A 185,058-nucleotide genomic window follows, 5' to 3' on the forward strand; every position below is an offset into this window, starting at 1 on the left:
TGCCGGTGGCGGCGGTGAACGGCCCGGACTCGGTGGTGATCTCCGGGCCGGAGGCGTTGATCGAGGAGGTCGCGGCCACGTGGGGGGCGCGGGGCCGGCGGGTGCGCCGGTTGAACGTCTCGCACGCCTTCCACTCGGCAGCGATGGAGCCGATGCTGGCCGAGTTCGGCGAGGTGGCGGCCGGGATCCGGTACGAGCGTCCGGGCATCGCGGTGGTGTCGAACCTGACCGGGGAGCTGGTACGCGAGTACGACGCCGGCTACTGGGTGCGGCACGTGCGGGAGACGGTCCGCTTCGGTGCCGGGCTGGACCTGCTGACCGGGCGTGGGGTGTCCGCCTTCGTGGAGGTCGGCCCGGACGGGGTGCTGTCCGGCCAGAGCCGCGACGGGCTGTTCGTGCCGGCCTCGCGCGGCGGCCGGGACGAGGTGGAGACGGTGCTGTCGGCGCTGGCCCGGGTGCACACCAGCGGCGTCGCGGTGGACTGGGCCCGGGTGCTTCCGCAGCGGCAGCCGGTGCCCCTGCCGACGTACCCGTTCCAGCGTGAACGCTACTGGCTCACCCCGGCTGCGGCCCGCCCCGCGGACGCCGGCTGGCACTACCACGTCACCTGGCGGCCGGTGCCCGACCCGGCCCCGGTCACGATCGACGGCGTCTGGCAGATCGCCGCGCCGGGCGCCGAGGCGTACGAGCCGGTCGCCCGGGCACTGTCCGCGGCCGGAGCGGACGTGCGGCCGTACCAGCCGGGCACCCCCGCCGACGGGGTGATCTCCCTGCTCGGCCCGGCCGAGACCGCTGACCTCGGCGCACCGCTGTGGATCGTGACCCGGGGCGCGGTCCGCGACCCGCTCCAGGCCCAGCTGTGGGGACTCGGCCGGGTGATCGGCCTGGAACACCCGGACCGCTGGGGCGGGCTCGTCGACGTCACCGACGGCGCCTGGGACCGGCTTCCCGCCGTCCTGGCCGCGCCGGGCGACGAAGACCAGTACGAGCTGCGCACCGGCGGCACCTTCGTCCGGCGCCTCAGCCGGGTCGACACCGAGCCGGACGGGCAGTCCTGGACACCTCGCGGCACCGTCCTGGTGACCGGCGGCACCGGCGCCCTCGGCGCGCACGTGGCCCGCTGGCTCGCCGCCAACGGAGCCGGCCATCTCGTGCTCACCAGCCGTTCCGGGCTCGCCGCCGACGGCGCCGAGGCCCTGCGTGACGACCTCACCGCACAGGGCGTGACGGTGACCGTGGCCGCCGGCGACGTCACCGACCGGGCGTTCCTCAGCGCTCTGCTGGCGGAGCACCCACCGAGTGCGGTGATCCACACGGCCGGTACCAGCCGGCCGGCACCGATCAGCGACCCCGGCGCCCTCGCGGACGTCCTCGGCGCCAAGACGCTCGGCGCCGACCTGCTCGACGAGCTGCTGGACGGCGTACCGCTCGACGCCTTCGTGCTCTTCTCCTCGGTCGCCGGGATCTGGGGCAGCGCCGGGCAGGCCGGGTACGCGGCCGCCAACGCCCACCTCGACGCCCTCGCCGAACGCCGCCGCGCCCGCGGGCTCGCTGCCACCTCGATCGCCTGGGGACCGTGGGCGGGCGGTGGCATGGCCGCCGGTGCGGAACAGCTGCTGCGCCGCGGCGGGCTGATCCCGATGGCGCCCGCGGCAGCGCTGGAGGCCATGCGCCGGGCGGTCGGCTCGGGGTCGGCGACCAGAGTGGTCGCCGACGTCGACTGGGAACGGTTCGCCGCCTCCTACACCCTGGCCCGGCCCCGCCCGCTCATCGCCGACCTGGTGCCGGACCCGGCCCCGGTGGCCGCCGCGCCCCGCCTCGACCGCCCGCCGCTCGACGTCGTCCGGGAGCACGTCGCGGCGGTCCTGCAACTGCCCTCCGCCTCGGCTGTCGCCCCCGACCGGCCGTTGCGGGAGCTGGGCCTGGAATCGCTCACCGCCGTGGAGCTGCGCGACGCCCTGTCCGCCGCGACCGGGCTGCGGCTGCCGGCCACCGTGGTCTTCGACCATCCGACCGCCGCGCAATTGGCCCGACACCTCGAGACCGAACTGGCCGGCGGTGACCGGCCGGCGGCGGCACCCGTCGCGGCCGTGAGCGAGGACGACGACCCGATCGTCATCGTCGCCACCGGCTGCCGGTTCCCGGGTGGCGTCCGGTCCTCCGCTGACCTGTGGCGGCTCGTGGCCGCCGGCATGGATGCGATCGGGCCGTTCCCTGCCGACAGGGGCTGGGACCTCGACAACCTCTACCACCCGGACCCCGACCACCCCGGCACCAGCTACGCGACCGAGGGCGGCTTCCTCGACGACGCCGACCGGTTCGACGCCGCCCTGTTCGGCATCAACCCGCGCGAGGCGCTCGCGATGGACCCGCAGCAGCGGCTGCTGCTGGAGACCTCGTGGGAGGTCTTCGAACGGGCCGGGATGGACCCGACGGCCCTGCGCGGCACCCAGGTCGGCGTGTTCGTGGGCGCGGCCGGTCAGGGCTACGGCGCCGACCTCACCGAGCTGCCGGACGGCGTCGCCGGCTACCTGCTCACCGGCAACGCCACCAGCATCATCTCCGGGCGGCTCGCCTACACGTACGGGCTGGAAGGCCCCGCCCTGACCATCGACACCGCCTGCTCGTCGTCGCTGGTGGCCCTGCACCTGGCGGCCCGCTCGCTGCGGCACGGCGAGTGCGAGCAGGCCCTGGTCGGCGGCGTCATGGTGATGCCGACACCGCTTCCGTTCGTCGAGTTCAGCCGCCAGCGCGGGCTCGCCCCGGACGGCCGGTGCAAACCGTTCGCCGCCGCGGCCGACGGCACCGGGTGGTCCGAGGGCGCCGGGATGGTGCTGCTGGAACGGCTCTCGGTGGCGCGCCGGCACGGGCACCCGGTGCTGGCCCGGCTGCGCGGCTCGGCGATCAACCAGGACGGCGCCAGCAACGGCCTCACCGCGCCCAGCGGCCCGGCACAGCAGCGGGTGATCCGGCAGGCCCTGGCGAACGCCGGGCTGACACCGGACGAGGTGGACGCGGTGGAGGCGCACGGCACCGGTACCCGGCTGGGTGATCCGATCGAGGCGCAGGCGCTGCTGGCCACCTACGGGCGCGATCGGCCCGACGACCGTCCGCTGTGGCTCGGCTCGGTGAAGTCGAACATCGGGCACACCCAGGCCGCGTCCGGCATGGCGGGGCTGCTCAAGATGGTGGAGGCGATGCGGAACGGTGTGCTGCCCGCCACCCTGCACGTCGACCGGCCCAGCCCGCACGTCGACTGGTCGGCGGGCGCCGTACGCCTGCTGACCGACGCCGTCGCCTGGCCGGACCCCGGCCGCCCGCGCCGCGCCGCGGTCTCGTCGTTCGGTGCCAGCGGCACCAATGCCCACGTCATCCTGGAGGCCGTCGCCGAGGCGGAGCCGGAACCGCCTGCCGCGTACGCCGGCCCGCTGCCCTGGGTGTTGTCGGCTCGCACCCCGGAGGCCCTGCGTGCCCTGGCCGGCCGGCTCGGCGACGAGATCAGCAAAAGCGAGCCCACCGTGGACCACGCGTACTCACTCGCCACCACCCGGGCGCACCTGCCGCACCGCGCGGTCCTGGTGACCGCCGACCCCGGCCGGGTGCCGTCCGCGCTCCGGGCGCTGGCCCGCGACGAGGCCACCGGCGACCTGGTCAGCGGCACCGTGCTGGACAACGCGACCCGGCCGGTGTTCGTCTTCCCCGGTCAGGGCTCCCAGTGGCCCGGCATGGCCCTGGAACTGCTGGACACCGCACCGGTCTTCGCCGCCCGGATGCGCGAGTGCGCCACCGCCCTGTCCCCGTACGTGGACTGGTCGCTCTTCGAGGTCCTGCGCGGCGAGCCGGACGCGCCACCGATGACCCGGACCGACGTCGTGCAGCCGCTGCTGTTCGCCGTCATGGTGTCCCTCGCCGAGTTGTGGCGGGCGCACGGTGTCGAACCGGCCGCGGTGATCGGGCACAGCCAGGGCGAGATCGCCGCCGCGTGCGTGGCCGGCGCTCTTCCGCTGGCCGACGCCGCCCGGATGGCCGCCCTGCGCAGCGCGGTACTGACCGGGCTGTCCGGCGCGGGTGCCATGGGCTCGGTGCTCATGCCGTACGACGACCTGGTCGCCCGGCTGCCACAGTGGAACGGCCGGGTCACCGTGGCCGCCGTCAACGGGCCCGCTTCGATCGTCGTCTCCGGCGACCGGGACGCCGTCGAGGACCTGCTCGACCGGCTGGCCGGTGAGGGCGTACGGACCCGCCGGATCCAGGCCGACGGCGCCGGTCACTCCGCACATCTGGAACCGCTGCGCCCGCGGCTCGAGGCCGCGTTCGACGGCATCGAGCCGCGGGCGGGTACCGCCGACTTCTACTCGACGGTCACCGGCGAGCGGATCGACACCACCGAGCTCGACTCCGGGTACTGGTGGCGCAACGTACGCCGGACGGTCCGCTTCGATGCGGCCGCCGGCGCCCTGATGGCCGCCGGGCACACCGTCTTCCTGGAGATGAGCCCGCACCCGGTGCTGACGCTGGGCCTGCAGGCCACCGCCGCGGCGGCCGGGCATCAGGTCGCCGTGTGCGGCTCGCTGCGCCGCGACGAGGGCGGCCTGCAACGGTTCCTGACCTCGGCCGGTGAGGCGTACGCGCACGGCGTCGACGTGGACTGGGCGAAGGCCTTCGCGGGCAGTGGCGCCCGCCGGACCACCCTGCCGACCTACCCGTTCCAGGGCCGCCGTTACTGGCTGTCCGCCGGACTGGGCGGCGCTGCCGACGTGGCAGCGGCGGGCCTGACCGCGGCCGATCACCCGATGCTCGGCGCGGTGGTCGCTCCGGCCACCACCGGCGACCGGGTGCTCACCGGCCGGCTCAGCGCGCGGGACCTGCCGTGGCTGGCCGACCACGCGGTCCGGGGCACCCCGCTGGTCCCCGGCACGGCGCTGCTCGAACTGGCCCTGCGCGCCGCCGACGAGTCCGGCTGCGACCGCGTCGAGGAGCTGATCCTGCACACCCCGCTGGCACCGGCGGCCGGCAGCACTGTCCAGATCCAGGCCGTTGTGGGCGCGGCCACCCCGTCCGGAGAGCGGCCGCTGTCCCTGCACTCCCGGCCCGCCGACGGCGACGAGTGGGTCACGCACGCCACCGGCACCGTACGAGCCGATCCGGACGTCTCCGCCTTCGACCTGGCCGCGTGGCCGCCGCCGGACGCCGAGCCGGTGCCGGTCGACGGCCTCTACGACCGGCTCGCGGCGGCGGGCCAGCAGTACGGCCCGGCGTTCCAGGGCCTGCGCGGGGTCTGGCACCGGGACGGGGAGATATTCGCCGAGGTACGCCTCCCGGAGGCCCTGCACGCCGACGCCGCCCGGTACGGCCTGCACCCCGCCCTGCTCGATGCCGCCCTGCACGCCGCCGTGGCCGCCGGTGACTCCGGGCCGCCCCGGCTGCCGTTCGCCTGGACCGGTGCGCGGCTGCACGCGGCCGGTGCGGCCGCGCTGCGGGTCCGGCTGGTCCCGTCCGGCGCCGGGCGGCTCGCCGTGCAGGTCGCCGACGAGGGCGGCCGCCCGGTCGCCTCGATCGAGGCGCTGACCACCCGGGAGATCACCGCCGGTCTGCTGGGCGCCGCCCGGGCGTACCGCACCGATGCCCTGCACCGCGTCGAATGGGTCGCCATGCCGCTCACCGGTGGCCGGCCGGAACAGCCGTGGGCGGTCGCGGACGACGACCTGGGCGCCGGTGCCGCCCTGTTCGCGGCCGGGGTCCGCCTCGCCGCGGACGACGACGCGGAGCCCGACGTCACGGTCGCTGCCGTCGGTGGCACCACGACCGGGGTTCCGGACGTCGCGGCGGTGCACGAGGCAGTGCACCGGGTGTTCGGGATTGTGCGCGCGGCGCTGGAGACCGGCTCCCACCTGCTGGTGGTCACCCGGGGCGCGGTGGCCGTCGGCGACCAGGCGGCCACCGATCTCGTGTACGCGCCGGTCTGGGGACTGCTGCGCTCGGCGCAGACCGAGAATCCCGGGCGGATCACCGTGCTGGACGTGGACGAGATGGACGGTCTGCCGGGCGTGGTGACCGCCGCGCTGGCCGCCGGAGAGCCGCAGGTCGCGGTCCGGGACGGCGTCGCGTACGTCCCCCGGGTGGCGCCGCACGCCGCGACCGGTGTGCTCGAACCGCCATCGGGCGTCGCGGCCTGGCGGGTCGAGGTCGCCGGTACGGACGGGACCGGCGTCGACGACCTGGTGCTCGCGCCGGCCCCGGAGGCGGACGCGCCGCTCGCCGCCGGCCAGGTCCGGGTCGCCGTGCACGCCGCCGGGGTGAACTTCCGCGACGTGCTCATCACCCTCGGCCTGTACCCGCAGCGATCACTGCTCGGCGGCGAGGGCGCCGGCGTCGTCCTGGAGACCGGGCCGGACGTGCCCGGGCTGCGGCCCGGCGACCGGGTGTTCGGCCTGTTCGCCGAGTGCGGCGCCTTCGGCCCGGTGGCGGTCACCGACCACCGGGTGCTGGCGCCGATCCCGGCCGGGTGGTCGTTCGCCGAGGCGGCCACCGTGCCGGTCGCGTTCCTCACCGCCTACCTGGGCCTGGTCGAGCTGGGCGGTCTGCGTGCCGGCGAGTCGGTGCTGATCCACGCCGCCACCGGCGGGGTCGGTACGGCAGCGGTGCAGATCGCCGAGCACCTCGGTGCCCGGGTCTACGCCACGGCCAGCCCGCCGAAGTGGCCGGTGCTGCGCGCGGCCGGCCTCCCGCCGGAGCGGATCGCCTCCTCGCGCGACCTGGACTTCGAGGAGAACCTGCGGCAGGCCACCGGCGGGCAGGGCGTCGACGTGGTGCTCAACTCGCTCGCCGGTGACTTCGTCGACGCGTCGCTGCGGCTGCTGCCGCGCGGCGGGCGGTTCCTCGAGATGGGCAAGACCGACCTGCGCGACCCGGCGACCATGCCCGCCGGGGTCACCTACCGGGCGTTCGACCTCAACGAGGTCGGCCCGGACCGGCTCGGTGAACTGCTGCGGACGCTGCTCGGCTGGTTCGCGAGCGGCGCGCTGCGGCCACTGCCGGTGAACCGGTGGGACGTGCGCCGGGCACCGGCCGCGCTGCGCCACCTGAGCCAGGCACGGCACGTCGGCAAGGTGGTGCTGACCGTGCCCGCACTCGACCCGGACGACACCGTCCTGGTCACCGGCGCCACCGGCACGCTCGGCCGGCTGGTGGCGCGGCACCTGGTCACCGCGCACGGCGTACGCCGGCTGTTGCTGCTCAGCCGCGGCGGTGCGGCGCCCGACCTGGTCGGCGAGCTGACCGCCCTCGGCGCGGAGGTGACCCTGCATGCGTGCGACGTGGCCGACCGCGCTGCCCTGGCCGCGATCCTGGCGGACCACCCGGTGGACGCCGTCTTCCACACCGCCGGCGTGCTCGACGACGGTCTGGCGGTCGCGCAGACCGCCGAACAGATCGAGCGGGTGCTGCGGCCCAAGGTCGACGGCGCGGTCAACCTGCACGAGCTGACCACCGGGCTGCGGGCGTTCGTGCTGTTCTCGGCGGCGTCCGGGGTGCTCGGCGGTCCGGGTCAGGCCAACTACGCGGCGGCGAACACCTTCCTGGACGCGCTCGCCGGACATCGCCGCGCCCACGGGCTGTGCGGCACCTCGCTCGCCTGGGGCCTGTGGGCGCCGGCCAGCGGGATGGCCGAGCTGACCGAGGCCGACCTGCGGCGGATGGCGCGCGGCGGCATCCTGCCGCTCGCCGCCGATCAGGGTCTCGCCCTGCTGGACGCGGCGCTGGGCCGCGACGAGCCGGTCCTGGTACCGGTGCGGTTCGACCGGCCGGCCCTGCGGGCGCAGGGCGCGGAGCTGCCGCCGCTGCTGCGCGGCCTCACCGGTGCGAGCGCCCGCCGGCGGGTGGATCAGGCCGGGGTCGCCGCCGACGGCGGAACGGCGCTGCGCCGCCGGCTGGGCGGTCTGCCGCCGGCACAGCAGGAGACCGAAATGCTTTCTCTGGTACGCGCACAGGCCGCCACCGCCCTCGGCCACGACGACCCGGGCACCGTGACGGCCACCAGCGCCTTCCTGGAGCTTGGCTTCGACTCGCTGACCGCCGTGGAACTGCGGAACCGGTTGTCCGCCGCGACCGGTCTGCGGCTGGCGCCCGCACTCGTCTTCGACCATCCCACGCCGGCCGCGCTCGCCGGCTTCCTGCTGGCCGAGCTACAACCGGAGCGCGCACCGGCCGGCCCGGCGCGGGACACCGGCGAACACGCGACCGGGCTGTGGCCGCTGTTCCGCTCCGCGGTGGACGCCGGCCGGGTACCGCAATTCGTGGCCTCCCTGCGCCCGCTCGCCGACTTCCGGGCGGCCTTGGCGACCCCCGGTGCCGCGACCGGTGGCCCCGGCCCGGTACGCCTGGCCCGTGGCGCCGCACCCACCCTGATCTGCCTGCCGCCGATCGTCGGGCAGTCCGGGCCGCACCAGTACGCCCGGTTCGCCGCCGGGCTGCGCGAGCTGCGCGGCGTGTCGGTCCTGCCGCACTCCGGCTTCCGTTCCGGCGAACCGCTGCCCGCCACCCGCGAGGTGCTGGTGCGGGCGCATGCCGAGGCCGCTCTCCGGCACGCCGCGGGGGAGCCGTTCGTCCTGACCGGTTACTCGTCAGGCGGCCTGGTGGCACACGCCGTCGCCGCCGAACTCGAGCGGTGGGGCGAACGGCCCCGGGCCGTCGTGCTGCTGGACACCTACCGGCCCGACACCGGCGAGCTTCTCGGCGAGCTGATCCCGCAGGTGCTGCACGGCCTGCTGGCACGGCAGGAACGGATGGCCGGCGACGGCCCGGGCTCCGGCGGGGACGCGTGGCTCACCGCGATGGCCCGCTATCTGCACTTCGACTGGACGCCGGCGCCGATCTGCGCGCCCGTCCTGCTGGTTCGTGCCACGGACCCGATGCCGGGCGGAACCGGTGACGGCGACTGGCGGGCCGGCTGGCCCACCGCCGCGACCACTCTCACGGTTCCCGGCGACCACTTCACGATGCTCGAGACGTACGCCGGTGACACGGCACGCGCCGTGCACGACTGGCTCAACCAACGGGGAGGCGCACTATGACGGCCGGCCACTTCGAACTCGGGGACATCCCGCCGCTGGGCGTGGTGCCCCGCCAGATGTACGCCTCGGTGATCCGGCCGGAACGGTACGGCCCGCCGACCGACGCGTTCCGCACCGAGCTGGTCGACGTCCCGCCGCTCGGGCCCGGGCAGGTGATGGTGATGATGATGGCCGCGGGCGTCAACTACAACAACGTCTGGGCCGCCCTCGGCAAGCCCCTCGACGTGATCGCCGCCCGCAGCCGGCACGACAGCACCGGGTTCCACATCGGCGGCTCCGAGGGGTCCGGGGTGGTGTGGGCGGTCGGCGAGGGCGCCCGCCAGGTGAAACCGGGTGACCACGTGGTGCTCTCCGGCTGCCGGTGGGAGGAGTCGGCCGCCGACATCCGGGCCGGCGCCGACCCGATGACCTCCTCCACCCAGCGGGTCTGGGGGTACGAGGAGAACTACGGCGCCTTCGCCCAGTTCACCGTCGTGGACGAGTACCAGTGCCACGCCAAGCCGCCGGAGCTCACCTGGGAGGCGGCGGCCGCCTACCTGCTGACCGGGGCCACCGCGTACCGCCAGCTCTGCGGCTGGCCGCCGCACGTCGTCCAGCCGGGCGACCCGGTGCTCATCTGGGGCGGAGCGGGCGGGCTCGGCTCGATGGCGATCCAGATCGTCCGGGAGCGTGGCGGCATCCCGGTCGCCGTCGTCTCCAGCGACGACCGCAGGGAACACTGCCTGCGGCTGGGCGCGGCCGGGGTGATCGACCGGCGGGAGTTCGACCACTGGGGCCGGCTGCCGGACATCGGCGACGACGCCGCCATGGGCACCTGGCTGAAACAGGCCCGCGGGGTCGGTCAACGCTTCTGGGAGGTCCTCGGCGAACGGCGCGCCCCGCGCATCGTGCTGGAGCATCCCGGCCGGGACACCATCCCGACCTCCATGTACCTGTGCGACACCGCCGGCATGGTGGTCATCTGCGGCGGCACCAGCGGTTACAACGCCGACGTCGACCTGCGGTTCCTCTGGATGCGGCAGAAGCGGTTGCAGGGCTCGCACTTCGCCAACGTGGCCGAGTGCCGGGCGATCACCGCGCTGGTCGCGGCCGGCCGCATCGACCCCTGCCTGTCCTGGCTCGGATCCTTCGACGAGATCGGCTACGCGCACCAGCTGATGCTCGACAACGCGCAGCCGCCGGGCAACCTCGCGGCCTTGATCAACGCGCCCCGCGCCGGCATGACCACCCTCTAAACCAGGCCCAACCTGAGTGCTGTCTCGCGGGTCTTGAGACAGCACTCAGGTTGGGCTAGTCCGGGATCGTCACCGCGGTTAGGACGAGCCCTGCGGTCACGAGGTAGCGGCCGTGCAGTTCGGTGAGTTCCGGGCCCCCGTCACGGCGGGTGCCGGGAACGTGGATCCGCGCGGTGAACGCGCGCGTACCCGGGTCGATGGTCAGGCTCGCGTCCTCGAACCCGAGCCACCGGCGGGTGAGCGGGAACCACGCCTTGTAGACCGACTCCTTGGCGCTGAACAGCAACCGGTCCCAGTGGGTCGCGGGGTGCTGCCCGGCCAGGCCGGTGAGCTGCTCCGCGTCGCCGTTCGCGGTGACCGCGTCCAGCACTCCGTCCGGCAGGGGCAGATGGGGTTCGGCGTCGATGCCGACCGCGGCGATGTCGGTGGCCGGCGCCACGGCCGCGCCGCGGTAGCCGGCGCAGTGCGTGATGCTGCCGACGACTCCCGGCGGCCACTGCGGCTCGCGGCGCTCGCCGGGGCGGATCGGCGCCGGGGGACGGCCGAGTTGCCGCAGCGCCTCGCGGGCGCACCGCCGGGCGGTGATGAACTCGCGGCGGCGGCTCTCGACGGCGTTGGCGATCAGGTCCGCCTCGCCCGGATGGGCCTCCTCGTCCGGGTGGTCGGCGAACGCCTCGACGGCCACGACGCCCCGGGGCAGCAACTGCTCGATCATCGTTTCTCGCCGAGGATGCGGTGCAGCAGCCGGGGTGGCTGGGCACGCCGGCGCCACTCGCGGGGATAGCCGAGCGACACCTCCTGGAAATGCACCCCGTCGTAGCGGGTGGTGCGCGGGATGTGCAGGTGGCCGTAGACCGCCGCTACGGCCCGGAAGCGCACGTGCCAGTCGGCGGTGCGCTCGGTGCCGCACCACTGCGCGAACTCGGGGTGCCACAGCACGTCGGTCGGTTGCCGCACCAGCGGCCAGTGGCTGAGCAGGAGGGTGGGCCGGGCCGGGTCGATCGCGGCGAGCCGGCGCTCGGTGAGGGCGACCCGGTCCCAGCACCACGACTCGCGATCCGGGTACGGGTCGGGATGCAGCAGCACCTCGTCGGTGCAGACCACACCCGCGTCGTACGCCTTGCGCAGCGACTCCTCCTTGGTGTGCGTCCCCGGGGCACGGAACGAGTAGTCGTAGAGCAGGAACAGCGGGACCACCACGACCGGACCGCCGGCACCGGTCCAGACCGGGTAGGGGTCCTCTGGTGTGACTACCCCGTTGTCCCGGCACATCCGCACCAGCGCCCGGTACCGCGGCTCGCCGCGCAGCTGGACCGGGTCGTGCGGATGGGACCAGAGTTCGTGGTTCCCGGGTGCCCAGACGACCGTGCCGAACCGGCTGCGCAGCAGGCGCAGCGTCCGCTCGACGTCCTCGAAGAGGTCGGCGACGTCCCCGGCGACGAGCAGCCAGTCGTCGTCGGACTCGGGTTCCAGGCGGTCCAGGAGAGCCCGGTTGTCCGCGTACGAGACATGCAGGTCACTGATGGCGAAGAGCGATCCCCGTCCAGGCACCGGCGGTTCCCTTTCCCGTTTGCCACAGCGCGCTGCTGAGCGCCACGTTCATCGGTCGGTGGAGCAGGCCGGGCTCGGAACGAGCGTGAGGGGACGCTCGCCCCGGGCCCGGCCGCACAGCTGTGGTCACCCGCAGCCGTGGACCCAGTTCCAGCCGATGAAGGAGTGCCGCAGCGTCACGCTCTGCTCGCAGCGGGCGGTGCCGTCCCCGTTCAGCACGACCTTGGAGTCGTGGACGTTGTAGTACCAGTTCCCGGTGGCGTCGAAGATGCCCTGGTAGGAGAACTCGGCGTGGTGGTTGTACTCGGCGGCGGGGCACGCGCCGGCGCAGCCACCACTGCCGGTCGCCGACACCAATGACCAGCCGGCGTTCCACGGTTCGCGGTTGTTGTGCGTGGACCGCGTCGAGGACGACGAGGTCACCTGGCCGCCGGCCGTGGTCGCGGTGCTGTCGGTGTAGAGCGCCGTCATGACGATGCCGCAGCAGTCGTACATCTGGGAGTAGGTGTGGAACGGCGCCGCGGCCGCCGTCCGCGCCGCCGGGGACGCGGCGACGACCTTGGCGGGACCGGTGATGACCTGGCAGTCCGGGCCGATGGTGACCGACTGGCGGACGGCTTTGCCGGCCGGCGGGGCGGGCGAGCTGCCGGTCAGGCGCAGTGTGCCGCACGACTGGTCGGGCGTGGGGGCCGACGCGGCCGCCGGCCCGGGCGCGAGGAAGACCGCGGCGGCTGCGAGCGCCAGCGCCACAAAAGTACGTCGCATGCGTTACTCCCTGGTTGACTGCCGGCTACGTTAGGCATTCGCGCCCGGATGGGACAGGGCAGCCACAAAGACCTCGATATCGCCTATGCCGTCGCCGTTCAGTCGTTCACCAGGGAGTCCAGCAGGGGGCCGGCCGGGACGATGCCGGTCGGGTTCAGCCACGGGTGCGTACGGAAATAGTGGTTCTTGATCTGCCCGAAGTCGGTGGTCTCCCGGAACGCGGGCATCCGGTACAGGTCCCGGAAGTACACGCGCAACCGTGGGTAGTCCGCGATCCGGCGCAGGTTCGCCTTGAAGTGGGTGAAGTAGACCGCGTCGAAGCGGGCCAGCGTGACGTAGAACCGGATGTCGGGCTCGGTGAGCCGGTCCCCGAACAGGTACCGGCGGTCGGCCAGCCGTTCCTCGAGCTGGTCGAGCGCCTCGAACAACCGGCTGACCTCCCGCTCGTACTCCGCCTGGTTCCGGGCGAAGCCGCACCGGTACGGGCCGTCGTGCACCCGGGTGAAGAGGAACTCGTGGAACTCGTCGATCTCGGCGCGCGACTCCTCCGGATAGAGGTCGATCTCGTTGGTGGCGAACTTGTCGAACGCGGTGGCCAGGTCGGTGCTCAGGGTCCGGTAGTCGTTGCAGACGATCCGGCCGGTGACGCGGTCCCAGAGGGCGGGCACCGAGACGTGGCTGTCGTAGTCGGGATCGGTCGCCTGGTACGCCTCGGAGAGGAAGGCGAAGCCGTTCACCTCGTCCAGCCCGTGTCCCTGGCCTTCGCGGAACGCCCACCCGCGACCGTCGCGCAGCGGGTCGGCGACCGAGATGGTGACCGCGTCCCGCAGGCCCTTCAGGTGCAGCACGATCGTGGAGCGCTGGGAGAACGGGCACGGCGCGGCCACGTACAGGTGATAGCGCCCGGGCTCGGCCGGGTAGCCGCTGGAACCGTCGGCGGTGATCCGCCCGCGGAACGCCGGATCGGTGCGTTGCAGCACCTCACCGGCCCGGTTCTTGGGCAGGTAGGGTCCGAACTCGTCGAAGTCAGCCGGCGATGCGGCACGTGGGCTGACAGTCATGGGTGGATACCTCCTGGGGGAACGGTAGCTGCGGGGGAGACGGCGGGTGGCGGCGGATTCCGGCGCCCGGGGGCGGCGGCGACCAGCGCCACGGTGTAGGGATGTGACGGCTTCTCCAGTGTCTCGGCGGCCGGGCCCTCCTCGACGGTACGGCCGTGCCGTAGCACCAGTACCCGGTCCGCCACCTGTCGGACCGCGCCGAGGTCGTGCGAGATGAACAGGCAGCCGAGTCCCAGTTCGGCCTGTACGTCGACGATCAGCTGGAGAATCTGGGCCTGCACGGCGGCGTCGAGCGCCGAGGCCGGCTCGTCGCAGATCAACAGATCCGGCCGGACCACGAAGGCCCGGGCCAGGACGACCCGCTGGCACTCGCCGCCGGACAGCTCCCGTGGTCGCCGGCGCAGCAGCGTGACGGGCAGGTGCACGAGGTCGGCGGCCTCGCGGACCCGCGCCGCGCGCTCCGACCGGCCGGTCAACCGTAGCGCGCGTACCGGTTCGGCGATCGCGTCACCGGCTCTCATCTGTGGATCCAGGGCCGCGTACGGATCCTGGAACACCAGTTGCGCGCGGCGCCGGAAGGCGCGCATGCCGGCACCGCGGAGCCCGGCCAGGTCCGCGCCGTCGAACAGCACCCGGCCGGCGGTGGGCGTGGTGAGCCGCAGCGCGAGCGCGGCCAGTGTGGACTTGCCGGCGCCGGACTCACCCACCACACCCAGGGTCTCGCCACGGTGGACGACCGCGCTGACGCCGTCGAGGGCCGGCACCGGCTCGTCGGCCCGGTGGGCCGGCGGGTAGATCCGGCTCACCCGGTCCAGCCGCAGCAGCTCAGCGGGCCGGCCACGCTTCTCCTGGCGCCCCTGCGCGCGGGCCGGCGGCAAGGCCGCCGACCCCGGTCGCAGCCGCGCGGTACGCAGGTGGGGCGCCGCCGCCATCAGGGACCGGGTGACCGGATGCTCGCCGGCGGAGGCCAGCCGCCGGATCGGGCCGGCTTCCACGGTCCGGCCGGCGGCCATCACGACACCCCACTCGGCGCGCTCGATCGCCAGACCGACGTCGTGGGTCACCAGAATCAGGGTCCGCCCGGTGCCGGTGGTGACGGCGGCGAGGTCATCCAGAACGCCGGCCTGCGCGACCACGTCGACGGCGCTTGTCGGCTCGTCCGCCAGGATGAGTTCGGGTTCGGCGGCCAGGGCCGCGGCGGCGAGGGCACGCTGGCGCATACCCCCGGAGAGCTCGTGCGGGTAGCGTGCCGCCACGCTTTCCGGGTCGGGCAGCCCGGCGGACCGCAGCAGGCCGATGGCCCGGCGACCGGCCTCCGCCCGCCCGGCCAGACCGTGGATCAGCAGCGCCTCGGCGACCTGCACGCCGATGGGCAGGACCGGGTTGAGCGCGACCGCCGGGTCCTGCGGGATGGTGCCGATCCGCCGGCCGCGCAGCCGGCGCCGGGTTGCCTCGTCCATCCGGTGCAGGGCGAGACCGTCGAACCAGATCTCGCCGCCGGTCCGCGCTTCCGGGGGCAGCAGGCCGGTGATGGCGGCCACCAGGGTGCTCTTGCCGGACCCGGACGGACCCAGGACGGCCACGGTGGTGCCGGCCGGCGCGTCGAGATCCACGCTGGTCAGGATCTCCGCGCCGGCGGCGGGGTACGACACGGTGAGGCCGCGGATCCGCAGCAGGGGCTCCGCCGTCATTGCACCGCCAGCCGATCCTGGGCCGCGCGGCCGAGCGCCGTGGTGGCGAGCACGGTGATGGCCACGGCCACGCCCGGGAAGGTGCTTAGCCACCAGGCTTCCGCCAGGTTGGCCCGGCCGGCCGCGGCGAGCATGCCCCAGTCGGCCGCCGGCGGGCGGGGACCGAAGCCCAGGAAGCTGAGCGAGGACGACTCCAGCATGGCGACACCGAAGCCGAGCACGGCCAGCGACAGTGCCGGCCCGCCGATGTTGGGCAACACGTGGCGCAGGAGCAGCCCGGCGGGCCGCACCCCGCTCACCGTCGCCGCCATGACGTACGGGCGGGTACGCACGCGCAGGACGTCGCCCCGGACGAGGCGGGCGAACGTGGCGATGTTGGAGACGCCCACCGCGATCGCCAGCCGGGTGGGTGAGCTGCCGAGCACCGCGATCGCGCCGAGGGCGAGCAGCAACGCCGGGAAGGCGAGCATGATGTCGACGAAGCGCATCAGCACCGCGTCGACGGCGCCGTCGAACAGGCCGGCCACCAGCCCGACGAGCGTGCCGGCCACCAGGGCGAGGAGGGTGGCGGCGGCGCCGACCAGCACGGACAGGCGGCTGCCGTGGATGATCCGGCTCAGCAGGTCCCGGCCGAGCTCGTCGGTGCCGAGCAGATGACCGTGCCCGGGAGGCAGCAGTGCCGCGTCGGGCGCCACCGCGTCCGGCGGATGCGGGGCCAGCAGGTCCGGCATCACCACGCAGGCCAGCACCGTCAGCAGGACCAGGCCGGAACCGATCAGTGTGGCCGGCGGCATTCGCCGCCGGGGGGCGTCGGGGCGGCGCTGCAACGCCGCCAGCAGCGTCATCGCCACACCGCCGTCGAGACGACCCGGGGATCGAGGTACGTGTAGAGCACGTCGACCAGCAGACTGATCAGGATCATCGTGACACCGAGGAACGCGGCGATGCCCTGGAGCACCGGGTAGTCGTGGTGCTGGAGCGCGTTGACGATCAATCGGCCCAGCCCCGGCCGCCCGAAGATGGTCTCCGCGACGACGGCGCCGCCGAGCAGACTGCCCACCGTGGTTCCGGTCAGGGTGACCACCGGTACCGCGGTGTTGCGCAGCATGTGCCGTAACAGCACGCGGGTCCGGGTGGCGCCTTTGGCGCGCGCCATGAGCACGTACGACTCGCGCTCCGCGGTGCGCAGACCGGAACCGAGCACGTGGGCGATGACGCCGGCCAGCGGCAGCGCCAGCGTCACGGCCGGCAGGATGGTGGCGCGCGGTCCGGTACTGCCCAGGGCCGGAACCAGGCCGAGGTGGAACGAGAAGATCTGCAGCAGCAGCGTCGCCACCCAGTAGGCCGGCAGCGACATCGCCAGCACGGGCAGTCGCGACAGCACCGCCCGCAGCACGCGCGACCCGGTCAGCTGGCCGAGCACGGCGCCGCCGGCACCCAGGAGCAGGCCGAGGAGCAGTGCGGTGCCGGCCAGGGCCAGGCTCGGCCCGGCCGCCTCGGCGATCAGCGCGGTGACCGGCTCACCGGTCTGCAGGGACTGGCCGAGATCGCCCCGGAACAGCGCCGCCAGGAACGCCAGGTACTGATCCGGCAGCGGACGGTCCAGACGCAGCTCCTGGCGCAGGGCCGCCTCCCGCTCCGGATCGACGAAGGCGCCGCCGGTGCCCAGCATGATCTGCACCGGATCGCCGGGGATCAGGTGCACGATGCCGAACGCCACGGTCACCACCCCGAGCAGTACCGGCACCGCGGCGTACAGCCGGCGCCGCAACATCCGCCACCGGATCCCGGACCGGTCACCCGGCCGGGGCCGCCTCATCTACCGATCCACCCAGGTGTCGTAGAACTGCGGCAACCCTTGCGCGTCGAATGCGATCCCGCGCACCGCCTTGTTCACCGCCAGCAGGTACGTCGGGTTGTAGACCGGAATGGCCAGGGCCTGCTCGGCGATCCGTTGCTGTGCCCGGTGGTAGCTGTCCTCCCGGACGGCGGGTTCGGTGGTCGCCGCGCCGGCCGCCAGAGCGTCGGCGAGGGTGCCGTCCGGGATGATCGGCGGACGGCCTCCGGCCGAGGACTGCAGCACGGTACGCAGCACGTCCGCGTCGGCGCGCAGGAAGCTGATGTCGCTCATCTCCCAGTCCCCGCGGCTCTGACTCGCGATCACGTCGCCGACCGGCGCCGGGTCGAGCAGCACCTCCACGCCGACCGCCCGCAGCTGCTGCTGCACGAGCTGGGCGAGCAGGTCCCGCTGTTCCCGGGCCGGTGACACGTAGCTCCACCGCAGCGACAGCCGTTTCCCGGCCCGGGAGCGGATGCCGTCGGCACCGACCGGCCAGCCGGCCGCGTCGAGCATGCGGGCCGCCTCGGTGGCCGTGGGTTGCGTCGACGTCGCCAGGTACCCCGGTGTGGTCGGCGTCAGCACGCTGCCGGCCCGGGTGTATCGGTCCTGGTAGAGGGTTTTCACGATCTGCGCCGTGTCGATCGCCCGGCTCACCGCCCGGCGCAGCGCGACGTCGTCCCACGGCTCCTTGACGCTGTTGACGAACAGGCTGTAAGCGATGCCGGCCTGCTCACGCCGGTGTACCGGGAATCCCTCCCGCTCGAGCGCGACGGCGTCCCGCGGTGCCACGGCGCCGGCCGCGTCGATCTGGCCGCTGCGCAGGCTGCCGCTGCGTACTCCGTTGTCCGAGGCGATCGTGACAACCACCTTCTCCAGGAAGGCGTCGCCCTGGTGCGCGGCGAACCGGGGAGCCCACCGGTAGCCGGCGCGGCGCGCGAGCGCGATTCGTTGCTGCGGGACGTACTCGGCCACGGTGAACGGTCCACTACCGACAATCGTGCGGCAGGTGGCCTGCGGTCCCGCCGCGAACGACGCCGGCGCCTGCAGGCCCAGGAACGCGGTGGACGCCGCCTGGAGGAATCCCGCGTTGGGCCGGCTGAACCGCACGACCACGGTCCGGTCGCCGGACACCGTGGTGCCGGTGTAACCGGCCAGCATCCCGGCCGCCAGCAGGGACTTGGTGGCCGGGTCGGCGATCCGGTCGAAGTTCGCCTTGACCGCGGCCGGGGCGACCGGTGACCCGTCGCTGAAGGTGACGCCGGTGCGCAGCGTGAACGTGTATGCGGTGGCGCGCGGGTCCACCGTCCACGACTCGGCCAGCCACGGGACCAGGGCGCCGTTCCCGGGATCCTGAGCCACCAGCGAGTCGACGACGCCGCGGCCGGTGAGCAGGGCGGCGGCGGCCGGCGACTGATGCGGGTCGAGGCAGCCCGGATCGCTGTCGGTGGCGAGCGTGAGCGTGCCGCCGGGACGTGGCGTGGCGGAGCCGCCACTCGGCTCCGACGGTGCCGAACACCCGGCGAGGATCAGTGCGGCGACGGCCGGTATGGCGAGCGCGCGTACCGGACGACGGATGCCGAGTCTCACGATGTCTTCCTCCCGGTGGCGGGGTCGCGGGGGAGACGCTGGGGCATCGCCTCCGGGGGAAAGGGTGGGGGTGGGGGCGGCGAATCGGTGGTGGTCAGCACCTTGCCGACGATGCGGGGCGCCAGCAGCCGGCCGGCCGGTGCGTCCAGGGTGAAGGACTGGAGCAGCGCCTTCGTGACCGCGGGCCGGTGCACCGCGGCCCGGCCCAGCCGGTTCGTGTACCACCGCTGCAGACGCTCAACCGGCCCGGGTCGCGTGTCGGTGAGGTAGCGGGCGTCCTGACCCGAGGCGATGGCCCAGGCGTCGTCGGCGCACCCCGCCACCGCGCGTTGGAGGCGGCGGGTCAGGTCCGGCGCGGATCCGTGGCGGGCCATCATCTCCCGCACCACGTTCGCGGAGCGGGCGGCCACTGACATGCCGTGCCCGTACGCCGGGTTGTAGGAGCGTGCCGCGTCGCCGAGCACCACGAAACCCTCCGGGCCACGGCGCAGCCCTTCGAAGTGGCGCCACCGGTTGGCCAGCTTGCGGAATCCGCGTATCGGGCCGATCGGGGTGGCCTGTGCCAGCGCCTCCGCCAGGACGGGGTGCCGCAGGCTCGCCACGAAGGCGTCGAAGCCGGGCTCGTCGGTCGGCGGGTTCTGGCCCCGTACGCCGGAGAGGCTGAGCAGCCAGCGGTCGTCCTCGACGGGCAGCAGCACACCACCGCGGCCGGAGCCGTCCGGGTCGGCCTGTAGATAGATCGCTCCGAGCCGGCGCCACGCGTCCGGCAGCCGCAGGGTGCGGGTGGCGTACCCGACGCCGGCGTCCACGACCGTGGTGGCCACCGGGGCCGTACCCAGTTCGGCGAGCCAGGCGATCGCGGCCGAGGTGGCACCGGTCGCGTCGAAGACCATTGTGGCCGGCTCGTCGCGGAAGGCGCCGGTGGTGCGGTCCCGCAGCCGGGCGCCGGTGACCCGGGTCGCGTCGCCCATCAGCCCCGCCACCTCCGTCCCGGTCAGCAGTTCGATCCGGCCGCCGGCGAGCAGCCGTTCCCGGACTACCGTATCGATGAGTGACCGGGTGCCGCTAAGCAGGAACTGAATCTCCGGGATGGCGGGCAGCCAGCCGTGCGGGCTCAGGGTGTGCACCTGAGCCGGCATGCTGAGACGGTGCGCCCCGCTGTCGCACAGGGCCTGTGTCGTGCCCGGCAGCAGTGCGTCGATCCAGCGGGCGCCGGAGCCGAGGAGCAGGTGCGCGTGGCCGGCCTGCGGCAGGCCGGCCCGGCGGTCGGTGCCCGCACCGGTCAGGTGGTCGCGTTCGACAAGGGTCACCCGGTCGAAGAACGGTGTCAGGGCGGCAGCGGTCAGGCTGCCCGCCATGCCGGCGCCGAGTACCAGGGCGCGCCGGCCGGTCAGATCTTCCGCCATGGTGATGCGCCCTCCGCTCGGAAGCGCCGGTAGAGCAGGACGATGTAGACGATGTCGAGGACCACCTCCGCGGCGATCATCTGGTGCACCAGCCAGCGGTTCGGATAGAAGATGATCAAGCCGATGGCGCCGGACACGTCCACGACCGTCTTGAGGATGGCGATGTACATGGTCTGGCCCGCCGTGGATCCACGGGTCAGGAGCATCTTGATGAACATCGCCTCCATGAAGACGACGACGAACACCGTGGTGTAGACACCCAGCCGGTCGTCGAACTCACGCGTGGCGAGCGGCATGAAGGTGAGGGCGAACAGGCTCCAGCCGGCGATCAGCCAGCCGTACCCCCGGCCGGACACCGTGGGGAAGTCCCGGCGGCCGTACTTCACGGCCAGGAAGAGGATCACCAGGTTGAGCGGGATCCAGAAGTACAGCGTGATCCGCATCTGCGGGTAGATCGGGTAGATGAAGGCGTAGGTGATCTCCCACGCGACGTTGGCGCAGACCGCGAGCACCGGGATGGCCGGCACCTTCTCCTTGATCTCGAGGCGCAGCATCATGATGTAGACGGCGAAGGTGCAGATGCCCACGATCGCGAACGCGACGGTCGGTACCAGCGCGTCGGCGTGCTGGCGGGGATCCATCACCGGGGGCAGCTCGGCCGCCAGGGTCATCGGAGTCACGTGCGGGACACCTCGGGCATCGGCCGGGCGCGGTCCGCGAAGTGCTCGCCGAGCCGCTGCCATAGGAACAGGACGGTGTAGAACAGCAGCGGCACGAGTCCGCCGAGGACGGCCGCGGTGAACCCGTACCGGGCCGCTGCCGCGGCCAGCAGGGCGGCCGGCACCAGATAGCCGGTGGCGGCGGCGTGCACCGTCGCGCTGCGCGCGATGCGGTTCGCCTGCACCGGGTCGTCGGCTGACGGCGGGTCGTGCAGCAGCTTGCGGCACAGCATGGCGGCCATCGGCGCGGTCCCGAGCAGTGCGATGCCCGCGATGAGAGGTACGGTCCCGGTCACCGTCACCACGACGAGACACAGGTAGGCGGCCAGTTGCAGTCCGGTGAACAGCCAGGCCGCGCGCCGCGGACCGAGCGTGTTCGGCAGGGTCAGTTTGCCCACCGAGCGGTCCGAGTCCCCGTCACAGAAGTTCATCACCATCATCCGGGCGGTCATCACCAGGAACAGGAAGCCGGTGACGGCGAGCAGCAGCGGCGGCAGGGTGCCGATCTGCAGCAGGCACGCGAGCGCGGGGCACAGAACGGTCAGCACGGCCGCGGTCGTCACCTCGCCGGCCGCGCGATAGTTGAGCCGGATCGGCGGTGCCGTGTAGAACCAGGCCAGCGCGACGATGACCACACAGACGAGCCGGGTGGTCAGCGTCGGCATGAACGCGATCTGCGCGATCGAGACGAACAGCAGCACGAAGGACGCGGCCAGGCTGACCCCGGCCGGCAGCAACCCCTGCGCGAGCACCTGACTGCCACCGGTCCAGGCGGTCGGGCCGGTGTGCGCGCTGTCCGCCTCCAGGTCGAAGTACTCGTTGCAGTACTGGGTCATCAGGTGCGTGGTGGACACGAACGCCTGCGCCACCAGCCAGGGCCCGATCAGGAAGGGATGTCCCAGGTAGACCACCACGGCGATACCGCAGGTCACGGTCAGGACGCTCTCCAGCAGGAACTTCGGCCGGCCGAGGCGTACCAGCAGGACGAAGTCGCGGGCCAGGCTCATCGATTCGTCCAGGGCTGGTCCGGTTGGTAGAGCCGGGCGTCCGTGTCCTGCTCGAAGGGCGCCCCGGCCGGCAGGTTGATCAGCTCCAGGTGCATGCCCCAGGGCGTGGTGAAGTAGACCCAGCGGTCACCGGCGATCGGGCCGTCCTCGATGGTCTCCGGCTTGCCGAGGATCCGTACCCCGGGCTGCTCCTGCAGGTAGGCCACCGCCCGGTCCACGTCGTCCACATGGATGGCGAGGTGGTGACCGCCCCAGTCGCTGTTGCGCGGCAACGTCTGCCGCTGGTCCGGGGAGTCGTACTCGAACAGCTCGAGATTGGTGACCGGCCCCAGCCGCAGCATCGCGATGCGGGCCACCGCCTCCGGGTGCACGCCCAGCTTGCGTGTCATCCAGTCACCGCCGTCCGGGTCGTCCACCCGGTCCAGCTGATAGACCAGCTCAGCGCCGATCACGTCGACGAAGAAGCGGACCGCCTGAGCGAGGTCGGGCACGGTGTAGGCGACGTGGTGCACGGCGCGTGCGCCGGGGATGCCGATCGGGTCGCGTGTATCAGAGGACATTCGCGTACTCCTGGTTGGGAATGGCGCTCATCAGGGTCAGTCCGCCGTCGATCGTCAGGGCGGCTCCGGTGATGTAGCCGGCGTCGGGGTGGAGCAGGTGGGCCACGAGAGCGGCCACTTCCCGGGCCCGTCCGGGCCGCCCCGCCGGGATCGCCGGCCGGTCGATCCCGGCCGCGTCGACGTCGTCGGGTACGCCGTTCATCGGCGTCGCGGTCTCGCCGGGGCTGACCGCGTTCACGCTGATGCCATGCCCGGCCAGCTCCAGCGCCATCACCCGGGTCAGCTGCAGGAGCCCGCCCTTCGCGGCGCAATACGCCGAGCCGCCCCGGATCGGCACGGCGTCGTGCACGGACGTGACGTTGACGATGCGGCCACCGCGGCCCTGCGCCACCATCGCCCGCGCGGCGGCCTGGGCGCAGGCGAACGGTCCGGTGAGGTCGACCGTCAGCAGCTCGGTCCAGCCGTCGAGCGTCTCGTCGAGGAAGTTCGACCGGCGGTTCACCGCGGCGTTGTTGACGAAGGCGTCCAGGCCGCCGAGCTGCTCGGCGGCCTGGCTCACGGCGGCTGCGGCCGCGGCTGGCTCGCGTTGGTCCAGCGGGAACGGGATCGCCCGGCGCCCGGCCGCCTGGACCAGCGCGGCGACCTCCTCGGCGGAGGCTTTGTTGATCCGGTAGCCCACGCCGACGTCGAAGCCCTGTTCGGCCAGGTACACGGCGGTGGCCTTGCCGATGCCGGAGCTGGCCCCGGTCACGATCGCGACCCGGCTGGTCATGCGCGCACCTCGTATCCCGCGTCGTCGAGGCTCGCCGCCCCGAGGTAGCCGTAGATGGTCCGGGTGGTCACGCCCGGGTCGGTTCGGTATCCGTGCCATTCCCCGGCCGGGATCAGGACCGCGTCGCCCGGGCCGAGCCGGACCGGGCCGCTCTCGGTGAGGTGTTCGCCGCCGCCCTCGACGACCATGAAGAACTCCTCCGCTGAGGCGTGCCGGTGCAGTTCGTGCCGCCCGTCGGGAGCGAACGTCGAGGTGGCCACGACGAGTGCGGTGCTGCCCGAGGTCGCCGCGCAGACGAGCCACCGCACCCGCATGTCGGCGAAGCCGCCGCCGGTGTCGAGCACCTCCGACGAGGCCTGGTCGAGACGGCCGGGAACCGCGTCCGGTGCCGGCTGTGCCGCGGCCCGGGCCTGGACGACGAGCGCCCGCGCGCCGTCCGCACCGGCCACGAGGCCGGCGCGAACACCCGGCGGTACGAACCGGGTGGCGCCGGTACCGAGTCCGGACAGGTCGCCCGCCAGGACGACGACGGCCGATTCCGTTCCCTCGCCGGCCTCCGTGACCGCCTCGCCGGGCGCCAGTGAGAGAAGGTCCACCCGGCCGTGGCGACCGGTCAGCCGCTCGATGCGGTGGTCCACTCGGGCCGGCCGGTTCATTCCGCTCCGCCCGGTTGCCCGGTGAGGTCCAGGACGACCTTCGGCCGGGCGCCCCGGTCTCCGGCGAGCACCTCGAAGGCCTCGGCGCACCGGTCCACCGGTACCGCCGCGGCGAGCAGCCCCGCACCGTCGAGAACGCCGTCGGCGAACAGCTGGACGACGTCCGGGTAGTGGTCGATGCCGTGCTGGATGCCGAGTACCGACAGGCCGCGCAGGGCCACGTCGGCCGGGGTCACGGCCACCGGCTCGTAGGCCACCCCGACGACGGCCACCCGGCCGCCGGGCTCGGTGAGCTCCAGGGCGTGCGGGAACGCCTTCGGGGCGCCGGATGCCTCGATCACCAGGGAGAACCCGGGGACGGCGGCATCGGCGGGCACGGCCTGTGCACCGTATCGTTCCGCGGCGGCCAGCCCGGCCGGTTCCACTCCGACGGCGGTGACCGCCGCGGTCACGCGCCGGGCCAGCTGCACCGCGAGCAGCCCGATCGTGCCGGTGCCGAGCACCGCCACCCGGTCGGCCGGCCCGGCCGAGGTCCGGGCCAGGGCCTCGGCGACGGTGACCGCGGGCTCGATGAGCGTCGCCCACGGCTGGGCCATGTGAGCCGGGATCCGGTGCAGGGCGTGCTGGGGGACCCGGATGTACTGGGCCGCGGCGCCCAGCTGCTCGTAGAGGCCGACCTCGCGCATCCGCCGGCACTGTTGCCGGCGGCCGCGGGCACAGCTGACGCATCCGCCGCAGGGGATCATCGTCTGCCCGGCGACCGGGTCACCCGGCGAGAGGTCGCGCACGTCGGCGCCGGTGGCGACCACCTCGCCCCACCACTCGTGGCCGAAGACGTGCGGGAAGTGGGCCTGGCCGGACCGCAGATAGCCGGAGGTGCCCTCGAAGAGCTCCAGGTCCGTGCCGCAGAGCCCGACGTAGTGCGGGCGCACGAGGACTTCACCGGGCACCGGCGGTGGCACGGGAAGCGTGATCTCCGCCAGGCGGCGCACTCCCACCAGCGCGGTCGCCGTCATCGACCCGGCCGGCCAGCCGTCCGCGACCGGCCGGGACTTCGGTTGCCGTGTGTCAGTCATATGACCGGCCTCCTTGCCGGCAGCCGCCCGGCGGTCTCACGGCTCACTACCGCGACCCGGAGCAGCTTCAGCGGTCCGGCGAGGACGGTCAGGGTCGGCCGGTCCCCGGCGGGCACCAGGACGACGTCGCCGGAGGTCAGTTCGCCGGCGTCTCCGCCCAGCGCGGCGCGTCCCTCGCAGATCACCCAGGCGGTCTCGTGCCCGTCCGCTTCGACGAGTTCGAGGTGGTCGCCGGTGGCCAGCCGAAGATGGTCGATCGCCTGGCACTCGCTGTGCAGCATCCCGCGCCGGGTCAGGCAGCGTACGAGCCGCCGGTGCCCCGGATCCGCGGTCAGTCCGGACGGGGCGTCACCGGTGGTGACGATCATGCCGGGTTCCCTTCGGTCACCAGTAGTTCCAGCACGTAAAGTTCGAGACCGTCCGGTCCCGCGGTGAGGGTCGCGCCGGCACCCAGCGGCAGGGTCAGCGACACCTCGGGCGCGAGTTCGGCGGAGGCCGAGCCGGAGGTCGCGGTGCCGGAGCCGTCGATGACGAAGTAGGTGAGCTCGCGACCGTCGGCGGCCACGGTGTCGGCCTGCCCCGGTGCGAGTCGCTGCCGGGCGATCCGGCGCAGTGGGCCGGTCAGCACGGACCGGGGATCGATCTCGCCCGGTTCGCCCAGATGGAACACCTTGGCTGCGGTCATCGCCTCGTTCCTCTCCGATCGCCCGGCCGGCCCGCGCCCGAACACGGCGGCCGTGGCGGGACCCAGCAGTTCCACCACCAGCCAGCTCAGCGGCTCCGGGCCGGTGTTGAGCAGCCCGTGCCGCGTGCCGAGCCCGGTGAGCACCACGTCGCCGGGTCCGACCGGGGTGTGGTGGCCATTCAGGATGATCTCGCCGTGCCCGGACAGCAGGATGTACACCTCTTCGGTCCGGGTGTGCAGGTGTTCGCCGCTGAGCCCGCCCGGTGGCAGGCGGGCCCACTCGACCGCCTCCCAGGCTCCGGTCAGCTCGGGGCCGCGGACGAAGCACTTCCACCAGGACACGCCCGCGGCGCCGTGGACACCGTGGACCTCGGCCGGCGCCGCCGTATCAGCGATGATCATGTCGGTACCGCCTCTCGACGCCGGTGCCGCAGCGCGCTGCGCAGTTCCTCGTCGGACACGTCGTTGAGGAAGGTCGCCGCGCCGATGCCGACCGGTACGGGCAGCCGCTGACGGCCGTCCCGATGCCGGACCGTGTCCGTCATCGCCCGCCGGAGCAGATCCCCGTCGAGCAGGTGATGGTCGGTCGGCAGGGCGAGCCGGTGCAGCAACTCCAGAATCCGGCGCCCGGCCTTGTCGTCCAGCACCCCACGACTGGCCGCCACCGTGGTGAACAGGGCGATGTCGATGGCGACCGTCTCGCCGTGCAGCAGTTCGCCGTCGGCGCGCATCTCGAGCGCCGGTCCCACCGAGTGACCGAAGTCGACGAGGCGGTCCAGTTCGCGTTCCCACAGGTTCGGTTCGAGTTCGGCGAGCATGCCCTGCACCGAGCGGTGCAGCACCTGCCGCGCCACCCGCTCGCCGGTGGGGGAGGAACCCTGGAACCTCTCCTCGATCAATAGCTCGCCGTGCTCTTCCAACAGCTCGAAGAGCCGCTCGTCGCGTACCACGGCCAGCTTGACGATCTCGGCCATGCCGTTGCGCAGGTGCCGCTCGTCGAGCGAGGCGAGGAACCGGCGGTCCAGCAGTACGCCGGCCGGCTGCTGGAAGCTGCCCAGGCGGTTCTTGTGAGCGCCGTGGTTGATGCCGGTCTTGGCGCCGATCGCCGCGTCCACCTGGCCGAGCAGGGTGGTCGGGACCCGGACGTGCGGCACGCCCCGCCGGTACATCGACGTGGCGACGCCGACCAGATCGAGCAGCACTCCGCCGCCGAACGAGATGACCGGCTCGCGGCGCCGGTCTAGGCCAAACCGGTCGAACTCCGCGATCACGGTGAGCACGGTCTCCATCACCTTGTGCTGTTCACCAGGTGGGAGCACTACATATTGACATTCCAGGCCGTGCCACTCGAAATATTCTCGGATTCTCGTTCCGTAAAGCGCGTTCACGGATTCATCGAGCACCGCGATTCGTCGTCTGGAACGCGTTTCCGTGCGGTTTCCGCACGTCGCGAGTTCCGGACTGGCCCGGTCGAGAATGTCGTCGCTGAACGTAACTTCGTAGTCGGCGAGTGCTTGTGCGCTGACGCGGTAGGTCTCAAGTCCTATCATCTGTTCCAAGCTTCGCTGTCGCGGCGGCCGCCGGTGGGCGGGCGCGTCTGACGAGGGATCATCGGCCCTGTTCGGCTTGTCCGGGCGGGAGTGAAGCGAGGGATGTCCGCTTTGCCCGGTGGGTCGAACGCCTGTCGTTACGGGTAGGCGTCGGAGCGTGATGGCTGCTCAGCGTGGACAGAGTGCGCTGGTGCGCTCCGGAAGACTCCGAAAAGTGACATGCCGAAGTGGCTGTCTATTCAACCAGGTCATTTCTCGTTACCCCGTGGTAGATCGGGCCCGCGTCGGGCGACCAAGTCATTCGAGTCAATCTCGTCGCTCGGCAGGCTAATTGTTCCGGGGCGGCCTTGGCAACAGCGCACACGCCATTGCGGGCCGCCCGGCATGGCGGGCGGCCCGGCGTGCTGCGGGCTGAAGTCGCTTTAGGAAGCGCTCAACTGGTGGTATTCGATTTTTGAAACGGTGGCGGTGGAGCGGCAAGTGTCACTTAACGGACTCTCGATGCCCTTACTGTGATCTGGATCACATCGAAGAGCGCTCCAGATCGGGTTCGTCAGTACGTACGCCGCACGACAAAGTCACACAACGTCAGGAGGGCGTCACGTGCCGCGCAGTCCGGTACGCTCGCCAGGCTGCTCTCCGCCGCGGCCGCGTGCCGCCGGAGATCGTCGTACGTCCGCTCCAGCGCCGGCGACGAGCGCAGCAGCGTCAGGGCCTCGTGGCGCAGATCCGGATCGGTCACGGCGCCCGCGTCGAGGATCTCGCCGAGCCGCTCGGCGTACTTGTCCCCGGCGGACAGAGCGCGCAAGATCGGCAGTGTCCGCACCCCGGTCTGGAGATCGATGCCACGGGTCTTCCCGAAGTCCGCCGTGTCCGCGACGATGTCCAGCAGGTCGTCGGAGATCTGGAAGGCCACGCCGAGCGCTTCGCCGTAGCCGGCCAGGCCCTCGGCGGCCTTCTCGCTGGTGTCGCCACACACGGCGCCGGCCCAGGCGGCGAAGGCGAACAGTGCCGCGGACTTGTCCGAAGCCACCCGCAGGTACTGCTCCACGGCGCTCTCGCCGGGACGAGGCGTGGAACCCTCGGTGGCCTGTCCCCGCACCAGCCGGGTCAGCGTCCAGCCCTGCCGGCGTACGAAATCGGTGCTGATCTCGAGCCCCGTGGTGGCGGCGATACCCAGGAGGTGGTTGCCGATCAGCACGGCCAGCCGGTTTCCCCACAGCTTGTTCGCGCTCGGCACGCCGTGACGGAGCGTGGCGCAATCCATCACGTCGTCGTGGTGCAGGGTGGCCACGTGCACCAGTTCCACGGCGATGGCGGCGCAGACGACCCGCTTGTGGTCCGGACGGCCGGTCTGTGCGGCAAGGGCGACCAGAAGGGGTCGCATGCGCTTCCCGCCGGCTCTGATCAGGTGGCCGGCCGCCTGGTTCAGCCAAGGATCGGAGGTGGCACTGATGCGCCGGCGCATCTCGGTCTCGACCTCGGCCATGACGGTGCGCAGCGTCGAGGTCAGGGACGGGTCGAAGGACTCGACGCAGGCACGCACGTCGAACTTCCCGATCTTCGCCGCGGTGAGGGGCGCGGTCGAGGGGCTCATCCGGCGGCCCGCAGGTGTTCGACGGGCGCGCTGCGGTCCGGCCGGCCGGTCAACTCCTTGATCCCGTCCAGGAGAGCCAGGACGGCTCGCGCTGAGGGAAGCACCATGGCGCCCTCCGGGGTCAGCAGGGCGCCGTCCGGGTGCCGGAAGAACAGTCGCGTGCCGAGCTGCTGTTCCAGGCACTTGATCTGGTAGCTGATCGCGGGTTGTGAATAGCCGAGCGAAGTGGCGGCGTGGTCCATGCGGCCGGCCTCGACTATCGCTACGAACGCTCGTAATTCCCGCTCGTGCATCGAGTGAGTCCCCCCGTCGTGTCGGTGTACGTGCGCCAACCCGGCTGTGCCTGTGTCGGTTGATCGGCAACTGCCGTGCGGTCAACGTCCCGGTCGAGCTTCGGCCATGGCACTGATCAGACCGCTATCGCGCCGCTATCGCGTGCTGGTCCGGCAGGACAGCTCCCGGTTCAGCGCCGCCCGAGCTGGGCTGGCGGCCGCTGCGCCCGGGGACTGTACCGTGACCGCCGCGTCCCGGCAGTCCGAACGACGGCGCGGTGTGCCTGTGCCGGCGAACCGACTGCCGCCGACCTGCCTGAGCTGCGGTGCCCCGCTTCAGCGGGACACGCGGGGAAACGTCACAACACGTAGATGAAACTGCCGGATGGCCGGATGTCCACTGCGTATTAAAAATTCGAATATGATCCGGTGAGCTATCCATCGCCGTAGTGGACGCAGGAGCCGGCCGCCGGTGGGTAGGATCATGGAATCGATCGTCCACATTCGAGACGCGCCGATAAACGGGGATTGTTCGAGTTTCATGGACTTGACTTTTGGAGTTCTTGGTCCACTGGAGATACGTGCCGGCGGCGAATTGATCACCGTCAAGGCACCGAAGCAGCGTGCGCTCGTCGCCTCGCTGGTTCTCCGCGCGGGCCGGAACTCGTCGCTGGCCGAGCTCTACGCCGCACTCTGGGGGGACGAGCAACCCGCCGATCCGAAGGCGGCCGTGCACAACTACGTGCGTCGCTTGCGCCGACTGCTGGGCGAGGACGCGATCGAGACCACGTCCAGCGGCTATCGGTTGGCGATCGACCCCCAGCAGGTGGACCTGCACCGGTTCCGCGCGCTGGTCGCCGAGGCGCGGCTGCACCGCCGTGCCGAGGACCCGGCGGCGGAGTCGGAAACGCTGCGGCAGGCGCTGGCTCTGTGGCGGGGTGCCCCGCTGGCCGACGTTCACTCCGACTACCTGCAGCGCTACGAGCTCAGCGGTCTCACCGAGGAGCGGCTCGCCGCCGTTGAGCGGCGGATCGACGCCGACCTGCGGAACGGAGCACACACCCAGGTGATCAGTGAGCTCCGAAAGCTCACCGGCGAGTATCCGCTGCACGAGGGCTTCTGGTCCCAGCTGATCGTGGCCCTCTATCGCGACGGCCGTAACGCGGACGCGCTGGCGACCTATCACCACGCCCGGGGAGTGCTCGCCGAGGAGACCGGTATCGATCCCGGTGACGAGTTGCAGCAGCTGTACCAGCGGGTATTGGATCGCGACCCGACGCTGGCGGTGCCGACATCAACGGAGTCGGTGCCGCCGCCCCCGCCGGTCGCTGCCCCGAGCCGGGTGGTGGCGCCGTCCCAGTTGCCCTCCGACGTGGCCGACTTCGTCGGGCGGCGGCACCTGGTGTCCGGGATGACCGAGCTGCTCGTCCCCGACCGTGAGGCCGCCTCTCCGCCGATCGTGGTGCTGTCGGGGATGCCGGCGGTCGGCAAGACCGCACTGGCGGTGCACGTCGCGCACGAGGTGCGCGAGCACTTCCCGGACGGGCAGCTCTTCGCTGACCTGCGCGGCTTCGGGATTGGCCCGGCCATGAAGCCGGGCGAGCTGCTGCCCCGCTTCCTGCGTGGCCTCGGCGCGGCCACCGACACCATCCCGCTCGACCTCGACGAGCAGGTCATGCTCTACCGCTCCCTGCTCGTCGACAAGCGGGTGCTGATCGTGCTGGACAACGCCCGCAACCCGGAGCAGGTACGCCCGCTGCTCCCGGCGACCAGCCGCTGCGCGGTCCTGATCACCAGCCGGTCGCAGCTGCAGGGGCTGATCGCCATGCAGGGCGGCCGGCCGTTCACCCTGGAACCGCTCAGCGAGCACGCGGCCGAGGAACTGGTCGGCCGGCTGATCGGTGCGGACCGGGTGGCGGCCGAGCCGGGTGCGGTCCGCCGCCTGGCCCAGCTCTGCGGAAATCTGCCGCTCGCTCTCCGGATCGCCGGTGCGATGCTGGCCAGCCGCGCCTACGAGCCCATCGCCGATTACGTGTCTGAGCTCGAGGGCGACGACCGGCTCTCGGTCTTCTCGCTGGATGACGATCAGCAGAGCGCGGTGCGGGCCACGTTCGAGCACTCGTACCGCGCTCTCTCCACTGAGCAGCAGCGATGGTTTCGGCTGCTCTCGCTGATCCCGGGGCCGACCTTCACGGCACCCGTGGCCGCCGCGCTGCTGGACGCTCCGGGCCAGGCCGCCGCGATGCTCGCCAGCCTGGTCGCGGCCAACCTGGTCGAGGCCGGTGACGCGCGATACCGGGTGCACGACCTGTTGCGGGCCTATGCCGCTCAGCTCTGCGAGTCGGAGGAGCCGGAGACGGAGCAGGAGTCCGCGGCCCGTCGTGTTCTCGACTACTACGCGCACGCGACCACTGCCGCCTCCCACGTCATCGAGCCGCACCGTCCGTCCCCGACGTTGCCGCCGAGCACCACCGTTGTTCCGCCACCGCAGTTCGTCGACCGTGCACAGGCGATCACCTGGCTCGACGACGAGCGGGACAACCTGCACGCCGCGGTCGCGTACGCGGCCAACTCGGGGCCGCTCGCGTCGGCCTGGCAGCTCGGCGACGCGATGACCTCGCCGCTGGCGCTGACCGAGCGGTACACCGAGTGGATCGCCGTTACCCGGCTCGGCCTCAAGGCGGCGATCCGCGCGGCTGATGAACAGGGTGAGGCCATCATGCGGCTCAGCCTGGGGCACGCGTACATCACCGCGGGGCGGCAACAGCTCGGCATCGACCATTTGAGACGTGCCGCGACGCTCTATCAGCAGATGGGTGACCGGCAGTATCAGGTGGTGTGCGAGAACGCGCTCGGCATGGCCGCGCTGTGGCTGGGGCAGCTCGACGTCGCGGTGCGCAGCTTCGAACGGATCCGGGAGCTGAACACCTCGCCCAGTTCTCCCTTCTACGAGGTGGGAGCGGCGCACGGGCTGGGCATCGCGTACCGATACCAGGGTGATCTCGCCCGGAGCGCACAAATGCTCACGGCCGCGGCCGAGACCGACACCCAGGTCGGTCCCGAGTACTCCTCGGCCGGGATCCACCTGGAACTCGCCTGCACACATCGCGAGCAGGGCCGGTCCAGCGAGGCTCTGAAAGAGTTGGTGAGCACGATCGCGCAGTTCCGCCGCATCGGCTCCCGGCTCGGTGAGTGCCGAACCGCGGTGGTCATCGCCGGCACACATCTCGACCTCGGCAACGCCGAGCTCGCCCAGCGGTTCGCCGAGGAGGCGCTCGAGCTGGCCCGCATGATCAACCATCGTCGTACTGAGGCGGAGGCGCTCAACGCCCTCGGGGCCAGCCTGCTGGCGCGGGGCGACGCCTCGGACGCGCGCCGTTGTTTCACGCAGGCCCGGTCGCTGGCTGCGGAGATGGGCTATCTCAACGGTGAGATCGAGGCGTTGCAGCAGTTGGCCGCGGCCGAACGCGAACTCGGCGTCCTGTCGGCGGCCCGCAAGTGCGTGACCGAAGCCCTCACCCGGATCGAGCGGAGTGGCTTCGGCCTGCATCGCGGAACCGTCCTGCTGCGGCGAGCCGCGATCGAGCTGGACGAGGGTACTGCCGAGGCCGCCGAGCGCACCTGCGTAGAGGCGATCACGGTCTTCGACCGAGTCGGTCAGGCGCTCGGACGCACCGCGGCGGAGGCACTGCGGAACCGGATCCACGACGGCGACTGGGTGCGCCGCGCCGGGCACGGGCTCTGATCCTATTGTGGCCGGGAGCGAGCCAGGGCGACGCGCCGGCGGTAGTCGGCGGCCACGGTTATGACCAGCGGACCCCAGGCGACCAGCGGGACGTAGTAGCGCAGCACGTCCCAGCCTGGGGTTTCGCGTGCCGGCTCGTCGCGGCCGATCCCGACCCAGCCGCTCTCCACGAAGTGGAACGCCTGGTTCAAGAAGTAGTACACGCAGATGGCGACAAACAACGAGCCGCCGGTCAACGCGACCGCCACCACCGGGCGAGGCGGGATCGGGCGGCCACCGAGCCGGGGCACCCAGTGCGGAACTCGCTGGCCCCAACGATGCACCAACCCGAGCGTTGCCAGTCCCAGCGCCATCGACAGGGCGGACAGGAGAGCCGGATACCAGCCGGGGGCGGACAGTCGCCAGAGAGCCGACGGTAGGACGCAGAGCGGGACGGCGTACGCGGCACCGACGGCCCACCGTGAAGGCGGGTCCGCCAGGGCACGCCCGGCAACGAAGGTACTCATGACTGTTCCACTTCCGGATCCGCCGGTGACCGGGTTGCCAGGGCATAGCCGGCGGTCGTGACGCCCAGGGCCACTCCCCAGCCGAGGAACACCAGCAGCGTCGCGGTCACCGCCCATCCCTCCCGTAGCTCCGGCCAGCTCGACTCCCCCGTGAGCAACCGCCCGCCCAGCACCGCGGTGCTGAGCGCGCCGTACATGACCAGGGCCATCGCCACCACACCGGCCGGGACCACGGCCAGCAGCCGGGGAACCCCCCGGCCGGCCAGGCCCGGCACCCACCGCGGGAACTGCTGTCCCCAGCGCTGCACCAGCCCGAGACAGAGCAGGCCGGCGAGCGGCGGGACGAAGGTGATCGCCACGCCGGTCGCTACCGCGAGATCCTGGTGAATCTCGTCGAGCTGCTGCTGGGAGATGCCGAACGGCACATCGAGCAGCCAAAGCCCGTGCGGCACGGCCCAGCCGACCACCGGCAGCGCGACGGCCACGTACGCCCAGCGGCGGGTCCATCGAGGCACCGGCCGGTAGCCGGGAGCCGCGGATCCGGTCCGTGGACCGGTCGCGTTCGCGAGTCCGGCGAACAGGACGCCACCGACCACCAGCGCGAGCCGGGCGCCGAGGTCACGCCAGTCCGACGGGCGTCCGGCGAGCGCCGCCGGGACTTCGAAGAGCAGATGCAGCGGGAACGCGGCGATCACCAGCAGCGCGGCGGCGGTCCAAGCACCGGCGGCCGCTGAGCGGCCGGGAACGCGCAGCGCGTATATGACCAGGACCGTCAGGATGGCGCCGACGCCCACCGCGCCCCATCCCGGCCAGAACGGCAACGCCTCGACGCGGTCCGCGCCGCATCCCCCGGCCGGATCGGTCAGGTCGGTCCGGTCGCAGGCGGTGTACCCCCATCGGCCACCGGCGATCCAGTAGATCCGGAGAGTAACCTCGGCGACGAGAAACGCCAGGCAAGCCAGCGCCCACCGTCCAGACCGCCCTCGCGTGACGACGATTGGCATGCGCGGATTCTGCGACGAGTCTCCTGTGGATCGTCTGAGCCGCTCACAGCCGGCCCACAGCAAACGCGCAACCTTGACCACCGCGACCGCCTTCGCGACCTTCATGGCGAGGTCTGCTTGCCGGTCCCGCTCCTTCGGGGTACGCGTGACCGGCGTCCCGCCGAAGCCGCCGCGTGCCCGCTCTCCCGGCGCGAGCCGGGCTTTCCGTTCCGGCCCCAGCGCGGCCGCCGGGAAACACCAGTCCGTCGCGCTGCGGGCGTGGTTGCTCGCCAGGCGACCGGGCTGCCTGGCCGGACCGCAGCACCTGCCCCAGGCGGCGGGACCGCGATTGCCGCCGTGACCGTCAGGTGATGCTGTTTCCCGGGCGGTCGCGCTGGGGCGGTGAGGGAAGCTGGGCTTGCGCCGGTAGAGCGGGGACGGGCCGGCTTCGGCGGGACGACCGGTTACGCGTACCCCGAAGAAGCGGAACCGGCAAGAGGGCGTTGACCCACCGCCGCTGCCTAACTAGTGCCTCGTCTTTGAACGTTGGCCGTGTAATCCGTCGGTTCTGAAGCTGCTTCGGGCAGGCTGTCCCTCTCGCTGTTGGGTGTGGGAGGTGATGCCGGGTGGGACGACGCCCGGAAGTGTTCGTGCGGGCGCTGTCGATGGCTGAGGGCCAGCGGCTGCAGAAGATCACGCGGACCGCGAAGAACCCGGTCAAGCTGCGCCGGGCGATCGTGGTGCTGATGTCCGGTCAGGGCCAGTCGGCGCCGGACATCGCATACCTGCTGAAGGCCACCGAGGACTACGTCCGCGACGTGATCCACGCGTTCAACGAGCGGGGGTTCGACGCGCTGGACCCAAAATGGAGAGGGGGCACACCGAACAAGATCAGTGAGCAGACCCGCGACTGGATCTGCGTGATCGCCCGGTGTGACCCCCGATTCCTCGGCCGGCCGTTCTCCACCTGGTCGCTATCCAAGCTGCGTGACTACCTGATCAACGCCGGCCTGGTCACCACGATCAGCGTCGAGACCGTCCGGCGCATCCTGCACGAACGCGGCCTCACCTGGCAGACGTCGAAGACCTGGAAGGCCAGCAACGACCCCGACTTCACGTCGAAGATGCGAGCGGTCCTCGACCTCTACGACCATCCGCCCGCTGGCGGCAGGGTCGTCTGCGTCGATGAGTTCGGACCGCTGAACCTGCAGCCACGACCGGGCAAAGCCTGGAAATCGCAGGGCAAGCCGGTCCGGCTGCGGGCGACCTATCACCGTGATCACGGTGTTCGGCACATGATCGCCAGCCTCGACCTGGCCACCGGGAAGATCCACTACCGGATCCGGGACCGGAAACGCTCCACCGAGTTTCTCGACTTCCTCAAGAGTCTGCGACGCCGCTGGCCAGGACAGACGCTACATCTGATCTTGGACAACTTCTCCCCGCACAAGCACCCGAGTGTCCGGGCCTGGTGCCAGAACAACCAGGTCGAGCTGGTCTTCCTGCCGACCTACAGTTCCTGGCTGAACTGGATCGAAGCCGAGTTCGCTGCCCTGCGCTACTTCGCCCTCAACGGCACCGACCACCGCTCACATGCCGAGCAGGACGCCGCGATCGGTGACTACATCCGATGGCACAACCAGCGAGCCCGCCCGAAAACCGGATACGCGACCGAGTCCAAGATCCGCCACCCGGATTACCCGTTCAAGGCCGCATGACGAGGCACTAGATTGCCGGCGCTAACGAGGCGGGTAGTGATGACATGCCGGTCAGCGCGTTCGAATAGATGGGCTTCGCCGGGCCGCAGGACTCGATGTGTGAGACGCCGCCGCGCAGCACCTCGAGCATGGCGCCGAGCTCGGCTCGCGCCAGGAAGGCGCCCAGGCAGAAGTGCGGTCCGTAGCCCAGCGCCATGTGGCGGTTGGGGGTTCGTCCGATGAGGAACCGTTCGGCGTCCGGGAAGACGGATTCGTCGCGGTTGGCGGCGGTGTTCCAGAGCGTCACGATCGAGTCCGCCGCGATCTGTTCGCCGCCGATCGATACGTCGGCCAGTGTGCGCCGCCCGAACGCCATGGCCGGCGAGGTGAAGCGCAGGATCTCCTCGACCGCCGACGCCACGCTCGCGCTGCCGTCCTTGAGCGCGCGCCATTGATCGGGGAAGTCGTGGAAGGCCTTGATCGAGCCGATCATCGACAGCCGGCTGGTTTCGTCACCGCCGAGCATGAGGCTGTAGCTGTTGAGCGCCACCTCCTGGTCGGAGAGCGGTTGGCCGTCGACCAGCGTGTTGGCCAGCGCGCTGACCACGTCGTCGCGGGGTTCGTCGCGGCGGTCCTGCGCGAGCGCGGCGAAGTAGTACAGGATGCTGATCCGGGCGTTGTGCGAGACGTCGGTGAAGTCGCCGCCGTCGGTCGAGCTGAGCGCCTTCTTGTTGAGGTCGAGCAGGAGCGAGTGGTCGGAGGGCGGTACGCCGAGCAGGTCGCAGATGGTGGCGATCGGCACCCGGTCGGCGAACTGGGCCGCGAAGTCCACCGTGCCCGCGCCGATCAGCTCGTCCAGCAGCGACTTCGTCCGGGCGGCGAGCCGGTCCATGACCGGCTGCAGCGCGCGTGGCGAGAACGACTCGAGGATGAGCTTGCGGATCGCCGTGTGCCGGGGCCCGTCGGTGACCACCAGCATCTGGCCCGCGCCGGTGTCCGCGCCGGCGAGCAGCGTCTGCAGGACGTTGCCGCGCTCCGAGGTGAAGTTCTGGTCGTCGCGGTAGACCCGTTTGACGTCGGCGTAGCGGGTCAGCACCCAGAAGCCTGGGTCGCCGGCATGCCGGTACACCGGCCGCTCGGCGCGGAACCGCCGCCACATCGCGTACTGGTCGTGCTCGATGAACGTGCTCGGATCGGTGAGGTCGACGGCCTCGAGGTCGTCCGGTACGGGTCGCATGTCATTCCCCACCGAGGTCGGCGAGCAGGTCGGACGCGAAGAAGCCGCCGGCGATCGCGCTGGCGCGGCTGGTGAGCAGGACCTCGTCGGTGATCTCCACCTGTACGGTGCCGCCGGGCATGCGTACCCGCACCACCGGCTCGGTCAGCCCGCGCGCGTGCGCGGCGACCGCTGCCGCACTGCCGCCGGCCCCGGATGCGAGCGTGTATCCGGCACCTCGTTCCCAGATCTCGACGTCGAGCGTCGACCGGTCGGGAACCGCCACACATTCGATGTTGTACCGCTGATCGAAGGCGGAGTGGCCGACGAGCAGCGGCCCGAGCCGCCGGGCCGAGGACGGCGACGTGAGAACCACGCAGTGCGGTGTGCCGATGTCGACCCGGGTCGCGTCGAGCACCGTCTCGTCGACTTCCAGCTGTTCCGGGTCGCCGGCCAGGTACCGGCCGAGCGAGACCTGGACGGATCCGCCGGCGCGTATCGAGACGTCAGTCGGACCCGCCGGGGTGCGCACGGTGAACCGGTCGGTCTTGACGGCGCCGGTGTCCCGCAGGTGCCGCGCCAGGATGATCAGCCCGTTGCCGCTGCGGCCGCATTCGCTGCCGTCGGCGTTGAAGATCCGTACGGCGGGGACGCCGTCGGTCCAGAACGGCAGCAGCACGCCGTCGGACCCGACGCCCCGGTGCCGGTCGCAGACCAGCCGCGCGGCCTCGGCGGTGTGCGGGAAGTCCGCGCGATCCACCACCAGGTAGTCGTTGCCGAGCACGTGATAACTGGCGAAGTCAGCCACGGCCGGCCTCCTTGTCGACCACGGCGCTCAACTCGGCGAGCGTGCTGTTCTCGAAGAACTGGCGCATGCTGACCTCGGCGTCGAGCTCGGTGCTCAGTCGTGCGATGACCTGGAACATGGTGAGCGACTGCCCGCCGAGCGCGAAGAAGTCGTCACCGCGGCCGGCACCGGGCACCTTGAGCACCTCGGTCCAGATCCTGGCGACGCGCTGCTCGGTCGCCGACAGCGGACCGTCGTCCGTGGCCACGACGTCCGGTGGCTGCGGCAGGGCGGCGCGGTCCACCTTGCCGTTCTCGCCCAGCGGGAAGGCGTCCAGCCGCACGAACCGCCCCGGCACGGCGGCCGACGCCAGCCTCTCGGCGAGGTAGCTCCGCAGTTCGGCGGGTGCGGGTGCGGCGTCGGTGTGCGGGACGAAGTAGCCGACCAGGGCGGCGTCGCGCACCACGACGACCGCGGAGGCCACCTCGGGGTGGGTGGCGAGCACCGCCGAGACCTCCGCGGGCTGCACCCGTACGCCGTGGATCTTCACCTGGTCGTCGAGCCGGCCGACGATCGACAGGGTGCCGTCCGGCGCGAGTCGGCCCAGGTCACCGGTGCGGTACACGAGGTCGCTGGGATCGTCGCGGAACGGGTTCGGCTCGAACGCCGGCTCCCCGTGCAGGTATCCGGCGGTCAGGTGCGGGCTGCGGATCACCACCTCGCCGGCTTCACCGGGTCCGCACAGCGCGCCGTGCCGGTCCAGGACGAGCAGCTGGACGTCGTCGATCGCGTGGCCCACCGGCTGGATGCCGTCGCCGGGGTCGGCCGGTACCTCGTACCAGGACTGGAGCACGGTCGCCTCGGTCACGCCGTACAGGTTCACGATGCGGCCGGTGAAGGTGGGGAAGACCGAGCGGAACCGGCGTACCAGCGCGGCCTGGAGCGGTTCGCCGGACAGGCAGACGAGGCGCAGCGCCGACAGGTCGGGCCGCGACGAGCCGGCGGCCACGGTGTCCAGCCAGGCGCCGAGCACGCTGGGTACGGTCTGCACCACCGTGATCCGCTCGCCGGCGAGCCAGTCGAGGACGACGTCCGGATGCTCGAACGGCTTGTCGACCGGCGGCAGGCACAGTGCCGCACCACCGGTCAGCGCCGGCAGCAGGTCCTTCAGCATGGCGTCGAAGCAGAGGGCGGCGACCTGCGCGACCCGGTCGTGCGGTCCGAAGCCGAGCGTCCGCCGCTCCCAGGAGACGAAGTGCGCCAGCGACCCGTGCCGTCCCAGGATGCCCTTCGGCCGTCCGGTCGTTCCGGAGGTGAAGAAGATGTAGGCCGGATCCTCCGGTCGCGGCGGCGCCGGCGCGGCGTCGGCCGAGGACGGCGGCGGGGTGACGAGGATCTTCGCACCGGCCTCGTCGAGCAGCGACTGCCGCCGCAGCCGGCCCTGGCCCGGGTCGAGCGGCAGCGCCACGGCTCCCGCGGCCATGACGGCCAGCACCGTCGCCACGGTCTCGGCGTCCCGCCGGCCGTCGATGCCGACCACGTCGCCGCGGCGGACGCCTTCGGAGATGAGTCCCGCGGCGTACGCGTCGACACGCGAGCCGAGCTCGGCGAAGTCCCACCGGGTGGATCCCCGCGCGATCGCCGGGGCGTGCGGCGTCGCGCTGATCCGGTCGGCCAGCAGGTCGAGAACCGTCCGGTCGGCTGCCGGCGGTGCGGGTTCGGTCGGGTCGACCATGTGCTACCTCCCGAGGTGAGGGTGGTCGGCCGGCGGTGCGGGCCGCAGCGCCGGTTCGCGGACCGCCGCTGCCGTGAGGAAGACGGCGACCATGCTGGCGGCGAGGACCCGCCAGTCGAGGAACAGGCCGAGCAGGGCTCCGACCGCGATGGAGGCGGTCTGGGCCATGCTCAGCAGCGACTGGCCGGCGAGGGCGATACGGTTCGCGGTGGCCGGGGTGCTGTATTGCTGGAGCGCGCTGGTGTAGCCGACGCGGACCCACGGGAGGCCGGCGCCGACCAGGACGAAGGCGATGAGCGCCGGGTAGAGCCCGGGCAGCAGCAGTACGGTGTAGCCGGCCCCGGCCAGCACCAGTCCGATGCGGACCAGCAGGGTCGGACGGGTGATGCGCCGGATCGCGCCGATGCGGGTGGAGAGGATCCCGGCCAGGGACTGGATGGTCACGAACACCGCGATGAAGCTGGCGGCGCGGTGCAGCGAGTTCTGGATCACCAGGAAGCCGAGTGTCTGCGCGAAACCCTGAGCTCCGTTGCCGGCAACCGTGAGCAGGCTGATCCGCCGCAGGGCCGGATCGGACCAGAGCAGGTCGTAGCCACCCCACCGGCCGGTGTGCGCCGGCTCCGGTGGGACGTCGACGTCCGGGCAGAGCATCACCAGCGCGGCACCGGCGACCAGCGTGCCGGCCACCACGAGGACGATCAGCGCGGTGCCGCCGGTCTCGAGCAGCCACACGCCGGCCACCGGCGACACCAGGCGCAGCAGCTGCTGCAACGACTGGAACTCGGCGTTGACCGGGACCCGCAGCGGCTCGGCCACCTGCTCACGCAGATAGCCGATGAGGACCCCGGCGAAGATCGACCCGGCGAACGCGTACAGCGTGGCCAGGGGGTAGACCAGCCAGATCGGGCCGCGGTCCACCAGCAGCAGGAGCAGCACGATGGCGGCGGCGGTCACGTTGGACAGCGCCATCATCCGGCGCGGCTGGTGCCGGGAGACGAAGCGGCCGGCCGCCGGCGCCAGCACGACTCCGACGAGGAACGCGAAGATCGTCATGGAGGCCGCGGAACTGTTGCCCGTACGGTTCTCCACCCAGACGGCGAGCGTGAGGACCAGCGCCGTGTCGCCGAAGACGGTGAACGTCTGCGCCGCGAGCAATCTCGGTACGCCGGGGACGCGCAGGACGGTCCGCAGGCCCTTGCCGTTCACGAGTCGTCCAGCACACTGTTCAGGACGTTGACGTAGTAGCCGAGGAAGTCGCGGGCCCGCTGCCGGTCCCAGGCCGGCACCGGGTAGCCGAGGTGAACGCGCAGCCGGTCGCCGTGGTCGATAACCGACATCTCGAGCTCGTGGTGGATCGGCCCGGCCGCCAGGTCGAACGGGGTGACCTGCGCGTCGCCGAGTTGTCGTACCAGGCGCGCGTGGAAGTCGGTGACCTGGAACAGCACCGATACCGGGCCGGTGGCTCGCAGCATGTCGGCGAAGGGCACGTCCAGGTTGTCGTAGGCGTCCAGCATGCGCTCGCGGACCTGCACGGCGAGCTCGGCGAAGGTCATCTCGTCGTCGAGGCGTACGCGTACCGGGGCGGTGTTGATGAACAGGCCCATCACCAGCTCCAGCTCCGGCGTCTGCCGCCGGGACACCGGACAGCCGACGACCAGGTCCCGCGTTCCGCAGTACGTGCCGAGCAGGTACGCGTACGCGCTGAGCATCGTGACGAACAGGGTGACCCGCTGCCGCCGTGCCTGCTTGACGAGCCGTTCGCGCAGTTCGCAGCCGATGTCGAGGCTCTCGCGCTCGCCCTGGTGCCCGGTGCGGCGCGGCAGGTTGAGCGGTGGCGGCGGCGGGGTGAGCTGGTCCCGCCAGAAGGCCAGCTGCTTCTCCCGCCGTTTGTCCGTGAGCCGGCGTTGCTGCCGGGCCGCGAAGTCGGCGTACTGCGTGGTCAGTTCCGGCAGCGTGGCGCCCTCGTACGCGGTGGCGATGTCGTGGCTCAGCAGCGTGACGGACCATCCGTCGGCGATCAGGTGGTGCAGGGTGAGCAGCAGGATCTGCTCGCGCGGGTGGTACCGGATCAGCGCCGCGCGCCACAGCGGTCCGGCGGCCAGGTCGAACGTCTCCCCGGCGAGACGGGTGGCCAGCTGGACGGCCGCGGTGTGGTCGTCCGCGGTGAACATTCGCAGCTCGACGGTCGCCGCGTCCGCCACGCACTGGACCGGCGGTGGACCCGGCTGGATGGTCGTGCGCAGCGGCTCGTGGCGGCCCGCGACGGTCTCCAGCGCACGGCGCAGCCGGTTCTCGTCGACGTCGCCGTGGACCACCATGGGCCGGGCGATGGTGTACACCGGCTCGTCCGGGTTGAGCTGGGTGTGCAGCCACATGCCTTCCTGCCATGGCGAGAGTGGCGTGCTGCGGGTTCCGGCCATCTCAGCGCTTCTCCCGGCTCGTCCGCACGGCGTCGGCCAGAGCCGCGACCGTCTGGTGCGTGAAGACGTCCTGACCGGTCAGTTCGGTGATGCCGGCCGTGCGGACGAGCGCGACCAGCTTGAGCGCGTGCAGCGAGTCGCCGCCGAGCTCGAAGAAGTTGTCGTTCACCCCGACCTGGTCCAGGCGCAGCACGGCGGCGACCCGGTCGGCGAGCAGCTGCTCCACGTCGGTCCGCGGTGCCACGTAGGCGGCGCGCCGGACGTCCTGGCCCCACCGCGGTGCCGGCAGCGCGAATCGGTCGACCTTGCCGCTGCTGTTCAGCGGCAGGGCGTCGAGCACCGTGAAGGCGGCCGGCATCATGTACGACGGCAGGCGCCGGCGCACCGCCTCGCGTGCCGCGTCGACGGCCGACCGGCCGGCGAGGGGCCGGTTCGTCGTGCCGCCGCGCGCGGTCGACCGCACGTGTCGCCACATGGCGGTCGCGGCCCGCTCGGGTGAGGCCGCGTAGCAGACTTCGAAGGTCGTGCCCGCCTGCGCGGTCCAGCTCACCTCGGTGTGCCGGTCGATGGCCAGGGCTTCGTCGAGTGCGGGGGCCCGGCCGTCGCCGTCCGGCAGGACACGCGCGTTCGGGATCCCGGTGACGATCAACTCGTCGTGCGGCTGCCGGAGGGTGTCGTCGAACGCGGACCAGTCGACCGTGGCCGGCGGGTGGCCGGTGTCGTCCGCGTCCGCACCGAGTTCCAGCCAGACGTCGTAGCGGTAGCGGTTCATGACCGTGTCGGCGGTGCCGGTCTTGGGCAGGATCCGGGCCCGGCGCAGCCGCGGGTGGCGGACCGCGAAGTCGACGAACCAGCCGGGGTCGACCTGAAGCTCGCCCGGCGGGCCGGCCGGTGACGCGGTCCGGTGCGGCACGTCGCCGACGAAGACGCGGCCCGTGGACGAGGCGGCCTCGACCGCGCCGGTGAGCACCCGCTCCAGGTATGCCACGTCCGGGAAGTGCTGCACGACCGAGTTCAAGATCACCAGGTCGTGGTCGCGGCCCGCGGGGTCCGTGGCCTCCTGTGTGCGCACGTCGACGTGGGCCAGGCCGGGGTCGCCGGCCAGATGGCCGCGGAGGCGTTCGACGACCGAGCCGGCGAAGTCGGTGCCGATGTACCGGTCGCTGTCCGGCGCGAGGCGCCACAGCAGCAGTCCGGTGCCGCAGCCGATGTCCAGCACCCGGCCGTACGGGCCCGGGCCGAGGCGGGTCAGCGTGCCGCGTACCCACTCGCGCATGGTGGCGGCCGGGTACGGCCAGCCGGCGATGTCGAACGCGACGTCGGCGGCGGTGTCGTCCACCTCGTCGTACACGCGCCGCCAGGCGTCCAGGTAGGCCCGCTGCTCTGCGGGGTCCGTGACGTCCTCCGGCACCAGATAGGCGGCGAGCTGCTGCCGGCCGTCCGGGTCCGTGCCTGCCACCACGCACGCCTGGCGTACCGCGGCCGACGAGATGAGCACCGCCTCGATCTCGCCGGGTTCCACCCGCTGACCGCGCACCTGGACCTGGTGGTCGACCCGGCCGGCGAACTCGAGCAGCCCGTCCGGGGTCCACCGGGCCAGGTCGCCGGTGCGATACATCCGTTGGCCGGGCCGGAACGGGTCCGGCAGGAACTTGGCGGCGGTGAGCTCCGGCTGTCCCGTGTAGCCGGCCGCGACGCCGGGACCGGCCAGGCACAGCTCGCCGACCACACCGGCCGGTACCGGTTGCAGCCGCGCGTCCAGCACGTAGCCGCGCATGTTCGGGATCGGCCGTCCGAGCGGGACCTCCGCCGGCACGTCGTCGCCGGCGCGCCGCGGGTAGAGGAAACTCCAGCCGGTGCTCTCGGTGGCGCCGTACGCGTTCCACAGCACCCCGTCGTACTGCCGCAACAGCGATCGCCAGTGGACGCCCGACGCGCGTTCGCCGCCGGTGATCAGGTGCCGCACGCCGGTGAGGTCCAGCTCACCGGGGGAGATGCTGTTGAGCAGTGCCGGCGGCAGCCAGAACCGGGTCACCGCGTGCCGCCGGATCTCCCGCGACAGCGACCCGGCGTCCGGGAACCAGCCCGGCTCCGGAAGCACCAGGCGCGCTCCGGCGAGGAGGGTGGCCCAGACCTCGTAGGTGAAGACGTCGAACGAGATCGAGCAGGTCGACAGCACGGTGTCCGCCGGGGTCAACGGGTCGACACCGGAGCGCAGCACGAAGGAGAGCAGGTTGTCGTGCCGGGTCCGGATGCCGCGCGGCGTCCCGGTCGAGCCGGAGGTGTAGACCACGTACGCGAGCTGCCCCGGATGCCTGTCGACCGGTGGCGGCGCCGGGTGCGGGTCGGCGTCGTAGCCGTAGAGCCCGGCGAGCACGGTACGCGCGCCGGCGTCCCGGATCTGGTACTCGGCCCGGTCGTCGGGATGCTCGGGGTCGAGCGGGAGGTAGGCGGCACCGGCCTTCCACACCGCCAGCAGCGCGGTGACGAGTTCCGGAGACCGGGGCATGCGGACCGCCACCACGTCGTCCGGCCCGATGCCGCCGGCCCGCAGGTGGCGCGCCAGCCGGTCGGCGCGTTGGTCGAGTTCGGCGTACGTCAGCGTGCGCTCGCCGTGGACGATCGCCACGGCCTGCGGGGTCGTGCCGGCCTGCCGCTCGAAGAGATCGGCCAGGGTGAGATCCGTAGGGTAGGGCTCGTCGGTCTCGTTCCAGTCGCGGGTGACCCGGCGGATCTCATCCGGCGACAGCAGGTTGATCTGTGCGAGGCGCATCGGCGTTTCTCCTTGTTACCCGGCCAGCACCCGGGCCATCGTGGCCAGGCCCTCGTCCAGTTCGGTGCGGTCGATCACCAGGGGCGGCGCGACGATCAGGTTCGCGCCCTTGGCGATGACGTACACGCCGGCGTCGAGCAGCCGCTGGTGCCAATGCTTGAGTCGCGTTACCTCGGCCTCGGTGAGTTCCAGCGCGCCCAGCATCCCGATCGACCGCACCCGTACGACGGCGTCGCTGCTGCCGGCGACCGTGTGCAGCCCGCGGCCGAGCACCTCGCCGAGCTTGGCGGCGCGCTCCACGGCGTTGGTCCGCTCGTACTCGTCCAGCGCGGCCGACGCGGCCACGGCCGTGAGCGGGTGGGCGCTGAAGGTGTGCCCGCAGCCGAGCGGCGTGTCGCCGAACCGCTCGGCGATCTCCGCGCTCACCGCGACCGCGGCGATCGGCGCCACCCCCGCGCTGAGCGCCTTGCCCATGGTGACCAGGTCGGGACGCAGGTCCCAGTGCTCGAAGGCGAACCGGCGCCCGGTACGGCCGAACCCGGTCAGCACCTCGTCGCAGATCAGCAGGATGCCGTGCTCCCGGCACACCTCGGCGATGCCGGCCAGGTAGCCGTCGGCGGGTACGAGCACGCCACTGCCGCCGGGCACCGCCTCGATCACCGCCGCGGCGATCCCGCGCGGGCCGAGCGCCTCGACCGCCCACCGGAACGCCGCCACGTCGTCGCGGACCACGCCGGAGCCGGCCCGGAACGGCACGCTGTAGGTGGGCTCCTGCTCCCACAACCGCCGCCGGTCGTCGTCGCTCGACATCGCGGCGGGACCGTGGCTGCCGTGGTACGAGCGTCCGCGATACAGGATGTGCCGGCGGCCGGTCACCGCGCGTGCGATGCGGATCGCGTCGTTGTTGGCCTCGGTGCCGCTGTTGGCGAAGAAGAACTTGGTGAGGTGGTCGGGCGTGAACGCGGCCAGCCGTGCCCCGAGCTCGGCGCGCTGGCGGGTCGCGGCGAGCGGCGTCACATAGCTCAGCTCGCGGCTCGCCTCGTACACCCGGCGGTGGATCGGTTCCAGCGAGTGGCCCAGGTTGGTGACCACCAGCTGGCTGGCGAAGTCGAGCACGCGCCGGCCGTCCGCGGTACGGAACGCGGACCCCTCGGCGCTGACGATCTCCAGCGGCGTGTAGCCGTCCTGAGCGACCCATTCGAACAGCGTCGTGGCTTTGCAGGCGGCCGCCACGGTGCCCGGGTTCATCGCACGCCCTCCAGCGACGGGGAGAGCAGCGGTACCAGACCCAGCACGTCGGCCAGGCGTGCGAAGCCGTCCAGCCGGTGCCCGCGTCCCTTGCGGGGCCGCACCGCCACGTTGATCTGGTCGGCGCCGGCGTCCACGTACGCGCCGATGAGGTCGCGCATCTGCTGGACCGAGCCGTGCAGCACCGCGGCCCGGCTCTGCTCGGCGTTGCGGCCGAACTGCTCGAGCAGGTCGTCCTCGTTCCAGGCGAGCCCGATGTTGACCGAGCAGGTGATCTCCGATACCGACCGGCCGCGCTCGTCGCAGTGGCCGGCCAGGACGGCCTTCTTGTGCCGGAAGACCTCGGGAGGCACGAACGCGACGTTCCAGCCGTCCGCCTCGGCAGCGACGCGCAGCGTCAGCTGTTCACCGCCGCCGCCGACCCACAGCGGCAGCCGGGACTGCACCGGCCGTGGTTCGCACCGGGCCTGGTCGAGGCGGAAGAACTCGCCGTTCACGGTGGCCGGACCGGCACCGTTGAGCAGCGCGTCCACGCAGCGCAGGGCCTCCTGCATCTGCCGGATCCGCCGGGGCCGCGACTCGTAGGGCAGCCCGAACGCCTCGTACTCGCGGCGGTGCCAGCCCGCTCCGAGGCCCAGGGTGATCCGGCCGCCGGAGATGATGTCCATGGTGGCCGCGGCCTTGGCGAGAATCGCCGGATGCCGGTACGACGGCACGTAGACCAGGCAGCCGCAGCGCACCCGCTGGGTGGTCGCGGCGAGCAGGGTGTGCATGGCGATCGACTCCAGGCAGTCGGCGTCGGAGGTGCCGTTCGCCGCGTACAGGTGGTCGAAGACCGAGATCCAGTCGAAGCCGAGACGCTCGACGAGCCGCCAGACCTCCTGCAGCGCCGCCGGCTCGGTGTGCTGGAGCCCGGGATGCACCCCGAAGGCGATCCCGGGGAACAGCATGCTTCGCGACATCTCATCCATCGCTGGGTTCCGCCCTCTCCTGCCGGAGCATCTCGGCCATCTCGGCCACCGTGCGCGCTCCCGCCAGCCCGACCGGGATTCCGGTGAGGCGGTAGCGCCGACGCACCTCCATGAGGACCCGCATGAGCAGCAGCGAGTGGCCACCGAGCTCGGTGAAGCTCTGGTTGCGGCCGACGTGCGTCACGTTCAGGGTGGTGGCCCACATCTGCGCCAGCTCGGTCTCCAGACCCGCGCGCGGCGGTTCCTGATCCGTGCCGGTCCGGTCCGGCCGCTGCGCGGGGGCCGGAAGCGCGGCCCGGTCGAGTTTGCCGCGGTCGGTGCGCGGGATCTCGTCGAGCACGGTGAGGCTGCTGGGGACCATGTAGTCGGGCAGCCGGGCGGTGAGCCGCTTGCGTACGTCGTCGAGCCAGTCCTCCGGCGCACCGGCGACCGGCACCAGGTAGGCGGCGAGGCGGCGGTCACCGGGGCTGTCCTCGCGTACCACGACGCAGGCCTGTCGTACGAGCGGCGACTCGACGAGCGCCGCGTCGACCTCGCCGAGCTCGATGCGGTAGCCGCGGACCTTGACCTGGTCGTCCACCCGGCCGACGAAGTCGAGCAGCCCGTCGGCCTGCCAGCGCACCAGGTCGCCGGTGCGGTAGACACGTTCGCCCGGCCGGAAGGGATCGGCCAGGAACTTCTGCTCGGTCAGCTCGGGCCGGTTCAGGTAGCCGCGGGCCACGCCGGGGCCGCCGAGGTACAGCTCCCCGGTCGCGCCGACCGGTACCGGGTCGAGCTGTTCGTCGAGGACGTACGCGCGGACGTTGGGCAGCGGCCGTCCGATCGGGACCGAGACGGTGTAGCCGGCGTCGCGCGGGATCGGGTGGGTGGTGGCCTTGACCGAGCACTCCGTCGGTCCGTAGATGTTCACCAGCCGCAGCCGGTCCGACTGGCGGTACGCCTGCGCCACATGCGGGGGCGAGACCGGTTCGCCGCCGACCGCGATGGCGACCTCGCCGAAGTCGGTGAACAGCTCGATGTCGGCCATCTCGTTGAAGAAGGACGAGGCCATCCACATGGCGTTCACGCCGTGGTCGCGGACGGCGGCGCGCACGGCCGGCACCACCGGCCCGTCAGCGGCCAGCACGCAGGTGCCGCCGTGGGTGAGGGCGGCCCAGATCTCGTACGTCTGTGCATCGAAGGAGATCGGGGAGTAGTGCAACGTGCGCAGCTCCGGCCCCCAGGTGATGCCGTTGATCCGGTGCAGGTAGCGGGTCAGGTTGCGGTGCTCGAGCAGGACACCCTTCGGCCGGCCGGTCGAGCCCGAGGTGTAGAGGACCTGTGCCACGTTCTCCGGCCGGGCCGCGACCCGGGGTGCGCTCTCCGGATGGTGGCCGTACTCCCATGCGGCCAGGTCCACGGTGTGTGTGGCCGCGACGGACGGAGCGGTGGGCGTCAGGGCCTGCTCGGTCAGCAGGACCCGGGCCTGTGCGTCCTCGATCTGGAACTGGGCCCGGTCGCGCGGATGGTCGGGCTCGAGCGGCAGGTAGGCGGCGCCCGCCTTCCACACCGCCAGCAGCGCCACGATGAGGCTCGGCGTGCGCCGCATGCGGATCGCCACGACGTCGTCGGGTCCGGCGTCCAGGTGGTGTGCGAGCTGGTTGGCGCGCCTGTCGAGCTCTCCGTAGGTCAGACGGTCGTCGCCGTGGACGACCGCGACCGCGTGCGGTGTGGCGGCGGCCTGCCGCGCGACCAGCTCGGCGATCGTGAATTCGGCGGGGTACGGCTCGTCGGTGGCGTTCCAGTCCGAGGTGACCCGGCGGCTCTCGGCCGGCGTGAGCCACATCCGGGGCTGGATCGGCCCCTGTTCGGTCACGAGCAGCCGCAGGAAGTGCGCGACCCGTTCGACGAGCAGCTCCGCCTCGGCACGGCCGGCCTGATCCGCGGCCGTCGACAGGAACACCTCGATCCGGTCGCCCGGCATGACGTGCACCGCGTGGGTGTAGTTGGACTTGCTGCCCTCCGGCAGTGCGCCGGCCGCGCGCCAGGCGAGCGGCGGGTCGGCCAGGAACGGCGGGATCGGCGTCTGGAAGTTCTCGATGGCCACGCCGGTGTCGAACAGCGACCGTTCCCGGCCGAGCGACCGCTGGATCTCCCACAGTGGCGCCGTGGCGTGCTCACGGTCCTGCGACAGCTCCTGTTGCAGCGTCGCCAGCCACTCGGCCAGTGGCGTCTCGCCGGGCAGTGTCACCAGCACCGGCACCACCTGTGCCAGCAGGCCGGCGACCTGGTCGCGGCCGGTGAGCTCGGCCGGCCGGCCGGCGGTGATCCCGCCGATGATCACGGCCGGTGTCTCGCGTTCGGCGGCGACCCGGGCCAGCGCCACCGCGGCCACCGACAGGGTTCCCAGGGTGAGGCGGGCCGAACGCAGCGCCGCCTGCACGGCACGCGAGTCGTCGTCCGGCAGCGTGGTCCGGACCTCGTGGTAGGCGCAGGCCTCCTGGCGTCGCGGCGTCGCGGCCGGGGCCTCCTCCCCGGTGACCACGGCACTGAGCCGTGCGTGCCAGTAGGCCACGTCCCGCTCCGCCACCCGGTCGCGCATCCGCCGCGACTCCTCGGCGACGCCGAGCCAGGACGGGGCGGGCCGCAACCGTACGACGTCGTCGGCGAGCCTCGACCCGACCACGGCTTCCAGTTCGCGCAGGATCAGCTCGACGCTCCAGCCGTCCAGCAGCGCGTGGTGGTACGTCCACACGAGCAGCACGCCGTCGGCCAGGGTGACGAGCGTGAAGCGGGACTTCGGCCCCGGCTCACGGACACCGCAGCTCTCGCGTACCTCCTGCAACGCCGTGCGCAGCCGCTCCGGCTCGGCGGCCGGGTCGACCGGCACCTCGAGGCGCTCGACCGGCGCGCCCTCGGGGAACGTCGTCTGCGACCATCCGTCGCCGTCCGGGACGAACCGCAGCCGCAGCGCCTCGTGCCGCGCGGTCGTGCTGTCGAGTGCCGCCTCGAGATGCTCGACGGCCTCCGGCGCGACCAGCCACTTGTGCTGGTTGACGTACAGGTCGGGGACCGGTGAGGCCAGACATTCGAAGAGGATGCCCTGCTGTGCCGGGGTGAGCGGGACGGCCGTGGTCATGAGCCGATGTCCGATGCCTGCGGCTGGACGAGCGCCAGGACCTGGTACTGGTGGATCTCGGGCTGGTGGCCGAAGCGCCGCACCATCTGCGCGATGAGATCGCTCTCCCGGAACGCGCGGGCCGCGGCCTCGTCGCGCCATATGTAGTGCGATCCGTAGCGGCCCGCCTCGGCGTCGTGCACGAACGCCTTGAGCACGAGGCCCGGAAAGTCGCGGTAGAACTCGGCACGGGCCTCGGCCAGGGCCCGCAGTTCCCCGGCATCGGTGCCGGCGACCCGGAAGTACAGCGTCATCGCGACGTACGACTCGGACATGCTCTCCCCTTCGGCGTCTGGTGGCTCAGCCCTCGGCGATGGCGCGTTCCTCGAACTCGTCGCCGTACCACTTGTCGGACCAGGGCACCCAGGTCGCGATGAGCGTGTCGCGGTGGCCCTCCTCGCCGGTCGGCTCGATCTCGGAGACGTAATGGAACATCTCCCGGTCGGCGAAGACGATGCCCTGGCCGGCCGCCAGCGTGGTGGTGTGGAACGGCTTGCCGTCGACCGACGGGCTCATCAGCGCCGTCTCGGCGCCGGTGATCTGGTGCCGGTCGAAGACGCCGATCAGCACGTAGTCGCGGCCGTCGGAGTGCGGTCCCTCCGGCACGATGACACCCTCGATGTCCTTCTTCACGACGATCCGGAACTGGTGGACGTTGATCTGCCAGTCCTGCGCGGGATCGAGCGGGATCTCCTCGGCGCCGGCGCGGATGAACGGCGTGAAGTCCGCCTCGATCGGCTGGTAGTGGCGGCGGATGCCGCCGGCGACCGGGTTGTACTTGGAGAACGTGACGTACGGCCGCAGGGGCAGCCGCTCGAACTCCCATCGGTCGCCGGAGCGGAACATCTTGAACTGGGCGAATCGGCGGTACCGGTTCTCGCCCATGTACTCGTCGAACTTGAGGTCGGCGAAGCTGTCGGCGACCTCCTGCGGAATGGGCGGCAGGTCGAAGATCGAGAAGTGTTGCGCGTTGAGAGGCATGCGGTCGTCACCGTCCTTCAGGCGATCTGGTGTGCTTCAGTGGGCCGATCGTTTGCGGAGCTCGGCGAGCAGCGTGTCCAGGTAGCGGGCCGATGCGTTGAGGCGGATCAGCGCTCCGGCGGCGATGTCGCGTCCGGCCTGCGCGTTCGCCGAGACCAGCGGTGAGACCACGTTGTGGAACCACCCGGCCGCGTGCACCGCGTCGATGCGGACGTGCAGGTCGTGATAGGCGAGGCCGTCCTCGGGCAGGCCGAGCCGGCGCCAGCCGGCGATGAACGGCTTGAACCGTTGCGGTACCAGGTATTCGGTCACGCCGAAGTAGCCGACCGCTCGGTAGTAGTGGCGGCGGTTGAGCGCGAGGCACGACGACAGGTTCGACGAGACGCGCGCTTCCAGCAGGAGGTTCTCGCGTACGTACTCGTCGTCGACGTTCAGGCACCGGAGCGTGTGCGCGAACAGCCGCGTGTGCACGTCCTCGGGACGGCCGTTGCCCATCTCGTCCCAGTAATTGGTGGCGATCTCCATCTTCTCGGGTCCGCTCGTGCCGACCTGCATGAGCGCGAGAATGTCGTCGAAGCGCGGGTCGAGGCTGGTTTCCTGCGCGAGGTAGAACCGGAAGTCGTCGGCCGTGGCCTCATCCGGCAGGTAGCTCTCGTAGAGCTCGTGGTTGCGGGCCGGGTGCTGCGCGATGAGCCGTTTGAGCCAGGTCAGGTACTGGTTGCCGTTGGTCGGGTACCCGGTGATCTGCTCGTCGGGCACCTGGCGCATCTCGTCGGCGAGCATGGCCCGCTCGAAGGTGGCGGCGATGTCGCGCAGCAGCGGCTGACGTTCGGCGTCGGTCTGGTCCGGCTCGGGGACGGCGAAGTCCCGGTCGTAGATGACGAGCAGGACGTCGTGAATCTGCTGCAGCGCGGCCGGGTCGCGCTCGGCGTACGCCCGCTGGATGAGGGCCTGGCAGGTCTGCAGGATGTCCTGGCGCAGGCCGAAGTCGGCGTTGATCTCGTCCCAGGCGCCGGCCGGCTGGTCGGCCAGCCATTCCAGATACGCGCGGTCCACCCAGAGTGGCCGGGCCGTGCGGGCATCGATGATCGTCATGACTTCTCTCTCCTGGCGGCTACTCGGCGAAGAACGGGCGATCGGACGGGCCGTACGGCTTCAGCTCGTCCCACCACTGCACGTGCGGATCGAAGGCCGCGAAGAACGGCCGGCCCACCAGCTCCGGCCGGCGTGCTTGCAGGAACCGCAGGGCGAAGGCGGGCCGGCGGTCGAGCTCGACCGGCCCGTCCACGACCACCTTGCCCGGGGCCGCTGACATCACCGGCCCGCGGGCCGTGCGGCCGAGTCCGGACAGGCCGGCGATCGCGTCCCGGTAGATCTGCCAGCCGCGCACCAGCGGCACGCCGAAGTACCGGCTGGCTCCGGTGTCGCGCTCGACGAACAGGTAGTAGGGCACGATCCCGAGCCGTACCTGGGCGCTCCACATCCGGCTCCAGGTGGAGGCGTCGTCGTTGACGTGCCGGACCAGCGGCGCCTGTGAGCGCAGGACCGCGCCGGTGTCGTACAGGCGGCGGATCGCCTGCCGCGCGGCATCGGTCTCCAGCTCCCGCGGGTGTGACACGTGCAGCATGAGGGCGACGTGCCGGCCGTCCCGCACCAGCCGGGCCAGCAGTTCGAGCAGGGTGTCCGCCTCGGGGCCGTCGAGAAAGCGGTACGGCCAGAACGACAACGCCTTGGTGCCGAGCCGGATGGTCGTGACGTGCGGGAGCACGCCGTCGAGGAACGGACGCAGGTAGCGCTCCAGCAGTGCGGTGCGCATGACCAGCGGATCGCCGCCGGTGAGCAGCACGTCCGTGATCTCCGGGTGGTCCTGCAGGTACCGCGTCATGGCCGCCGCGCCGGAGGTCTCCTGGCGCAGCTCCGGCTGCTGCACGAACTGCGCCCAGCGGAAGCAGTATCCACAGTAGGAATGGCAGGTCTGGCCGTGCCGTGGAAATATCAGAAGTGTTTCCCGGTATTTATGCTGAAGACCCCAGGGATCGAAATCCGTGGTCTGCGGGATGTTTCTCGTCAATTGATCGGACGGGTGCGGGTTGAGTCGTTCCCGGATTGTTCCGACGATACCCGCGACCTCATCCCGGGAACCGTTCTCCAGTGCCTGGCGGATGCTCTCGAAGTCATCACGCGGCAGCATGTCGCGGTGCGGGAAGACCAATCTGAAGATCGGGTCGTCCGAGCCGCGTGACCAGTCGATCAGTTCCTCGGTGACGTACGAATTGACCTTGAACGGTAGCACCTGGGCCACCACCCGCACGTCCTCGGCCAGCCTCCGGTCACCCGTGCGGTCCAGCACCAGAGTGCTCAGGCCGGTGCCGCTGACGGTGCCGATGCGCCGTGCCGACCCGGTCACGGACCCGCCCGGAACTGGCCACAATGGTTGATCATTTCGACCCCCGTGTTGATGATCGACGATGTGTCCGGGAACGAATCTACGTCAGCCCGGATCGAGATGTCCACAAAAGATATCGATGACTGCCTTCGAAAAATTCAATATGACCGTACGGCTGCGGCGTCGGCTCCGGACGCTGTTAGTGTGGCGCTCGAATCCACCGCAGTGAACGGTTCCGGGCGTGATTACGGACTCGGTGGGCGCCGCACGAGGTAAAATGCGAGGGGAACGTGCGATGAATGTGCTGGTCCTCAATCGGTACGCACTGGCGAACACGCCTTATCACGCCTGGCTCGGCGAGCCGGGGTCGATCACGGTGGTGACCGACGACGAGGTGACGGCCGACGCCGACCTGAGCCGGTACGCCGAAGTCGTGCCGATCGCCGGCTACGAGAACAACCCGATGGTCGAGCTGACCGCGTTGCGCCTGCACGAACGGCACCGGTTCGACGCGGTCGTCGCCATGTCGGAGGTCGACGTGCTGCGCGCCTCGCGGCTGCGGGAGGCCATGGGCGTCACCGGGCAGGACGTCCGCAGCGCCGAGGCGTTCCGCGACAAACTGCGGATGAAGGAGCTGCTGGCGGCTGCCGGGATCCCGGTGGCACCGTTCGCGGCCGCTCCCGACGCCACCGCGATCCACCGCTTCCTGCGGGATCACCCGTACCCGATCGTCGTGAAGCCGCGGCGTGGGCACGGTTCGATGGGTGTCGAGGTGCTCCGCGACGACGCCGACCTCGAGCGCTTCCTCGGCGCCGAGCGGGCCCTGTGGACCGACGACGGCGCCCCGCTCCTGGCCGAGGGCTACGTGGAGCACGAGATCTACCACGTCGACGGTCTGGTGGTCGGCGGCGTCCCGCGCCTGATCTGGCCGTCCGCCATCAGCTCCTGCCTGAACCACCGGGACGGCCTGGAGATGCGCAGTGTGCAGCTGGCGGCCGACGACCCGCTGCACGGGCCGCTCATCGAGATCACCGAGCGGGCGCTGACCGCGCTGCCGACGCCGGACATCACCCTCTTCCACGCCGAGGTGTTCCACACCCCGGACGGCCGCCTGGTGTTCAACGAGATCGCCAGCCGGATCGGCGGTGGCAAGATCCACGCGGCGGTCAAGCTCGCGTTCGGCGTCGACCTCGGGGCCGCCTACTTCGGCGCGATGACCGGTGGGCCCGTTCCCGAAATCGCCGCCGAGCCGGATCGGGTGGTCGGCTGGCTGCTGTTCCCGCCGGTCGAGGGCGCCTTGATCGCGGCGCCGGAGCACTGCTCGGTGCGGGGCGTCGTCGACTACCGCCTGCATGCGAAGCTCGGCACGGTCATGCCGCGAGCGAGCTACAGCACACAGGCGATCGCTTCGGCGGTGCTGGCCGGTCCTGACCGGGCCGCGGTGGACGAGAGCATCGACCGGACCGTGGCCTGGTTCCATGACGAGATCAAGATCGGGTGACACATGGACTCCGCCTTCGCCGAAACCGTCGAGAACGCCGGCTCCGCCGAGATCGCGGCCCTGCCCGTGCCGGACCACTACCGCGCCGCGGTGCTGCGGCGCGCGGAACAGACCATGTTCGACGGTGTGCCGGCCGCCGAGCGGGATCCGGCCAAGTCGATCCACATCGAGGACGTGCCCACGCCCGAGCCGGGACCGGGCGAGGCGCTGATCGCCGTGATGGCCAGTTCGATCAACTACAACACCGTGTGGAGCGCGTTGTTCTCGCCGGTGTCCACATTCGCGTTCCTCGACCGGTACGCCCGCACCGGGGGATCCGCGGCCCGGCACAGCCTGCCGTACCACGTGATCGGGTCGGACCTGGCCGGCGTGGTTCTGCGCACCGGTCCCGGCGTCCGCCGCTGGCGTCCCGGCGACCGGGTGGTGGCGCACTGCCTCTCGGTGGAGCTGGAGGATCCCGAGGGGCACGACGACGCCATGCTCGACCCGCAGCAGCGGATCTGGGGTTACGAGACCAACTACGGCGGGCTGGCCGAGCTCGCGCTGGTCAAGGCCAACCAGCTGATGCCCAAGGCCGGTCATCTGAGCTGGGCCGAGGCCGCTTCATCGGGGCTGGTCAACTCGACCGCATACCGGCAACTCGTGTCGCGCAACGGCGCCGACATGCGGCAGGGCGACAACATCCTCATCTGGGGTGCGGCCGGCGGGCTCGGGTCCTACGCCACCCAGTACGCACTCGCCGGCGGCGCCACCCCGATCTGCGTGGTCTCCAGCGAGCGCAAGGCCGCCATCTGCCGGGACATGGGTGCCGAGGCGATCATCGACCGGGGCGTGGAGAACTATCAGTTCTGGCGCGACGAGCGTACCCAGGACCCGCGCGAGTGGCGCCGGTTCGGCGAGCGGATCCGCGAGCTGATCGGCGGCGAGCACGTCGACATCGTCTTCGAGCACCCGGGCCGCGAGACGTTCGGCGCCTCGGTGTACGTGGCGCGGCGCGGCGGCGCGATCGTCACGTGCGCGTCGACGAGCGGCTACATGCACGAGTTCGACAACCGCTACCTGTGGATGCACCTCAAGCGGATCATCGGCTCCCACTTCGCGAACTACCGCGAGGCCTGGCAGGCCAACCGCCTGATCGTCCGTGGCCGCATCCATCCCACGCTGTCCTGCGCCTACCCGTTGTCCGAAGTGGGCACCGCGGTGGACGACGTCTTCCACAACCGCCACCACGGCAAGGTGGGCGTCCTGTGCATGTCACCCTCCGAGGACCACGGCATCACCGATCAAGCGTTGCGATCGAAGCACGAACACGCCATCAACCGCTTCCGCCGCTTCTGACCGTGCCGGTGCCCCTGCGCCGGCACCGGATTCCAATCTTCGAATCGAGCGCCGCGCGGACCGTTACATCAACGACTGGACTTGGTTCCGGCCGAGAGGAGCGATGTGAACTCGTCGCGAACGGCAGACGATGCTCTGCCCATTGTCGCGGTTCTGTATGACGGCGGCGGCGCCGCCGGGCCGACGGAAATCGTCTCCGCCGCGAAGGGCCAATGCCGCGTCCTGTTCGTCTGCGACTACGCCGCGGCCGGACCGCGCCGCCAGCGCCGGCTGATCGAGGCGGCCGGACCGACGTTGGACGTCACCGGTGCCCGCCCCGACTCGGTCGCGGAACAGTTGTGCGACGCGGGAGCCGAAGGGTTGGTCACCTTCAGCGAAGCGCGCCTGACCGAGGCGGCCCGCATCGCCGAGCTGGCCGGTCTGACGTTCCACTCACGTGACGTGATGCGCCGGTGCACCGACAAGGAGGCACAGCGGGACGCCCTCGCCGCGGCCGGACTCGATCACGTCCGCTACCAGACGGTCGACGAGGCTGACGAATTGAGCATCGCGCTGGACAAGGTCGGCCTGCCCGCCGTCATCAAGCCGGTGACCGGCGTGGGCAGCCGCAACACCACTCAGGTGAACACGCTCGCCGAGGGGCACCGGGCGCTCCTGGCGATCCGGGAGTCGGGCTGGGCAGGACCCGTGATCGTCGAGGAGCTTCTGGTCGGTGACCGGTCGTCGGCGGGGCCCGACTGGGGTGACTACGTGTCGGTCGAGTCGCTGGTGTGCGACGACGAGATCAGGCCGGTCTGTGTAACCGGAAAGTTCCCGCTCGCCAAGCCGTTCCGGGAGTCCGGAGTGGTAATACCGTCGACGCTGGCTCCCGCCGACGCGGCGAGAGCCGTCGACCTGGCCGTCGCCGCCGTCCGTGCTCTGGGCGTCCGGCACGGGGTCACCCACACCGAGCTGAAGCTCACCGCGGAGGGCCCGCGCGTCATCGAAGTCAACGCCCGGGTCGGCGGCTACGTACCCGAGTTGCTGTACCGCTCCACCGGCTTCGATCTGATCCGGGCGGCTCTGCTCCTCGCCCTCGGCGAACTTCCCGAGGTGCCGCCGCTGGTGTTCCGTACCGTCGAGTTCGAATACTTCCTGCAACCGCCCGTCGAGGCGGCGGAGCTGGTGGACCTGGCCGGAATTCGCCAGGCTCGCGCCATCGAGGGTGTGCACCGGGTCGACCGCCAGCTGGATCCCGGCGACCGCATCGACTGGCGCGACGGAACCAGGAGTCATGTGCTGATCGCGCACGGCTCCGTCGCCAGCCACGCCGACGCCACGCGGGTGTGCCAGGCGATCCGGGAGACCATCCGCCCGAGGTACGCCTGATCGGGGGGAGCGATGTGTCCCGCGACATGCGTCTTTTCGGTGTCCTGAGTGCCGCCTATGGGATTTCCACTCTCGGAAATTTCCTCAACCTCATCGCCGTCAACCTGTACGTCCTGGAGTTGACCGGCAGCGCTCTCCACGTCGGTTCCCTGATGGCCGCCCGGCTCGGTGCCGCTTTCCTCGCCGGGCCGCTGGCCGGATGGCTGGCCACCCGTTTCTCCCGCCGGGTCCTCATGGTCTGCTGCGACGTGGCCCAGGCGTCGGTCATGGTGCTGCTGGTGCTGGCGCCCGTCACCGCGCATCTGCAGATCGTGTGGGCGTCCGCCGTCGTTCTCGGCGCCGGGAACACCGTTTTCGTGGTTGCTCTGCGCACCAGCGTTCCGGACCTGGGCGGATCCGCGGCTCGGCAACGCGGCAACGGATACCTGGTCACGGCCAAAGCCTTCGGCACCGTTCTGGGCTTCGCCGCGGCCGGCCCGCTGATCGGGACGTCCGGGCATCAGGCCGCCTTCGCCGTCAATGCGGGCAGCTTCGTCGTCTCCGCGACCGTTCTGGCCTGGCTACCCCTGTCCTTCGACTCTCGCGGCAAGGCGGCGAACTCGCCGAGCCGGGGAGCGGGCACACGATGGGGGCTGCCCGCGTTGTTGATGACCGCGCCGGCCATGACGGCGGTCGTCGGTCTGCGAGGGATCGAGGGGTGGGGTTCGGCGTCCCACAACGTCGTCCTTCCGGTCTTCGCCGAGTCGGCGGAACCGGCCAACCCGGCAGCGCTGTTGAGCCAGTTCTGGACGGCCTGGGCAGTGGGCAGCCTCTCGATGTACTGGGTGGTCACCTGGTGGCGGCGAGGCCGGCGTGAACTCGACAACCGGGTCTACGCCGGTGCGCTCGGACTGGCGTCGGCCGCCTTCGTCGCGGCCTTCCTCGACGTACCGCGGCCCGTGATGGTGCTGTTCGCCGTGCTCGCGGGTTTCGCTGACGGGCTGGCCGAACTCGCCTACGTCACCAGCCTGCAAACCGCTCCGGACAGCCAGCGGGCGGCGGTGTTCGGGGCGTCGGCGGCGGTGGAGACGCTCGGTCTCTCCAGCGGCATGCTCTGCAGCGCGGTCCTGCTCGATCGGTCGGCTCCGTTGCCGGTCGTCGCGCTCTTCCACGGAGTGGTGATCCTTGCGGCGGTCGCCTACCCCGTCCTTGTTCGCCCCCGCCAGTGCCAGCCGCAGCTATCCCCATCCGTGACGGCGAGACCGCAGGAGCGCAACGGTGAATGAGCACATGGCGCAGTACACCGGCACGCCGGTTGTGTCGGACATCGACTTTCCGCGCGACATCACGGAAGGCTTGCTCGCCGCGGCCGACCGGCACCCTGACGCCGGCTTGGTGGCTCGTACCTTCGTCGCCTATCCCGATCTGCTCGTCGAGGCCCGTCGTGTCCTGGCGCTGTTACGAACGCGTGGCCTCCGACCAGGTGGCTACGCGATCGTGTGCGGTCACGAGGACGCCGTTGCCTATCTGTCGGCGTACTGGGGTTGCGTGCTGGGCGGGATCCGCCCGCTGCTGGCCTTCCCCGGCTACGACTCGTCCACCACCCCGGCGGGTCGCGGCCTGCTCCAGCGCGCTGCTGAGGTGCTGGGGGACGACTCCGTGCTCCTGTGCGGGCCGCGCACCAGTGCGGCCCTCGACAGCTCGCTGCGCTGCGTCGACATCTCCGATGCCGCCGCTGAGCCGCCGGCCGACGATCTGCACCGGCCGGAGCCGGCAGAGGTGGCGATGCTGATGATGTCCTCGGGAAGCACCGGAGTCCCGAAGCTCATCCAGCTGACGCACCGGGGGCTGTCCGAGTTCGCCGCCGGATCGAGCACGATGCTGCCGCTCGAACCGGGCGACGTCATCCTGAACTGGCTGCCGCTGGACCACAGTGGAGCGTTTCTCCTGTATCACCTGCTGGCGGTCTTTCACGGCGCGACAAACGTGCAGGTGCCCACCGATACGGTCCTCGCTGACCCGCTGGTCTGGCTCGATCTGATCGAGAAGCACCGCGCCAACCACACCTGGGCACCCAATTTCGCGTACCGGCTGGTCAGTCAAGCGCTCGCCGAGCATCCGGATCGGCGATGGGATCTGTCGTCGGTGCGCAGCCTGGTCAGCGGGGGAGAACAGATCACCGTTCCGGTGGTCGAGGAGTTCCTGAGTCGTACGTCCGCGTTCGGGCTCCGCCCGGAGGCCTTCCTTCCCGTCTGGGGCATGACCGAGACGACCACCGCGATCACCTTCGCCCGGCCCGGACTGGGCCCCAACGTGTGCCGGGTGCGAACGTCCAGCCTCAGCGGTGACCTGGAATGGGCCGACGGGCCGGCCGACGAGCTCGACACGACGACGTTCGTGGCCGTCGGCGCGCCGGCCCCGGGCAGTGTCGTCCGGGTGATCGGCGACGACGGCAACACCCTGCCCGAAGGGCGGATAGGTGTCCTGCAGGTCGCGTCGGCCCGCGTGACACCCGGCTACCTGCGCGATCCGGAAGCGGACGCACGCGCCCTCGCCGTCGGCGAGGACGGTACGACCTGGCTGAACACCGGTGACCTCGCCTTCGGGAGGGACGGGCAGGTCTTCATCGTCGGCCGGCAGGACGACCGCATCATCCTGAGAGGGCAGAACCACTACGCCTACGAGATCGAGAGCGCCGTCGAACGGGCTGCGGGTGTACGCCCCGGGACCGTGGCCGCCTGCGGAGTGCCGGACGAGGCGAGCGGTACCGAGGAACTGGCGGTCTTCGTCGCCGTCGAGGGCACCGACGACCCCGCCGTCCCGGTGCGGGCCGCGCGGGACGTGCTGTTTCGCCGCCTCGGCCTGACCGCGCGCGTCCTTGCGGTGCCAACCGACGCCGTCCCACGCACCGCGAGCGGCAAGGTGCAGCGCGGCCGCCTGCGCGAGCGCCTCCTCAGCGGTGAACTGCCGATCGTCGCGGACAGTTCGAACGCCACGACCGCACCCACCGGCGAGGTCGTGCGGAGAGTCTTCCGGTCGGTGCTCGGAAGGGACATCGACCAGTGGGCGCGGTTCTACGAGATCGGCGTCGACTCGGTCGGCCTGGTACGCCTGCACGAGGCGTTGCGACGTGCCCTCGGCGTCAGCTTTCCCAAGTCGGCGATGTTCGAGCACCCGTCGATGGCGGCGCTCACCCGGTACCTGGACACTGTCGACAGTGGACCCGGCAGCGCCGCCACACCGGCCACCGGATCGGCGCCCGAGCACCGCGTCGCGATCATCGGCATGGCGGTGCGCTTCCCGGGCGCCACGACCCTGGACGAGTACTGGGCGAACCTCATTGCCGGGGTGGCGAGCGTACGCAGGTTCACCGCGCGCGAACTGGCCGAGGCGGGGCTGCCGGAGGATGTCTACTCCCGCCCGGATTTCGTACCGGTCGCCGGTGCGCTCACCGGGATCGACGAGTTCGACGCCGGCTTCTTCGGCATCAGCCCCGCCGAGGCCGCGCGTACCGACCCGGCACACCGGCTCTTCCTGCAATGTTGCTATCACGCCCTCGAACACTCCGGCTACGCGGACGGTTCCGGCTCCGGACGGGTCGGAGTCTTCGCCGGCTCGGGGATGAACCTGTTCCCGCACCGGAACTATCTGCTCGGCAATCTGCTGCCGGGCGCCGACAGCGACCCGATCCGGGGCATGCAGGCCGCTATCGGCACGCATGCCGACTTCCTCGCCACCCGGGTCGCCTACCACCTCGGACTGACCGGTCCGGCGGTCGGCGTTCAGACGGCCTGCTCGACCTCGCTGGTCGCCATTCACCTGGCGGTGCAGGCGCTGGTGGCCGGCGATGCGGACATGGCCCTGGCCGGGGCCGCCGCCGTGCACGTTCCCCAGGTGACCGGCTACCGTCACTTCCCCGGCTCGATCCTGTCACCCACCGGTCAGTGCCGGGCTTTCGACGCCGCCGCCGACGGCACCGTCGGCGGCAGCGGGATCGCCGCGGTGGTGCTCAAACGCCTGGACCGGGCGATCGCCGACGGCGACACCGTCCACGCGGTCATCCTGGGCTCGGCGGTGAACAACGACGGAGCCGGCAAGGTCGGCTTCACCGCACCCGGTGTCGCAGGCCAGGTGGACGTGATCGGGCAGGCGATCGACCGGGCCGGTGTGCCGGCCGAGACCATCACGTACCTCGAGGCGCACGGCACCGGTACCCCGCTCGGCGACCCGGTGGAACTGCGTGCGGCGGCGCAGGCGCTGGCCGGGCGCACCGACCGGGTGGGCTTCTGCACGGTGGGCTCGGTCAAGCCGAACCTCGGCCATCTGGACAGCTGCGCCGGCATGGCCGGGCTGATCAAGACCGTGCTGATGCTCCAGCATCGGACCATGGTGCCCCTGGTCAACTTCGAGCGACCGAACCCGGAGCTGGACCTGGAGGGCGGACCGCTGGTGCTGGGCACGACCGTGCGGGAGTGGAACACCGGCGGGAACCCGCGCCGGGCCGGTGTCACCGCACTCGGCGTGGGCGGTACCAACGCCCACCTCATCGTGGAGGAGGCACCGGCTGTGCCGGCTCACCGCGGCAATGACCCGGGGGAGCGGGTGGCGGTTCTGCCACTGTCAGCGGCGCATCCGGAAGCGCTGACGGAACTCGCCGGCAAGCTGCACGATCACCTGCGGGCGTACCCCCGGCTCGATGTCGCCGACCTGGTCACCACCGCCGCGCTCGGCCGTTCCCACCTGAGGTACCGGACGGCGGTCGTCGGGGCGACGGCCACCGAGCTGGCGGAGGCGCTGCGGGACGCCACACCGGTCGAGGTGGCTTCCGGTGAGCGGCCGCCGGCGATCACCTTCGCCTACGGCGGTCAGGGATCCGCCTTCGCGGGTATGGCCGCCGAGTTGTACGAGGCGGTCCCGGCCTTCCGCGACGTTCTGGATGAGTGCGAGGAGGTATACCGGCAGGAGACCGGGGACAGCCTGCTGGCCTACCTGCGAGACGGCCGGGCCCCGACCCCAAGCCAGGACACGGACCTGGCCCAACCGGCCCTCTTCGCTTTCCAGATGGCACACACCGCGATGTGGCGTTCTCTCGGCGTCGAGCCGGCCTTCGTGGTCGGGCACAGCGCCGGGGAGTACGCGGCACTCTGCGCGGCGGGCGCGATGAACGTCGCCGACGGTCTGCGCCTGATGATCGCGCGGGGACGGCTGCTGCGCCGGACCGCCCCCGGAGCGATGATCGCTGTCTTCGCCGGCGAGGCCGCCGTCGACGATCTCCGCACCCGGACCGGGGTGGAACTGGCCGCCGTCAACGGCCGGACCGAGTACGTCGTCGCAGGTTCCGAGCGGGCGGTCGACGAAGCGATCGGCTGGCTCGACGAGCAGGCGATCACCTGGCACCGCCTCGCCGTCGACCGGGCGTTTCATACCGCGCTGCTCGACCCGGTCCTGAGCGAGTGGACCGGGTGCGCGGCGGCCGTACCGATGAAGCCCCTCGACATCCCCCTCGCCAGCACGCTGACCGGCACACTGCTCCACCCGGGAACCGTGGTGGGTGCCGCACACCTGCGCCAGCAGACCCGAGAGCCGGTACGGTTCGCCGACGCGCTGGCCGCGCTGAACGGCGTGGGCTGTGAGACGTTCCTGGAGATCAGCCCGGAGGCGGTTCTGACCGGGATCGCTCGCCGCTCCGGAACCGGCAGACGATGGATCGCCGTGGCGGAGCAGGGCACCGGACCACTGCGCGCCCGCTCGACGGCCCTCGCCGAGCTCTATTCGCTCGGCGCCAACCTGGACTGGTCGCGGATCGCTCCCGGCGGTCGCCGCATCCCGCTACCCGGCTATCCGTTCCGGCGAGATCGGCACTGGACCGAGGCCCGCCCGCAGCAGGCTGGCCCGGAGCCCGCCGGTGTCGCACCGGTGAGTGACCCGGGACCGGTACTGGCCAGGATTCGCGAGCTCACCGCCCGGGAGATCGGCGTCGAGCCGGCCGCGATCAGCCCCGACGCGACATTTCTCGACCATGGCGCCGACTCACTGACGATGCTGCGAGTGGTTCAGCAGGTGCGCCGGCAGTTCGGGGTCGACATCGCCGTACGCCGCTTGTTCACTGACGCCGCCACTTGCCGCAAGCTCGCCGAGCTCATCGGCGGTGAGCGCGGCCCCGATGTCGCCGCCCCGCCTCCGGCGGCACCGGCGCTCCCAGAGGCCGACTCGCAAAGCGTCGCGAGGGTCGTCGCCGAGCAGTTGCGCGTCACCGGCCAGCTCTTGGAGAACGTCACCACCCTCATGCGGGATCAGCTGAACATGTTGCGCGGTGACCCGGCGCCGGTCGCCGCGGTGCCGGTGACGGTCAAGCCATCGCCGGAGCGTGTGGCGACCCTAGCGCCGGCCATGAGCCCCGAACGACAGGCGGCCGACTTCAGCCTCTACTTCTTCGGCGACTACCCCGACTCGGATCAGAATCGCAAGTACGAAGCGATCATCGCGGCCGCCCGGTTCGCCGACGATCACGGGTTTCACGGCGTGTGGCTGCCCGAGCGGCACTTCCACTCCTTCGGCGGTCTGTTCCCGAATCCCGTCGTCGTCGCCGCGGCGCTGGCCCGGGAGACCTCGCGAGTCCGGATCAACGCCGGGTCGGTGGTGCTTCCCCTGCACAATCCGATCCGTGTCGCCGAGGAATGGTCGGTGGTCGACAACCTCTCCGACGGGCGCGTCGGCCTCTGCGTGGCCAGCGGCTGGCACGCCAACGACTTCGCGCTCCGGCCGGAGGCCTTCGGCCGGCACCGTGAGCTGACGTTCGAGCACCTCGAGACGGTACGGCGGCTGTGGTCCGGTGCGGCGGTACCGGCGACCTCCGGCTCCGGGGAGGCGATCGACGTACGCATCTATCCGCGGCCTCTGCAACCACTGCCGCCGCTGTCGGTGGCGGTGGTGTCGAACCCGGACACCTACCGCGCGGCCGCGGCTGCGGACGTCGGCGTGGTCACCAATCTGATGGTGCAGTCGGTGGAGCAACTGGCGGAGAACATCGCGCTGTACCGCCGGAGCAGGGCTGAGCACGGACACGATCCGGCTGGTGGCCGCGTGGTGGTGCTGGTGCACACCTACCTGGGCGCGGACCTGGAGAGGGTCCGGGCCGAGGCGTACGAACCGTTCTGCGACTACCTGCGATCGTCGCTCTCGCTGTTCGGTCAGGTCACCAACAGCCTCGGCATGCGCATCGACGAGGACACCCCGCCGGAGGACGTCGACTTCCTGCTGGAGCGGGCCTACCAGCGCTACTGCGCCGAACGGGCCCTGATAGGCACGCCCGAGACCGTCGGCCCGATCATCGACCGCCTCGTCCGCGCGGGGGCTGACGAGATCTCCTGCTTCATCGACTTCGGCCTACCGGCGGAACAGATGCTCGAGTCCCTCAACTTCGTCGACGAGGTGCGGCGCCGGCATCACCGTGACGACCGGACCGAGGCACCGGGTATCGCGCTGTCCCCGGCACAGCGGGGAATGTGGTTCCTCGAACAGCTGCATCCCGGCACCCTGAACTACCACGAGCCGAAAGCCGTGCGGTTGGACGGACCGCTCGACGTCAGCCGGCTTCGACGGGCGCTTGCCCGGGTGGTCGACCGGCACGCGCCGCTGCGGACGGTGTTCCGGCAGGTCAACGGCGAACCGCAACAGGTCGAGCTGCCGGCGGTGCGCGTCGAACTGCCGGTCCAGGACCGTCTGGGCGAGCCCGAGGCCCAGGTCCTGCGCTCGGTGCTGCAAGAGATGAACGTGACGCCGATCGACCTGGCCGCGGGACCGCTGCTGCGAGCCGCCCTGATCCGTCGCGGCCCCGATCGGCACCTGCTCGTGCTGTGCGTGCATCACATCGTCTTCGACTCGTTCTCCACGGCAGTCCTTCTCCGCGACCTCGCCGCCTTCTACCGCAGCGGACCGGACGGCCCGGACCCGCTTCCCGCGCTGCCCGTCACCTACGCCGCGCATCTGGCCACCCGCACACCCGACGCGGATCGGGCCGCCCGGGCGAGGGAGTACTGGCGACGTACCCTCGCTGGTGCCCCGTCGCTGGCGCTGCCCACTGACCCTCCCCGTGCGGCGTCGGGCGGCGGGAGCGGGGCGTCGCTCACCGTGGACTGGGACGCGGACCTCGCCGCTCGGGTCGGCGGTTTCAGCCGGGACCATCAAGTGACGCCGTTCATGACGCTGACGGCAGCGCTCGCCGGCGTTCTCGGCAGGTTCAGCGGCCAGCACGACCTGGTGCTCGGCACCGCGCTGACCCATCGCCCGCCGGGCACAGAGGACCTGATCGGCCTGTTCATCGACACCGTACCCCTGCGCATCGATCTCGCCGGCGACCCTTCGCTGGGTGAGCTCGCGCAGCGGGTGCGCGAGGTCAGCACCGAGGCGTACGAACACGCCGGTATCGGTTTCGACGGCATGGTCGCGGCCGTCAATCCGGAGCGTGAGTCGAGCCGCAATCCGCTCTTCCAGGTGCTGATCGAGTACGAGAACCGGACGGACGTGGACTTCGATCCGCCGCTGTTGCGGGCCAGCAGCGTCGACGTGGCCAGCCATCGGGCGCCCCTGGACATCACCGTCTACCTGTCCAACCACGACCACGGCTTGCAGTGCCACGTCGAGTACAACACCGACCTCTTCGACGAGCGGACGATCAGCGCGGTGCTGCGTTACGCGGAGTCCATGCTGCGCCGAGCCGCTGCCGCCCCCGAGCTGGGCCTGGCCGACCTGACGGCTCCTACCGAGGCTGACCGCACGGCTCTGGCCGCATGGAGCGGCCGCCCCTACGAGCAGCCGGCGGCCGGCCTGCACACCCTGTTCGAGACGCAAGCGCGCCGGGAACCCGATGCCGTCGCTCTGCGGACCGAGCTCGAGCCGGTGACCTACCGGGAGCTGGACCGGCGGGCGAACGCCTTGGCGTGGCGTCTGCACGACCGTGGCGTGCGGCCGGACGACATCGTGGGAATCTGCCTCCCCCGAGGTACCGAGCTCATCGTGGCCATCCTCGGCGTGCTCAAGGCCGGGGCGGCCTATCTACCGCTGGATCCGGCAGTGCCGTTGTCACGGCTGGCGTTCATGGCGCGAGACAGCGGCGCCTGGTTGCTGGTAACCGGCGACGGGGCGCTGGCCGCGCAGCTCGAGCTGGAGGCGGTGGCGGTCGAGGGTGCGGAACCGCGATCGGTGGCGCCGCCGCCCGTACCGGTGGATCCGGACCGGCTGGCGTACTGCATCTACACGTCCGGCTCCACCGGGATGCCCAAGGGTGTTGCGGTGCCGCACCGCGGCCCGGTCAACCTGGTCGCGTACTACCTGCGGATCCGGTCGCCGATGCGGACCCTGCAATGGGTCTCACCGAGCTTCGACGTCAGTGTGCAGGAGATCTTCACAACGCTGGCCTCCGGTGCGGAGTTGGTGCTGATCCCGAACGAAGCCCGGTACGAGCCCACAACGGTCGCGGAAACCGTCCGCCGCTTCGGCGTGCAGCGACTCTTCATGACGTTCACCGCGTTGAAGTACCTGATGGACACGGATCCGGCGATGCCGTCACTGCGGGAGGTCGTCTCCGCGGGAGAACCGATGTTCCTCACGCCTGCGCTCCGGTCCTTCTTCGCGAAGAGCCCCGGGTGCGCGCTCTACAACGAGTACGGCCCGACAGAGGCGTCCATCATCGCGACCGTTCAGCGCGTGGACCTGTCCGCCGGGGACCGCCCACCGATCGGCCGTCCCGTCGACAACGTCGAGGTTCACGTGCTCGACGACGCCGGACGACCCGTTCCGCCGGGCGCGGTCGGCGAAATCCACCTGGGCGGATGCTGCCTGGCCCGGGGTTACGTCGCCCGGCCTGACGAGACCGCGCAGAGTTTCGTTCCGGTGCCCGCGGTCGCCGCCCGGCGGCTGTACCGGACACGCGATCGGGGCCGCTGGTCGCCGGACGGAGCACTGGAGTACCTGGGGCGGGTCGACGATCAGGTGAAGATCCGGGGCTTCCGCGTCGAACCCGGTGAAGCCCAGCAGTCGCTGTCGCGGCTTCCGCAGGTCCGTGACGCGGCTGTCGTCGCCGGCACCGACCAGCGTGGGGAGACCTACCTGATCGGGTACGTGGTGCCGGAGGCGGGGGCGACGCTGACCGGGGAGGACCTCGCGCGCCGGCTGGCCGGCACGCTTCCCGGCTACCTGATTCCGACCGCATGGGTACGCCTGAACGAGTTGCCGGTGAACACGAGCGGCAAGCTCGACCGCGCCGCCCTGCCACCGCCACGGCGTTCCCGGGACGAAGCCGGCGCCGCGCCGGTGACCGACACCGAGAAGGTCCTGCACGAGCTCTGGCGCACCGAGTTGGGGCTCGGCGAGATCTCCGTCGACGCCTCGTTCTTCGCCCTCGGCGGCCATTCCCTGTCCGCGGTCGGGCTGGTCAACCGGATACGGACCGCTGTCGGTGTCGAAATCGGTGTGGCGGACCTGTTCCGCGCACCGACGATCCGGCGCATGGCGCTCGAGATCGACAAGCGCGACAGCACCGAGACCGCCCCCGCGTCGAGCGTTCAGCAGCGTGCCTGGCATCTGCATCACGCCAGTGCCTACCCCGCCGTCTACAACGTGACGCACCGGATCGATCTGCGAGGACCGCTCGACATCGATGCTCTGCACCGGGCTCTGGCCGGGCTCGCGCAGCGGCATCCCGTCCTGCGCACCGGATTCGCGGTTCTCGACGGTGAGCTGCGCCAGGTCATCTCCCGGGAAGCCGGCATCGAGCTCCCGGTCGTCGATGTCGGGCCCGAGCCGGACCGCGTGCCTGCCTGGTGCCAGACCGAAGCCGCTACGCCGTTCGATCTCGACCGGGCACCGCTGTGGCGGGTGCGCCTGGCCGCGGCCGGCGAGCAGCACTGGGTGCTCGTCCTGGTGATGCATCACATCATCTGTGACGGCTGGTCCATCGGTGTCATCGCCCGGGAGCTTTCGGCCCGGTACGCCGCGGAGGTCGGCGCCGGATCGGCCGAGCTGGACACTCCGGTCCCCTACGGCGCCTACGTGCGGTGGCGGCAGGCCGCCTGCGCGCAGGAGCAGGACCGTCTCACGAGCTTCTGGCAGCGCCGCCTGGCCGGCGCCGACCTGCGTCTGCCCCTGCCCTACGACCACCCGCGACCAGACACACGGTTGTCGGGACGCGGAGGGCTACGCCGCTTCAGCTTCCCCGATCGGGCCGTCGAGGCGGTACGACAGTCGGCGAAGGAGCTCGACACCACGCCCGCTGCCGTACTGACCGCTGTGTTCAGCATCTGGCTGGGCCGGCTGTGCGACCGGAACGACCTGGTGCTCGCGCTCTCCAGCGCCAGCCGCACCCGGCCGGAACACGCGAGCGTGGTCGGACCCGTGGGCGAAGCCTTGCTGGTACGGCTGACCCAGCGGGACGGCATGCCCCTCGCGGACCTGGTGGCGCAGGTGAGGGAGCGGACGTTCGAGGCGATCGATCACCATCTGCTGCCGCTGCGCGAGGTCAGTCAGCTGGTCGGCCAAGAGCTTTCCAGCCCACAGATCCTGTTCACCGTCGTCACGACACCGCCCCCTGGGCTCACCCTGCCCGGTCTCACGACGGAGATCGCCGGGGTCGCTGTCGACGGAGTCGCGCGTACGGAGTTGTACGTGGTGATGATCCACGGCGATGACGGCATCTCACTGGTGATCGAGTACTCGGCAGACCTGTTCGAGAGCGAGACCATCCAGCGCTGGGGGGAGGACCTCATCACGACAGCACAGGAGGCCTGCGGGCCTCTCGGCTAGCATCAACCCGGCTATCGCACGCGTGACCAGCGCTTCGGAGGCATGGTGAACACGACTTCCCGCACCGCGACGGTGACGCTGCCCGGCTCCAAGTCAGTGACCGCTCGTGCGCTGTTCCTGGCCGCTCTGGCGGACGGTGAGAGCCGGCTGGTCGCTCCGCTCGAGGCCGCCGACACGGTCGCCTTCGCCGACGGGCTCGCGGCGCTCGGCTTCGGTGTCGTCCGGGACGGCGACGTCTGGAGCATCACCGGCGACCCGTCCGGGCCGCCCGCCGACACCGCGGAGGTGTGGTGCCACGACGCCGGCACCGCGGCGCGCTTCCTGCCCGGGTTGGTGTCACTCGGTACGGGTCAGTTCGCCATCGACGCCAGCGAGCAGATGCGGGCCCGTCCGATGCGGCCGTTGCTCGAGGCGCTACGTGCGCTGGGCGTGCGGGTGCACGCGGCGGACGGTGACCGGCTTCCCCTGCGGATCGACGCCGACGGCGTGGCGGGCGGCGTGGTGCGGGTGGACGCCGGCGCCTCCAGCCAGTACCTGAGCGCCCTCTGCATGATGGGTCCCGGTACCAAGAACGGGCTGAGCATCGAGGTGCTCGACGAGGTGTCCGTGCCGTACGTGGAGCTGACCCTCGCGATGATGCGTGAGTTCGGCGCCTCGGTGTCGCGGCAGGGTTCGCGGATCACCATCGCCCCGGGCACCTACCAGGCGCGGGAGTACGTCATCGAGCCGGACGCGTCCACCGCCTCGTACTTCTTCGCCGCGGCGGCGGTCACCGGCAACACCGTGACCTTGCTCGGCCTCGGCCGCCGGTCGAGGCAGGGCGATCTGCGTTTCGCCACCGAGGTTCTCCCCGCGATGGGCTGCGAGGTCACGGTCGCCGACGACCGGACCACGGTGACCGGCCCGGCGCGGTTGCGCAGTCCCGGCACGGTCGTCATGCGCGACATCAGTGACACGATGATGACCCTGGCCGCGATCGCGCCCTTCGCCGACGGACCGGTCCGGATCACCGACGTGGCGAACTGCCGGGTCAAGGAATCCGACCGGATCGACGCGATGTCCTCGGCGCTGGGCGCGTGCGGGATCGCCACCAGCTCCGGGCCGGACTGGTTGGAGATCACTCCCGGCCGTCCCCGGGCGGCGACGGTACAGACCCGGGCCGATCACCGCATCGCGATGAGCATGAGCGTGCTCGGCCTCCGTACCCCGGGCGTTCGTTTCGACGACCCGGCCTGCGTGCGCAAGACCTTCCCCGACTTCCACTCGGTGTTCGCCGGCCTTCAGGAGACCTGGCGGCGGGGCTGACAGGGCTCCGACTCCGCCACGACGTTCGTTGATCAGGATGGATGACGACATGCGCCGTGTGGTGCTGCTGGGCTCGACCGGCTCGGTGGGTACGCAGGCGGTCGACGTCGTGCGACGTCACCGCGACCGTTTCCGGGTGCACGGCCTCGCCGCCGGCGGTAGCCGGCTGTCGTTGCTGGCCGAGCACGTGCTCGACCTGAGCCCGGACGTCGTGGCGGTGGCCGACCGCGACGCCGAGCCGTCATTCAGGTCGGCGATCCGGGCAGAGGCCGAGCGGCGAGGACTCAAGCCGGCCGACCATCCGCACCCGGCTGTCCTCACCGGCCCGGAAGGAGTCGAGGAGCTCGCGGCCGGCGGCGTGGACGTGGTGCTCAACGCCATCGACGGAGCGCTGGGGCTGGCCTCCACTCTGGCCGCGGTACGCACGGGGAATCTGGTGGCTCTGGCCAACAAGGAGTCGCTGATCGTCGGTGGCGACCTGATCAGGCGGATCGCCCAGCCCGGGCAGCTGATTCCGGTGGACTCCGAGCACGCCGCGATCGCACAGTGCCTCCGCTCCGGCGCGCGCGGCGAGGTGCACCGGCTCGTACTCACCGCCACCGGCGGGCCGTTCCGCGGCCGGGCACGTACCGAACTGGCCGCCGTCACACCGGCGCAGGCGCTGGCCCATCCGACCTGGTCCATGGGCCCGGTCATCAGCATCAACTCGGCGACGCTCGTCAACAAGGGGCTGGAGGTCATCGAAGCGCACCTGCTCTTCGACGTGCCCTTCGACGACATCGTGGTGATGCTGCACCCGACCTCGGAGATCCACTCCATGGTGGAGTTCTCCGACGGGGCGGTCATCGCACAGGCCAGCCCGCCGGACATGCGGCTGGCCATCGCCTTCGGGCTGGCCTTCCCCGCTCGCCTGCCCGGGGTCGCGCGCGCCTTCGACTGGACCAAGTCCTACGACTGGCGACTCGACCCACTGGACGACGTGGCTTTTCCCGCGGTCGACCTCGCCCGCCACGTCGGCCGTACCGGCGACGGCGCTCCGGCGGTCTACAACGCCGCCAACGAGATCTGCGTGCAGCGTTTCCTGGCCGAGCGGCTGCCGTTCCTGGACATCGTCGACACCGTGGCGCGGGTGGTGGGGGAGTACCAGCCGAGCACGATCCGCGACCTGGCGGACCTGGACGCGGTGGATACCTGGGCCCGGGCCCGAGCCACCGAGATCACTGATCGCCGAACACCCTGACCACTGGTCGCTGGAGACCTCACCCGGCCAGACCGGCCCGCCACGCCCAGGTGGCCATGCCCACCCGGTTGTTGAGCCCCAGCTTGGCCTGGATGTTCGCGACGTGGGTCTTCACGGTCCCGGCGGAGATGAACAGCTCGGCGCCGATCTGCGCGTTCGTGAAGCCCTGAGCGACCAGCCGTACGATTTCGGTCTCGCGGTGTGTCAGGGGGTTGGGCACCGAGGGCCGGTCGGCCGTGGCCAACGCGCGCAGCAGCCGGACGGTGACCTGAGGGCTGATCAGCGCGTCACCGGCCATCGCCGCGCGGACCCCCTCGACCAGCAGTGCCGGCCCGGACCGCTTCAGCAGGAAGCCGCAGGCGCCGTTGCGCAGCGCGGCGTCCACGTACTCGTCGAGGTCGAAGGTGGTGACCACGACCACCCGCAGGCCGGCTTCGGTGAGCAGCCGGGTCAGTTCCAGTCCGTCGATGCCGGGCATCCGGATGTCGGTGAGTACGACGTCCGGCCGCAGGCTGCGTGCCATCGCCAGGGCCGTGGTGCCGTCGGTGGCCTCGCCGACCACCGTGATGTCGGGCTGGGAGTCCAGGACGAGGCGGAAACCGCTGCGCACGTCCGGCTGGTCGTCGGCGAGCAGGACCCGGGTGCTGTTCATGCCGCGACCACCGGGATGACGGCGACGACTTCCCAGCCCCGCTCACACGGCCCGGCCGACAGGGTGCCGCCACCCGCCTCGACCTGCTCCCGCAGGCCGGAGAGGCCCCGCCCGCCGCGCCTGTCACGCCGCGGCTGGGGTGGCGGCCCGGCCGTGTCGTTGCGGACCCGCACCTCGATACCGGAGGCGTCGCCGGTGACGGACACGTCGACCCGGGTCGCTGCCGGCGCGTGCCGCCGGACGTTCGTCAGGGCCTCGACCACGATCCGGTACGCCACCGCGGCGCTGTCGCGGGGAACCTCGCCGTTCAGGGAGTTCCGGACCAGCCGCGCGTCGAGGTGACCCGCGGCGCGGAACCGGTCGACCAGGCCCGGCAGGTCGTCCAGCGTGGGCATCGGCCGTACCGTGGCGGCGTCCGGTTCGTGCAGCATGCCGACCATCCGGTCCATCGTGGCCAGCGCCGCCAGACCGGCGGCCTCGATCCGCGCCAGGGCCGGACCGGCCGCCTCCGGCCGGCTGTCCGCGACGAAGCGGGCCGCCTGCGCCTGCGCCACGATCCCGCTGATGTCATGGGCGACGAAGTCGTGCAGGTCACGCGCCACCTGCAGGCGCTGAGCATGCCGGGCCTGCTCGACGGCCACGGCCCGCCGGTGCGCCATCAGCCGGGGGTAGCCGCCGACGACGACCGCGACGACGGCGGGCATCGTCCAGACCGCTGCGGCGGCGATCCGTTGCGCCGCGGGCATGCCGTCGGTGAACGACCAGAGCACCAGCGCCATCGTCGTCCCGGCGAGCCCGGCAGCAGGGGCGATGTGCCGGTGCGGACCCCACCGCACGGCCACCGCCAACAGCACCGCGAGGACGGCCATCACCAGCATGAACAGGTACGGCGGGCGGTCGAGGTCGGCCACGAACGTCACACCCAGCGAGCAGCCGCTGGCCGCCATGCTGATCCAGCCGAGGTGCCGACGCGTCATCACCTGATCCTAGGCGGGCACCGCCCTATGCCGATCGGCATAGGGCACCACGGCCGGCGTGCCCCGCCTCGCCACAACGGCAGATGGTGGCGCACACCCGGCACGGCCGAGGCTGGTGAGGCAGCGGCGAAAAGGCGCCGCGCCTTCACAAGGAGTGACATGGTCACTGAGCAGATCTCGTCGGTACCGGTCACGCGCGGGAGCCGGTGGTGGCGGCACTGGCCGGCCTGGGCGGGCTACGTGACAGCCGGCTGGTCGTTGATGTACGCCATGCTCGGGCTGTACTGGACGGCCGGCGGTGACGGTTTCCCGTTCGCGCCGATCGACGACGACCACAGGTCGGCGTCCATCCTGGAGGGCAGCCCGGTCGAAGTCGTCGCGCCGCTCATGGCGCTGCTCGGCCTGCTCGGTACGGCCGTCGCGCTGGCGATGGCCCGAGGCGCCGGCACCCGCCGCCAGTCAGCAGCGATGATCACCTTCGGCTGGATCGTGGCGGCCGGCCTCACCCTGATCATCCCGGACTACATCCTGATCGCTCTGCTGGCGTTCGGCCCGCTGCTGCTGGTGTTCACCTTCACCGGCGTGCCCGGCCCGCAGGACGGCATCGGCGACATCCTGTACTGGCATCGCACCAACCTGATCATCCTGTTCGTCGGCGGCCTGCTGTGGGCCGCGGCCACGCTTGCCTACCAGCGCCGCAAGCGTGGGGCGTGTCAGCACTGCGGCCGTCGTCACGGACCGGCCAGCGACGGCCCGTCCCGGCAGACGCTGCTGCGCTGGGGACGCTGGGCGGTCGTGGTCGCCTGCCTGGCGCCGCTGCCCTACGAGATCACCAGAGTGGCCTGGTACTTCGGTCATCCTCTCGGCATCAGCCGGGACTTCCTCACGATGATGCAGGACACCCCCGGCATGCTGGAGGTCGGGCTGGGCTGCGCCATCGCTTCGGCGCTGGGCGGCGTGCTCACCCACGGCCTGGTCAGCGGCTGGGGCGAGGTCTACCCGCGGTGGATCTGGTTCAAGGCCGGGAAACCGGTGCCGCCCGCACTCGCGACCGTTCCGGCATCCCTGGTCGCCGTCGTCCTCATCCCGGCCGGGCTGATGATGGTTTGGGATCCCGCGCTCGGCGACGGATGGGGCCTGCGTCTGCCCAGCGTGGCCTGGTTGCTCTGGGGCGCCGCACTCGGCGCGGCCACCATCGCCTACCACCTGCGCCGGCGTGGCGTCTGCCGGCATTGCGGACAGGGGACGAGCGCGGTGCCGGCCCCGGCTGGGCTTCAGCGGTAGATGCCCAGCAGCGCGCGGGACGCGGCCTCGACGATCTCGTCCGTGGAGGCCTCCAGCGTGCCGTCCAACCATGCGGTGACGAGTTCGGCCATGCCGCCGACGAAGAGCATGCCGCCGATCTCGTCCTCGTTCGTACTGCGGCCGGGGGAGCCGAGGAGCTTGCGGGACTCGACCGCCGATTCGTGAGCGAGATGGCGGAGCAGCTCGGTGCGGCGCTGCCGCAACTTGGGGATGGCGACGGACTCCACGATGGCCACCCGGCCCTTGCGTGGGTCGTCGAGCAACAGGTCCATGAACGCACGCACCGATGCGCGTACCCGTACCGCCGGGTCTTCTCCGGCTGCCTCGGCCGCAGCGCGGCTGGTCTCCTCGATCTCCGCCGCGATCGCGTCCATGACCGCCTCGAGCACCGCTTCGAGGCCGGTGAAGCTCTCGTAGAAGTAGCGTTCGCTGAGGCCGGCCTCGGCGCAGACGGCGGTCATCGTGGTCCGTGTCCGCGGGTCGGCCCAGACCGTGAGGGCGGCGGCGAGCAGCCGGGTGCGGCGCTGCGCCACCCGGTCGGCGGCGCTGACGCCCCGGTAGATCCCTTGCTGGACCGCCATGTCGCCAACCATGCCACAGCCGGTCCGGAACATTGACAGGATGCCCTTCCCGAATCACGCTGGTCGATACCTAGTCATCCGCGAGGTGAGCCATGACGGCTGTGACTCGGGAACCGCGCCAGATCGCGGAACTGCGCCGCGAGGATCGCGGCCTGCCCTGGATCGGCAACCTTTTCAACTATCAGCGGGACCCGCTGCGGCTCTACCGGCGCCACTGGGAGCACTACGGCCCGGTCGCTCCGTCCTACAACCTCGGCCGGACCACGGTGCTGCTGCTCGGCCCGGACGCCTGCGGCGAGGCGCTGCAGAACCGGGACAAGGCGTTCGCCAACAAACCGGCCTGGTCACAGCTGGTCGGCCCGTTCTTCCGCCGCGGCCTGATGCTCATCGACTTCGACGACCATCGGGATCATCGGCGGATCATGCAGGAGGCGTTCACCCGGGACCGGCTGGACGGCTACACCCGGCGGCTGCACCCGGCCATCGAGCGGGGCATGGCGAGCTGGGCGGCCGGCAGACAGTTCCCGGCGCACTGGCGCCTCAAGCAGCTCACCCTCGACATCGCCGCTGACCTGTTCATGGGCGGTGCACGCGACACCAGCGAGGCCGAGATGGCCCGGGTCAACAAGGCGTTCATCGCCTGCGTGCAGGCCGCCGCCGGGGTCGTGCGGGCCGACGTGCCGCTCACCCGCTGGGGCCGCGCCTACCGCGGCCGGCAGGTGCTGGAGAGGTTCCTGCGGGGGTATCTTCCGGCCAAGCGGGCCACGGCGACCGACGACATCTTCTCGGTGCTCTGCCACATCGAGACCGACGACGGCGCCCGCTTCTCCGACGACGACGTCATCAATCACATGATCTTCCTGATGATGGCGGCGCACGACACCTCGACCATCACCACCTCCACGATCCTGCAGTACCTCGGCCAGCACCCCGCCTGGCAGGAACGCTGCCGGGCCGAGGCGCTGGCACTCGGGCCGGCGCCGGACCGGGCCGAGCTGGAGTCGCTGGTCTCGATCGACCTGGTCATGCGCGAGGCGCTGCGCCTGCGGGCGCCGGTACCGGTCCTGGTCCGCTACACCGTCAAGGACACCGTCGTGCAGGGCGTGCGCATCCCGGCCGACACCATGTGCGCGCTCGGCATCCAGTTCACCCACTTCATGGAGGAGTACTGGACCAACCCGATGGTCTTCGACCCTGAACGCTTCGGGCCGGAACGCCGCGAGGACCGCTCGCACCGGTTCGCCTGGGAGCCGTTCGGCGGCGGCGTGCACAAGTGCATCGGCCTGCACTTCGCCGGCCTGGAGATCAAGGCGATCATGCACCGGCTGCTGCGGGGATACCACTGGAGCGTCGACCCCGGCTACGTCCCGCCGCTGGACCACCATGCGCTGCCGTTCCCCAAGGACGGCCAGCCGATCGTGCTGATCCGGAACTCATGACCGCGGTCAGCGCCCACCGCCCGGCCTGGCTCACCGACGCCCGGCTCGCTTCGCTGCGGCGATGGGTCGCGACTCCCGCGTCCGGCGGAAACGGCACGACCACGGCCGTCGCACCCTACGACGCCTTGCCGACCGTCCCGGTGCCGGCGTGCACGCCGGAGGACGTCGAAGGTGCCGCCGGCCAGGCACGTGCCGCGCAAGAGCGATGGACCGAGATTTCGTACGCTGCCCGCGCCGAGGTCGTGCTCCGCTTCCACGACCTGCTCGTCGAGCGGCAGGACGAGGTGCTCGACCTCATCCAGTGGGAGATGGGCAAGGCGCGTTTTCACGCCTGGCAGGAGGTCCTGCTGCTCGGCACGGTGGCCCGTCACTACGCCCGGCACGGGCAGACCTATCTCGAGGACCGGCCGGTGCGTCCGGCGGTCCCGGTGGTCACCCGGGTCCGGGAACTGCGCATCCCCAAGGGCGTCGTCGGGATCGTGTCGCCCTGGAACTACCCGCTCTACCTCGGCGTCGGCGACCTGATCCCGGCGCTGCTCGCCGGTAACGCCGCCGTCAGCAAGGCGGACTCACAGACCCCGTTGACCCTGCTGTGGGCCCGGGCTCTGATGGCCGAGGCCGGCCTGCCGGAGAACGTCTGGCAGGTGGTCTCCGGTGACGGGCCGACGATCGGCGCGGCTGTCGTCGACTCCGCCGACTACCTCTGCTTCACCGGCTCGACCGCGACCGGCCGGCTCGTGGCCGAGCGCGCCGCCCGCCGCCTCATCGGAACCTCCCTCGAACTCGGCGGCAAGAACCCGCTGATCGTCCGCGCCGACGCCGACCTGGACCTCGCCGCCCGCGGCACCGCCGACGCCGCGTTCGCCAACAGCGGCCAGATGTGCATCCACATCGAGCGGGTGATCGTGCACGCGGACGTGTACGACACGTTCACCGAGACGCTGCTGGCCGCCACCAGCGCGCAGCGGCTGGGCCAGGGTTTCGACTACGGCTACGACCTCGGCCCGCTGGCCGGTCAGGCCCAGCTGGACCGGGTCGACGCGCACGTGCGGGACGCGGTCGCCAAGGGCGCCACGGTGCTGGCCGGCGGCCGCGCCCGCCCCGACATCGGCCCGTACGCCTACCAGCCCACCGTCCTCGCCGGCGTCACCGACGACATGGACGTGTGTCTCGGCGAGACCTTCGGCCCGGTCATCGCGCTGCACCGGGCGACCGACGACGCGGCCGCGATCGCTGCGGCCAACCGCGGTCGCCACGGCCTGTCCGCCAGCATCTTCAGCCGGAACACCGCCGAGGCCGAGGCGATGGCCCGCCGGATCCGTGCCGGTGCGGTGAACATCAACGACGGGGCCGGCCTCGCCATCGGCACGGTGGAGGCACCGATGGGCGGGCGCGGGGACAGCGGCCTGGGCCGCCGCCACGGAGCGGAGGGGATGCGCAGGTTCACCGACGCGCAGACCGTGGCCGTCTCCCGTGTCGGCCCGGTCGGGCCCCCGCCGGGCCGGCCGGCGGAAACGTTCGTGGCGCTCGGCAACAAGCAATTGAGGCTGCTGCGGCGGCTTGGCATCCGGTGAATGAAGGGACCGGCATGGATTTCGACGACACCCCCGACGAGGCGGTCTGGCGTGCCGAGGTGCGCGCCTTCCTCGAACAGCACAGCGGTGAGCGACCGTCCGATCGCGACGCTGCCCGGGCCTGGCAGGCCGCCCTGTACGAAGCCGGATTCGTCGGGGTCGCCTGGCCGGTGGAGGCCGGCGGCCTGGGTGGCACGCTGATGCAGCAGGCGATCGTCGACCAGGAGATGGCCCGGCTCGGCCTGCCCGCTCTGATCAACCTCATCGGCATCGGCATGTGCGGTCCGACCGTGATCGTGCACGGCAGCGACGGCCAGAAGGAGCGCTATCTCCAGCGGCTGCTGCGGGCCGACGACCTGTGGTGCCAGCTGTTCAGTGAGCCGGAGGCCGGCAGCGATCTGGCCGGGCTGCGTACCAGAGCGGTCCGCGACGACGACGGCGGCTGGCGGGTCACCGGGCAGAAGGTGTGGACGACGCTCGCGCACATCGCCGACTTCGGGATCCTGCTCACCCGTACCGATCCTGATGTTCCCAAGCACCGCGGCTTGACCATGTTCGTCGTCGACATGAAGGCTCCGGGCGTCACGGTACGGCCGTTGAAGCAGATGAACGGCGAGGCGCACTTCAACGAGGTGTTCTTCGACGACGTGGCCGTACCCGACGCCGAGCGGCTCGGTGAGGTCGGCGACGGCTGGCGGGTGGCGCTGACGACGCTGATGAGCGAGCGGCTCTCGCTCGGCGGCGGCGGCACGTCGATCGGGCCCAAGCCCGAAGCGGTGGCCCGGCACGTCGCTGAACGCATCGGCGCGCTCTCCGCCGACCGGCAGGTGCTGGCCCGCCAGCAGCTGGGTCGCGGGTACGTCGCCTCGCTCGGGGCCCGCTACACCGGTTACCGCCAGCTCTCGAAGCTCAGCCGCGGCGAGCTGCCCGGTCCGGAGGCGTCGGCCGGGAAGCTGAGCGGCACCCGGTCGGCGCGTGACCTGACCGACCTCGCTGTTCGTGTCCTCGGAGACGACGCGCGCGTCGACGGTGACACCTGGCAGACCATGCAGGCCGTGCTTCCGGGCATGGCGATCGCGGGCGGCAGCGACCAGGTGCTGCGCAACATCATCGGCGAGCGGGTCCTCGGTCTGCCCGCCGAACCCCGTGCCGACAAGGGCGTCACGTTCAAGGAGAGCCTGGCATGAACTTCGACCTGGACCAAGAACACCTGGACCTGGCCGGCGGCGCTCGTGAGTTCCTGTCGGCGGCGGCTTCCCCGGCGGCGGCCCGGGCGGCGCTGGAAGAGGGCACCGGCGTCCGGCCGGGCCGCGCGGAGCTGGTCAAGAGCGGCTTCGCGACGATCACGGTCCCGGAGAGTGCCGGCGGGGGCGGCGGCAGTGTCCTGCAGCTCGCCGTGGTGGCCGAGCAGGCTGGGCGGGTGCTCGCGGGTCCGTCGCTGGTGAACTTCGCGCGGGCGGCCGTGCTCCTGGACGGCGACGCGGACCGGCTGGCCGGCCTGGCCGACGGCAGCCTGGGCGTCGCGGTCGTCGACGACAGCGGTCCGGTCCTGGACGCCATCGGCGCCGACACCTTCCTGGCGCTGCGCGACGGCGCCCTGGTCTGCGGGCCGGGCGCGGTCACCGCCCGGGAGCCGATCGACCCGACCCGCGGTCTCGGTGATGTCGCCCTGGACGAGACCACCGTTCTGGTACGCGACGCCGGCGAACGGTGGCAGCGGGCCGAGCGCGTCGGCCGTACCATCCTCGCCGCCGAAGGCCTGGGTGCCGCCGCCCGCCTGCTGGAGATGGGCGTGGCGTACGCGAAGGACCGCCACGCGTTCGGCCGTCCGATCGGCTCGTACCAGGCGATCAAGCACATGCTCGTCGACGTCTACGTCGAGGTGGAGCAGCTGCGGTCGCTGGTCTGGTGGGCCGCCTGGGCCGCCGGCCACGCGCCCGGCGAGCTTCCCCTGGCCGCGGCCGCCGCCAAGGCCGCGGCGGCCACCACCCTGGAGCACGCGGCCGAGACGGTGATCCAGGTGCACGGCGGCATCGGGTTCACCTGGGAACACGACGCGCACCTGTACTGGCGGCGCGCCAAGGTGGACCGATTCCTGCTCGGAGACGACGTGGCGGCCTTCGACGAGGTCGCCCGGCTCGCGATGGAGGCGGCATCATGACCAGTCCTGGCGAGCACAACCTCGCCGTCCTCGCCGAGAAGGCCTTCGAGCGCCTCGGCGACTACGAATCGCTGTTCTTCGAGGGTAAATGGCTGACCTCCGGTGAGATCCACGAGCGATCGACCCGGGTCGCCGCAGGGCTGCGCGCGCATGGGGTTCAGCCGGGCGACCGGGTGGTCGTGATGACCATGAACACCCCCGAGGTGTTCATCTCCTACCGGGCGATCTGGCGGGCCGGCGCGGTGGTGACGCCGGTGATCTTCCTGCAGAGCGGGCCGGAGCTGCGGCACATCCTCACCGACTCCGGCGCCACCGCGGCGATCATCAGCCCGGAGCTGGTCCCGCTGTTCAGCGCCGCCGCCGAAGGTCTGGGGATCACGACCTTCGTCGTCGGCGACAGCTACGCCGCGCTCGAGGCCGGCGAGCCGGCCGCGATCGAGCCGCGCGCGGACGACGACCTCGCGGCGCTGCTCTACACCGGGGGTACGACCGGACGAGCGAAAGGCGTCATGCTCAGCCACCGCGGCCTGTGGGAATCCGGCCGCGGCATCGAACTGGTGTCCCGGTCGACGACCGCGACCCGGTCACTGCTGCCACTGCCGCTGTCGCACGCCTACGGTCTCATCGTCGTCATCGGCGGCCTGCACTCCGAACGCCGGCTCGTCTCGGTGCTGCAGCGCTGGTTCGACCCGGTCGGCTGGCTGAAGCTGGTCGCCGAGTACCGCCTCGAGACCAGCCCGGTCGTCCCCACGATGCTGCAGCTGCTGCTCGCCCAGCCGTACAGCGACTACGACCTGTCCTCGCTGCAGTACTTCGGCTCGGGCGGTGCCACCCTGCCGCTCGCGATCCGCGCCGCTGCCGAGAAGGCGTTCGGCGTGACCATTCTGGAGGGCTACGGCTGCACGGAATCCAGCGCGGTGATCTCGGCGGAGACGATCACGGACCATCGGCCCGGCAGCGTCGGCAAGCCGCTTCCGCATGCCGAGGTGGCGATCGTCGACGGCGAGATCTGTGTCCGCGGTCCCGGGGTGATGCTCGGCTACTGGAACGACCCGGAACTGACCGCCCAGACGGTGAGAGACGGGTGGCTGCACACCGGCGACGTCGGACGTCTCGACGAGGACGGCTTCCTCTACGTGGTGGACCGGTTGAAGGATCTCATCATCCGTGGCGGCTTCAACGTCTTCCCGCGCGACGTCGAGGACGTGCTGCTCGAGCACCCGGCGGTGCAGATCGCGGCCTGTGTCGGCAAGCCGGACGCGGAGCACGGCGAAGAGGTGGTCGCCGTCGTGCAGCTCGTGCCGGGTCAGCAGGTGAGCGGCCCGGAGCTCGTCGAGTTCGCCAAAGCGCGGATGGCGAAGTACAAATATCCGCGCGAGGTGACCGTGCTCGACGCTGTACCGCTGACCAGCGTCGGAAAGATCAACCGCAAGGCCGTACGCGACCTGGTCAAGATCCGATGAGTCGCAAGATATCCGGGATGGCCGTGATCGTCACGGGCGGCGCCCGGGGTATCGGCCGTGCCACCGCGCAGCGCCTGGCGCGGCTCGGTGCTTCGGTAGCGGTCGGTGACCTCGACGCCGACCTCGCGGCCTCGGTCGCCGCGCCCTTCGGCGATCGGGTGGTGGCCGCCCGGCTGGACGTCACGGATCCCGCCTCGTGGCGAGAGTTCATGGCCGAGGTCAGCCACCTCGGCCCCTGGGACGCGCTGATCAACAATGCCGGCATCATGCCGCTCGGCTCGCTGCTCAAGGAGCCCGACGAGCTCACCCGGACCATTTTCGACGTCAACGTGTTCGGCGCGATCAACGGTACGAAGGCGGTCGCTCCCGGAATGATCGACCGAGGTCGCGGCCACATCGTCAACGTGGCGTCGGCGGTGGGACGCCTCGCGGTCGCGAACGCGGCCAGCTACTCGGCCTCGAAATTCGCCGTGGTCGGGTTCAGCGAGGCCATGCGGGCCGAACTCGCACCCGCCGGCATCGATGTCACGGTCATCCTGCCGACCGTGGTGCAGACCGAACTCTCCGCCGGGGTCCCGGCCGCGAGGGGCGTCAAGCCGGTCACCGCCGAGGACGTGGCCAAGGTGATCGAACTCGCGCTGCGCAAGCCGCGGGCCGAACTCTGGGTTCCGCGCTGGGTCCAGGGCCCCACGAAGTTCACGCAGGCCCTGCCGCGCCGGGTCGCCGGCGCGCTCGACAACCTGTCCGACGCGGGGAAGGTGCTGAGCCAGGCCGACCCGGTCGAGCGTCAGGCCTACGAGGAGCGCGCTCGTCGCGGCACCTGACCAGCTACCGGCCGGCGAGCTGGACGAACAGGTCGTGCGCCGCGTCCACCTCGGCCGGATCCTCGCCGGCGAGCAGGTCGATCAGCAGGCCGCGGGCGACCGCGACGCCGAGCCGCAACGCCGCCCGGTCGGGTGCGACACCGAGCCGCTCCGCCGCCCTCTCGGCGTCGTCCAGCCAGCTCGCGGTGAGCCCGGCCGGCCCCGGCGCCGCCCCACGCGCGGTGAGCGCGAACACCTCGAAGAACAGCCGCACGAACGGCCGGACCTCAGGATCCGAAACCGCCCGCCACACACCGGTCATCAGCTCACCCGGGGTGCTCGCGGTCTCGGCCAGCGCGGTCATCGTGGCCCGCTGCCGCGCCTCCATCGCGCCGACCACGGCCGTGAGCAGCCCCTCCCGGCTGCCGAAGTGGAACAGCAGCATCCGGTGACTGGTGCCGGCGCCGGTCGCGATCTCCCGCAGGCTGCGGTCGGCCAGCCCGTCGCGGGCCGCGAAGTCGAGGATGCGGGTGAGCAGCTCATCGCGGGCATCAGACATGTACCAAATGGTACAGTGGCCGCATGCGCTACGAGGAGACCGTTCTTGTCGACGCGCCGGTGGAGCTGATCTGGCGCCTGACCACCCACATCGACGACTGGCCGACCTTCCTGCCGACCGTGCAGCGAGTGGAGCGGCTCGACGCGGGTGAGCTGCGCGTCGGCAGCACCGCCCGGCTCAAGCAGCCTGGCCAGAGCAGCGCGATCTGGACCGTGACCCACCTCGAACCCGAGCGCGAGTTCACCTGGGAGACCAGCCGGACCGGCCTCCGCCTGACCGGCCGCCACCTGCTCGAGCCGGCCGGCGAGGGCACCCGGATGACTCTCGTCCTGGAGACCACCGGCCGTGCCGCCGGTGTGGCGTCGGTGCTGTTCGGCGGCATGATGCGGTCAGCGCTCCGCAGGGAAGCCGCAGGCTTCGCACGCCAGGCCTCCGCGGTCCGCTGAACCCACTCCCGGTCGAGGTCTGCCGGCCGGTCCCGCTCATTCGGGGTACGCGTAACCGGCGTCCCGCCGAAGCCGACCCGTCCCCGCTCTCCCGGGCGCAAGCCAGGCTTCCCCTCACCGCCCCAACGCGACCGCCGGGAAACAGCCCGGCCGCGTGGCTAGGGAGCCTTCGTGCTCAGGGTCTTGGCCCAACGCGGGCGCTGTCTGGCGGCCGTTGAGACAGCATTGAGGTTGGGCCAGGACCTGACCGCGGAAGCCCTCTAGCAATCGCGCCCGGTCCTGCCGTAGCGGGACGGCTTGGTGTTTCCCGGCGGCCGCGCTGGGGCCGGGGCGGACAGCTCGGCTCGCGCGGGGAGGGCGGGGACGGGTCGGCTTCGGCGGGACGCCGGTCACGCGTACCGAAAAAGGACAGTGACCGGCAAGCGGACCTCGACGTCTCCATGATCCGGCCTCGCTCCGAAAGTTTCGGAATTCTCCTCGCCGTCGAGGATTTGGTGGCCGTTTCTGATGACGCGGCCTTGTGGTAGGTGGGGGCGAAATCGGGCCGCTGCCTCGCTTTATCGCTGTCTGCGTCCGTTGAAGATCAAGTTCGGTATTTCCGGGGACCCTCCGAAAGTTGTTGACAAGCTGGCGGTCGGCGGGCCACGATCTCGCAATGACGGGCCTCGATGGCCGTTATCCCCGCACGAGGGACGACACCGACCCACGGTGGCGCTCGTCGTCGTCACCGGCATTTCCCCGATGTGGTTTGTCGTGCCCGTGGGGCTGTTCCCCGTCAGCCCTCATCCCAGGAGGACGCACTCACATGACCGCAGATCTCGCCCACCCGAAGCGCCGCCGACGTGGCCGCATCCGCCTGTTTGCCGCAGCAGCCTGTGCCGTGACGATGGCGATCACCGGTGTGTCGATCGCCGGCACCGCGCACGCCGAGGCTGACCGGACCGTCAGCTCCAACACCACCGGCACGCACAACGGCTACTACTTCTCGTTCTGGAAGGACAGCGGCAACGCGAGCATGACGCTGCGCGCCGACGGCCGGTACACCAGCAGCTGGGACCGCAGCACCAACAACTGGGTCGGCGGCAAGGGCTGGGCCACCGGCACCCGGCGGACGGTCACCTACTCGGGCACCTACAACCCGGGCAACAACAACACCTACCTCGCCCTGTACGGATGGACGCGCAACCCGCTCATCGAGTACTACATCGTCGAGAACTTCGGCAGCTACAACCCGAGCAGCGGGGCCACCCGGATGGGTACGGTCACCACCGACGGCGGCACCTACGACATCCTGCGCAGCCAGCGGGTCAACCAGCCGTCGATCGACGGCACCGCGACGTTCTACCAGTTCTGGAGCGTCCGGCAGCAGAAGCGCAGCAGCGGCACCATCACGATCGCCAACCACTTCGACGCCTGGGCTCGCGCGGGCCTGAACCTCGGCACCAACCACAGCTACCAGATCATGGCGACCGAGGGCTATCAGAGCCAGGGCAGCTCCGACATCACCGTCCGCGAAGGCAGCGGCCCCACCAACCCGACCAGCCCGACCCCCGGTAACCCGGGCAGCAACTGCACCGCGGTGCTCTCGGCCGGCGAGCAGTTCGGTGACCGGTTCAACCTCAACGTCGCGGTCCAGAACGCCAGCAACTGGACGGTCACCCTCAACCTGAACGGCGGCCAGAGCATCCAGAACAGCTGGAACGCCTCCGTGAGCGGCACGACCGGAAGCGTCACCGCACGACCGAACGGCAGCGGCAACAACTTCGGCGTGACCATCATGGCCAACGGCAACTGGACCTGGCCGACGGTCACCTGCCGGACCAGCTGACCCCGGCCCGCTTCCTGACACTGCTCCTGTGGCGCGGCGGACCCGGCCGCCGCGCCACCCTCAGCGGAGGTAATTCATGACGATCGCCAAGGCCGCCGCCTCCACCGTCGGTGACGGCGGGACCGTCCACCGCATGATCCGAAACCCGGTGCTGCCGGGATTTCATCCGGATCCGTCGATCCTGCGGGTCGGTTCCGACTACTACATCGCGACGTCGACGTTCGAGTGGTACCCGGGCGTGCGGGTGCACCACTCGACCGATCTGGTCGACTGGCGGCCGCTCGGCGGCGTGCTGACCGAGCGGCGGCTTCTCGACCTCACCGGGACGGCCGACTCGTGCGGGGTCTGGGCGCCCAACCTGACCTACGCCGACGGGCTGTTCCATCTGCTCTACACCGACGTCGCGACGTTCGCCGGCGGCTATTGGGATCCGCAGAACTACCTGGTCACCGCACCGAGCATGGCCGGTCCGTGGTCGGACCCGGTGGTTCTGCACGGCCGCGGCTTCGACGCCTCGCTGTTCCACGACGAGGACGGCACGACCTGGATGCTGTCGATGTGTGCCGACTGGCGACCCGGGCGCAACCGCTTCGCGGGCATCTCGATCCAGCGGTACGACCGTCACGAACGGCGCCTGGCCGGCCCGGAACACCTGATCTTCGAGGGCACCGAGGCCGGGCTCACCGAGGCGCCGAACATCTATCGCAACGACGGCTGGTACTACCTGGTCACCGCGGAGGGCGGCACCACCTGGACCCACCAGGTCACCGTCGCCCGGTCCCGGCACCTGCTCGGGCCGTACGAGGTGGACCCGGGCGGGCCGCTGCTGACCTCGGCCGGACGCCCGGACCTGACCCTGCAGAAGGCCGGCCACGGCAGCCTCGTGCAGACCTCGGCCGGCGACTGGTACCTGGCGCACCTCGCCGCCCGGCCGTACCCGCCGTCCGGCCGGTGCGTCCTCGGGCGTGAGACCGCTCTGCAGAAGGTGGACTGGCCGGCCGGCGGATGGCCCCGCATCCACGACGGGATACCGGCCGAACACGTCCCGGCCCCCTCCGGTGCCGCCGCGGTGATCGGGCCGCCCTCCTCCGAGCAGTTCGAGGACGACCCGTTCGAGGCGCCGGTCCTCGGCGTCAACTGGTCGACACTGCGCCGCCCGGCCACGCCGGACTGGATCGATCTGTCCGCCCGCCCGTCGCACCTGCGGATCCGGGGCGGTCAGTCGCCGATGGCACGGCACCGGCCGAGCCTGGTGGCCCGCCGGGTGACGGCCCGGCGCTGCACCTTCGAGGCGACGTGCGAGTTCGAGCCCCGCAACCACCGGCAGCTGGCGGGCGTCACCGCGTACTACAACTCCCGCAACTGGTACTACCTGCACATGACCGCCGACGACGACGGCACCCCGGTGCTCGACGTGCTGTGCTGCGACAGCGGGCGCGTCACCGCGGCGCCGGGCATGCGGACCCCGCTCGGTGACGTACGGCGAGTGGGTTTGCGTGCCCGCCTGGACGGCCCGGCGCTGACCTTCGCCTACACGACCGACCCCGACGCCGGATCCGTCTGGCACGACCTCGGCCGGAGCTTCGACGCCACCACCCTGTCCGACGAGTACGCCGTGACGGTGGTACCCGGCGAGCCCGAGGCTTGGGGCTTCACCGGCGCCTTCGTCGGGCTCTGGGTGCAGGATCTGGGTGCCGAGGGCGGCTACGCCGACTTCGATCGAGCCGTCTACCGCACCGACTGACACCGGGCGGTGCTCACAGCGCGCCGCTCAGTGCCTGTCCCTGAGCGATGCCGCCGCTGCTATAGATCACGAAGCTAGAGACGGCATGTCGAGGGAGATCGCTGAGCTGTACGGTCTTTCCCTGTTCGCAGAAACGCGAAAATATCGCATGGCATGCGAGGGTCCACCTGATCGAGGCCTGCAGCCGGCCCGACCCCGGCTTCTGGCGCGCCTGCCCCGGCTGCGGCGAACCCGGCCGCATCCACGTCGGCGGCAACGCTCGTGCCCGTGGCACCGATGACGGCGTGCCCGCGGCGGATGCCCGCCAGGTCGCGGACGAAGCCGGCAAGTGGTTCGTGGCCGAGGACGCCCTGTTCCAGCTCGCCACCGACCTGCCCGCCGCAGTTCTGGCCCCGATGCTCGGCATCCACATCAGCGTCGCCGCGGTCTTGCAACGCGCCAGCGCCAGCGCCGGCGACTGGACCAGCTACGCCGCCGACATCAGCCGCCGAACAACCCAAAGGGGATCACCGACATGCCCGCCTCTCGCGAGACGATCGAATCCGCCTTCAACCAGCGAGCCACCACCTACGACAACAACTCCTGGCACATCCGCTACGCCGAACGGCTCGTTGAGCTCGCCGCCCCCGCTGCCGGCATGCGCATCCTGGACGCCGCTACCGGCACCGGCTTCGCTGCGATCGCCGCCGCGCGAGCCGCGGGCCCCACCGCACACGTGCTCGGCGTGGACATATCCGATGGCATGCTCAGCCGGGCACGGCAATCGATGACGTCTCTGGGGATGACGAACGTCGACCTGATCAAGGCTGATGCTGCCTCTCTGCCGAACCTGGACACCGGCTCGTTCGACCTCGTGCTCTGCTCCGCCGGACTGCTCTATCTGCCCATCCGAACCGCTCTACGCGAGTGGCGGCGGCTCCTGAAGCCCGGCGGCCTCGTCGCGTTCTCCACCATGCGGGAAGGATTCCCGGTCGCGGCCAGGCTCTTCCGCGAACAGGCCAGCCACTACGGTCTGGCCCTCACCGATCCCGCCACACCGCTTGGCATGCCGTCTCGATGCCGGCAAGAACTTCGCGACGCCGGGTTCATCCCCGCCCAGGTGGTCACCGAGACCGTTCGGTTCTCCCGCGCCGACCTCGAGTACGCCTGGCAAGCCCACACCCAGGGCCCGCACCACGACGCGATCGCCGCGCTCAGTCCCACGCAGGTAGCGACATTCCGCGCCGAGTACACCAGCACCCTGGCTGATCTCCTGAACACCAACGAAGATCACGCCCTCACCTCAGAGGTGATCTACGCTCTCGGCCGCGCCGGCCGGCAGGAGACAGATACTCAGCTGTGAGCCCAGCTCACGGAACCCGAGCGCTCGGGCTACTCGACGTGACGCATCGGGCCGGGCCCGCCACTGAGGCAGCAGACCACCGTCCAGCGCATGGGTGACGGCTGCGGCGGCGACCGTGCGCGCAAGCCCTCGCCCACGCTTGGCCGGGACGGTCAACACGCTGACATGGGCGGTGCTGCAGGGCCAAGTTCGGTAGCCCGCCGCTGCAATGACCTCCGACCCGGTACGCACCACGAACGCCGGTGACGTGATCTCGGCCAGGCCCGACTCGTCGGCGTCTTCAGCCGGCACCGAAGCCAGCAGAGTTCCCACATCGGTATGGCCCGCCGGGGCCATCTCCACCACTTCGAACCCGACCGGACGGAAACCGGCCACATCGCAGTAAGCCAAGCTCGCCGGCCCCAGAACCTCAGCGACAGGCAACCTGCCACCAACCACTGCGGGGTCAGTCATAGCAGTCGACGGAAGATCGCTCAGGCTGGCCCGCACCATCTCGGCGGTGTCGCCGTCAGGGGCGGTCCCGATCACTGCGCTTCCGAGACCGACGACGCCCACCCAACCTGGCGGGCACAGCAGCGACCGGGAAGAGACAGCCACGTCGATCGCCGCATCCTTGAACGCGACCGGCGCCCCGGCCAGGTCGGACCAGAGCCGCCGAGCACGGTCAAGCAGAGGATGGTCGGTCATGGACGCATGATGGCAAGCAGTGCGCGAGGCCGCTACCGAGAAACAACCCGCCTGATCCTGGTCATCGACCGAATTCCCTTGCTCACCGGACGCGGGATCACGCTGTCGGCTTCCCACATCTACCGCCTGGTCGGTGACCGGCTCGGGCGCTGATCGACGCCCTTGAGTGCCTGTCGAGGACCTCTGCGCCTTCCGTGTCGAGGCCGCCGCGGTGCCCAAGGTGGTCAGCGCCGGCCCGGTCGTGGCCGACCTGAACAAGACCATCCGCCCAAACGCGCTCGAGTGCGCCGCACCGACTGACCACGCCCGAACAGTTTCCGGGATGACACGTTCCGGCTAAGACTTGCGCACAGCAGGCGCCGGCCGCAGCAGAAAAGTACGCCTGATCGCGTGGTCGTCCGGCACTACCCGCCTCCACTGATCGAGCAAACGCCGGACAGATCCGGCACCGCCTAGCCATGATCGACGCGTGAGTATCCCTACCTCTCGCAGCGACTATTCGGTGCTGCTGCTGGCGTCAGATTGGCTGACAGTCGACGCCGCTCTCGACAGCTTGGCCTACAGCCTTCGATCGGAAGGATGGGATGTGGAGGAGGGCGACGAGGAACACGAAGGCCAGCACCCGTATTGGCGTTCATGGCTCGAGTTCACCGAAGACATCCGCCGAGCTGGAGCGGACCGGCTTCCCGAACGACCGAGCGACCCCCAGGAACTCGCCACCTGGCCACCCCTCGACCTGAGGATCGAGATTGAACTCAGCGAGGTGCAGTGGCAACTCGTCATCTCCGCACTGAACGACTCAGCAACCGTTAGCAGCCGACTGGGAAACCATGACGAAGCCGCCGACACCCGGGGCGTCGCACGAGAGATCACGACTGAGCTGAAAGGACACGGCTGGCAGCCGCTCCTCGACGACATCAACCCGCTGCACAGCCGAGAGGCGTCTTAAATCCGCTTCCGCCTGGCCAAGAGCCGGTACGCAGTCACGCGTCCCGAACTCACGACACATCGATACGCGATGTCGTCAGTAAAGAGATGCGGATTTCATCGGTGCGATGGAGAGTCAGCGACTTGATCATCCGCAACCTAGAGCCGAACGCGACAGCTGGTGCTGCGGGCCCCGCCGCCGGTCGCCGCCGACGCGCTCGGCTTCCACCAGACCAGCACCGCCCGCCAGGCGCTCACGCTGGCGGCCTTTGGGACCGATACACCCCGGCTCGATCCAGGCGATCCCGATAGCAGGTCACTGTCGGTTCCGCGCCATGGCCCTGTCCGTCGTCGTTGCGGCAGGGCCAGTCTGTGCACATGGGGCTAGCGGACAATCACCAGCCGACCAAGCTTGAGCAGCAACTGATCGACAGCGTGATCCGAGGGGAGCTGCTGGACCTCGCCGGCGACGAGCCGGTCGACGAGACCGCGATGCGCTCCTGGGACGACCCCGAACGCACCGTCCGCGCGGATCATCCGCGACATCGTGCTGGGCCGGCTGGCCGCCGAGCCCGACCCGCGCGGGCTGCAGCTACGCGGCGCCCGTATCGCCGGCCGCATCGACCTGGAGAACATCACCCGCGATCTGAACGTGCAGCTGGTCGCCTGTCACCTGCCCGACGGCCTACTGCTGCGCGACACCAGCCTGCTGGCCCTGATCTTGAACGGATCGCGCATCGGGCCGTCGCCCGCCTCGAACGATCCAGCGATCGACGCCGACCGGTTGACCGCCCGGCTCATGGGGCTGGCCGGGACAACGGTCACCAGCACCGCCGGCGGCGGTGCGATCCGGCTGCGCGACGCCCACCTCGGCCAACTGCATTGCAGCTGGGCGTCCTCCAACTGGCCGGTGCCCGCATCGGCGGCGGATTGTGGCTCGACACCACCAACACCCGCTCGGCCGACCCCCGGGATAAGACGTTGGCCGACCTCGACGGCACCACCTACACCGGACTCCCCAAACCAGGATCACTCAAGCGGTGGCTGCGGCTGCTGCGCGAGCACACCCCCGCCTACGCCGCCCAGCCCTACCAGTAACTAGCCGCCGTCCACCGCGTCGCCGGCCACGACCACGAAGTCCGCGACATCCTCATGGCCCAACGCCGCGACCAAATCCCCCGCCGCGCCATCACCGGCGCCGACCGCACCTGGGCCCTCCTCAAGACCACCACCCGCGACCAATGCGCCCCCACCCCCACCACCGCCGGACAAGCCCTCACCGCCGGCTGGCTCCTACAAGCCCTCGCCTGGGCCTTCGCCGCCCTCTTCATCGCCGGCTTCACCAGCGCGGTCCGCAAAACCTGACCAGGACAACAACACCCGCCGGTAACGCTGCGCCAACGCCGACCGGTCCGGCGCTGAGAACTCGCACCAGACGAATACGCACTCCTGCCAGTCAACCGTCGCGACCGGTCCGGCAGCCCTGCCGGGCACCGGTTCAGCCGGGTCGTACTCCTGACAAAGTTTGACTGCGACTAAAGCGAAATGCTTGACTGGCACTCAAACGAAATGGCGGGAGGGTCACGGGATGGCTAGCAGGGCGGAGGCGGTGGCGGCGACCCGTGAACGGATCGCGCGCTCGGCACTGCGGCTGTTGATGGAGTGCGCCTACGACGACGTCACGCTGGCCGACATCGCCGCCACCGCCAAGGTGTCCCACCAGACCGTGCTCAACCACTACCAGTCCAAAGAGGGCGCGGCCCTGGCCGCGATCGAGCTGCTGCGCGGCGAGACCGAGGCGCTGCGCACCTCCGTGCGCCGGGGCGACCCCGGGCACGCGGTCGAGGTGCTGGTGGAGCAGTACGAGCGGTTCGGGGATCTCAACGTCCGCTGGGCCATGTCGGCGGAGCGGCTGGGCCGCCTGGCCGTCCTGCTCGACCACGCCCGGGCCGCCCACCGCGGCTGGCTGGAGGACACCTTCGCCCAGGCGCTGCCCGCCGCTGCGGCCGAGCGGCGCCGCGCCGTCAACGCGCTGCACGCCGCCACCGACGTCTACACCTGGAAGCTGTTGCGCCGGGACCTGCGTCTCAGCCGCTCCGAAACGATCCGCGCGATGACCGCGCTGGTGCGCGGCGTACTCCCGGGAGACCAACCATGAACTGCAACGCGTATCTGTTCGCGCTCACCGACGGAGGCGGCGGCACCGTCGCGCCCGAGCTCGGCGTCGCGCGCCGCCTCGTGGAGCGCGGCCACCGGGTCACGGTCCTGGCCGAGGACTCGATGGCGACGGCGGTCGCCCGCTCCGGCGCGACGTTCCGGCGCTGGCAGCACGGCCTCAACCGCCCGGATCACAGCCCTGAGCACGCTCCCTACCGGGAGTGGGAACTCAACAGCCCACCCGCGCTGCTACGCGCGATGATCAACCACCTCATCGTCGAGCCGGCGGCCGGCTACGCCCGCGACGTCCTCGACGCCTTCCAGGCGGACCCGGCGGGCCGGCCCGACCTGGTGGTGACCTCGTTCTTCGCGTTCGGCGCGATGCTGGCGGCCAAGGCCGAACGCGTGCCGTTCGACGTACTCCTACCGAACGTCTATCCGCTGCCCGCCAGGGGCATGCCGCCCTTCGGCCCGGGCTTCGCGCCGGCCCGAGGCCCGCTCGGCCACCTGCGCGACCAGATCTTCCGTGCGATGAGCCAACGAATGTGGGACGGCGCCGCGCTGCCCGGCCTGAACGCCACCCGCGCAGCGCACGGCCTGCCGCCGCTGGCCCACTTCCAGGACCAGGTCCTCGAGGCGCGCCGCCAACTGCTGCTGACCAGTGCCGCGTTCGACTTCCCGGCGGCACTGCCGTCCTCGGCCCGCTACGTCGGCCCGGTGCTCGACGATCCGGCCTGGGCCGACCGGACGTGGTCGGCGCCGCCGGGCGATGCCCCGCTCGTGCTGGTGTCGCTGTCCACCACGTTCCAGGACCAGGCGGCCTGCCTCCAGCGGATCATCGACGCCCTGGCCGCTCTGCCGGTTCGCGGCCTGGTGACCACGGGCCCGGTCATCGACCCCGGCGCCCTGCGCGCGCCCGCCTCCGTGCGTGTGGTCGAGGCCGCACCGCACGCCGCGGTGCTGCCCGAGGCGGCCCTGGTCGTCACCCACGGCGGCCACGGCACCCTGGTAAAGGCGTTCGCGGCCGGGCTGCCGGCGGTCATCCTGCCGCACGGCCGCGACCAGGCCGACAACGCCGCCCGGGTCACTCACCACGGCGCCGGGGTGGCGCTGTCACGCACCGCCGCGCCCGCGCGGATCGCCGCCGCGATCCGCCGCGTGCTCGACGACGGGTCGCACCGCCGGGCGGCCGGCCGGCTCGGCGCCGCACTGCTGCACGACGCCCGGTCAGGCCGGCTGCTCGCCGAACTCGAGGATGTGCAGAACCCGACGGCCACCAGCGGTCCGGAACGTCGCCCGGCGCGGCGACCAACCTGATCGGCAGCGTCGTTGACGCCGGCCGCGATAGCGGCAACCTGCTCCAGCTCGTCGCTGCGATGAACTGGCACGGCTTACCGGCTTGCCGACCCATCGGTCGAACACCGCCAGGCAAGCATGCGGCAAGCAGTCGGAGCGACCGATGCCGGATTCGACGTCAGCGCCATCCCGCCGGATCACACGCAACGGCCCGACTACGAACGCCTGCCCGAACATTCCGAAGCCAACGTCACCTGGGCCATCATCACTCTGATGACCTGCCGGCTCGTCCGCACTCGTTGCCGGATCAGGTTGAGAGACTGCCGCTCACGGTGACGAACGAGTGGGCTGGCAGGTGCGCCCGCAGCTTGCCGCCGGTCAGCGACACGCCGTCGTACGGGCGCGGCGCCACCACCGACGGCGACTGCGGCGTGTTGTGGTCCTGCAACGCCCCGGACGTCAGGATCAGGGCTTCGACCGCCTCGACCGTGCCACCACGCAGGTCGATCGCCACGTCGGCGGCGGAGGAGGCGTCGAGGTTCGACAGTGATACGAGCAGCCGGCCGTCCTTGCGGCTGGCCGACACCGAGACGGTCGTCAGCGTCGCGTCACCGACCGGGCGGGTCGGCGGCGCGTCGCGGAAGTCGACCCGCAGCGACGTCGCGTCCTGGTGACCCCGGTTCATCTGGAAGACGTGGTAGGTGGGGGTGAGGACCATGGCCTTCGAGTCCGGGTCGGTGAGGATCATGGCCTGTAGCACGTTCACCGTCTGTGCGATGTTGGCCATCACCAGGCGGTCGGCGTACCGGTGGAAGACGTCGAAGTGCACGCTCGCCACCAGCGCGTCGCGCAGCGTGTTCTGCTGGTAGAGGAAGCCGGGGTTGGTGCCGGGCTCCACGTCGAACCAGGTGCCCCACTCGTCCAGGACCAGGCCGGCGGTCTTGTTCGGGTCGTAGCAGTCCATCACGGCCGCGTGCCCGGCGAGCAGCTCCTCGATGCGGGCCGCGGACACCATCGTCGTGTAGTACTCGTCGGTGTCGAAGACCGTGGCCGAGCCCTTGTCGTCCCAGGTGGGGCCGGTGATCGTGTAGTAGTGCAGGGACAGGGCGTGGTAGGCGGTGCTGCGGATGTGCTGGCAGCCGAGGTGCCCGATCTGCTTCATCAGCGTCTCGGTCCACCCGTAGTCGGTGGCGTTGGCGCCCGCGGCGATCTTGTACAGCTTGTTGTCGCCGTAGTCGCGGCAGTAGGTGCCGTAGCGGCGGGCCTCCTGCGCGTAGTGCTCGGCGGTCATGTTGCCGCCGCAGCCCCACGCCTCGTTGCCCAGGCCCCAGAACCGGACCCGCCACGGCTCGTCGCGGCCGTTGGCCTTGCGCAGCCGGGCCATCGGCGAGTCGCCGTCGCGGGTCAGGTACTCGACCCAGTCGCTCATCTCCCGTACGGTGCCGGAGCCGACGTTGCCGCTGATGTACGGCTCGGCGCCGAGCAGCTCACACAGGGCCATGAACTCGTGGGTGCCGAAGTGGTTGTTCTCCTCGACCCCGCCCCAGTGGGTGTTGACCATGACGGGCCGCTGGTCCTTGGGCCCGATGCCGTCCTGCCAGTGGTATTCGTCGGCGAAGCAACCGCCCGGCCAGCGCAGGTTCGGGATGTTCAGGGCGCGCAGGGCTTCGACGACGTCCAGGCGGATGCCACCCTCGTTGGGGATGTCGGAGTCCTCGCCGACGTAGAAGCCGCCGTAGATGCAGCGGCCCAGATGCTCGGCGAAGTGCCCGTAGACGTGCCGGTTGATCCGTGGTCCGTCGAGGTCCACGTTGATGACGGCTTCGATGCTCATCTGGTGCCTTTCTCCAGCGTCGTCACTGCCTCACCGGGGCCGCCGATGGTGAGGGATGCCGTCCGGCCGGCGCAGCTCAACTGGTAGTCGCCGAGGAAACCGCGGACTGCGACGCGACCCGCGTCATCCGTCCGCAGTGTCGTGGGCGGTAGCCACCATTCTTCCTTCACCAGGCGCCGCAGCGCGTCGTACCCGGGTTTCGGTGTGCCGTCGGCGCGCACGAGACCACAGGGGGCGCCGAGCCACGCGCCGTCGTCGGTCAGCCCCCAGTAGGTGATCGCCTGGACCGAGGGGTGCGAGAGCAGCGTGCGGTAGTGCCGGACGATCTCGTCCGCCTGGCGTTCCTCGCCCTCCGGCGTGGAGGGCCAGGAGGGGATCTGATAGTCGTTGAGATCATCGATCTCCGGTGGCATCAGGTGCCCGGAGAGCAGGGTGGTCTCGGTCATGTGAATCGGGAGCCCGTACCGGGAGAACCGTTCCAGGATCGCCAGGGTCTTCTCCTCACCCCAGTAACCCTGGTGCATGTGGCTCTGCAGGCCGAGAGCGTCGATCTTTATGCCGGCCTCGAGCACACCCTCGATCAGACATTCGTACGCCGTGGACATGTCGAAGTCGTTGAGCACCAGAGTCGCCGCCGGGTTGGCCGCGCGCGCCTCCTCGAACGCGAGGCGGACGATCGCGATCCGGCCCCGCTCCCGGGCCAGCCGGGTGATCGCGTTGGGGTGCTGCTCGTTGGCGAACACCGGCATGATCACGGCTTCGTTTATCGCATCCCACGTGTGCATGACGTCGGCGAAGTGGGCCACCTCGCGCCTGATCCGGGCGCGCACGGTCGCCTCGACCTCGTCGGTCGGCATCTCGCGCAGCCAGTCGGGTGCCAGGGTGTGCCACAGCAGCGGGTGACCCTTGACCCGGCAACCGTGGCGAGTGAACCACTCCGCGGCCCGGTGCAGCCGTTTCGTGTCGGGCCGGCCGCGCTGGGGTTCGAAGTCACTCCAGTAGAACGGCAGGGTCGCCGTGTTGAAGACGTCGAACCACAGGCCGGCCAGATCCGACGCGGTCTCCTCGTTCGCCACGGGGACGAAGTCGAAGCCGATGTTGCCGAACGAGAAGGCGTGAGAGCGCTGCTCGACGAGGACGTCGCGGTCCCGGAGCGGTTGACCGTCGACGTCGAGCAGGGTCACCAGGACGTCGCCGGTTCGGTGATCAAGCTGAGCTGCCGTCATTTCGTTGCCTCCTGTCGCCGCTCGTAGCGTAGGGACCGGGTCAGCCCGGGTCCAGCGAAACTTCCAAAAACATGCGACATTTTCCGAGCCCTGGCCAGCGGTGTTGTGAACGCTCTCAAGAGCGCGGAAAGCTGATCAGGCCACTCTGCGTGCGGCACCGTTACCTACGTGTTACAGCGATGGCGAGGTGGATGCCTTGACATCCCCGCCAAGCCGTCCATAACTTGGGCGCCATCTTCCGGAAATACTCCGAAACTTTCGCTACCGAGAGGTGAGGCCTCATGGCACCTAACAGGACCCTCGCAATGGCTGCCGTGGTGGCGCTGGGCGCCATGAGCCTGGCCGCCTGCAGCGGCGGCGACGACGACGGCGGCAGCTCCGGCTCGGGCGGCAACGTCACGATGCAGTTCTGGCACAACGCCACGACCGGGCCCGGCAAGGCGTTCTGGGACAAGACGGTCGCCGACTTCCAGACCGCCAACCCGAACGTCAAGATCAAGATTCAGCAGGTCCAGAACGAGGACCTGGACGGCAAGCTGCAGACCGCGCTGAACTCCGGCTCCGCGCCCGACATCTTCCTGCAGCGCGGCGGCGGCAAGATGGCCGCGATGGTCGAGGCCGGCCAGCTCAAGGACATCACCGGCGACATCACCGCGGAGACCAAGGCGGCGGTCGGGCCCGCTCTGGGGACGGGGCAGGTCGACGGTAAGTCGTACGCCGTACCGGTCTCGATCTTGCCTGGGGGTTTCTGGTACAGCAAAGATCTGTTCAAGAAGGCCGGTGTCGAGGCGCCCCCGACCACGTTGGAGGAGCTCAGCGCGGCGGTGACCAAGCTGAAGGCCAACGGTACGCCGATCGCCCTCGGCGCCAAGGACGCGTGGCCGGCCGCTCACTGGTACTACTTCTTCGCCCTGCGTGCCTGCAGTCAGGCCTCGCTCGACGCCGCCGCGAAGGACAAGAACTTCAGCGACGCCTGCTGGACCAAGGCCGGCAACGACCTCAAGGCCTTCGCCGACACCAAGCCGTTCAACGACGGTTTCCTGACCACCTCCGCGCAGCAGGGTGCGGGCAGCTCGGCGGGTCTGGTGGCCAACTACAAGGCGAGCATGGAACTCATGGGCGCCTGGGACCCGGGCGTGATCGCCTCCCTGACGAAGGACACCAAGCCGCTGCCCGACCTGGGCTTCTTCCCCTTCCCGGCGGTTTCCGGCGGCCAGGGTGACCCGGCCGCGATCATGGGTGGCGCGGACGGCTACTCGTGCTCGGCGCAGGCGCCGAAGGAGTGCGCCGACTTCCTGAACTACATCGTGACCAAGGACGTGCAGGAGGGCTACTACAAGGCCTTCAACTCGCTGCCGATCAGCAAGGAGGCCCAGGGCGCCGTCACTGAGGAGTACCTCAAGGCGGTTCTCGAGGCCTACAACAAGGCACCGTACGTCTCGCAGTGGCTGGACACGATCTACGGGCAGAACGTGGGCAACGCCCTGAACGTCGGCGTCGTGAATCTGCTCGCCGGCAAGGGTGACGTCGCCGGAATCATCAAGTCCGTGAACGACGCGGCCAAGAAGGGCTGAGCGTGGCGGTCACTGCGGACGCGCCCGGTGACCGTGTGCGGAACGGAGGCGGCGTGCAGGCGTCGCCTCCGTACCGTCCCCGCCGGCGCGGCATAGGTTGGGCGCAACGTCTGGAGATCGCGGCGCTGTCCGGCCCGGCGATCCTGATGTTCGTCGGCTTCGTGATCTTCCCGGTCCTGATGGCCGGGTACTACGGCTTCTACCGGTGGAAGGGTTTCGGGGCACCGACCGACTTCGTCGGCCTCGACAACTACGTCACCATCCTGCAGGACAGCCTGTTCCACGAAGCGCTGTGGCACAACGGTCAGATCGTCGTGCTGTCGCTGGTGCTCCAGGGTCCGATCGCGGTCGGCCTCGCGCTGCTGCTCAACCAGAAGATGCGCGGCCAGTCGATCATCCGGATACTCATCTTCGTCCCGTACGTGATCGCCGAGGTCATCGTCGGAACGGCCTGGAGCCTGATGCTCCAGACCAACGGCGCGGTCAACGACGTCCTGAGGTCGATCGGTCTCGGCTGGCTGGCCGAGGACTGGCTGGCGAACCCGCAACTCGCCATCTGGACCTTGATGCTGATCCTGACCTGGAAGTACGTCGGGTTCGCGGTGATCCTGTTCCTGGCCGGGATGCAGAACATCCCGGAGGAACTGTCCGAGGCCGCCGCGGTGGACGGCGCCTCCTACTGGCAGACCCAGTGGCGGATCACCCTGCCGCTGCTCGGGCCCACCATCCGGATCTGGGCCTTCCTGTCGATCATCGGTGCGCTACAGCTGTTCGACCTCGTCTACATCATCTGGGGCCAGTACGTCGCGTCGACCGCCGGCACCTCGACCATGGCGACGTACATGGTCACCGAGGGCCGCAACGCGGGCAACTACGGGTACGGCAACGCGGTAGCGGTCGTGCTGTTCGTCATTTCAATGATCATCGCGCTCGTGTACCAGCGTTTCGTTCTGCGCCGGGACACCGAGGGCGCGCTTACCGGAGGACGGTAGGACATGGCCAGGCCCACCCCATCCCGGCAGGGCAATCCGATCGTGTACGTCGGCGCCCTGATGCTGATCGGCCTGATGCTCGGTCCCGTCATCTACATCATCATCGGCGGGTTCCGGACCAACTCGCAGATCACCACCGACCCGGCGGCCCTGCCGGACCCGTGGGTGTTCGGCAACTACACCGATGTGCTGACCAGCGACGTCTTCTGGCGCCAGGTCGGCAACTCGACGATCGCGGCGCTGGCCACGACCATCGGCGTCGTGGTGCTGGGTGTGATGGCGAGCTACGTCCTGGCCCGGTACAAGTTCCGCGGCCGGGGAGCGATGTACGCCCTGTTCGCCGCCGGCCTGATGTTCCCGGCGACGGTCGCCATCACGCCGCTGTACATCCTGGTGAAGAACCTGGGCCTGGTGAACACCCTGCCCGGCGTCATCCTTCCGCAGATCGCCTTCGGGCTGCCCACCACGATCATCATCCTGGTCCCGTTCCTGCAGGCCATTCCCAAGGAGATCGAGGAGGCCGCCGCCATCGACCGGTGCAGCCGGCTCGGGTTCTTCTGGCGGATGGTGCTCCCACTGTCGGTGCCGGGCCTGATCACCACCGGGATCCTCGCGTTCATCGGCAGCTGGAACAGCTATCTGCTGCCGCTGTTCATCCTGAACGATCAGGACGGGTTCACTTTGCCGCTGGGCGTGCAGGCGTTCGCATCGCAATACTCAGTTGACACCGCCAAGGTGCTCGCGTTCACCTCGTTGTCGATGATCCCGGCGCTGGTGTTCTTCAGCCTGTTCGAACGCCGCATCGTGGGTGGCCTCACCGGTGCGGTCAAAGGATGACGCAGCAAGTGACGACAGAAAGGCACCAGAACATGACATCGCTGCACGTGGCGACCACCGGATCCGACGACGCCGACGGCTCGGCGCAACGGCCGTTGCGGACGATCAACCGGGCCGCGGCGCTCGCGAGGCCCGGGGACACCGTGGTCGTGCACGCCGGCGAGTACCGAGAGTGGGTGACGCCCCGGCGTGGCGGCCTGAGCGACAACCGCCGCATCACCTACCAGGCCGCCGAGGGCGAGCACGTCGTCATCAAGGGATCCGAGCGGATCACCGGCTGGGAGCCGGACGGCGGGACCGTGTGGAAGGCGACGGTGCCCAACGCGCTGTTCGGCGACTTCAACCCGTTCGCCGAGGAGATCGCCGGCGACTGGGTCGTCTACGCCGACAAGGCGCCCCGCAAGCACCTCGGCGACGTCTACCTCAACGGCCTCAGCTTCTACGAGGCCGGCTCGCGCGCCGAGGTGTCCGCCCCTGAGAAGCGCACCGAGATGAAGGACGACTGGACCGGCGTCACCGACCGCGTCCGCAACCCGGAGCAGACTCTGCTGGTCTGGTACGCGCAGGTGGACGCCGAGGCGACCACGATCTGGGCGAACTTCCAGGGCGCCGACCCGAACGCCGAACTGGTCGAGATCAACGTACGCCGGTCGGTGTTCTACCCGCTCGTGCCGCACCTGGACTACATCACCGTGCGCGGCTTCGAACTGGCCCAGGCCGCGTGCCCGTGGACCCCGCCGACCGCCGACCAGCCCGGGTTGATCGGCCCGAACTGGGCCAAGGGCTGGATCATCGAGGACAACGTCATCCACGACGCGAAGTGCTCGGCGATCTCCCTCGGCAAGGAGGCCTCGACCGGCCACAACTACGCTACCGAGCGCGGCGACAAGCCCGGTTACCAGTACCAGCTCGAGTCGGTCTTCTCCGCCCGGCAGATCGGCTGGGACAAAGAGCACATCGGCTCGCACGTCATCCGCCGCAACCACATCTACGACTGTGGGCAGAACGGCATCGTCGGTCACCTCGGCTGCGTCTTCTCGACGATCGAGGACAACCACATCCATCACATCGCGGTCAAGCGCGAGTTCTACGGCTACGAGATCGGCGGCATCAAGCTGCACGCCGCCATCGACGTGGAGATCCGGCACAACCGCATCCACGACTGCTCGCTGGGCACCTGGCTGGACTGGCAGACCCAGGGCACCCGCGTCTCCCGCAACGTCTACTACGACAACAACCGCGACCTGTTCATCGAGGTCAGCCACGGGCCGTACCTGGTCGAGCACAACGTTCTCGCCTCGCCGGCCGCGCTGGAGCTGTGGAGCCAGGGCGGGGCGTTCGTCAACAACCTGCTCTGCGGCACCGTGTGGCTCAACCCGGTGATGGACCGGGCCACGCCGTACCACCGGCCGCACAGCACCCAGGTGGCCGGCTACGCGTTCATCGTCGGTGGCGACGACCGGTGGCTCGGCAATCTCTTCGTCGGGGGAGACCCGGCGGTGGCGTACGCGGCGTCCGTGCCCGAGGGCAGTGCCGAGGCGTACGCCGGCACCGCCGGCTACGCCGGCTACCCGGCGTCGTTCGAGGAGTACCTGCAGCGCATCGACGAGCAGCCGCCCGGCGACCACCAGCGCTTCCTCAACGTGAAGCAGGCCGTGTACGCCCAGCGCAACGTCTACGCCGCCGGCGCCCGCCCGTTCGACGGCGAGCGTGACCCGGTGACGCTGGACAGCGCTTCCGCGTCGATCGTCGAGGAGGGCGACGAGGTCTACCTGGTGACCGACCTGCCGGAGGGCATCGCCGGCGCCGGTATCGCCCCGGTCGGCGGCCGCGACCTGGAGCGGGTCCGGTTCGTCGACGCCGAGTTCGAGGAGCGTGACGGCAGCCCCGCGGTCATCGACACCGACCTGACCGGTGTCCGCAAGGAGCCGGGGCGGACGTACCCGGCGGGCCCGCTCGCCGGCCTCACCGTGGGAAGCAGCCGGGTACGCGTCTGGTGACCGCAGAGGGCCGACTCCTCGTACGCCGAACCTCATGGCCGATACTGCAGAGGTGACCGCGATCGACGACGACTCTGAAAAGCCGCAGGACGGCGCCGCCGATGCCTCGCCGGCGCCGGCCCCGCGGAAGTCGCTGAACAGCAACTGGGCCCTCACCGTGGCGGGTGGGCTCTTCGGTACCTACTACCTGGTCAGCGGAGCCCTGTTGCTCCGTGACAAGCACGGGAACGGGGTGTTCGCCCTGCTCATGACGGGGATTGTGCTGGTGGTCGGTCTGATCGCCGTCCTGCTGTTCAGGTCGTACCGCGCGGAACGAGCGGCACGGAAGTAGCGACGCATCGGAAGCCGACGTGGCTCATGCCGGTGTCGACCATGTGCGGGCGTCTCGCGGCCGGGCGGTACCGCAGGCAGTAGCTGTCCGCGCAGAGGAACGACCCGCCCTTGATCACCTTGCGGGGGATCCGGACCTGGGGCTGCGCGGGGTCGAAGCTCTGCTCACGGAGCCCGCCCCGGGGATCGCGTGGTGCGCAGCACGGTGAGAGGTCGGCCCAACGCCGTTCGGCGTACCAGTCCTGGGTCCACTCCCAGACGTTGCCGGCCATGTCGGCCAGCCCGTAGCCGTTCGGCGGGAACGAGCCGACCGGCATGGTCGTTCCGTAGCCCTGCTCGGCGCGCCACGGGAAGTCGCCGTGCCAGTAGTTCGCCCGCCGCTGCCCGGCCGGTTCGGGTTCGTCTCCCCAGGTGAACGTGGCGGCGTCCAGGCCGCCGCGGGCCGCGTGCTCCCACTGCGCTTCGGTGGGAAGCGCGAGTCCGGCCCAGGTCGCGTACGCGTCGGCGTCCTCGTAGGCGATGTGCACGACGGGATGCTCGGCCCGGCCGTCGAGATCGCTGGCCCGGCCCTCCGGCCGCCACCAGCAGGCGCCCGGCGTCCACGCCCACCACTGGCTGAGGTGACGCAGGTCGACGGGTCCCGGGGTGCCGACGAAGACCATCGACCCGGGCACCAGGTTCTCGATCGGCGCGCCGGGGAAGTCGGCCGGGTTCAGCGGACGTTCCGCGACGGTCCGGTAGCCGGTCTCCGTGACGAACGCGGAGAACGCCGCGTTCGTCACGGTGGTGCGGCTCATCCAGACTCCGTCGACCTCGACGACCCGCGCCGGGGCCTCCTCCGGGTAGTGCTGGTCGGAACCCATGCGGAAGGCCCCGCCGGGAATCCAGATCATGTCGTCCGCCGGCGGGGCTCCCGTTGACCGGGACAGGGTTGACTCGGTCATGCGCTTGCGATGCCTTCCCGCAGTTTGGCCAGAACCTTGTCGAGGTTGAAGCTGGCCGGTTCCTGCCGGCGCGGGAACTCGGCGAAACTCTGCAGCATGTTGAACACGTACGCCTGCATCGGCACGACGATCCAGGCGTGGTCGAGGATCCAGTCGTAGTAGGTGTTCGAGGTGACATCGGCCCGTTCGTACGGGTCGGTGCGCAAGTTGAAGATCTTCGGGACGCGCAGCTCGGTGAACGGCTCGGCCCACACCCGCAACGTACCGGTCGCCCTCTGCTCCAGGAAGACCAGCTTCCAGTTGTGGAAACGTACGGCTGTCAGGTCGCCGTCATCGGAGATGTAGAAGAAGTGCCGCCGCGGGCTCTCCTCGACCTCGCCGGTGAGGTAGCCGGTCTGGTCGTGGCCGTCGAGGTGGACCTTGTAGCGGGTGCCGTTGAGCTCGGTCCCGGTTCGCAGCCGCTCGACGATGTCCGGCACTCCGGCGGCGGCGAGCAGGGTGGGGAACCAGTCGGTGTGGCTCACGATCCCGTTGAACACGGTGCCGGGAGCGATCCGGCCCGGCCATCGCACCACCGCGGGCACCCGGTACGCGCCCTCCCAGTTGGAGTTCTTCTCCCCTCGGAACGGTGTCATCCCGGCGTCCGGCCAGGTGTTCATGTGCGGGCCGTTGTCGGTGGAGTAGACGACGATGGTGTTCTCGGCGATGCCCAGCTCGTCGACCAGGTTCAGCAGGTCGCCGACGAGCTTGTCGTGGTCGACCATCGCGTCGTGATACTCCGACTGCCACCGCCCGGCCTGTCCGCGGCTCTCCGGCTTCACGTGCGTACGGAAATGCATGTGTGTGCTGTTGAACCACACGAAGAACGGCTCATCGGCGGTGGCCTTGTCCCGGATGAAGCCGGCTGCCGCGGCGAAGAACTCCTCGTCGACGGTTTCCATCCGCTTCCTGGTCAGCGGGCCGGTGTCCTCGATGCGCTGGGTGCCGTCCTTGTCCGCCCACGAGTGGATGACTCCGCGCGGTCCGAACTTCTCCCGGAAGTTCGGCAGCTCTTCCGGCGTGGGGTAGTCGGCGAGTTCCGGTTCCTCCTCGGCGTTGAGGTGGTAGAGGTTGCCGAAGAACTCGTCGAAGCCGTGCATCGTGGGCAGGTGCTCGTCGCGGTCGCCGAGGTGGTTCTTGCCGAACTGGCCGGTCGCGTACCCGTGTTCCTTGAGCGCGGTGGCGATGGTCGGATCCTCGGCCTGCAGGCCGACGGGTGCTCCCGGCATACCCACCTTGGTCAGCCCGGTGCGGATCGGGTTCTGCCCGCAGATGAAGGCCGCCCGCCCGGCGGTGCAGCTCTGCTCGCCGTAGTAGTCGGTGAACCGGGCGCCCTCCTCGGCGATCCGGTCGATGTTCGGCGTCCGGTAGCCCATCAAGCCGTCGCTGTAACAACTCAGGTTCGAGATCCCGATGTCGTCACCCCAGATCACCAGAATGTTGGGACGTTCGGTCGGCATCTGTGTACTCCTTCGCCGGCGGGCCATCGGATTAGTTCTTGGCGAGTGAACGACGCGAAGCCCGGCTCGCGCCTCATCCCATACGGGTGAGTGGCGTGAGCCGGCACAGATCGCCTGCCCGGGATGAGGCCGGACACCGCGGATCGGTGGATGCTCAGCCGATGACCACTGACGGCAACCGCCCGGCGCAGACGCCGCTCCGCAGTTGGCGGGACGGGGACACGAAGCACGCGATCCTCGAGTTCGTCGAGCGTGTCGCGGCCGAAGTGCCGATCGAGGAGCGCGTGGCGGTCTTCGACAACGACGGAACGCTGTGGTGCGAGAAGCCACTGCCGATCCAATTGGACTTCATCCTGCGGCGGTTCGTGGCGATGGCCGAGGCCGATCCCGCGTTGCGGGGCCGCCAGCCGTGGAAAGCGGCGTACGAACGCGACCACGAGTGGTTGGGTAGGGTGCTCACCGAGCATTACGCCGGGGACGACCGTAACGTCCGGATCGTCGCCGGCGGGATCCTCGCGGCCTACGACGGCATCTCGGTGGAGGACTTCGAGGCTCGCTCGGACGAATTCCTCCGGAACACCGACCACCCGACGCTGGGACGCGGATACCTGCGGTGCGCCTATCAGCCGATGATCGAGTTGCTCGACTATCTGGCGGTCAACGGCTTCGCCAACTACATCGCCTCCGGCGGCGGGCGCGACTTCATGCGGCCGATCAGCCAGGAGGTCTACGGCATTCCACGCGAGCGGGTCATCGGCAGCACTGTGGCGCTGGCCTATCGCGATGACGCCGCCGGCGGCACCATCTTCCACAAGGCGGAGCTGGACTACCTGGACGACGGCCCGGAGAAGCCGGTCCGGATCTGGAACCGGGTCGGCCGCCGCCCGTTGCTGGCCGCCGGAAACTCCAACGGCGACATCCCGATGCTGCACTTCAGCCAGCACGCCGCCAAACCGTTCCTGCGGCTGCTCGTGCTGCATGACGACGCGGACCGCGAGTTCGCCTACACCAGCGGCGCCGAACGGGCGCTCGAGGAAGCCGGCCGCCACGGCTGGACGGTCGTCAGCGTCGGAGACGACTGGTCCACCGTCTTCTGATGGCCCGCGCCGGATGATCAAAACCGGACGCCAGCTCCAGCCGCGTCGATCGCCACCGGTAATTGTCCACTGGTGAGGTGCACAAACATGGCATCGGTTCGATCAGTCACAGTAGTTGCGCTAACGATCACGGTCATGTTTGCCTGACGGCGAGATCTGCCGCGGGGGGCCGCGTTCAATGGGGCAAGGTGGAGCTATGACAGGACGGTCGGTGGCTGCGCGTTCCGGGGTGGGCGAGACGGCGGACGGCCGGTCATGACCGATCAACGCGTGGGCCCGGCTGATCTGCTGTCACTGGCCGTTGCCAAGACGGCGTCACCACAGGGGCGTCGCGCCGACGTGGAGCGGCAGCGGCTGTTCGACCTGCTCAACGCCGCGGCCGACAAAGCGGTGACCCTGGTCTGTGCGGGTGCCGGCTGGGGCAAGACCATGCTGGTATCCGCGTGGGCGCGGAGCCGGACCGGCCCGATCGCCTGGCTCAGTCTGGACAAGAAGGACAACGATCCGCAGTTGTTCTGGGCGTACGTCGTGGCGGCCCTGCAACTGGCCGGCGCCGTGCGACCGGGCAACCCGTTCACCGAGGCGAACTCCATGCCCGCCGACGGACGCGAACGCGGCCGTCACCTGGCCGCCGGGCTCGGCCGCCTGCCGGACCGGACGATCCTCGTCATCGACGACTTCCATGAGATCGACGATCCGCAGATCCTTCAGGAGATGAACGACCTGCTGCGGCGTCCGCCGCGTCCGCTGCGGATGGTCTTCATCAGCCGGGTGTGGCCCGCGCTGGCCCTGCACCGCCTTCGCGCGGAGGGACAGGTCGCCGAGATCCGGGCGAAGGAGCTGGCGTTCACCGCGGACGAGGCCGCCGCCCTGGTACGCGGGCACGGACTCACCCTGGCCGCGTCGGACGTGAGCCGGCTGCTCGACCGGACGGAGGGCTGGGCGGCCGGACTCCGCCTCGGCGCGGGCTTCCTCGCCGGCCACGACGGCGCCCGCTCGATCGAGGACTTCGCCGGCGACGTGCACGGCGTCGACGACTATCTGATCGAGGGGATCCTGGCCGACCGGGACGTACGCGAACGCCGGTTCCTGTTGCAGACCAGCATCCTCGACCGGCTCTGCGCCGACCTGGCCAACGCGGTCACCACCCAGCACGACGGGCAACGCATGCTCGAGCAACTGGAGCGCGACAACGACTTCGTCGTCCGGCTCGGTCCGAAACCACTCTGGTTCCGCTACCACAACCTGCTGCGGGAGGCGCTCGGCCATCACCTGTCGCTGGAGGAGCCGGCGGTGATCCCTGAGCTGCACCGTCGTGCGGCCCGGTGGTACGCCACCAACAACTCGCTCGTCGAAGCGCTCACCCACGCGGTGTCCGCCCGTGACTGGGCGTACGTCGGACACGTGGTCGCCACCCAGGCCGGCGGGTTGATCCTGTCCCCGCACCGGGCCGCTCTGCTCAAGATCCTGCAGCGGGTGCCGCCGGAGGAGATGGACTCGACCCCGGAGCTCATCTTCTGCACGGTGGTGCTGCTGTTCCACGCCGGCGACTACGAGGCGATCCCGGCCCGCATCGCACGCGCCCGGGAACTGCTGCGGCGCCGGGGCGATGCCGGCACCCACCGATCCGTCGACATCATGCTGTACACCCCGGAGATGCTGACGGAACGTGCCGTCGGTGCCATGCCGTCGGTGGTCGCGGTCAGCAACCGGCTGCTCGACCTGCTCGCTACCGGCACCGCGGGCGGGGTGGTCGCCACGCAGCAGCGCGCCATCGCGATGAACCATCGCGGCCTTGCCTTGATGTGGACCGGGCAGCCCGAGGCCGCCTCCCGGGATCTGTGGGCGGCCATCAGCGCCGCACACACCTCCGGCGTGGAACTGACCGAGATCAACGCGGCCGGGCATCTGGCGCTGCTGCAGATCCTCTCCGGATCGGCTGACGAGGCGGCGAAGCTGGCCGCCAGCACCCTCGAACTCGCCGATCAGCGGGGTTGGCGATACACCCTGCAGGCGGTGCCCGCCCACTTCGCCAACGCGCTGGTGCTGCTGGAACGGCACGACCTCAAAGCCGCCCAGGAAGCCGTGCGGCAGGGTGCCCGCGCACACCACGGCAACCCGGAAGCGGCCCAGCGCGTCGTCCTGCTCGGGATCGAGGCGCGCCTGGCCGTGGCCCGCGGCGAGCTGGCCCGGGCGCGCCTGTTCCTCGACGAGGCACGCCGCGACCGCAGTCCTCGGATGCATGCCCCCACGCTCGATCGGTGGCTGACGCTCATCGACGCGGAGGTGAACCTGGCTGAAGGCCGGCCCGAACCGGCGGCCCTGTTCGACCCCGGCATCGAGCCGGACCCCACGCTGGACTTCCCGCGCCAGGTCGTCCGCGCCCGGTTCGCGTACGCCACCCGCGACCTTCGCCGCGCCGAGGATCTGCTGAAGGCGGCACCCAGCGTCCTGTCGCACACCGTCGCCACCGTGGAGGCGGGCGTGGTCGGCGCCCTGGTGGCCGACGCCCGGGGACAGGCCACCCTGGCGGTCGACCTGCTGGCCGGCGCGATGAACCTGGCCGCCGGCGAAGGGATCCGCCGGCCCTTCGTCGTCCTGGCCGGCAGCCGCCTCGACGACCTGATCCAGCGACTGCGACTGCTCGGCGGCGATGCCTCGTTCATCGAGGATTCCCTCAGCGAAGTGCGTGCGACCAGCCAGTTGCCCGCCGAGCTGGCGACCGCGGCCGGCCTCAGCGACCGCGAGGCCGAAGTCTTGCGTTACCTGCCCACCAACCTGTCTGCTGCCGAGATCGCCACCCATCTCGGCGTGTCGGTGAACACCATCAAGGCACACATGCGAGCCATCTACCGCAAACTCGGCGCGGCGCGCCGGAACGAGGCCGTGATGGTGGCTCGCAAGACCGGCATCCTCTGACCCACCGCACCGCTATGTCCGCAGCAGACCGAGGTCGCGGCCCCGCTCGACGACCTCGTTGCGGCTGGCGCACTGCAGTTTCCGGCGGATCGCGACCAGATGGGCCTTCACGGTGTTGCGGGAGATGTGCAGCTCCTCGCCGATCTGGCCGAGCGAGAGATGGGTCGGCAGTAGCTGGAGCACCCGCATCTCCGCCCTGGTGAGCGCCATCGCGCTGGGGACCGGGACGTGCCCGCCCTCGGCGGCGAAGCGGGCCAGGACCCGGCTCAGTTGCTGCCGCAGCGTTCCCTCGGTCAGCAGTCCGTCCAGATGCCGTCCGGCCTCCTCGGTCTGGATGCGCGCGGCGGCGAAGTCGCCCAGTTCGAGGAAGATCTCGGCGAGCGTGATCGCCACCTGGGTCGACAACCATGGGATCACCGCTGGGGAGAACGTGGTGATCATCCGCAGGACGGTGCCGGCGTGCCGCCGGGCGGCCACCTGGTTGCCCTGGTGGGCGGCGATCCGGGCGGCGGCGACGTAGCCCAGGATGCTGAACAGGTGCTCCTCTATACCGGCGGTCTCGATCAGATGGACCGCTTGGCCGGCCTTCTCCTCCGCGTCGGACCAGTCGTCCCGGTCCGCCGCGAGCAATGACAGCTCGGCCAGGGCGGCGACGGCGGCCGTGGGCGGTCGCCCGGCCGCGCCGAGCTGGACCGCCACGCTGAGTTCCTTGACCGCCAGGTCGGCGGCACCGGTCAGCGCGTGGGCGACGCCGAGCGTCGCTATCGCCGACGGAAACCACGGGCTGCCGGGTGGCTCGCCCTCGGTGGCCGCCTTCGCGTCGAGCAGCATCTGGTCGATCCCCAGCGCACCGAGCGACGCCCGCAGGATCGTGACGGCGGACGTGAGCGAGCTGCTGCCGTCCGGCAGTGGTCCCTCGAAGGATCCCCGCTCCGCGGCGTGCAGGCAGCCCTGTGCGCCCGGCATGTCCCCGCTGAGCGCCAGCGTCCAGGCCGCGGTGATCGCCAGCGGCGGATAGCTGACCAGGCCGTTCTGGCCTACCGCGGTCAGCCATCGGCGGATGGTCTGCAGCCGCCCGGCGGAGGCGAAGTCCGGCGCGTGCTGGTTGATCCAGCGGGCCGCCGCGAGGGTGTCTCCACTCGCGAGCATGTGCTCGATCGCGTTCTCGGGCTGGCCCTGCTGCTCGTACCAGTCGGCGGCGCGCTGATGCACCCGTGACTCCTCGCCGGGTTCGCGTCGTCGCAGTTCGGACAGCAGCATTTCGGCGACCAGGCTGTGGTAGCGGTACCACTCGCCGCGCCGGTCCTGCGGTACCACGAACAGATTCCGGCGCGCCGCCTCGGCCAGCCGGTCGGCAGAGCCGCTACCACCGAGCACGTGGTCGCAGAGCGCGCCGGACATCTGGTCGAGCGGGGCGGCACGCGTCAGGAACCGCACCATGTCCGGAGACTCCTTGACCAGGAACTCGTCCCGGAGGTAGTCCAGGAGGAACGGATCGTCTCCGGCCAGCCGTCTCGCGGCGATGGCGGGATCCGAGGCGGTGCGGATGGCCCGGGCGCCGAGATAGACGCCGGCCGGCCAGCCCTCGGTGCGCTGGACGAGCGTGTCGACGGTGGCGTCTGACGGATCCACCCCGGCATGGGCCAGGATCGCCCGAACCTCCTCGTGCGTGAACGCCAGATGCTCCACGCCGAACTCGACGGAGCGGTCCTCGCTGCGCAGCCGGCCGAAGCCGAGCATCAGCCGGGACCCGACCGCGAGCTGGAAGCCTGCCGGGACGCCGGCGGCGAGCGCGCGGATGAAGTTCATCGACGCGACGTCGCGCAGCTCGTGGACGTCGTCGAGCACCAGGACGCCCCGCCGGTTTCCGTTCCGCAGGGACGTCAGGAGATGGCCGAGCGCTGTCAGGTGCCGGGACCCGTCGCCGGACGAGAGGGCCTGGAACACCGCCGGGTCCAGCGGCTGGATGCGGTGCAGCGCCAGAGCGACGTGTCCGGCGAGACGGACCGGGTCCCCGTCGGCCTCATCGACCGTCACCCAGGCGAACTCCCGTGAGTCCTCGGCCGCCCACTGGCTCAGCGAGGTCGTCTTCCCGTATCCGGCGGGTGCGGTCACCAAGATGAGCGAAATGCGTTCGGGCGTCGCGGCGAGAGCCTTCAGCAGCCGGGTACGCGCGATCAGGCCCTGTCGCTGGACGGGGCGCTGAATCTTCGCCTCGACCGCAGCGAAAGGCAGCTCTAAGCGCCCGTTATGTACCATTTACCCGTCCTCGTCGAGCGGTCACCCGGGCCGCTGCCACGTCGTGAGCAGTCGTTCTACGCTACATCGCTCCCGTGGCTGAGCTCAGGCTCAATCAGTCCTGGCCCGGACCAGATCGAGGACCTCGTGACGGAGCCGGGCGAAGCCGGGCAATTCCTTGGTGGCGGTCTGTGACCGCGGCAGCGGCAGATCCACGTCGATCACCCGGAGCACGGTGGACGGGGCGGGGGAGAGCACCACGATCCGGTCGGAGAGGTACACCGCCTCGTCGATGTCGTGGGTGACCAGCATGATCGTCACGGCGTACTCCTGGCGCAGCGGCAGGATCAGGTCTTCCAGGTCCATGCGGGTCTGCGCGTCGACCGACGCGAACGGCTCGTCCATCACCAGCAACTTCGGCCGGTAGGCGAGCGCCCGGGCGATCGCGACCCGCTGCTGCATGCCGCCGGAAAGCTCCCGGGGCCGGCGCCGAGCCGTGCCGTCGAGGCCGACGGCGGCGAGCGCGTCCAGCGCGGCGGTCCGAGCCGCGGTGCGGGACAGCCCTTTGGCGCGCAGCGGCAGCGTGACGTTGCCGAGCACGGTGAGCCAGGGCAGCAGCGAGCGGCTGTAGTCCTGGAAGACCACGGCCACGTCGGGCGGTGGTCCGGTCACCCGCACGCCGCCGATGGTCACCGAGCCCGAGGTGGGTTCCAGCAGGCCGGCAACGATCCGCAGCGCGGTGGTCTTTCCGGCCCCCGAGGGGCCGACGATCGAAACCATCTCACCGGTACGCACGCCGAACGTCACCCCGTCCACCGCGAGGTGGTCGCCGTAGAACTTGGTGAGGTGCTCGACGCTGACCAGTGTGTCGCTCATGATCTACCTTCCCCGGTGGTCGCGACCATGCCCCAGCGGCCGACGGTGAACCGCTCCACCAGGGCGAAGGCGGCGTTGAGCGAGTAGCCGAGCAGCGCCAGCAGTACCATCCCGGCCCACATCCGGGCGTACTGGAACTCCTGCTGCGCGAGCAGCGTCACCGCGCCGATGCCGTACGGCGCGCCGACCATCTCACTGACCACCATGACCAGCACGGCGATCGAGAGGGCGGTGCGCGCGGCCGCCACGATGTACGGTGCGGCCGCCGGGAGCAGCAGCAGGAAGAGCCGGCGGAGCGGGCCGATCCGGTAGGCGCGGCCGACGTCGATCAGTGCCGCGTCCACCGCCCGCATCCCCGCGGTGGTGTTCACCAGGACCACGAAGAACACGCTGAAGACGATCACGCCGACCTGCATCGTCGCACCGATGCCGAGCGCGATCACGAAGATCGGCAGCAGCGCCACCGCCGGCAATGTCAGGAAGAAGCCGACCAGCGGGCCGAGCAGATCGCGCAGCACCCTTACCCGGCCGAGCAGGACGCCGCCGGCCACCCCGGCCAGCAGGCCGATCAGGTAGCCGCGGACCAGGTTCCACAGACTCGGCAGTACGTGCTCGGTGAAGCCCGGGCCGAGCCAGGTGGCCCGGAACTCGCGCGCGATCGCGCCGAGCGGCGGGAAGTACGGGTTGTGCGCCCGGACGGCCCAGAACTGATATCCGGCGATCAGCGCGGCCGGGAGGATCGCCTGCCAGAGGAGGCCGGTCAGTCTGCTCATCGCGTCTGGGCGACCCGGCGTTGCAGCGCGCCGAAGGCCGCCGCGACGAGCAGGCCGAACAATCCGGCGACCAGGGTCAGCGCGTACACCCGGGGGAGGTCGTTGCCGCCGGCCGCGACCACCAGCAGTTGCCCCAGTCCGGGCGCCCCGCCGATCAGCTCGGTGACCAGTGCGACGGCGAAGGCGCTCGCCGCGGCGAGCTTCAGCGCGCTCGCCACGATCGGCAGGGCGGCCGGCAGCCGGACGAAGACCACCCGCCGCCACCAGCCGAGCCGGTAGCTGCGGGCGGTGTCCAGCACGACCCGGTCGATGTCGCGTACCCCATAGCTGGTCTGGATCAACAGCGGCCAGAGCGCGCCCTGCATGATCAGCATGATCTTGAACGTGATGCCGCCGTGCAGGATCAGCAGCGCGAGCGGGAGGATCACGATCGGCGGGATCGGGCGCAGCGCCTCCACCGGGATCCGGACGAACCGCCAGGCCCGCTCGCTCGCCCCGATCGCCAGCCCGAGGGGGATCGCCACCGCCGCGCTGGCCACCAGGCCCAGTGCCCAGGAGCGCACGGTGTCACCGATCGCGACCCAGAACGGCACGCTGCCGAGCAGGTCGCCGAGCGCGGTGACTGTGCTGGTCAGGGTCGGCACGTCGGTCGGGGCCACGAGGCCGGAGCGGGTGGCGGACTCCCAGAGCCCGGCCGCCCCGGCGATGCCCAGAGCCGGCAGGACGGCGCGGCGGATCATCAGGGGCCGACGAAGGAGGCGAGGTCGATGTCGTTCTTCACCCAGCCGTACTGCTTCATCAGCGTGACCAGCGGCGCGATCTGGTCCGCGGTGACTTCGCTGCGGTAGTCGACGTCCGGCAGCGCGGCGGCATCGGCGGCGCTGAGGCCGGCGAGTGGTGCGCCGGCCGCCTTCACCTCGTCCGGGTGGCTGTCGGCGTACGTGAGCGCCTCCTTGATCGCGGTCTGGAATCTGTCGATCGCGGTCTTCCGGTCGCCGCTCAGGTCCTTCTTCGCATAGACCACGCCGCTCGGCGAGCCGGGCTCCAGCACCTCGGCCGGTATGTCTCCCAGGTCGGTCAGGTCCGGGAACTGGGTGAGGCCCTTCGACTGGTGCGGTTCCACGGTCACGCCGGCGTCCACCTGCTTGTCCGCGACCGCCTTGGCGATCTGCGCGAACGGCAGGGTGACCAGCTCGATGGCGCTGGGATCGCCGCCGGCCTTGGCCACGGCGGCCAGGAGGGTGAGGGTGAGCACCGAGCGCGGGGCGTTGGTGGCGACCTTCTTACCGGCGAGGCCGGTGAGCGAGGTGATGCCGGAGTCCTTGCGGACGAAGATGCCGCCGTTGTCGCCCTTCTTGCCCCACAGGCCGATGTTGGAGACCAGTTTCAGGTCGGAGTTGCCGGCCGCGACGGCGAGCAGCACCGGGGCGTACCCGGTCCAGCCCAGGTCGTACTGGCCGGCCACCACTCCGGTGACCACGTTGGGTCCGCTGTCCACGTTGGTGATCTCGACCTGGACGCCCTGCTTCGCGAAGAAGCCCTGCGCCTCACCGACCTTGATCACCCCGTAGTCGATGGACGGTATCGCGCCGATCTTGACGGTGAGGGTCCCGCCGGACGCCTGCGTGCTCGCCGGGCCGGCCGAGTCACAAGCGATGGGGGCGAGCAGCGCGGCGAGCGTGGCCATGGCGAGGGCGATGCGTCTCAGCTTCACGAGGTGCCTTCCACGATGCGCAGGGAGTGTCAAGGTCATCGCAGAATCTACGCATCCGGTAGAGATTGCGTTGTCCCCTGCTGTACAGGCCGAACGTGACGTCGGCGACGCTTTGGCGTCAGCCGGCGCGGAACACGCCCGGCGCCGTCTGGGCCGCGGGCCAGCCATGACCGCCGACCCCAGTGATGAGTTGTCGCGCCCGCGCCCGTCATACCTACGACAGGACATGACGAGGCGGAAGGATGGCGTGATGAATGCGGAGGCGCGAATGAAAGAGCTGGGCGTGAGCGGTCTGGGCGAGGTAGACGAGCCGGCGTTCTCGGGGCTGGCCGAGCGGCACCGGCGGGAGCTGCACGTGCACTGCTACCGGATGCTCGGATCGTTCGAGGACGCTGAGGACACCGTGCAGGAAACGTTCCTGCGTGCCTGGCGGCGACGGGAGTCCTTCGAGGGAAGGTCGACGTTCCGTGCCTGGCTGTACCGGATCGCCACCAACGCCTGCCTGGACCTGCTCGCCAAGCGCCGCCCGGAGCCGGCCACCGGCGGCGAAGTGCTGTGGCTACAGCCTTACCCGGACCGGCTGCTCGACGAGTTGCCCGCGGGCGACGCGGACGAGCCGGAGACCGTCGCCGTCGCGCGGGAGACGATCGAGCTGGCGTACCTGGTCGCGGTCCAGCACCTCGCGCCGCGCCCGCGGGCCGTGCTGATCCTGCGGGACGTGCTCGGGTGGCCGGCGAAGGACGTCGCGGAGCTCCTCGGTGACTCGGTCAACTCCGTGAACAGCGCGCTGCAGCGAGCCCGCGCCGGTATGCGGGAGCACCTGCCCGCCGAGCGGCAGGACTGGACCGGCGGCGAGGAGGACGCTGCAACGCGCGAGCTGGTGCGCCGCTATACCGACGCCAGCGTGGCCACGGACATCAACCGGGTCGCCGCACTGCTGCGGGACGACGTCCGCTGCTCGATGCCGCCCACGCCGGGCCTGTACATCGGCCGCGACACGGTGGTGAACGACTGGGTCGAGAGCGGCTTCGGGTCCATGCAGAACCTGCGCGCCGTCATCACCTCGGTGAACCGGCAGCCCGCCGTCGCCTTCTACCAGTGGCGGAAGCCGGAGGGCGCCTATCTGCCGCTGACGATCGACGTCCTGCGCGTCACCGGCGGGGCGATCACCGAGATCATCACCTTCCACGACGACCAGTTCCCGCGGCTCGGGCTGCCGGAGCGCCTGCCGGCGGACGGCACGGAGTAGTCCCGGTGCGGACGCTCACGCTGCGCGGTGGCGCGCGTGTCGCGGTGGTCGCGGCGGAGTGGTGCGACGCGTTCGGCGTCGTCATCCGCGGACGGGTGCAGCTGGAGCTGCGCAACGGCGAGCCCGGGCCGGTCCTCGGACGCGACGCCGGGTTCTGGCTCCGCGGCACCGGCGTCCGCGCCCTGCGCAACCCCGGCCGTCGCACGGCGAGGGTACGCATCGTCACACGCCAGTCACCGAATGACGGAGGAACGACATGACCAGCATCAACGAGCCCCGGGTCGTCGCCGGCCCGGTATCGGGCCGACTTCGCGGGCTCGCCCGCACCGGCCTCATCGCCACGCTCGCAGCGGTGGCGGCCACCACCCTCGCCGCTGCGCTTGCCCGGGCCGCCGGCGTCGACTTCGAGATCCCCGAAGGTGGCGAGACGATCCCGTTGTCCGGGTTCGCCGTGGTGACCGGCTTCTTCTCGATCGTGGGCGTCGTGATCGCCGGCGCTCTTCTTCGGTGGAGCGCGCGCCCCGCCGTGCGATTCGTGTGGACGGCGGTGTCGCTGACCGCGATCTCGTTGGTGCCGCCCGTGATCTCCGGGGCTAACACCGCCACCATCACCACGCTGATCGGGCTACACCTCATCCCGGCGTCGGTGATGATCCCCACCCTGGCGCGGAGCCTCCGCAACCGGACTGATTGACGATCCGCTACGACAACGTGCGCGCGACGCGCCGGCTGACCCGGCCGCCATGCAGATACTGCGGGCGGCCGTGGCCGTCGTCGCCCAGGAACACCACCGTCCGGTGCCAGCCGAGCCGGGGCCGGGCCGGCACGAAGGTGTCGCCGTCGAGCCGGACGATCTCCTCCACCGGCTCGACCGGCCCCAGCTCCGCGAAGATCCCCGCCGGCCGGTGCTCCAGCCACAGCCGGCCGTCCTCGTCGCCCGACACCACGAGCTCGCCGGCCGGCGAGACGTAGACGCCGGCATAGCGCTCCGCGTCGGCCGGCTCCGGCTGGGCCGGTGGCCGCGGCAGTGCGGGAAGCTCGACCCCGGCCAGCTCCCGCAGCAGGAAGCCGACGAGCTCGTGGACCGTGGTGGCCACCTCGCCGCCGTTCTGCACGAAGGCGATCGACACGCCGGCCGCCGGCACGACGCGCAGGTTCGCCGACTGGCCGAGAGTGTTGCCGGAGTGGCCGATCACCGTGCCGCCGGGCCAGTGGCCGAGCTCCCAGCCGAGCCCCCAGCCGTCGCCGAAGCCGGCCAGCGCGGGCAGCGTCACCTGCTGCTCCCGCATCGCGGCGACGCTCGCGGGGCTCAGCACGGCGGCGCCGTCCGGGCCCACGCCGTTCCGCAGGTGCAGACGGGCGAAGGCGAGCAGGTCCCGGGGGCGCATCGCGAGCAGCGAGCCGGCCGGGGCGTGGGCGGCCGGGAGATTCCAGAGCGGCGCCGGATGCTCGGGCTCGCCGGGTCCGTCGCTGAGGTGGCCTACGGCGGCCCGGAACATGATCGCGCGTTCGGCGCCGAGCGCCGTGTGGGTCAGGCCGAGCGGTTCGATCAGGCCGTCCCGCAGACATTCAGCGTACGGCCGGTCGCGCAACACCTCGATGAGGCGGCCCAGCACGACATAGGCCGCGTTGTTGTAGGAGAACATCGTCCCGGGCGGGAAGTCCTGCTCGACCTCGGCGAGAGCCGCCACGTAGAGCTCGATCGCGTCGTCGTTGCGGCCGGTGTCGGTGAAGACGTCCCCGCCGAAGCCGGCGGTGTGGGTCAGCAGGTGGCGCACGGTGATCGCCGCCGAGGCGGCCTCGTCGGCCACCCGGAAACCGGGCAGGTACCGCCGCACGGGCGCGTCGAGCTCGACCCTGCCCTCGTCGACGAGCTGCATGAGCAGTGTGGCGGTCAGCAGCTTGGTGACCGAGCCGACCTGGAACACGGAGTCGGGCGTGGCCTCCACGCCGGTGGCGGTGTGCAGCACGCCGGCCGCGTGCTGGATGACGTCGTCACCGACGGCGACGGCGATGGCCGCGCCGGGAATCCGGTGGGCCGCCAGCACGCCGGCGAACCGCTCGGACAACCATCGGTCGATCTGCGCAAGGGAGGTCATTCGCCTCACCATAGGCGTACGGCGATGTATCGGCCTCGGCGTTGAAGCTCCTGACACGCCAGATCATGAACGCCGCCGCGAGGCTGGTAGCAGCGCCCCACAGGCAGAGCCGCCGGTCACCTTCCAGTTCGTCGCGAGTCGGGTCGCCGCCCGGTACGCCCCGGCGCAGAACCGCGGGACCGAGCCGACTGATCAGCCGGGGCGTCGACGGCACCGGGATTGGAGAACACCATCGGAGGTGCCGCAGGGCGGTTGGACACCGGTGGGGGCCACTCCGACGCGGCGATCTGCGCTCCGGTTACCGGCACCTCCGGCGAGATGCGGTCAAGCAAGCGCTGCGCCAGCGTGGCGTCGATCTCGAGGTCCGGGCTGATGCGCACATCGGCGGCGGTCGCCAGGTCCACGACGTCGTCGCTGGTGAACGTCTCAGCCCCGAGGGTGCTGAGCCGCCGGGCGAATTCCTTCACATTGATCATCTGCAACACAATCCTCGGTTTGCTGATGACCCAGCGTAACCGCCGCTGTGGCCGGACTGCGCCCGGCACCGACCGCAGCCCAGGCTTGCCGCCGGACGGCCCGATCCGTCGCGGCCGAAACCGCGGTGACCTGCCGCGCGGCAAGAGGACCGCGCAGCTGTCTGCCTGCGCAACGTTCCAGCTCAGCTTGTCGGAGGCGGAGAGGCTGGGGGTCGGCATCATCGCGTACTCGAAGCCGGGCGGGATGTCCTTGGCCATCTCGCCTCCGCCCAGGCGGTCATCGCCTGCTTGACGGCCTGCAAACCGGCAGCGAGCCGGCCTTCTTCCGTTTCGGCCTGAGGTCGCGGCGGCCGGTGACGCATACCTGGCGTTGCCCGGGTGGGCAAGGGTAAGTCTGGGTAAACGGATTCTGCCCCGGCCGGTTCTGGGACCGCGGGCCGCCGCGGGAAAGGGCGTGATCTACGTGGCTTACGGGGTGGTGCTGCGGCCGGACGCGCAGACGTCACGGTCGCTGGTCGAGCTGTCGCACGCGATCGGGGACGGTCACGAGCCGCTCATGTTGCTGGGGGAGAAGGCACCCCCGCACGTGTCGGTGCTGCACGTCGACTGCGCCGAGGACCAGACCGCCGGCATCGTCGCGGCGACCGCGCCGCACCGGGGCCGAACCATCCCGGCGAAAGTCATCGGCCTGCTGTACGCGGTGATCCCGCCCGGCGACTACTACGTGCCGACGGGCGGCTACTACTTCGGCCTGGAGTTGATCCGGAGTCCGGAGCTGGACGCCCTGCACCAGGAGTTCCTGCTTCTCGGGCACACACCGTTGGGCCTGGTGGACCAGGATTACCGGCCGCACATCACCCTTGGCGTGACCGCCGCACCACCTTCCCAGCCGCCGTTCTCGAAGGTCCCGGCCGGGGTCGTACAGCTGACGATGGCCAGCGGCCCGATCGGCCCCTTCGGAACGTTTCCCGACCTCCTCGAGTAACACCCGTCAATCGACGGCGAAAGTGCTGAGGCGGGCCCGGTCGGTGATGACGATTCCGTGTGCGGTCAGCCTGACAGCGCCGGCCTGAGTCAGCCGTGCCAGTGCCCGGTTCACCGTGACGCGGCTGAGGCCGAGCACGCGGGCCAGCTGCTCTTGTGATCCGCGCCAGGCGACCGGCCGGTCCCGGTTCTGCTCGTTCAGCCAGACAGCGATCCGGGCCACGGCAGGCAGGGTGGCGATCTGGGCAAGCCGGCGCCGGGCTGTCATGGCGTCCCGCGCCAGATGCGAGAGTACGTGCTTGCGCACCGAGTGTTCCTCCTCCAGCAGGTCCAGGAAGGCGGCGGGAGGTAGTAGCCGTGCGGAGACCGTGGTCAGCGCCATCAGGCCGGTCGCGGGTGGGTGCCCGTCGAGTACCGCGGCCTTGTCCACGATCGCCGGACCGGCCCACCGCTCGGGCCACACCTCGGCACCGGCGGATCCGCTGTGCGTTGCCACGACCGTCCCCGCCAGCAGGAACATCACCGAACGAGGCGCGTCACCGGCCGGCCGGAGCACGGCACCCGCGGCGAAGCGTGCGGTCCGTGTCCGGCCGGCGAGAGCCGTCAGCGCGGCAGGTGTGAGCATGCGCAGCGCCGGGATGGAGGCCAGAGAGCTCATGTATCAACTGATACAGCGTCGGGCGGCGGAAGCGACCTAGCCTGCCAGCATGTGGATCATCGAGCTTCGATTCCGTCCCACCCCTGAACGCCTGGCGGCGCGTCCGGCGCACCGGAGCCGCCTGACCGCCCTGCACCGGGAGAACGTCGTCCGGATGGCGGGTCCTCTGGCCGACGACTCCGGAGCGGTGATCATCGTGGCGGCGGCCGACCGTGCGGCCGTCGACTCGCTCATCGCCGCCGACCCCTACTTCGCCACCGCCGGCGTCGATGTCCTTCAGGTCCGGGAGTGGGATCCGTTCCTGCAATAGCGATCAGGGCGTCCAGATCCAGGCGTCGCCGATGACGGCCGGCGTACCGTCCGACCGGGCGCCGCCGAACACCACCATCCGGGTGCCGGCGGCGACGACCGTGCGCCCGGTGACCTGGCCGCCCGGGACGGCGGGAACCGTCTGCCACGCACCGGTCGTCGTGTCGAGCACGACGCCGCGGTCGCCGAGGTAGATCGCCGTGGTGGCGGTACGCGCACCCGCGGCGGGCGGGTCGCCGGCCGGTGGGTTCGGCAGCGCCGACCAGACGCCGGTGGCCGGGGCCACGCTCCCGCCGTACGGATAAGTGCGGCCCCAGTTGCCGATCTGCCCGCCGTCGGCGCCGCCGAGCATCGGGTTGATCAGCTGGTCGCCCGCCGTGAGCCACGGTGCGGTGGCCAGGATGGCCGAGTCCGGCAGCCGCCGCCATGAGCCGGCCGTGAGGTCCAGCGCCGCGGCCCGGGTGATCGACGGCTTCTCGGCACCGGGGTTCGCGACCAGCTCGTGGTCGAACAGCACGAGCTCGCTGCCGGTCCAGGCCATCGTCCGCTCGTACGCGGCGCTCAGTGGATCGGCCGGCAGCGCGGCCCACGTCGCGGTCCGGGGATCGAAGAGGTAGTCCTTGCCCTGGCGGTTCTCCTCGCTGCCCAGGTACGCCACGAGCCGGTCGCCCGCGGCAAGCAGCCGGTAGTCGCCGTCGATCGGCACGGGCACCCGTGTCCACTCGTCGTGATCGACCCGGTAGACGAGAAGTTCCTCTCCCGCCGCGTCCGGCAGGATGTATGCCGCCGAGCCGAGGACCACACCCTGCCCGTACATCAGTGGCACGGGCGAGTCGGCGATCTCGCGCCAGCGGTTCGTCGCCGGGTCGAAGGCCGCCCCGTCGGCGAGCGGCGTGGAGTCCCCGGGGCAGTCGGCCGAGGGCGGGCAGGGCGGTGCGTCGCTGCCGCCGAGGAACAGCACCTCGCGTCCGGTCCACAGCCCCAGCGCCGCCTCGCGCGGGCTCAGCGGCGAGGCCGGGAGAGCCGACCACCCGGACGGGCTCTGGGCCACCGGTTCGACGTTCGGCCCGCACCCCGCGAGTACGCCCCAGAGTCCCGCCACCAGCACTGCCGTCGCACCGCGTCTCATCGCGGTTGGACTGCCGGGCGCCCGCCAGGGTTCCATGGTCAAAGCATTTCGCCGTCGTCAGCACCGGCCAGCCGGTACGCCCCGACCACCAGCACCAGTGCCACCACGACGACCGTCACGTCACTGACGAGCGCCATCAGCGCCGACGTCGGCACGTAGGCCGGGGCCAGGCCGGCTCCGGCCGCAGCGGCGACCAGGCCCGCGGACCAGCCGGTCACCACGTGACGCTGCGTCCAACCGGAGCGCCGGGACCAGATCCACACCAGCGCCACGACTGACCCGGCGGCCAGGACCCGCGCGGCGACTCCGGGCCATCCGGGGACGAACCACAGGCTCAGGTGGACCGCGAGCACGAGCAGCCCGAACAGCAGCGGATGGGGGACGTGGCCCGCGTGAGGCCGCCGCACGCGCCGCCACCGTGGCAGCATCGCGGCGCCGACCAGCACGACAATCACCGCTATCGCGAGCCCTGCCTGAGCAGGGGCGAGCATGAAGCCCTTTCGCCCGTCCTCCTGATCCGAGAAGATCATCAGGCTGCCGAGCAGGTACAGCGCGCCGATGCCCAGCAGACCGGGCCGGCCCAGCCATGGACGCTTGCGGTACGGCGGCCGCAGGGCCGTCTCGACCAGCACGATCGGTGCGCAGATGCTCAGCAGAACGTGGTTGCCGATGTAGGTGATGGCCTGCTCGGCACTGAACCCGAACGCCGGAACCAGGGTCGCGGTCGAGGTTTGTGCCAGGTCGGCGTACTCGGTGTCGTCGAGGAAGCCGGGGTTGAACAAAGCCTGGTCGACCAGGGCGGCCTGTATGACGCCGAACGCGCCGGCCAGCAGCACCATCGCCGGCCAGCCCCCGCCGGTACGGCGTGCGACCTCGCGGATGAGCACCGCGGCGCCGCCGTACAGCGGCCCCAGGAAAAGGATCACCACCGGGTAGTCACTGACGGCGAAGCCGCCCCAGGAGCACTCGGCGGCCCACGGAGCAAGCACCAGCAGTGCGACCACCGGCACCCAGCCACGCCGGCGACGGCGCGGCTCGGCCGGTCGCCCGGCTCTGTCCGGTCCTACTACGTCCGCACTGTCCATGGTCATCCTTTCGCGGAACGGCGCGGGCGTCGCCCGCCCACCGAGCCTGGCGTGCTGGGTTCGGCGGCCGCCGCTGCCTTCGGGCCATTCCTCGACGACCAAAGTCGATGACCGAAGTCGCAACTGTTGGGAATAACATCGGTACGTGCCGACTTTTGTCGCCGTCGACCTGGGTGCCGAGAGCGGCCGGGTGGTGCGCGGATCGCTGCGGGACGGCCGGCTCGCGGTCGATGAGGTGCACCGGTTCGTCAACCGTCCGGTCGCGTTGCCGGACGGCTTGCATTGGGATGTGCTGGCGCTGTTCGCCGACCTGTCGGCGGGGATCGCCGCGGCTGCCGCCGACGGGCCGATCAGCGGGGTCGGCATCGACGCGTGGGGCAACGACTTCGCGTTGCTGGACCGGGCCGGAGGCCTGATCGGCAATCCCTGGCACTACCGCGACCAGCGGACCCGGTCGAGCCTGGACCTCATCGCGGCCCGGGTCGGCGCCGGGGAGATCTACCGGACCACCGGCACGGCTCCGTTGCCGATCAACACGGCCAGCCAGCTGGTCGCGATGGAGGACTCCGCGCAGCTCGAGGCCGCCGAGCGGCTGGTGCTGCTGCCCGACCTGTTCGGATACTGGCTGACCGGGCAGGCGGTGACCGAGCAGACCATCGCCAGCACCAGCCAGCTGCTGGACGTGGAGACCCGGACCTGGGCGACCGGCGTCATCGACAAGCTCGGCATCCCGCGGCGGCTGTTCGACTACGACGTGGTGCCGCCGGGCATCGCTGTGGGCCGGTTGCGCGAGCATCCGGAGGTGCCGTTGTGGACGGTCGCCGGGCACGACACGGCCTCGGCCGTCGCCGCCGTGCCGGCCGGCGCGGCGCCATCCGGCTTCCTCTCCTCGGGTACGTGGTCGCTGGTCGGTCTGGAGCTGGACGCGCCGGTGCTGACCGACGAGGCCAGGCTGTCCGGGTTCTCCAACGAGGCCGGGGTGGACGGCACGATCCGGTTTCTGCGCAACGGGACCGGGCTGTGGCTGCTGCAACGCTGCCGGGCCGCCTGGCGTTCAGCGTCATACGCTGACCTGGTAGCCGCCGCCGAGCAGGCACCCGGCTTCCAGGGCCTGGTCGACCCGGACGATCCCGCGTTCGTCAGCCCGCGTGACATGCCGGCGCAGCTGGTGGCGGCGTGCCGCCGAAACGGGCAGCCGGTCCCCGCCGATCGTGCCGCCGTCGTGCGCTGCGTCCTGGACAGCCTGGCCTGCCGGCACCGCTGGAGCCTGGAGCGGGCCGAGCAACTGGCCGGCCGGCGAGCCGACGTCCTGCACATCGTCGGCGGCGGCGCCGCCAACTCGCTGCTCTGCCGGCTGACCGCCGACCTGACGGGCCGTCCGGTGCTCGCCGGACCGGTCGAGGCGACCGCCGTGGGCAACCTGCTGGTGCAGGCCCGGGCGGCCGGCGAGGTGGGCTCGCTGACGGAGATCCGGGAGGTGGTGGCCCGCTCACTGCCGCCACGCCGGTACGATCCGCAGCCGACCGACCGCAGCGAGGACGCCTACCGGCGTTTTTTGACACTGCTCGACAGCAGTGACAACTTCTGACATATTCTGGCGGCAGTCCTGGAAATCGGAGGTGTGATCCGTGCTGATCGCCGAGCGTCGCCGGCGCCTGCTGGCGCATGTCCGCGACCACGGTTACGTCTCGTTCCGGGATCTGGCCGAGGCGCTCGGCATCTCCGAGTCCACGGTCCGCCGGGACCTGCGCGCGATGGCGGCGGACGGCCTGCTCGCCCTGACCCGCGGCGGCGCCGGTCCACGGCACGGATCGTCGCCGGCCCGGTCCGTCCCACCGGCCGGGCCGAACGGCGCCGACCCGGTCTCCGGACCGCGTGAGGCCATCGCCGCACGGGCCGCCACGCTGGTCGCCGAGGGCAGCGCGGTGCTGCTCGGACCGGGTCGTACCACCACCGCGCTGGCCCGGTACCTGGCCGCCTTCGACCAACTGACGGTGGTCACCAACTCGATCTCGGTGACCAGCGCGCTGCTCGACGCGCCGCAGGTCGAGGTGGTGCTGATCGGCGGCGCCCTGCGCCGGTCGATCGGCGCCGCGGTGGGCCCGATCGCCGAGGCCGCGCTGACCGGCCTCCGTGGTGCCCAGGTCTTCCTGTCCGGCGAGGGCGTGACCCCCGAACGCGGCCTGACCACGCCGAACGTCTTCGCGGCGGCGACCGATCAGGCCCTGATGGCGGCCGGGCAGCAGGTGGTGGTGCTGGCCGATCACACCAAGCTCGGCCGCGAGACGATGTGCCAGACGGTGCCGCCGGAGCGCATCGACGTGCTGGTCACCGATCAGGCCGCCGACGATTACCTGGTGGACCGGCTCCGGGCGACGGGCATCGACATCCACGTGGCTTGACATCCTCCTCGCCCGGAAGGACGAGGACTCCCTCCACGCTGCGCGTGGACCGCGCGGCGTCCGGATGGGTTCCTGCTTCGCCGCGACCGGGCCAGCGCCTACGCTGACGGAGCCTGCACCGGAGCACCGGACGCGATGCGGGTCGCGGGCCGGTTCCATCTGTGGCAGAACCTCGCCAAGGCCGTCGAACGGTGCGTCGCCCGGCACAAAGCTGCTGGCCGGAACCCGTTGCCGCGCCGGCTACGACCTGGTCCGCAAGCGGGTCCTACTCGCGGGTTGAGGAGCCCTCCCGGCGCAGCACCAGCAGGTCCAGGGCGTCGATCACGGGCCCGGTGTCGGTCAGCGCGGCGTGGCGCAGGCGCTCTACACCGGCGGCGTATTCCTCATCGGTGATCAGCTGCAGCGGGGTGTGTGCCTCGCGGCGCAGCGCGGCCGCTGCCTGGCGTAGTGATACGGCGGTGATTTGTGGGACCTGTTCCAGGCTGACGGTGGCGAATCCCTCGCCGGCGAAGGCGGCTTCGACCTGGCCGACGGTGGGATAAGTGTCCAGAACTCGGATCGCCTCCGGGAAGTAGCGAAACAGGCTGATCGCCTCGTGCCGGCCGGCGAACGCGGACCGGATCAGCACCAGCGCGGCGGGCCGTAGGACGCGCCGTAGTTCGCCTGCTGCGGCGCTCAGGTCGGGGATGTGGTGGATGACGGTGGACATCCATGCGGCGTCGACACTCGCGTCGGGCAGCGGGATGTCGGCGGCGTCACCAGCGACCACGGGCTGGTAGACGGACCGTTCACGCATTGCTGCCGAGGGCTCGACGGCGGTCACGTCGATACCCGGGAACCAGGCGGAGAACGCTCGGGACCAGCTGCCCGTGCCGGCGCCCAGGTCAAGCAGCCGCATGCCCGGCTGAGGATCGAGGAGCCGTATCATGGCGGCCCGCCACTGGTCAGCTCCGGCGTCACCGAGGTGCCGCGTCGATGCGAACGCTGCCGCGTCGGTGTGGTCGTATGCGATCCGGGCCATGCTGACGAGCCAACTGGCTCTGCGTGACGGAGACAAGAAAAGATACCGCGATTCACATCCGCCAGGTTCGAGCCGACGAACCACGAGATTAGACACACTTCCTGTGCCAGAACCACAAACTCGCGAACGAAGCCACGTGCGCCGACTTCAAGGCCGAACCGGCCGGATTCAACGGCGCGAACAACCACGTCCACCTGCTGGTCGACCAGCCGCCCTTAGGCGGGTCGCGGTCGCCGGTGCATCAATGCACCTTGTACGGCGTCTCGCAGCTCCGAGGGCTGGAACGGCTTGTGCACGATTCGGTCGCCGTCTTGGAGCGTTTCGGCGGCCTGCTCGGACGTGATTGAACCGCTGGCCATGACGACAGGGATGTTTGCCGTATCTGGCGTCGTGAGTAGTTCGGCGCGTGCTTGCAGGCCAGTCATCCCTGGCATCTCGTTGTCGGTCACGACTGCGTCCGGGTGCTGGGACCGGACCTCAGTGACCAGCTCGTGGCCGTCGCAGCACAGGCCGACCGTGTGGCCGGCGCGCGTCAGGACTCTCTCCACCACGCTGCGGACGCTGGGGTCGTCGTCCGCCGCCACAACATGACTCATTGGTACGCCTACCTTCCGCGTTGTTCTGCTTCGAGTGTTGGAGGTGCCGCTGGAGCGGGTTGTCAGGTGTGTCGCATGAGTCGGATCGCCGGTGCTTTGTAGCGAACGCGGCTATTGCTGAACGTGGGACGGGCTCTTTTCGCGCGTCGCTGCGAGCTTGTGGAGCAGATCGGCGGCGGTAAAGGGTTTCTCGAGGAAGGCGATGTCCTCGTCGAGGATGTGGGTGGTGCCGAGCAGGCCGTTGCTGTAGCCGGACATGTAGAGCACCGGAAGGTCCGGTTGGCGTTCGAGCAGCAGCTCCGCCAGGCGCCGTCCGGAAGACCCCGGCATGATCACGTCGGTGAGCAAGGCGTCGCAGCCGTGTTGTCCGTACAGGTCCAACGCCTCGGTCGCGTTGGCGGCGGTGAGCACGTGGTAGCCGCCGTTGGTGAGAATGCGGGCGATCACGCGGGCGAGCGCTGGCTCGTCCTCGACGACAAGCACGGTGCTGCCGTCGCCTCGCGGTGGCGCCTGACCGGACACCGGCGGGGAGGTAGCCGTGTCGGCCGCAGTGGTCACCAGCGGAAGGTAGATCCGGAAGGTCGTGCCTATGCCCAGCTCCGAGTACACGTTGACGCTGCCTCCGGCTTCGGTCACGATGCCGTAGACGGTGGCCAGGCCCAGCCCAGTGCCTCGGCCCTGGGGCTTAGTGGTGTAGAACGGCTCGAAGATCCGCGCTGCGGTCTCCGGCGACATGCCCTCACCGGTGTCGCTGACCAGCAGGCGAGCGTAGGTCCCAGCGGGCAGGGGCGGTTGCATATTGACCTCGTTGCCGTCCAGGGCGGCGCAGTTGGCCTCCAGGACCAGCGTGCCGCCCTCGGGCATCGCGTCGCGGGCGTTGATCGCCAGGTTCAACAGCACCTGTTGGAGTTGGCCGGGATCGGCGTGCACGGTCAGGGGCTGAGGCGAGGGCACCGCGATCAGATTGATGTGCTCCCCGATAGTGCGCTCCAACATCATCTGCACTTCAGTGACCGCCGCGTTGAGATCCACATCCTGCGGTTGAATGGCCTCCGCACGGGTGAAGGTGAGCAACTGCCGGGTCAGGTTGGTCGCCCGCTCCACCGCCGTACGTACCTGGGTCAGGTCGGCCTGCACATCCGGCTGGTCGGCGGTCTCCTCCACCACGAAATCGGTGTAGTTGGCGATGATCGCCAGGATGTTGTTGAAGTCGTGCGCGACGCCGCCGGCCAGCTTGCCGAGGCTCTCCATGCGCTGTGCCTGGTTGCTGCGCTCCTCGATGGCACGCTGTCGTTCGGCGGCCTCCTTCGCCGCGGTGACGTCACGGGCGACGGCCGAGGCGCCGATGACGGCGCCCGCCTGGTCGTGGATCGGCGTGATCGTCAGCGCGACGTCGACAAGTGTCCCGTCCTTACACAACCGCCGCGTCTCGTAGGCCATGCCACGCTCACCCTGCCTGATCCGGGCGAGCACGTCCGCCTGCTGGCCCGAGCCCGTCTCGTCGGCCAGCATGGCGGCGGGCTGGCCGAGCACTTCCTCGGCCGTGTACCCGAACAGGCGTTCAGCACCGCCGTTCCACGCCGTGATGAGCCCTTCCGGGGTAACTCCCACGACGGCGTCGTCGGTGTGCTCGACTACGGTCGCCAGAGTGGCCCGATGGGCCTCTGCCGCATCACGGGCGGCTCGTTCACGAGCGTCGGCTTCGTCCAGGCGGTGCTGACCCCACGGGTCCACGTAAATGGCGCCTTTGCCGAGCAGGACGCCATATCCTCGGCGTAGCGTCCAGTAGTAGACACCCACAGCGGCGGTGAACAGGTCCCACAGCGCGGAGGTCCACGGCCATCCGGTGCCGTCCATGTGCATCTGGTGGGCGGCCGGGACCTGCATGACGGTCCGGTAAGCCATCACCGCATGCAGGCCGTGACCGACCGCGCAGCTGAAGAAGATCAACGCCGTGGCGGTGGCGAGCCGGTTGGTGCGCAGTTGTCCAGCGCGCGCTACCGGTACCACGATCGCCACCATGATCGCCGCATAGGCAACCATGATCACCAGATTGCCCAATAAGAAGATCTGGTCCGGCATGTTCCTCAGTTCGGACAACCGTCCTGCAACCTGAGCGAGCCGAGCGAGTCACAGGTCACGTTTGCCCCCACCTGACGGGTGGCGTTGGCGACGGCGAAGCGGTATCCAGCCGCGCCGGCGGCCTGGTGCGTCTTGATCAGAGTGTTGATGATCGTCGAGTCGATGAAGGTCACCGCGCTCAGATCCAGCACAACGCTCGGAGCCTGGCCGAGCGCGTCCGCCAGCAGCTCGTGCAGGTCGTCGACGTCGGTCATATCGAGTTCGCCGTGCAGTGCGACGACACAGCGGTTCTCGTCATGATGGCTGCGGTGGCCCGAGGTGGGATATCGCTTCTCAGGGCGCGCCTCCTTGGCGGGAGTGTCGTTGCGGTTGGTGTACGGGCGGGCACCGGAAACCGCGTCGATGCCGGCCGGCACCGCCGAAGCCAGGCACATGATCACACTCGCGCCGACGCCACTCGGTCCGGCGTTGATCGTCAGCCCAGCGGTGAGTTGTTGGGCCAGCCATAGCCCTCGCCCGCCGGGCGTGTCACCGGCAGGCAGGCGTGGATGCGGCATGCCGGTCCCGCCGCCCTCATCTCGCACCTCGCAGGAGAGGGTGTCAGCGTGGCGACGCAACTCAATACCGGGATCCACGGGTGGCGGCTCAGAACCCGGCTCGGTGGTCATGGCGCGCCGCCGTGTTGAGCGAGACTGACGTTTGCGAGGCGCCAGGCACAGTGTGACGAGACGAGCCGTTCGATCATCCATCGGGAGTAGCCGCTGACCTGTACGACTTGCTCGATCTGGGGGGGTCTGGCGTGTTGCGGTAACACCTGGCCGATCATCTGCACGATGGCTTCTCGCGTATCGGCAAGCTCAAGGCTCAGGCGCCTCTCCACCTCACCCAGCCGACGCAACTCCTCGAGCCGCCAGCGGCGGATCTTCGTTGGGCTCCGCTGGAGGACAACGACGCGAAGCCTGTACGGCCGAGCGATCGCCCTCCTCGGGTCCGGTGGGGCGATTCTTCATCGTCGTCGGATGAGCTCGGCGGCACCTACCTCATGAAGGACTGCGTGGGTGCTCTCGGCGTGGGAGATCGAGGGCTGGAGTGCCTGATCAGAGGGATCGTGCCGGAACGGATCACCGACTGACGCTCGCGCGAACCTGACGGTCTCCCGCCGCCGAGCGCGACAGCTATTGACAGAACTTGGCACCTAGAGACTACGATCCGACCAAGTTCTCGGCAAAGCTTGTCATCTTGTGGCGCTGGTGGCTTCCTGACCGCGGCGCCTCCCTGCCGTGCCTCAGCGAAGCGAAGGAAGGCCACCGATGCGTCTCGTTCGTGGTGCCACCGTTATCGCCGTCCTTGCTCTCACCGCCGCCTGCACCAAGAGCGCCGGTGAGGGTGACACCCCCGAAGCGGGCAGTTCCGCCGCCCAGCAGGTGCAGGCGACCGCCGGGGCCGCATCCTGCACGCCGGAGAAGTACAACGGCGGTGTCCCCAAGCTCGACCTCAAGACCATCACGGTCGGGTTCGCCCAGTCGGAGAAGGAAGCCAACCCGTTCCGGATCACCGAGACCCAGTCCATCAAGGACGAGGCGAACAAGCGGGGCATCAAGCTCATCACCACCAACGCCCAGTCCGATCTCAACAAGGAGATCGCCGACATCCAGGGCATGATCGCGCAGGGCGCCAAGGCGCTGATCATCTCGCCGCTCAACTCCGAAGGCCTCGACCCGGCGCTCAAGGCCGCGCAGGACGCCAAGGTGCCGGTGATGACCATCGACCGGCTGCTCACCACCAAGAAGGCCTGCGTGGACTACCTGGGCTGGATCGGGTCCGACTTCGTCGTCCAGGGGCAGCGGGCCGCCGACGCCATGATCAAGGCGACCGGTGACCAGGGTGACGTGGCGATCCTGCTCGGCGCGTCCGGCGTCAACGTGACCGTCGACCGCACCAAGGGGTTCAAGGACCAGCTCGTCGCCAAGGGCTCCAAGCTGAAGATCATCGCCGAGCAGACCGGTGACTTCACCAGGGAGAAGGGTCAGAAGGTCACCGAGCAGCTGATCTCGGCCAACCCGGGGATCGGCGCGATCTACGCGGAGAACGACGAGATGGCGCTCGGCGCGGTGGCCGCACTGAAGGCCGCCGGCAAGAAGGCCGGCGACGTCAAGATCATCACGATCGACGGGACCAAGGGAGCGGTGCAGGGCATCCTGGACGGCTGGATCGCCGGGGTCATCGAGTCCAATCCGCGCTTCGGGCCGCTCGCCTTCCAGGCCCTGGAGGACTTCTACAGCGGCAAGGGCGTCGTCGAGAAGACCATCATCTCCGACAAGGAGTACACGACGGAGAACGCCCAGGCCGAGCTCGCCAACGCGTACTAGGCCGCTCCGGTGATCGAGGTCAGGTCCGTACGCAAGCACTTCGCCGGGGTGCGCGCGCTCGACGGTGTCTCGCTGTCGCTGCACGCCGGCGAGGTGCACGCGCTGGTCGGCGAGAACGGCGCCGGCAAGTCCACCCTCATAAAGATCATCACCGGGGTGTACCGGCCGGACGGCGGCGAGCTGCACTACCGGGGCGAACCGGTCGCCTTCGCCCGTCCCCGCGACGCGCAGGCCGCCGGGATCAGCACCATCTACCAGGAGGTCAACCTGGTGCCCCTGCGCAGCGTCGCCGCCAACCTGTTCCTCGGCCGCGAGCCGGTCAACCGGTTCGGTCTCATCGACTACCGCCGGATGCACCGGGACGCCCACGAGATGCTGACCCGGTACGGCATCGCAGCCGACGTCCGGGGCCGGCTCGGCGAGCTCGGCCTCGGCGTCCAGCAGATGATCGCCGTGGCGCGGGCACTGTCCACCGAGGCCCGGGTGGTCATCATGGACGAACCCACCTCGTCGCTGGAGCCCCGCGAGGTCGATCTACTCCTCGGCGTCGTCGCGATGCTGCGCGAGCGGCGGGTCGCGGTGCTCTACGTGACGCACAAGCTGGACGAGGTGTTCCGGGCCTGCGACCGGGTCACCGTGCTGCGCGACGGCCGGGTCGCGCACAGCGGACCGGTCGCCGGAACCACCCGCCTGCGGCTGGTGGCCACCATGCTCGGCCGCGACATCGACGAGGTACGCCGCCACGGCGCCACCACGTTCGGCGACGAGCAGCGCGACGCGACCGGCGCACCACTGCTGCACGCCGAGGGGCTCAGCCGCCGGCCGCTGCTCGACGACGTCAGCGTCGACGTGCACGCCGGCGAGGTGGTCGGGCTGGCCGGGCTGCTCGGCTCCGGGCGTACCGAAACGGCGAAAGCGGTCTTCGGCGCCGACCCGGTCGACGCCGGCTCGATCAAGGTCGGTGGCCGGCGCGCCCGGCGCTGGTCGCCGGCGGCGGCCATCCGGGCCGGGCTCGGCATGGTGCCCGAGGACCGCAAGGCCGAAGGCCTCATCGCCGACCTCTCGGTCCGCGACAACATCGTGCTCGCCGCGCTGCCCCGGCTCACCGTCGCCGGGTTCCTGTCCGAACGCCGCCAGGCCGAGCTCGTCGACACCTTCGTCAAACGCCTGCGGATCAAGATCTCGCACCCCGGCCAGAAGGTCCGCGAGCTCTCCGGCGGCAACCAGCAGAAGGTCCTGCTCGCCCGCATGCTCTGCCTGCATCCGAAGGTGCTGATCCTGGACGAGCCGACCCGCGGCATCGACGTCGGCGCGAAGGCCGAGATCCAGGCCCTCATCGACGAGCTGGCCGGGCTCGGCCTCGGCGTCCTGCTGATCTCCTCGGAGCTGGAGGAGGTCGTCGAGGGCGCCGACCGGGTGCTGGTCCTGCGCGACGGCGCGGTCGTCGGGACGTTCCGCGGCGACCAGGTCAGCGAGGACCGGATCATGCGGACCATCGCCACGGCAGCCGAGGACGACGATGACTGACCTGCGCACCGCGCTTCCCCCGCGTACCGAAGTGGTTGCCTTTCTTCAGGTGGCCGGGGTCTATCTGGCGATCGCGGCGCTGCTGGTCTTCAATCTGGTGTTCACGCCCAACTTCGCCACCGTGACCAACCTGCGGCTACAGCTCGTGCAGGTCGCGCCGGTCGCCATCGTGGCGATCGGGATGGCCCTGGTCATCGCCTCCGAGGGCATCGACCTGTCGGTGGGCGCGACCATGGCGATCACCGCGGCGCTGCTGCCGCTGTATCTCGGCTACGGCGTGTGGGTGGCGATCGTCATCTCGCTCGCGGCCGGGCTGCTGGTCGGTCTCGTCAACGGATCCCTGATCGCGTTCGCCGGCATGCAGCCGATCATCGCGACGCTCGGCCTGCTCGTGGCCGGGCGCGGACTGGCGCTGGTGTTCGCCGAGGGCCGGCTGACCGAGATCTTCGACCCCACCCTGAACACGCTCGGCAACTCCGCGGTCCTCGGTGTGCCGATCAGCGTGCTGCTGGCGCTGGTGATCACCGTCGCGGCCGGCGTCGCGGTCCACCGCACGGCCTTCGGCCGCCGGCTGCTGGCGACCGGCGGCAACCGGGCCGCCGCCACCCTGGCCGGCCTGCCGGTCAAGCGGACGCTGGTCACCGTGTACGTGCTCAGTGGCCTGCTCGCCGCGACCGCCGGTCTGCTCACCACCGCCCGGCAGGGTGCCAGCGACCCGTCGTTCGTCGGCCTGCTCATCGAGCTGAGCGCGATCACCGCCGTCGTGGTCGGCGGCACCCCGCTGTCCGGCGGCCGGGTCCGCATCCTCGGGACACTGATGGGAGCCCTCCTGATGCAGCTCATCACCGCGACCGTGATCCAGCAGAACCTGCCCGACTCGGCGGCCCGGATGATCCAGGCGAGCATCATCGTCGCCGCCGTCTACCTGCAACGCGGTAGGGGAGCCTCATGACCATGGTGGCTACCCGGACCGAGGTGAGCACCCGCGAGCGGCGCTGGCGCCCGGATCGGGCCGGCGCGCCGATCGTGCTGGTCCTGGTCCTGATCGGCGGGACGGTGCTGTTCGGGGACAGCTTCGCCAGCGGGCAGAACCTGCGGAACATCGCGCTGGACAGCTCGTACCTGCTGCTGATCGCGACCGGGATGACCTTCGTGATCCTCAGCGGCGGGATCGACCTGTCGGTCGGGTCGCTGCTGGCGCTGGCCGGGGTGCTCACCGCGTACGGCGCGCAGTGGGGCTCGCTCGTCGCCGTCGCCCTGCCGCTGCTCGTCTGCGCGGCCTTCGGACTGGTCAACGGCCTGCTGATCGGCCGGGCGATGATCGCGCCGTTCATCGTCACGCTCGCCGCGCTGCTGTTCGCCCGCGGGCTGGCGTTCGCCGTCTCCAGCGAGGGCAACACCGTGCACATCATCCCGGCCGACCTGCTCCTGACCCGGATCGGTCAGGCGAGCTGGCTCGGCGTGCAGGCACCCGTCTGGTTCGCGCTGGTCGCCTTCGGCCTGGGCTGGGTGCTGTTGAACCTCACCCGGTTCGGCCAGGCGGTCTTCGCGATCGGCGGCAGCCAGGAGGCGACCGAGTTGATGGGTCTGCCGGTCGCCCGGGTCCGGATCCTGGTCTACGTCCTCAGCGCCGCCCTCACCGGAATGGCCGGTGTCCTGATCGCGGCGCAGACCTCCTCCGGGCTGCCGACGATCGGCGAGGGCCGGGAGCTGGAGGCGATCGCCGCGGTGGTCATCGGCGGCACGCTGCTGTCCGGCGGGGCCGGTTCGCTGAGCGGGACGCTCGCCGGTGTGCTGCTGCTCAAGGTGATCCAGAACCTGATCAACCAGGTCGGCACGCTCACCGCGTACTACCAGCAGGTGGTCAGCGGCACTTTCCTGATCGTGGTCGTGCTGGTGCAGCTGCGGCTCGCCCGCCGGAGGCGGCGATGATCCGCCCGGCGCGCTTCGCGCCCGGCGTGACCCGGTCTCTTCCTCCGGAGACAGCGCCGGTGCGGGTGGCGGTCGTCGGCACCGGCCAGTGGTGGGGCCGGCAGCACGCCGAACTGTTCGCCCGGCGCGCCGACACGACCTTGGTCGCTGTCGTGGGCCGCGATCCGCAGCGCACCGCGGTGCGTGCGCGGGAGGCCGGCACCCGCGGCTACACCGACATCGACGAGATGCTCGACCGGGAACGGCCCGACCTGGTGTCGGTGTGCCTGCCCAACGAGGGCCACTTCGAGCCGACGCTGCGCCTGATCCGCGCCGGTGTGCCGCTTCTGGTGGAGAAACCGCTGGTCTTCGACCTGGAGGAGGCCGACATCCTGGTCACCGAGGCCGCCTCGCGGCGGCTGTTCGTCGGGATCAACTTCAATCATCGGTACGCGAAACCGGTGCGCCTGGCCGCGGCGGCGATGGCTCGGGGTGATCTGGGCCGGTTGGCGTTCGCGACCTGGCGCTTCGGTGGTGAGGCGGGCACCAGCCGGCATCCGCACGCCAACCTGATCGAGACTCAGTGCCATGGCCTGGACATGCTGGAACACCTGTGCGGCCCGATCGCCTCGGTGATGGCGCAGGCCGCCGATCCGAGCGGCGCCGGCTGGTCCACCATGGTCGTCGCGCTGCACTTCGCCAACGGGGCGGTCGGCAGCCTGGTCGGCAGCTACGACTCGTCGTACGCGTACCCGGACACGCACGTGGTCGAGCTCAACGGCACGGCCGGCCGGGTCCTGATCCACGACACGGTCCGCCGGTTCAGCTTCCAGGCCGCCGGCGACGAGATGGCCCAGGTCTGGCAGGCCGGCTACTTCAACGACCTCGACCGCGACTTCCACGCGACGTTCGACTCGCATGTCGACGATCTGTTGCCGGCCCTGCGTGCGGGCCGGGAACCACCGGTGCCGGTCGCGGCGGGGCGGCGGGCGCTCTTCCTGGCGACCGCCGTCATCCGGTCGTTCGAGACGGGCCGCCGGGTGGCCACCGATTGAGTGGGGCCTGGCGTCCGCCGCCAGGCCCCGCGCGGGCGCCGTCTCCCGGCACCGCCGTCTGGTTCCGCTCCGTCTGGCCCGGCGATAGGCTTTTCGATCAGCCGGGCGGGATCAGCTGCGTCGGGGCGAGAGATTTCTCCGGGGCCGTGTCGATCCGCGGGCCACTCGTTCGACGTGAGGGTGCGAGAGCCGAGAGGCGGCCCGCCGAACGAGGAGAACGCGATGTCGAAGTACATGCTGATCATGCGGGGCACCGACGAGTCGAACGCGGCCATGATGGCCGACATCGACCATTTGATGGCCACCACCCGCGAGTTCATCGAGGAGATGCTCAAGGCCGGTGTGCTCCTAGCGGCCGAAGGGCTCGACGAACCGCGCCAGGGCGTCGTGGTCGACTTCAGCGGCGAGGCCCCGGTGGTCACCGACGGGCCATACGGGGAGACCAAGGAACTGTTCGGCGGCTATTTCCTGCTCGATGTCGCCTCGAAGCAGGAGGCGGTCGAGTGGGCCAAGCGCGTCCCGGCGGCCCGCGGGTCCAAGATCGAGGTCCGGCGGGTGGCCGGGAGCGACGAGGTCCCGCAGGTCGATCAATGATCGTCAGGGATGGGGCCGGGCACGACAGCGACGGCCGGATCTGATGAGTACGGCCGACGTCGAGGCCGTCTGGCGCATCGAGTCGGCGCGGATCGTCGCCGCGCTGACCCGGTTCACCGGCGACTTCGGGCTGGCCGAGGACGCGGCCCAGGAGGCGGTGGCCGAGGCGCTGGTGTCGTGGCCGCTCGCCGCTCCGGCCAATCCGGCCGGCTGGCTGATGGCCACGGCCCGGCGGCGGGCCATCGACGCGATCCGCCGCCGGACCGCCCTTCAGGACCGATACGCCCTGCTGGCGACCGACCCGGTGGTCGACTCGGCGGTCGAGGACGCCGTCGACCCGGACCGGATCGACGACGACGTGCTGGCGCTGATGTTCGTCAGCTGCCACCCGGTGCTCTCCCCGGAGGCCCGGGTGGCGCTGACCCTGCGCGTGGTCGGCGGCCTGTCCACCCAGGAGATCGCCCGCGCGTTTCTGGTGCCCGTGCCGACCGTGCAGGCCCGCATCACCCGGGGCAAGAAGACGATCGCGGCGGCCGGGGTGCCGTTCGAGCTGCCGCCGGCCGGCGAGCGCCGGGAGCGGCTGGGCGGCGTGCTCAGCGTCCTGTATGTGATCTTCACCGAGGGGTCGACGGCCACGTCGGGCGACCGGCTTCTGCGCCCCGATGTCGCGTACGAGGCGATCCGGCTGGCCCGTACGCTGGCCGCGCTGCTGCCGGACGAGCCGGAGGTGCACGGCCTGCTCGCGTTGTGCGAGCTGACGGCCGCGCGTTTCCCGGCCCGGACCGGCCCGGACGGTTCGCCGGTCCTGCTCGAGGACCAGGACCGGCGGCGGTGGGACTTCTCGGCGATCCGCCGTGGGCTGGCCGCGCTGGGCAAGGCGTCGGCTCGCGGCCTCGGCCCGTACGGCCTGCAAGCCGCGATCGCCGCCGTCCACGCGTCGGCGCCGTCCGTCGAGGCGACCGACTGGGACCGGATCGTGGTGCTCTACGAGGCGCTCGGCCGGGTCGCGCCCGCGCCGGTGGTCGAGCTCAACCGGGCCGTCGCCGTGGCCATGGCCTCGGGCCCGGGGCAGGCCCTGGCCATCGTGGACGAGCTGATCGCCCTGGACCGGCTCCCCGGTTCACATCTGGTCCCGACCGTACGCGGTGAGCTGCTGGCCCGGCTCGGACGGCGCCCGGAAGCGCGCGCCGAGCTGGAGCTGGCCGCCCGGCTCTGCGCCAACCAGCGCGAACGCTCGGTGCTGCTGCGCAAGGCGGCCGCGCTGCGCTGACTTCGCCAACCCAGCGCGCCGCCCCGCTCAACTGGTGAGCCGGTGACCGTGGTGCCGCTCCGGGTGATGGCGTAGGTCAGCTGCGCGCCGCTCCAGAAGTGGAACGTGAGGTCGACGCGGCCGTCGTTGACCTCGGCGAAGAATTCCGGTTTCAGGATGATCGTGCCGGCGTTGTAGTCGGGGCTGGAAGTGGGTCCAGAACTCCTTGAACGGCGTCCAGTTCGCCGGCCCGGCATCGTCACGCTCTCCACCGGCTGAACGGCTCCGCCGCGCGGGTGGCTCGCGACTCAGTGCGCGAAGAACGCCTTCAGAACGGGCGCGAGGACGGCCGAATCGACGTCATGGCCCTGCCCGTCCAGGAACCGCGCCTCACCCGCCGGGAAAATCTCGGCAAGGGCAGCGGCCGTGTCGCGCATGAACGGAATGTCGGCCCCGCCCGCCATAACGAGCGTCGGCACCGTCAGGCTCTTCACCCGGTCAACCGGGATCCGGTAATCACCCAGGAGCAGAGCGTCGTAAGTGAGCGTATGCGCGAGCGCCTCAGCCTTGACCCAGAACGGCGTCTGCCTCGCACCGGCGATCGCCTCCGGCGGCATGCCGACGACCTTCGACAGGAAATACTCGACCGCGTCGCCGCGACGGCCCTCGGCAACCATGGTGCCGAGCTGCTCGACGTGATCCGGCGGCGGCGTCGGCATGCCCTCCGGCAGGTACGGCGTCTCCCACATCGCAACTTTCGTGACCGGGAGGCCGGCGCTCGCCGCGAGCATCGACAGGACCGCGCCTCCGGACGACCCATAGAGCCCGGCCTCACCGCCGGCCGTCTGGATCACCGCCTCGATGTCCTCGATCTCCCTCTCGACCGCGTACGGCTGGGTGTCGCCGCTGGGCCCACGACCGCGGCGGTCGTAGTTCAGAACAGTGAGATCGGAGGCGAGGAGCTCCGCCAACGGGCGCTTGTCCGCCCGGTCCGACAACGACCCGGTGACCAGGATGACCGGCGGTCCCTGACCGATCCGGTCGAACGCGATCGTCGTGCCGTCTCTCGATTTGACCTGTTCCATGTCCTCTCCTTTCACTTCCCTCCGACCCTACGAGAAGAACCACGACCCCGCGCGCCGTCCACGTTGGACAGGCCGGTTCACCGCCGGCCAACAGACTTCGTGGGAGGTTTGCTTTTGGTCCCGCTTCTTCTTCGGGGTACGCGTAACCGGCGTCCCGCCGAAGCCGACCCCGTCCCTGCTCTCCCCGCGCGAGCCCGGCTGTCCGTCCCGGCCCAAGCGCGACCGCCGGGAAACACCAGTCCGTCGCGCTGCGGGAGGACCAGGCGGCGTCACGGGTGATGGGCCGCGGGCGGCGGGTCGCCGCAGGGGCGGACCGCGACGTCCCGCCGTAACCGTCAAGTGATGCTGTTTCCCGGCGGTCGCGCTGGGGCGGTGACGGGAAGCCGGGCTTGCGCCGGAGAGCGGGGACAGGGTCGGCTTCGGCGGGACGCCGGTCACGCGTACCCCGAAGAAGCTGGACCGGCAAAAGGCCCAGCGGGGTTTAGGCGGTGGCCTCGCGCTGGATCTGGTCGAACTGGGCGGCCATCGCGTCGGCCAGCGCCTGCGCGGCCGATAGCGGACGAACCATGACCGTCAACTCGTCGATCAGGCCGTTCTCGTCCAGGTGCAGGAAGTCGCAGCCCTCGACGGTGACCTCGCCGATCCGCGCCTCGAATACCAGCGCGTGGTCGCTTCCGCCGCTCAGCTCGCGGATGTACCGGAAGTCCTCGAACACCCGCAGCACGCCGCGCAGGATCGCTGCGGTGATCGGCTTGCCCGGGTAGGGCTTGAACGCGACCGGGCTGCGGAACACCACGTTGTCGGCCAGGGTCGCCGCGATGGCGTCGCCGTCGCCTGCTTCCACCGCCCTGCGAAAGTCGATCATCGGGCCAGCGTACCGGGCTACCCGGCGGCAGAGGGATGGTCGCTGGCCATCGCCGGCGAGGAGACCGGCGAGGCGCTCGGCTGCGCGGTTCTGCTGTTTCGCTACGAGGGCAGATTGCGATCTTTTCTGGCACTCCCGTCGCGGCGCGCTGATGTTCTCGTGTTCTCCCGAGTTCTGGCGGACCTGGGAGCCCCGTCCTCCTGAATGCCGACGTCGTGAGCGATGCCGCCGGAGACGGCCTGGAGTTTGTCCGGGTTGGCCACGTTGTGGATGGCGGTGATGCGGCCGTCGGCGTCGAAGTCGAAGGTGACCGTGGCGATCACTCGGCCCAGCCCACTGAATACCATGCCCGGTCCGCCGTTGATCTCGACGACTTCCGCGTGCATGTCGCCGGGCTCGACGCCCTGGTAGGTGACGGTGCCGATGGCCGCGAACCAGGCGGCCACCGTCTGCGCGCCGACCACCGGGCGCAGAGCCTGGCGGACCTTGCCGCCGCCGTCGGTCCACAGCGTGACGTCCGGGGACAGCAGCTCCATCAGGGTGTTGATGTCGCCACCGGTCGCGGCGGCGAAGAACCGGTCGGTCACCTCGCGCTGCCGCGACCGGTCGGCGGTGAAACGCGGCCGCCGGGCCCGCACGTGCTCACGCGCGCGGTGCGCGGCCTGCCGTACCGCGGCCTCGGAACGCTCCACCGCCTGAGCGATTTCGACAAAGCTGAAGTCGAAGACCTCTTTCAGTACGAACACCGCGCGCTCAAGCGGGCTCAGCGTCTCGAGCACCACCAGCATCGCCATCGACACCGACTCGGCATCCGTGACGGTATCGGCGGTGTCGCCGCTGGTGAGAATGGGCTCCGGAAGCCACGGCCCCACATAGGTCTCACGTTTGTGCCGGGTGGAACGCAGCCGTTCGAACGCCAGGTTCGAAACGATCCGCGTCAGGTACGCCTTCGGTTCGACGACCTGCGAGCGGTCGGCGGCCGACCACTTGATCCAGGCGTCCTGGACCGCGTCCTCGGCGTCGGCCGCCGTGCCGAGCACGCGGTAGGCCACCGAGAACAGCAGGTTCCGATGTTGGTGGAAAACCTGCTCATCCAGGTGGGTCACCGCGCCGCCCGGATCCGGGTGAACCGGCCGCCGCGGGGCCAGAACGCGCCCGAGGCGGGCATCTTCTTCATGCGGCCGAACGTCGGCCAGGGGGAGGCGGTCACGGTCTCCTTATACCGGGCCGCCATCCGGCCGGTCAGGTGAATTCGGCGCGGGCTGTCGTCGGGGCGGGTGAACTGCACGACCGCGTCGTGCCGTCCCAGGCTCACCGGCGTGTGGTAGTAGCCGAAGCGGAACGGCTTGGGTTGCCTCCCGTTCAGCGTGCGGACGATCGACACCGCGGCGTGCACCCCGGTCGGCATGCCGCTCTGGCAGGTGCCGTGCATGACGCCGTAGCCCTGCCGGATCGCCGCCGCGTCGCCCACCGCGTACACCTGCGGGTGCGACACCGACCGCAGCGTGGCGTCGGTGACGATGCGGCCGCGCTCGTCGACGGTCAGACCGGCGGCGGCCGCCAGCGGCGACAGACGGGTGCCGCTGGTCCACAGGACCACATCGGCGGCGACGCTCTCCCCGCCCGCCAGCTCGACGGCGTCGGGCAGCACCTTCACCACCTCGGCCCCGCTGCGCACCTGGACGCCGAGCCGGTCGAGCGCGGACCGCAGATACGCCTGGGCCTTCGCGTTCATCGCCGCACCGGGCTCCTGCTTGCCAAGCAGCACGACGTTCAGCTCAGGGTGCCTCTCGGCGATCTCCGCGGCCGACTCGACGCCGGTCAGCCCGCTGCCGGCGACCACCACGGTGCCGCTGCCGAGCCGAGCCAGCCGGTCGGCCAGCAGGGCGGCGTCCTGGGCGCTGTTCAGGGCGTAGGCGTGGTCCTCGACGCCCGGCACCGCCGTCGTGTCGGCGACGCTGCCCAGTCCGTACACCAGCGTGTCGTAGTGCAGGATTCGTTCGTCGTCGATCCGCACGGTCTTCGCGTCGGCGTCCACCGCCGTCACCCAGCCGCGGACGAATTGCGCGTTCGTTCCTTCCAGCAGCTCCGGGATGCTCAGTTCGGCGAGCTGCTGTCCGGTCGCCGTCATGTGCAGTCGCAGCCGTTCGGTGAACCGGTCCTGCCCGTTGACCACGGTCACCCGCACGTCCTCGCGCCGCTTGACCCGAGCCGCGAGCTGGATCGCCGCGGACATGCCCGCGTATCCCGCACCAATAATAAGGATGTGGTGTTGTGTGCTCATCGCTTCGCCTCTTTCGCTCACTGTCGACGACCAGCTGATGCGAGCTGCCACCCCGTTCGTGACATGAGGTCGATGTGACGCGCGACATAGGTAGGGGGCGCTAAGCGCTTGCCGGTCCAGCTTCTTCGGGGTACGCGTGACCGGTCGTCCCGCCGAAGCCGATCCCGTGCCCGCTCTCCCGGCGCGGGCCAGGCTTTCCGTCCCGGCCCCAGCGCGACCGCCGGGAAGTGGTGGGCCGGTGGTTGCTGGCGGTTGCTGGCCAGCGGCCGGGGTGCCTACTCGCGGTGTGTGGGGGCCGGGCTTCCACAGTCAGGGTCCCCAAGCGGTGATTTTGCTTTTCCCAACCTCAATGCTGTCTCAACGGCCGCCAGACAGCACCCACGTTGGGCCGGACAAGACCCTGACCACGAAGGTCTAGATCTCAGAGGGTGATGACGATGCCGATGCCCGGCGGGCGCTTGATGCGAAGGAGCCGGGACAACCCGCCGCCGATGCGGGCGGAGATGTAGCGGCTCTCCAGGAGCCGGCGCGCGTTCTCCGTCTCGGACGGCGGCAAGAGCGTGGCGGTGCCCCGGACCGGGCGGGCCCCCGGGGCGACCTTGCCGCGGATGTCGCAGGCAACGATCTCGACCTGCGGGTTCCTGCGGATGCGCTTGACCTTCCAGGCATCGGCCGCCGATACCGTGGTCACGGTGTTGCCGTCGGCCACGTGCCAGACCGGGGTCGACACCGGGGTGCCGTCCTTGCGGTAGGTGGTCAGGCTTATCTGCTTGCTGGCGGCGATCTCCGCGGGAACGGTCATGGCGACTTCCTGTTCGTCAATGTGCTGGTCAGCCTAGGCGGAAGCCGCCGAGCTGGCCGGCGACGGCCGGGTCGTGGTGGTCGAGCGCGACGCTGACCCCGGTGTCCAGATCGGCGATCCGGCTCATCTGCTCGTCGGTGAGTTCGAAGTCGAAGACGTTTAGATTCTCCGCCATCCGCTCCGGGCGTACCGACTTGGGATGACCACGACGCCGGGCTGCACCAGCCAGCGCAGGGCGACCTGGGCGACGGACTTGCCGTACTGCTCGCCGATGCCGGCCAGGACGGGTTGGTGAGGCCATCGCCGTCGCGGCCGGCGGCACCTACGGCGTCATGCGCGGCGCGCTGACAGGAGAGGTCGGGGGTTCAGGGGATGAGGACGGTCTTGCCGGCCAGCCGTCCGGTTGCGGCGTCGTCGTGCACGGCGGCCAGGTCGCTCAGCGGCCTCCGGTCGGCCACGTCGATGCGCAGCTCACCGGCGTCGACGCGGGCGACGAGTTGGGCGAGCTGGGCGGCGTCGCTGCGCACGTACACCCGCACGGTGCGCACACCGCGCCCGGGCTGCTCGGGGCCGGGCGTCGTGGTGCTGACGAACACTCCGCCGTCCGCGACGAGATCCACCAGCCGGGCGGGCTCTCCCGGGACCAGGTGCAGAACCACGTCGAACCGATCTCCCGCCACCGCGTCGGGCAGAGCCGTGGTCGTGTGGTCGATGACGCGGTCGGCCCCGTAGGAGCGCACGCGATCGTGACTGTGGGCGCTGGCGGTCGCGGTCACGATGGCTCCGGCCCGCTTGGCCAGTTGGACGGCGTACCCTCCGACCGCGCCGCCCGCGCCGTTGATCAGGATGGTCTGCCCGGCCGTCAGGCCGGCGTGTTCGAACAGCGCTTGCCAGGCCGTCAGGCCGGTCGTGGGAAGCGCGGCGGCGTCGGCGAGCTCGCCAGTGCGGGGTGCGGCGGCCAGCGTCCCGGCGGGAGCGGTGACGTATTCGGCGGCCGCGCCCGGCACGGTCATCGGCAGGAACGCCACGACCGCGTCCCCGGTGTTCCAGTGGTCGACTCCCGGGCCGACCTCGACGATGGTGCCGGCCACGTCGAAGTTCGGGATGTGCGGGAAGGTCAGCGGGAACACCTCCCGCAGGTAGCCGGCACGGATCGCGGCGTCGACCGGGTTGAACGAGGTGCCTGCCACCCGCACCACCACCTGTCCCGCTCCGGCTGCCGGGCGGTCGGCGGTCTCGTAGGTCAGAACGTCGGTGTCGCCGTAGGAGTGGTAACGCACTGCCTTCATGATCTCCCCCTCGAAAAACCGCTTCGAACTCGAAGCATGTGCTGACCGTAAATCGCTTCGAGTTCGAAGCAAAGGCGGAACGGTGGTGCCCCTCGTCACATGCTGCGAATTCGAAGCACGTACCGTGAAAGGCATGACCGAGATCGACACCAGCGACGGCGGGGTCCCACCGCTCGCCCCTGAGCAGCTCGCGACCTACTTCGCGCTCATGGAAGCCGTCAGCCTGCTCCAGCACCGCGTCGAGCAGCAGCTCCGAGCCGACGGCGGCATCAGTTACGTGCAGTTCCAGCTCCTGGCCCGCCTCGTGCAGGCGGACGGGCCGCTGACCATGACGCAGCTCGCCGACGGCGTGGTCTACAGCCGCAGCGGCCTCACCTACCAGGCCGGGCTGCTGGAGACGGCCGGCCTGATCACCCGCAGCACCCTCCCGGAGGACGAACGCGCCACCCTGGTGACCCTCACCGAACAGGGCGCGGCACTGTTCGGCCGCGTCCTGCCCGGCCACGTCGAGGTGTCCCGGGTTCTGCTGTTCGATCCCCTCACCGCCGACGACGTACGCCACCTCGGCGAGGTCATGACCCGCGTGCGCGACCACATGCGCGCCCAGCCGCCCCGATCCGCCGCCCCTCGCAAACGCCGCGCCGGCACAGCCCGCTGAACCTGTGCCGTCAGGTGTGGATCGACAGGCAGGAGCGGGCCCGCACGATGGCGTCCGAGAACAGCGTGGCGCAGACCCGGCCCGGCTTGGATCGGATCGAACGGGGGATCGGCGCGTGGATGGTTCCGGACCACTTGGTGCACCCGTTGTGGAAGGCGCCCTGGAAGTGCCGGAGCCGTTCGTCCTCGGCCGGGGTGTCGATGTCGACCCACCAGTTGCAGATCGGCTTCACCGAGGTGAAGAACGCGGCGTACGCCCGGTCGATCCGCAGCCCGCTGCCGACGACGAAGACACACGACTCACCGTTGCTGACCCCGATCCCACGGATATCGACCTTCGGCCCGACGCCGGTGCAGCCGTGCCGCTCGGCGGCCATCGCGGGCTGCGGAGCGGCGACTGTCGCGACGCCCGCGGTCAGAAACGCCAGAACGGTGGCCGCGACAGCGCGGCAACGCATGGAAAGACCGGTCCTCATAGCTGCACATCCCCTCGTCGTCGAGTCCGGTTCCGTTACCGGCCTCGCCATCCATCACCCCGCCTGGCCTAGGCGGGTTCACGGGGACCGCAGGGTTACGTCCTACGGGTGACCGAAAGAGTTCAGACGGTGGCGTCGATGGGAGCCGTGGTTCGGCGGGTGACCAGGGCGGGGGAGAGCTTGACCTGCGCGGTCGGGCGGTCGCGGTGGGCGATGCGGTCGAGCAGCAGGCGGGTGGCCTCGGAACCGATGTGGTGGCCGGCCTGGTCGACGGTGGTCAGGCTGATCGGTGCGAAGGCGGCGAACATGGTGTTGTCGTATCCGGCGAGGGAGATGTCGCCGGGCACGGACAGGCCGGCTTCGGTGAGGGCGTCGAGCACGCCCATGGCGACGATGTCGGCGCCGGCGAAGATGGCGGTCGGCCGCGGGTCGCGGGCCAGGAGCCGCCGGGCGCCGAGGTAGCCGCCCTCGCGCGAGTACGAGGTCGACTCGATGTCGATGAACGTACCCAGATCGTGAGCCTGCATGGCGTGCCGGTAGCCGGCGGAGCGGATGGCGTTGGGCATCTCCCTGAGCCGGACCGGATTGGTCTCCAAATGCTCGATGTGGGCGATGCGTTGGTGGCCGAGCGCGGCCAGGTGCTCGACGACGAGCTCGGCGCCGGTGAAGTCGTCGTCGGCGACGGTGTCGTAGCCGGTGGCCTCGCCGTGCCGGCCGACGACGACGGTGGGGACGGCGCGGGCGATGCGTTCGAGGTGTTTGCGGGAGCCGGTGGGTGCGATGAGGATCAGGCCGTCCATGCTGCGGTCGATCATGGCGTCGTGGACGCGCGCCTCGGCGACCTCGTCGTTGCAGCAGCGGGCGAGCATCTGCACGTAGTCGGTGCCGTCGAGGGCGGCGGTCACGCCGTCGAGGATGTCGGCGAAGAACGGGTTGCGAAAGTCCGGCAGGGTCACGCCGATGGTGTAGGTCTGCCCGCGCATCCCTCGTGCGGCGGCCGACGGGCGGTAGCCGAGCTCCTCGATCGCCGAGCGCACCTTGATGCGCATGTCAGGGCTGGCGCCATAGGCGTTGCGCAGCACTTTGGACACCGCGGTGGTGGACACCCCGGCGTGCCGGGCCACGTCGACGATCGTGACGCGCCGTGCCGGCGCTGAACCTCTCGGCATCCGATCTCCTTGATCTGGGAAACGTTGCCCAGTTTAGTGTTGCCACAGCGTGCGGGCCAGACCGGCTCGCCTCGAAGAACTGGGCGATGCACCTCTTGACGCTCGCTGGCATCTGCTCTTAGTGTCGGCGAAACATATTGGAAAACGTTACCCACCTCACATCGGGGTCGCGATGTCGCCGTGGGTCGCGGCCCCTCGCTGCTCGCAACTCGCCCGCAGGCTTCCTGGTACTACCGCATGAAACGATTCAACAAAGTGGGTATCCAGTGACACTCGACGTGAAAGAACGCCTCCCCGCACGGGCCGCCGCCGTGCCCCGGCGCCGGCAGTTCGGAGCGCCGCCCTGGTGGTTCGTCGTTCCGGCGCTGCTGCTGTTCGCCTTCGTCGTGCTCGTTCCCAGCGCCCGCGGCGTTTACTACGCCTTCACCGACTGGGACGGTCTCGACCCGCAGCTCTCGTTCATCGGCCTGGACAACTTCACCGCCATGGCCGACGACCCCGACGCCCTTCAGGCCATCTGGCACACCCTGCTCATCGCGGTCGCCATCACCGTCATCCAGAACGGCATCGGCCTGCTGCTCGCCCTCGGCGTCAACACCGCTATCAAGAGCCGGAACTTCCTGCGGGTGCTGCTGTTCGCCCCGGCGGTGATCACCCCGATCGTCACCGCCTACCTGTGGCGCAACCTGCTCGGCCCGGACGGCGCGGTCAACAGCCTGCTCAGCACCGTCGGCCTGGAGTCGTGGCAGCAGAACTGGCTCGGCGATCCCGACCTGGCGCTGTGGATGGTCGTACTGGTCGTGGTGTGGCAGTTCGCCGGCTACTCGATGGTGATCTTCCTAGCCGGCCTGCAATCGGTGCCCCGCGAGATCTACGAGGCCGCCGCCATCGACGGCAGCGGGCCGGTCCGCCGGTTCTGGTCGATCATCCGGCCGCTGCTGGCACCGGCCATCACGATCAACCTGATGCTGTCGATCATCGGCGGGATCAAGCTGTTCGACCAGGTGTACGCGCTGACCGGTGGCGGCCCCGGACACGCCACCGACACCATCTCCACGCTGATCTACAAGGACGCGTTCACCCTCGGCGAGTTCGGCTACAGCATTGCCCTCGCCGTCGTGCTCACCGCCATCGTCGCGGTCGTCTCCGCCGGCCAGTACGCCGTCCTGTCCCGCAACGAGAAGGCGGCGTCGTGATGAATCGCTACTCCACCCGTACCTTCGCTCTCGAATTTGTCATGATCGCCGTGGCGATCGTCTTCGCCTTCCCGGTCTATGTCCTGGTCAACCTGGCCGTGCGGGCACCCTCGGACACCTCGTCACCGATCAGCCTGACCTCCTCGCCCACCTTGACCAACTTCACCGAGGCCTGGCAGGTCGCCGGCCTCGGCGGCGCCCTGATCAACAGCGTGCTGGTCACCGTGGTCAGCGTGGTGATCGTCCTGGCCGTGTCCGCGCTGGCCGCGTACCCCCTGGCGAGAAGCACCGCGCACTGGTCCCGCGGCACCTTCCTGCTGATCATGCTCGGGCTGATCCTGCCGTTCCAGCTCGCCGCGCTCCCGCTCTACCAGACCATCCGCGACCTCGGCCTGCTCGGCTCGGTGTGGTCGCTCGTGCTGTTCTACGCCGGCCTGCAGGTGCCGTTCACGACCTTCCTCTACGTCGGCTTCCTGCGGGCGCTGCCCCGCGACTTCGAGGAGGCGTCGTTCATCGACGGTGGCTCCGCGTTGCAGACCTTCCGGTACGTCATCTTCCCGATGCTCAAACCGATCACGGTCACCGCGCTGGTGCTCAACGCGGTAAGCGTCTGGAACGACTTCTTCACCCCGCTGCTCTATCTGAGCGGCAGCGACCAGCAGACCATGCCCGTCGCGATCGCCGGCTTCGTCGGCCAGTACGCCGCCGACTGGAATCTGATCTTCGCCGCCCTGCTGATCAGCGTCGTCCCCGTGCTGGCGGTCTACCTCGTGCTGCAGCGCTCCATCATCAACGGCTTCGCGGGAGGGCTGAAGGGTTGATCGTCTACGGCTTGCAGACCGAACAGCGCACCGAGCCGCTCGGCCTCGGCGACCGGCGACCCCGGCTGTCCTGGGCGCTCGACAGTGAGCGCCGCGGCGCCGCCCAGAGCGGCTACCGGATCATCGCCGCCGAACGCGAAGAGGACCTGGACGAGCCCGCCCGGCTGCTCTGGGACACCGGCCGCCGGGAATCCACGGACACCATCCTGATCCCCTGGCTGGGGCCGGCCCTGCGTTCGGCCACCCGCTACCACTGGCGGGTCGAGGTGTGGGACGAGTCCGGCGCACCCGGGGGCAGCGCGCAGAGCTGGTTCGAGACCGGTCTGCTGCACACCGACGACTGGACTGCGGCGTGGATCGGCCGCGACGCGCAGGCCCTGCCGCCGGTCGACCCGCCCACCGACGACGACCTGGACACGCCCGGCCCGGCCGAGGCACCGCTCAATCTGCGTACCGCGTTTCACCTGTCCGCCCGGCCGGTGCGGGCCCGGCTGTACGCGACCGCGCGCGGCGTCTACGAGGCCGCCCTCAACGGCACCCGGATCGGCGACCATGAGCTCGCGCCCGGCTGGACCGAGTACCACCAGCGGATCCAGTACCAGACCTACGACGTCACCGCTCACCTGCGCGACGGCGACAACGTCCTGAGCGCGGTCGTCGCCGACGGCTGGTGGAGTGGCTACGTCGGCTTCGACGCGCGCCGCCCGGCCCGGCACTACGGCGACGCCCCGCAGTTCCTGGCACAGCTGGTGGCCGAGTTCGCCGACGGATCCCGCCAGGTGATCGCCACCGGGGACGGCTGGACCGAGTCCGACGGCCCGATCCGCTCGGCAGACCTGATGATGGGCCAGTTCGTCGACGCCCGCCGCCACCCGGGTGAACAGCGCCCGGTCGTGGTGCTCGACTCCGGGCCGGGCCCACTGGTCGCCGAACCCGACGCGCCCATCCGGGTCACCGCCGACCTGCCGGCGGTCGAGGTCCGCGCGAAGGGAGACGGGAGATACATCGTCGACTTCGGGCAGAACCTGGTCGGCCGGATCCGCCTGATCATTCGCCATGCTCGGCCGGGTCAGCGGATCGTGGTGCGCCACGCGGAGGTCCTCGCCGACGGCGAGCTTTACACCGAGAACCTGCGCCGGGCGGCCGCCACCGACACGTACGTCACCGCCGGCGCCGAGACCGAGGTGTTCGAACCGCGGTTCACCTTTCACGGCTTCCGCTACGCCGAGATCAGCGGCTACCCCGGCAAGCTGACCGGCGCCGACGTGTCCGCCCGGGTGCTGCACAGCGACCTGCCGTGGACCGGCCGGTTCGAATGCTCGGACCCGGTGGTCAACCAGCTGCACGCCAACATCGGCTGGGGGCAGCGCGGCAACTTCGTCGCGGTGCCGACCGACTGCCCGCAACGCGACGAGCGGCTCGGCTGGCTCGCCGACGCGCAGGTGTTCGCCCCGACCGCCACCCGCAACGCCGACGTGTCCGCCTTCTTCGCCCGCTGGCTGCGCGACGTCGTCGACGGACAGAACACCGACGGCGCGTTCCGCGACGTCGCCCCGATCATCGCCTTCGATCGGGAGGGTGCCCCGGCCTGGGGTGACGCCGGCGTGATCATCCCGTGGCTGCTGTGGCGCACCTACGGCGACCGTCGTGTCCTGGAACGCTGCTTCGACGCGATGGTCCGCTGGGTCGAGCACATCCGCCGGCACAACCCGGATCTGCTGTGGCAGCACCGCACCGGCAACTCCTACGGTGACTGGCTGCAGGTCGACGCGGAGACACCGCGCGATGTCCTGGCGACGGCGTACTTCGCGCGCAGCACGGAGATCGTCGCCGCAGCGGCCGACGTCCTCGGCAAACCCGCCGCCGAATATCGGGCGCTGCACGCGGCGATCAAGGACGCGTTCCGCAACGCCTACGTCGGTGACGACGGCAGCGTCAAGGGCGGCACCCAGACCGCGTACCTGCTGGCTCTCGGTTTCGGCCTGCTCCCCGGCGACTTGGTCGACAAGGCCGCCGCCCACCTCGCCGCGGACATCGAGGCTCGCGGCGACCGGCTCACCACCGGCTTCGTCGGGGTGTCGCTGCTGTGCCCGGTGCTGTCCGAGCACGGCCGCACCGACCTGGCTTATGCGTTGCTGCACCAGGACGAGTACCCGTCCTGGGCCTACTCGATCCGGCACGGCGCCACCACCATCTGGGAGCGCTGGGACGGCTGGACCGAGCAGCACGGCTTCCAGTCCGCCGCGATGAACTCGTTCAACCACTACAGCCTGGGCAGCGTCGGCGACTGGCTCTACGGCCGGGTCGCCGGCATCGACCAGACCCCGGACTCGGTCGCCCACCGCGAGCTGCTGCTGCGCCCCACGCCGGGCGGGCGGCTCACCTGGGCGCACGCCGAGCAGGAGACCGTACGCGGGCGCGTCGCCTGCGGCTGGTCAATCCACGACGACCGGCTGACCGTGACCGCCACGGTGCCGCCGGGATGTACCGCCGTCCTGCACATCCCCACCACTGATGTCGGCAGCGTGCGCGAGAACGACGTGCCCGCCGCCGAAGTGCCTGGCGTCCTCGACGCCGACGGGCACACCCTGCGGCTGACGTCCGGCCGCTACACCTTCACCGCCTCCGCCTGATTCATCTCCGACATCGGGAGAAACCCATGAAATCACGCAGACTGACGGCCCTCGCGGCAGCGATGACCGCCGCGACCCTGATCGCCGCCTGCTCGAGCGGCACCAACTCCGGCTCCGGCAGCGGCGACAACAAGACCCTGACGATCGCCTCGGTCGACCAGGGCTCCATCGAGAAGGTCGTCGAGGCGTTCAAGGCCGCCAACCCGGGCATCACCGTCAACCTCACGACCAGTGGCGCCGACCAGTACCAGCAGCAGATCCGTACGCAGCTGTCCTCGGGAACCGCGCCGGACGTGATGACCGTCTGGCCGGGCAACGGCAACCCGGGCGCCACCTACGTCATCGCCAAGCCCGGCTATCTGCTCGACCTGTCCGACCAGCCGTGGGCCGCGAAGCTGCCCGACGCGTTCAAGAAGGTAGCCCAGTACGAGGGCAAGACCTACAACGCGGTGTTCGGGCTCAACGGCATCGGCGTGGTCTACAACGACGACGCGATGCGGAAAGCCGGCCTGACCGCGCCCGGCACCTGGACCGACCTGCTCGCCTTCTGCAAGGCCGCCGCGGGCAAGGGCACCCCCGCCTTCGCCCTCGGCATCCAGGACAACTGGGTCACCCAGCTCGTGCTCTACTCGCTGGTCGCGACCACCGTCTACAGCGGCGACCGTGACTTCGACACCAAGATGGCGAACGGCCAGGCCACCTTCGCCGGCTCACCGTGGACCACCGCGATGGCCAAGTACCAGGAGATGGACAAGACCGGCTGCTTCCAGAAAGACCCGCTCGGCACCAGTTACGAGGCCAGCCAGACCCTCGCTGCCACCGGCAAGACGCTCGGCATCATCCAGGGCAATTGGATCATCAGCCTGCTCAAGCAGAAGAACCCCGACGGCAGGTTCACCATGAAGGCGCTGCCGGCCACCGACGACGCGGCCAGCTTCATCATGCCCGCGGCCGCCGGAGCCGGCTACGGCATCAACGCGCAGGCCAAGAACAAGGACCTCGCGCTCAAATTCGTCACCTACGTCATGTCTCCCGAGGGCATGAAGCTGTTCAACGAGACCCAGGGCAGCCTGCCGACCCTGCCGGAGGCCGGCACCACCGTCGACCCCGGCCTGACCGAGCTGACCACCTTCGTCAAGGACAACCGCACCGTCCCGTTCATGGACCAGCTGTGGCCCAACGCCAAGGTGCAGCAGACCATGCTCAGCGGCCTGCAGGAGATCTTCAGCAAGCAGGCGACCTCCGCTGAGGTACTGTCCAAGATGGACGAGGACTACAAGACCGGATCCTGAGAAGCCGTACGGGCGGCGGCCGCGCCGCCGCCCGGCGCTGCCGTCGATCGCCGGGTGACGAGCCTGGGGGAGAGCTTCACCTGAGTCGCGGGCCGGCTGTCGTCCGCGATGCGGTCCAGCAGCAGGCGGGCCGCGTTGACGCCGATCTGGTGTCCGGCCTGGTCCACGGTGGTCAGGCTGATCGGTGCGAACGCGGCGAAGGTCGTGTTGTCGTACCCGGCGACCGAGATGTCGCCGGGCACGGACAGGCCCGCCTCGGTGAGCGCGTCGAGCACACCCATGGCGACGATGTCGGCGCCGGCGAAGATGGCGGTGGGGCGCTGCGGGCGGGCCAGCAGCTGCTTCGCGCCGAGGTAGCCGCCGTGCTGGGTGTAGGTCGTGGAGGCGATGTCGACGAAGTCGCCCAGGCCGTGGGCCTGCATGGCGTGCCGGTATCCCACGGCGCGGATGGCGTTGGGCATCTCGGTGAGCCGGACCGGATCGGTCTCGTCGTGCTCGATGTGGGCGATGCGCTGATGGCCGAGCTCGGCCAGGTGGGCGACGACCAGGCCGGCGCCGGTGAAGTCGTCGTCGGCGACGGTGTCGTAGACCGCTGAGTTGCCGTGCCGGCCGACGACGACGGTGGGCACGGTCCGCGCGATGCGTTCGAGCCGTTTGCGGGAGGTCAGCGGGGCGATGAGGATGACGCCGTCCATGTTGCGGTCGATCATCGCGTCGGTGACGTGTGCCTCGGCGGGTTCGTCGTTGCAGGCCGAGGCGATCAGCACCTGGTAGTCGGTGCCGCCGAGCTGGGCGTTGACGCCGTCGAGCACGTCGGCGAAGAACGGGTTGCGGATGTCGGGCAGCATCACGCCGATGGTGTAGGTCTGCCCCCGCATGCCGCGGGCGGCGGCGGACGGGCGGTAACCGAGCTCGTCGATCGCGGCGCGGACCTTGGCCTGCATCTCGGGGCTGGCGCCGTAGGCGTTGCGCAGCACCTTGGACACGGCGGTGGTTGACACCCCGGCGTGTTTGGCCACGTCGATGATGGTGACCCGGCGCGCGGGCGCTCGGCCGTTCGGCATCCGATCTCCTAACTGGGCAACGTTCCCCAGTTTAGGGGGCTGGCCCGACCTCGGGCTAGGGCAATGATCGACGATCGATGCGCCTCTTGACGCTCGTCGGCATCTGCTCCTAGGGTCGGCCACACGCATTGGAAAACGTTACCCATGCTCGGCAGGCAGCAGTGAAACGATTCAACAAGGCGGAATCATGAAGACAGCACGGAGAACCGTTGGAGTAATCGCAGCATTGGGCCTCGTTGTGACGCTGACACCCACCCCAGCCAACGCCATCGGCCCGGCCGTGCGGGTCGTCGACCTGCGCGTCGACGGCCGGCCGGACCAGCCCCTCGGCCTGGACCACCCCAACCCCCTGCTCAGCTGGCGCTTCGCGGAGACCCGGTCTACTGCCGCCGACCGGCAGACCGCCTATCAGGTACGGGTACGCGACGCCGGCGGCAACCGCGTGCTCTGGGACTCCGGCAAGATCAGCTCCGCGATCCAGTCCGGTGTCCGCTACGGCGGCGCCGCACTCACCTCCCGCCAGCGCCTGACCTGGCAGGTCCGAGCCTGGGACGCGAGCCGGCGGGCCACCGACTGGAGCACCCCGTCCACCTGGGAGATGGGCCTGCTCGAGCAGAGCGACTGGGGTGACGCGAAGTGGATCGAATACCCCGAGCGCGCCGAGAACCAGCCGATGCCGATCTTCGCCCGCCAGTTCGACGTCGACCCACGCCGCAGGGTGAGCCACGCCCGGCTCTATCTGTCCGGCGTCGGCATGCACCTGCCGACCGTCAACGGCCGCAAGCTCACCGACGAGGTCCTCGCGCCCGGCTACTCCAACTATCAGCTGTCCAGCGAGTACCGCGCCTACGACATCACCGGCGAGCTGCGCCGGGGCGGCAACACCCTCGGGGTACGCCTCGGCAACGGTCCCGCCTACGTGCGGCGCAGCGTCACCAACCCGGCCGTCGGACGGACCGCGCCGTACTCGTGGTGGCAGAGCCAGCTCAAGGGCAACGGTGTGCTCACCGCCGACACCGAGGCCGGCGCCACCACGGTGTCGTTGAACAGCGTCACCGGCTATCACGTCGGCGCCACGATCAACGTGGACACCGGTGGCGGCGGGGACAACCTCGAGTCCCGGGTCATCACCGCGATCGGCACCGACTCGATCACCTTCACTCCCGGCCTGTCCAAGCCGCACTCGACCGGAGCGGCGGTGACCGGCTCCGGCAACAACATCGCCGCCAGCGACGCCAGCGCCGGGGCGGCCGTCACTCCTCGGCTGATCGCCCGGCTCGAGGTCGCGTACACGAACGGTCCGGCAAGCGTGATCGTCTCGGACCGTGAGTGGCGCACCTCGCTGGGCCCGCTGGTCACCGATGCCTGGTATTCCGGCTCCGACCACGACGCCCGCCGTGAGCAGCCCGGCTGGGACCTGCCCGGATCGGATCTGTCGGCCGCCGCGAAGCGGCGTGACGGCACGCCGGCCGGGTGGATCGCCGCCGGGATCGCCCCGCCGCCGAACCTGGCGACGAAGCTGGTCGGGCGGACCGCTCCGCCGATCAAGCTCGCGGAGACCTTCAAGCCGAAGACCGTCACGAATCCGGTGCCGGGCACCTGGGTGTTCGACTTCGGTCAGAACATCGTCGGGTTTCCCCAGCTCATGCTGGCGCCGGGCGTCCCGGCCGGCACCACGATCCGGGTGTCACCGGCCGAGTCCCTGGCGGCCGACGGCACTGTCGACCAGGCGTCGCTCAAGGGTGGCGGTGGCAGTCGCGGCATCGACCTGTTCAACACCTACACCACGGCCGGACTGCGCGGCGGGGAGGCCTGGCGGCCGGACTTCAACTACTTCGGCATGCAGTGGGTGCAGGTCACCGGCCTGCCCGAGGGGTACGTCCCGACCAAGGACACGATCACCGGGCTGCGCGTGCAGGCCGACACCCCGATCGCCGGCTCGGTCAGCACGTCGAACGCGCGGGTCAACCGAATACACACGATGGCCTGGTACTCGTTCGCCGGCAACATCATGTCGGTCTTCACCGACTGCCCCGGCCGGGAGAAGCTGTCCTACCCGGCGGACTACACGATGCCGATGGGCTCGATCCACCGCGACTTCGACCTCTCCGCCTACCTGCGCACGCACGAGCGCCACCTGGTCGAAGGCCAATCAATTGCGGACACGCCGATGTTCGGCAACGTCGCGCTCAAGACGCCGGTCTACGACTGGGGTTACACCGGCCGCTTCGGCGACGAGATCAACTGGGGTAACGCGATCATCCTGGTGCCGGGCTTCCTGCGGCAGCTGTACGGCGACACTGCAACGGCCGCGCGGTACTACGAGCCGATGGTGCGCTTCGCCGACTACATCGCGCGACAGAAGGCGGTCGGCAACATCGTCGACGCGGCCCTCGCCGACTGGGTGGCGGCCGACCAGGTTTCCGGCCGGATCACCGGGACCTGGGGTTACTACACCATGATCCGGGAGCTGGCCGAACTGGCCCGGCTCACCGGCCACACCGCGGACGCGGCTCGCTATGACGCACTGGCCGCCGACATCAAGACGGCGTTCAACGCGGCCTTCTACGACCCGGCGCAGCGGCGCTACGTCGCCGACGGCAAGGCGACCCAGGCGGCGCAGGCGCTCGCGCTCGACGCCGGCCTGGTGCCCGAGTCCGAGCGGCAAGCGGTCCTCGACGCACTGGTGGAACTCGTCTACGCGTTCCACCCGAACGGCGACGGCCCGCACTTCAGCGGCGGCACCATCGGCATGGCGCCGATCGTGCGGGCACTGTCCGCCGGCGGCCGCGACGACGTGCTGTGGGATCTGATCCACGAGAATGAGCAGCCCAGCTACGGCTACTTCATGGAGCCCACCGTCGCGAACCCGGACGGCATGACCACCATGGGGGAGCGGTGGACCCGCGGCGACTCGAAGAACCACATGATCCTCGCCCAGATCGAGGAGTGGTTCCACGCCGGACTCGCCGGCATCCGCGCCGCCGCCGGCACCACCGCCTACCGTGAGCTGGTCATCCAGCCCAAGGTCGTCGGTGACCTCACGTTCGTGAAGGGCAGCTACACGACACCGCAGGGCGAGGCCCGCTCGGAGTGGAAGCGCGACGGCGACCGGCTGCACCTGACCGTCACCGTCCCGCCGAACACCACCGCGGAGATCTGGGCGCCCACCCTGGGTGGCAAGGTCGCCGGCACACCGAGCCGCGCGAAGTTCCTTCGCGCTGACGGCGGCTACGCCGTCTATCAGGTGCCGTCCGGCACCTACACCTTCACCACCCGCTGACACCGGCCCTTTCGTCAAGGAGAGATGTGAGCGCGTTCCCCGACGGCTTCCTGTGGGGCACCGCCACCTCGGCCCATCAGGTCGAAGGCGGCAACACCAACAACGACTGGTGGGACTTCGAGCACAACCCCGCATCTGCCGCGAGGTCGTCGTCCGGCGACGGCATCGATCACTTCCATCGGTACGCCGAAGACTTCGCGCTCCTGGCCTCCCTCGGCCACAACACTCACCGGCTGTCGCTGGAATGGTCGCGCATCGAGCCCGCGCCAGGTGAGTTCAGCCGCGCCGCCATCGCCCACTACCGGCGAGTGCTCACCGCCCTGGCCGGCACCGGGATGACCGCGTTCGTCACCCTGCACCACTTCACGTTGCCACGCTGGTTCGCCGTCCGGGGCGGCTGGCTCGCCCCGGACGCGATCGACGTGTTCACCCGTTACTGTGCTTTCGTGAGCCGCGAGCTGGGTTCGCTGATGCCGTTCATCTGCACGATCAACGAGCCACAGATGATCGCCCTGCACGGCTACCTCGAGGGCTACCACCCGCCCGGCGTCACCAATCCGGTGCTGTGGAAGCGGGCCGGCGAGGCACTGCTCGGCGCCCACCTCGCGGCCGTCCCGGCGATCCGGGCCGAAGCCACCGGCCGGATCGGCCTGGCCGTGCAGCTGCCGCTGCTCGCCCCGGCCCGCGACGACGCCGCCTGCGACGCCTTCTGCCGGGCGATGCGTCACGAGATCGTCGACCGCTACCTGGACGGACTGGCAACCGTCGACGGCGGGGACTGGCTCGGCGTGCAGTACTACCGCAAACAGTGGGTCGACCCGGCCTCACCCACCCTGTTCGCGGCGCCGCCGCCCGGCTTCCCGCTGACCCAGATGGGCTGGGCCGTGCACCCCGACGGGCTGCGCGAGATGCTGCACCGCGCCGCCGCCACCGGGCTGCCGCTCTACGTCACCGAGAACGGCATCGCCACCGACGACGACACCGAGCGCGTCGCGTACCTCGAAGGACATCTCGCGGCACTTGCGCGAGCGATCGCCGAAGGCGTCGACGTTCGTGGATATCTACACTGGTCGGCGTTCGACAATTTCGAATGGAGCGAGGGCTACCGGCCGCGTTTCGGCCTGATCGCCGTCGACGACGACTTCACCCGCCGGCCCAAACCGAGCGCCGGCGTATTCGCCCGCATCATCCGGAACGGAATCGCCTCATGACCCAGCTCGAGCAGCTCACGTTGGAGGAAAAGGCGGCGCTGTGCCTGGGCTCGACCGTCTGGCACACCGCACCCGTGCCGCGGCTCGGCGTTCCCGCGGTCATGCTGTCCGACGGCCCGCACGGGCTGCGCCGCCAGCCCGACGGCAACCAGGCCGGCATCTCCGGCAGCCTGCCCGCCACTTGCTTCCCGACCGCGTCGGCGCTCGGCTCGTCCTGGGATCCCGTCCTGGTGCAGCGGGTCGGCGCGGCGATCGGTGCGGAAGCCCGCGCCCAGGGCGTCGCGGTTGTCCTCGGTCCCGGCGTCAACATCAAACGCTCCCCGCTGTGCGGCCGCAACTTCGAGTACTTCTCCGAGGACCCGCTGCTCGCCGGTGTGCTCGGCGAAGCCCACGTCGTCGGCGTGCAGAGCCAGGGCGTCGGCGCCTGCGCCAAGCACTTCGCCGCCAACAACCAGGAGACCGACCGGCTGCGGGTCAGCGCCGACGTCGACGAACGCACCCTGCGCGAGATCTACCTGCCGCACTTCGAACGGATCGTCACCCGGGCCCGGCCGTGGATGGTGATGTGCGCGTACAACCGGGTCAACGGGGTGCCGGCCTCGGAACACCGGTGGCTGCTCACCGAGGTGCTGCGCGGGGAGTGGGGCTTCGACGGCGTCGTCGTCTCCGACTGGGGTGCCGTCCACGACCGGGTCGCCGCCCTGGCCGCCGGCCTCGACCTGGAGATGCCACCCAACCTGGGCGTGAGTGACGCCGCGATCGTCGCCGCCGTCCGCGACGGCAGCCTCGACGAGACGATCCTCGACCAGGCGGTCCTGCGGATCCTGGGCCTGGTCGAGAAAGCGCCGCAGGCGACGGACGGCTTCGACGCGGACGAGCATCACGCGCTGGCGCGCTCAGCCGCGGCCGACTGCGCGGTGCTGCTCAAGAACGACCGCGACCTGCTGCCGCTGCGGCCCGCCGACGGCGACACGATCGCCGTGCTCGGCGAGTTCGCCCGCACACCCCGCTACCAGGGCGCCGGCAGTTCCCAGGTCAACCCGACCCGCGTCGACGTGCCCCTCGACGCGCTCAGCGCCGCGGTACCGGCCGGTGTGCGGGTGGACTTCGCCGCCGGGTACGGCATCGTCACCACCGAGCTCGACGACCGGCTGGCGGCCGAGGCGCTGGACCTCGCCGCCCGGGCGAGCACGGTGGTGCTGTTCCTCGGCCTGCCCGACGGCGATGAGTCCGAGGGCGCCGACCGCCGCCACATGAACCTGCCGGCCAACCAGACGGCTCTGCTCGCGCGGCTGGCCGAGGCCGGCACCGACGTGGTGGTGGTGCTCGCCAACGGCTCCACCGTCCACCTGAGTTCCTGGGACCGGCACGCCGGCGCGATCCTGGAGACCTGGCTGTCCGGGCAGGCCGCCGGTGGCGCGATCGCCGATCTGCTGCTCGGCGTCGTCAACCCGTCCGGGCGGCTCGCCGAAACCGTGCCGGTCGATCTGCGCGACAACCCGTCCTACCTGAACTTCCCCGGCGAACAGGGGCATGTCCGCTACGGCGAAGGCGTCTTCGTCGGTTACCGCGGCTACGACGCGGCCGGCCGGGACGTCGCCTACCCGTTCGGGCACGGCCTGTCCTACACCACGTTCACCTACCACGACCTCGCCGTGACCGTCACCGGTGACTCGTCGGTGCTGGTCACCTGCACGGTCGTCAACACCGGCGCCCGGCACGGCAAGGAGGTCGTGCAGCTCTACGTCGCGGCGCCACCGTCGCAGGTCGCGCGGCCGGTACGGGAACTCAAAGCGTTCGCCAAGGTCGACCTGCCGCCCGGGGCGGGGGAGACGGTGACGTTCCAGCTGGCCGCCCGTGACCTGTCCTACTGGTCGGTCCGCGATCAGCGATGGCTGCTGCAAGGCGGCACGTTCGAGATCGCCGTCGGCGCCTCGTCCCGCGACCTGCGCCTCACCGCCACCGCGCAGGTGCCGGGCGAGGCCATCACCGTGCCGCTGACCGCCGAAGCGACCCTGCGCGAATGGCTCGCCGACCCGGCCGGCGCGGCGGCGCTGCATGCCGCCGTCGGTGTCGACGACGACGGCAAGCCGGCCGGCATCCTCGGCGACCCGGAGTCGCTGACCGTCCTCGGCGACTTCCCGCTGACCACCCTCACCGCGTTCCCCGGCCTCGGCATCGACCGCACCGTCGTCGCCGAACTGACCCGTACGAGGAGGCAACCGTGATCCGAAGATTCGCCACCCTCCTGCTCGCCGCCATCCTGACGGCGACGCTGGCGCCCGGCGTCGCCGCGGCGGCGCCGGCCACCACCCACTACACGGGTGTCCTGCGTGACGGCGGTAGCTGGGTCGCCGACGTGCCAGCCCGCTGGAACGGCACCCTCGTGCTGTACAGCCACGGCTTCGGTGCCCTGGAGGCCATCGACGCTCCCAACCCCGAGGTGCAGCAGGCGATGCTCGACCGCGGTTACGCCCTGGTCGGCTCCTCCTACGACCCGAACGGGTCCATCTGGGCGTTGAACAGTGCCACCCGCGACCAGTTCGAGTCGCTCGCCGCGATCACCCGGATCATCGGCCGGCCCCGGCTCACCCTCGCCCTGGGCAGCTCGATGGGCGGCCTGGTCAGCGGCCAGGAAGCCCAGATCGGCGGGCGCCTGATCGACGGCGCCGTGTCGATCTGCGGCCTGATGGCCGGCGGCATCAATCTGAACAACTACCAGCTCGACGGCACGTACGCCCTCAACCAGATGCTGCGCCCGGACGACCCGGTCAAGCTGGTCCGCTATGCCAGCCCCGCCGAGGGCGCGGCCGCGGCCGCCGCGCTGTCGGCCACCGCGACCGCCGCGCGGGCGACCGCGGCCGGGCAGGCCCGGGTCGCGCTCGCCACCGCCCTGCTGAACATGCCCACCTGGTCGAACTCCCAGGCCCAGGCGCCACGCGACGCCGCCGGCATCGCCACCGCACAGTACGAATGGATGACCGGCGCGCTGCCGTTCATCATGCCGGCCCGCTACTTCATCGAGCTCTCCGCCGGCGGGAACGCCTCGTGGAACACCGGCGTCGACTACGCCGCCCTGCTGGCCCGCTCACCGCACCGCGACACCGTCGAGACCCTCTACCGCCGCGCCGGTCTGAGCCTGCGCGCCGATCTGTCCAGCCTGACCCGGCACGCCGGCGTCCGCGCTGACAAGGCCGCCGTCCGTACGCTGTCCCGCACGTCCACCCTCTCCGGCCACCTCGACGTGCCGAACCTGACCATGCACACCCTCTACGACCAGCTCGCCCCGGTCGAGTTCCAGGACCAGTACGCCCGGCAGGTGCGTACGGCCGGCGACCAGCACCTGCTGCGCCAGTCCTACGTGAATCGCCGCGGCCACTGCGCCTTCGAACCGAGTGAGATCATCGCGGCCGTACGGGCAGTCGAGCACCGAGTTGTGACCGGCCGGTGGGACCAGGTCGCCACCGCCCGCCATCTGCAGGCCGATGCCCGGGCACTGGGTCTCGCGGACGATCCGGCCTTCGTTCGCTATCGGCCGGGGCGCTTCGTGAACGACCGGCACCTGAAGGTCCGCGCCGGGTGGCCATCGGCGGCCCGGCTGGGCTGATCAGGGTCGACCCCGCGCTGAGCGCGACGTCAGCTCCGCATGATCACGTGGTTGTGGAGATCAGCGGGCAGCTGTTGCGGTACTTCGAGAGGTATTTGTGTCCCGTCCCGGCCACTTCGATGTCAAGCCGCGACCCGCTCGTTACGGAGTGCGACATGGGCAAAATATGACACTGAGTGAGATCAGGGCTTCGCTCGGTCGCACTGGCTCTCCGTGCCGTCGGCACTACTTTCGGACATAGTGCGAGCCTGAAGCGCTTGCAATCGATCATGAAGAAGAATGTGGACGGTCGCACATCTACATTCGCGCTCTCTCACGGACAGTAATTCGCGAGGGGATAGTGACGAGGGGGCGACATGATGGCGGGACCGCTGTCTGATTACGGAGCGATGGTGGTCGCTCTCGCCGCGGCGGGAACGATCGCGGGATTGGTGCGGGCCTACATCACGCACCGGACGCGGTGGCACGCGGAGCGAGAGGCGTCGATGCGTACCGCCGCCCGGGCGACCGGGCTGATGGGGCTCGCGGAGCGGCACCGCGGTGTCGTGCGGATCGTGGAGCGAGACCGGGACGGGCACCGCGAGGTGGAATTCGGCAACCGGGAGTCGTTGCTCGGCGGCGACGGTGAGGGGTCGGTGTGAGCGTGGTGGACGGCACTGCGGCCTTGATGCCGGAGCCGGCCGATGGGGAGGCGGCGGCCGAACGTCTCAAGAAGAGTCACGACGAGGAGTTCCGCGACTTCACCGAACACAGCTACCACACCGCGGAGCGGATCCTGCGAGCGTGGTGCTGGGACCGCGAAGCCGTCTCGGACGCTCTGCATGAGGCCTATCTGCACGGGCGGGGCCAGTGGTCGAAGATCCGGGCGTACACCGAGCCGATCGGCTGGATCATCACCACGGCCCGCAAAGATCCTCAACGAGCACGACCGGCGCCGGCGCGAGGCCGCCGTGGCACCCGAGGACCTGCCGCCGGCACCGCAGCAGGACCTCGCCGATGCCTGGGAGGCCCAGGAAACGCTGCGGGGCTGGTTGCAGCAGCTGCCGCCGCGGCACGCCGAGGTGTTCCAGATGTCGCGGGAGGGTTTCTCCAACCTGGAGATCGCCCGCATCCTCGGTCTGGCCGACACCAGCGTGCGCGGCTACAAGACCGCCGCCAGGAGACAGCTGCGCCAGTTGGCCGAGCAAGCCGGCTACACGGACTCGGACAGCCGCCGACGCCCGGGAGGTGCCCATGGATCTCGATGACATCCTCGCGCTGGCCGAGACGCGCGAACCGAGCCCGCTGGAACTGGCCCGCGCCCGCCGGGTCGCACGCACCGTGCAGAGCGAGTACGACCTGTCGCTGGCCGAAGGCTACGAGATCATCGTCGACACCGATCCCGTCGACCCGCTCACCGCGGACATCGACGAGCCGACCCGGATCGCGCGTGCGGCGCAGCTGGTGAAGCGGGGCACGATCACCTGGACGACCGGCTCCGGCAAGACCGCCGGCCTGCTGTCCTGGTCGGACGAAATGGCGATGATCTTCGGGTACGCCCCGGGAACGCTGCGCCTCACCCCGGAGAGGCTGGTCGAGCTGGTGCACCCGGCCGACGCGTCAGCCGTCCGCGCGGCCGTGGAGACGGCATGGGGACAGCGCCGTCCCGGGGAGGTCACCTTCCGCGCCGTCCATCCGGGCGGCAGCGTCCGCTATGTGCACTGCCACCTCGAGATACTGACCACCGCGGGCGAGCCCTCCGGAATCATCGCCACCGGGCACGACGTCACCGCCGTCGAACTCGCCCGGCAGGAGCGCCGCCGGCTCGCCACCCGTAGCGAGATGCTCTGCACCGATGCGGCCGCGCAGGACCTCGTGACCGGGCTACCGACTCGCGGCTACTTCACCGACGAGGTCGACCGGGCTCGGCGTACCACCGACGGCGCCCTCATCGTGGTGGCGACGGAGCCGGCCACCCGTCTGTCGCACGCCATCACCGATCAGGGTCATGAGCAGGTGACGGCAGAGGTCGCCGGGCTTCTGCGTACGATCGTCGGATCCGACCTGACGTGCGGCCTGGTCGGACCCGGTCTCTGGGGTGTGCTCGTCGCCGCACACCAGGAGGGCACCGAAACGACCGGTGCCCTCGCCCGCCGGATCGTCGACACCTTCCGCCGGCACCTTTTCACCGTCCAGCAGAGGACACTGCGGCTCAACGCCTGGGCCGGCGTCGTCCGTTTCACCAGCGGCGTCCCCGCCACCGGATTCGATCTGCTCGTCGACGGCGAGCACGCCGCTCGCGAGGCGCGCCGCAAAGGTGTCGCCGTCCATGTTCTCGACCGGCCGGCCCAGGCCAGGGAGCGGACGAACCGTTGCCGTTCCCGGGTGGTGCACGCGGTGGCGACCGACAGGTTCGCGCTCTACGCCCAGCCGATCGTCGACCTCGCCCTCAACCAGATCACCCGCCACGAGATCCTGCTGCGGGTGCGCGGCAACACCGGAGAGCTCGTCGCGCCGTGGGCATTCCTCGACATGGCGGAACGTGTCGGCGAGATCCTCGCCGTCGACAAGTGGGTCATCGACCATGCTCTGGAACTGATCGGGCAGGGCGCGCAGACATCCCACTACCAGGTCAACATCTCCGGGAAGTCGCTCGCCGACCCTGGCCTGCTCACCTACGTGAGCGAGGCGATCCGCCGGCACCGGGTGAAGCCGGAGTGCCTGACCTTCGAGATCACCGAGACCGCGCTGATCGAGAACCGCAACGAAGCGCTGGCTTTCGCCACCGGCATCAGGGAGATCGGCTGTCACCTAGCGCTCGACGATTTCGGTACGGGGTACGCCGCGCTCGCCTACCTGAAGTACCTGCCCGTGGACCTGGTCAAAATCGACGGCGTGTTCATCGTCGATCTCTGCCAGTCGCCGCCTGATCAGGCTGTCGTCTCGAAGCTGGTGGAACTGTGCCACACCCTCGGCATCCGCGTCGCCGCCGAGTGCGTGCAGGACGAGCAGACCGTCACGCTGCTGAAGGAGTACGGCGTCGACTTCGCCCAGGGTTACCGGACCGGACGGCCCGCGCCGATCGCAGCAAGCCTGAAACACGAGGTGAACACGATCGAGCTCGAACTCAGGTTCCCGGAGCGGCGCATCGCCATGGGTTAGTTCAGCGTGGAGACGCCAGGTCGATCAGGTAGTCATTGTTGACCCCGGTGTGCGCCACCGACCGCCTGGCAGGTCTGAGCCGGACGATGCGCTGCACCAGCCACGGGCGCGTCATCGGGCGGTTCCATGCTTGCTCGACCTCGTCGACGACATAGCCGTCCGCGACGCTGACGACTGCCCGCATGTGAACCCGGGTGCCCGGTGCCGGCGGCGGCTCGGCTGGATCCGAGCCGGCCTCGCGGTCGTTGACGCCGGCGATGACGCCGGGCCCGGCCGATGCTTCGGTGACGTGCAGCGGAATCCCGGCGACCTCGAACAGCCAGCCGCCGAGCCAGCCGAGCTCGACAGCCGGGACGGCTGTACCGGTGAGGGCCAGTTCACCGGCGGGTGCGGCCGGCGGTGGCGGTTGTACCGGCTCGGTGTGGTGGTCTTGTTCGGAGATGGCCGTCCGGTGACGGCAGTAGGCCTCCAGTGCAAGTGTCACCTGCTGTCCGACCTGAGCCCGGAAGCCGGAGCTTCCGACAAGGGCGGACGGCACGAGTACGCCGGGTAGCACCAAAGGCATCGGGTTCCTCCAACGGGCCGCAGGGTGAGGCCGTCGCCCGTTGGCAGGCGACGGCCTCACCCCGCATGAGATCAGTTCAGCGAGTTCTTCAGTTAGTTAGGGCATTTCCGAACGAAGGTAGTGCAGTAGCCGGTGGGGAAGCCGAAGTCTTGACGGCGTGGTCGTCCCAGTCGCTGTTGCTCGCCCGGCTGCGGAACCAGGCTCTTTTCGGCGCCAGCACACCGGCGTGACGTGCCGGCCGCCGCGTCAGCCGCGGTCGCTGATCCGATGCTGGTCGGCGGTGGCGGCCCAGCTGGCGAGCAGGTTGAGCGCGTCGCGGTCCGGGGACCCGGGCTCCGCGCTGTAGGCGTTGAGGCGCAGGCCCTGGTCGGCGGTGAGATCCAAAGACTCGTAGGCCAGGGTGAGGTCACCGACCACCGGGTGGTGCAGGCGTTTGACGCCGGTGCGGTGCAGGCGCACGTTGTGCGCGGCCCACCAGGTCCGGAAATGGTCGTTGCGGGTGGAGAGCTCACCCACCAGGGCGGAGAGATCGCGATCGTACGGGTCACGGCCGGCCTCACCACGCAGCAGCGCGACGGCGTCCTCGGCGAGCTGGTCCCAGTCGCGGTAGAACGTCTGCGAGGCGGGATCGAGGAACACGAACCGGGCCATGTTCGGAGTGCCGGTCGTATTTTCGAACACCGGCGCGAACACGGCCCGGCCCAGGTCGTTGGCGGCCAGGATGTCCAGCCGGCCGTTGCGTACATACGCTGGAGCGCCGGTCATCGCGTCCAGCAGGTGCCGCACCCCGGTCCGGATCCGCTGGGCCGGCCGGCGCCGGGTGCTGCGCGGGCTGGCGTTGGCCTGCCGGGCGAGGTCGTACAGGTGCTCGCGTTCGGCGTCGTCGAGGTGCAGAGCCCGGGCGAGGGACTCCAGGACGCTCTCGGAGACACCGGAGAGGTTGCCGCGTTCGAGGCGGGTGTAGTAGTCGACGCTGACCCCGGCGAGCATCGCGGCTTCCTCACGGCGCAGCCCGGCGACGCGCCGGTGGCCGCCGTACACCGGAAGCCCAGCCTGCTCGGGGCTGAGCCGGGCCCGGCGGCTCGTGAGGAAGCTACGCGTCTCGCTGCGGTGGTCCATGCCTTCGACGGTGACGGTTTCCGCAGCTCAGCGAGCCGGGAAGCGCAGGATCCGGTCGTCGCCGTCGCGTACGTCGCCGCGGCCATCGGTGTTGGAGGTGGTCACCCACAGCGCGCCGTCGGGCGCGACCTGCACGGTGCGCAGCCGCCCGTACGTGCCGGTGAGTTGGGCGGTGGGCTCGCCGATCGTGTCGCCGCCGAGCGGCAGGGTCCAGAGGCGTTCGCCGCGCAAGGCGGCGACGTAGGCGGTGCTGCCGGCGATGGCCATGCCCGAGGGTGAGGCCTCGCGGACCGGCCAGGTGACCAGGGGGTTGGTGTAGCGGCCGCCTTCGGTGTCGCCCTCGCCCTCGATCTCGGGCCAGCCGTAGTTGTCGCCGGGCCGGATGAGGTTGACCTCGTCGAGTTCGTTCTGGCCGAACTCGGTGGCGAACAGCCGGTCGTCGGCGTCCCAGGCCAGGCCCTGGACGTTGCGGTGTCCGAGGCTGTAGATCGGCGAGTTCGCGATGGGGTTGCCGGGAGCCGGGTCGCCGGCCGGGGTGAGTCGCAGGATCTTGCCATTGGGGCTGGCCGGGTCCTGGGAGCTGGTGGTGTCGCCGGCGTCGCCGGTGCCGGCGTAGAGCATGCCGTCCGGGCCGAAGGCGATGCGGCCGCCGTTGTGGTAGCTCGCTTTGTCGATGCCGTCGAAGACGACCTCGGGGTCGCCGCCGCCGAGCCGGAACCGGATGATGCGGTTGTCGTCGGCGGCGGTGAGGTAGGCGTAGACGAGGTCGTCGGTGGCGAAGGCGGGTGAGACGGCGATGCCGAGCAGGCCGCCTTCGCCGCCTGCGGCGACGCCGGGCACGTCGGCGACCGGGCGGGGCTCGCTGCCGGGGGTCAGGCGCAGGATGCGCCCGCTGTCGCGTTCAGCGATCAGGGCGTCGCCACCGGGAAGAAAGGCAAGACCCCACGGTACGTCGATGCCGCGCGCCAACTCCTCAGCGGCACCCAGGTCCGGGGCGGCGGACGGGGTGCTGGCCGCCGTGCCGGACGCGACGGCGGCGGGCGCCGCGGTGCCGATGTCGTCACCGATGCCGCAGCCCGCCGTCGCGGCGAGCACGAGTGTCATCGCCGAGCCGGCCCACAGTGTCCTACGCATGCGTCTCCCTCTAACAGTCCGCGGGCGCGGCACGCCGCCCTGACGTCAGCTGATCACGGCGACGCGAAAATGGGTGTAAAGATCAACGGTTGGTCATGCGTTCCAGCTGCTCGGGGTAGCGGGCGCCCTGTACCTCGATCCGCGCGGCGGCGGTGTCGAGGTCCCGCAGGTCGTCGGCGGTGAGGTCGACGTCGGCCGCGCCGAGGTTCTCCTCGAGGCGCTCCAGCTTGCGGGTGCCCGGAATCGGCACGATCCACGGCTTCCGCGCGAGCAGCCAGGCGAGCGCGATCTGCGCCACCGTGGCGTTCTTGCGTGCCGCGACGGCACCGAGCAGGTCGACCAGCGCCTGGTTGGCCTGGCGGGCGCCGGCGTCGAAGCGGGGGATACTGGCGCGGATGTCACCGGGGGAGAACGTGGTGCTCTGGTCGATCTTCCCGGTCAGGAAGCCCTTGCCGAGCGGGCTGTAGGGCACCAGGCCGATGCCGAGTTCCTCGCACAGCGGCAGGATCTCCTCCTCCGGGCGCTTCCACCACAGCGAGTACTCGTTCTGCAGCGCGGTGACCGGCTGCACCGCGTGCGCGCGGCGTACGGTCGCTGCGGCTGCCTCGGACATGCCGAAATGCTTGACCTTCCCGGCGGCGATGAGGTCCTTGACGGCGCCGGCGACGTCCTCGATCGGGACGTCCGGGTCGACGCGGTGCTGGTAGAACAGGTCGATGCGGTCGGTGCGCAGCCGCTTCAGAGAGGCGTCGGCGACCTGCTTGATGTGCCCGGGGCGGCTGGACAGGCCGGTCTGCTTGCCGTCGGCGTCGAAGGCGAAGCCGAACTTGGTGGCGATGACCACCTGGTCGCGTACCGGTTGCAGGGCTTCGCCGACGAGTTCCTCGTTGACGAACGGCCCGTACACCTCGGCGGTGTCGAAGAAGGTGACGCCGCGCTCGACAGCGGAGCGCAGCAGGGCGATGTTGTCGGCCCGGCTGGGGCCGGGGCCGTAGCTCTGGCTCATGCCCATCGCGCCGAAGCCGATGGCGGAGACGGTGAGGTCCTTGCCGAGAGTGCGTTGCTGCATGGGTTGGGCTCCTCAGTTTTCGGTGCGCGGCAGGGTGGCGTCGTCAAGGACGCGGATCGCGTTGAGCGTGCGCGGGTAGCCGATGAACGGCAGCAGCTGGGTGATCACGGTGAGCATCGTCTGCCGGTCGTTGCCGACGTTCAGGTTCGCCACCACATGACCTTTGACCTGCGGCTCGCAGCCGCCGAGCGCCACCAGCATCGACAGGGTGAGCAGCTCGCGTACCTCGATGCCGATGCCGCCGCGGGTGTAGTGGTCGCCGAAACAGTTCGCCGACAGGTACCGCTGGATGTGCTGCTCGTCGTCCGGGGCCGCCGCGTACATCCGGTCGACGGTCTCGGCGCCGACGATCCGCTTCTGGACGGCCAGGCCCTTCTCGGCGCGGGTTTCCGGCGTGGTGGTCGACTGCCCGGGTAGCGGCAGTTCGACGCCGTACTCGGTGAGAATCTCGTTGGTGGCGTGCAGGAAGTCGAAGACCTTGCCCATGCCGACGTACGGCACGGCCTGGTAGACGATCTCCTTGATCTCGATCGGGGTGACGCCGGCGGTCAGCGCCGCGCCCAGCATCACCCGGTACTCGCGCAGCGCCTGGCCGGCGATCAGCGCGGCCAGCTGCGTCATGAGCCGGGTCCGGGTGTCCAGGTCCCCGTAGCGCAGCACCTCGTCGAAGGCGAAGTTGTCGAAGTACTCGATGAGCTCCGGGTCGGTCACCGCGAGGGTCGACACGTGGCCGGGGAACAAATCGTCGTGATTCTTGCGCGCCGCGTCACTGATGGCCATGACAGAGCCTTTCCATCGTGCGAATGAGAGGCGGCCGATCACGCCCTCCACGAACGCTATCGCCGCCGGGCCGAGGTCTGGGAGGTCCTGCTGTTAGAGGCCCTGTTGTCCCCGGTAACAGCAGTACCTGCCAGTCGCCGGCCATCGGCATCGAGCAGACCCCGGAGGGCTACCAGGCGATGGACGACCGCGAGGCCCTGAAGGTCCTCGTCCAGTTCTGATGACGATCCGCCTGCTGCCCCTGGCCGGTCAGAACTTCGGCGGCCGAGGCGCCCGTCCGCACGCCGGGATAGCCGTCGCGTTGGGCGGGTGAAGCCATCTCTGCATGAGACTGCGATGCCGAAGCGACTTGGTCCCGGGGAACGCTATGCGCTCCGGGCACACCGCCCGTTCCTCGACCGCATCGTTCGGCAGTCTCCGCAACGAACCGTCCGGGTTCAGCACCGTCGTGCTCGTCTCGTCGACGGTGAGGACGTACACCCATGCAGGGTCGGCTCCCTTGACCTGGATCACCTCAGGAGCCGGGTACGGGACTGAGACGAGTCGATAGGCGGCAAGTCCCAGGGCGAACGGCACGGAGAGAAAGAACAAGGGGCCTATGAGGGCGAGAACCACGATGAGACACGAACAGGGCAAGCCGGAGAATCTTGGCCTACTCGTCCTTGACGAGTAGGCAAGGGCGCCCAGCCAGATTGCCGGACTCCACAGGACAAGGACCAGCAGGGGGTTGTTCACCGGAACGGTGAGGACGCAGACGAGAAACAGAACCGACTGGATGATCAGATAGTTCCGACGGGGGAAGAGTGCCTCCGCCCGGGACGACCCGAGGCGGAATCTGAGCACCAGGCGGTATGCCGCCAGCACGGGAATGGCAAGACCTTCCCGCAGGATCGACAGCAGAACGACGGTCGCATACGCGATCGGGTCCACCGACCGGACGATCCGCCCGCAACACTTCAGTCCGTCGACGCGATGGCGTCTTTGATCGCTTGCGCGTCGCTGTCGAGGAGCGACCTCGCGCGTTCCGGCGACTCGGCCTTGAGGATCCAGCCGTCTCCTGTGTAGCGGGGGATGACGTGAAGGTGGAAGTGGAAGACCGTCTGGAAGGCGACCTCGCCGTCACAGAGAAGGACGTTGATTCCCTCGCAGCCCATGGTTGAGCGTCGCAAGGCACGTGCCATGTCATGACCGACCGACCAGACGTGAGCGCTCGTGGCTCCATCGAGGTCTTCGAGGCCCACCGCGTGATCGCGTGGCACGACGAGAAGATGGCCGGGCGTGACGGGGTTCAGGTCCATGAAAGCGACAGCGGTCTCGTCCTCGTACACCACGCTGGCCTCGGCCTGTCGCGCCACAATGGCGCAGAAGACGCACCCCTGCGTTGCCGATCTCGCGTTCCGTGTCATGGGCGCAATAGTTCCAGTGCGCCCAGGCAGGTGCACTCCAGTTGTTGCTGGAGCGTGATCTCTACCGACGGCTCCTTCACTCTAGAGTCGGCGCGTGCAGTCCGAGTCCGATCTTGTTGCGGCGGTCCATGCGGCGTTCGCCCGGTTCGGTGGGCCCGGGCCCGACATCGGACTGAAGAATGAGGCGCCGATCCGATGGATCGGCGCGCTGCTCGACGGCGGGCACGAGGACCGGGCCGTCGCGGAGCTACGCGAACTGCTGAGCTGGCCCGAGCCGCCGGACGGGTTCGACGAGGTGGCAACGCGGATCCGGGCCGGCGGACGTCGTCGTGCGCTCGCCCTCGACATGCTCGACAGTGCGTGCGTGTCCGGGGCGTACGGATCCCGTTGGTCGCTCCCGTACCGTGGCGTCGCGGCGACGGTCGTTCGCCTGGCCGACGGCGATCAGCACCTGGAGGACGCCGCGCTCCGCAAAGTGCTGAAGTACGCGCCGGATGAAGCGTGGGAAAGTCCGTACCGGATCGGCGTTGTCGTCGCGGCTCTCGCGGAGGCGCACCGTGACGAGCCGGCGTACCTCGACCACCTGGCCGGCCTGCTGGTCGGCGACGACCGGCGGCATCTCGCCTTCGCCGCCGCGCTCCTCGGCCCGCTCGGCCTCGACGAGACCCTGCGACTCTGCGGCACGGTCGCCGACGAAGCCGGCGAGTCGCTGGCCGCCGCGTTCGCCGACGCCGGCCGGTTCGACGAGGCCCTGACCTTCGCCGTCACGCTCGGCGCCGACGCTCGGCAACGCGCCCTGCTCCGCCTCGCTAGGCTGGGCCGGCCGGCTGAACGGGCGCTCGTCGCCGCCTACCGCAAGTGCCCCCGGGCGAGCCGGCAGCGCGACGACCAGGTCATCTACCGGTGTCGTCTGATCAGTCTGCTCCTGGCGTCGGACCGGGTCGACGACGCGCTGGCGGAGCTCGCCAGTCTGCCCGACTGCCGGTACGCCGGGTACGGCCCGGCGCCGCTCGCCGTGGAAGTTCTGCGCCGGTTCGCGGACCGGCCGGCGGAGGCGACCCCGGCGCGGCTGCGAGCCGTGCTCGACGTGCTCGCCGGGGACCACGTCATCGCGCAGGAGCTGCGCGAGGTCGTCGTCGACGCGGTGCGGCTGGTGCACCACCTCGGCGACGCCACGGTGCGCGCGGAGCTCGCCGCGACCGACGTGCCACGGATGCGGGACCGCCTGCGGATCTCGCGAACGCTCGCCGACGCCGGGCTCGCCTGGGCACGGGTGGACGACGGCGACCCCGCGGCCGCCGACCCGCTGTTCGCGTCGGCGGCCGCCGACGGCACTGACACCGCGACGCTGAAAGTCCTGCTCACGATGGCGCCCCAGGCCCGTCTCGCGAGCCGGAACCCGGAACTGTTCACCCGCGTGCTCGCCGCGGGGTTCCGCAACGCGGTGTGGTTCCCGTTCGAGGGGTTCGGCGCGGACGAGTTACGGCTCGTGCCGGACACGCTCGCCGGGACGCCGCACTCGTTTCCCCGGTGGGTGGGCACCCGGGTCTCGGCGTTCGCCGCGGACACCGGTGACCGGCAGCTGCTCGCCTTCACGGTGGCGATCGCGCCGGACGCGGAGGCGGTGCGGCTGGTCGGGTGCGACGTCGCGGTGGCGCTGGCCCGCGCGGGTGAGCTGGCCGGTGCGGTCGAGATCGCGGAGCTCTGCCAGCTCAGCAGCATCGAAGGGTGATGCGGTGCCCTCCAACGTGCAAGCCGGTCCGTGGTGGCTCTCAAGTTGAAACGGCTCAATGTGGCTGGAAGGACCATTCCCGCCGGTCGGAGGGATCAGCAAGGATGGATGGCCATGTGGCGTTCCACGCCGCTGATTCGAGGGAGGCCCAATATGCGTACCGTCAAACGATTCGTCATCGTCGTATCCGCCGCTGCGACCACGCTGCTGGCCTGGCAAGCCGCCGCCACGGCGGCCTCGATGGTCGAGTACGCGCTGCTCTGATCTCGCCGGCGGACGACGCAGCGCTGCCTACGGCTAGAACTTCCCGCAGCGTTTCTTTCGAGCGAGCCGTCCCCCGGCGGTAGCCTCGGCATCGAAAGCGCCTGCGCATTTGACGACGCCGACGTCCGGCTCGGTCCAGGAGATCAGCGACCCGGCGATCGAGTCGCCGTCGGCGCAGGTTCCGGTGAAGTCCACCTGGACTGGCCGGATCGCCGCGTATCCAACAAAGGCACCGTCCTCCGCTCCAAGTTGAGACACGGCTTCGGTCACCTGCTCACCGCCGGGACTCTCGCCCGTTGAAAAGCTACGTTTGATCTCGGCCGGAACCCACCGCACCACGTCATCGACGGCGGCCACCTTGTGTTTTGTCCACGTGATCCGAGGCTTTTCAGGTGAGTCGTCGATCGGGACCGAGTATCCGGCCCGCCCACCTGTTACGACGACTTCGTGAGTAGCCGTCACACGAGGCTCGTGGATGATCGGCTCAGTTGCACTCAACTCGATCACAACGCAGGTCGGAGTCATATCCGGCAACTGAGAGGAGTCTGTCTCAACGACGAGCCGGACACATCCGGAGGCGGTGGTCAGCACCAAGGCGAACGTTCCGGAGGCCGCCCATCGGCGTCGCCACCTCCCGACTTCGGTAAGACGTCGTGGCAAAGCTAACCCCCCCGGTACTTCTCGTCCTGCCCTGCCGGAACAAGTCGACGACCATCTACCAGGTAAAACGGTTCGCCCACACCGATCGGTTCAGTCACCGTCCGGAGGAAGCTGATGGCGATACCGGATAGCCGCCTCGACTCGTACCGCACTGCCGACGAAGACCAGGAGGCCGGCGAAGTAGTAACCCCTCATCGGGATGCTGTCGCTGAGGAAACCGAAGGCGGCGATCAAGAGGCCGATGATCACAGCGAAAGCACCGAAGGTTCGCGCTGCCTCACCTGGCTGTTCATCGTTGCTCATGGCGGACAGAGTACGGACTGTAGTCAGCGGAGATCATCGGAGGCAGGCCCGTATGCCGGAGGCAAGTCCGGTCGTCACCAGGGCTTTGTGATCACGCCGTCCAGGTCGCGGATCGCGTTGCGGTTCTCGGTGGCCAGGATCTTGAGCATTCGCTCGGCCTCGTCGAGGCTGGCGTACTTGCCGACCGAGGCGGACTCGGCGACGAACGGCGACTCCAGCCAGAGCCTGCCATTCTCCCAGCGCATCTGCACGATGCCGGCATCGTGCTCGGCGGCCAGCCACGAGTTCGTCCGGGTGGGGAGCCGGCGCATGAGGGCGAGGATCTCGGGCAAAATCATCGGCCGTCCGGCGACCTGCTGCGGGCCGGTCGGCATGCACTGGTAGGTGACCTCGATCAGCCCGGTCTCGCCGGGCACCCCACCGTCGTCTTCCGTACCGAGAAGCCGCAAGCCCTCGAAGCGGCTCGCCTCCCGGCCGTCGTCGCTGATCAGGCGGTGCCTCTCCCGCCGGATCGTCACCGTCCGTTGGCCGTCGTCGACTCGCACGCTCGTGTCGTCGGGCAGCCAGGGAAGCTCGAGCGCGGCGAGGGCGCCCACTGACATCGGCGGGAAGACCAGGTGCCGGTCAGGAACGAATTGCACTTTCACGGTACGGCTGAGGTCAGCGCTCACCGGGACGGCTGCCATCCGGCCGTACCGGCGTTTCGCCCAGCTCAGCCGGACCTGGATGCGTTGGGCTGCGTCGCCGGTCCAGTCCACCTCCAGACCTTCGACGCGCAGCGCGGCCACGACCTCCTCGCCGACCTGCGCGGCGCCGATCCGCTTGTCGAAGGAGCCGTACGCCAGCCACAGAGTCCCGCCCTGAGCGGCCCGTTCGGCGTCCTGCCCGTGATAGAAGACGTATCCGCGAGCCGGCTGCACGTTGCCGACCTCGCCGCCGATCTCGCTGTTCCCGCATGACTGGCAGCACGCGAAGTCCTCCCGGGCCACGATCCCCGCCAGGTCGAGCGCGCGGAACGCGTCCGTGAGCCGGTCGCTGTCGGTCCGCGCGGGCCACCCCGCCTGGGCATCGAGGTGCGCGGCGAGCTCGCGCGGCACGATCTCCCAGGCCAGCGCATACAACTCGGCGGGCTCACCTTCACCGTGCAGGTACTCCGCCGTGCCGGACACGATCATCCCGCACGTCATGATGCCGCGGGCCACCGCACCGCGCGCGTACTCGGTCGCGGACTGCCGAAGATCATCGGGTTGCATCGCGGCAAGATATCAACGTCCCTGCCGCCCCCGAAGGCTCGCGTTCTCCTGCTGCCGGCCAGCGGCGAGCCGGAACAGCCCACCCGCGCCGCGGCTTCAGACCTGGTCGGCCAAGGTCTCCCCGACGGAGGCGATCACGCTGTCGACCGCGTCGTCATCGATGCCTTCCAGCTCGATGATGAGCCGGTCGACACCGATCTCGGCGTACCGGCGGGCGGTGTCCAGGTCAGGCGGGCCGGGTGGGGTGATGGTGATCTCCAGCTCGCCGAGGCCTTCCGGCCGCTGCTCGCCGCGGGCGGTCTCGGCCAAGGCGCGCAGCGCCTGCGCGGTCTGATCGACGTCCAGGCCCCAGCCGTACCAGCCGCTGCCGTGCCGCACAGCCCGGCGGTACGCGGCGGCGGAGTGGCCGCCGACCACGATCGGCGGGTGCGGGCGCTGAACCGGCGAAGGGTACTGAACGACGCCGGAGAACGACACGAACCGGCCGTCGAACGAAGGCGCGGCGTCCCACAGCGCACGCATCACGGCCAGGTATTCCTCAGTCCGGGCACCTCGCTCGGCGAGCGACACGCCCATCGCGTGGAGCTCCGGCTCGACGTATCCGGCCCCGATGGCGACGGTCAGCCGGCCACCGGACAGTACGTCCAGCGAGGTGAGTTGTTTGGCCAGCAGCACCGGCTGGCGCTGCGGGAGCACGATCAGGCCGACACCGAGGCGGACCCGGCTGGTCACGGCCGCGAGATAGGTCAACGCGACCATGGCCTCCAGACGCGGCGGGTTGCCCTCCCCGGCGGGAAGCGCGATGTGGTCGCCGACCCACAGCGACTCGAAGCCCGCCTCCTCGGCCAGCCTGGCTCGCCGGGCCAGCACACCGGGATCGACGTTGCGGTCGCGGTGCAGCCCGTACAGCCCGAACCTCATCTGATCAGCCACCTCTGCGTCATCGTCGGGGACTCCACTCGCCGGCACGCGTCTGGCGACGAAGCCATAGTCCACATCCCACAGTCACGAGGCAACCCGCGGCAGCCAGGATCGCTGCCTCCGGTCAGTTTGGTGCCCCCGACTCGAAGTATTGGCGCAGCTTGTACGCGTATGGCAAGCGCTGCTCTGCCGGAGTGAAATCCTGCTGCGGGTGGGTGAAGTAGAGGCCGTCGCCGGCGTACCGCGGGAAGACATGCATGTGGTAATGCCATCGGTCCTGATTTCCGGCGGGCTCGTTGTGCTGGCGTAGAGAGGTACCGTCGCAGCCGTAAGTCGTCCGGATGGCGATCGCCACCTCGCGGGCCAGGTCGTGGATCGCATGCCCATAGTGGGACGGCAGGTCATACAAATTCTCGTAATGAGCGTTCGGCACGACCATCACGTGACCGTGATTCTTCGGCCACCATCGGGGCGAGATGAACGCGGTGGCCAACTCGTCGCGCCTCACGACATCACGCTGCGTTCGCCATTCGTCTTCGCCACCCGACACCAGTCGGCAGAAAGGGCATACATAGTCGGCCGGCGCGTGGTTGAACATGACACCCGATGATTCCACTCCAGCGACCGGACCGCACCGAGCCGGTGCCACCATGGCGCTGTGCGCACTGACGATCGGCCCCGGGGTGAGCCGGTGCTCGCCCGGGCCGCCCGGATTCTGCAGGCCTTCACCCCGGACGAGCCGGAGCTGTCGGTCTCGGAGATCGGCCGCCGGGCCCGGCTGCACGTCGCCACCGCGTCCCGTCTGATCGCCGCACTCGTGGAGCAGGGCCTGCTGGCTCGAACCGCGAACGGCAAGGTGCGCATCGGGGTACGGCTGTGGGAACTGGCCCAGCGCGCCTCGCCGACCCTGGGACTGCGCGAGGCGGCCATGCCGTTTCTGGAGGACCTGCACGCGGTCATCGGGCACCACGTCCAGCTGGGTGTGCTCGACGCCGGCGAGGTGCTGTTCGTCGAGCGGCTCTCGGCCCGCGATGCGGTGATCAACGTGACCCGGATCGCCGGGCGGCTGCCGCTGCACGCCTCGTCCGCAGGTCAGGTGCTGCTCGCGTGGGCGCCATCTGACCTGCAGGAACAGGTGCTCGCTGGGCCGCTGCCGGGCTACACCCGGACGACGATCACGACGCCGGCGCGGCTTCGCGGCGTGCTGGACGGCATCCGCCGACAGGGGTACGTCGTCGCCGACGGGCAGATCCACGCCGATGCCACCGGGGTCGCTGTGCCGGTGCGCGGCGGGCCGGACGCGGCGAGCCCGGTGGTGGCCGGGTTGTCGGTGATCGTGCCCAACGACGGCCGGGCGCCGCTGCTGGTGCCGGCATTGCAGGCCGCCGCCCGCGGGATCGCCCGCCGCCTTCGTTGAATCTGTCTCTCGTTCAGTGAGAAGCCCGCTGTTTCCGCTGTGACCGGGGTCGCATCCTGTCGGCCTCGTGTCACAGGAGGTTCACGTGGCGGAAACACGAACCCTGCGGGTGACCGGCAAGGAGCCGGTCGCCGACGGTGTGGTGGCGCTGACCCTGGCCGACCCGGCCGGAGCGCGGCTGCCGGATTGGACGCCCGGCGCGCATATCGACCTGATCCTTCCCGGCGGACTGGTGCGCCAATATTCCCTCTGCGGCGACCGGTGGAACCCGTACACGTACCGGATCGCGGTGTTGCGGGAGCCGGCGGGACGCGGCGGTTCGGCGTACATCCATGATGTTCTTGATCTTGGTGAGGCAGTAGGCCTCGGTGGGCCGCGCAACAACTTTCCGCTGGTGCCCGCCGACCGCTATCTGTTCATTGCCGGTGGCATCGGCATCACGCCGCTGCTGCCGATGGTCGCGCAGGCTGACCTGCTGGGCGCGGACTGGGCGTTGCTTTACGGCGGGCGACGCGAGGCAAGCATCGCTTTCCTGGAAAACCTTGCGGGGTACGGCGACCGCGTGCAAATCCGGCCGCAGGATCGGTACGGGCTGCTCGACCTGCCCGCCTTCGTCGACGGACACCGTCCCGGCACCCGCGTCTACAGCTGTGGTCCCGCCCCGCTGCTGGCCGCGGTCGAGCAGGCCTGCGCCGACCTGCCGCCGCACACCCTGCGCATCGAACGGTTCGTGGCCGCCGCACACGGCAGACCGCTGCGCAGTACTCCGTTCCAGGTCGAGCTGGCCCGCACGGGAACGGTGCTGACCGTTCCGGCACATTCCTCCGTGCTCGACGTGATCACCGCGGCCGGCGCCGACGTGCTCTCCTCCTGCCGGCAGGGCGTGTGCGGTACCTGTGAGGTGACCGTTCTCGCCGGCGAGCCGGACCACCGCGACAGCGTTCTCGACGACGCCGAACGCGCCGCCGGCACCTGCATGTTCGTCTGCGTGTCCCGGTCGCGCACCGACCGCCTCGTCCTCGACCTCTGAAGGAATGGCCATGACTCTGCCGGTCAGTGACGCCGACCCGTTCGACCACGACAATCTCGAAGACCCGGGACCGCTGCACGAGAAGCTGCGCGAAGCCGGCCCGGTCGTCCACCTCACCCGGTACGACACCTACGCGTTGGCCCGATACGAGCACGTGCATGCCGCGCTCACCGACTGGCAGAACTTTCAGTCCGCCGCCGGCGTCGGACTGAGCAACTTCCGGTACGAGAAGCCATGGCGGCCGCCGAGCCTGCTGCTCGAAGCCGACCCGCCGCGGCACGACGCCCCGCGCCGCGTTCTGTCGAAGATCATCGGTCCGCGGGCGCTGCACCGGCTGCGTGACCGGTGGGCCGCCGACGCCGCCGAACTGGTCGACCAGGTGATCTCTGACGGTGCCGAGGTCGACGCGGTCCCGGCCCTCGCGGAGGCGTTCCCGCTGCGCGTCTTCCCGGACGCCGTCGGCATCCCTGCGTCCGGCCGGGAAAACCTGCTGCCCTACGGCGACCACCTGTTCAACGCGTTCGGCCCGCCCAACGACCTGGTCGCCAAGGGCGCGCCCCGGGCCGCCGAGCTGTCTGCCTGGGTCAACGCCCAGTGCGCACGTGACGTGCTCGACCCGGACGGTTTCGGCGCCGCCATCTGGGCCGCCGCCGACCGTGGCGAGCTCACGCCGGAGCAGGCGCCGCTGATCGTGCGGTCGCTGCTGTCGGCCGGCGTCGACACCACCGTGCACGGCCTGTCCGCGGTGCTCTACGCCTTCGCCAGGAACCCCGCCCAGTGGCAACGGCTGCGCGATCAGCCGTCCCTCGCACGGGTGGCCTTCGACGAGGCGGTGCGCTGGGAGTCACCGGTGCAGACGTTCTTCCGCACTGCGACCACCGACGTGACGGTGGGGGAGACCGTCATCCCGGACGGCGCGAAGATCCTGATGTTCCTCGGCGCCGCCAACCGCGACCCGCGCCGCTGGACCGACCCGGACCGCTTCGACCTGAGCCGGGACCCGTCCGGGCACGTCGGCTTCGGCATGGGCATCCACCAGTGCGTCGGCCAGCACATCGCCCGGCTGGAGGCGGAATCCCTGCTCACCGCCCTGGCCCGCCGGGTCACCCACGTCGAACTCGCCGGTCCGGTCCGCCGGCACCACAACAACACCCTGCGCGCCTGGCGCAGCATCCCGATTGCTCTGCTTGCCTAACGACGTTAGGCTGGTCTAACACTGTTAGGCAGGAGAGCGGCGTGCCCCAGCAATCCCTGAGCCCGGCGTTGATTGTGGACACGGCGATGGACATCCTCGACCACGAAGGCGTCGCGAGTCTGTCGATGCGCGCCATCGCGGCCCGGCTCGATGTCAAGGCGGCCTCGCTCTACTACCACGTACGCAACAAGGACTCCGTGCTCCAGGCAATCGCCGACCGGGTCGCCGGCGAGGTGAACGCCGACATCGACCCGGACACCTCATGGCGCCCGATGCTCACCGCCATGGCCGCACGCCTACGCGCCATCCTGCGCGCACACCCCGGCGTCACCGCCGTGGTCGCCACCAAGAACGTCTCACCGCAGGTCGCGCAGCAGATCGCCGACCGCCTCGGGCCGTCCCTGGCGGGCGGGCTGAACACCACGATGGACCGGGCACTGCTGCTGGCCCAGTCCCTCTACGTCCTGGTCGCCGGCCTGGCGCTGGCCGAGTTCGGTGATGTGCCCCATGAGCCTGTCGCTCCCCGCGCGTACTACGACGCGTGGTTCGACCTAGCCGTCGGAACCTTCCTCGACGGCATCGATACCCCGTAGGAAGCCACGATGTTCGCTGCCGCCATCACGCTTGTGCTTCTCACCGTCGTCTACTTCGCCGTGAACACCCTCGTCAACCTCGCCCCGCTGAACAATGTCACCGCCGCCACCCGCCGCGAGAAGACCATCGAGGTCGCGGTCAACGCGCCCATCATGACGGTGCCCGCTGTCCTGGTGGTGATCGCGGCCGCGCTGCACACATCCCTTCCCGCATACGCCGCCGCCGGCCTCGAGCTCCTCATCGTCCTCAGCGGACTGGCCCTCTGGTGGCTGCCTTACCTGGCCGGAGTGACAGTGCCCTGGGCGACCGCTGGAACCGGCGAGACCTGGGCCCAGCTGCACGCCCGCACGTACGCCAAGACCATCATCGTGCTGCCCCGGATCGGTAACCGCCCCCGACCAAACCTGGAGCACATGATCCTGCACGCGCTCATGCTCGCGGCGGCGATCGTCACCCTCGGATACGCCGGGAGCCTCTAGAGAAGGGGATCTTCTCGGCCCAACCTGAGTGTTGTCTTGAGGCCGTTGAGACAGCATTGAGTGTGGGCCGAGCAAGATCACCACCCACGAAAGCTGTCCAACGTGCCGGCCGGTGACATCCGCCGGGCCGACCGGTCAACGGCCGGTAGGTCCTCGATTTCGTGCCGTATTCCCTTGAATCGACGGTCACGTTGCCGATAAGGCTGCTGACAGCTGCGAGGTAGGGACCCGGCGTATGCACACTTCCCACGCATCTCCAGCACCGCCGTCAGCCGTTCACGCAACGATCAGCGCGGTGCTGGCCGACCGGCTGGTGCAACCGTTGTTTCAGCCAATTGTCGACCTGTCCACCCGTACCGTAATGGGGTTGGAAGCGCTCGCGCGCGGCCCAGCCGGCACCGTTCTGGAATTCCCGGACCGGCTGTTCGCTGCGGCCCGCGTCGCGGGCCGGCTGGCCGGGCTCGACATGCTCTGCGCTGAGCGGGCTCTGGAGTGCGCGGCGGCCGCGCCGGTTCCGCCGCCGTTGCTGTTCGTCAACGTCGAACCGGCCGTCATGGACCAGCCGCTCTCGCCTCGTCTGATCGAGCTGATCACCGCGGGGCTGCCGTTCCGGGAGATCCTGGAGTTCACCGAGCGGGCGCTGCCGACCGTGCCGGGCAGCATGCTGCGCATCGCCGGGCAGGCCCATGAGTGGGGCAATGGGCTCGCTCTGGACGACGTCGGGGTGGACCCGATGTCGCTGGCGTTCCTGCCCATCCTCGAACCCGAGGTGATCAAGCTCGACATGAGCCTGGTCCGTGCCCCGCACGCCGGGCACACCCGCGCGGTGTGTGCTGTGGTGGGCGCGGAGGCGCAGCGTACCGGTGCTGTGGTGATCGCCGAGGGCATCGAGACCGAGGACGATCTGCGGCACGCCCGCGCGCTCGGCGCGCACTGGGGGCAGGGCTGGCTGTTCGGTCGTCCCGGGCCCATCGACGGAGTCGGACACCGTTTCGACGCTGCGGGAGCTGATGCGCTGCCGAGACCGAGGCCAGGATTTCACCAGCCCACCGCAAGCCCGTTCCAGGTGGCGGCCGCGCACGGGCCGGCCACTCCCGGCGATGCCCACGCGGTCGCGGCGACACTGGCCCGGATGCGTGACATCGCCGCCTCGGCCGAGGCGGCCGTCGTCGTGGTTTCCTGCCCCGCGTCCGGTTTCCCGGGTATCGCGGTGTCGCTGCACGAACTGGCCGGCCGCGCCCGATCGATTGTCGTACTCGATCGGCCGGTGCCCGACGAACTCGCCGTCGCGGTGATCGGGCCCGGACACGGCTACGCCGTGTGCGTCCAGACGCCGCACGAGCAGGAAGCGAAGATGGTGATCCTCAACCACCTGCCGCCGGCTGCGGCCGTGGCACGGGCCCTGCTGAACCGGCACCGCTGACCGTCGACGCTCAGCTCGGAATGAGGATCCGTACGTCCCCTTGCTCACCGAGGTGGCCGACCCGGCCCTTGCCGGCGGTCTTCGCCGCGTACATCGCGGTGTCCGCGTCGTGCAGCAGCGAGTCGATGTCGGGGTGGCCGCGCCACACCGCGACGCCGATGCTGGCGGCCGGGACCAGCTGGACTCCGGCGACGACCAGCGGTTGCTGGATCGAGACGAGCAACCGCTCGGCGACCAGCGCCGCGTCGTCCGGCGAGTCCATGCCGTCCAGCAGCACCGCGAACTCGTCACCACCGAGCCGGGCGCCCGTGTCGGCCCCGCGAATGCCGTCGCGCAGCCGCTGCGCCACCGCCACCAGCAACTGGTCCCCGGCCCCATGCCCGTACGTGTCGTTGACCGCCTTGAATCCGTCCAGGTCGATCAGCAGCACCGCCACCGGGCTGCCCCGGCGCGCTCGGGCCAGTGCCTGGGTCAAGTGATCCCGCAGCAGGGGACGGTTCGCCAGGCCGGTCAGGTTGTCGTGGAACGCCTGGTGCCGCAGGTCCTCGGCATGTTCGGCGTTGCGCAGGCCGAGCACGGTCTGCGCGGCGAGCGTCTCCAGCGACGGGCGGACATGGGCGGGGATGGGCACATCGGCGCCGACCAGCAGGCTGCCGTAGCAGCGTTTGCCGCTGTCCAGGGCAAGCGTCACGCGCACTTCGGAGACTCCGTCGGGGCGGTCGGCCGAGATCGCCGCCCAGTTGCCCGGCAGGTCGCCAAGCAGCTCTCTTGCCGCCTCTACCGCGTGCCGGCGAATCGTCTCCTCGTCGGAGGTGGTGACCAACGTCGAGCCGAGCCGGGCGAAGACCCGCTCCCGGGCAGCCGCCTGTTCCTGGCGGCGGGTGCTCTCCGCCACCGCCGCGGTGAACAACGCCAGGGGCGGCACGCCGGCGGTCTGTTGCAGGAAGTTCGCCATCTGGTGCGGCTCGGTGAGCAGGATCGCCCCGAGCGAGCCGGCGAACATCGACACCGTCAGCGCCAGCGCGTTCTTCCACGAGCCGTACAGGCCGCGGAACGACACCGTGACGAACAGCAGCCCCAGCGTGACGAGCCAGTTGTGCGAGCCGTAGCCGATTACCGCGAGCGCGAGCCCTTCGACCGGTGCGGCCCAGGCCGGGAAGCTGTTGCGGCGGTACCCACGCAACCACCACCAGGCCAGTCCCGCCGCTGCGGCCACCGCCGCGAACTTCCAGGCCGGCGCGGCGATGTCACCGTGCAACGTCCGCGGGACCGCGGTGACCACGTTGAACAGGATGAAGATGAGGAACAGCCAGCGGATTCGAGCGCCGAGTTGCCGCGGGGGTGCCATCGCACGCAGCCTTGCCGATGCCCGATTCATAACCTTCTTGATCGGCCGAGCTGCGGGTCGCCACTCGAATTCGTGGTTGCCTTCTGGGAGCAACCCAAACGGGGCGCGTACTGCTTGGGTCACAGGGTGACCAGCTGCGCATCCGGGAAGCGCGGCGAAGGCCGGTGCAGCAGGCCGTCGTCGCGATGCCGCAGGGTCAGATTCAGGAACGAGCGGAGGTACGCCCGAACCGTGCGCACCGAGGCTGCCGGGGCGATGGTGCCGATGAAGCCGGCCACCTGCTCCGGTGTGAAACCCGCCGGCCCGGCGAGCTGGGGGATCAACCCCTGGAAGTCGGTGAACGACAGGTGCCCGGAGTCGCGCAGGTTCACCGCGGCCCGGAACCCGTGCAGCCGCACCCACAGGTCGTGCAGGGTCGGGTCGAGGGTGGTGTCGTGCCCCTGGCCCAGGAAGAACAGGAACGGCTTGTCCGAGCCGTCCCACAGCGGCGGGCCGAAGATGCCGCCATCGAGGTTCGCGCCGGCCCGTACACGCGGGTCGTTCAGCAGGTGTGCCGAGGTGGCGCCGCCGAGCGAGTGCCCGATCACCGCCACCCGGCGCAGATTCAGCGCGCCGGCCAGGCCCGCCGGCAGCGGCCCGCCCTCGACCGACGGGTTCCGGCCGGCGTTCACCGTGGGCAGACGGTCCAGCGTGAAGAGGACGTCGGCCATCCGCAGTCCGACCGCTCGTACGTCGTCGTCCGGAAGCCCGGCGGTCACCACGTGGCCGTCCGGGAACTGAACCTCCCCGGAGTCGTGCGGGTGGTCCACGGTGACCACCAGGTACCCGTGGCTGACCAGATCCTCCACGAGCACGGTGGCGCTATCCCGGTCCAGGCCGAAACCGGGCGAGAAAATCACCACCGGGTACGGTGCGGCCGCGTGCCGGACTCGGGCACCGAGCCGACCGTGCGTACGGGGTACCGCGAGCACGTCGAGCGGCAACGCATTGCGCTCCAGGAACGTGCGCCAGGCCGCCGGCAGGAGCCAATCGGCGCGCGGCCGCCCGGATTCCGGGTGCGCCGGGTACCAGACACTCACCATGAAGTCGCGGAACGGGATTCCGGGTATCAGGGGGTCGGGGCGGGACAGGTCACGCAGGTGCAGGGGTACCACGCCGACCGGGAACCGGCCGGTGGGCTCGGGCAGCAGCAGCCGGATCGGCCGGGCCGGCGCGGTGGCGGCACCGGCGCGGGTCGGGCCGAGCAAGGGGGCGGCGAGCGCGGCGGTGGCCGCGGTGGCCAGGAACGAGCGCCGGGACAGCGCACTGCCCAGCATGTCGGGGCGGGACATCTTTCCTCCCCAGCGAATCGGTGCAGGTGGCTCGGCCCGACTGTACGACCGCGGACGTGACCCGGGATCCGGTACAACCCCGGGCTGTACCCTGAACCCCTTTCCGGGTCAGGGCAGCGCTGGCACCTTTCTTTCGGTGTCTTCCAGACCCCGCCGGACGAGACCCGCGCGCCCGTCGAGGCCGCGCTGTCCGCCGGCTACCGGCACATCGACACCGCAGCCGCCTACGGCAACGAGCGGCCAGCCGGCGCATCGCCTGCCAGGCCGTGGTGATCGAGACCCGCCGGTGGAACATGCTGGCGATCAGTGCCACCACTCGGGCCAACGTCCAGCGC

At 70.5% G+C, this 185,058-nt stretch carries 151 protein-coding genes and 1 pseudogene; 68 read left to right on the forward strand and 84 right to left on the reverse strand.

Annotated elements, in window-relative coordinates:
• Positions 1–14: 14 nt before the first annotated feature.
• Both I4J89_RS50100 and ccrA (I4J89_RS33275) read left to right on the forward strand, forming a co-directional pair.
• Entirely contained in the window at positions 15–9,071 is a 9,057-nt protein-coding gene (locus I4J89_RS50100) for an SDR family NAD(P)-dependent oxidoreductase (RefSeq protein WP_309238573.1), read from the forward strand.
• Positions 9,068–10,306 carry a crotonyl-CoA carboxylase/reductase gene (gene ccrA, locus I4J89_RS33275; protein ID WP_196418112.1) on the forward strand — a complete coding sequence of 413 codons (1,239 nt, stop codon included), beginning with the start codon at positions 9,068–9,070 and terminating at the stop codon, positions 10,304–10,306. Before I4J89_RS50100 ends, ccrA (I4J89_RS33275) begins: the two co-directional genes overlap by 4 nt.
• Before the next feature lie 55 nt (positions 10,307–10,361).
• Here ccrA (I4J89_RS33275) and I4J89_RS33280 read toward each other — a convergent pair whose 3' ends face one another.
• The 20 genes from I4J89_RS33280 to I4J89_RS50105 form a co-directional block, all read right to left on the reverse strand.
• The gene (locus tag I4J89_RS33280; protein WP_196418113.1) at positions 10,362–11,021 is read right to left on the reverse strand and encodes a 4'-phosphopantetheinyl transferase family protein; all 660 of its coding nucleotides are present in this window, start codon (positions 11,019–11,021) and stop codon (positions 10,362–10,364) included.
• Positions 11,018–11,857 (reverse strand): metallophosphoesterase family protein, encoded by an 840-nt coding sequence (locus I4J89_RS33285; RefSeq protein ID WP_196418114.1) that lies wholly within the window; start codon positions 11,855–11,857, stop codon positions 11,018–11,020. Before I4J89_RS33285 ends, I4J89_RS33280 begins: the two co-directional genes overlap by 4 nt.
• A 126-nt stretch (positions 11,858–11,983) precedes the next feature.
• The gene (locus I4J89_RS33290) at positions 11,984–12,622 is read right to left on the reverse strand and encodes a hypothetical protein (protein WP_196418115.1); all 639 of its coding nucleotides are present in this window, start codon (positions 12,620–12,622) and stop codon (positions 11,984–11,986) included.
• A 98-nt stretch (positions 12,623–12,720) separates the two neighbouring features.
• The gene (locus I4J89_RS33295; protein WP_196418116.1) at positions 12,721–13,683 is read right to left on the reverse strand and encodes a glutathione S-transferase family protein; all 963 of its coding nucleotides are present in this window, start codon (positions 13,681–13,683) and stop codon (positions 12,721–12,723) included.
• Positions 13,680–15,374 (reverse strand): ABC transporter ATP-binding protein, encoded by a 1,695-nt coding sequence (locus I4J89_RS33300; protein ID WP_196418117.1) that lies wholly within the window; start codon positions 15,372–15,374, stop codon positions 13,680–13,682. The genes I4J89_RS33295 and I4J89_RS33300 overlap by 4 nt, the downstream gene beginning before the upstream one ends.
• Positions 15,371–16,219, reverse strand: coding sequence for an ABC transporter permease (locus I4J89_RS33305; protein ID WP_196418118.1), 849 nt, complete (start codon positions 16,217–16,219; stop codon positions 15,371–15,373). Before I4J89_RS33305 ends, I4J89_RS33300 begins: the two co-directional genes overlap by 4 nt.
• Positions 16,216–17,193, reverse strand: a complete 978-nt coding sequence (locus tag I4J89_RS33310) for an ABC transporter permease (RefSeq protein WP_196418119.1) — start codon at positions 17,191–17,193, stop codon at positions 16,216–16,218. Before I4J89_RS33310 ends, I4J89_RS33305 begins: the two co-directional genes overlap by 4 nt.
• The gene (locus I4J89_RS33315; RefSeq protein WP_196418120.1) at positions 17,194–18,801 is read right to left on the reverse strand and encodes an ABC transporter substrate-binding protein; all 1,608 of its coding nucleotides are present in this window, start codon (positions 18,799–18,801) and stop codon (positions 17,194–17,196) included. It abuts the gene before it with no gap.
• Positions 18,798–20,207: an FAD-dependent oxidoreductase gene (locus I4J89_RS33320; protein ID WP_196418121.1), complete on the reverse strand. Its 1,410-nt coding sequence runs from the start codon at positions 20,205–20,207 to the stop codon at positions 18,798–18,800. The genes I4J89_RS33315 and I4J89_RS33320 overlap by 4 nt, the downstream gene beginning before the upstream one ends.
• A complete protein-coding gene (locus tag I4J89_RS33325; protein WP_444876224.1) occupies positions 20,192–20,878 on the reverse strand; it encodes a transmembrane-type terpene cyclase in 687 nt (228 codons plus the stop codon). The genes I4J89_RS33320 and I4J89_RS33325 overlap by 16 nt, the downstream gene beginning before the upstream one ends.
• A 5-nt stretch (positions 20,879–20,883) precedes the next feature.
• Positions 20,884–21,933, reverse strand: a complete 1,050-nt coding sequence (locus tag I4J89_RS33330) for a prenyltransferase (RefSeq protein ID WP_196418123.1) — start codon at positions 21,931–21,933, stop codon at positions 20,884–20,886.
• Complete coding sequence (locus I4J89_RS33335) at positions 21,930–22,493, reverse strand: VOC family protein (RefSeq protein ID WP_196418124.1); 564 nt, start codon at positions 22,491–22,493, stop codon at positions 21,930–21,932. The genes I4J89_RS33330 and I4J89_RS33335 overlap by 4 nt, the downstream gene beginning before the upstream one ends.
• On the reverse strand, positions 22,483–23,265 hold the full coding sequence (locus tag I4J89_RS33340) for an SDR family oxidoreductase (protein ID WP_196418125.1): 783 nt from the start codon (positions 23,263–23,265) through the stop codon (positions 22,483–22,485). Before I4J89_RS33340 ends, I4J89_RS33335 begins: the two co-directional genes overlap by 11 nt.
• Positions 23,262–23,921: a cupin domain-containing protein gene (locus tag I4J89_RS33345; RefSeq protein WP_196418126.1), complete on the reverse strand. Its 660-nt coding sequence runs from the start codon at positions 23,919–23,921 to the stop codon at positions 23,262–23,264. The genes I4J89_RS33340 and I4J89_RS33345 overlap by 4 nt, the downstream gene beginning before the upstream one ends.
• Positions 23,918–24,997 (reverse strand): zinc-dependent alcohol dehydrogenase, encoded by a 1,080-nt coding sequence (locus I4J89_RS33350; RefSeq protein WP_196418127.1) that lies wholly within the window; start codon positions 24,995–24,997, stop codon positions 23,918–23,920. Before I4J89_RS33350 ends, I4J89_RS33345 begins: the two co-directional genes overlap by 4 nt.
• A complete protein-coding gene (locus tag I4J89_RS33355) occupies positions 24,994–25,365 on the reverse strand; it encodes a cupin domain-containing protein (RefSeq protein WP_196418128.1) in 372 nt (123 codons plus the stop codon). The genes I4J89_RS33350 and I4J89_RS33355 overlap by 4 nt, the downstream gene beginning before the upstream one ends.
• Positions 25,362–26,084 (reverse strand): cupin domain-containing protein, encoded by a 723-nt coding sequence (locus tag I4J89_RS33360; RefSeq protein WP_196418129.1) that lies wholly within the window; start codon positions 26,082–26,084, stop codon positions 25,362–25,364. Before I4J89_RS33360 ends, I4J89_RS33355 begins: the two co-directional genes overlap by 4 nt.
• The gene (locus tag I4J89_RS33365) at positions 26,081–27,232 is read right to left on the reverse strand and encodes a sedoheptulose 7-phosphate cyclase (protein ID WP_196418130.1); all 1,152 of its coding nucleotides are present in this window, start codon (positions 27,230–27,232) and stop codon (positions 26,081–26,083) included. The genes I4J89_RS33360 and I4J89_RS33365 overlap by 4 nt, the downstream gene beginning before the upstream one ends.
• Before the next feature lie 553 nt (positions 27,233–27,785).
• On the reverse strand, positions 27,786–28,829 hold the full coding sequence (locus I4J89_RS33370; RefSeq protein ID WP_196418131.1) for a polyprenyl synthetase family protein: 1,044 nt from the start codon (positions 28,827–28,829) through the stop codon (positions 27,786–27,788).
• The gene (locus I4J89_RS50105) at positions 28,826–29,122 is read right to left on the reverse strand and encodes a LysR family transcriptional regulator (RefSeq protein WP_196418132.1); all 297 of its coding nucleotides are present in this window, start codon (positions 29,120–29,122) and stop codon (positions 28,826–28,828) included. Before I4J89_RS50105 ends, I4J89_RS33370 begins: the two co-directional genes overlap by 4 nt.
• Positions 29,123–29,642: 520 nt before the next feature.
• Here I4J89_RS50105 and I4J89_RS33380 point away from each other — a divergent pair.
• A complete protein-coding gene (locus tag I4J89_RS33380; protein WP_196418133.1) occupies positions 29,643–32,846 on the forward strand; it encodes an AfsR/SARP family transcriptional regulator in 3,204 nt (1,067 codons plus the stop codon).
• A gap of 2 nt (positions 32,847–32,848) precedes the next feature.
• Here I4J89_RS33380 and I4J89_RS33385 read toward each other — a convergent pair whose 3' ends face one another.
• Entirely contained in the window at positions 32,849–33,352 is a 504-nt protein-coding gene (locus I4J89_RS33385; protein ID WP_196418134.1) for a hypothetical protein, read from the reverse strand.
• Entirely contained in the window at positions 33,349–34,356 is a 1,008-nt protein-coding gene (locus I4J89_RS33390; RefSeq protein WP_196418135.1) for a hypothetical protein, read from the reverse strand. The genes I4J89_RS33385 and I4J89_RS33390 overlap by 4 nt, the downstream gene beginning before the upstream one ends.
• Before the next feature lie 605 nt (positions 34,357–34,961).
• Between I4J89_RS33390 and I4J89_RS33395 the strand changes: the two genes are divergently transcribed.
• Positions 34,962–36,053 (forward strand): IS630 family transposase, encoded by a 1,092-nt coding sequence (locus I4J89_RS33395; protein ID WP_309238574.1) that lies wholly within the window; start codon positions 34,962–34,964, stop codon positions 36,051–36,053.
• 7 nt (positions 36,054–36,060) lie between these two features.
• Here I4J89_RS33395 and I4J89_RS33400 read toward each other — a convergent pair whose 3' ends face one another.
• From I4J89_RS33400 to I4J89_RS33460, 13 genes are read right to left on the reverse strand one after another with little or no spacing between them, the layout of a single operon-like run.
• A complete protein-coding gene (locus I4J89_RS33400) occupies positions 36,061–37,269 on the reverse strand; it encodes a cytochrome P450 (RefSeq protein WP_196418136.1) in 1,209 nt (402 codons plus the stop codon).
• A 1-nt stretch (position 37,270) separates the two neighbouring features.
• Positions 37,271–38,056, reverse strand: a complete 786-nt coding sequence (gene dapF / locus I4J89_RS33405) for a diaminopimelate epimerase (protein WP_196418137.1) — start codon at positions 38,054–38,056, stop codon at positions 37,271–37,273.
• The gene (locus tag I4J89_RS33410) at positions 38,049–39,770 is read right to left on the reverse strand and encodes a non-ribosomal peptide synthetase (protein WP_196418138.1); all 1,722 of its coding nucleotides are present in this window, start codon (positions 39,768–39,770) and stop codon (positions 38,049–38,051) included. Before I4J89_RS33410 ends, dapF begins: the two co-directional genes overlap by 8 nt.
• A 3-nt stretch (positions 39,771–39,773) precedes the next feature.
• Positions 39,774–40,976: an MFS transporter gene (locus I4J89_RS33415; RefSeq protein WP_196418139.1), complete on the reverse strand. Its 1,203-nt coding sequence runs from the start codon at positions 40,974–40,976 to the stop codon at positions 39,774–39,776.
• Positions 40,973–42,190: a condensation domain-containing protein gene (locus I4J89_RS33420; protein WP_196418140.1), complete on the reverse strand. Its 1,218-nt coding sequence runs from the start codon at positions 42,188–42,190 to the stop codon at positions 40,973–40,975. The genes I4J89_RS33415 and I4J89_RS33420 overlap by 4 nt, the downstream gene beginning before the upstream one ends.
• 1 nt (position 42,191) lies before the next feature.
• Positions 42,192–44,963: an amino acid adenylation domain-containing protein gene (locus I4J89_RS33425; protein ID WP_196418141.1), complete on the reverse strand. Its 2,772-nt coding sequence runs from the start codon at positions 44,961–44,963 to the stop codon at positions 42,192–42,194.
• 15 nt (positions 44,964–44,978) lie between these two features.
• On the reverse strand, positions 44,979–46,211 hold the full coding sequence (locus tag I4J89_RS33430) for a class-III pyridoxal-phosphate-dependent aminotransferase (RefSeq protein ID WP_196418142.1): 1,233 nt from the start codon (positions 46,209–46,211) through the stop codon (positions 44,979–44,981).
• Positions 46,208–47,173 (reverse strand): LLM class flavin-dependent oxidoreductase, encoded by a 966-nt coding sequence (locus tag I4J89_RS33435; RefSeq protein ID WP_196418143.1) that lies wholly within the window; start codon positions 47,171–47,173, stop codon positions 46,208–46,210. Before I4J89_RS33435 ends, I4J89_RS33430 begins: the two co-directional genes overlap by 4 nt.
• A 1-nt stretch (position 47,174) precedes the next feature.
• The gene (locus I4J89_RS33440) at positions 47,175–50,300 is read right to left on the reverse strand and encodes a non-ribosomal peptide synthetase (protein WP_196418144.1); all 3,126 of its coding nucleotides are present in this window, start codon (positions 50,298–50,300) and stop codon (positions 47,175–47,177) included.
• Positions 50,297–50,614, reverse strand: coding sequence for an antibiotic biosynthesis monooxygenase family protein (locus I4J89_RS33445; protein ID WP_196418145.1), 318 nt, complete (start codon positions 50,612–50,614; stop codon positions 50,297–50,299). Before I4J89_RS33445 ends, I4J89_RS33440 begins: the two co-directional genes overlap by 4 nt.
• A 25-nt stretch (positions 50,615–50,639) precedes the next feature.
• On the reverse strand, positions 50,640–51,320 hold the full coding sequence (locus I4J89_RS33450; protein WP_196418146.1) for a 2OG-Fe dioxygenase family protein: 681 nt from the start codon (positions 51,318–51,320) through the stop codon (positions 50,640–50,642).
• A 36-nt stretch (positions 51,321–51,356) separates the two neighbouring features.
• Entirely contained in the window at positions 51,357–52,415 is a 1,059-nt protein-coding gene (locus tag I4J89_RS33455) for an iron-containing redox enzyme family protein (protein ID WP_196418147.1), read from the reverse strand.
• 19 nt (positions 52,416–52,434) lie between these two features.
• Positions 52,435–53,727 (reverse strand): KamA family radical SAM protein, encoded by a 1,293-nt coding sequence (locus I4J89_RS33460; protein ID WP_309238575.1) that lies wholly within the window; start codon positions 53,725–53,727, stop codon positions 52,435–52,437.
• A 274-nt stretch (positions 53,728–54,001) separates the two neighbouring features.
• Between I4J89_RS33460 and I4J89_RS33465 the strand changes: the two genes are divergently transcribed.
• The 7 genes from I4J89_RS33465 to dxr all read left to right on the forward strand — a co-directional run bounded on the left by I4J89_RS33465 (position 54,002) and on the right by dxr (position 72,236).
• Positions 54,002–55,207, forward strand: a complete 1,206-nt coding sequence (locus I4J89_RS33465) for an ATP-grasp domain-containing protein (protein WP_196418148.1) — start codon at positions 54,002–54,004, stop codon at positions 55,205–55,207.
• A gap of 3 nt (positions 55,208–55,210) precedes the next feature.
• Positions 55,211–56,545, forward strand: coding sequence for a crotonyl-CoA carboxylase/reductase (gene ccrA / locus I4J89_RS33470; RefSeq protein WP_196418149.1), 1,335 nt, complete (start codon positions 55,211–55,213; stop codon positions 56,543–56,545).
• A gap of 105 nt (positions 56,546–56,650) precedes the next feature.
• A complete protein-coding gene (locus tag I4J89_RS33475) occupies positions 56,651–57,913 on the forward strand; it encodes an ATP-grasp domain-containing protein (protein ID WP_196418150.1) in 1,263 nt (420 codons plus the stop codon).
• Positions 57,914–57,939: 26 nt separating this feature from the next.
• Positions 57,940–59,178 carry an MFS transporter gene (locus I4J89_RS33480; RefSeq protein WP_196418151.1) on the forward strand — a complete coding sequence of 413 codons (1,239 nt, stop codon included), beginning with the start codon at positions 57,940–57,942 and terminating at the stop codon, positions 59,176–59,178.
• On the forward strand, positions 59,171–69,691 hold the full coding sequence (locus I4J89_RS33485; RefSeq protein WP_196418152.1) for a non-ribosomal peptide synthetase/type I polyketide synthase: 10,521 nt from the start codon (positions 59,171–59,173) through the stop codon (positions 69,689–69,691). Before I4J89_RS33480 ends, I4J89_RS33485 begins: the two co-directional genes overlap by 8 nt.
• Positions 69,692–69,733: 42 nt before the next feature.
• Entirely contained in the window at positions 69,734–70,996 is a 1,263-nt protein-coding gene (gene aroA, locus I4J89_RS33490; protein WP_196418153.1) for a 3-phosphoshikimate 1-carboxyvinyltransferase, read from the forward strand.
• Positions 70,997–71,045: 49 nt separating this feature from the next.
• Entirely contained in the window at positions 71,046–72,236 is a 1,191-nt protein-coding gene (dxr, locus tag I4J89_RS33495) for a 1-deoxy-D-xylulose-5-phosphate reductoisomerase (protein ID WP_196418154.1), read from the forward strand.
• Between the two features lie 19 nt (positions 72,237–72,255).
• On the opposite strand, the gene I4J89_RS33500 is transcribed toward dxr, so the two are convergent.
• Entirely contained in the window at positions 72,256–72,888 is a 633-nt protein-coding gene (locus tag I4J89_RS33500; protein WP_196418155.1) for a response regulator, read from the reverse strand.
• Positions 72,885–73,865: a sensor histidine kinase gene (locus tag I4J89_RS33505; RefSeq protein WP_196418156.1), complete on the reverse strand. Its 981-nt coding sequence runs from the start codon at positions 73,863–73,865 to the stop codon at positions 72,885–72,887. The genes I4J89_RS33500 and I4J89_RS33505 overlap by 4 nt, the downstream gene beginning before the upstream one ends.
• Before the next feature lie 159 nt (positions 73,866–74,024).
• Here I4J89_RS33505 and I4J89_RS33510 point away from each other — a divergent pair, with 159 nt between their 5' ends.
• Positions 74,025–75,149 carry an NYN domain-containing protein gene (locus I4J89_RS33510; RefSeq protein ID WP_196418157.1) on the forward strand — a complete coding sequence of 375 codons (1,125 nt, stop codon included), beginning with the start codon at positions 74,025–74,027 and terminating at the stop codon, positions 75,147–75,149.
• Here I4J89_RS33510 and I4J89_RS33515 read toward each other — a convergent pair.
• Complete coding sequence (locus tag I4J89_RS33515; protein ID WP_196418158.1) at positions 75,140–75,751, reverse strand: TetR/AcrR family transcriptional regulator; 612 nt, start codon at positions 75,749–75,751, stop codon at positions 75,140–75,142. The two genes, I4J89_RS33510 and I4J89_RS33515, sit on opposite strands and share 10 nt — an antisense overlap.
• Positions 75,752–75,843: 92 nt before the next feature.
• On the opposite strand from I4J89_RS33515, the gene I4J89_RS33520 reads away from it, so the two are divergent.
• Genes I4J89_RS33520 through I4J89_RS33545 form a run of 6 tightly spaced genes read left to right on the forward strand, consistent with a single transcriptional unit; the run spans position 75,844 to position 83,212 of the window.
• On the forward strand, positions 75,844–77,190 hold the full coding sequence (locus I4J89_RS33520) for a cytochrome P450 (protein ID WP_196418159.1): 1,347 nt from the start codon (positions 75,844–75,846) through the stop codon (positions 77,188–77,190).
• Positions 77,187–78,764: a succinic semialdehyde dehydrogenase gene (locus I4J89_RS33525; protein WP_196418160.1), complete on the forward strand. Its 1,578-nt coding sequence runs from the start codon at positions 77,187–77,189 to the stop codon at positions 78,762–78,764. The genes I4J89_RS33520 and I4J89_RS33525 overlap by 4 nt, the downstream gene beginning before the upstream one ends.
• A 14-nt stretch (positions 78,765–78,778) precedes the next feature.
• Entirely contained in the window at positions 78,779–79,951 is a 1,173-nt protein-coding gene (locus tag I4J89_RS33530) for an acyl-CoA dehydrogenase family protein (protein ID WP_196418161.1), read from the forward strand.
• Positions 79,948–80,925, forward strand: coding sequence for an acyl-CoA dehydrogenase family protein (locus tag I4J89_RS33535; protein ID WP_196418162.1), 978 nt, complete (start codon positions 79,948–79,950; stop codon positions 80,923–80,925). Before I4J89_RS33530 ends, I4J89_RS33535 begins: the two co-directional genes overlap by 4 nt.
• A complete protein-coding gene (locus I4J89_RS33540; RefSeq protein WP_196418163.1) occupies positions 80,922–82,388 on the forward strand; it encodes a class I adenylate-forming enzyme family protein in 1,467 nt (488 codons plus the stop codon). The genes I4J89_RS33535 and I4J89_RS33540 overlap by 4 nt, the downstream gene beginning before the upstream one ends.
• Before the next feature lie 17 nt (positions 82,389–82,405).
• Complete coding sequence (locus tag I4J89_RS33545; protein ID WP_230860036.1) at positions 82,406–83,212, forward strand: SDR family oxidoreductase; 807 nt, start codon at positions 82,406–82,408, stop codon at positions 83,210–83,212.
• Positions 83,213–83,216: 4 nt separating this feature from the next.
• Here the strand turns inward: I4J89_RS33545 and I4J89_RS33550 are convergent, their stop codons facing one another.
• Positions 83,217–83,750 (reverse strand): TetR family transcriptional regulator, encoded by a 534-nt coding sequence (locus I4J89_RS33550; RefSeq protein ID WP_196418165.1) that lies wholly within the window; start codon positions 83,748–83,750, stop codon positions 83,217–83,219.
• Between the two features lie 23 nt (positions 83,751–83,773).
• On the opposite strand from I4J89_RS33550, the gene I4J89_RS33555 reads away from it, so the two are divergent.
• From I4J89_RS33555 to I4J89_RS33570, 4 genes are all read left to right on the forward strand, one after another.
• Positions 83,774–84,196 (forward strand): SRPBCC family protein, encoded by a 423-nt coding sequence (locus I4J89_RS33555; RefSeq protein ID WP_196418166.1) that lies wholly within the window; start codon positions 83,774–83,776, stop codon positions 84,194–84,196.
• 805 nt (positions 84,197–85,001) lie between these two features.
• Positions 85,002–86,024, forward strand: coding sequence for a glycoside hydrolase family 11 protein (locus tag I4J89_RS33560; RefSeq protein WP_196418167.1), 1,023 nt, complete (start codon positions 85,002–85,004; stop codon positions 86,022–86,024).
• Positions 86,025–86,100: 76 nt separating this feature from the next.
• Entirely contained in the window at positions 86,101–87,768 is a 1,668-nt protein-coding gene (locus I4J89_RS33565; protein WP_230860037.1) for a glycoside hydrolase family 43 protein, read from the forward strand.
• 514 nt (positions 87,769–88,282) lie between these two features.
• Positions 88,283–89,110, forward strand: a complete 828-nt coding sequence (locus I4J89_RS33570; protein WP_196418168.1) for a class I SAM-dependent methyltransferase — start codon at positions 88,283–88,285, stop codon at positions 89,108–89,110.
• Here I4J89_RS33570 and I4J89_RS33575 read toward each other — a convergent pair.
• On the reverse strand, positions 89,051–89,797 hold the full coding sequence (locus I4J89_RS33575) for a GNAT family N-acetyltransferase (RefSeq protein ID WP_196418169.1): 747 nt from the start codon (positions 89,795–89,797) through the stop codon (positions 89,051–89,053). The genes I4J89_RS33570 and I4J89_RS33575 overlap by 60 nt on opposite strands.
• 469 nt (positions 89,798–90,266) lie before the next feature.
• Between I4J89_RS33575 and I4J89_RS33580 the strand changes: the two genes are divergently transcribed.
• A complete protein-coding gene (locus I4J89_RS33580) occupies positions 90,267–90,746 on the forward strand; it encodes a hypothetical protein (protein WP_196418170.1) in 480 nt (159 codons plus the stop codon).
• Between the two features lie 362 nt (positions 90,747–91,108).
• Here the strand turns inward: I4J89_RS33580 and I4J89_RS33585 are convergent, their stop codons facing one another.
• On the reverse strand, positions 91,109–91,261 hold the full coding sequence (locus I4J89_RS33585) for a hypothetical protein (protein WP_196418171.1): 153 nt from the start codon (positions 91,259–91,261) through the stop codon (positions 91,109–91,111).
• 345 nt (positions 91,262–91,606) lie between these two features.
• Here I4J89_RS33585 and I4J89_RS33590 point away from each other — a divergent pair, with 345 nt between their 5' ends.
• The 4 genes from I4J89_RS33590 (at position 91,607) to I4J89_RS33605 (ending at position 94,198) form a co-directional block, all read left to right on the forward strand.
• Positions 91,607–91,822, forward strand: coding sequence for a hypothetical protein (locus tag I4J89_RS33590; RefSeq protein ID WP_196418172.1), 216 nt, complete (start codon positions 91,607–91,609; stop codon positions 91,820–91,822).
• A 54-nt stretch (positions 91,823–91,876) separates the two neighbouring features.
• Positions 91,877–92,089, forward strand: coding sequence for a hypothetical protein (locus I4J89_RS33595; RefSeq protein WP_196418173.1), 213 nt, complete (start codon positions 91,877–91,879; stop codon positions 92,087–92,089).
• 223 nt (positions 92,090–92,312) lie between these two features.
• Entirely contained in the window at positions 92,313–92,882 is a 570-nt protein-coding gene (locus I4J89_RS33600; protein ID WP_196418174.1) for a TetR/AcrR family transcriptional regulator, read from the forward strand.
• Positions 92,879–94,198, forward strand: coding sequence for a glycosyltransferase (locus I4J89_RS33605; RefSeq protein WP_196418175.1), 1,320 nt, complete (start codon positions 92,879–92,881; stop codon positions 94,196–94,198). Before I4J89_RS33600 ends, I4J89_RS33605 begins: the two co-directional genes overlap by 4 nt.
• Before the next feature lie 286 nt (positions 94,199–94,484).
• Here I4J89_RS33605 and I4J89_RS33610 read toward each other — a convergent pair whose 3' ends face one another.
• Both I4J89_RS33610 and I4J89_RS33615 read right to left on the reverse strand, forming a co-directional pair.
• Entirely contained in the window at positions 94,485–96,011 is a 1,527-nt protein-coding gene (locus tag I4J89_RS33610) for an alpha-N-arabinofuranosidase (RefSeq protein ID WP_196418176.1), read from the reverse strand.
• Positions 96,008–97,237, reverse strand: coding sequence for an endo-1,4-beta-xylanase (locus tag I4J89_RS33615; protein WP_196418177.1), 1,230 nt, complete (start codon positions 97,235–97,237; stop codon positions 96,008–96,010). Before I4J89_RS33615 ends, I4J89_RS33610 begins: the two co-directional genes overlap by 4 nt.
• A 281-nt stretch (positions 97,238–97,518) precedes the next feature.
• Here I4J89_RS33615 and I4J89_RS33620 point away from each other — a divergent pair, with 281 nt between their 5' ends.
• The 5 genes from I4J89_RS33620 to I4J89_RS33640 are packed head-to-tail and all read left to right on the forward strand — an operon-like array spanning position 97,519 to position 102,971.
• Positions 97,519–98,811, forward strand: a complete 1,293-nt coding sequence (locus I4J89_RS33620; RefSeq protein WP_196418178.1) for an ABC transporter substrate-binding protein — start codon at positions 97,519–97,521, stop codon at positions 98,809–98,811.
• Positions 98,812–98,864: 53 nt separating this feature from the next.
• Entirely contained in the window at positions 98,865–99,803 is a 939-nt protein-coding gene (locus I4J89_RS33625) for a carbohydrate ABC transporter permease (RefSeq protein WP_196418179.1), read from the forward strand.
• A gap of 3 nt (positions 99,804–99,806) precedes the next feature.
• Positions 99,807–100,640, forward strand: coding sequence for a carbohydrate ABC transporter permease (locus tag I4J89_RS33630; RefSeq protein WP_196418180.1), 834 nt, complete (start codon positions 99,807–99,809; stop codon positions 100,638–100,640).
• Between the two features lie 32 nt (positions 100,641–100,672).
• Positions 100,673–102,640 (forward strand): right-handed parallel beta-helix repeat-containing protein, encoded by a 1,968-nt coding sequence (locus I4J89_RS33635; RefSeq protein WP_196418181.1) that lies wholly within the window; start codon positions 100,673–100,675, stop codon positions 102,638–102,640.
• A 34-nt stretch (positions 102,641–102,674) separates the two neighbouring features.
• Positions 102,675–102,971, forward strand: coding sequence for a hypothetical protein (locus tag I4J89_RS33640; RefSeq protein ID WP_196418182.1), 297 nt, complete (start codon positions 102,675–102,677; stop codon positions 102,969–102,971).
• On the opposite strand, the gene I4J89_RS33645 is transcribed toward I4J89_RS33640, so the two are convergent.
• The gene (locus I4J89_RS33645; protein ID WP_196418183.1) at positions 102,934–103,914 is read right to left on the reverse strand and encodes a formylglycine-generating enzyme family protein; all 981 of its coding nucleotides are present in this window, start codon (positions 103,912–103,914) and stop codon (positions 102,934–102,936) included. The two genes, I4J89_RS33640 and I4J89_RS33645, sit on opposite strands and share 38 nt — an antisense overlap.
• Positions 103,911–105,413, reverse strand: coding sequence for an arylsulfatase (locus I4J89_RS33650; protein ID WP_196418184.1), 1,503 nt, complete (start codon positions 105,411–105,413; stop codon positions 103,911–103,913). The genes I4J89_RS33645 and I4J89_RS33650 overlap by 4 nt, the downstream gene beginning before the upstream one ends.
• Before the next feature lie 161 nt (positions 105,414–105,574).
• On the opposite strand from I4J89_RS33650, the gene I4J89_RS33655 reads away from it, so the two are divergent.
• Entirely contained in the window at positions 105,575–106,510 is a 936-nt protein-coding gene (locus I4J89_RS33655) for an HAD family hydrolase (protein ID WP_196418185.1), read from the forward strand.
• A 255-nt stretch (positions 106,511–106,765) separates the two neighbouring features.
• A complete protein-coding gene (locus I4J89_RS33660; protein WP_196418186.1) occupies positions 106,766–109,429 on the forward strand; it encodes a winged helix-turn-helix domain-containing protein in 2,664 nt (887 codons plus the stop codon).
• Between the two features lie 12 nt (positions 109,430–109,441).
• Here I4J89_RS33660 and I4J89_RS33665 read toward each other — a convergent pair whose 3' ends face one another.
• The 5 genes from I4J89_RS33665 to I4J89_RS33685 form a co-directional block, all read right to left on the reverse strand.
• Positions 109,442–111,544 (reverse strand): helix-turn-helix transcriptional regulator, encoded by a 2,103-nt coding sequence (locus I4J89_RS33665; protein ID WP_196418187.1) that lies wholly within the window; start codon positions 111,542–111,544, stop codon positions 109,442–109,444.
• Positions 111,545–111,778: 234 nt separating this feature from the next.
• Entirely contained in the window at positions 111,779–112,543 is a 765-nt protein-coding gene (locus I4J89_RS33670) for an ABC transporter ATP-binding protein (protein ID WP_196418188.1), read from the reverse strand.
• Positions 112,540–113,316 carry an ABC transporter permease gene (locus I4J89_RS33675; RefSeq protein WP_196418189.1) on the reverse strand — a complete coding sequence of 259 codons (777 nt, stop codon included), beginning with the start codon at positions 113,314–113,316 and terminating at the stop codon, positions 112,540–112,542. Before I4J89_RS33675 ends, I4J89_RS33670 begins: the two co-directional genes overlap by 4 nt.
• A complete protein-coding gene (locus I4J89_RS33680; protein WP_196418190.1) occupies positions 113,313–114,056 on the reverse strand; it encodes an ABC transporter permease in 744 nt (247 codons plus the stop codon). The genes I4J89_RS33675 and I4J89_RS33680 overlap by 4 nt, the downstream gene beginning before the upstream one ends.
• Positions 114,056–115,030, reverse strand: coding sequence for an ABC transporter substrate-binding protein (locus tag I4J89_RS33685; protein ID WP_196418191.1), 975 nt, complete (start codon positions 115,028–115,030; stop codon positions 114,056–114,058). The genes I4J89_RS33680 and I4J89_RS33685 overlap by 1 nt, the downstream gene beginning before the upstream one ends.
• Positions 115,031–115,298: 268 nt before the next feature.
• Between I4J89_RS33685 and I4J89_RS33690 the strand changes: the two genes are divergently transcribed.
• Genes I4J89_RS33690 through I4J89_RS33700 form a run of 3 tightly spaced genes read left to right on the forward strand, consistent with a single transcriptional unit; the run spans position 115,299 to position 116,973 of the window.
• Positions 115,299–116,279, forward strand: a complete 981-nt coding sequence (locus tag I4J89_RS33690; protein ID WP_373688182.1) for an RNA polymerase subunit sigma-70 — start codon at positions 115,299–115,301, stop codon at positions 116,277–116,279.
• Between the two features lie 5 nt (positions 116,280–116,284).
• On the forward strand, positions 116,285–116,539 hold the full coding sequence (locus tag I4J89_RS33695; RefSeq protein WP_196418193.1) for a hypothetical protein: 255 nt from the start codon (positions 116,285–116,287) through the stop codon (positions 116,537–116,539).
• Positions 116,536–116,973, forward strand: coding sequence for a DUF6069 family protein (locus I4J89_RS33700; RefSeq protein ID WP_196418194.1), 438 nt, complete (start codon positions 116,536–116,538; stop codon positions 116,971–116,973). The genes I4J89_RS33695 and I4J89_RS33700 overlap by 4 nt, the downstream gene beginning before the upstream one ends.
• A gap of 7 nt (positions 116,974–116,980) precedes the next feature.
• On the opposite strand, the gene I4J89_RS33705 is transcribed toward I4J89_RS33700, so the two are convergent.
• Together I4J89_RS33705 and I4J89_RS33710 are read right to left on the reverse strand one after the other, a co-directional pair.
• On the reverse strand, positions 116,981–118,378 hold the full coding sequence (locus I4J89_RS33705; protein WP_196418195.1) for a serine hydrolase domain-containing protein: 1,398 nt from the start codon (positions 118,376–118,378) through the stop codon (positions 116,981–116,983).
• A 116-nt stretch (positions 118,379–118,494) separates the two neighbouring features.
• Positions 118,495–119,112, reverse strand: a complete 618-nt coding sequence (locus tag I4J89_RS33710) for a hypothetical protein (protein WP_196418196.1) — start codon at positions 119,110–119,112, stop codon at positions 118,495–118,497.
• Positions 119,113–119,308: 196 nt separating this feature from the next.
• On the opposite strand from I4J89_RS33710, the gene I4J89_RS33715 reads away from it, so the two are divergent.
• Positions 119,309–119,839: a 2'-5' RNA ligase family protein gene (locus I4J89_RS33715; protein ID WP_196418197.1), complete on the forward strand. Its 531-nt coding sequence runs from the start codon at positions 119,309–119,311 to the stop codon at positions 119,837–119,839.
• 6 nt (positions 119,840–119,845) lie between these two features.
• Here the strand turns inward: I4J89_RS33715 and I4J89_RS33720 are convergent, their stop codons facing one another.
• The gene (locus I4J89_RS33720) at positions 119,846–120,496 is read right to left on the reverse strand and encodes a Crp/Fnr family transcriptional regulator (protein ID WP_196418198.1); all 651 of its coding nucleotides are present in this window, start codon (positions 120,494–120,496) and stop codon (positions 119,846–119,848) included.
• A 49-nt stretch (positions 120,497–120,545) separates the two neighbouring features.
• Here I4J89_RS33720 and I4J89_RS33725 point away from each other — a divergent pair, with 49 nt between their 5' ends.
• Positions 120,546–120,806, forward strand: coding sequence for a YciI family protein (locus I4J89_RS33725; RefSeq protein ID WP_196418199.1), 261 nt, complete (start codon positions 120,546–120,548; stop codon positions 120,804–120,806).
• A 3-nt stretch (positions 120,807–120,809) separates the two neighbouring features.
• Here I4J89_RS33725 and I4J89_RS33730 read toward each other — a convergent pair whose 3' ends face one another.
• Positions 120,810–121,934: a Kelch repeat-containing protein gene (locus I4J89_RS33730; RefSeq protein WP_196418200.1), complete on the reverse strand. Its 1,125-nt coding sequence runs from the start codon at positions 121,932–121,934 to the stop codon at positions 120,810–120,812.
• A gap of 38 nt (positions 121,935–121,972) precedes the next feature.
• Complete coding sequence (locus I4J89_RS33735) at positions 121,973–123,019, reverse strand: hypothetical protein (RefSeq protein ID WP_196418201.1); 1,047 nt, start codon at positions 123,017–123,019, stop codon at positions 121,973–121,975.
• Positions 123,020–123,164: 145 nt separating this feature from the next.
• Here I4J89_RS33735 and I4J89_RS33740 point away from each other — a divergent pair, with 145 nt between their 5' ends.
• Complete coding sequence (locus tag I4J89_RS33740) at positions 123,165–124,607, forward strand: rhamnulokinase (RefSeq protein WP_196418202.1); 1,443 nt, start codon at positions 123,165–123,167, stop codon at positions 124,605–124,607.
• A gap of 40 nt (positions 124,608–124,647) precedes the next feature.
• Entirely contained in the window at positions 124,648–125,421 is a 774-nt protein-coding gene (locus tag I4J89_RS33745; protein ID WP_196418203.1) for a DeoR/GlpR family DNA-binding transcription regulator, read from the forward strand.
• 265 nt (positions 125,422–125,686) lie between these two features.
• Here I4J89_RS33745 and I4J89_RS33750 read toward each other — a convergent pair whose 3' ends face one another.
• From I4J89_RS33750 to I4J89_RS33765, 4 genes are all read right to left on the reverse strand, one after another.
• A complete protein-coding gene (locus I4J89_RS33750; RefSeq protein ID WP_196418204.1) occupies positions 125,687–126,442 on the reverse strand; it encodes a class I SAM-dependent methyltransferase in 756 nt (251 codons plus the stop codon).
• Between the two features lie 215 nt (positions 126,443–126,657).
• Positions 126,658–127,038, reverse strand: coding sequence for a response regulator (locus tag I4J89_RS33755; protein ID WP_196418205.1), 381 nt, complete (start codon positions 127,036–127,038; stop codon positions 126,658–126,660).
• A 111-nt stretch (positions 127,039–127,149) separates the two neighbouring features.
• Entirely contained in the window at positions 127,150–129,120 is a 1,971-nt protein-coding gene (locus I4J89_RS33760; RefSeq protein WP_196418206.1) for a PAS domain S-box protein, read from the reverse strand.
• A gap of 5 nt (positions 129,121–129,125) precedes the next feature.
• On the reverse strand, positions 129,126–129,788 hold the full coding sequence (locus I4J89_RS33765; RefSeq protein WP_196418207.1) for an STAS domain-containing protein: 663 nt from the start codon (positions 129,786–129,788) through the stop codon (positions 129,126–129,128).
• 642 nt (positions 129,789–130,430) lie between these two features.
• Between I4J89_RS33765 and I4J89_RS33770 the strand changes: the two genes are divergently transcribed.
• The 7 genes from I4J89_RS33770 (at position 130,431) to I4J89_RS33800 (ending at position 137,846) form a co-directional block, all read left to right on the forward strand.
• A complete protein-coding gene (locus I4J89_RS33770) occupies positions 130,431–131,489 on the forward strand; it encodes an ABC transporter substrate-binding protein (protein WP_196418208.1) in 1,059 nt (352 codons plus the stop codon).
• A gap of 9 nt (positions 131,490–131,498) precedes the next feature.
• Positions 131,499–133,016, forward strand: a complete 1,518-nt coding sequence (locus I4J89_RS51675) for a sugar ABC transporter ATP-binding protein (RefSeq protein WP_196418209.1) — start codon at positions 131,499–131,501, stop codon at positions 133,014–133,016.
• Positions 133,009–133,968, forward strand: a complete 960-nt coding sequence (locus tag I4J89_RS33780) for an ABC transporter permease (protein ID WP_196418210.1) — start codon at positions 133,009–133,011, stop codon at positions 133,966–133,968. The genes I4J89_RS51675 and I4J89_RS33780 overlap by 8 nt, the downstream gene beginning before the upstream one ends.
• The gene (locus I4J89_RS33785) at positions 133,965–134,948 is read left to right on the forward strand and encodes an ABC transporter permease (protein ID WP_196418211.1); all 984 of its coding nucleotides are present in this window, start codon (positions 133,965–133,967) and stop codon (positions 134,946–134,948) included. Before I4J89_RS33780 ends, I4J89_RS33785 begins: the two co-directional genes overlap by 4 nt.
• Positions 134,945–135,982, forward strand: coding sequence for a Gfo/Idh/MocA family protein (locus I4J89_RS33790; protein ID WP_196418212.1), 1,038 nt, complete (start codon positions 134,945–134,947; stop codon positions 135,980–135,982). The genes I4J89_RS33785 and I4J89_RS33790 overlap by 4 nt, the downstream gene beginning before the upstream one ends.
• 222 nt (positions 135,983–136,204) lie before the next feature.
• Positions 136,205–136,576, forward strand: a complete 372-nt coding sequence (locus tag I4J89_RS33795) for a YciI family protein (RefSeq protein WP_196418213.1) — start codon at positions 136,205–136,207, stop codon at positions 136,574–136,576.
• 43 nt (positions 136,577–136,619) lie between these two features.
• On the forward strand, positions 136,620–137,846 hold the full coding sequence (locus I4J89_RS33800; protein ID WP_196418214.1) for an RNA polymerase sigma factor: 1,227 nt from the start codon (positions 136,620–136,622) through the stop codon (positions 137,844–137,846).
• A gap of 98 nt (positions 137,847–137,944) precedes the next feature.
• On the opposite strand, the pseudogene I4J89_RS50110 reads toward I4J89_RS33800, so the two are convergent.
• The 8 genes and pseudogenes from I4J89_RS50110 to I4J89_RS33840 all read right to left on the reverse strand — a co-directional run.
• Positions 137,945–138,082 (reverse strand): annotated as a pseudogene (locus tag I4J89_RS50110) (hypothetical protein); the annotation flags it as partial.
• 51 nt (positions 138,083–138,133) lie between these two features.
• Positions 138,134–138,910, reverse strand: coding sequence for an alpha/beta fold hydrolase (locus tag I4J89_RS33810; protein ID WP_196418215.1), 777 nt, complete (start codon positions 138,908–138,910; stop codon positions 138,134–138,136).
• 481 nt (positions 138,911–139,391) lie between these two features.
• Complete coding sequence (locus I4J89_RS33815; protein WP_196418216.1) at positions 139,392–139,775, reverse strand: nuclear transport factor 2 family protein; 384 nt, start codon at positions 139,773–139,775, stop codon at positions 139,392–139,394.
• A 101-nt stretch (positions 139,776–139,876) separates the two neighbouring features.
• Positions 139,877–140,881, reverse strand: a complete 1,005-nt coding sequence (locus I4J89_RS33820; protein ID WP_309238576.1) for an RNA polymerase sigma-70 factor — start codon at positions 140,879–140,881, stop codon at positions 139,877–139,879.
• On the reverse strand, positions 140,878–142,059 hold the full coding sequence (locus I4J89_RS33825) for an NAD(P)/FAD-dependent oxidoreductase (RefSeq protein WP_196418217.1): 1,182 nt from the start codon (positions 142,057–142,059) through the stop codon (positions 140,878–140,880). The genes I4J89_RS33820 and I4J89_RS33825 overlap by 4 nt, the downstream gene beginning before the upstream one ends.
• 421 nt (positions 142,060–142,480) lie before the next feature.
• Positions 142,481–142,861: a PPOX class F420-dependent oxidoreductase gene (locus I4J89_RS33830; RefSeq protein WP_196418218.1), complete on the reverse strand. Its 381-nt coding sequence runs from the start codon at positions 142,859–142,861 to the stop codon at positions 142,481–142,483.
• A gap of 28 nt (positions 142,862–142,889) precedes the next feature.
• Positions 142,890–143,036 carry a hypothetical protein gene (locus I4J89_RS50115; protein ID WP_230860039.1) on the reverse strand — a complete coding sequence of 49 codons (147 nt, stop codon included), beginning with the start codon at positions 143,034–143,036 and terminating at the stop codon, positions 142,890–142,892.
• Between the two features lie 190 nt (positions 143,037–143,226).
• Positions 143,227–144,150 carry an NADP-dependent oxidoreductase gene (locus I4J89_RS33840; RefSeq protein ID WP_196418219.1) on the reverse strand — a complete coding sequence of 308 codons (924 nt, stop codon included), beginning with the start codon at positions 144,148–144,150 and terminating at the stop codon, positions 143,227–143,229.
• Positions 144,151–144,283: 133 nt separating this feature from the next.
• Here I4J89_RS33840 and I4J89_RS33845 point away from each other — a divergent pair, with 133 nt between their 5' ends.
• A complete protein-coding gene (locus tag I4J89_RS33845; RefSeq protein ID WP_196418220.1) occupies positions 144,284–144,808 on the forward strand; it encodes a MarR family winged helix-turn-helix transcriptional regulator in 525 nt (174 codons plus the stop codon).
• Between the two features lie 10 nt (positions 144,809–144,818).
• Here the strand turns inward: I4J89_RS33845 and I4J89_RS33850 are convergent, their stop codons facing one another.
• Together I4J89_RS33850 and I4J89_RS33855 are read right to left on the reverse strand one after the other, a co-directional pair.
• Positions 144,819–145,265, reverse strand: a complete 447-nt coding sequence (locus tag I4J89_RS33850) for a hypothetical protein (RefSeq protein WP_196418221.1) — start codon at positions 145,263–145,265, stop codon at positions 144,819–144,821.
• A gap of 140 nt (positions 145,266–145,405) precedes the next feature.
• Entirely contained in the window at positions 145,406–146,452 is a 1,047-nt protein-coding gene (locus tag I4J89_RS33855; protein ID WP_196418222.1) for a LacI family DNA-binding transcriptional regulator, read from the reverse strand.
• Between the two features lie 266 nt (positions 146,453–146,718).
• On the opposite strand from I4J89_RS33855, the gene I4J89_RS33860 reads away from it, so the two are divergent.
• From I4J89_RS33860 to I4J89_RS33875, 4 genes are read left to right on the forward strand one after another with little or no spacing between them, the layout of a single operon-like run.
• Entirely contained in the window at positions 146,719–147,648 is a 930-nt protein-coding gene (locus I4J89_RS33860; RefSeq protein WP_196418223.1) for a carbohydrate ABC transporter permease, read from the forward strand.
• Positions 147,648–148,469 carry a carbohydrate ABC transporter permease gene (locus tag I4J89_RS33865; protein WP_196418256.1) on the forward strand — a complete coding sequence of 274 codons (822 nt, stop codon included), beginning with the start codon at positions 147,648–147,650 and terminating at the stop codon, positions 148,467–148,469. The genes I4J89_RS33860 and I4J89_RS33865 overlap by 1 nt, the downstream gene beginning before the upstream one ends.
• Positions 148,470–148,480: 11 nt before the next feature.
• A complete protein-coding gene (locus tag I4J89_RS33870) occupies positions 148,481–151,102 on the forward strand; it encodes an alpha-L-rhamnosidase (protein WP_230860040.1) in 2,622 nt (873 codons plus the stop codon).
• A 26-nt stretch (positions 151,103–151,128) separates the two neighbouring features.
• Entirely contained in the window at positions 151,129–152,394 is a 1,266-nt protein-coding gene (locus I4J89_RS33875; protein WP_196418225.1) for an ABC transporter substrate-binding protein, read from the forward strand.
• On the opposite strand, the gene I4J89_RS33880 is transcribed toward I4J89_RS33875, so the two are convergent.
• On the reverse strand, positions 152,376–153,458 hold the full coding sequence (locus tag I4J89_RS33880) for a LacI family DNA-binding transcriptional regulator (protein ID WP_196418226.1): 1,083 nt from the start codon (positions 153,456–153,458) through the stop codon (positions 152,376–152,378). The genes I4J89_RS33875 and I4J89_RS33880 overlap by 19 nt on opposite strands.
• 238 nt (positions 153,459–153,696) lie before the next feature.
• On the opposite strand from I4J89_RS33880, the gene I4J89_RS33885 reads away from it, so the two are divergent.
• From I4J89_RS33885 to I4J89_RS33915, 7 genes are all read left to right on the forward strand, one after another.
• Complete coding sequence (locus tag I4J89_RS33885) at positions 153,697–156,741, forward strand: family 78 glycoside hydrolase catalytic domain (RefSeq protein ID WP_309238577.1); 3,045 nt, start codon at positions 153,697–153,699, stop codon at positions 156,739–156,741.
• A gap of 26 nt (positions 156,742–156,767) precedes the next feature.
• On the forward strand, positions 156,768–157,952 hold the full coding sequence (locus I4J89_RS33890; protein ID WP_196418228.1) for a glycoside hydrolase family 1 protein: 1,185 nt from the start codon (positions 156,768–156,770) through the stop codon (positions 157,950–157,952).
• On the forward strand, positions 157,949–160,180 hold the full coding sequence (locus I4J89_RS33895; RefSeq protein ID WP_196418229.1) for a glycoside hydrolase family 3 C-terminal domain-containing protein: 2,232 nt from the start codon (positions 157,949–157,951) through the stop codon (positions 160,178–160,180). The genes I4J89_RS33890 and I4J89_RS33895 overlap by 4 nt, the downstream gene beginning before the upstream one ends.
• Positions 160,177–161,559: a hypothetical protein gene (locus I4J89_RS33900; RefSeq protein WP_230860041.1), complete on the forward strand. Its 1,383-nt coding sequence runs from the start codon at positions 160,177–160,179 to the stop codon at positions 161,557–161,559. Before I4J89_RS33895 ends, I4J89_RS33900 begins: the two co-directional genes overlap by 4 nt.
• A 356-nt stretch (positions 161,560–161,915) precedes the next feature.
• Positions 161,916–162,200 carry a hypothetical protein gene (locus I4J89_RS33905; protein WP_196418230.1) on the forward strand — a complete coding sequence of 95 codons (285 nt, stop codon included), beginning with the start codon at positions 161,916–161,918 and terminating at the stop codon, positions 162,198–162,200.
• Positions 162,201–162,509: 309 nt separating this feature from the next.
• Positions 162,510–162,806 carry an RNA polymerase sigma factor gene (locus I4J89_RS51680; protein WP_309238578.1) on the forward strand — a complete coding sequence of 99 codons (297 nt, stop codon included), beginning with the start codon at positions 162,510–162,512 and terminating at the stop codon, positions 162,804–162,806.
• Complete coding sequence (locus I4J89_RS33915; protein WP_196418231.1) at positions 162,793–164,700, forward strand: EAL domain-containing protein; 1,908 nt, start codon at positions 162,793–162,795, stop codon at positions 164,698–164,700. The genes I4J89_RS51680 and I4J89_RS33915 overlap by 14 nt, the downstream gene beginning before the upstream one ends.
• Before the next feature lies 1 nt (position 164,701).
• Here I4J89_RS33915 and I4J89_RS33920 read toward each other — a convergent pair whose 3' ends face one another.
• The 7 genes from I4J89_RS33920 to I4J89_RS33950 form a co-directional block, all read right to left on the reverse strand.
• Positions 164,702–165,184 carry a hypothetical protein gene (locus tag I4J89_RS33920; protein WP_196418232.1) on the reverse strand — a complete coding sequence of 161 codons (483 nt, stop codon included), beginning with the start codon at positions 165,182–165,184 and terminating at the stop codon, positions 164,702–164,704.
• A gap of 327 nt (positions 165,185–165,511) precedes the next feature.
• Positions 165,512–166,384, reverse strand: coding sequence for a helix-turn-helix transcriptional regulator (locus I4J89_RS33925; protein WP_196418233.1), 873 nt, complete (start codon positions 166,382–166,384; stop codon positions 165,512–165,514).
• 27 nt (positions 166,385–166,411) lie between these two features.
• On the reverse strand, positions 166,412–167,518 hold the full coding sequence (locus I4J89_RS33930) for a PQQ-dependent sugar dehydrogenase (protein WP_196418234.1): 1,107 nt from the start codon (positions 167,516–167,518) through the stop codon (positions 166,412–166,414).
• Between the two features lie 82 nt (positions 167,519–167,600).
• Complete coding sequence (locus tag I4J89_RS33935) at positions 167,601–168,587, reverse strand: aldo/keto reductase (protein WP_196418235.1); 987 nt, start codon at positions 168,585–168,587, stop codon at positions 167,601–167,603.
• 12 nt (positions 168,588–168,599) lie between these two features.
• Positions 168,600–169,367 (reverse strand): carboxymuconolactone decarboxylase family protein, encoded by a 768-nt coding sequence (locus tag I4J89_RS33940; RefSeq protein ID WP_196418236.1) that lies wholly within the window; start codon positions 169,365–169,367, stop codon positions 168,600–168,602.
• 249 nt (positions 169,368–169,616) lie between these two features.
• Positions 169,617–170,297: a hypothetical protein gene (locus tag I4J89_RS33945; RefSeq protein WP_196418237.1), complete on the reverse strand. Its 681-nt coding sequence runs from the start codon at positions 170,295–170,297 to the stop codon at positions 169,617–169,619.
• A 26-nt stretch (positions 170,298–170,323) separates the two neighbouring features.
• Positions 170,324–170,773, reverse strand: a complete 450-nt coding sequence (locus I4J89_RS33950; protein WP_196418238.1) for an HIT family protein — start codon at positions 170,771–170,773, stop codon at positions 170,324–170,326.
• Between the two features lie 94 nt (positions 170,774–170,867).
• On the opposite strand from I4J89_RS33950, the gene I4J89_RS33955 reads away from it, so the two are divergent.
• Positions 170,868–172,505, forward strand: coding sequence for a hypothetical protein (locus I4J89_RS33955; protein ID WP_196418239.1), 1,638 nt, complete (start codon positions 170,868–170,870; stop codon positions 172,503–172,505).
• A gap of 297 nt (positions 172,506–172,802) precedes the next feature.
• Here the strand turns inward: I4J89_RS33955 and I4J89_RS33960 are convergent, their stop codons facing one another.
• The 5 genes from I4J89_RS33960 to I4J89_RS33980 all read right to left on the reverse strand — a co-directional run bounded on the left by I4J89_RS33960 (position 172,803) and on the right by I4J89_RS33980 (position 176,504).
• Positions 172,803–173,360 carry a hypothetical protein gene (locus tag I4J89_RS33960; protein WP_196418240.1) on the reverse strand — a complete coding sequence of 186 codons (558 nt, stop codon included), beginning with the start codon at positions 173,358–173,360 and terminating at the stop codon, positions 172,803–172,805.
• 159 nt (positions 173,361–173,519) lie between these two features.
• On the reverse strand, positions 173,520–173,732 hold the full coding sequence (locus I4J89_RS33965; RefSeq protein ID WP_196418241.1) for a hypothetical protein: 213 nt from the start codon (positions 173,730–173,732) through the stop codon (positions 173,520–173,522).
• A 74-nt stretch (positions 173,733–173,806) separates the two neighbouring features.
• Complete coding sequence (locus I4J89_RS33970) at positions 173,807–174,985, reverse strand: DUF6891 domain-containing protein (RefSeq protein ID WP_196418242.1); 1,179 nt, start codon at positions 174,983–174,985, stop codon at positions 173,807–173,809.
• Between the two features lie 96 nt (positions 174,986–175,081).
• On the reverse strand, positions 175,082–175,906 hold the full coding sequence (locus I4J89_RS33975; RefSeq protein ID WP_196418243.1) for a TIGR03619 family F420-dependent LLM class oxidoreductase: 825 nt from the start codon (positions 175,904–175,906) through the stop codon (positions 175,082–175,084).
• A 124-nt stretch (positions 175,907–176,030) separates the two neighbouring features.
• Entirely contained in the window at positions 176,031–176,504 is a 474-nt protein-coding gene (locus tag I4J89_RS33980; protein WP_196418244.1) for an HIT family protein, read from the reverse strand.
• Positions 176,505–176,564: 60 nt separating this feature from the next.
• On the opposite strand from I4J89_RS33980, the gene I4J89_RS51685 reads away from it, so the two are divergent.
• The 6 genes from I4J89_RS51685 to I4J89_RS34010 all read left to right on the forward strand — a co-directional run bounded on the left by I4J89_RS51685 (position 176,565) and on the right by I4J89_RS34010 (position 182,044).
• Entirely contained in the window at positions 176,565–177,323 is a 759-nt protein-coding gene (locus I4J89_RS51685) for an IclR family transcriptional regulator (protein ID WP_196418245.1), read from the forward strand.
• A gap of 85 nt (positions 177,324–177,408) precedes the next feature.
• Positions 177,409–178,353, forward strand: a complete 945-nt coding sequence (locus tag I4J89_RS33990) for a PDR/VanB family oxidoreductase (RefSeq protein ID WP_309238579.1) — start codon at positions 177,409–177,411, stop codon at positions 178,351–178,353.
• Positions 178,354–178,363: 10 nt separating this feature from the next.
• Entirely contained in the window at positions 178,364–179,548 is a 1,185-nt protein-coding gene (locus I4J89_RS33995; protein WP_230860042.1) for a cytochrome P450, read from the forward strand.
• A gap of 41 nt (positions 179,549–179,589) precedes the next feature.
• Positions 179,590–180,141 carry a TetR/AcrR family transcriptional regulator gene (locus I4J89_RS34000; RefSeq protein WP_196418248.1) on the forward strand — a complete coding sequence of 184 codons (552 nt, stop codon included), beginning with the start codon at positions 179,590–179,592 and terminating at the stop codon, positions 180,139–180,141.
• A 9-nt stretch (positions 180,142–180,150) separates the two neighbouring features.
• Positions 180,151–180,621 carry a hypothetical protein gene (locus I4J89_RS34005; protein WP_196418249.1) on the forward strand — a complete coding sequence of 157 codons (471 nt, stop codon included), beginning with the start codon at positions 180,151–180,153 and terminating at the stop codon, positions 180,619–180,621.
• A 235-nt stretch (positions 180,622–180,856) separates the two neighbouring features.
• On the forward strand, positions 180,857–182,044 hold the full coding sequence (locus I4J89_RS34010; protein WP_255521867.1) for an EAL domain-containing protein: 1,188 nt from the start codon (positions 180,857–180,859) through the stop codon (positions 182,042–182,044).
• Between the two features lie 10 nt (positions 182,045–182,054).
• On the opposite strand, the gene I4J89_RS34015 is transcribed toward I4J89_RS34010, so the two are convergent.
• Together I4J89_RS34015 and I4J89_RS34020 are read right to left on the reverse strand one after the other, a co-directional pair.
• Positions 182,055–183,392, reverse strand: coding sequence for a GGDEF domain-containing protein (locus tag I4J89_RS34015; RefSeq protein ID WP_196418251.1), 1,338 nt, complete (start codon positions 183,390–183,392; stop codon positions 182,055–182,057).
• A 119-nt stretch (positions 183,393–183,511) separates the two neighbouring features.
• Positions 183,512–184,723 carry an alpha/beta hydrolase family protein gene (locus I4J89_RS34020; RefSeq protein WP_196418252.1) on the reverse strand — a complete coding sequence of 404 codons (1,212 nt, stop codon included), beginning with the start codon at positions 184,721–184,723 and terminating at the stop codon, positions 183,512–183,514.
• An 84-nt stretch (positions 184,724–184,807) separates the two neighbouring features.
• Here I4J89_RS34020 and I4J89_RS52040 point away from each other — a divergent pair, with 84 nt between their 5' ends.
• Complete coding sequence (locus I4J89_RS52040) at positions 184,808–184,996, forward strand: aldo/keto reductase (RefSeq protein WP_373688183.1); 189 nt, start codon at positions 184,808–184,810, stop codon at positions 184,994–184,996.
• Positions 184,997–185,058: the final 62 nt, after the last annotated feature.

The organism is Actinoplanes aureus (assembly GCF_015704865.1).
GTDB lineage: Bacteria > Actinomycetota > Actinomycetes > Mycobacteriales > Micromonosporaceae > Actinoplanes > Actinoplanes aureus.

Excerpts from the sequence above, each read along its gene's own strand:
- I4J89_RS33450 (WP_196418146.1), bottom strand. The coding sequence starts at position 51,320 with ATGCCTCTCAACGCGCAACACTTCTCGATCTTCGACCTGCCGCCCATT.
- I4J89_RS33410 (WP_196418138.1), bottom strand. The coding sequence starts at position 39,770 with ATGGTCGACCCGACCGAACCCGCACCGCCGGCAGCCGACCGGACGGTT.
- I4J89_RS33970 (WP_196418242.1), bottom strand. The coding sequence starts at position 174,985 with ATGCAACCCGATGATCTTCGGCAGTCCGCGACCGAGTACGCGCGCGGT.
- I4J89_RS33300 (WP_196418117.1), bottom strand. The coding sequence starts at position 15,374 with ATGACGGCGGAGCCCCTGCTGCGGATCCGCGGCCTCACCGTGTCGTAC.
- I4J89_RS33295 (WP_196418116.1), bottom strand. The coding sequence starts at position 13,683 with ATGACTGTCAGCCCACGTGCCGCATCGCCGGCTGACTTCGACGAGTTC.
- I4J89_RS33660 (WP_196418186.1), top strand. The coding sequence starts at position 106,766 with ATGACCGATCAACGCGTGGGCCCGGCTGATCTGCTGTCACTGGCCGTT.
- I4J89_RS33670 (WP_196418188.1), bottom strand. The coding sequence starts at position 112,543 with ATGAGCGACACACTGGTCAGCGTCGAGCACCTCACCAAGTTCTACGGC.
- I4J89_RS33310 (WP_196418119.1), bottom strand. The coding sequence starts at position 17,193 with ATGAGGCGGCCCCGGCCGGGTGACCGGTCCGGGATCCGGTGGCGGATG.
- I4J89_RS33840 (WP_196418219.1), bottom strand. The coding sequence starts at position 144,150 with ATGAAGGCAGTGCGTTACCACTCCTACGGCGACACCGACGTTCTGACC.
- I4J89_RS50105 (WP_196418132.1), bottom strand. The coding sequence starts at position 29,122 with ATGCACGAGCGGGAATTACGAGCGTTCGTAGCGATAGTCGAGGCCGGC.
- I4J89_RS33995 (WP_230860042.1), top strand. The coding sequence starts at position 178,364 with ATGACTCTGCCGGTCAGTGACGCCGACCCGTTCGACCACGACAATCTC.
- I4J89_RS33595 (WP_196418173.1), top strand. The coding sequence starts at position 91,877 with ATGGCCCAACGCCGCGACCAAATCCCCCGCCGCGCCATCACCGGCGCC.
- I4J89_RS50115 (WP_230860039.1), bottom strand. The coding sequence starts at position 143,036 with ATGGCGGAGAATCTAAACGTCTTCGACTTCGAACTCACCGACGAGCAG.
- I4J89_RS33830 (WP_196418218.1), bottom strand. The coding sequence starts at position 142,861 with ATGACCGTTCCCGCGGAGATCGCCGCCAGCAAGCAGATAAGCCTGACC.
- I4J89_RS33915 (WP_196418231.1), top strand. The coding sequence starts at position 162,793 with ATGGATCTCGATGACATCCTCGCGCTGGCCGAGACGCGCGAACCGAGC.
- I4J89_RS33550 (WP_196418165.1), bottom strand. The coding sequence starts at position 83,750 with ATGTCTGATGCCCGCGATGAGCTGCTCACCCGCATCCTCGACTTCGCG.
- I4J89_RS33400 (WP_196418136.1), bottom strand. The coding sequence starts at position 37,269 with ATGCGACCCGTACCGGACGACCTCGAGGCCGTCGACCTCACCGATCCG.
- I4J89_RS33630 (WP_196418180.1), top strand. The coding sequence starts at position 99,807 with ATGGCCAGGCCCACCCCATCCCGGCAGGGCAATCCGATCGTGTACGTC.
- I4J89_RS33845 (WP_196418220.1), top strand. The coding sequence starts at position 144,284 with ATGACCGAGATCGACACCAGCGACGGCGGGGTCCCACCGCTCGCCCCT.
- I4J89_RS33370 (WP_196418131.1), bottom strand. The coding sequence starts at position 28,829 with ATGAGCCCCTCGACCGCGCCCCTCACCGCGGCGAAGATCGGGAAGTTC.
- I4J89_RS33765 (WP_196418207.1), bottom strand. The coding sequence starts at position 129,788 with ATGACCACCGAGCCGGGTTCTGAGCCGCCACCCGTGGATCCCGGTATT.
- I4J89_RS33675 (WP_196418189.1), bottom strand. The coding sequence starts at position 113,316 with ATGAGCAGACTGACCGGCCTCCTCTGGCAGGCGATCCTCCCGGCCGCG.
- I4J89_RS33500 (WP_196418155.1), bottom strand. The coding sequence starts at position 72,888 with ATGAACAGCACCCGGGTCCTGCTCGCCGACGACCAGCCGGACGTGCGC.
- I4J89_RS33655 (WP_196418185.1), top strand. The coding sequence starts at position 105,575 with ATGACCACTGACGGCAACCGCCCGGCGCAGACGCCGCTCCGCAGTTGG.
- I4J89_RS33935 (WP_196418235.1), bottom strand. The coding sequence starts at position 168,587 with ATGCAGCAACGCACTCTCGGCAAGGACCTCACCGTCTCCGCCATCGGC.
- I4J89_RS33560 (WP_196418167.1), top strand. The coding sequence starts at position 85,002 with ATGACCGCAGATCTCGCCCACCCGAAGCGCCGCCGACGTGGCCGCATC.
- I4J89_RS33815 (WP_196418216.1), bottom strand. The coding sequence starts at position 139,775 with ATGATCGACTTTCGCAGGGCGGTGGAAGCAGGCGACGGCGACGCCATC.
- I4J89_RS33345 (WP_196418126.1), bottom strand. The coding sequence starts at position 23,921 with ATGAACCGGCCGGCCCGAGTGGACCACCGCATCGAGCGGCTGACCGGT.
- I4J89_RS33825 (WP_196418217.1), bottom strand. The coding sequence starts at position 142,059 with ATGAGCACACAACACCACATCCTTATTATTGGTGCGGGATACGCGGGC.
- I4J89_RS33940 (WP_196418236.1), bottom strand. The coding sequence starts at position 169,367 with ATGGCCATCAGTGACGCGGCGCGCAAGAATCACGACGATTTGTTCCCC.
- I4J89_RS33720 (WP_196418198.1), bottom strand. The coding sequence starts at position 120,496 with ATGAGCTCTCTGGCCTCCATCCCGGCGCTGCGCATGCTCACACCTGCC.
- I4J89_RS33905 (WP_196418230.1), top strand. The coding sequence starts at position 161,916 with ATGATGGCGGGACCGCTGTCTGATTACGGAGCGATGGTGGTCGCTCTC.
- I4J89_RS33785 (WP_196418211.1), top strand. The coding sequence starts at position 133,965 with ATGACCATGGTGGCTACCCGGACCGAGGTGAGCACCCGCGAGCGGCGC.
- I4J89_RS33700 (WP_196418194.1), top strand. The coding sequence starts at position 116,536 with ATGACCAGCATCAACGAGCCCCGGGTCGTCGCCGGCCCGGTATCGGGC.
- I4J89_RS33575 (WP_196418169.1), bottom strand. The coding sequence starts at position 89,797 with ATGACCGACCATCCTCTGCTTGACCGTGCTCGGCGGCTCTGGTCCGAC.
- I4J89_RS33340 (WP_196418125.1), bottom strand. The coding sequence starts at position 23,265 with ATGACCAGCCGGGTCGCGATCGTGACCGGGGCCAGCTCCGGCATCGGC.
- I4J89_RS33850 (WP_196418221.1), bottom strand. The coding sequence starts at position 145,265 with ATGCGTTGCCGCGCTGTCGCGGCCACCGTTCTGGCGTTTCTGACCGCG.
- ccrA (WP_196418149.1), top strand. The coding sequence starts at position 55,211 with ATGGACTCCGCCTTCGCCGAAACCGTCGAGAACGCCGGCTCCGCCGAG.
- I4J89_RS33305 (WP_196418118.1), bottom strand. The coding sequence starts at position 16,219 with ATGACGCTGCTGGCGGCGTTGCAGCGCCGCCCCGACGCCCCCCGGCGG.
- I4J89_RS33440 (WP_196418144.1), bottom strand. The coding sequence starts at position 50,300 with ATGACCACGGCCGTCCCGCTCACCCCGGCACAGCAGGGCATCCTCTTC.
- I4J89_RS33965 (WP_196418241.1), bottom strand. The coding sequence starts at position 173,732 with ATGAGCAACGATGAACAGCCAGGTGAGGCAGCGCGAACCTTCGGTGCT.
- I4J89_RS33795 (WP_196418213.1), top strand. The coding sequence starts at position 136,205 with ATGTCGAAGTACATGCTGATCATGCGGGGCACCGACGAGTCGAACGCG.
- I4J89_RS33640 (WP_196418182.1), top strand. The coding sequence starts at position 102,675 with ATGGCCGATACTGCAGAGGTGACCGCGATCGACGACGACTCTGAAAAG.
- I4J89_RS33390 (WP_196418135.1), bottom strand. The coding sequence starts at position 34,356 with ATGCCAATCGTCGTCACGCGAGGGCGGTCTGGACGGTGGGCGCTGGCT.
- I4J89_RS33620 (WP_196418178.1), top strand. The coding sequence starts at position 97,519 with ATGGCACCTAACAGGACCCTCGCAATGGCTGCCGTGGTGGCGCTGGGC.
- I4J89_RS33780 (WP_196418210.1), top strand. The coding sequence starts at position 133,009 with ATGACTGACCTGCGCACCGCGCTTCCCCCGCGTACCGAAGTGGTTGCC.
- I4J89_RS33645 (WP_196418183.1), bottom strand. The coding sequence starts at position 103,914 with ATGACCGAGTCAACCCTGTCCCGGTCAACGGGAGCCCCGCCGGCGGAC.
- I4J89_RS33455 (WP_196418147.1), bottom strand. The coding sequence starts at position 52,415 with ATGACGATCATCGATGCCCGCACGGCCCGGCCACTCTGGGTGGACCGC.
- I4J89_RS34015 (WP_196418251.1), bottom strand. The coding sequence starts at position 183,392 with ATGGCACCCCCGCGGCAACTCGGCGCTCGAATCCGCTGGCTGTTCCTC.
- I4J89_RS33380 (WP_196418133.1), top strand. The coding sequence starts at position 29,643 with ATGGACTTGACTTTTGGAGTTCTTGGTCCACTGGAGATACGTGCCGGC.
- I4J89_RS33555 (WP_196418166.1), top strand. The coding sequence starts at position 83,774 with ATGCGCTACGAGGAGACCGTTCTTGTCGACGCGCCGGTGGAGCTGATC.
- I4J89_RS33975 (WP_196418243.1), bottom strand. The coding sequence starts at position 175,906 with ATGAGGTTCGGGCTGTACGGGCTGCACCGCGACCGCAACGTCGATCCC.
- I4J89_RS33710 (WP_196418196.1), bottom strand. The coding sequence starts at position 119,112 with ATGGCCAAGGACATCCCGCCCGGCTTCGAGTACGCGATGATGCCGACC.
- I4J89_RS33895 (WP_196418229.1), top strand. The coding sequence starts at position 157,949 with ATGACCCAGCTCGAGCAGCTCACGTTGGAGGAAAAGGCGGCGCTGTGC.
- I4J89_RS33705 (WP_196418195.1), bottom strand. The coding sequence starts at position 118,378 with ATGACCTCCCTTGCGCAGATCGACCGATGGTTGTCCGAGCGGTTCGCC.
- I4J89_RS33355 (WP_196418128.1), bottom strand. The coding sequence starts at position 25,365 with ATGATCGTCACCACCGGTGACGCCCCGTCCGGACTGACCGCGGATCCG.
- I4J89_RS33690 (WP_373688182.1), top strand. The coding sequence starts at position 115,299 with ATGAAAGAGCTGGGCGTGAGCGGTCTGGGCGAGGTAGACGAGCCGGCG.
- I4J89_RS33875 (WP_196418225.1), top strand. The coding sequence starts at position 151,129 with ATGAAATCACGCAGACTGACGGCCCTCGCGGCAGCGATGACCGCCGCG.
- I4J89_RS33280 (WP_196418113.1), bottom strand. The coding sequence starts at position 11,021 with ATGATCGAGCAGTTGCTGCCCCGGGGCGTCGTGGCCGTCGAGGCGTTC.
- I4J89_RS33290 (WP_196418115.1), bottom strand. The coding sequence starts at position 12,622 with ATGCGACGTACTTTTGTGGCGCTGGCGCTCGCAGCCGCCGCGGTCTTC.
- I4J89_RS33755 (WP_196418205.1), bottom strand. The coding sequence starts at position 127,038 with ATGAGTCATGTTGTGGCGGCGGACGACGACCCCAGCGTCCGCAGCGTG.
- I4J89_RS33635 (WP_196418181.1), top strand. The coding sequence starts at position 100,673 with ATGACATCGCTGCACGTGGCGACCACCGGATCCGACGACGCCGACGGC.
- I4J89_RS33505 (WP_196418156.1), bottom strand. The coding sequence starts at position 73,865 with ATGACGCGTCGGCACCTCGGCTGGATCAGCATGGCGGCCAGCGGCTGC.
- I4J89_RS33420 (WP_196418140.1), bottom strand. The coding sequence starts at position 42,190 with ATGGCCGGAACCCGCAGCACGCCACTCTCGCCATGGCAGGAAGGCATG.
- I4J89_RS33810 (WP_196418215.1), bottom strand. The coding sequence starts at position 138,910 with ATGGAACAGGTCAAATCGAGAGACGGCACGACGATCGCGTTCGACCGG.
- I4J89_RS33790 (WP_196418212.1), top strand. The coding sequence starts at position 134,945 with ATGATCCGCCCGGCGCGCTTCGCGCCCGGCGTGACCCGGTCTCTTCCT.
- I4J89_RS33605 (WP_196418175.1), top strand. The coding sequence starts at position 92,879 with ATGAACTGCAACGCGTATCTGTTCGCGCTCACCGACGGAGGCGGCGGC.
- I4J89_RS33610 (WP_196418176.1), bottom strand. The coding sequence starts at position 96,011 with ATGAGCATCGAAGCCGTCATCAACGTGGACCTCGACGGACCACGGATC.
- I4J89_RS33600 (WP_196418174.1), top strand. The coding sequence starts at position 92,313 with ATGGCTAGCAGGGCGGAGGCGGTGGCGGCGACCCGTGAACGGATCGCG.
- I4J89_RS33980 (WP_196418244.1), bottom strand. The coding sequence starts at position 176,504 with ATGTTCAACCACGCGCCGGCCGACTATGTATGCCCTTTCTGCCGACTG.
- I4J89_RS33585 (WP_196418171.1), bottom strand. The coding sequence starts at position 91,261 with ATGATCCGCGCGGACGGTGCGTTCGGGGTCGTCCCAGGAGCGCATCGC.
- I4J89_RS33880 (WP_196418226.1), bottom strand. The coding sequence starts at position 153,458 with ATGCCGAACGGCCGAGCGCCCGCGCGCCGGGTCACCATCATCGACGTG.
- I4J89_RS33510 (WP_196418157.1), top strand. The coding sequence starts at position 74,025 with ATGGTCACTGAGCAGATCTCGTCGGTACCGGTCACGCGCGGGAGCCGG.
- I4J89_RS33770 (WP_196418208.1), top strand. The coding sequence starts at position 130,431 with ATGCGTCTCGTTCGTGGTGCCACCGTTATCGCCGTCCTTGCTCTCACC.
- I4J89_RS33540 (WP_196418163.1), top strand. The coding sequence starts at position 80,922 with ATGACCAGTCCTGGCGAGCACAACCTCGCCGTCCTCGCCGAGAAGGCC.
- I4J89_RS33855 (WP_196418222.1), bottom strand. The coding sequence starts at position 146,452 with ATGCCGAGAGGTTCAGCGCCGGCACGGCGCGTCACGATCGTCGACGTG.
- I4J89_RS33535 (WP_196418162.1), top strand. The coding sequence starts at position 79,948 with ATGAACTTCGACCTGGACCAAGAACACCTGGACCTGGCCGGCGGCGCT.
- I4J89_RS33570 (WP_196418168.1), top strand. The coding sequence starts at position 88,283 with ATGCCCGCCTCTCGCGAGACGATCGAATCCGCCTTCAACCAGCGAGCC.
- I4J89_RS33725 (WP_196418199.1), top strand. The coding sequence starts at position 120,546 with ATGTGGATCATCGAGCTTCGATTCCGTCCCACCCCTGAACGCCTGGCG.
- I4J89_RS33950 (WP_196418238.1), bottom strand. The coding sequence starts at position 170,773 with ATGACACGGAACGCGAGATCGGCAACGCAGGGGTGCGTCTTCTGCGCC.
- I4J89_RS33520 (WP_196418159.1), top strand. The coding sequence starts at position 75,844 with ATGACGGCTGTGACTCGGGAACCGCGCCAGATCGCGGAACTGCGCCGC.
- I4J89_RS34005 (WP_196418249.1), top strand. The coding sequence starts at position 180,151 with ATGTTCGCTGCCGCCATCACGCTTGTGCTTCTCACCGTCGTCTACTTC.
- I4J89_RS33365 (WP_196418130.1), bottom strand. The coding sequence starts at position 27,232 with ATGATAGGACTTGAGACCTACCGCGTCAGCGCACAAGCACTCGCCGAC.
- I4J89_RS33925 (WP_196418233.1), bottom strand. The coding sequence starts at position 166,384 with ATGGACCACCGCAGCGAGACGCGTAGCTTCCTCACGAGCCGCCGGGCC.
- I4J89_RS33865 (WP_196418256.1), top strand. The coding sequence starts at position 147,648 with ATGAATCGCTACTCCACCCGTACCTTCGCTCTCGAATTTGTCATGATC.
- I4J89_RS33565 (WP_230860037.1), top strand. The coding sequence starts at position 86,101 with ATGACGATCGCCAAGGCCGCCGCCTCCACCGTCGGTGACGGCGGGACC.
- I4J89_RS33530 (WP_196418161.1), top strand. The coding sequence starts at position 78,779 with ATGGATTTCGACGACACCCCCGACGAGGCGGTCTGGCGTGCCGAGGTG.
- I4J89_RS33385 (WP_196418134.1), bottom strand. The coding sequence starts at position 33,352 with ATGAGTACCTTCGTTGCCGGGCGTGCCCTGGCGGACCCGCCTTCACGG.
- aroA (WP_196418153.1), top strand. The coding sequence starts at position 69,734 with ATGGTGAACACGACTTCCCGCACCGCGACGGTGACGCTGCCCGGCTCC.
- I4J89_RS33335 (WP_196418124.1), bottom strand. The coding sequence starts at position 22,493 with ATGTCCTCTGATACACGCGACCCGATCGGCATCCCCGGCGCACGCGCC.
- I4J89_RS33480 (WP_196418151.1), top strand. The coding sequence starts at position 57,940 with ATGCGTCTTTTCGGTGTCCTGAGTGCCGCCTATGGGATTTCCACTCTC.
- I4J89_RS33360 (WP_196418129.1), bottom strand. The coding sequence starts at position 26,084 with ATGATCATCGCTGATACGGCGGCGCCGGCCGAGGTCCACGGTGTCCAC.
- I4J89_RS33930 (WP_196418234.1), bottom strand. The coding sequence starts at position 167,518 with ATGCGTAGGACACTGTGGGCCGGCTCGGCGATGACACTCGTGCTCGCC.
- I4J89_RS34020 (WP_196418252.1), bottom strand. The coding sequence starts at position 184,723 with ATGTCCCGCCCCGACATGCTGGGCAGTGCGCTGTCCCGGCGCTCGTTC.
- I4J89_RS33425 (WP_196418141.1), bottom strand. The coding sequence starts at position 44,963 with ATGCGCCTCGCACAGATCAACCTGCTGTCGCCGGATGAGATCCGCCGG.
- dxr (WP_196418154.1), top strand. The coding sequence starts at position 71,046 with ATGCGCCGTGTGGTGCTGCTGGGCTCGACCGGCTCGGTGGGTACGCAG.
- I4J89_RS33545 (WP_230860036.1), top strand. The coding sequence starts at position 82,406 with ATGGCCGTGATCGTCACGGGCGGCGCCCGGGGTATCGGCCGTGCCACC.
- I4J89_RS33760 (WP_196418206.1), bottom strand. The coding sequence starts at position 129,120 with ATGCCGGACCAGATCTTCTTATTGGGCAATCTGGTGATCATGGTTGCC.
- I4J89_RS33735 (WP_196418201.1), bottom strand. The coding sequence starts at position 123,019 with ATGGACAGTGCGGACGTAGTAGGACCGGACAGAGCCGGGCGACCGGCC.
- I4J89_RS33430 (WP_196418142.1), bottom strand. The coding sequence starts at position 46,211 with ATGAACCCGGGCACCGTGGCGGCCGCCTGCAAAGCCACGACGCTGTTC.
- I4J89_RS33435 (WP_196418143.1), bottom strand. The coding sequence starts at position 47,173 with ATGTCGCGAAGCATGCTGTTCCCCGGGATCGCCTTCGGGGTGCATCCC.
- I4J89_RS33615 (WP_196418177.1), bottom strand. The coding sequence starts at position 97,237 with ATGACGGCAGCTCAGCTTGATCACCGAACCGGCGACGTCCTGGTGACC.
- I4J89_RS34010 (WP_255521867.1), top strand. The coding sequence starts at position 180,857 with ATGCACACTTCCCACGCATCTCCAGCACCGCCGTCAGCCGTTCACGCA.
- I4J89_RS33730 (WP_196418200.1), bottom strand. The coding sequence starts at position 121,934 with ATGAGACGCGGTGCGACGGCAGTGCTGGTGGCGGGACTCTGGGGCGTA.
- I4J89_RS33525 (WP_196418160.1), top strand. The coding sequence starts at position 77,187 with ATGACCGCGGTCAGCGCCCACCGCCCGGCCTGGCTCACCGACGCCCGG.
- ccrA (WP_196418112.1), top strand. The coding sequence starts at position 9,068 with ATGACGGCCGGCCACTTCGAACTCGGGGACATCCCGCCGCTGGGCGTG.
- I4J89_RS33515 (WP_196418158.1), bottom strand. The coding sequence starts at position 75,751 with ATGGCGGTCCAGCAAGGGATCTACCGGGGCGTCAGCGCCGCCGACCGG.
- I4J89_RS33800 (WP_196418214.1), top strand. The coding sequence starts at position 136,620 with ATGAGTACGGCCGACGTCGAGGCCGTCTGGCGCATCGAGTCGGCGCGG.
- I4J89_RS33465 (WP_196418148.1), top strand. The coding sequence starts at position 54,002 with ATGAATGTGCTGGTCCTCAATCGGTACGCACTGGCGAACACGCCTTAT.
- I4J89_RS33445 (WP_196418145.1), bottom strand. The coding sequence starts at position 50,614 with ATGTCCGAGTCGTACGTCGCGATGACGCTGTACTTCCGGGTCGCCGGC.
- I4J89_RS33350 (WP_196418127.1), bottom strand. The coding sequence starts at position 24,997 with ATGACTGACACACGGCAACCGAAGTCCCGGCCGGTCGCGGACGGCTGG.
- I4J89_RS33325 (WP_444876224.1), bottom strand. The coding sequence starts at position 20,878 with ATGACCCTGGCGGCCGAGCTGCCCCCGGTGATGGATCCCCGCCAGCAC.
- I4J89_RS33750 (WP_196418204.1), bottom strand. The coding sequence starts at position 126,442 with ATGGCCCGGATCGCATACGACCACACCGACGCGGCAGCGTTCGCATCG.
- I4J89_RS33320 (WP_196418121.1), bottom strand. The coding sequence starts at position 20,207 with ATGGCGGAAGATCTGACCGGCCGGCGCGCCCTGGTACTCGGCGCCGGC.
- I4J89_RS33680 (WP_196418190.1), bottom strand. The coding sequence starts at position 114,056 with ATGATCCGCCGCGCCGTCCTGCCGGCTCTGGGCATCGCCGGGGCGGCC.
- I4J89_RS33650 (WP_196418184.1), bottom strand. The coding sequence starts at position 105,413 with ATGCCGACCGAACGTCCCAACATTCTGGTGATCTGGGGTGACGACATC.
- I4J89_RS33330 (WP_196418123.1), bottom strand. The coding sequence starts at position 21,933 with ATGAGCCTGGCCCGCGACTTCGTCCTGCTGGTACGCCTCGGCCGGCCG.